207 protein-coding genes and 3 tRNA genes (1 of these 210 running past the window's edge) are annotated in these 230,686 nt (G+C 41.5%); 124 read left to right on the top strand and 86 right to left on the bottom strand.

Annotated features, from left to right (window positions below; translation table 11 throughout):
* Window positions 1–2,375, bottom strand: the 5' portion of a protein-coding gene (gene putA, locus E2H97_RS15815) for a bifunctional proline dehydrogenase/L-glutamate gamma-semialdehyde dehydrogenase PutA (RefSeq protein WP_133408030.1). It extends 805 nt beyond the left edge of the window; only the first 2,375 of its 3,180 coding nucleotides appear in the window; the start codon lies at window positions 2,373–2,375; the stop codon falls past the left edge of the window.
* 256 nt (window positions 2,376–2,631) lie between these two features.
* Here putA and E2H97_RS15810 point away from each other — a divergent pair, with 256 nt between their 5' ends.
* A complete protein-coding gene (locus tag E2H97_RS15810) occupies window positions 2,632–3,066 on the top strand; it encodes a hypothetical protein (RefSeq protein WP_133408029.1) in 435 nt (144 codons plus the stop codon).
* On the opposite strand, the gene E2H97_RS15805 is transcribed toward E2H97_RS15810, so the two are convergent.
* The 3 genes from E2H97_RS15805 to E2H97_RS15795 all read right to left on the bottom strand — a co-directional run bounded on the left by E2H97_RS15805 (window position 3,019) and on the right by E2H97_RS15795 (window position 5,769).
* Entirely contained in the window at window positions 3,019–3,627 is a 609-nt protein-coding gene (locus tag E2H97_RS15805) for a TIGR04211 family SH3 domain-containing protein (protein ID WP_170308327.1), read from the bottom strand. The genes E2H97_RS15810 and E2H97_RS15805 overlap by 48 nt on opposite strands.
* A gap of 168 nt (window positions 3,628–3,795) precedes the next feature.
* Complete coding sequence (locus E2H97_RS15800) at window positions 3,796–5,064, bottom strand: inorganic phosphate transporter (protein ID WP_133408027.1); 1,269 nt, start codon at window positions 5,062–5,064, stop codon at window positions 3,796–3,798.
* A 24-nt stretch (window positions 5,065–5,088) separates the two neighbouring features.
* The gene (locus E2H97_RS15795) at window positions 5,089–5,769 is read right to left on the bottom strand and encodes a TIGR00153 family protein (protein ID WP_133408026.1); all 681 of its coding nucleotides are present in this window, start codon (window positions 5,767–5,769) and stop codon (window positions 5,089–5,091) included.
* Window positions 5,770–6,062: 293 nt separating this feature from the next.
* Here E2H97_RS15795 and E2H97_RS15790 point away from each other — a divergent pair, with 293 nt between their 5' ends.
* Complete coding sequence (locus tag E2H97_RS15790; protein WP_133408025.1) at window positions 6,063–6,680, top strand: CYTH domain-containing protein; 618 nt, start codon at window positions 6,063–6,065, stop codon at window positions 6,678–6,680.
* A gap of 93 nt (window positions 6,681–6,773) precedes the next feature.
* Here E2H97_RS15790 and E2H97_RS15785 read toward each other — a convergent pair whose 3' ends face one another.
* The 8 genes from E2H97_RS15785 to E2H97_RS15750 all read right to left on the bottom strand — a co-directional run bounded on the left by E2H97_RS15785 (window position 6,774) and on the right by E2H97_RS15750 (window position 13,903).
* Window positions 6,774–7,586 carry an ion transporter gene (locus E2H97_RS15785; protein WP_133408024.1) on the bottom strand — a complete coding sequence of 271 codons (813 nt, stop codon included), beginning with the start codon at window positions 7,584–7,586 and terminating at the stop codon, window positions 6,774–6,776.
* A 23-nt stretch (window positions 7,587–7,609) separates the two neighbouring features.
* Window positions 7,610–7,957, bottom strand: a complete 348-nt coding sequence (locus E2H97_RS15780; protein WP_133408023.1) for a hypothetical protein — start codon at window positions 7,955–7,957, stop codon at window positions 7,610–7,612.
* A gap of 95 nt (window positions 7,958–8,052) precedes the next feature.
* A complete protein-coding gene (locus E2H97_RS15775; protein WP_133408022.1) occupies window positions 8,053–8,685 on the bottom strand; it encodes a hypothetical protein in 633 nt (210 codons plus the stop codon).
* A 129-nt stretch (window positions 8,686–8,814) separates the two neighbouring features.
* On the bottom strand, window positions 8,815–9,504 hold the full coding sequence (locus tag E2H97_RS15770) for a PspA/IM30 family protein (RefSeq protein WP_133408021.1): 690 nt from the start codon (window positions 9,502–9,504) through the stop codon (window positions 8,815–8,817).
* 11 nt (window positions 9,505–9,515) lie between these two features.
* Window positions 9,516–9,929, bottom strand: coding sequence for a YjfI family protein (locus tag E2H97_RS15765; protein ID WP_133408020.1), 414 nt, complete (start codon window positions 9,927–9,929; stop codon window positions 9,516–9,518).
* Window positions 9,930–10,006: 77 nt separating this feature from the next.
* Window positions 10,007–11,737: a polyamine aminopropyltransferase gene (locus E2H97_RS15760; RefSeq protein WP_133408019.1), complete on the bottom strand. Its 1,731-nt coding sequence runs from the start codon at window positions 11,735–11,737 to the stop codon at window positions 10,007–10,009.
* Window positions 11,738–11,963: 226 nt separating this feature from the next.
* On the bottom strand, window positions 11,964–12,863 hold the full coding sequence (locus E2H97_RS15755; protein WP_133408018.1) for a DUF350 domain-containing protein: 900 nt from the start codon (window positions 12,861–12,863) through the stop codon (window positions 11,964–11,966).
* Between the two features lie 89 nt (window positions 12,864–12,952).
* Entirely contained in the window at window positions 12,953–13,903 is a 951-nt protein-coding gene (locus E2H97_RS15750) for a hypothetical protein (protein WP_133408017.1), read from the bottom strand.
* A 340-nt stretch (window positions 13,904–14,243) separates the two neighbouring features.
* Between E2H97_RS15750 and glnE the strand changes: the two genes are divergently transcribed.
* Window positions 14,244–17,105, top strand: coding sequence for a bifunctional [glutamate--ammonia ligase]-adenylyl-L-tyrosine phosphorylase/[glutamate--ammonia-ligase] adenylyltransferase (gene glnE, locus E2H97_RS15745; protein ID WP_246029017.1), 2,862 nt, complete (start codon window positions 14,244–14,246; stop codon window positions 17,103–17,105).
* 47 nt (window positions 17,106–17,152) lie between these two features.
* Here the strand turns inward: glnE and rraA are convergent, their stop codons facing one another.
* Entirely contained in the window at window positions 17,153–17,638 is a 486-nt protein-coding gene (gene rraA / locus E2H97_RS15740) for a ribonuclease E activity regulator RraA (protein WP_133408016.1), read from the bottom strand.
* 430 nt (window positions 17,639–18,068) lie between these two features.
* Here rraA and E2H97_RS15735 point away from each other — a divergent pair, with 430 nt between their 5' ends.
* The 3 genes from E2H97_RS15735 to E2H97_RS15725 all read left to right on the top strand — a co-directional run bounded on the left by E2H97_RS15735 (window position 18,069) and on the right by E2H97_RS15725 (window position 20,080).
* The gene (locus E2H97_RS15735; protein ID WP_133408015.1) at window positions 18,069–18,320 is read left to right on the top strand and encodes a YgjV family protein; all 252 of its coding nucleotides are present in this window, start codon (window positions 18,069–18,071) and stop codon (window positions 18,318–18,320) included.
* A 188-nt stretch (window positions 18,321–18,508) separates the two neighbouring features.
* Window positions 18,509–19,024, top strand: a complete 516-nt coding sequence (locus E2H97_RS15730; RefSeq protein WP_133408014.1) for a phosphatase PAP2 family protein — start codon at window positions 18,509–18,511, stop codon at window positions 19,022–19,024.
* A 15-nt stretch (window positions 19,025–19,039) separates the two neighbouring features.
* Window positions 19,040–20,080 carry an MJ1255/VC2487 family glycosyltransferase gene (locus E2H97_RS15725; protein ID WP_133408013.1) on the top strand — a complete coding sequence of 347 codons (1,041 nt, stop codon included), beginning with the start codon at window positions 19,040–19,042 and terminating at the stop codon, window positions 20,078–20,080.
* Here the strand turns inward: E2H97_RS15725 and aroQ are convergent.
* From aroQ to E2H97_RS15710, 3 genes are read right to left on the bottom strand one after another with little or no spacing between them, the layout of a single operon-like run.
* Window positions 20,077–20,511 carry a type II 3-dehydroquinate dehydratase gene (gene aroQ / locus E2H97_RS15720; protein ID WP_133408012.1) on the bottom strand — a complete coding sequence of 145 codons (435 nt, stop codon included), beginning with the start codon at window positions 20,509–20,511 and terminating at the stop codon, window positions 20,077–20,079. The two genes, E2H97_RS15725 and aroQ, sit on opposite strands and share 4 nt — an antisense overlap.
* A gap of 53 nt (window positions 20,512–20,564) precedes the next feature.
* Window positions 20,565–20,981 carry an alternative ribosome rescue aminoacyl-tRNA hydrolase ArfB gene (arfB, locus tag E2H97_RS15715; RefSeq protein WP_133408011.1) on the bottom strand — a complete coding sequence of 139 codons (417 nt, stop codon included), beginning with the start codon at window positions 20,979–20,981 and terminating at the stop codon, window positions 20,565–20,567.
* Window positions 20,982–20,997: 16 nt separating this feature from the next.
* Window positions 20,998–22,488 (bottom strand): Na+/H+ antiporter NhaC family protein, encoded by a 1,491-nt coding sequence (locus E2H97_RS15710; protein ID WP_133408010.1) that lies wholly within the window; start codon window positions 22,486–22,488, stop codon window positions 20,998–21,000.
* Between the two features lie 428 nt (window positions 22,489–22,916).
* Between E2H97_RS15710 and E2H97_RS15705 the strand changes: the two genes are divergently transcribed.
* Window positions 22,917–23,123, top strand: coding sequence for a cell division protein ZapB (locus tag E2H97_RS15705; RefSeq protein ID WP_133408009.1), 207 nt, complete (start codon window positions 22,917–22,919; stop codon window positions 23,121–23,123).
* A 58-nt stretch (window positions 23,124–23,181) separates the two neighbouring features.
* Here the strand turns inward: E2H97_RS15705 and E2H97_RS15700 are convergent, their stop codons facing one another.
* From E2H97_RS15700 to E2H97_RS15675, 6 genes are all read right to left on the bottom strand, one after another.
* Window positions 23,182–23,394, bottom strand: coding sequence for a DUF1107 family protein (locus E2H97_RS15700; protein ID WP_133408008.1), 213 nt, complete (start codon window positions 23,392–23,394; stop codon window positions 23,182–23,184).
* A 122-nt stretch (window positions 23,395–23,516) separates the two neighbouring features.
* Complete coding sequence (locus tag E2H97_RS15695) at window positions 23,517–24,110, bottom strand: thiol:disulfide interchange protein DsbA/DsbL (RefSeq protein WP_133408007.1); 594 nt, start codon at window positions 24,108–24,110, stop codon at window positions 23,517–23,519.
* 77 nt (window positions 24,111–24,187) lie between these two features.
* Window positions 24,188–24,799 (bottom strand): thiol:disulfide interchange protein DsbA/DsbL, encoded by a 612-nt coding sequence (locus E2H97_RS15690; protein ID WP_133408006.1) that lies wholly within the window; start codon window positions 24,797–24,799, stop codon window positions 24,188–24,190.
* Between the two features lie 91 nt (window positions 24,800–24,890).
* Window positions 24,891–25,931, bottom strand: a complete 1,041-nt coding sequence (locus E2H97_RS15685; protein WP_133408005.1) for a serine/threonine protein kinase — start codon at window positions 25,929–25,931, stop codon at window positions 24,891–24,893.
* A complete protein-coding gene (locus E2H97_RS15680; RefSeq protein WP_246029016.1) occupies window positions 25,921–26,265 on the bottom strand; it encodes a DUF3630 family protein in 345 nt (114 codons plus the stop codon). Before E2H97_RS15680 ends, E2H97_RS15685 begins: the two co-directional genes overlap by 11 nt.
* A gap of 78 nt (window positions 26,266–26,343) precedes the next feature.
* On the bottom strand, window positions 26,344–26,955 hold the full coding sequence (locus E2H97_RS15675) for a hypothetical protein (RefSeq protein WP_170308326.1): 612 nt from the start codon (window positions 26,953–26,955) through the stop codon (window positions 26,344–26,346).
* 98 nt (window positions 26,956–27,053) lie between these two features.
* Between E2H97_RS15675 and E2H97_RS15670 the strand changes: the two genes are divergently transcribed.
* Complete coding sequence (locus E2H97_RS15670) at window positions 27,054–27,920, top strand: hypothetical protein (RefSeq protein WP_133408003.1); 867 nt, start codon at window positions 27,054–27,056, stop codon at window positions 27,918–27,920.
* A 16-nt stretch (window positions 27,921–27,936) separates the two neighbouring features.
* Here E2H97_RS15670 and E2H97_RS15665 read toward each other — a convergent pair whose 3' ends face one another.
* On the bottom strand, window positions 27,937–28,287 hold the full coding sequence (locus E2H97_RS15665; RefSeq protein WP_133408002.1) for a hypothetical protein: 351 nt from the start codon (window positions 28,285–28,287) through the stop codon (window positions 27,937–27,939).
* Between the two features lie 250 nt (window positions 28,288–28,537).
* Here E2H97_RS15665 and E2H97_RS15660 point away from each other — a divergent pair, with 250 nt between their 5' ends.
* Together E2H97_RS15660 and E2H97_RS15655 are read left to right on the top strand one after the other, a co-directional pair.
* A complete protein-coding gene (locus E2H97_RS15660) occupies window positions 28,538–29,629 on the top strand; it encodes a branched-chain amino acid aminotransferase (protein WP_133408001.1) in 1,092 nt (363 codons plus the stop codon).
* 65 nt (window positions 29,630–29,694) lie between these two features.
* Window positions 29,695–30,111 (top strand): GNAT family N-acetyltransferase, encoded by a 417-nt coding sequence (locus E2H97_RS15655; RefSeq protein ID WP_133408000.1) that lies wholly within the window; start codon window positions 29,695–29,697, stop codon window positions 30,109–30,111.
* On the opposite strand, the gene E2H97_RS15650 is transcribed toward E2H97_RS15655, so the two are convergent.
* A complete protein-coding gene (locus E2H97_RS15650) occupies window positions 30,112–32,130 on the bottom strand; it encodes a winged helix-turn-helix domain-containing protein (protein WP_170308325.1) in 2,019 nt (672 codons plus the stop codon).
* Window positions 32,131–32,454: 324 nt separating this feature from the next.
* Window positions 32,455–36,162, bottom strand: coding sequence for a S8 family serine peptidase (locus tag E2H97_RS15645; protein WP_133407998.1), 3,708 nt, complete (start codon window positions 36,160–36,162; stop codon window positions 32,455–32,457).
* Window positions 36,163–36,636: 474 nt separating this feature from the next.
* Here E2H97_RS15645 and E2H97_RS15640 point away from each other — a divergent pair, with 474 nt between their 5' ends.
* The 5 genes from E2H97_RS15640 (at window position 36,637) to E2H97_RS15620 (ending at window position 45,644) form a co-directional block, all read left to right on the top strand.
* Window positions 36,637–40,476 carry a S8 family serine peptidase gene (locus E2H97_RS15640; protein ID WP_170308324.1) on the top strand — a complete coding sequence of 1,280 codons (3,840 nt, stop codon included), beginning with the start codon at window positions 36,637–36,639 and terminating at the stop codon, window positions 40,474–40,476.
* Between the two features lie 145 nt (window positions 40,477–40,621).
* Window positions 40,622–41,536, top strand: a complete 915-nt coding sequence (locus tag E2H97_RS15635) for a TolB family protein (RefSeq protein ID WP_133407996.1) — start codon at window positions 40,622–40,624, stop codon at window positions 41,534–41,536.
* Between the two features lie 255 nt (window positions 41,537–41,791).
* Window positions 41,792–43,261, top strand: a complete 1,470-nt coding sequence (locus E2H97_RS15630; protein ID WP_133407995.1) for a solute:sodium symporter family transporter — start codon at window positions 41,792–41,794, stop codon at window positions 43,259–43,261.
* 134 nt (window positions 43,262–43,395) lie between these two features.
* Complete coding sequence (gene galK / locus E2H97_RS15625) at window positions 43,396–44,553, top strand: galactokinase (protein WP_133407994.1); 1,158 nt, start codon at window positions 43,396–43,398, stop codon at window positions 44,551–44,553.
* Window positions 44,554–44,603: 50 nt separating this feature from the next.
* Entirely contained in the window at window positions 44,604–45,644 is a 1,041-nt protein-coding gene (locus tag E2H97_RS15620; protein WP_246029015.1) for an aldose epimerase family protein, read from the top strand.
* Between the two features lie 4 nt (window positions 45,645–45,648).
* Here the strand turns inward: E2H97_RS15620 and E2H97_RS15615 are convergent, their stop codons facing one another.
* Together E2H97_RS15615 and E2H97_RS15610 are read right to left on the bottom strand one after the other, a co-directional pair.
* Window positions 45,649–46,059 carry a hypothetical protein gene (locus E2H97_RS15615; protein WP_133407993.1) on the bottom strand — a complete coding sequence of 137 codons (411 nt, stop codon included), beginning with the start codon at window positions 46,057–46,059 and terminating at the stop codon, window positions 45,649–45,651.
* Window positions 46,060–46,378: 319 nt separating this feature from the next.
* Entirely contained in the window at window positions 46,379–47,377 is a 999-nt protein-coding gene (locus E2H97_RS15610) for an NAD(P)H-quinone oxidoreductase (RefSeq protein ID WP_133407992.1), read from the bottom strand.
* A 180-nt stretch (window positions 47,378–47,557) separates the two neighbouring features.
* Between E2H97_RS15610 and E2H97_RS15605 the strand changes: the two genes are divergently transcribed.
* The 4 genes from E2H97_RS15605 (at window position 47,558) to E2H97_RS15590 (ending at window position 51,882) form a co-directional block, all read left to right on the top strand.
* Window positions 47,558–48,541 carry a cytochrome-c peroxidase gene (locus E2H97_RS15605; protein WP_133407991.1) on the top strand — a complete coding sequence of 328 codons (984 nt, stop codon included), beginning with the start codon at window positions 47,558–47,560 and terminating at the stop codon, window positions 48,539–48,541.
* A gap of 14 nt (window positions 48,542–48,555) precedes the next feature.
* The gene (locus E2H97_RS15600) at window positions 48,556–50,160 is read left to right on the top strand and encodes a methyl-accepting chemotaxis protein (protein ID WP_133407990.1); all 1,605 of its coding nucleotides are present in this window, start codon (window positions 48,556–48,558) and stop codon (window positions 50,158–50,160) included.
* A 108-nt stretch (window positions 50,161–50,268) separates the two neighbouring features.
* Window positions 50,269–51,129: a MaoC/PaaZ C-terminal domain-containing protein gene (locus E2H97_RS15595; RefSeq protein WP_133407989.1), complete on the top strand. Its 861-nt coding sequence runs from the start codon at window positions 50,269–50,271 to the stop codon at window positions 51,127–51,129.
* Window positions 51,130–51,237: 108 nt separating this feature from the next.
* Window positions 51,238–51,882: a two component system response regulator gene (locus E2H97_RS15590; RefSeq protein ID WP_133407988.1), complete on the top strand. Its 645-nt coding sequence runs from the start codon at window positions 51,238–51,240 to the stop codon at window positions 51,880–51,882.
* A gap of 5 nt (window positions 51,883–51,887) precedes the next feature.
* Here E2H97_RS15590 and E2H97_RS15585 read toward each other — a convergent pair whose 3' ends face one another.
* Both E2H97_RS15585 and E2H97_RS15580 read right to left on the bottom strand, forming a co-directional pair.
* Window positions 51,888–54,209 (bottom strand): ATP-binding protein, encoded by a 2,322-nt coding sequence (locus tag E2H97_RS15585; RefSeq protein ID WP_133407987.1) that lies wholly within the window; start codon window positions 54,207–54,209, stop codon window positions 51,888–51,890.
* Window positions 54,210–54,235: 26 nt separating this feature from the next.
* Window positions 54,236–54,592 (bottom strand): hypothetical protein, encoded by a 357-nt coding sequence (locus tag E2H97_RS15580; RefSeq protein WP_133407986.1) that lies wholly within the window; start codon window positions 54,590–54,592, stop codon window positions 54,236–54,238.
* Between the two features lie 286 nt (window positions 54,593–54,878).
* Between E2H97_RS15580 and E2H97_RS15575 the strand changes: the two genes are divergently transcribed.
* The 20 genes from E2H97_RS15575 to E2H97_RS15480 all read left to right on the top strand — a co-directional run bounded on the left by E2H97_RS15575 (window position 54,879) and on the right by E2H97_RS15480 (window position 69,744).
* A complete protein-coding gene (locus E2H97_RS15575; RefSeq protein ID WP_133407985.1) occupies window positions 54,879–55,277 on the top strand; it encodes a hypothetical protein in 399 nt (132 codons plus the stop codon).
* Entirely contained in the window at window positions 55,274–56,746 is a 1,473-nt protein-coding gene (locus tag E2H97_RS15570) for an EscC/YscC/HrcC family type III secretion system outer membrane ring protein (protein WP_133407984.1), read from the top strand. Before E2H97_RS15575 ends, E2H97_RS15570 begins: the two co-directional genes overlap by 4 nt.
* Window positions 56,747–56,753: 7 nt before the next feature.
* Window positions 56,754–57,962: a type III secretion system inner membrane ring subunit SctD gene (gene sctD, locus E2H97_RS15565; RefSeq protein ID WP_133407983.1), complete on the top strand. Its 1,209-nt coding sequence runs from the start codon at window positions 56,754–56,756 to the stop codon at window positions 57,960–57,962.
* 10 nt (window positions 57,963–57,972) lie between these two features.
* Window positions 57,973–58,188, top strand: a complete 216-nt coding sequence (locus E2H97_RS15560) for a hypothetical protein (protein WP_133407982.1) — start codon at window positions 57,973–57,975, stop codon at window positions 58,186–58,188.
* Between the two features lie 10 nt (window positions 58,189–58,198).
* Window positions 58,199–58,603 (top strand): hypothetical protein, encoded by a 405-nt coding sequence (locus tag E2H97_RS15555; protein WP_133407981.1) that lies wholly within the window; start codon window positions 58,199–58,201, stop codon window positions 58,601–58,603.
* Between the two features lie 34 nt (window positions 58,604–58,637).
* Complete coding sequence (gene sseB / locus E2H97_RS15550; RefSeq protein ID WP_133407980.1) at window positions 58,638–59,213, top strand: type III secretion system translocon protein SseB; 576 nt, start codon at window positions 58,638–58,640, stop codon at window positions 59,211–59,213.
* A 111-nt stretch (window positions 59,214–59,324) separates the two neighbouring features.
* Window positions 59,325–60,023 (top strand): helix-turn-helix domain-containing protein, encoded by a 699-nt coding sequence (locus tag E2H97_RS15545; protein WP_133407979.1) that lies wholly within the window; start codon window positions 59,325–59,327, stop codon window positions 60,021–60,023.
* 13 nt (window positions 60,024–60,036) lie between these two features.
* A complete protein-coding gene (gene sctF, locus E2H97_RS15540; protein ID WP_121838954.1) occupies window positions 60,037–60,252 on the top strand; it encodes a type III secretion system needle filament subunit SctF in 216 nt (71 codons plus the stop codon).
* 32 nt (window positions 60,253–60,284) lie between these two features.
* The gene (locus E2H97_RS15535; protein WP_133407978.1) at window positions 60,285–60,590 is read left to right on the top strand and encodes an EscG/YscG/SsaH family type III secretion system needle protein co-chaperone; all 306 of its coding nucleotides are present in this window, start codon (window positions 60,285–60,287) and stop codon (window positions 60,588–60,590) included.
* Between the two features lie 12 nt (window positions 60,591–60,602).
* Window positions 60,603–60,962 (top strand): type III secretion system inner rod subunit SctI, encoded by a 360-nt coding sequence (gene sctI, locus E2H97_RS15530; RefSeq protein ID WP_133407977.1) that lies wholly within the window; start codon window positions 60,603–60,605, stop codon window positions 60,960–60,962.
* The gene (gene sctJ, locus E2H97_RS15525; protein WP_133407976.1) at window positions 60,959–61,684 is read left to right on the top strand and encodes a type III secretion system inner membrane ring lipoprotein SctJ; all 726 of its coding nucleotides are present in this window, start codon (window positions 60,959–60,961) and stop codon (window positions 61,682–61,684) included. The genes sctI and sctJ overlap by 4 nt, the downstream gene beginning before the upstream one ends.
* A gap of 29 nt (window positions 61,685–61,713) precedes the next feature.
* Window positions 61,714–62,373 carry a type III secretion system domain-containing protein gene (locus E2H97_RS15520; protein ID WP_133407975.1) on the top strand — a complete coding sequence of 220 codons (660 nt, stop codon included), beginning with the start codon at window positions 61,714–61,716 and terminating at the stop codon, window positions 62,371–62,373.
* A complete protein-coding gene (locus E2H97_RS15515) occupies window positions 62,370–63,083 on the top strand; it encodes a type III secretion protein (RefSeq protein WP_133407974.1) in 714 nt (237 codons plus the stop codon). Before E2H97_RS15520 ends, E2H97_RS15515 begins: the two co-directional genes overlap by 4 nt.
* A gap of 23 nt (window positions 63,084–63,106) precedes the next feature.
* Window positions 63,107–64,132, top strand: coding sequence for a TyeA family type III secretion system gatekeeper subunit (locus E2H97_RS15510; protein WP_133407973.1), 1,026 nt, complete (start codon window positions 63,107–63,109; stop codon window positions 64,130–64,132).
* A gap of 86 nt (window positions 64,133–64,218) precedes the next feature.
* Window positions 64,219–64,581, top strand: coding sequence for a type III secretion apparatus (locus tag E2H97_RS15505; RefSeq protein WP_133407972.1), 363 nt, complete (start codon window positions 64,219–64,221; stop codon window positions 64,579–64,581).
* The gene (locus E2H97_RS15500) at window positions 64,578–66,635 is read left to right on the top strand and encodes an EscV/YscV/HrcV family type III secretion system export apparatus protein (protein WP_133407971.1); all 2,058 of its coding nucleotides are present in this window, start codon (window positions 64,578–64,580) and stop codon (window positions 66,633–66,635) included. Before E2H97_RS15505 ends, E2H97_RS15500 begins: the two co-directional genes overlap by 4 nt.
* 13 nt (window positions 66,636–66,648) lie before the next feature.
* Entirely contained in the window at window positions 66,649–67,986 is a 1,338-nt protein-coding gene (locus E2H97_RS15495; RefSeq protein WP_133408674.1) for an EscN/YscN/HrcN family type III secretion system ATPase, read from the top strand.
* 9 nt (window positions 67,987–67,995) lie between these two features.
* Window positions 67,996–68,397, top strand: a complete 402-nt coding sequence (locus E2H97_RS15490; RefSeq protein ID WP_133407970.1) for a hypothetical protein — start codon at window positions 67,996–67,998, stop codon at window positions 68,395–68,397.
* Complete coding sequence (locus E2H97_RS15485) at window positions 68,390–68,848, top strand: hypothetical protein (protein WP_133407969.1); 459 nt, start codon at window positions 68,390–68,392, stop codon at window positions 68,846–68,848. Before E2H97_RS15490 ends, E2H97_RS15485 begins: the two co-directional genes overlap by 8 nt.
* Before the next feature lie 32 nt (window positions 68,849–68,880).
* Window positions 68,881–69,744, top strand: coding sequence for a hypothetical protein (locus E2H97_RS15480; RefSeq protein ID WP_133407968.1), 864 nt, complete (start codon window positions 68,881–68,883; stop codon window positions 69,742–69,744).
* A gap of 12 nt (window positions 69,745–69,756) precedes the next feature.
* On the opposite strand, the gene E2H97_RS15475 is transcribed toward E2H97_RS15480, so the two are convergent.
* On the bottom strand, window positions 69,757–70,902 hold the full coding sequence (locus E2H97_RS15475; protein WP_133407967.1) for a hypothetical protein: 1,146 nt from the start codon (window positions 70,900–70,902) through the stop codon (window positions 69,757–69,759).
* 9 nt (window positions 70,903–70,911) lie between these two features.
* A complete protein-coding gene (locus E2H97_RS15470; protein ID WP_133407966.1) occupies window positions 70,912–71,823 on the bottom strand; it encodes a LysR substrate-binding domain-containing protein in 912 nt (303 codons plus the stop codon).
* Between the two features lie 162 nt (window positions 71,824–71,985).
* Between E2H97_RS15470 and E2H97_RS15465 the strand changes: the two genes are divergently transcribed.
* Complete coding sequence (locus E2H97_RS15465; protein WP_133407965.1) at window positions 71,986–76,536, top strand: ATP-binding protein; 4,551 nt, start codon at window positions 71,986–71,988, stop codon at window positions 76,534–76,536.
* Window positions 76,537–76,585: 49 nt separating this feature from the next.
* Here the strand turns inward: E2H97_RS15465 and E2H97_RS15460 are convergent, their stop codons facing one another.
* The 4 genes from E2H97_RS15460 to E2H97_RS15445 form a co-directional block, all read right to left on the bottom strand.
* The gene (locus tag E2H97_RS15460; RefSeq protein WP_133407964.1) at window positions 76,586–77,398 is read right to left on the bottom strand and encodes a hypothetical protein; all 813 of its coding nucleotides are present in this window, start codon (window positions 77,396–77,398) and stop codon (window positions 76,586–76,588) included.
* A 239-nt stretch (window positions 77,399–77,637) separates the two neighbouring features.
* A complete protein-coding gene (locus E2H97_RS15455) occupies window positions 77,638–78,447 on the bottom strand; it encodes a hypothetical protein (RefSeq protein WP_133407963.1) in 810 nt (269 codons plus the stop codon).
* A gap of 211 nt (window positions 78,448–78,658) precedes the next feature.
* Window positions 78,659–79,192 carry a DUF2878 domain-containing protein gene (locus tag E2H97_RS15450; protein WP_133407962.1) on the bottom strand — a complete coding sequence of 178 codons (534 nt, stop codon included), beginning with the start codon at window positions 79,190–79,192 and terminating at the stop codon, window positions 78,659–78,661.
* A gap of 91 nt (window positions 79,193–79,283) precedes the next feature.
* Window positions 79,284–81,080 carry a hypothetical protein gene (locus tag E2H97_RS15445; RefSeq protein ID WP_133407961.1) on the bottom strand — a complete coding sequence of 599 codons (1,797 nt, stop codon included), beginning with the start codon at window positions 81,078–81,080 and terminating at the stop codon, window positions 79,284–79,286.
* Between the two features lie 813 nt (window positions 81,081–81,893).
* On the opposite strand from E2H97_RS15445, the gene fusA reads away from it, so the two are divergent.
* Window positions 81,894–83,978, top strand: a complete 2,085-nt coding sequence (gene fusA / locus E2H97_RS15440; RefSeq protein WP_133407960.1) for an elongation factor G — start codon at window positions 81,894–81,896, stop codon at window positions 83,976–83,978.
* Window positions 83,979–84,146: 168 nt separating this feature from the next.
* Window positions 84,147–85,574, top strand: coding sequence for a hypothetical protein (locus E2H97_RS15435; protein ID WP_133407959.1), 1,428 nt, complete (start codon window positions 84,147–84,149; stop codon window positions 85,572–85,574).
* Between the two features lie 2 nt (window positions 85,575–85,576).
* On the opposite strand, the gene recJ is transcribed toward E2H97_RS15435, so the two are convergent.
* The 4 genes from recJ to brnQ form a co-directional block, all read right to left on the bottom strand.
* On the bottom strand, window positions 85,577–87,301 hold the full coding sequence (gene recJ / locus E2H97_RS15430; protein ID WP_133407958.1) for a single-stranded-DNA-specific exonuclease RecJ: 1,725 nt from the start codon (window positions 87,299–87,301) through the stop codon (window positions 85,577–85,579).
* Window positions 87,302–87,408: 107 nt separating this feature from the next.
* Window positions 87,409–88,134, bottom strand: a complete 726-nt coding sequence (dsbC, locus tag E2H97_RS15425; RefSeq protein ID WP_133407957.1) for a bifunctional protein-disulfide isomerase/oxidoreductase DsbC — start codon at window positions 88,132–88,134, stop codon at window positions 87,409–87,411.
* Between the two features lie 112 nt (window positions 88,135–88,246).
* A complete protein-coding gene (gene xerD, locus E2H97_RS15420; protein WP_133407956.1) occupies window positions 88,247–89,155 on the bottom strand; it encodes a site-specific tyrosine recombinase XerD in 909 nt (302 codons plus the stop codon).
* A 60-nt stretch (window positions 89,156–89,215) separates the two neighbouring features.
* Window positions 89,216–90,532: a branched-chain amino acid transport system II carrier protein gene (gene brnQ / locus E2H97_RS15415; protein ID WP_133408673.1), complete on the bottom strand. Its 1,317-nt coding sequence runs from the start codon at window positions 90,530–90,532 to the stop codon at window positions 89,216–89,218.
* Window positions 90,533–90,739: 207 nt separating this feature from the next.
* Between brnQ and E2H97_RS15410 the strand changes: the two genes are divergently transcribed.
* The 4 genes from E2H97_RS15410 to E2H97_RS15395 all read left to right on the top strand — a co-directional run bounded on the left by E2H97_RS15410 (window position 90,740) and on the right by E2H97_RS15395 (window position 96,034).
* On the top strand, window positions 90,740–91,441 hold the full coding sequence (locus tag E2H97_RS15410) for a tRNA1(Val) (adenine(37)-N6)-methyltransferase (protein ID WP_133407955.1): 702 nt from the start codon (window positions 90,740–90,742) through the stop codon (window positions 91,439–91,441).
* Window positions 91,442–91,501: 60 nt separating this feature from the next.
* Window positions 91,502–91,753, top strand: a complete 252-nt coding sequence (locus E2H97_RS15405; RefSeq protein WP_133407954.1) for a hypothetical protein — start codon at window positions 91,502–91,504, stop codon at window positions 91,751–91,753.
* 124 nt (window positions 91,754–91,877) lie between these two features.
* A complete protein-coding gene (locus tag E2H97_RS15400; protein ID WP_133407953.1) occupies window positions 91,878–94,973 on the top strand; it encodes an efflux RND transporter permease subunit in 3,096 nt (1,031 codons plus the stop codon).
* Window positions 94,970–96,034, top strand: coding sequence for an efflux RND transporter periplasmic adaptor subunit (locus tag E2H97_RS15395; protein ID WP_133407952.1), 1,065 nt, complete (start codon window positions 94,970–94,972; stop codon window positions 96,032–96,034). The genes E2H97_RS15400 and E2H97_RS15395 overlap by 4 nt, the downstream gene beginning before the upstream one ends.
* A 53-nt stretch (window positions 96,035–96,087) precedes the next feature.
* Here E2H97_RS15395 and E2H97_RS15390 read toward each other — a convergent pair whose 3' ends face one another.
* Entirely contained in the window at window positions 96,088–96,525 is a 438-nt protein-coding gene (locus E2H97_RS15390; protein ID WP_133407951.1) for a nuclear transport factor 2 family protein, read from the bottom strand.
* 58 nt (window positions 96,526–96,583) lie between these two features.
* Window positions 96,584–98,002 carry a hypothetical protein gene (locus tag E2H97_RS15385; protein WP_133407950.1) on the bottom strand — a complete coding sequence of 473 codons (1,419 nt, stop codon included), beginning with the start codon at window positions 98,000–98,002 and terminating at the stop codon, window positions 96,584–96,586.
* A 296-nt stretch (window positions 98,003–98,298) separates the two neighbouring features.
* On the opposite strand from E2H97_RS15385, the gene srmB reads away from it, so the two are divergent.
* From srmB to E2H97_RS15340, 9 genes are all read left to right on the top strand, one after another.
* A complete protein-coding gene (gene srmB, locus E2H97_RS15380; RefSeq protein ID WP_121838924.1) occupies window positions 98,299–99,522 on the top strand; it encodes an ATP-dependent RNA helicase SrmB in 1,224 nt (407 codons plus the stop codon).
* Window positions 99,523–99,631: 109 nt separating this feature from the next.
* A complete protein-coding gene (locus E2H97_RS15375) occupies window positions 99,632–100,039 on the top strand; it encodes a hypothetical protein (RefSeq protein WP_133407949.1) in 408 nt (135 codons plus the stop codon).
* Between the two features lie 262 nt (window positions 100,040–100,301).
* On the top strand, window positions 100,302–101,462 hold the full coding sequence (locus E2H97_RS15370) for an efflux RND transporter periplasmic adaptor subunit (RefSeq protein WP_133407948.1): 1,161 nt from the start codon (window positions 100,302–100,304) through the stop codon (window positions 101,460–101,462).
* Between the two features lie 2 nt (window positions 101,463–101,464).
* Entirely contained in the window at window positions 101,465–104,596 is a 3,132-nt protein-coding gene (locus tag E2H97_RS15365) for an efflux RND transporter permease subunit (RefSeq protein ID WP_133407947.1), read from the top strand.
* A 260-nt stretch (window positions 104,597–104,856) separates the two neighbouring features.
* The gene (locus tag E2H97_RS15360; protein WP_133407946.1) at window positions 104,857–105,957 is read left to right on the top strand and encodes a hypothetical protein; all 1,101 of its coding nucleotides are present in this window, start codon (window positions 104,857–104,859) and stop codon (window positions 105,955–105,957) included.
* 310 nt (window positions 105,958–106,267) lie between these two features.
* Window positions 106,268–108,520, top strand: a complete 2,253-nt coding sequence (locus E2H97_RS15355) for a PAS domain-containing protein (RefSeq protein WP_133407945.1) — start codon at window positions 106,268–106,270, stop codon at window positions 108,518–108,520.
* 90 nt (window positions 108,521–108,610) lie between these two features.
* Window positions 108,611–109,630 carry a methyltransferase gene (locus E2H97_RS15350; RefSeq protein ID WP_133407944.1) on the top strand — a complete coding sequence of 340 codons (1,020 nt, stop codon included), beginning with the start codon at window positions 108,611–108,613 and terminating at the stop codon, window positions 109,628–109,630.
* Complete coding sequence (locus tag E2H97_RS15345; RefSeq protein ID WP_133407943.1) at window positions 109,630–110,745, top strand: site-2 protease family protein; 1,116 nt, start codon at window positions 109,630–109,632, stop codon at window positions 110,743–110,745. Before E2H97_RS15350 ends, E2H97_RS15345 begins: the two co-directional genes overlap by 1 nt.
* 15 nt (window positions 110,746–110,760) lie before the next feature.
* On the top strand, window positions 110,761–111,090 hold the full coding sequence (locus tag E2H97_RS15340) for a 5-carboxymethyl-2-hydroxymuconate Delta-isomerase (RefSeq protein WP_133407942.1): 330 nt from the start codon (window positions 110,761–110,763) through the stop codon (window positions 111,088–111,090).
* Between the two features lie 46 nt (window positions 111,091–111,136).
* On the opposite strand, the gene E2H97_RS15335 is transcribed toward E2H97_RS15340, so the two are convergent.
* On the bottom strand, window positions 111,137–111,970 hold the full coding sequence (locus E2H97_RS15335) for a hypothetical protein (RefSeq protein ID WP_133407941.1): 834 nt from the start codon (window positions 111,968–111,970) through the stop codon (window positions 111,137–111,139).
* 154 nt (window positions 111,971–112,124) lie between these two features.
* The gene (gene sigZ, locus E2H97_RS15330; protein ID WP_170308323.1) at window positions 112,125–112,685 is read right to left on the bottom strand and encodes an RNA polymerase sigma factor SigZ; all 561 of its coding nucleotides are present in this window, start codon (window positions 112,683–112,685) and stop codon (window positions 112,125–112,127) included.
* A gap of 346 nt (window positions 112,686–113,031) precedes the next feature.
* On the opposite strand from sigZ, the gene E2H97_RS15325 reads away from it, so the two are divergent.
* The 9 genes from E2H97_RS15325 (at window position 113,032) to E2H97_RS15285 (ending at window position 121,618) form a co-directional block, all read left to right on the top strand.
* Window positions 113,032–113,745 carry a hypothetical protein gene (locus E2H97_RS15325; RefSeq protein ID WP_133407939.1) on the top strand — a complete coding sequence of 238 codons (714 nt, stop codon included), beginning with the start codon at window positions 113,032–113,034 and terminating at the stop codon, window positions 113,743–113,745.
* Complete coding sequence (locus tag E2H97_RS15320; protein WP_133407938.1) at window positions 113,745–114,644, top strand: LPP20 family lipoprotein; 900 nt, start codon at window positions 113,745–113,747, stop codon at window positions 114,642–114,644. Before E2H97_RS15325 ends, E2H97_RS15320 begins: the two co-directional genes overlap by 1 nt.
* 8 nt (window positions 114,645–114,652) lie before the next feature.
* Window positions 114,653–115,780, top strand: coding sequence for a hypothetical protein (locus tag E2H97_RS15315; protein ID WP_133407937.1), 1,128 nt, complete (start codon window positions 114,653–114,655; stop codon window positions 115,778–115,780).
* Window positions 115,777–117,147: a hypothetical protein gene (locus tag E2H97_RS15310; RefSeq protein ID WP_133407936.1), complete on the top strand. Its 1,371-nt coding sequence runs from the start codon at window positions 115,777–115,779 to the stop codon at window positions 117,145–117,147. Before E2H97_RS15315 ends, E2H97_RS15310 begins: the two co-directional genes overlap by 4 nt.
* 6 nt (window positions 117,148–117,153) lie before the next feature.
* On the top strand, window positions 117,154–118,464 hold the full coding sequence (locus E2H97_RS15305; RefSeq protein ID WP_246029014.1) for a hypothetical protein: 1,311 nt from the start codon (window positions 117,154–117,156) through the stop codon (window positions 118,462–118,464).
* On the top strand, window positions 118,464–119,261 hold the full coding sequence (locus tag E2H97_RS15300) for a hypothetical protein (RefSeq protein WP_133407935.1): 798 nt from the start codon (window positions 118,464–118,466) through the stop codon (window positions 119,259–119,261). The genes E2H97_RS15305 and E2H97_RS15300 overlap by 1 nt, the downstream gene beginning before the upstream one ends.
* Window positions 119,262–119,263: 2 nt before the next feature.
* On the top strand, window positions 119,264–120,460 hold the full coding sequence (locus tag E2H97_RS15295; protein WP_133407934.1) for a transglycosylase SLT domain-containing protein: 1,197 nt from the start codon (window positions 119,264–119,266) through the stop codon (window positions 120,458–120,460).
* 2 nt (window positions 120,461–120,462) lie between these two features.
* Window positions 120,463–121,035, top strand: coding sequence for a hypothetical protein (locus E2H97_RS15290; protein WP_246029013.1), 573 nt, complete (start codon window positions 120,463–120,465; stop codon window positions 121,033–121,035).
* A gap of 334 nt (window positions 121,036–121,369) precedes the next feature.
* The gene (locus E2H97_RS15285; protein ID WP_133407933.1) at window positions 121,370–121,618 is read left to right on the top strand and encodes a DUF4282 domain-containing protein; all 249 of its coding nucleotides are present in this window, start codon (window positions 121,370–121,372) and stop codon (window positions 121,616–121,618) included.
* Between the two features lie 32 nt (window positions 121,619–121,650).
* Here the strand turns inward: E2H97_RS15285 and E2H97_RS15280 are convergent.
* Window positions 121,651–122,891, bottom strand: a protein-coding gene (locus E2H97_RS15280; RefSeq protein ID WP_133406468.1) for an IS3 family transposase whose coding sequence is annotated in 2 segments (ribosomal slippage) — window positions 121,651–122,531 and window positions 122,531–122,891 — 1,242 coding nt in all. Because the reading frame shifts where the segments join, the coding sequence is not laid out codon by codon here.
* A gap of 12 nt (window positions 122,892–122,903) precedes the next feature.
* Between E2H97_RS15280 and E2H97_RS15275 the strand changes: the two genes are divergently transcribed.
* Window positions 122,904–123,920: a PEP-utilizing enzyme gene (locus E2H97_RS15275; RefSeq protein ID WP_133407932.1), complete on the top strand. Its 1,017-nt coding sequence runs from the start codon at window positions 122,904–122,906 to the stop codon at window positions 123,918–123,920.
* Window positions 123,921–124,096: 176 nt separating this feature from the next.
* The gene (locus E2H97_RS15270; RefSeq protein WP_133407931.1) at window positions 124,097–126,016 is read left to right on the top strand and encodes a coiled-coil domain-containing protein; all 1,920 of its coding nucleotides are present in this window, start codon (window positions 124,097–124,099) and stop codon (window positions 126,014–126,016) included.
* Window positions 126,017–126,099: 83 nt separating this feature from the next.
* On the opposite strand, the gene E2H97_RS15265 is transcribed toward E2H97_RS15270, so the two are convergent.
* Window positions 126,100–126,184, bottom strand: a tRNA-Leu gene (locus E2H97_RS15265).
* 355 nt (window positions 126,185–126,539) lie between these two features.
* Here E2H97_RS15265 and E2H97_RS15260 point away from each other — a divergent pair.
* Window positions 126,540–128,597, top strand: a complete 2,058-nt coding sequence (locus E2H97_RS15260) for a TonB-dependent receptor (protein WP_133407930.1) — start codon at window positions 126,540–126,542, stop codon at window positions 128,595–128,597.
* A gap of 64 nt (window positions 128,598–128,661) precedes the next feature.
* On the opposite strand, the gene E2H97_RS15255 is transcribed toward E2H97_RS15260, so the two are convergent.
* The 3 genes from E2H97_RS15255 to E2H97_RS15245 all read right to left on the bottom strand — a co-directional run bounded on the left by E2H97_RS15255 (window position 128,662) and on the right by E2H97_RS15245 (window position 133,915).
* On the bottom strand, window positions 128,662–132,027 hold the full coding sequence (locus E2H97_RS15255) for an ankyrin repeat domain-containing protein (protein WP_133407929.1): 3,366 nt from the start codon (window positions 132,025–132,027) through the stop codon (window positions 128,662–128,664).
* 120 nt (window positions 132,028–132,147) lie between these two features.
* The gene (locus E2H97_RS15250; RefSeq protein WP_133407928.1) at window positions 132,148–132,672 is read right to left on the bottom strand and encodes a response regulator transcription factor; all 525 of its coding nucleotides are present in this window, start codon (window positions 132,670–132,672) and stop codon (window positions 132,148–132,150) included.
* Window positions 132,665–133,915, bottom strand: a complete 1,251-nt coding sequence (locus E2H97_RS15245; RefSeq protein WP_133407927.1) for a sensor histidine kinase — start codon at window positions 133,913–133,915, stop codon at window positions 132,665–132,667. Before E2H97_RS15245 ends, E2H97_RS15250 begins: the two co-directional genes overlap by 8 nt.
* A 220-nt stretch (window positions 133,916–134,135) precedes the next feature.
* Here E2H97_RS15245 and metJ point away from each other — a divergent pair, with 220 nt between their 5' ends.
* Genes metJ through E2H97_RS15230 form a run of 3 tightly spaced genes read left to right on the top strand, consistent with a single transcriptional unit; the run spans window position 134,136 to window position 135,426 of the window.
* Window positions 134,136–134,450, top strand: coding sequence for a met regulon transcriptional regulator MetJ (gene metJ, locus E2H97_RS15240; protein WP_133407926.1), 315 nt, complete (start codon window positions 134,136–134,138; stop codon window positions 134,448–134,450).
* The gene (locus tag E2H97_RS15235; RefSeq protein ID WP_246029012.1) at window positions 134,443–134,937 is read left to right on the top strand and encodes a SprT family zinc-dependent metalloprotease; all 495 of its coding nucleotides are present in this window, start codon (window positions 134,443–134,445) and stop codon (window positions 134,935–134,937) included. The genes metJ and E2H97_RS15235 overlap by 8 nt, the downstream gene beginning before the upstream one ends.
* A 15-nt stretch (window positions 134,938–134,952) precedes the next feature.
* Entirely contained in the window at window positions 134,953–135,426 is a 474-nt protein-coding gene (locus E2H97_RS15230; RefSeq protein ID WP_133407924.1) for a DTW domain-containing protein, read from the top strand.
* Between the two features lie 3 nt (window positions 135,427–135,429).
* Here the strand turns inward: E2H97_RS15230 and E2H97_RS15225 are convergent, their stop codons facing one another.
* Window positions 135,430–135,930, bottom strand: a complete 501-nt coding sequence (locus tag E2H97_RS15225; protein WP_133407923.1) for a DUF4124 domain-containing protein — start codon at window positions 135,928–135,930, stop codon at window positions 135,430–135,432.
* A gap of 164 nt (window positions 135,931–136,094) precedes the next feature.
* Between E2H97_RS15225 and E2H97_RS15220 the strand changes: the two genes are divergently transcribed.
* A complete protein-coding gene (locus E2H97_RS15220) occupies window positions 136,095–136,529 on the top strand; it encodes a hypothetical protein (protein ID WP_133407922.1) in 435 nt (144 codons plus the stop codon).
* Between the two features lie 85 nt (window positions 136,530–136,614).
* On the opposite strand, the gene panC is transcribed toward E2H97_RS15220, so the two are convergent.
* The 6 genes from panC to serA all read right to left on the bottom strand — a co-directional run bounded on the left by panC (window position 136,615) and on the right by serA (window position 142,984).
* Window positions 136,615–137,475, bottom strand: a complete 861-nt coding sequence (gene panC / locus E2H97_RS15215) for a pantoate--beta-alanine ligase (protein WP_133407921.1) — start codon at window positions 137,473–137,475, stop codon at window positions 136,615–136,617.
* Between the two features lie 14 nt (window positions 137,476–137,489).
* The gene (gene panB / locus E2H97_RS15210) at window positions 137,490–138,284 is read right to left on the bottom strand and encodes a 3-methyl-2-oxobutanoate hydroxymethyltransferase (RefSeq protein WP_133407920.1); all 795 of its coding nucleotides are present in this window, start codon (window positions 138,282–138,284) and stop codon (window positions 137,490–137,492) included.
* Between the two features lie 119 nt (window positions 138,285–138,403).
* Window positions 138,404–138,892, bottom strand: coding sequence for a 2-amino-4-hydroxy-6-hydroxymethyldihydropteridine diphosphokinase (gene folK, locus E2H97_RS15205; RefSeq protein WP_133407919.1), 489 nt, complete (start codon window positions 138,890–138,892; stop codon window positions 138,404–138,406).
* Window positions 138,885–140,192 (bottom strand): polynucleotide adenylyltransferase PcnB, encoded by a 1,308-nt coding sequence (gene pcnB, locus E2H97_RS15200; protein WP_218938259.1) that lies wholly within the window; start codon window positions 140,190–140,192, stop codon window positions 138,885–138,887. Before pcnB ends, folK begins: the two co-directional genes overlap by 8 nt.
* A 291-nt stretch (window positions 140,193–140,483) precedes the next feature.
* Window positions 140,484–141,212 (bottom strand): hypothetical protein, encoded by a 729-nt coding sequence (locus E2H97_RS15195; RefSeq protein WP_133407917.1) that lies wholly within the window; start codon window positions 141,210–141,212, stop codon window positions 140,484–140,486.
* A 539-nt stretch (window positions 141,213–141,751) separates the two neighbouring features.
* Window positions 141,752–142,984, bottom strand: coding sequence for a phosphoglycerate dehydrogenase (gene serA, locus E2H97_RS15190; RefSeq protein WP_133407916.1), 1,233 nt, complete (start codon window positions 142,982–142,984; stop codon window positions 141,752–141,754).
* A 217-nt stretch (window positions 142,985–143,201) separates the two neighbouring features.
* Between serA and E2H97_RS15185 the strand changes: the two genes are divergently transcribed.
* The gene (locus E2H97_RS15185; RefSeq protein WP_133407915.1) at window positions 143,202–144,761 is read left to right on the top strand and encodes a hypothetical protein; all 1,560 of its coding nucleotides are present in this window, start codon (window positions 143,202–143,204) and stop codon (window positions 144,759–144,761) included.
* Between the two features lie 57 nt (window positions 144,762–144,818).
* On the opposite strand, the gene E2H97_RS15180 is transcribed toward E2H97_RS15185, so the two are convergent.
* The 12 genes from E2H97_RS15180 to E2H97_RS15125 form a co-directional block, all read right to left on the bottom strand.
* Window positions 144,819–145,766, bottom strand: coding sequence for a ribose-phosphate pyrophosphokinase (locus E2H97_RS15180; protein ID WP_133407914.1), 948 nt, complete (start codon window positions 145,764–145,766; stop codon window positions 144,819–144,821).
* 81 nt (window positions 145,767–145,847) lie between these two features.
* Window positions 145,848–146,693 carry a 4-(cytidine 5'-diphospho)-2-C-methyl-D-erythritol kinase gene (ispE, locus tag E2H97_RS15175; protein WP_133407913.1) on the bottom strand — a complete coding sequence of 282 codons (846 nt, stop codon included), beginning with the start codon at window positions 146,691–146,693 and terminating at the stop codon, window positions 145,848–145,850.
* The gene (gene lolB, locus E2H97_RS15170; protein ID WP_133407912.1) at window positions 146,693–147,328 is read right to left on the bottom strand and encodes a lipoprotein insertase outer membrane protein LolB; all 636 of its coding nucleotides are present in this window, start codon (window positions 147,326–147,328) and stop codon (window positions 146,693–146,695) included. The genes ispE and lolB overlap by 1 nt, the downstream gene beginning before the upstream one ends.
* A gap of 67 nt (window positions 147,329–147,395) precedes the next feature.
* Entirely contained in the window at window positions 147,396–148,244 is an 849-nt protein-coding gene (kdsA, locus tag E2H97_RS15165; RefSeq protein ID WP_133407911.1) for a 3-deoxy-8-phosphooctulonate synthase, read from the bottom strand.
* A gap of 36 nt (window positions 148,245–148,280) precedes the next feature.
* Window positions 148,281–149,069 (bottom strand): transglutaminase family protein, encoded by a 789-nt coding sequence (locus E2H97_RS15160; RefSeq protein WP_133407910.1) that lies wholly within the window; start codon window positions 149,067–149,069, stop codon window positions 148,281–148,283.
* Window positions 149,066–149,464 (bottom strand): SirB2 family protein, encoded by a 399-nt coding sequence (locus tag E2H97_RS15155; protein WP_133407909.1) that lies wholly within the window; start codon window positions 149,462–149,464, stop codon window positions 149,066–149,068. Before E2H97_RS15155 ends, E2H97_RS15160 begins: the two co-directional genes overlap by 4 nt.
* A 166-nt stretch (window positions 149,465–149,630) precedes the next feature.
* Window positions 149,631–150,611 (bottom strand): HAD family hydrolase, encoded by a 981-nt coding sequence (locus E2H97_RS15150; RefSeq protein WP_133407908.1) that lies wholly within the window; start codon window positions 150,609–150,611, stop codon window positions 149,631–149,633.
* 69 nt (window positions 150,612–150,680) lie between these two features.
* Window positions 150,681–151,535, bottom strand: a complete 855-nt coding sequence (gene prmC, locus E2H97_RS15145; RefSeq protein WP_133407907.1) for a peptide chain release factor N(5)-glutamine methyltransferase — start codon at window positions 151,533–151,535, stop codon at window positions 150,681–150,683.
* On the bottom strand, window positions 151,535–152,617 hold the full coding sequence (prfA, locus tag E2H97_RS15140) for a peptide chain release factor 1 (RefSeq protein ID WP_133407906.1): 1,083 nt from the start codon (window positions 152,615–152,617) through the stop codon (window positions 151,535–151,537). The genes prmC and prfA overlap by 1 nt, the downstream gene beginning before the upstream one ends.
* 14 nt (window positions 152,618–152,631) lie before the next feature.
* The gene (gene hemA / locus E2H97_RS15135) at window positions 152,632–153,882 is read right to left on the bottom strand and encodes a glutamyl-tRNA reductase (RefSeq protein ID WP_133407905.1); all 1,251 of its coding nucleotides are present in this window, start codon (window positions 153,880–153,882) and stop codon (window positions 152,632–152,634) included.
* 102 nt (window positions 153,883–153,984) lie between these two features.
* A complete protein-coding gene (locus E2H97_RS15130; protein WP_133407904.1) occupies window positions 153,985–154,896 on the bottom strand; it encodes a ketopantoate reductase family protein in 912 nt (303 codons plus the stop codon).
* Window positions 154,893–155,261 carry a VanZ family protein gene (locus E2H97_RS15125; RefSeq protein ID WP_133407903.1) on the bottom strand — a complete coding sequence of 123 codons (369 nt, stop codon included), beginning with the start codon at window positions 155,259–155,261 and terminating at the stop codon, window positions 154,893–154,895. The genes E2H97_RS15130 and E2H97_RS15125 overlap by 4 nt, the downstream gene beginning before the upstream one ends.
* A 167-nt stretch (window positions 155,262–155,428) precedes the next feature.
* Between E2H97_RS15125 and E2H97_RS15120 the strand changes: the two genes are divergently transcribed.
* On the top strand, window positions 155,429–155,914 hold the full coding sequence (locus E2H97_RS15120) for a YajQ family cyclic di-GMP-binding protein (RefSeq protein ID WP_133407902.1): 486 nt from the start codon (window positions 155,429–155,431) through the stop codon (window positions 155,912–155,914).
* Between the two features lie 48 nt (window positions 155,915–155,962).
* On the opposite strand, the gene E2H97_RS15115 is transcribed toward E2H97_RS15120, so the two are convergent.
* On the bottom strand, window positions 155,963–156,205 hold the full coding sequence (locus E2H97_RS15115; protein ID WP_133407901.1) for a nitrite reductase: 243 nt from the start codon (window positions 156,203–156,205) through the stop codon (window positions 155,963–155,965).
* A 150-nt stretch (window positions 156,206–156,355) separates the two neighbouring features.
* Complete coding sequence (locus E2H97_RS15110; protein ID WP_133408670.1) at window positions 156,356–157,846, bottom strand: FMN-binding glutamate synthase family protein; 1,491 nt, start codon at window positions 157,844–157,846, stop codon at window positions 156,356–156,358.
* Between the two features lie 148 nt (window positions 157,847–157,994).
* Here E2H97_RS15110 and E2H97_RS15105 point away from each other — a divergent pair, with 148 nt between their 5' ends.
* The 7 genes from E2H97_RS15105 to E2H97_RS15075 all read left to right on the top strand — a co-directional run bounded on the left by E2H97_RS15105 (window position 157,995) and on the right by E2H97_RS15075 (window position 163,125).
* Window positions 157,995–158,744 (top strand): ferredoxin--NADP reductase, encoded by a 750-nt coding sequence (locus tag E2H97_RS15105; RefSeq protein WP_133407900.1) that lies wholly within the window; start codon window positions 157,995–157,997, stop codon window positions 158,742–158,744.
* 14 nt (window positions 158,745–158,758) lie between these two features.
* Window positions 158,759–159,361: a glutathione S-transferase family protein gene (locus tag E2H97_RS15100; RefSeq protein WP_246029011.1), complete on the top strand. Its 603-nt coding sequence runs from the start codon at window positions 158,759–158,761 to the stop codon at window positions 159,359–159,361.
* Between the two features lie 268 nt (window positions 159,362–159,629).
* Window positions 159,630–159,848, top strand: a complete 219-nt coding sequence (locus E2H97_RS15095; RefSeq protein WP_133408668.1) for a YgjV family protein — start codon at window positions 159,630–159,632, stop codon at window positions 159,846–159,848.
* 86 nt (window positions 159,849–159,934) lie between these two features.
* Window positions 159,935–160,867 carry a bifunctional Delta(1)-pyrroline-2-carboxylate/Delta(1)-piperideine-2-carboxylate reductase gene (gene lhpI, locus E2H97_RS15090; RefSeq protein WP_133407899.1) on the top strand — a complete coding sequence of 311 codons (933 nt, stop codon included), beginning with the start codon at window positions 159,935–159,937 and terminating at the stop codon, window positions 160,865–160,867.
* A gap of 84 nt (window positions 160,868–160,951) precedes the next feature.
* Entirely contained in the window at window positions 160,952–161,485 is a 534-nt protein-coding gene (locus E2H97_RS15085; RefSeq protein ID WP_133407898.1) for an RNA polymerase sigma factor, read from the top strand.
* The gene (locus tag E2H97_RS15080; RefSeq protein WP_133407897.1) at window positions 161,482–161,997 is read left to right on the top strand and encodes a hypothetical protein; all 516 of its coding nucleotides are present in this window, start codon (window positions 161,482–161,484) and stop codon (window positions 161,995–161,997) included. Before E2H97_RS15085 ends, E2H97_RS15080 begins: the two co-directional genes overlap by 4 nt.
* 183 nt (window positions 161,998–162,180) lie before the next feature.
* Entirely contained in the window at window positions 162,181–163,125 is a 945-nt protein-coding gene (locus tag E2H97_RS15075; protein ID WP_133407896.1) for a DUF4097 family beta strand repeat-containing protein, read from the top strand.
* 45 nt (window positions 163,126–163,170) lie between these two features.
* Here E2H97_RS15075 and rsuA read toward each other — a convergent pair whose 3' ends face one another.
* Window positions 163,171–163,863: a 16S rRNA pseudouridine(516) synthase RsuA gene (rsuA, locus tag E2H97_RS15070; RefSeq protein ID WP_133407895.1), complete on the bottom strand. Its 693-nt coding sequence runs from the start codon at window positions 163,861–163,863 to the stop codon at window positions 163,171–163,173.
* A gap of 58 nt (window positions 163,864–163,921) precedes the next feature.
* Between rsuA and E2H97_RS15065 the strand changes: the two genes are divergently transcribed.
* Window positions 163,922–164,548, top strand: coding sequence for a glutathione S-transferase family protein (locus E2H97_RS15065; RefSeq protein WP_133407894.1), 627 nt, complete (start codon window positions 163,922–163,924; stop codon window positions 164,546–164,548).
* 148 nt (window positions 164,549–164,696) lie between these two features.
* Here the strand turns inward: E2H97_RS15065 and E2H97_RS15060 are convergent, their stop codons facing one another.
* Together E2H97_RS15060 and E2H97_RS15055 are read right to left on the bottom strand one after the other, a co-directional pair.
* Window positions 164,697–165,197, bottom strand: a complete 501-nt coding sequence (locus tag E2H97_RS15060) for a DUF4447 family protein (RefSeq protein WP_133407893.1) — start codon at window positions 165,195–165,197, stop codon at window positions 164,697–164,699.
* Window positions 165,198–165,280: 83 nt separating this feature from the next.
* Window positions 165,281–165,733: a hypothetical protein gene (locus E2H97_RS15055; protein ID WP_133407892.1), complete on the bottom strand. Its 453-nt coding sequence runs from the start codon at window positions 165,731–165,733 to the stop codon at window positions 165,281–165,283.
* 299 nt (window positions 165,734–166,032) lie between these two features.
* On the opposite strand from E2H97_RS15055, the gene E2H97_RS15050 reads away from it, so the two are divergent.
* From E2H97_RS15050 to E2H97_RS15025, 6 genes are all read left to right on the top strand, one after another.
* Window positions 166,033–167,610: an alkaline phosphatase gene (locus E2H97_RS15050; protein ID WP_133407891.1), complete on the top strand. Its 1,578-nt coding sequence runs from the start codon at window positions 166,033–166,035 to the stop codon at window positions 167,608–167,610.
* 14 nt (window positions 167,611–167,624) lie between these two features.
* Window positions 167,625–169,463 carry an alkaline phosphatase family protein gene (locus E2H97_RS15045; RefSeq protein WP_133407890.1) on the top strand — a complete coding sequence of 613 codons (1,839 nt, stop codon included), beginning with the start codon at window positions 167,625–167,627 and terminating at the stop codon, window positions 169,461–169,463.
* 70 nt (window positions 169,464–169,533) lie between these two features.
* A complete protein-coding gene (locus tag E2H97_RS15040; RefSeq protein WP_133407889.1) occupies window positions 169,534–170,199 on the top strand; it encodes a hypothetical protein in 666 nt (221 codons plus the stop codon).
* 141 nt (window positions 170,200–170,340) lie between these two features.
* Complete coding sequence (locus E2H97_RS15035; RefSeq protein ID WP_133407888.1) at window positions 170,341–173,058, top strand: hypothetical protein; 2,718 nt, start codon at window positions 170,341–170,343, stop codon at window positions 173,056–173,058.
* A 100-nt stretch (window positions 173,059–173,158) separates the two neighbouring features.
* Window positions 173,159–174,289: an ISAs1 family transposase gene (locus E2H97_RS15030; protein ID WP_133408585.1), complete on the top strand. Its 1,131-nt coding sequence runs from the start codon at window positions 173,159–173,161 to the stop codon at window positions 174,287–174,289.
* A gap of 129 nt (window positions 174,290–174,418) precedes the next feature.
* On the top strand, window positions 174,419–175,186 hold the full coding sequence (locus E2H97_RS15025) for a hypothetical protein (RefSeq protein ID WP_133407887.1): 768 nt from the start codon (window positions 174,419–174,421) through the stop codon (window positions 175,184–175,186).
* Window positions 175,187–175,223: 37 nt separating this feature from the next.
* On the opposite strand, the gene E2H97_RS15020 is transcribed toward E2H97_RS15025, so the two are convergent.
* Together E2H97_RS15020 and E2H97_RS15015 are read right to left on the bottom strand one after the other, a co-directional pair.
* Window positions 175,224–175,622, bottom strand: coding sequence for an SMI1/KNR4 family protein (locus E2H97_RS15020; RefSeq protein WP_133407886.1), 399 nt, complete (start codon window positions 175,620–175,622; stop codon window positions 175,224–175,226).
* 108 nt (window positions 175,623–175,730) lie between these two features.
* A complete protein-coding gene (locus tag E2H97_RS15015; RefSeq protein WP_133407885.1) occupies window positions 175,731–177,815 on the bottom strand; it encodes a M13 family metallopeptidase in 2,085 nt (694 codons plus the stop codon).
* A 415-nt stretch (window positions 177,816–178,230) separates the two neighbouring features.
* On the opposite strand from E2H97_RS15015, the gene E2H97_RS15010 reads away from it, so the two are divergent.
* Both E2H97_RS15010 and E2H97_RS15005 read left to right on the top strand, forming a co-directional pair.
* Window positions 178,231–179,175, top strand: coding sequence for a Dyp-type peroxidase (locus E2H97_RS15010; RefSeq protein WP_133407884.1), 945 nt, complete (start codon window positions 178,231–178,233; stop codon window positions 179,173–179,175).
* 252 nt (window positions 179,176–179,427) lie between these two features.
* Window positions 179,428–181,272: an aspartate:alanine exchanger family transporter gene (locus E2H97_RS15005; protein ID WP_246029010.1), complete on the top strand. Its 1,845-nt coding sequence runs from the start codon at window positions 179,428–179,430 to the stop codon at window positions 181,270–181,272.
* A gap of 59 nt (window positions 181,273–181,331) precedes the next feature.
* On the opposite strand, the gene argR is transcribed toward E2H97_RS15005, so the two are convergent.
* Window positions 181,332–181,799, bottom strand: coding sequence for a transcriptional regulator ArgR (argR, locus tag E2H97_RS15000; protein ID WP_425466811.1), 468 nt, complete (start codon window positions 181,797–181,799; stop codon window positions 181,332–181,334).
* A 320-nt stretch (window positions 181,800–182,119) separates the two neighbouring features.
* On the opposite strand from argR, the gene mdh reads away from it, so the two are divergent.
* From mdh to secF, 9 genes are all read left to right on the top strand, one after another.
* Window positions 182,120–183,055 (top strand): malate dehydrogenase, encoded by a 936-nt coding sequence (gene mdh / locus E2H97_RS14995; protein ID WP_133407882.1) that lies wholly within the window; start codon window positions 182,120–182,122, stop codon window positions 183,053–183,055.
* Window positions 183,056–183,353: 298 nt separating this feature from the next.
* Window positions 183,354–184,496 carry a glutamine-hydrolyzing carbamoyl-phosphate synthase small subunit gene (carA, locus tag E2H97_RS14990; protein WP_133407881.1) on the top strand — a complete coding sequence of 381 codons (1,143 nt, stop codon included), beginning with the start codon at window positions 183,354–183,356 and terminating at the stop codon, window positions 184,494–184,496.
* Between the two features lie 18 nt (window positions 184,497–184,514).
* On the top strand, window positions 184,515–187,730 hold the full coding sequence (carB, locus tag E2H97_RS14985) for a carbamoyl-phosphate synthase large subunit (protein ID WP_133407880.1): 3,216 nt from the start codon (window positions 184,515–184,517) through the stop codon (window positions 187,728–187,730).
* A 347-nt stretch (window positions 187,731–188,077) separates the two neighbouring features.
* The gene (locus E2H97_RS14980) at window positions 188,078–189,214 is read left to right on the top strand and encodes an efflux RND transporter periplasmic adaptor subunit (RefSeq protein ID WP_133407879.1); all 1,137 of its coding nucleotides are present in this window, start codon (window positions 188,078–188,080) and stop codon (window positions 189,212–189,214) included.
* Window positions 189,214–192,300, top strand: coding sequence for an efflux RND transporter permease subunit (locus E2H97_RS14975; protein ID WP_133407878.1), 3,087 nt, complete (start codon window positions 189,214–189,216; stop codon window positions 192,298–192,300). The genes E2H97_RS14980 and E2H97_RS14975 overlap by 1 nt, the downstream gene beginning before the upstream one ends.
* Before the next feature lie 250 nt (window positions 192,301–192,550).
* On the top strand, window positions 192,551–193,027 hold the full coding sequence (greA, locus tag E2H97_RS14970; protein ID WP_133407877.1) for a transcription elongation factor GreA: 477 nt from the start codon (window positions 192,551–192,553) through the stop codon (window positions 193,025–193,027).
* A gap of 285 nt (window positions 193,028–193,312) precedes the next feature.
* Complete coding sequence (locus tag E2H97_RS14965; RefSeq protein ID WP_170308322.1) at window positions 193,313–193,765, top strand: hypothetical protein; 453 nt, start codon at window positions 193,313–193,315, stop codon at window positions 193,763–193,765.
* Window positions 193,766–193,861: 96 nt separating this feature from the next.
* Window positions 193,862–195,673, top strand: a complete 1,812-nt coding sequence (gene secD / locus E2H97_RS14960) for a protein translocase subunit SecD (protein WP_133407875.1) — start codon at window positions 193,862–193,864, stop codon at window positions 195,671–195,673.
* A 2-nt stretch (window positions 195,674–195,675) separates the two neighbouring features.
* On the top strand, window positions 195,676–196,581 hold the full coding sequence (gene secF / locus E2H97_RS14955) for a protein translocase subunit SecF (RefSeq protein ID WP_425466795.1): 906 nt from the start codon (window positions 195,676–195,678) through the stop codon (window positions 196,579–196,581).
* Window positions 196,582–196,653: 72 nt separating this feature from the next.
* Here secF and yhbY read toward each other — a convergent pair whose 3' ends face one another.
* Window positions 196,654–196,953, bottom strand: a complete 300-nt coding sequence (gene yhbY / locus E2H97_RS14950) for a ribosome assembly RNA-binding protein YhbY (RefSeq protein ID WP_133407874.1) — start codon at window positions 196,951–196,953, stop codon at window positions 196,654–196,656.
* A 112-nt stretch (window positions 196,954–197,065) separates the two neighbouring features.
* Here yhbY and rlmE point away from each other — a divergent pair, with 112 nt between their 5' ends.
* The 4 genes from rlmE to E2H97_RS14930 all read left to right on the top strand — a co-directional run bounded on the left by rlmE (window position 197,066) and on the right by E2H97_RS14930 (window position 201,230).
* Window positions 197,066–197,695 carry a 23S rRNA (uridine(2552)-2'-O)-methyltransferase RlmE gene (gene rlmE, locus E2H97_RS14945; RefSeq protein ID WP_133407873.1) on the top strand — a complete coding sequence of 210 codons (630 nt, stop codon included), beginning with the start codon at window positions 197,066–197,068 and terminating at the stop codon, window positions 197,693–197,695.
* A 70-nt stretch (window positions 197,696–197,765) separates the two neighbouring features.
* The gene (ftsH, locus tag E2H97_RS14940; RefSeq protein WP_133407872.1) at window positions 197,766–199,736 is read left to right on the top strand and encodes an ATP-dependent zinc metalloprotease FtsH; all 1,971 of its coding nucleotides are present in this window, start codon (window positions 197,766–197,768) and stop codon (window positions 199,734–199,736) included.
* 59 nt (window positions 199,737–199,795) lie between these two features.
* On the top strand, window positions 199,796–200,620 hold the full coding sequence (gene folP / locus E2H97_RS14935; protein WP_133407871.1) for a dihydropteroate synthase: 825 nt from the start codon (window positions 199,796–199,798) through the stop codon (window positions 200,618–200,620).
* Between the two features lie 157 nt (window positions 200,621–200,777).
* Window positions 200,778–201,230, top strand: a complete 453-nt coding sequence (locus E2H97_RS14930; protein ID WP_148669341.1) for a hypothetical protein — start codon at window positions 200,778–200,780, stop codon at window positions 201,228–201,230.
* Window positions 201,231–201,311: 81 nt separating this feature from the next.
* On the opposite strand, the gene E2H97_RS14925 is transcribed toward E2H97_RS14930, so the two are convergent.
* Complete coding sequence (locus E2H97_RS14925) at window positions 201,312–201,830, bottom strand: peroxiredoxin family protein (protein ID WP_133408665.1); 519 nt, start codon at window positions 201,828–201,830, stop codon at window positions 201,312–201,314.
* A 215-nt stretch (window positions 201,831–202,045) separates the two neighbouring features.
* Between E2H97_RS14925 and tpiA the strand changes: the two genes are divergently transcribed.
* From tpiA to E2H97_RS14840, 17 genes are all read left to right on the top strand, one after another.
* The gene (gene tpiA, locus E2H97_RS14920; protein ID WP_133407869.1) at window positions 202,046–202,828 is read left to right on the top strand and encodes a triose-phosphate isomerase; all 783 of its coding nucleotides are present in this window, start codon (window positions 202,046–202,048) and stop codon (window positions 202,826–202,828) included.
* A complete protein-coding gene (secG, locus tag E2H97_RS14915; protein WP_133407868.1) occupies window positions 202,828–203,163 on the top strand; it encodes a preprotein translocase subunit SecG in 336 nt (111 codons plus the stop codon). The genes tpiA and secG overlap by 1 nt, the downstream gene beginning before the upstream one ends.
* A 10-nt stretch (window positions 203,164–203,173) precedes the next feature.
* A tRNA-Leu gene (locus E2H97_RS14910) sits at window positions 203,174–203,259 on the top strand.
* Between the two features lie 126 nt (window positions 203,260–203,385).
* Window positions 203,386–203,462, top strand: a tRNA-Met gene (locus E2H97_RS14905).
* Window positions 203,463–203,630: 168 nt separating this feature from the next.
* Entirely contained in the window at window positions 203,631–204,086 is a 456-nt protein-coding gene (gene rimP / locus E2H97_RS14900; RefSeq protein WP_133408664.1) for a ribosome maturation factor RimP, read from the top strand.
* A gap of 27 nt (window positions 204,087–204,113) precedes the next feature.
* Window positions 204,114–205,619, top strand: coding sequence for a transcription termination factor NusA (gene nusA / locus E2H97_RS14895; protein WP_133407867.1), 1,506 nt, complete (start codon window positions 204,114–204,116; stop codon window positions 205,617–205,619).
* 26 nt (window positions 205,620–205,645) lie between these two features.
* A complete protein-coding gene (gene infB / locus E2H97_RS14890; RefSeq protein ID WP_133407866.1) occupies window positions 205,646–208,321 on the top strand; it encodes a translation initiation factor IF-2 in 2,676 nt (891 codons plus the stop codon).
* Between the two features lie 230 nt (window positions 208,322–208,551).
* Window positions 208,552–208,950, top strand: a complete 399-nt coding sequence (rbfA, locus tag E2H97_RS14885) for a 30S ribosome-binding factor RbfA (protein WP_133407865.1) — start codon at window positions 208,552–208,554, stop codon at window positions 208,948–208,950.
* Window positions 208,950–209,894, top strand: coding sequence for a tRNA pseudouridine(55) synthase TruB (gene truB / locus E2H97_RS14880; RefSeq protein ID WP_133407864.1), 945 nt, complete (start codon window positions 208,950–208,952; stop codon window positions 209,892–209,894). The genes rbfA and truB overlap by 1 nt, the downstream gene beginning before the upstream one ends.
* Window positions 209,895–210,158: 264 nt before the next feature.
* Complete coding sequence (gene rpsO, locus E2H97_RS14875) at window positions 210,159–210,428, top strand: 30S ribosomal protein S15 (protein WP_133407863.1); 270 nt, start codon at window positions 210,159–210,161, stop codon at window positions 210,426–210,428.
* A 623-nt stretch (window positions 210,429–211,051) separates the two neighbouring features.
* The gene (locus E2H97_RS14870) at window positions 211,052–211,861 is read left to right on the top strand and encodes an RES domain-containing protein (RefSeq protein ID WP_133407862.1); all 810 of its coding nucleotides are present in this window, start codon (window positions 211,052–211,054) and stop codon (window positions 211,859–211,861) included.
* A 571-nt stretch (window positions 211,862–212,432) separates the two neighbouring features.
* Window positions 212,433–213,572, top strand: a complete 1,140-nt coding sequence (locus E2H97_RS14865; RefSeq protein ID WP_133407861.1) for an HDOD domain-containing protein — start codon at window positions 212,433–212,435, stop codon at window positions 213,570–213,572.
* A gap of 122 nt (window positions 213,573–213,694) precedes the next feature.
* Window positions 213,695–214,618, top strand: a complete 924-nt coding sequence (locus E2H97_RS14860) for an alpha/beta hydrolase (protein ID WP_133407860.1) — start codon at window positions 213,695–213,697, stop codon at window positions 214,616–214,618.
* A 281-nt stretch (window positions 214,619–214,899) separates the two neighbouring features.
* The gene (locus tag E2H97_RS14855; RefSeq protein ID WP_133407859.1) at window positions 214,900–216,117 is read left to right on the top strand and encodes an aspartate aminotransferase family protein; all 1,218 of its coding nucleotides are present in this window, start codon (window positions 214,900–214,902) and stop codon (window positions 216,115–216,117) included.
* A 58-nt stretch (window positions 216,118–216,175) separates the two neighbouring features.
* The gene (gene astA, locus E2H97_RS14850; protein ID WP_133407858.1) at window positions 216,176–217,198 is read left to right on the top strand and encodes an arginine N-succinyltransferase; all 1,023 of its coding nucleotides are present in this window, start codon (window positions 216,176–216,178) and stop codon (window positions 217,196–217,198) included.
* 10 nt (window positions 217,199–217,208) lie between these two features.
* Window positions 217,209–218,669 carry a succinylglutamate-semialdehyde dehydrogenase gene (gene astD, locus E2H97_RS14845; protein ID WP_133407857.1) on the top strand — a complete coding sequence of 487 codons (1,461 nt, stop codon included), beginning with the start codon at window positions 217,209–217,211 and terminating at the stop codon, window positions 218,667–218,669.
* Window positions 218,670–218,718: 49 nt separating this feature from the next.
* Entirely contained in the window at window positions 218,719–219,519 is an 801-nt protein-coding gene (locus E2H97_RS14840; protein ID WP_133407856.1) for a DUF1338 domain-containing protein, read from the top strand.
* Between the two features lie 147 nt (window positions 219,520–219,666).
* On the opposite strand, the gene E2H97_RS14835 is transcribed toward E2H97_RS14840, so the two are convergent.
* Entirely contained in the window at window positions 219,667–219,891 is a 225-nt protein-coding gene (locus E2H97_RS14835; RefSeq protein ID WP_133407855.1) for an ankyrin repeat domain-containing protein, read from the bottom strand.
* Between the two features lie 137 nt (window positions 219,892–220,028).
* On the opposite strand from E2H97_RS14835, the gene E2H97_RS14830 reads away from it, so the two are divergent.
* Window positions 220,029–220,928, top strand: a complete 900-nt coding sequence (locus E2H97_RS14830; protein ID WP_133407854.1) for a DMT family transporter — start codon at window positions 220,029–220,031, stop codon at window positions 220,926–220,928.
* A gap of 28 nt (window positions 220,929–220,956) precedes the next feature.
* Here the strand turns inward: E2H97_RS14830 and crp are convergent, their stop codons facing one another.
* Window positions 220,957–221,592, bottom strand: coding sequence for a cAMP-activated global transcriptional regulator CRP (gene crp / locus E2H97_RS14825; RefSeq protein WP_133407853.1), 636 nt, complete (start codon window positions 221,590–221,592; stop codon window positions 220,957–220,959).
* 406 nt (window positions 221,593–221,998) lie between these two features.
* Between crp and E2H97_RS14820 the strand changes: the two genes are divergently transcribed.
* Both E2H97_RS14820 and E2H97_RS14815 read left to right on the top strand, forming a co-directional pair.
* Window positions 221,999–222,748 carry a tetratricopeptide repeat protein gene (locus E2H97_RS14820; protein ID WP_133407852.1) on the top strand — a complete coding sequence of 250 codons (750 nt, stop codon included), beginning with the start codon at window positions 221,999–222,001 and terminating at the stop codon, window positions 222,746–222,748.
* A gap of 24 nt (window positions 222,749–222,772) precedes the next feature.
* Window positions 222,773–223,159 carry a hypothetical protein gene (locus E2H97_RS14815; protein ID WP_133407851.1) on the top strand — a complete coding sequence of 129 codons (387 nt, stop codon included), beginning with the start codon at window positions 222,773–222,775 and terminating at the stop codon, window positions 223,157–223,159.
* A gap of 15 nt (window positions 223,160–223,174) precedes the next feature.
* Here E2H97_RS14815 and E2H97_RS14810 read toward each other — a convergent pair whose 3' ends face one another.
* The 5 genes from E2H97_RS14810 to E2H97_RS14790 all read right to left on the bottom strand — a co-directional run bounded on the left by E2H97_RS14810 (window position 223,175) and on the right by E2H97_RS14790 (window position 227,925).
* Window positions 223,175–224,062 (bottom strand): phosphoribulokinase, encoded by an 888-nt coding sequence (locus E2H97_RS14810; protein WP_133407850.1) that lies wholly within the window; start codon window positions 224,060–224,062, stop codon window positions 223,175–223,177.
* Between the two features lie 4 nt (window positions 224,063–224,066).
* Window positions 224,067–224,309 carry a YheU family protein gene (locus tag E2H97_RS14805; protein ID WP_133407849.1) on the bottom strand — a complete coding sequence of 81 codons (243 nt, stop codon included), beginning with the start codon at window positions 224,307–224,309 and terminating at the stop codon, window positions 224,067–224,069.
* Window positions 224,310–224,584: 275 nt separating this feature from the next.
* A complete protein-coding gene (locus E2H97_RS14800; RefSeq protein WP_133408663.1) occupies window positions 224,585–225,568 on the bottom strand; it encodes a hydrolase in 984 nt (327 codons plus the stop codon).
* Between the two features lie 27 nt (window positions 225,569–225,595).
* Window positions 225,596–226,021, bottom strand: coding sequence for a TIGR02444 family protein (locus E2H97_RS14795; RefSeq protein ID WP_133407848.1), 426 nt, complete (start codon window positions 226,019–226,021; stop codon window positions 225,596–225,598).
* Between the two features lie 2 nt (window positions 226,022–226,023).
* On the bottom strand, window positions 226,024–227,925 hold the full coding sequence (locus tag E2H97_RS14790) for an ABC transporter ATP-binding protein (RefSeq protein ID WP_133407847.1): 1,902 nt from the start codon (window positions 227,923–227,925) through the stop codon (window positions 226,024–226,026).
* 123 nt (window positions 227,926–228,048) lie between these two features.
* Between E2H97_RS14790 and E2H97_RS14785 the strand changes: the two genes are divergently transcribed.
* Complete coding sequence (locus E2H97_RS14785) at window positions 228,049–228,246, top strand: YheV family putative zinc ribbon protein (protein WP_133407846.1); 198 nt, start codon at window positions 228,049–228,051, stop codon at window positions 228,244–228,246.
* A gap of 120 nt (window positions 228,247–228,366) precedes the next feature.
* Window positions 228,367–229,590: a succinyl-diaminopimelate desuccinylase gene (gene dapE, locus E2H97_RS14780; RefSeq protein ID WP_133407845.1), complete on the top strand. Its 1,224-nt coding sequence runs from the start codon at window positions 228,367–228,369 to the stop codon at window positions 229,588–229,590.
* 25 nt (window positions 229,591–229,615) lie between these two features.
* Here the strand turns inward: dapE and E2H97_RS14775 are convergent, their stop codons facing one another.
* Window positions 229,616–230,059: a hypothetical protein gene (locus tag E2H97_RS14775; protein ID WP_170308321.1), complete on the bottom strand. Its 444-nt coding sequence runs from the start codon at window positions 230,057–230,059 to the stop codon at window positions 229,616–229,618.
* Between the two features lie 180 nt (window positions 230,060–230,239).
* Window positions 230,240–230,464, bottom strand: a complete 225-nt coding sequence (locus E2H97_RS14770; protein WP_133407843.1) for a hypothetical protein — start codon at window positions 230,462–230,464, stop codon at window positions 230,240–230,242.
* Window positions 230,465–230,686: the final 222 nt, after the last annotated feature.

The raw sequence follows: 230,686 nt of genomic DNA, 5'->3' as shown, positions 1-230,686 counted from the left end.
TTTGCGGTTACCGTTGAACCAGTAAAGCACACGCCACCGATACGCTCGTCTGCAGTCAAAGTTGCACCAACAGTGGCGCCCGTACCCGGCAGGAATTGTAGAACGTTCGTTGGAATGCCTGCTTCATGTGCCAATTGCACAGCACGATAACCGACAATACAGGTTTGTTCTGCTGGTTTTGCAATAACGGTATTACCCGCCGCAAGTGCGGCAGTAACTTGACCTAAGAAAATCGCCAGCGGGAAGTTCCATGGGCTGATACAAACGAATACACCACGACCTTGAAGGAATAGCTCGTTTAGCTCGCCTGTTGGTCCAGGCATAAGCTCGGGTTGAGCCATCATCTTTTTAGCTTGTACCGCGTAGTAACGACAGAAATCGACCGCTTCACGAACTTCGTCAATACCGTCTTGTAAGCTCTTACCCGCTTCACGAGTACAAAGGGCAATCAGCTCTTCACGGTTTTCTTCGAGTAAGTCAGCTAGCTTTTGTAGTGCAGTTGCCCTTACTTCAACAGGAGTTCGGCACCAATCATTAAACGCAGACGTCGCAGAAGATAGTGCTTGCTCGATTACAGGTGTAGTGGCATGTGACACTTTACCGACCACTTGGCGAGTATCGAATGGGCTTAGCACTTCAATACCGTTATCGGTGATGGTTTCACCATCAACTAAAGGACCCGCTGTCCATTGAGTCTCTTTGTATGTTTCTAGGGCTTTGAAAAATGGCTCAGATTCAGAGGTAATATTCATATTGATTCCCATTGAGTTTTTGCGCTCTTCACCAAAAATATCAATTGGCAGAACAATCTTGTTATTCGCTAGGGTCTTAAATTTTCTTAAGGTCACTAATGGATGTACCACTAATGATTCAATTGGCGTTTTAGGATCAACCAGTTTATGCACGAAAGAGGTGTTGGCGCCATTTTCAAGGAGACGACGAACAAGGTATGGAAGTAGATCTTTGTGAGCGCCAATCGGTGCATAAATACGAACTGTTTTAACACCTGCTTCGGCTAACAAAGTATCGTATAGCTCTTCACCCATGCCGTGTAAGCGCTGGAATTCGTACTGACGATCACCCGCCATATCCGTTACGCTGGCAACGGTTTGCGCATTGTGGGTTGCGAATTGTGGGTAAATCGCTCCACGAGTGGCTTCAGATAATAAGTAGCGAGCACAGGCAAGATAAGCAACATCGGTTCCCGCTTTACGAGTGTATAGTGGGTAGCCGTGTTCGCCGTTTTCTTGTGCCCACTTAAGTTCACTGTCCCAGTAGGCACCTTTAACTAGACGAAGCGGAATTTCATCACCTTGATCTTTGGCGAGGCGAGTTAACCACATGAGTACTGGTAGCGCACGCTTCGAGTATGCTTGAACCACTATACCCAGTAAGCCCCAACCTTGAGCCGCTTCAGATTGGTACAGTTTTTGGAATAGTTTTAAAGAAAGTTCTAGACGGTCTGCTTCTTCAGCATCAATCGAAATACCTACGTTAACACTACGAGCTAGGGTAATAAGTTCAATTACACGATCGTAAAGCTCAGTTAGAGTGCGCTCAGTATTCGCGACTTCATAACGTGGGTGCAGTGCGGTAAGTTTGATGGAAACCGTTGGACGCGGCGCTTCTGATTCGTTATAGCTTTGTGCGCCTAAGGCTCGAATGGCATCAGCGTAATCTTTAAAATATTTTTTGGCGTCTTTTTGCGTTAACGCCGCTTCCCCAAGCATGTCATAACTGTGGGTATAACCCAACTTACGTTTATCGACACTGTTCTTAAGACCTTCTTCGATACTGCGACCAAGAACAAACTGCTTACCCATGATCTTCATCGCGGCAAGCATGGCTTGGCGGATCACTGGTTCGCCCATTTTATTTACTAGCTTGCCGAGTAAACTGCTTGGCTTACCGTCAATGCTTTTATCGAGTTTTACGATTTTTCCAGTAAGCATTAAGCCCCAAGTTGAAGCGTTAACCAACATTGAGTCACTTTGACTCATGTGCTTATCCCACTTAGCACCAGATAGCTTATCTTCAATCAATGCATCAGCCGTTGCAGCATCAGGAATACGAAGCAGAGCTTCGGCTAGGCACATTAAAATAATGCCTTCTTGGGTATCCAAGCTGTATTGCTGCAAAAACGCATCAATGCCAACCATTAGCCCTTTTTTTTCGTATTGGCGAACTTTGTTCACCATATCATGGGCACGCTGTGTGATGCGTTGGATCTCTTCGTTAGAAGAGGGTACAAGCTCAATCAGCTCAGACAAGTACTGCTCTTCATCGACTGCATAGTTGTTAGTAATGATTTGGAACAGTTCAGGTAGGGTGGCGTTGTCGTAGCGACCAGCCAATACTTCACTCGCTTTGAACATAATCGTATTTCCATTCCGACCCACTTAGCGGGGTATTATTTTGTATACAATTTCGAAATTGCGGCGATTATACCCATAAATGTGATTAAGAACACTAGTTAGGATCAAGCAAAGTTGAGGTAAATGGCCTTTAGTTGTTCAAAATTCTTTCCTTTAGTTTTGGTTGTATTTATTAGGTAAAGTTAATGTTTCATTAATAGGGTTTTTATTTACATTTTGGTAGGATTTAAATCCGTTTAACCGAATCTGGCTGCCTATGGATTATCATTTTAATGCTTACCAACCTTCATATACTCTTGAAGAAGCCATGGCTGGAGGTGGTGTGGACTCTTTGACAGTGGTAAATGAATATTTGAAGGTTTGGGAAGTCCCTAATGGTGTTTGTGGTAAGAGAAGTTTACCAACAGATGGAACTATTGAAGTTGAGGTGATTGCAAAGCGAACCAAACGTACATATGCCATTACTTTTTTGGAGAAAAAACCGATTTTTTTTGATCGAGTTGAAGATACTGCAAGAGGAAGAGTACTTAAAACGCTCAGTAGAAAGCATACACGCCATGCATTGGAAACATATGTAAAATCGCGCCTTAAAAACCCAAGTGTTCAAAGCGCGATGCACTGGTATAATCCAAGTCTGAAGAATTTACCAACGAGTTTTGCGTTGGCGACTCGGTCTAGGAAGATAAGCTAGTACTAAGCCAATTAACAGGCCTATACCGGCAATCATTCCACCCTCACGCCAAAATTGATATTTAGCATCATCTTTAAGCTCTGTAACTTGCGCTTGTAACTGTGCAAGCTCTTGCTTTGTCTTCTCTTGGATATGAGCGAGTTCTTTCTCTGCATTATGCTTTGCTTTTTCGGCAAGTGATAATTTGTCTGTCGCTTGCTGTAACTGCTCGGTGAGTTGTGCTTCTTTGCTGCCATTTTCGCTCAAACTTTGCTGTATATCAGCAAGTTGCTGTTCAAGTTGAGGTTGCGTCACACGAAACGTGGGTTTATTGGTGAGCATTTTAGCTTGAACCCAGCCCTCACGACCTTTGTCGTCAACGATTTTCGCATAGCCATTTTCGATTTTTTCTAGTGACGTAATAGCTTTGCCTGCCGCGACACTGCCTAGAATTTTAAATTGAGAGCCTGGACCTGCGTGCAGGTAAATATAGATGTTTTCTGAAATGTAACGGGTGTTTTCTTGAGCCGAAGATAGCCCCGAAAGCAACACACAAAAAACAAAAGCAAATAGTCGTAGCACCAGAGTTTTCCTATAAATTGTAATAATGTTAAACCAATCTGCATTCAGCTCTGTGTAGATTACAAATGAATGAGGATTAGTATTTATGCTATGGATTTATAAGCCTGAAAGCAAGAGGGGAGCAAATTTGCTCCCCTCTTTAAATCTACTTTTTTGTAAAAGCGAGTGTTAGCTCATAATGCCTTTAATGATGTAGAAGAACAGGATAGACAGTGCCGCACCTGCTGGTAGAGTTACTACCCAAGACACTACGATATTACGAACTACACCTAAGTTGATTGCTGCGATACCGCGAGCCATACCCACACCTAATACCGCACCAACAAGGGTTTGTGTGGTAGAGATAGGAAGACCAGTACCTGATGCAATAACAACCGTTGTCGCCGCTGCAAGTTCAGCTGCAAAACCACGGCTTGGCGTTAAGTGAGTAATGTTTTTACCAATGGTTTGCATTACACGTTTACCAAAGATAGCCAGACCCATTACGATACCAACTGCACCTAATGGAAGGATCCACCAAACTAATTCGGCTTTCTTAGTAATTTCACCACCGTGTTGAACTACTGATACAACAGCAGCTAGTGGGCCAATTGCGTTAGCTACGTCGTTTGAGCCATGAGCAAACGCCATACAACAAGCTGTGACTACCATTAGTACCGCAAATACGCGCTCTACGTTGCCAAAATGCGTGGTTTTGTCGGCACTTTCACTCATTTTTAAGCGGCCAATGATGACCTTACCAATCACACCCACAATAGCAGCAATCGCTAAAGACAGAATGTAAGCTTCGTGAGTATCAAACTTAACTCCAACGTGCTTTAGACCTTTAGTGATGGTGACTAGTGACATGATAAAACCAGCTAGAGCCATGTAGAAAGGCACATAACGCTTGGCGTTTGCTAGTGGGTTATCAGTATCAAAAATCAGCTTCTGAACACTTTGGAACAGTAAGAAAGCGATGAAACCTGAGATGGCTGGGGTGACGATCCACGAACCAACGATACCAGCAACTTTGCCCCATGCAACGGCATCAGTACCCACACCAACAGCAGCGAAACCAATAATCGCACCGATGATAGAGTGAGTGGTAGATACTGGCCAGCCAAGCGCCGACGCAACAACTAACCAAATACCAGCAGCTAATAGAGAGCCAATCATACCGTAAACAAGCAGTTCAGGAACATCGACGAAGTAAGAGCTATCAATGATACCTTTACGAATTGTGCTGGTTACTTCACCACCGGCTAAGTATGCGCCAGCAAACTCAAAAATCATCGCGATGACGATAGCTTGTTTAATAGTAATGGCATTTGAGCCTACAGAGGTACCCATTGCGTTAGCAACGTCGTTGGCACCAATACCCCATGCCATTAAGAATCCGAATGCGGCCGCAAAGGCAATCAGCCATGGACCGTTGGTGACTAATACATCAACCATTGTTACAACCTTGAATTTTGTGAATTAAACGCGAGCTAACATCAGCTCTAAACGGGAGCCAGCGCGCTCTGCTAAGTCAGCAAGGTCGCCTACCCATTCGATGATTTTGTATAAGAACATGACATCAACAGGATTCAACTCTGATTCCAGTGCAAATAACTGGCGGCGAAGTTGGATCTGTATATCGTCAGTATCGGCTTCGATGTTGTCGAGTTTGTGGATCATTTTTTCCACAAGATCGAGTTCACGTCCACGAAACCCAGTTTCAAGAAGATCATCTAGCTCGTTAACGGCTTCCTTGGCCATATACACTGCATCTAAGCAGCGATTTAGGTAAGCAAAGAAGAGTTCTTGTAATTCAGAGGGGATAACCATATTACGGCCAATCACTCGACCAGAAATATCTTTGGCTTTGTTGGCTATTTTATCTTGTTGAGTCACAAGCTCTAGTAGATCAGTGCGCTCAACTGGCATAAATAGCCCACCTGGAAGCTGAAGACGGATCTCTCGCTTCTGGATGTCAGCTTGCTGCTCAGCTTTACGGATTTGTTTACGAAGCGCTACGGCTTCATCCCAGTCTTGCTTTACAGTAGCTTCAAAAAAGGGAACAAGGATAGACGCACATTCATGTACTTTGTCTATATGTTCTTGTAATGGTTTTATTGGCGATTTTGCAAAGACGCCTAAAATAGAGTTTACTGGCATTGCCGTGTACCTATTTCTGTTATTCCTTATGGAAAAATCGGGCGAATGTTAACTTATGCACCCGCTTTTTGAAACAGCTTATCACTATGAAAATCGATCTACAGGTCATATTTTGCACCTGTTTTGTTGTAAAAACCACCAATCGATTGAAATTTATAAGTGCTTCTATATTCATTGACTCTCATAATATGAAGTCGGGGCTGATTGTGAATCGTTTGTATGACAGTAATGTTACATTTAGTACGTTAATTGTTCACATTATTAAAGTTTAATATGAAATTGGTGAATTTTTTATGAATAAAGAAGTCGAGTTGAAGTTACTTATAGCGCAAGAGCAGCATAAGGCATTTATTGAATACATGGAGTCAGTCGATAAAGCCGTATTCATAAAACGAGAACAATTAAAAAATGATTACTTTGATACGAAAGAGCTACAACTGAGTCGTTTTAAGATGGGGTTGAGGATCAGGGCAGCGGATACTTACAAAGAACAAACGATCAAAACGGCTGGTGAAGTGTGTGATGGGGTTCACGTTCGTCATGAATACAATTACCCAGTTGAAGCAAACATCCCAAATCTTGATTTGTTTCCCAAAAAAATCTGGCCTAACGGCTTTGATGTTAAACAAATCCAACAAGATTTAACTTGCTTATTCAGTACTCACTTTACAAGAAATACTTGGAAAGTTGAATTAGAAGGTACTCAATTTGAAGTGGTTTTAGATGATGGTGAGGTGATTTCAGGTTTTACAGGAAAAGAACGAAAATTACCAATAAGTGAAGTTGAATTGGAGTTAATTTCTGGTAACCCTGATGCTTTAGTTGAGTTTGCTAAGCCTTTGATAGAGCAATTTGGCTTACAAAAAAGCGAAGTGAGTAAAGCGCAGCGAGGGTATAGTTTGCTGCGCTAACAATTATTTCACAAATTTAGAACTTGTAACTGGCGTAAAGACTGAAGCCTGTGTAGGGATAAAAGCCCTGGAAATCAAATCTAAACAAGGTGGCTAGCTACTTTTTGATTTTTTTAACTCTGCCAACTCAGCAAGAATTTGCTGTTGATTGATTTCCATCTGTCTTTGATTATTTTCCATTCGCACAAGGGCTTGATGTAATTCTTGTCGAATTTGTTCACGGTGTTCTCTTTGACTTTGTTTGATTTCATTTTCATCGGGTGCGACAAATAGAGAGGCCATATAGCCTGATATCACACCAAAGAAGCTTACGCCTGTGATGATCACGATTCCGCCAATAATATGCCCGGCAGTAGTAACAGGGTAATGGTCGCCATAACCAACGGTGGATATCGTGACTAATGCCCACCAAATTGCTTCTTCAGCGGTATGAATGTTTGCACCTTTAATGCCGCTTTCTACCATCAAAATCATTACTGACGACAAGGATAATATGGTAAATACAGCAACCAATAAGCTTGCTAGAGTGGCTTCTTTTTTTTGCTTTATTAATCGATTAAGTAAGGAGCGACTACTGCGGATCAAGCGCACGACTCTTAATATTTGAAATAGTCGTGCGGTTCGTAAAGGCTCTATGACTGGAATACTGGCAACAAAATCAATCCAATGGTGTTTCAAATAGTGAAGTTTATGTTTGGAACGAAATAAGCCGTAAAAAAAGTGACCTAAAAAAACGATACAAATGGCAGTATCAATAAAAAAAAGTAGCTTATGTGTTTGAGCTGACAAATTACCAAAAGCAAGAAATAGCATGATGGTAACGGCGATTAATGACAGAACCATCATCGCTAATTCAAACGGCTCTGGTCCATCGGTGCTGTCGAATAGCTGTCTACGCTGTGTCATATTATCGTCCTTGCCACATCGTTTTAACAGTCGCAGCTGCTTAATTCGTCTGTTACAAAATTAACCAGATCATCTAACACACGTTTTTTTATTTCCAGTTGATCTTCGGCTTCGAGCTCATACTTTTCGGCTAATAAGGCATAGTCATCTAGGCTCAAGGAAACCGTAAGGCGAGGGCGCTTGGGTCGTTTAGAAACGGAAAGCCCCAAAATGGTACGAATTTGATCCGAAGGGCTAACGCCAGAATCTAATGCAGCTTTGCGAATTGAGTATTGAAATTTTTCATCCAGATCAAAAGCAACTTGGGTTGCTTTCGCGGCTTTTTGGCTTTGTTGCCATTTTTCGGGGAGTTTGCTTTTACTGTTACTCAAGCCTATGTTGTCCTCTGTATGACATTTTTTGTCAATGAGCTAAATATGTCAAAAATCCCCACGATTAGCCAGTATTTTTTGAAATGATACTGGCTTTATGCCGCAGGCCAGTATTGGCGAATATCAGATATTGGGCGATACAAAATTAAACTGACATCGGTTTCTCCACCATCGTAAACTTCGATGTCAATTGCGTGAGCTTCTTCGTCATCAATTAAGAAGTAGTTTTCAAATTCATCGCCACGATCGCTAGGTGTCTGTTGATTACGGTAATCTTTATCGTGGAAAAAGCCCTGTTGAGCATACTTAATACGTCGGTAGGTTTGACCCAACCATTGGCTTAAATCATCACACTGATGTTCTGAGTTTACTTCAATAACCGCTTGTGACGATTCTTCGAATATTTCGCTGAATGTATCTAAATCAAACAGTTGCTCTACTTCGCTTCGAGTAATTTTGAGAGAGAACGCTAAATAGGCTTCTTCGTCCTTGTCTATAGTGAGGTAGAGGTTATGATTTCCTGTTCCTTTTAGGTGCCATTCGGTTTGCTTGGATCGCTCATACTCATATGTATTAATGGATTCGACTTTCAGCTGTTGACCGCGTAAGTGAGGAGGAAGTGCAAAGCTATCGTCAAGTGTGATCATATCACCCATCAGTAATTGCTCAGGGTGGTTTAGTTGACGTTCAGGGGTTTCTTTTTTAAAAAGTGAACTAAAAAATCCCATGTGTTTACCTCACTTGGTATTGAATACGGTTTAAACAAGAAAGCGACTCAAGTAGCCGCTGGTTGGGAGCAGACTACTGAATCGCTGTGCCTCTAATCTATTCACATAGATGGGCAAGGGTGGGTTAACTTAACCTTTTCGAGCTTTCAAACGCTCTAATACCGCATTGGCATCCGAGGTTTTTTCACCAATCCCTGCTTCAGCAAGTTTGGCTTGTAGCGAATTATCGCTATTCTCATCTTCAAGCGTTTCAGCAGCTTTTAGGCGATCATCAAATTGCTGTTGCTTAGCTTTAATGCGCTCTAACGACTCTTTAGCATTCATCAACTTGGAGTTGCTGGTGGCAAATGAATCTGAAATAGTCGCTGTGGCTTTTTGTACACTTTCAGTGGTTTTAACCATGCTAAGCTGACGCTGATAATCCGATAGCTGACGTTCTGTCTTTTTCACTAACTCTTTTAAGCGAGCGACATGAGCGCTGAAACTGTCGAGTGCTGATTGTTGCTCAGTCAGCTCTTGATCGAGCGTCGCAATTTTTTCGGCAACTTCAAGAGCTAGAGCTTCATTGCCTTTCTCAAGTGCTTGAGTCGCATAACCTTCGTGCTCATCAATGCTGCGCTTTAGGCGATCGACTTCGCGATTGGCTTGCATTTCTTTTGACATCACATCCGTCAATTCACGCTTAGCATTGGTTAAATGCTTTTTGGCGTCACGAATTTCTTGTTCAAAAATACGAGTTGAGTTTGCGTCAACAATGCTTTCGCCGATTTCAGTGGCGCCACCACGAAACGCGGTTAGAATTTTGCTTAAAATGCCCATATCCTTTCTCCTTATTTCAAGTAGGCGACCATTTCGTCGATAACTTCGATACAGTTTTCCGACAACACGGCAATTTCTTGCTCAATTTCATTCATGCTAGAGTTTAACGACAGTGCGCCGTAGACCACATATTTGTTATCAATCTTAGCGAAGGCTGATAGTGGCATTGGGATATTCAGCTCTAACATGGCTTCAAACATTTCAGTTCGTTTGTTTGGATTTACCTCGTCTTCATCCCACAAATAACTGATGCACAGAATTTGATTATCGGTTACCGAGATAAACACTGGAATCTCTTCACGATCAATGACATTAACTTGTAGCACTTCCACTTCGCCATCAATGGGGTAACAGTCAAAGTTAAAGCCTGTTTCTCCCTTATCGCCCAATTCATTGAGATAGTTCGCAATTGCGTGAATGTTCATAATTATCCTTATTGACATAATATGTCTTGATTTCAACAATAGCATTGAGACATAATATGTCAAGCAGTTTTTTTGAGTTAATTACTAGCAATAGAAGGATCGACTCCTTGTTCGTCCTTCCATGCTGCTAAGTGATATCGGTAGAGCTGAAGTGAACCTAGCACGTTAGCCTTTACATTTTTTTGATCATCATAAAAATTCCCTGGGAACTCAAACGCTGCCCGAGTTAAAGCAGGCGTGAGCCAATGTTCATTAATAGGGAAATGTTGAACACTTTGTAATCGAGATAACGCATCTTTACCCATAACGGTGCCGATAGTCCATCCCCACTCGCCAAAACTCGGTACATTATGGTGGTATTGTTCTACTTTGAATCCTGCCATTTGTAACGTTTTGCCTACAGAGATAAAGGCATTCTTGGCATGATATGGAGACGTAGATTGAATTGTAATAGCGCCATCACCACTTAAGAGCTGTTTTAACTTTAAGTAGAAAATATCAGAATACAACTTGTTGAGATCGGGATGACTCGGATCGGGTAAGTCGACAATAATGACGTCGAATTTTTGTTTACCTTTGATCAAGTCATCGACGCCATTAAAAGCATCGTTAAATTTAATCTTCACTCTAGAATCGTTTAACGAATCACCATTCAGTGCCAAGAGTTTTCGATTTAAAAATTCAGGCATCTTAGGATCTTTTCCAGAAAATGTGTCGATTAGCCCTTCATCTAAATCCATTAAAACAACCTGTTTGGGATGCCACTTAAAAACTTGTTTTAATGCTAAACCATCACCACCACCGATGATCAGTACCTTATCGTGACGGGCACTGGCGGCCATTGTTGGGTGTACTAAAAAAGCATGGTAGATATGTTCATCTTCGCTGGAGAATTGTAAACGACCATTGATATACAAAGAGTCTACAGCAGGTAAACCACTGCCACGCAATCGCTGTGTAAAGGTGAGTTGCTGAAAACGGGTAGACTTGGCGTACACCACTTTATCTTTGTAAAGTAGGTTATTAAAGCCTTGCTGCCAATCAGGGCCAAAATACGCCAACATCAGCAGCAGAATTGAAGCTAAAAAATGCCCTGATAATAGCCAAGAAAAATGTCTGATCCTTGTACGAAATCGAAATAGAAACACAAAGCCAGCTAACAAGTTAACACTGGCGGTAAGAGTTGCCGCGAGTTCGATATCCATCGCCAGCATCACACTGACCCAAATTGCCGCGCCAATACCTGCACCAATGTAATCAGCACCATAAATGGTTCCAGCATTGTGAAGCAGGTGTTCGTCAGACAGGGCTTGGCGAACACGGGCGATTAGCGGTATCTCCATACCTATCATCAGGCCAAGCAAAGTCCCCCAAAAATAAGGTAAGTATTTACTGGCGGTTTGCAGTTGTTGCATGACTCCACCATCAGGCAAAGTGTCAGGGGGGAGTGCAAACGTTTGTGACAGGTATTCGGGAAATTCCGCCGTAAATCCAATGATGGCGGCGGTGATCATAATGGCGCTGGCACCACAAATGGCGACGATTAATTCCAGTACTGCAAAACCGGTAAAGGCACAGCGGATTTTACGAGCGGCAAATGCTCCTAGTCCCATGGACACAATCATAATGCCAATCATGGTATAGATGGCAGCCTCAAGCGCACCTAATACTCGGCCTGCATAATGTGAAAGTAGGTACTCATAGATCAATCCGCAGCCAGCTAATAGCGCCATTGTGATGAGTAATAAGGCATCGTCCCATTTGTTTAAAGAACGTGAAGATGTCGGTGGTTGGGTTGCGATGCTCATCGTAAATCTCTTTGAAAATGTAAATATCTCAGAAGGTAATATTTACCCTTTATGAATTGTTTTTGAGTTGATAAGGAACAATAGTGTAAACGTCAACAGAAGCGCACATCCATGTGCTGACGACCGTGACATCCTGTCACGGACGGTTGTCTTATTACACTATTGCCCCTAAATGTCTATATCCTTGTATTGGCATAATTCACACATAAGAAATAGATCGCGTTCGTTAAGCCATCAGTGCCGTTAGGATCAGAGCTATCGAAAAACTAATGGCGACTTCAATGGCGGCTAAGCCGACATTATGCTGCACTTCAACTTCAGTTTTGCGATCAATTTTTGCCAATACTGCCGCTTTAACGATTAACTGAAGAACCGACAATACTACTAGCATGATGATGGAAAACACTAACCAAGCTAGCATGTTACTGACATAAGCGTCAGGTACATATTGAATAAAGTGGCTGGCGGCATTGAAGCTTAATCCCATTGCAATCAGATATCCCGCATGGCGAAGTGCTAAAGCCGTGTTACCTTGCAGAAGTGCATTCTGAAAGGTCTGTCCTTGATTACGCTTTTGATAGCCTTGTTCTCTAATACGAGTGAGTAAAACAAGCATTAATTGAGAGACTAAAAAGCTACTGAAAATGGCAATAAAGGTATTAAGAGAGATATCTTCAACCCATATCAAAGTGGCACGAATGATAATGGCTGTAGCTATCACAGAACCTGCATCCACAATGGCAACGGATAAATTACCCGAGAGAATTTGCTCTGTTTTTTTGAATTGATTCAGGGCAATTTTATCGTGAATGAAACGACCCAGTTTGATCAAAATTATGCCTGCAATACCATAACTGGTTAAGCCAATGGCCTCATTAGCATAGCTGTTAGCTGCTTCACCCGTAACCGCACCAGTTAACACAATACCAAGTGCAGCAATGGCACCTGCAGTACTGATCCCAAAGGCAAAATTGTCTTTTTCTGCCAGTTCATTTTGGGTATCGACCTTTGCACTCCAACCCAAAATGAAGCGCATCAAGGTAAGAAGCAAAGTGGCAATGGCGATATCGATCATTAAGATGATCAATAATTCTTGGCTTAAGCCGAAGTCCGCTAATAGTGACATGATAGTTCCTTAATTCCAGTGCAAGCTAATCATAAAAGGCTTGCTCAACTGGGTTTAGTAATTCTTCCAGTTAGCATCGACATTCGGGGTTATTTCCCGCGACGGATGCCCCTTGATGTTCTTGTCGATGAGTTTCTAAAGTTACTGCTTTTAGAATAATTAGAGCGAAATTTACTCTTGGCCGTTTTTGTCGATGCGCTCACTTGGCTTGCTCGACTCAAACTTGTAGAGCCAGTTCGTGTTTTGGCGTAGGGACTATTAAAGGTTTTACCCTGACGTCGAAACTTTTGCTCTGTTTTATTAAATACTGTTTGCTGTTTTTTAAATTGTTTTGGTGACGTATAACGATAGCGTCCGACATCGCCATAATAGCTGTAACCACGATGACGAGACCAAGAATCGTAACGAGGTGGCGAGGCTAGGTTAGTGAATAGGGCGTACATGCCGTACCATTCCCAAAACGAGATGCCATTATTGCCTGTTTGCCAGTGACCATAACTCGGATTACCCACCAACTGACTACCGGCACCAAAGTCTTCGGCGTTATTTGCCATTAAATCGGCTTGACGGCTAATCGAATTAACTCGGGCAAGCGTACCCTTAGACATATCGGCAATCACGTTGACTGGATCTGACAGCATGTCGTTATATAAAGTTGGATCGGCGGCTTGGTACAAGTTTTCAACTTCGGCTAATTGCGCATCAAGATTAATGAAGTTCGAAGCAACTTTAGAATCAGCTAATCGACGTTGCAGCCCTTGAAAGATTGGACCTTGATCTGTGGCATCCTTGGCTAGCAAATCCATCAACTGTGAGTATTGCGGATGTTTCTGAGCAAAGATACTGGCATATTGTTTGAGTAATTGAGCATTTCTCAACTGTCCATTACTCAAATCCTGCGCCAAACTGGTTAAGCGTTTTTCGGTTAATTGTTGATACTGTTGAATTTGCTCGGGTCGTTCGTCACCACAACCGCTTAATAGCAGCAAACTCAGTCCAACGCTCATCAGTAATATGGCTTGGCGTAGCATTCCTGCCATATGCACTCCCATAAAAAATTAAAGTCGATGACAAATAAGTACCTGACTATAAGTTTCTTAAGATTTTCTTGTGCTCAGTTTCAGCACTCTACGTCGTTGCAATTTCGGTTACATAGCTACGGCTATGCGCCCTTCATTGCACTAAACCTGAACACAAATGTAATAACGACAGTTTTATATGTCGGTAATAATTTTCAAAGAACTTATCGACAGGTACTTTAGTATAACTTTAAGATAAAACGATCTCGCTTCCATCTACTTGGTATACTTGCCAATAATTATCTCAACGATATAGCATTTTGACATAATATGTCTAACATACTGCCCATTGCAAACGATTATGACTATGGATAAGCCGACTCACAAGCCCTTTAGCCAAGATGTTCAACAAATCGCATTGAAAAACATGCAAAAGTTGCGTGATAGTTTCCCTGACTTACATCAGCAGCTTAATGATGAACAGCAGCAACAATTGATGCAAATTATTGGATTGAGTGACTTTGTCAGTCGACAATTTCTCCGTCATCCTCAGTGGATCACTAATGTTTTTGAAGAGCTGACGGTAGACACTCTCAGTGAATTCTATCGTTCTCGATTATTGCGACAATTAGAAACGGTTAGCAATGACAATGAGGCGAAACACATTATTCGACTGTTCAGGCAAAGGCAGATGGTGACAATCGCTTGGCGAGATTTTTTAGGCTTTGCCACAACAGAGCAATCTCTTTTTGATTTATCCAAGTTAGCTGAAGCCACTATCATCGCCACCAGAGATTGGCTATATCAAAATTTATGTGACCTTTATGGTGTGCCATGCAACGCACAAGGTGAGCCACAGCCATTAATGATCATGGGAATGGGAAAACTGGGTGGGGGAGAACTTAACTTTTCTTCCGATATTGATCTGATTTTTGCTTACCCAGAAGCGGGTGAAACGGTAGGCGGTCGTAAGCCAAGAGATAACCAAGAGTTTTTTACTCGTATGGGGCAAAAGCTGATTGCTTTATTAGATCAAGTGACCATTGATGGCTTTGCTTATCGGGTTGATATGCGCTTGCGTCCTTATGGCGAAAGTGGCCCCTTAGTTTGTAGTTACAGTGCCCTTGAACACTATTATCAGGATCAAGGTCGGGAGTGGGAACGCTACGCCATGATCAAAGCCCGAGTGTTAGGACCTTTTTGTTCGCAAAAACAAGAGCTAAAAGAATTACTCAGACCATTCAAATATCGCAGATATATTGATTATACCGCCATTGAGTCATTACGGAAAATGAAGCGAATGATTGCTCAGGAGGTAAGGCGTCGGCAGCTGGATAACAATATTAAGCTAGGTGCTGGTGGGATCCGCGAAGCCGAATTTGTTGTACAAAATTTTCAGTTAATTCACGGTGGACGCCAAGCCGACCTACGTAAGCAAAATATCTTATTGGCCTTAGACAATATCTTTCACCACGGTTATATCGGCTTTAATGACAAAGTGGAGTTGAAAAAGGGTTATTTATATCTCAGGAGAGTTGAGAACTTACTTCAAGCCATTGATGATCAGCAGACTCAGACCTTGCCTGATAATGAATTGGATTGGCAGCGATTAACATGGGCGATGAATGAGCCAAGCCCGCAAGCATTACAACAAAAAATCCACGAACACATGGAGAACATAAATCAGCAATTTCAGGTATGTGTCGGCGAAGATCAACAAGAAGATGACAGTTGCGACTGGGCTGAGCAAATTTGGCACGAGCAAGACTTAGAGGTTGCTCAACACCTTGCCCAAGCGCAAGGCGTAGATGCTAATGAATTGCTGGAAAAGCTGTTTTCATGGCGAGCTGATATCTTAAAGAAACCAATAGGTCCAAAAGGCAGAGATGCACTTGATAAACTGATGGGGTATCTCATCTCTGAATTATGCCAACATCCCAAGTCAGCCAATGCCTTTGCTGCGATCGCATTAGTATTGAATCGAGTGTTAGGGCGTACCACTTATTTAGAGTTATTGTGTGAAAACCCCGGTGCAAGAAAACAATTAATTCTACTTTGTCAGGCTAGTCCTTGGATTGGTGAGCAATTAGCCAAGTTTCCAATGTTACTGGATGAGTTGATTGATCCCGCTCAGTTGTATCAAATTACCAAGCTTGAAGATTATCAACATGAACTAAGGCAATATTGCTTACGTATTCCAGAAGATGATTTAGAACTACAAATGGAGACGTTAAGGCAGTTTAAGTTATCGCATCAGCTACGAATTGCCGCTGCAGATATTACGGGGTTGTTAGATGTAGATGCTGTTAGTGAACACTTGACTCGCCTAGCTGAAACGTTAATAAAGCAAGTTGTGCAATACGCTTGGCATCAAACAGAAAAACGTCACGGTTGCCCAGAGCACCTTAGTGCTAATCAAACAGGTTTTGCCGTGGTGGGATACGGTAAGTTAGGTGGCAGGGAGCTTGGTTATGGCTCTGACTTGGATTTGGTTTTTTTACATAATTGCCAAGACAAAGCCAGTTTGACTAATGGGGAAAAACAGATAGAAAGCACGCGCTTTTATGCCAAGCTCGCTCAAAAAATCATTCACTTGTTTGCAACTCGTACCAGCTCCGGTGAACTGTATGAAGTGGATATGAGATTGAGACCATCAGGAGCTTCAGGGTTATTGGTGAGTGAAATTGAACGCTTTGGTGAATATCAACATCAAGCCAAAACTTGGGAGCAACAAGCGCTGGTTAGAGCAAGAATGATTGATGGTAATGATGAACTTTATGAGCAGTTTGAGCGACATCGACAATCGGTACTCACTCAGCCTAGAGATCAAGGGTTATTAAAAACCGAAATTGATGCCATGCGTGAAAAAATGATGGCGCATTTGTTATCGGTTACGGATGAACAATTTGACTTAAAACACTCTCGTGGTGGCATTGTCGATATTGAGTTTATGACCCAATACTGGGTATTGGCTTATTCTGATCAATATCCTAGGTTAGCGAAATATTCAGATAATCTACGAGTATTAAAGACGCTAATAAAACTTGATCTATTGTCAAAAGAAGACGTAACGCGGTTATTAGAAGCTTATCAATATTATAGAAAGATCAGTCATCATTGCGCTTTAGTAGGGCTTAGTACCAAAGTGATGTTATCTAAAGAAATAGAACAATATGTCAAGCATGTTACATCGTGCTACGAGCGGATTTTGAAGCAGGTCTAACAAAATAAAGGGGCAATACCATTACCCCTTCATTATTCGATGGCTGGTTATTCAATATCTAATGGCTCTGGGGATAAAATAATACCAGTGTTATCGGCATAAATGTGATCGCCCGGTAAAAAGGTGACTCCGCCAAAGTTTACAGGTAGATCGCTTTCACCGTGTCCCATATCGTCTGCACCAATGGGAATAGGAGCAAGTGCTTGTATCCCAATATCTAATTCTTCTAGGTTATCGACATCACGCACAGCACCAAAAACGATGATCCCTTCCCATTTATTTTCAACGGCTAATTCCGCCATTTTAGCGTCAATAAGGGCTCGGCGTAGAGAGCCACCACCGTCGATTAACAGAACTTGTCCAGTTCCGTCTTCTGCAAGCGTGGTGTTGATCAACCCATTGTCTTCAAAACATTTAATGGTAACGATAGAGCCACCAAATGAACTACAGCCTCCAAAGTTACTGAACATGGGTTCCACAACGTCAACGACGTCCAAATACATATCACAAAGTTCTGAAGTGTTGTATTCCATATTAATGCTCCTGAAGAGTCACGATGTTTTAAATTTACTGTAATGAGTTATAGCATTTGCTGCACAGATAGAAAACTCAAAAATCAGAGTCAGGATAGAAAGTCATTCTAAGCTTCTGTGTTTCAAGTATATCTTTATTCTGATAGTAAAGTTTGTAAGCTTGATAGCTCTTTGATTTACCGCAAATTATTGGTCTAAAGCTGTTGCGAGATCACATTATTTACTTTTTTTAGATTAAATAATCATCAAAAACTGTCGTTGAGATAACAATGTGTTCACAAAGTATGAGCTATGTCATCTATTTAACCTTTTCTGTTTCGAAGATGTTCCTTCCTTTGATAGTATATATAAAACAAACTATTTCATATTATAAACAATACGTCGATGTGCTCACTGAAACGGCGCGCTTGACGTAACATAGAGGTTACTGATGGAAGGATTAAACTGGGTTGAGATTTTAGGTTACATGGCATCTGTCATGGTAGCGATTTCTTTAATGATGAAGGACATTGTTAAACTAAGATGCCTTAACTTTGTTGGCTGCGCATTATTTTCTACTTATGGTGCCTTGATTGAAGCGTGGCCAGTGGCTGGTATGAATGCGTTTATTGCTTGTATTAACGTGTACTACCTCACCAAAATGTATATGGAAAGCAAAGCGGCTGAAACTGCTAAAGCTTAATCATATGCATTTTATGGGCTTTTGATTCATTTGAGAGCCCTTTGTTTTTTCTTTCTTGTTTTTCTTTCCCCATAGATGAACTTTTGTTCATCATTTGTCATAAAACATTCGTCTAAAAGTAACCTAACAGTCATACACCTTGTCTACTTTTACAGCATTGGTACTTGTTTAGAGTTTTGTTTCTGTCAATGCTAAAAATGATCAGTCGATTTGATGTCCGAGGTTTCTACTCCGTAGCTGATACTGTCAAGCGATATCAGCTTCAAACTGTCGCCAAACGGATTTCGGCATCGGGTGATGGTCATTATTATGTGTTACTGGCGGTAATGTTACTGTTGTTTCATTCAAAGGGGCAGCAGTTATTTAATCTTCTGCTCACCAGCTTTGCTATTGAGTTACCTCTCTATGTACTATTAAAAAACAGCATTCGCCGAACTCGACCTTGTTATTGTTTTCAAGGAATAGAGCTAGGCTTTGAGCCATCAGATAAATTCAGCTTACCTTCGGGGCATACTGCAGCTGCTACCGTTATGGCAACGGCAACGTGTTTTGTTTTACCTATATTGGGTGCTGTTTTGCTTGTATGGGCATTGTTAATTGGTTTGTCGAGAGTGGCATTAATGGTTCATTATCCGACCGATATCATTGCAGGTGCATTGCTTGGTTCTGGTTCAGTAATGCTAGCGTTAAATTATATTAGTTAACCAGCAAGGGTTTTCATGCGTATTTTGTATGGAGTACAAGGCACAGGTAATGGGCATCTGAGCCGTGCTAGAGTAATGGCATCTGCGTTGCAAGAGCATGGTTTACACGTTGATTATCTGTTTTCAGGGCGTCCTCGTGAGCAGTTTTTTAACATGGACGAATTTGGCGATTTTCGGTGCTTGAAAGGCATGACATTTTCAAGTGCTGCAGGGAAATTACAAATTGGCAAAACCATAAAACAAAATATGTCTCGTTCAATACTGCAAGACATCGAAAGTATCGATTTGACCAATTATGATGTGGTGTTAAATGATTATGAGCCTGTTACTGCTTGGGCGGCTAAAAACCAAGGCGTGCCAGCCATAGGGATTAGTCATCAAGCCGCGTTATTACACGCTGTGCCTAAATCAGGTACTCAATGGTTTAGCGATTTAATGCTGAAATATTTTGCTCCCGTTGATGTCGCTTTAGGCTGTCACTGGCATCACTTCGGTTTCCCGATCTTACCGCCCTTTGTGGATGTGACAGAGGTGGACGGTGAGTTTCCCCATCAAATCTTAGTTTACCTGCCGTTTGAGTCACCAGGCGATATTATAGAATTGCTTAAACCATATAACGGTTATCAGTTTTTGGTATATCACAAAGACAGCATTGAACAAGAGTTGCCGAGTCATATTACATGGCATGGTTTTGATCGGCTCGGATTTAAGCGTCACTTAGCCAGTTGTGGCGGCGTGATCTGTAATGCAGGCTTTGAATTGGTGAGTGAGGCACTCACCTTAGGCAAAAAAATCTTAGTTAAACCCTTGCTAGGTCAGTTTGAACAGCACTGTAACGTAGCCGCATTAGAGTTATTGGCCGCAGCCGATGCAATGATGACGTTGGATCCACAGATTCTTAGTCGCTGGCTGAAAAAAGCCAATCCTCAACCGATTGAATACCCTCAAGTCGCCGATGCGTTAGTTGATTGGTTACAACAGGGAGATTGGGATAACCAAGAAGTACTGTCTAAACAATTGTGGCAACAGGTTACTTTACCTGACAGTTGGCGTTAGGCTGTTGCTAATCGTGCGGCCGCAGCATGCAGTGCCATTGTGTAACCTTGACTACCAAAACCGCAAATGACTCCGATGGCTTTATCTGAAAAATACGAGTGCTGCCTAAAGGGTTCACGGCTGTGAATGTTAGACAAATGAATTTCGATAAAGGGAATATTTACGCCAAGCAGTGCATCTCTGAGGGCGACAGAAGTATGAGTGAAAGCGGCAGGGTTGATGATGATCAGTTCAGCTTTCGTTTGATGAATCGCATCTATCAACTCATGTTCAGCGTTAGATTGAATATGATCAAGCGTAATGGATAACTGTGCGGCTTGCTTTTGCAGAGACTGTACAGTTTGCTCAAGGGTTTCTGAGCCATACACCTCAGGTTCGCGTCGACCTAACAAATTTAAGTTGGGGCCATTTACCAATAGCACTTTAGTCATTGTTTAACACTCTCATCCATTTATCATTACAGGTTAATCGGTAACTCCACAAATCACAAAGGAATTTTCTTACTGCGCAAACTTTTGGTTTGACCGCGCTGCTTCTTTTTATCCATTCGTTTGGTTTGACTCGATCTTGTTGGCTTTGTGGCAATACGTTTTTTCTGGACTAAGGTGACGGATTTTATTAGCTCAATAAACATGGCTAATGCTTGCTGACGATTATCATCTTGGCTTCGAGTCGATTGTGCCTTAATGATAATCTTACCGCTTTTGGTTATACGATGGTCAGCTTTAGACAGTAACCTTTGTCGGTAATAGTCAGGTAGGCTAGAAGCCTTGATATCAAAGATCAAAACCGCCGCTGTCGAAACCTTGTTAACGTGTTGACCGCCCGCACCGCTGGCACGAACAAACTGCCATTCTATTTCAGATTCAGGAATGTGGACTCGGGTTGAGATTTGTATCATAGGTGGTTTTCTTTAATTAGTGAGCAGCGATTTTGTGTGCGTTACGCTGTTTAAATTTTTGCATAGTGAAGAGCAAAGCCATACAGATGCAAACAACGGCAGAAAGCGAAATAGTATACCCTAATGACCAATTAAGTAGTTGAAATCCTATCAATGTAGAAAAGGCACCAGCAAAAGCAAATGGCAGTTGAGTCACCACATGCTGACGAGGTGTGCAGCCGCTGCTGGTAGCACTGAGTACACTGGTGTCTGATATCGGGGAACAATGATCGCCAAAGACTGAGCCGGCCATGACGGCACTGAGGGCGGGTAACAAGAGTTGAGGATCAATGATGTGAGCGATTTCCCCACCAATGGGCAACATAATGGCGAAGGTGCCCCAACTTGATCCTGTAGCAAAGGCCATGGTGGCACACAAAACAAATAATCCACTTAATAAAAACTGATTGGATAAATGTTGCTGAGCCCAATCAGCTAGGATGGCTGCAATAGAGAGCTCTTTGACAATAGTCCCAATTAGCCAAGTGAACAGCAAAATACTGCAAGCAAATGTCATGGTGTTTAACCCTATCCAAGTATCCTTGAGTAAGGCGTCGAAGCTGCGACCACTGGTTTTGAGAAGTAACAAGGTGATCAGTACAGCAAATAAACTCGCGTTTCTCATACTGCTGCCAATATCAGCATGGGCTAGCCACAGATCTATTTCCATGCTGTTTGTTGCTATTGCCCCTGAAAGTAGCATGAGAGCAAGTGAACCGATAAGTAAGATCAAAATAGGTAGAAGTAATAGCCATGGAGAACCTTGTTTGTCTGAGTTAAGCTGAACCACTACTCCCTCGTTGGGCGTTGCACCAAAACCAACCCCAAACCACGCTACTAATACAGAAATAAACAAGGTGCTGATAGCGTAAAAATTCATTTGCGCGATGTCGACAAAGTTACTGAAGGCTGAACCGGATAAAAATGTCATGCTTGCCAAGATGGCAATTACATAAGGTCCCCAACTGGAAAATGGTATTAGAGAGGTAACTGGAGAAGCATTCGAGTCAACAAAATAAGCCAGTTGCTCTGGTTTAACGCCGTATTTTTTTGATAGCGGCTGGCAAATGTTTCCGACCGCTAGGCAGCTAAACAAACCATCAATAAATACAAACCAGCCTAAAAATACCATGCCTAATCTGGCTTGCCTTGGTGTTCGAATTCGATTGTGAAGCCAGTGACTAAACTCATCGACGGCGTGACTTCTTGAAAGCAGCTTGGTCATGATCCCAAGTAATATCATGGTTGCTAGTACGTTGAGATGCCAAGCTTGCCATTGACCTTGTTGGTAAAATTGCTCAATGAATAAATGGCTTAAATGTTCTATGGAAGCCCCTAAAGAAAACTGATTGAGGATCAAGCTTCCACTGACAATACCGACTCCCAGTGCAAGTAGGGTATTTCTTACTGTTAATGCCAAAATGAGGGTTAAAAATAATGGTAAAAGCGCAAGAAACGGAGTGGTCATATTGAGGTCAGAAACTTGATTGAAAGGTTAGGAGTTATCTTATACCAACTACAGTAATTAATCTCTTACTCAGCAAGAGCTAAAGATTTTCAGTACAAAGCGCAAGCTCGAAGTACTATCGGGATAATTCAAGAGCTTGTAATGCAGTAATGGAAACCTTTAGCCTTGCCCTTTGGGAGCTTGTATGCGGTCAAATTCCTGCTCAAAATTGCTTTGACGTAGAGTAACTATGTCTGCATCAATTTCGATTGCCCTTTGACCGCATACACAGCTCTGAGTTGAGCATTTAATTACTGTAATTGGTATTAGGTTACTGACAATTATCTAACATTGCTAAGAAAAGTTTCTAATTGTTATGGAAAACGCTTCTCAATTAACCATTACCACTGATAAAATTGCATCATCATTTAGTTATTGAAGAGAGTTCCATGAGCTTAGAATTATTGTCACAACTGGAAGCGAAAATTAAAGCCACTGTAGAAACTATTGAGCTGCAAAAAATGGAGCTTGATGAAGAAAAGCAAAAAAATGCTGAACTGACGGCTAAGGTCGAGCAGTTACAAACTGAACTGAATTCGTGGAATGATAAAGTGAGCGGTTTAGTTGGCTTATTAAACGAAGATATTGACGCTTAATATATCCAATCGATGCCTTGGTGGAAATTAAGGCATCGATATAATTCAATTAAAATACTTAGCAAGCCTGAACAGACTGCTTGTCAGCCAATATAAGTTCATTCATCTCGGTGATGGCTTGTTTGACTTTTGGGCGGCACCATCTTGGAATAACCAGTTTTCCACCATCAAAGTAAATCACTCCTAAATCTTTTACCCAGATGACGCCTTTAACAAAAATACGAACGTGTTTAGCGATTAGCTTAGGCGCATAAATAGGAAATCTTCTCATTTCTGAAACCTCACGACATTCATGTCTTTAGAATACTTGTTGTGTCACGTTGAAAACGGGTCACGCATATATAGACCTGTAGCGGCGGAAAAAGTTTCGCTTTTTATTGTGAATATTTGATGTCAAATTGTGGTCAAATATTTTACTAACGCCAATAATTCTTGCTCAGATTTTATGGATTGCAAATTAACTTTGTATTGCCCATTCACAATCAGTGTTGGTATGGCTTGAATATCAAATTGCTTTAGTTCTTTTCCGTGTTTTCTTACTTGAGCTGAAACCATAAAGGAGTTGGTTTGGGCGTAGTCTTGCGCATTAAGCCCAGAGTCCAACACTAAACTTTTTACTTCTGCCTTTGTGGTTGGTCGGCGCTTTTGTTTGTGAATGGCATCAAAAATGGCGGCTTCAATTCGAGGTGCATTTCCGAGTTGCTCAGATAGGACGAAAGTTTTACTCAGCTGTTCGGTGACTGGATCGGCATAGGTATGAACTTGTCTAAAATCCACTGAAGAAGGCAATGTTTTTTTTATTTGTGGAACCACGGTTTTAGACCAGCGATAACAGTGACCACAATAAAATGAAAAATACTCTGTCACTGTGGGTTTTGACGTTGGTGCAGGGTTATCTACTTTGGTGTAGTGGGTGCCTTGTGTAAAGTCGGCAGCTAGGCTTGAAAATGAGAGTATCATCGTCAGTATTACAATCAGCTTTTTCATTCGAATTATGTCCTTATATTCTGCTTTTTAACTCATTAAAAAGGGAGCCGAAGCTCCCCAGATAATTCTTTTAAAAATTACTTATTTTTCGCTAACCAAAAAGCGATGGCTAAGTATTCATCCCAAGATTTAATCGCGCCTTTTTCAACTTTGTAGACACCATTAACAACCAAATCTGGTACGCCATTGATTTGAGCATCTTGTGCTGCACGACGCATTTGAGAGACTTTAGCGTTAACCATGAAAGAGTTGATTGCAGAGTCGAAATCCTTACCCGAAACCCCATTAGCAATGAAAATCTTACGTACATCATCACGACTGGTTAAACGTTGACGTTGAACATGGATTGCTCTGAACAGGGTTTTTTCCATTTTCTTTAGTACGCCTAATTGGTCGGCTACGGCAAAAGCACGGCTAAGTTCTTCACCCATTTTGCCACCAATAAAGTCAACGTGGCTTTGTTTAAAGGTCACGCCAGCAGGCAGTCCTTTTTCAAGCTTAGGAAGTACATTCAGTGAAAATTGATAACAGTGAGGGCAGAAAAATGAGAAGTACTCAGTGATTTCTGGTTTATCTGTTTCTTGTTGACCTTTAATGACGCTGTAGTGAACGCCTTCTTTATATTGTGCCGCTTGCGATAATAGCGGGAACATCAGTAATGCAGCCGCTACTAATAGAAACTTTTTCATTTTTTTACCTATAAACAAACATCTATATAAGAGGTACAAACATAATATGGATGTACCCTGTATTCAATCATTATGCGTAATTTGTTACAAATTAATAGGGTGTTAGAGTCAGTGGAGCTTCATTTAATGCGGCCAGTTGCTCTTTAAAGGCTAAGATTTGTCCTTCCCAATACTTATGAGTGTTAAACCAAGGAAAGTGCATCGGGAAAGCTGGGTCGTCCCAACGGCGGCTTATCCAGGCGTTATAGTTCAACATTCTAAGGGCTCGAAGTGGTTCAATAAGTTTGAGCTCTTTCATGTCAAAATCACTGAACTCTCCGTAGGCTTCCAGTAAGATATCAAGCTGCATGGTTTTTTGTTGGCGATCGCCAGTGAGCATCATCCACAGATCTTGTACCGCTGGGCCACTGCGGGCATCATCTAAATCAACAAAGCCTGGGCCGTCAGGCGTCCACAGAATATTGCTTGGATGTAAATCACCATGCAAACGAATGTGTTTCGTCGGCACACTTTGCCAAATCTCATTGGTCGTATCGAGAACTTGATGAGCAATGGTAAAAAACGCTTCTTGAAGCGAGTCAGGAATATGACCGGATTGAGCCAGCCATTGTATTGGTTCAACTCCAAGCAGTTCTGGGCTGCAACCTGGGCGATGTTGGAACTGACTACGGCGACTGCATTGATGTAAACGGCCGATAAAATGCCCGACCATTTCGAGCTGCTCTAAGTTGTCGACTTCAAAGCCTCTTCCGCCAATGGATTTAAATAAGGCAAAGTCAAAACCTTGATAGTGGTGTAAGGTATTGCCATTGATGGTTAAAGGGAAGGCTAATGGTACTTCCGCATCATCAAGTTCGTAAGAGAATTCGTGCTCTTCGAGGATCTGGGCTTTACTCCAACGTTCTGGGCGGTAGAACTTGACCACATACTTTTCACCTTGATCGCAGCGAAACTGATAGACGCGGTTTTCATAACTGTTCAGAGCAAGTAAGCCACTTTCTGGATAGATACCGATGCTTTCAATGGCATCTAAAATATGATCTGGAGTGAGAGATTGATAATGAAATTCGGCTCCCACGGGATAGCGTTCACCATCGTCATGATTGGGCTGTGGTACTGTATCATTCACCATTGTTAGCCTCCAGAGCTGGTGCAGCGGGTAGAACCAAATGATCCAATAATTGCTTTAAATAAATCAAAGTATCCAAGTCTTTATCAAGTTCAATACTAAGCCAGCAACTGTCAGAATAAAACTCGTAATTAAGATTGAGTAAGCAACCTTCAAAATCGAGTTGCCATTGATGGCGATCAGCTCCCCAGTGCTTTTGTATCACTCGGCTGTCGATGGCGTTGCAAAATTCAGTTGCGAACGAGTCAAAGTGTTCGAAGTCGATCTCTGAGCGAAAGTGTAAACACAAGTTGGGTTTATCGAGTGTAAGTTGATAAATTTTAAGAGGATGGGGCACAACATATCCCAAAATGATTGGTTATTGCCCCTAGTTTATACTCATACTAGTGATACTTGAAGATGCAACTTTCAAAGCTTATTCAGCGTTGCTTTTTTCTTGTGCTCGTTTAATACGAGTGATGCGCCCTTCAAAGCCCGTAATCGTTCCATCGGTTAGCTTGTATGTTAGTGCTTGCTCGCAAAGTGAGATGGCTTGCTCATAATGACCTGATTCTTGAGATAAGCTTGCCAGCTGCATAAAGCTTACCCCTGCGTGTTTTGCTTGTTTGTCTGAAAACGAATCGACTTGTGATTGGATGAGAGCTAAAAAAGAATGATGAACGGATTGCCCATAAATACAATATTGCCGAGACTTCCGCTGTTTATAACATTCGGTGATCGCTTGATTTAAGTATAAAAGCTGCTGCTCAGGATCTTGAGCGCTTTGCCATTCACTCACGGCTGATTTTAATGTCTCATTGGCCCAATCAAGTTCAATATGTATTTTCGGCGGAGTTTCTGTTTCAGGAGGTGCAGTTTCTTCAGTGCTGGGAGCGACCTTAATTTCTACGTCAAGCTCAGAGTTTGTTTCTACGTCTGAAGTCGGTTGGGCTGAAGGTGTACTCTTGTTTCGTGAATATAAATAAATTCCTAAAGCCACAAGAAATATGACTACACTTAGTTTTGCCAGCATTATTGTTGTCTCCATGAGGGAAGCTACTCCTTTTGGATGTAATAGTAATACTGAAAACCTTTAAAAGTACAGAATTTAAACACATGAGCCACGGGATCACCTAGGAGCCAACAGTGACCTTAACACTCCCATTCATTGAACAAGCTTATTGGTGGCTATCGCTGCTCGCGGGATTGCATTGTTTACTGCTGAGCTTGATGTTTTTGGGAAGCGGTTGGCGAAAGCCAACAAGTCAGTTAATGATGTTAAGTGCGATATTCGTCATATTATGCTTATTTTTTGCTGATGGGGTGTTAGGAGAAGTACTCACTGAGCCTTGGCGAACGTTTGTGGGAGTTGTCACTGCGAGTGTGAGTTTATTTATCCTTCCACTTTGTTATCAATATTATATTGTTAGTTTATATCCAGAACAAAGTGCGAGAGAGCGCAAGAACCCTCACTTAATTTCAGCTTGTATCATCGTTATTTTCGTATTAATGGCCTATGTTGTTGATCCCAGTATTGTCACTCATTCATTCCAGAATCCTAAGACTATTGTGTGGTTTACGGGGATAGAAAGGGTGTCTGAAACTCTGCCCATCTTACTTTTTATTCAAGTTGGGGTGTATTTGGTACTTATGTATCGGTTACTGGGCGGTTATAAATATCAGTTACAAAAAACTCAGACTTCTCTTAGCGCGAATCAAACTTGTCATTGGTTATATGTCGTTACGGGTTTTATTTTCGTGAATTGGTTATTGGCCATTCCGGGATTAGTATTCGTTCAATTGTTAAACTGGAAGCTAGAGAACACTGTAGAAGTCATTATGCATTTTACTTGGCTACTTTCTTTGTATTTACTCACTTTATATCGATTACAGCAATTGATACACATACATACAGAGCGGAGCCCATCTCCCTATCCACAAACGCAACAATCCCCCATATTAAATGAGGAGGAGCATGATTATATTACTTCGGTAATAAGGGATAAGGATTAGAGAAGCTATAAGCCCTCTAATTCGACTGGCTGCATTTCACATCAATATCAAAACAAGCACCACCCTTAGCACTGCATTTTTGCAACGCTTTTCCTCTTGCTTCAGCTTCAGTACTGCCTGTTCCGTAAAAGTTGCCTGCTTTGACATCATCTAAATAGCAACCCCACTGAGTGCGGTTGGCATTGCGATTAATATTGAGAGTTTGCGTAGAATCAGTCGGTTGGTTTAGGCCTTGTTTTAGTTTTCGTAGCTGATGCTTTAAGCTTTTGACTTTTTGTTTGAGCTGCTCGATTTGCTGATCTTTAGTTTGAGCCTGAGTAAGTGTAGGTACGCATAGTGCTAGAAGTAAAACCAGTGTGTATTTCATAGTGGCTCCTTTTTTGGCTGATAATAACGAATGGCAACTGTATCCATACTGAAGTGTAGTTCACATTGAAACGGTGAGAGCTGATAAGTGTGGCGACTAAAGGACAAACGCTCACTGTCCACTGTAAAGATATTGAATAAAAATCCCGACTTGTTTTAGTGACGAAATTGAGGGTTTTCTTGACTTTGTTCACACAGATTTCTAGTCTGCTTTCAATCCCTATAGTTTTTGAGTAGATACCCTAAGTAAAATGAAAATAGATTATCAATTAAAACCAGAATCTGAGCGACGTTCCACACCTTTTACTCCTGAAGAAAACGTAGGTTTTGGTGTGCTTAGAACCGATCATATGTTCTTGATGGATTATGAAAATGGTGAGTGGAGTAATGCACGCATTGTTCCTTACGGAGCGATGGAAATGATGCCGGGTGCCATGTGCATTCATTACGGTCAATCTATTTTTGAAGGTGCAAAAGCATTTCAGCATCAAGATGGTGAAATTTACACTTACCGTATCGATAAAAATGCCAAGCGATTGAACCGTTCAGGTGACATTGTTTGTATTCCTAATTTGGATGAAAGTATTCAAGAACAAGCGGTACATGCGCTTATTGATGTAGAGCGTTTATGGTTCCCGCAACAAGACGGTGCCTGCTTTTATATCCGTCCGTTTATTTTCGCCACAGAAGATCGTTTATCTTTAGGGATCAGTAGCAAATATACCTTCTGTGTCATGTTAAGCCCAAGTGGTGCTTATTACGCAAACGGCTTTAATAATGCGCTACGCTTGTTGATCAGCAAAACCTATCACCGCGCGGTATCTGGTGGTACTGGTGCCTCTAAAGCAGCGGGTAACTATGCTGCCTCATTGCGTGCGACTCAATCCGCAGCTGAGCATGGAGCAGCGCAAGTATTGTATCTAGATTCAACCAACACCAAGCTTGAAGAAGTGGGGGCAATGAATCATTTTCACGTTCGTAAAGACGGCACTATTGTTATTCCTGAGTTTACCGACACCATCTTAAAATCGATCACCTCTGAATCAATCTTGGCGCTTGGTGATGTACTTGAATGTGAAGTGAGACAAGAAACCATTTTGCTTGAAGATTTCATCGCTGACATTGAGTCCGGTGACATCATTGAAGCGGGAGGCTTTGGTACTGCTGCCGTGGTTTCTCCTGTGGGTTCTTATGTATTTGAAGATGGACGTGAAGTGATTGTTGGAGACGGTAACGTAGGCCCACACATAAAACGCATTTATCAGGTCTATACCGATATTCAAAACGGATTACGCGAAGCACCAGAAGGGTGGTTGCGTAAAGTTGAAAGACACCATAAATAACAACATCAATCGATGACTTGAAAAGTGGGCTGATGCCCACTTTTTTTAATGACAAGGAAAACGACATGAAGATCGATGTCATTCATGAACATGACACTAATACCTACGATGCTCTCGTTTCAGGTGTGCGTGAGTACAACAAGCAAAAGCTTGCGGGTGAAGTTTCTAAGCCGCTCTCTGTAGTATTACGAGACGATAATCAAGCTGTCATAGGTGGTGTTGCAGGACGAACCATATACCAGACCTTTTTCATCGAAGTACTGTGGGTCGATGAAATCGCAAGAGGACAAGGTATTGGACGTCGATTAATGGAACTGGCCGAAACTGAAGCCATAAACCGAGGTTGTGTTATGGCTCAAGTGGATACCTTAGCGGTTCAAGCTCCAGATTTTTATCAAGGGTTGGGATTTGAAGTAACAGGGATAGCCTCTGGTATCACTGATAAGCATGATAGATATTTTTTTAAGAAGATTTATGGTTGATTACGGTTTCAAATGTGCTGTTAGATCGACTTCATAAATATCGGCATCATTAATTCCAAGCATACTGACTATCACCTGTCCTTGTTTTCCTTTTGCGAGTGCACGCCCTGTTCGGATGCTTTTGGCGGGTAAGCTAAACAGTGTTTTAAGCCGCCCGTTTCTATCTCGCTGTTTTACTATATCTTGCTCTCTAGTTCGGGTAACAAAGTACACCGTGTTTTGTTCCACAAAAAAGTTGCCCCAATCACTTTTATCTAAATCAGAAATCAATTTTGTTTCTTTGTGGGAGATTAAATCAAGGTAAAAAAGACCAGATTGGTTCTCTTTGGTGAAATAGAGTCCATTATCGGACTTTACTGTGTATCGAGCATTTGCTTGATGTAAAGACGTGACTGATTTATCCTCTAAATTGTATTGCTGAATTTCCCATTTATCGCCAACTTGGCGCGAATAAGTGATGCTGCTTCCGTCTGAGGTAAAGGAAGGATATTTGATATGTTTACCAACAAATTCAGGTAATAGTTCAAGGGTGTTTTTGTTTCTATCGCCAAAGTACAGTTGGTAATTGATTTGACCCTTTGGTTTGATCAGTACCGCGAACAGCCCTTGAGCTGAAACCGAGGGCAAGCTTACAACACCTATTTCATCGGTTATCTTAGTGTTTAACCCGTCTTTTTTACTCCACAGCTCCCAGTTTCCGTTGCGGTTTGAAACATAAAGTATCTCGTTGGTTGCGGCAATGTATTGACCAAATAAATCTCTTGCTGATGAGATGACTTGAGACTGAATTTCACCACTGACCATATCTCTTCTGGTGATGTACTCTTGTCCAATATGATTAGAGTAATAGAGCTTTGAACCCTGAGCGTTGACCGTTAAGCTACTGATAGTGGTGTCTTTGTGAAATTCAGAGACTTCAAAGTCGTCAAGGTTGAGGGTTTCAATCACAAAGTTTCCCTCTTTAAGCGCGGTAATAAATAATTGATTCGATTGAAACTGCCAAGCTAATCCAATAATCATATCCCTAACATAGGGTAGGGCTTGTTCTGTCGAGTTTGCCAAGTCATGTAAAACTAACTCTGCACTCATTTCATGTTCTCTTACGTACAGCAGTTGTTCTGAGTTAGATGACCACTGAATGAGTACGTCGTGTATTTCGCTGTTTGGTGATGATATTTGCTTAACCAGTTTTGAACTAAAGTCATAAATAAAAATGGCCTTTTGAGCATCCACCGATTTCACATAGGCAAGTTTATTGCCATCGGGGGACCAAGATAAATTTCGTCGATAGCCAAATTTTGAACAACCCGTATCAATCTGTGTATCTTGGTTAGAAATTAAATCTCTTATTCGTACAGAGCAGACATCATTATCTTGTATTTGCAGGTAGGCTAATGATTGACTATCTGGTGACCAAGTCGGACTTAGTTCTGAAAAAGATGACATTGACACTTGCCTAAGTGGTGCATGAGCGTCAATGAGATCTTTTATGTAAATTTGTGATTGTTTGCGGTCTCTTTGCCACAAAAATGCCATTCGTTTGCCATCCGGCGAGATTGCGGCTTGTTCTTCTACACCTTCAAAATGGGTAATTTTTTTGGCTTTGATATTGGTATTCGTTGCGTCTTTTTGATTGAAGTGCCAAAACGAAAACAGTCCAATTAAAATGATAATGGCTGAAATTAAAGTGGCTTTAAGCGTAGCTGAATATGAGGAGTGGGCTGTTAATGGATTAAAATTACCTTTTACCTCAGCAACAGGCAGGATTAACTGATAACCTACTTTAGGTACGGTTTTGAAGTAATCATCTGGATCTAAACCGAGTTCTGTCCACGTTTTCCTTAATTGCCAAATCGCATTGCCGACACCACGCTTCCCAACTTCAGTATTGTTATCCCACACACATTCAATGGCTTGCTCTTTTGAGACCGTATGTTGGGCGTGAGTGACTAGCAGCTTTAAAAATTCGAAAACTTTAGCAGGCAGAGATTGGCTTTGTTCAAGATAAGTGACCGACATATCATTGCAGTCTATAACACAGTCACCAATCTGAAATTTTTGGAATGGTAGGGCGATCATTATTCGAGTTATTGCCTCTTACATATCAAATGTGGAAGGTTCATCATCATAGACCGCGAGTAGGTGATTCACCAATAGCCATAAAAAAAACAGAGTATTTTTATAAGGTTAAAGTGAATAAGTAGTGTGTTTTCTTCTTTTGCTATAACTTCTATAGCAGTAACAGCTAAAACAAGTCAATTCACAGCAGATTAAACTGGATATGATATACAAAAAGAGCACCGAAGCGATGCTCTTTTCAACAGTTAAGCCTTAATTGGCCAGTTACTTAAGCATAGAACGGCGGCGAGTTGCTCCGAATACCCCCAATAAGGCAAGTAAACTGAAGCCAAGGCTACCGCTACTTTTCTTTTTGGGTGGTTGTGGTGCTTTCTGTGCATTGACCGTAATCGTTAACTTAGCTTGGACTTTGTGTTCACCATCCTCAGCTGTGATTGTAACATTATGATTTCCAGCACTTGATGTTTTGCCTGTGATCATACCTGTATCGGCATCGATGCTGATCCCATCTGGTAACCCTTCAGCTTTAAACATCAAGGTATCACCTTCGGCATCAGTGATATGCTTAGCCGCATTTATTTCGATATTTTCATTTGCATCAAGGGTTACTGCTTCAAACGGTTTTTCGATAATGGGTGCAATATCGTTAACGGGGTTGATATCAATGTACACTTTAGACGTCGATGAATAGGTATTTCCTTTTTTGGCCAGTACTTCGAGCTCAAAGTGTTTATTGCCTTGGTCATAATCAATGGCATCTGGGTTATTAACCGTAATAACACCTTTAGCACTCACTTTAAATGGTTCACCTGCAATTCCATTCACTTGGGTGAGTTGATACGGGTATGAAGGTGCATCAAATCTGGCATGAGAGAAAAACCCTTCAGAGTCTAACTCGACATTGCCTACGACATCGCCTATTTTAGCATCTTCATTGATTCTGTGTTGTTGACCATCTTTAGGGCTCGGAATAGGGGAGTAACCTGCCGTATCCATTGGAGATTGCATCGCCCAGTTGTCATTTAGACTCATGATGAGCATACCTGGGTTTTGACAGCCAACAATAGGTCCTAATCCACCTGCCAATGCACAATCGCTGATAGCGGTTAAAGAAGCCGTTTCGTTTGCTCCAAGCGTAATCATATTACTGTATGTAGCCGCCTCTCCCTCTTGTACTGCTTTGCTAAATAATGGCAAGCCACCTAAGTTCTTCTCAGGTGCTGGACCAGGCAGTCCAGGTCCTGGTAAACCAGGGCCGGGAAGTCCAGGACCGGGTAAGCCTGGGCCAGGTAAGCCGATGCCGCCACCCGGGCCGCCTTGCGCCTCAGTCTTACCGTATTTCAGCGGGTTGAATTGGATCATTGGTTTACCAAGATCATTTTGCGCGTCACGATCGGTGGCAAAAATCCAACCGTGGTTTTTGTCAAATGATTCAACACTGTTTACTTTGTCGCCATGATAAAGTTCTTCTAAACAGTACTGTGCGACAATGTTTTGGCCATGAGCACTGATGTATGTTGGTAGCTTTGACTTTTTGTATCTAGCGCGTGGTTTAGAGCGGTCAAATTCCATGGATAAATCAATATACCAAGCCACAGGCTGAAGATTCTCATCGGGTTCGACAAAACCATTCATTACGGTGTCGTCATCAGATGGGTTTGGAGGGAAGACGACTTTTTCATTGTATTTATTGGCTACAACGTACTCTTCTTGGAAAATGGTCCATGACGTTAGCCAAGGACCAATTTTGTCAAAGTGATTGGCAATGCCAGCGTCGTTTGGGGCAAAAAAGCGAGTCGCTATCGCCAATTTTTTACCTGAAGTACATTGAGCTTCTTCATAAACTCCTGCTCCGATATCTGAGAAAAAGTTCCCGCGTGAGCGTTGCTTGCCTTTAGGTTTTGAGTCCGCATGAAACATTAAAGGGAATACGGCAAAAGTTGTATCGGTTGCGCTGTCATTGGAGAAACTCTGTTTGTAAGCTCCTGCAAATGGGCCAAATGGGTGCTCGATGCCTTTTACTTCATGTATTGATTCCAGTGTAGTGAAATCACGGCTAATTTTTGTGGCAGAGCGAGGCTTGGCCATCCAGTTCATTGATAAGGTCGGTTTTCCATCTGCTTTGAGCTGAATGTGGCCAGTTAATTCAATTTTGGCCCAATTATCAGCAGTAAAGCCCGCAGTGTTATTCAAAGGCCAGTTTTGCAATTTAGTAAAGTCGATATTGAGAACGGCAGGGAAAACGACAGTTTGTCCCGCGGGTACACTTACACTTGTTGGTAACTCCCAAGTAAGAGCGCTTTTACCATCTTTTCCGTCATTATCAACGCTAACGTTATAAGTAACCGTCTTGTCTGACAGGTTTTTAATTTGAACTTGCTTAACGAAGCGCTGAGTTGAAAGACCTTCTTGGAAACCGAAATTCAGACTAGGTTGATAAGTCCCTTTTTCCCAAACAACAGAAGGAGAAGTTAAAGCATCAGCTAGGTTTTCTGTGCCACTACCAACTAAGGTTAATTCGGCTTGCTTGCCATTCAGATCTTGAATTTGCTTGTTGGCGGTATTCATAAGCAGCGCTTTAACTTCTGTCATTGACAGATCTGGACGCTTAGATTTTACGATGGCTGCGGCTGCCGCGATACGAGCAGCGCCCATGACCGTGTCGGAACTTTTTTCCACTTTGTCTTGAGTGCCAACAACAGCAACGTCAATTTGCTCTGCATAGGAAACCATGTCGGGCTTGGTGTAGTGGTTTGAACCTCGCACAGGCCCATATGGTGTTTTTTTGGTGACTTTAAGTGTGCCTTTTGCATCTTTTGTCATTCCACCAACTGTCAAAGCACTTGGAGCAGCGGCACGCCATGCTAAGTTGTAATGACTATCAAACTTGTCGCCAAAACTCCCCGCGTTTACAACCACCAATGAGCCTAAAGCGGAAGCCATTTCAATCGCGTAGGTTTCGACAATTGGTGCAGAAATGCCTTCGTCGTTACTACTGTAAAACCCTGAATTACCATAGGCATCAATCACAATAATATCGGCACGACCTTCAAAACTACCATCGCCTTTAGGATCAACGGCACGTTCGATCGCTTGAACAAATTTATCTGTATTTTCAGCGGATAAGCGGCAGGTGTCAGGGTTTGGCATAGCCACATTGGAAGTTTTATAAGCGGTCAGTTTTGCTCCAGGTGCTAATGCGTGAACAGCACTGGCTAGACGAGTACCAAACCCCGTGTTGTGTGTGGCTTTATCATAGTCACGTACGCAGCGGATGTTTTGATCAATAGGGTTTAAATCTAAACCATGGTTTTCACTGCTTAAATCTAGGCCGCCAACGACTACGTCAGTTGGGAAACCGTCAAAAGGTGCTGTCGCATTGGCCATGGCATCAGCATAGGCTTCTGGTGTACCAACTCCACCTAAGGATTTATGGGTGTAGTCAACACCTGTACCGATAATCGCGACCTTTACCCCGCTTCCTGCATTGGCTTCAGCTGATAACGGGGGGATCGAAATTGCGTCATTTTGTGCAGTCGAGCTGATTGATGCCATGGCATTAACTGGCATAGAGATTGGCTTTGTTTCTACAGAAATGTGCTTAACACCTGCAACTTGTTTGATTTTCTCAGCTAAAGAAACATCAGCTTTAATGGTGATAAAGTTACCAAATAACCGAGTTGATGATATTACCTCTATATTTCCATCTATGGCTTTAATGTCAGCTATAACACGTTGTTGAGTGCTTTTTATTTTGAGTAGTTCGTTATCTAAACGCTGTTTATTCTTGATTGTTGCTTTAGACAGAGAACCGAGGTCTGACAGATAGACATAAATTACCTGAGTTTGTTCCGCAGTTTGCCCCGCGGCATAAGGAGTTTGGATATCAGTGACTTGAGCATTTATTGCTGAGGCTGGAATGACAGCAGCCATGGCAATACAAGCAGCAAGTTTATTTATTTTAAATGACATATTATTCCCTTCGCTTGCTTTATTAGAATTGATTTGTCGACTGTTTATTGATGGCAAACGTTTTTGGTAACTCAATCACTGCCAATAACAAATGGAGAAATGAGAAACATATATTTGTTGCCTCTAGTCTATTTGTTAAATAAAAGATAAATTCAAGCAAGCTTAGGTTCCTCTGTTTTGTTTCAAATTTATTTCATTTATTTTTCATTTCCTTTAATTTCAATTGGTTATTTTTGTGTTTCGGTTTGTTTTGCATGACGAAAGCCATTAATTATCATGTTGCTACCAAGTTAAATTCTGCTTTCTGGTTAACCATTTAGAACAAAAAAATATATGTGTGTAAGTACATGATTTATATGGCAGTGAAAGAAAATAGAAAAAAAAATGATGCTATTTGATTTGCGTGATTATTACTGAAAGGTTAATTAGGTAAGGAAAATGTACAATAACAAGAAACATAAGAAGGAATACAGAGTGAAACTATTCCCTAATAAAAGTGTATTAACACTAGCCATTTCATCCGTATTAGTGCCGAATATCCATGCAAGTCAACTCGATTCTAGAGGGCATGATGTTGATGGTGGTCAAAGAGTAACCGTTGTCAAACAATCTAAACGTGATGTAGAAGACTTATATGTTGTTTTATTAAAAGAAGCCCCACTATCTAGTTATCGCGGGGATAACCGTAAGTTTGCCGCAACTAGCCTCAAAATGAATCCAGCAAATAGAAATGATGAAACTGGATTACTTGATATGAATAGCTCGGCGAGTAGAGCCTATATCTCTCATTTGCAATCAACACAGCAGCAAGTTTTAAGCAATGCAAATGTAATGCTCAATCGCGAAGTAAAAGCAGAGACCAGTTACCAAGTTGTGTTGAATGGTTTTACGACAAGACTTAACAATAAGAAAGAAGTCACCAAACTACAACAGCATGATCAAGTCAGTGCTGTTATCAAGGTAACGCCAAGCTATTTGACCACGGATTCAGGCCCAAGTTACATTAAAGCGCCTTCTGCTTGGAATGGCAGTGCCATTGGTACTAAAAGTCAAGGCGAAGGTGTGATTGTTGGTATCATGGATACAGGGATCAACCCCTCTCACCCTTCTTTTGCCGACATTTCTGGAGATGGTTATGATCATACTAACCCTAGAGGTGAAGGAAATTATTTAGGTGACTGCCGTAAATCCGATTTAGCTAAATACTGTAATGACAAACTCATCGGGATTTGGGGCGATGAAGGCATTATCAATAAAGATACGCCAGCGGGCCAAGATAAAATAGCCGTTGACTATGATGGTCATGGTTCTCATACTGCATCAACCACAGCGGGTAATGTTGTCAAAAATGTACCTGTTTATAATGTTGTGGGCGATAAAGCCGATTATCAATTTGAGCAGATCAGTGGTGTTGCGCCCAGAGCTAACATTGTGTCATATCAAGTGTGTGAGGCCTCTGGTTCTTGTTGGCCTGATATCACCGCTAAGGCGGTAGAGCACGCGATTGCCAATGGCATTAAAGTTATTAACTATTCCGTTGGTGGTACAGCACGAAACCCGTGGGAAAGCATAGATGCAAAAGCTTTCTTATCAGCACGTGAAGCGGGGATCCATGTTGCCACTTCTGCGGGTAACAGTGGACCTGGACCAGAAACTGTGGGAAGTCCCGGTAATGCGCCTTGGGTGACGACAGTAGCAGCATATACTCATGATCGTAGCTTTACCGATAAGAAAGTGAGTTTTTCTGGTGGCGATACCAATTTGGCTGATATCAATGGTAAAGGTGCGACCAAGGCTTACACTGGAAAAGTCGTTGATGCGAAGAATTTCGGTGATGGTCAATGTCTCAACCCTTTTGCTGAGAATACCTTTGATGGTCAGATTGTGATTTGTGAGCGTGGTGAAATCGCTCGTGTTGCTAAAGGTAAGAATGTCTTGGCTGGTGGTGCTGGTGGCATGATATTCATGAACGCCGCTGGAGGCTCTGATACTGTAGATGCCGACCTCCATGTATTACCAGCTATTCATGTAACCGCTGAAGATGGTAAAAAAATCAAAGATTGGTTGGCTACAGGCGCTGATCACCAAGCGACGATTGGTAGTTCAGATCTAATTAAAGATCCTAAGTTGGCTGATAAGGCTGCACCATTTACTTCACGTGGTCCTGATTCTGTATTTAACCGCTGGATGACCCCTCACGTTGCCGCTCCAGGTGTGGATATTTATGCTGCAAACTCCGAGAATCAGCCTCACAAAGCGCCTAAGGATCGTAGAGAGTCGCCGTACATTTTTTTGAGTGGGACTTCAATGTCGAGTCCACATGTGGCAGGGGCATTGACGTTAATTCATTCAATGAAACCTGGTTGGACGCCAGCGGAAGCACAATCGGCACTCATGCTTACTGCTGTATTTGATACCAAAAAAGAAGATGGCGTGACACCATCAGGTTTCTTTGATGGTGGTTCAGGCAGTATTAGAATCGATAAAGCCTTAAAGTCCGGTTTAGTCATGGATGTTACGCATGATGAATATGTTGCTGCAAATCCAGATAAAGACGGTAAACCAGAAACCTTAAATATGCCGGCAATGTTGGAAACCGGATGTTTGATTCGTTGTACGTGGACCAGAACCTTCAAAGCCACTGAAACGGCATCATGGACAACAAGTCATCACAAAATTACTGATGGTGTCTCTGTTTCGGCTTCTCCTGCGAGCTTTTCATTAGCCAAAGGCGAAACCATTGAGCTGACGATTACTGCTGAAATTGGTGAGGGTTTTGATTCTGATTATGGATTTGGGCGACTTGTTCTTACACCTGATAATATTGAGCTCTCCACTGCAGCATTACCTGTTATTGGTACATTTGTAGCAGGCTCTTTCCCTGAAAAACCAAGACTTGAGACGTCGTCGACTAAAGGAAGTGGAACAATTGATGGTATTAAAACCATCCCAACTCAAGATCTACAAATTGCAACTTTTGAATTGGCTGAAGTTGAAAATATTGCTGTCGAACTTCCTCGTGATGATAGCGATAAGAGTAAATGGCCAATCAATGTTTATAACGATCCTAAGTTCTATTATTCAAAACGAATCGATATCCATAACAAGGTTAAGCACTTAGTTGCACGCATTAAGTCAACGACATCGCCTGATCTTGATATGTATATCGGCAAAGACAGTAACTTGAATGGTAAGCCCGATAACGCCAATGAACTTCATGCGAACAATCGTTTGTGCATGAGTGCAACGGAAACGCAATTTGAAAGCTGCGTGATCAATAACCCTAAACCCGGTTCATATTTCTTTGCGGTTCATAACTTTGGTGATCCAGACGCGCCATCTGATAAATCTGATGAGGTGGTAATTGAAGTGGTGTTAATTGGGGCTGATGACAATAGTATTAAAGTTACAGCGCCTGATGCGATTAAGAGTGAAGATCCATTTGCAATAAATGTTGCATGGGATAAGCCTCTAAAACGTGACACGCTTTATATGACGGCATTGGAGATGGGCAGTGGTATTAATACGCCAACTAATATTGGGATCATGCCGATTGAAATTTACCGTAATGCTAACTTAGTTGGTGGCTCGTTAAATACTAATGTGGCTAAAACAGGGGATACTTTAACAGCAACTATTGATGTTGCTGGAAATAATACCGATAAAGAAAGAACGCTGAACATTAAGTTAGCCCTACCACAAGGTATCACCGTCAGCTCTGACAGTCACAATGGCCAATTTGAGTCACAACAGCTGATTTGGGAACTCACCCAAGCGGCAAATAGTACTGATGAAACCATTACCGTGGAGTTAGGTACTGCTGCACTGGTTAAGTCAAAAAAGCTCTCGTTTGAGCTAAGTCATACTCTTGCTGAAGAAACTATCTCCGAAATGATTGGAAAGGTTGATTTATCAGGAGTTACGCTCGCCAAAATCAATGGTGAGGACGCGGTTACAGTTAACGCTAATGAAAAGACAAATATCACATTGGCGGCAACAGGTAGCTCAGTGCCAGAGGCCGATGACACCATATCGTATGAATGGAAACAAAGTTCTGGGCCTGATGTTAAGATTTCAGATAGCTCTACTAAAGAAATTACAGTTTCCTTGCCTGATGTAGCTTCTGATGCTCAAGTCGTTTTAGAGTTAACGGTGTCGAATGGAACATTAATGGATACGGCTACAGCGACCATTAATGTCAAAGCAGAAAAAGCACCAGCGCCTAAGCCTGATAATAAAAGTTCAGGTGGTTCAATGGACTTATTAACCCTGATGTTAGGTTTGTTGGCCATGAGAAGAAGAATCATCAAATAATCTTATCAAACAGTTGAAGGCGCCACCTCAAAAGAGTTGGCGCTTTTTTTAGAATTTTATAGCTTTGTGCACTTTTCGATGTTGTATACAGCTTGTGAGAACTTAGTTATTGTGTTGCTGATTTGTTTATATAAAGAGCAACAATATGAAAATAAAACCGAGTTTCGTCCTAGCCAGTTTGATGGTTACGCAAAGTACGTTAGCTGCTGGCACCGATATTTCAATTTATCCATTAAGCTTTGATAACAAGACCCAGCAATGGTCGATTGGTAAAGGCAAAGTCATCACAGATCGAGATGGTTATGACAATCAAGCGAGTTTTGCGCTAGACGGCCAATCCATTTTCTTTTCTTCCAATCGGAGTGGTGCCCATACTGATATTTATCAATATCAATTCTTTAATGGTGACATTTACCAAGTTACAAATACACCTGATGAAAGCGAATTTTCCCCGAATGAGACACCAGAAGGCTTGAAGTATGTCGTAGAGCAAGGCGTACCACATCAAAGTGTATGGCTTCAAAAAGAGGGGAAACCAAGAGTTCGAGCGATTAATAGTTTGATCCCCTCGGGGTATTACGCTGCTCATTCAGAACTTGGGACACTGCTTTGGGCTCGTTACGCTCATGCACTGTATTTTGAGCCAAAGGGGGAGCAAGCTGATGAGCGACATTTTGTCACTGATCATGTGGGACGCAGTATCCATCTAGTACCTAATCAAACTCGTTTTAGCTATGTAAAAAAGAAAATGAACGGTGATCAAGTCGTTACAATATTTGATCCTAAGCTTCGAAGTCATCAAGAGGTAGTCAGTTTAGGTTCAGGAAATGAAGACTATGCTTGGAGCGGTCATGCGCTAACTCAATCCACTTGGTTATTTAATTTGGATGGGAATGAGTTAAGAGCTTGGCACCTAGAGCAAAAGCCTTCTTCGACGGTATCGATGAGCTGGCAGTCTATCAAGAATATTACGCCACCATCACCAAGGCATCACAGTCCGTATCGCATTGCAGTGAGTCCCAATAATCGGTACATCACCATTGTTTGGAGTCGAAAATAGCGTGCAACCGTGCGCTGTTTCCTGAAGATTTTTGCGCGAAAAAAGAGGAAAACGTGGGGAAGCAAGGCGGGTTACAGACAATATATGAGTAGCTGTCATCTGTCATCATGGGGCGTACCCTGATAATACCTATCATATCCTCGTAAACACACTGATATTTCGTTTTAGTTTGCCGTTTTGATGTTTATAGCCTGATTTAAGGTTATTTCACTCACTGGATAAAACGGCCTAAAACTCTAACAGTAGGAGTTAACGATGGATGCATTCATCCAAGTAAGCGTATTTTTAGGTTTAACTTTGTTAGTCGCACTCATAACTTATATTCGTTGCAAAAAAGTAAAGCGTGATCCCAATGATACTAAAGATTATTTTCTCGCTGGCGGTGGGTTGAATTGGGTTGTTGTGGCTGGTTCATTGATGATGACGAACATCAGTGCTGAGCAAATCGTTGGTATGAATGGAGCGCAGACTTTATTGGTTGCGTGGTGGGAAATTGCTGCAGCCATAGGACTAATGATTTTAGCCAAATGGTTGATCCCGATTTATTACAAATACAATTGCACCACAACCACGGAGTTACTTGAGCGTAAATATAATGATAAAGGCATTCGCGCTATGGTCTCTGTGCTGTTTATGCTTGGGTATGCTTTTATTCTGCTTCCTGTCGTTCTCTATACCGGATCGTTATTTATGAAGTCCATGTTTGGGCTTCACATACCGATTATGGTGATTGCGATTTTGTTTGCAGCTGCAGGAGCAATATACGCCATTTTTGGTGGTCTTCGCGCGATTGCGATTTCCGATACGCTTAATGGTGTTGGTTTAATCGTCATGAGTTTGATTGTTTCATTTCTTGCCATGAATGCCATTCATTGGAACTTTTCAGGCATTCCTGAAAGCAGTTTGACGTTAATTGGCGACAATACATCAGATATCCCATGGCCAACCTTATTTACTGGGATGATTTTTATTCAGATTTTCTACTGGGGCACTAATATGGTGATCACCCAAAGAGCGTTAGCGGCCAAGTCGGTGAGAGAGGCAAAAAAAGGGCTTTATGGTGCAGTGTTTACCAAGTTTCTAACTCCTCTTGTCGTCGTGTTACCCGGCATTGTTGCATTAAAACTTTATGGTGATATTGGCGATGTCGCTTACGGTAAGTTAGTCGGCGACATTCTGCCTCATTGGCTTTCGGGTGCATTTGCAGCCGTGATTGCTGGGGCTGTGTTAAGCTCGTTTAACTCCTGCTTGAACTCAGCTGCGGCATTGTATACCTGCGACATTCACCAAAATTATTTTAATGCCGATGCTGATCCAAGAAAAATTGGGACTCGCGTAGCGTTACTCTTTACTATTTTATCTTTATGTCTTGTTCCTATTTTTGCAAAAGCGGCCAGTATTGTTGCATTTTTACAACAATTGAATGGGCTCTATTCGATGCCTGTTTTAGCGGCCTTTATTTGCGCCTTATTGTTTAAAAATGTGCATGCTACCGCCATAAAAATCGGCTTGATTTTTGGGGTTGCTTTATATTCTATCTTTACCTTTGTATGGCAACCTTGGGGGCTGCATTATATTCACTTAATGGCCATTACTTTAGCGGTGACAGTGATCTTTACTTTGTTCTTGAGTCGTTTTTGGTTAGAAAATCAAAATCGTGAATTAGACGGCGATAGCCCTGAACCTTTAACTGGCGTTCCAAAACAGGTTGTACTCAGCGAATAATGGCTAGTGACAGTATCCTTTGAAGCATGATATAACTCAGCTCAGTATTTTTGTTGAGAACTTAGCACTGAATTTAAATTCATTTAGCTCAAGCTCAGCTTTGTTTAGTTATATTTTGGGAAACCTGTAGTTTTATGCCCTCGCCTGTGCAACGTGCAACTAAATTATTTGTAAGAACATTTGGAACCAGCCCTGATGCATGCTTTCAAGCACCAGGGCGTATTAATTTAATGGGTGAGCACACAGATTATAATGAAGGTTTTGTTCTACCAGCTGCGGTGAATTTTAGAGTATTGGCAGCGGTAAAACGTCGTGAAGATGATTTGTTTCGCGTGGTCACGGATATTGATGCTGATAACTTTGTAGAGTGGACTTTCGGTAAAGAAGCATTAGAAGATACTGATTTCCATTGGAGTCATTATTTAAAAAGTTTTACCGCTGCCTTGGCCATGTCTGGGTTGAAATCCTGTGGTGTTGATGTGGCTATCATTAGCGATATACCGATGGAAAGTGGGTTTTCATCGTCCGCAGCGTTGCAAATTGCTTTTGGCACTGCGGTGAATAATAGTAGTCAGTTATTCTTATCACCATTAGCGATTGCTCAACTTGCTCAGCGAGGTGAGCACCATTTTATGGCTCGTACCTGTGGCATGAAAGATCAGATGATCAGTGCTCTGGCTGAAGCGGATCAAGCCTTGTTGATTGATTGCCTAGACTTGGATTACGAATCTGTCACCATTCCAGACAATTTAAGTATTATCATTGTTCATTCAGGCAAATACGCTAAAGACATTCAGACAAAGTATCAACTTCGAAAAGACGAATGTCAGCAAGTGGCTGAATATTTTGGCTTAGAAAGTTTACGTCACGTTTCTGAATCGCAATTAAAACAGCATAGAAGCCAACTCGATGAACATTTATACCAAAGAGCGCGCCATGTGATCACCGAAAATGCTCGTACTCAAAGTGCTGCAAGAGCATTAGAACAAGGTAATATCAAAAAAATCAGTAAATTGATGGAACAATCTCACCAATCTATGCGTGATGACTTTGAAATGAGTATTCCTGAAATTGACTTGTTGGTGGATATCATCAAGCAACAAGTGGGTGATCGAGGTGGTGTTCGATTAACCGGAAGTGGTTTTGGAGGCAGTGTCATTGCCCTTGTCGAGCATGAGTTAACCGACGATGTTGTGACTGCTGTTGAGACACAATACCTTGCACATACGGGAATCGAAGCACAGGTGTATTTATGCAGTGCCGCCGCTGCTGCTGCAAGAGTTGATGAGTAACTCAAGGTTCAAAGCGTATCAAGGCAGAGTGGTTATTTAAGGAAATTTAAGTGATAAAAATAATAAAACAAACGCCATGGAAAGATCCTCGTGGAGGAGAGATAGAGAGAGTCATTGTTGATAATGGAATTATCGCTATGGAAGTGCTTTCTCTAGGCGGCATCATTCGTCATTTATGGGTACCAGATCGTAACGGTGAACGACAAAATATTGTATTAGGTTGTGATAGTGCTCAAGCTTATTTAGATCAAGACGCTCACTTGGGAGCGGTAGCTGGTCGATTTGCAAACCGAATCAAAGGAGGAGAGTTAAGCTATCAAGGCCAAGAGTTTCAGCTGGACGTCAATAATCAAGACAATTGCTTGCATGGCGGGAGCAAAGGATTCAATCAAAAGCAGTGGCAGTTGGCTGAGTTGGCTGAATTGGAAGATGGAGTGAGATTGACGTTAACGAGTCCTGATGGCGATATGGGGTTTCCGGGTAACTGTGAAGTACAACTTGATTATCGTCTTGATGGCAATAGCTTACTCGTTGAAATTACAGCATCTACCGATAAACCTTGCCCAGTGAATTTAACTCAACACAGTTATTTCAACCTTGATGGCTCAGAAACCATTACTCAGCATTTATTACAGACGGATTGTACTCAGTATTTGCGTACTGATGAACAAGGTATTCCTGTTGCTATTGAGCCTGTAACGGCTACGTTAAACTTCAATCAGAAGAGTGAGCTAGCTGAACGCTTAATTGATAAAAGTGTCGAAGCGACACGTGGTTTAGATCATTGTTACTTAATGGAAAATGAATCTGATAATTTGGTTCGATTTGGGCGGATAGCTAGCCCTAAAAGTGGGGTGATGATGACCTTATTTACTAATCAACCTGGTGTTCAAGTTTATACGGCTAATTTTCTAGCTGGTACCAAGGGAGAGAATGGACAAGTATTTAACCAGTATCACGGAATTTGCCTAGAACCCCAGTTATGCCCAGATGCGCCTAATCAACCTGATTTACTTGGTAAATCATGGCTAGAGGTGGGGGAGCAATACCATCACCTTAGCCGATATCAGTTTGAAACTATTGAAGAGTAGAGGGCTATTCCTCGTACTCTTCATCTGTCCATTCATTTTGAAGATCATCGACGTCAGCGGTGATCTCTGGTTCTTCGTCTAAGTCGATAGATTCATCCGATTTAGCTGAAGTGGATGTGGCTTCAGGGTTTAGATCAAGATTACCCTTTTGCTTACTCATGAATTCCGTTTTGGCTTGTTTCCATGCTTCAGCGTAGTTCGCTTGTGCTTTCGCAAGGCTATCCTTATCCAAATCATGCAAGTTATGCTCAACAATATCTTTAACATACTCGATAATGGATTCACGGGTTGAGTTATACAAATAGATACGGCCAGGACTGGCCTCTGGTAATGCCTGATCATGGATGACAATCGTATTTCCACGGGCTGTTCTTAGCTCGCCATACCAAAGCTGCTTTTTGTCCATGCTGTTCATATATGCTAATACCCTTCATTCAACACATACACTCAGGGGGGGCGATAAAGTTAGGTTCAACCCACCCGACGACAATGTTTTGCATTCGAAGAATGAAGTAACGAATGCAAAACGCTAAATTAGGGCAAGCCCTAATCACACTTGCAACAAAGAACCAATATCATGGAAAACCCCATGCCATCGGCTTTATACGAATTTAGTCAAAAAATGTTAGGGTTCAAGTTTTTTGTCACAGTTTAATGTTAATTTTTGCACCAGTGCGCAATTTTTGAAAATACGAACTCATTATTAGGCGAGATTATTACAACCGTCTTACAGGCTAATTGACGGTGAGAACAATTTTCCCCGAGTGTGTTTTAGAAGCCATAAGTTGGTGGGCTTGCTCTGCTTCTGACAGTTCAAATGTTTGATAAATATGAGGATGACAGAGCCCTTGCTTTAAAAGAGGAAGCACATGTTGTTTTAACTCTGTTGCAATATTGGCTTTTGTTTCATCGGATTGAGGCCGTAGAGTTGAACCCGTCCAAATGATACGTTTGCTCATTAAACGAAAGACATCAACTTGAGCCTTAATGCCGCGTTGCAGGGCTACAGTAACCATTCGACCATCATGTTGAAGCAGTTTGAGGTTTAAATTAACAAAGTCTCCGGCTGCCATATCAAATACGACTGATACACCTTGATGATTTGTGGCTTCCATAATGGCTTGATGAAGGGACGGTGATGAATATTCAAATGCATGATCAGCCCCTAATGCTAAACAATGCGTGCATTTGTCTTGGCTACCTGCCGTTGCAATAACCTTTGCCCCAAAAGCTTTAGCTAACTGGATTGCACAATTCCCCAAACCGCCTGAAGCACCGTGGATGAGTACAGTATCTGACGGCTTAAGCTTAGCCCGTTGAAACAGGTTACCCCACACGGTAAATAGGGTTTCAGGCAAAGCGGCACCTTGGATCATAGATATCGAATTAGGTAATGCTAAACAGTGGTCTTGATGGGCAATCGCATATTCAGCATAACCACCGCCTGCCACTAAAGCACATATCTCATCGCCAATTTGCCATTGGGTGACCTCATTGCCAACGGCGCATATTTTTCCTGCGACCTCTAATCCTAAGATGGGTGATGCATCGTCTGGTGGCGGATAAATTCCTTGTCTTTGTGCTAAATCTGGCCCATTAACGCCCGCGGCTGCAACTTTGATTAACACTTGATTAGGTGCTATGTGAGGTAGCGGGGATTGAGTGAGCGATAGAGGTGTGTCTTTACAATTAGTCACACCAATATGCTTGTAAGTAATAGGGATTGAAGTCATGTGTCACCAATAACGATTTAGGTACAAAGTAAAAATGTAATTTTTGTTAAAAAGATGTTCAGGTTTTAACCGCTTAGCTGGGATGTCATAAATAACCCTAAAGCTTTTATTGATATTTTCGATAAAATGATAGGGCTAAAACCTCCATCAAAATAAGAAGCTCATACTGAGAGACATTATATGAAGAGTAAGATTTTCCTTCTACTGGGTGCGTTATTGATTTCAGTAAAAGTGGTTGCACAACCGACTGATGCATTTAAACGACCAGATCATATCCCTTTTCCTGCATCGAATCCTTACAGTGCACCTAAAGCAGCATTAGGAAAAATGCTGTTTTTTGATCCAAGGTTAAGCCGCAATAGAAACCTAACTTGCGCAAGTTGTCATAACCCAAGTTTTGGTTGGGAAGATGCAACCGCTAGAGCCGTTGGTAGCCAAAATACTCAACTTGGCCGTCACTCTCCAACGATTATTAATGCCGCTTGGGGAGCATCGTTTTTTTGGGATGGTCGAGCACAGGATTTAGAAGCTCAAGCTCAAGGCCCCATCGAAGCTGCGGTTGAGATGAATATTACTTTGCCTGAAGTGGTCGCAAGACTAAAAAAAGTGAAAGGATACCAAGAATTATTTCGTGAAGTATTTGGGCAATCCGGTATTTCTGAGCAGAACATTTTAAAAGCCATTGCTACCTTTGAGCGAACCATTGTTTCGGGGGAGGCTCCTTTCGATCGATGGGTCGAGGGAGATGAAAGTGCTATTAGCTCAAATGCAAAACGTGGTTTTGAATTGTTTACGGGCAAAGCCCGCTGTGTTTCTTGCCATACAGGATGGAATTTTACCGATAACCAATTTCACGATATTGGAACCAGTTTTTCCGATGAAGGGCGGTTTGTTATTACCAACAATCCAGTGAATAAGTATGCCTTTAAAACACCAAGCCTGAGAAACATCAGTCAGCGTGCGCCATATATGCATGATGGTTCAATGAATGACTTAAATACGGTCATTCGCCATTACGTAAAAAAGACTCCGTCTCGTCCTAGCTTGTCACCGTTAATGAAATCGGCTGAATTGTCAGATTTAGAAATTGAACAATTAGTGGCGTTTTTAAAAACACTTACTGGTGAAGATAAAGTCATTACTTTGCCGTTGCTCCCATATTAATTAGATAACTGAATATGAAAATTAAACAAAAAATATTGCTGAGTTTTGGTGGGTTAATACTCTTATTCAGCTTGCTCAGTCTATTTTTGCTCAAGCAATTAAACGAGCAGGGGCAACAAACAGTTTTTGCTTTCAATCAGCCGTTAAAAGCGGTAGATAGTAGCCGAGCAGCATGGGAAACCTTTTTAGAAATGGAAGCTTATGCTGCTCAAGTGTTAGCCATGACTCAACCTAAAGCTGAGCATGAAGTGAAAACGCACTTTGAATCACTCAAGCAACGTTTTGAACAGCAAGTGACTCAAGCTTCGAACAACAGCTTAACGACTGATATCCATCATCAGTCTCAGGCAATAAAACAATCCGCTGATATTTGGTTTACTGGTATGGAAACGCATTTACAGGCCAGTAATCAAACACAACTGATTGATATTCGTGTATTAGATCGTCAAATGCATCTGGTTGAAAATCAGTTAACGACCTTAATCGAAGATACGTTGAAAGAGTCATCAAAGATGGCGGCTGAGGTTGAGCAACGTATTGATTTCCAGCTTGTAAAAATGAGCACTCTGATGATTATTATCGCTGTGATAGCGATAGCTTGGGCTTTATGGGTTACTCATAATATTTTAACGCCCATCAGAGCATTATCTTCTGCGGTTGTGGAGTTAACTCGTGGAGATGGTGATTTGACTCGAAGACTCGACGCGTCAAGAAAAGACGAAATTGGGCAGTTATCGGCTGAATTTAATGGTTTTATCGAAAAAATACAAAATGCGGTTAAAAACATTGCAGAGTCAGTGTCTGTAATGGAGCGCCAGCTTTGTGAATTTAAAGTCATTAGTGAGCAAACTGAACAAGGAACGTCAAAACAGAAGCTTGAAATTAATCAGATCAGTAAATCGATAGATACGGTTGCTTGTTCTATGATCACCATTGGTGAAAACGTGTCTGTCGCTACCGATCAGGCTGGAAATATTCTTGCTGGTACCAGAAATAGCACTGAACTATTGAAACAAGCCACGACCGCGCTTAAAGAGTTAAACCAAAATGTCGATGAAACCGCAGAAGTGATCCACTCTCTCAGTGACTCAGGCAAAGCCATCGGAAGCGTGCTTGAGGTGATTGAAAATATTGCTGAGCAAACTAACTTACTGGCCTTAAATGCCGCGATTGAAGCCGCTAGAGCAGGAGAAGCGGGCCGAGGTTTTTCTGTGGTTGCCGATGAAGTGCGCTCTTTAGCCATGAAAACCCAAGAGTCGATTACCGATATTCATCAAACCATTGTAAAAATCCAGCAACGAGCGGAACAAGCAAGAAGCATGATGGAAGTAGGACAAGCTGGCACTCGTCAATGTTTGACGAACAATGAGGTGCTGTCTCACTCGCTACAAGATGTATTAGGAAGTGTTGAAAGTATTCAGCAAACGAGTGACAGCATTTGTCAGCAAAGTAAACATCAAATTGAAGTGTCTGATAGTGTTTCTACCAATTTATGTAACATCGTTGTGATTGCCGAACAAACGGCGCAGGGCAGTGAAACACTTAAAACATCGGGTGAAAAAGCGGTGCAAACCATGAAAGACGTGGAGCGAGCGATTCAGCAGTTCAAGCTTTCTTAACTTATATTTGCTTAACCAAGCCTGTGTAAAAATAGGAATTATGCACATGGATGTCATTTACAGGTATAATCGCCGCTTGGTTCGCAGACTAAAGGATAAGAATTTCAAATGCAGTACAAGGTTGAGTTAACTGGCAAGCCATCGCTTTTATCTCTATATCGCAAAATCTTTTTCGTTAAAAAACCTGGGTGGGACGGTAAAGCTTTACCTTCAATCCTCGTTACTCAAAAGAACGTTAAAGTTTCTCACCGTCGTGCAGAACGCTACTCTGAAGTCTGTGGCTTTGAGTTTGATGGTCGAATTTTACCGCCAACATATTTGCATATTGTTATGTTTCGTCTGCATGCAACCTTGTTTACCCATAAAGCAATCACGTTTCCTTTGTTAGGGATGATTCACCTTCAAAATCAGATCACCCACTATCGTCATGTAACCATTGATGAGTCTATAGACTGTAGCTGCGAGCTCGTTGAAAGTGAAGTTACGGATAAAGGCATCGAATTTGTCTTCTATTCAAAAGCCGTTGTATCAGGTGAATTAGTCTGGGAATCTCGCTCAACTTACCTATACCGCAATGAAGAAAAGCGCCGCTCACGTCCTCCAAGAGCCAATAATATTGCTTGGGAAAATGCCATATCTACTGAAATCGATGAAGATCTTGGACGTCGATATGCAAAAGCATCAGGCGATTATAACTTGATCCATTTATATCCGTTTTTATCGAAACGTTTTGGTTTTGATAAAGTGCTTGTACATGGTATGTGGTCGAAGGCTTATTGCTTATCTCAATTGATGCCAAAACTTGAAAGCTCAGCTTTTAGTATTGATGTTGCTTTTAAATTACCCGTATTTATGCCGGGAACGATTACCTTTAACTATGAAACCCAAGAAAATGGCTTGAGTTTTGAAATGAGAGATAAAAAAGGTAAACGGCCACATCTTACAGGTGAGTTGATCTATTTAAATTAACTTTTTGTGGATAAAGTTTAACCACTGAGTTTGATAGAGTTTGCTACCCTAGTTATAGACCTGCACTTCGTCTAACGAACTCTATGCGGGGATCTAGGAGAAGCAAACATGTCTTTTGAGTCCAACAAACCTTTAAGAATTTTAGTCGTAGATGATCATTCCCTCATTTACGACGGGCTCAGTAGTTGTTTGGCTCCTTACCCTGATATGCAGTTAGTTGGCTTTGTCGAAGATGGACTTTCCGTATATCAAGAATGTCTGTCTTTACAGCCCGATCTTGTCTTTATGGATTTCAGATTGCCAAAAATGAATGGCATTGAAGTTGTCAGACAGCTCAAAAACCGTTGGCCAGAAATTCTGATTATTATGCTCACGGCTGTTGCTGAAGAAAAAACAGCACGAGAAGCATTAGATATTGGGGCCAACGGATATTTGTTAAAAAATAGTCCTAAATCCACACTATTTGCTGCCATTAAAACCGTGATCAGAGGAAAAACCTTTATTGATCCCAGCCTAGATGAGCAGCAAATTCATGCCTTTGATACAGAAACCCACGACCTTCCAACATTGACTCATAGAGAAAAACAGGTGTTAGGCTTAATTTGCGAAGGTTTGAGAAATCGGGATATGGCTGAGGCTCTAGTGATCAGCTTGAAAACAGTTGAAAGCCATCGGACTAATTTAATGCGCAAACTCAACGCCCATAATGTCGCAGAATTGATCTCATGGGCGGATAGATTAGGTTTGAGGTAAGTTGCTCATTCAACAGCTTTGATCAGTTGATTGAGCTGCTTGAGTTGAGGAAGGCTTAAACTGTTTTGTTGTTCAAGAATGAGTTCTAACTCAGATACTTCACGTTCAATCTCTTTTAATGCCGCCAATCCAGAAGTGCCCTTGAGCGTGTGAAGCCAATGGCTAACCAGTTGCCAATTTTTACTTTCAATGGAAGTCTTCAGTGATAACAACATCTCAGTAAGCTGACTGTATAGCTTTTGATTTAAATCGCTTTGCAATACGTCAATCAACGGTGTGTCTGCTTCTGAATTTATCGTGGGTTGAACGTCTCTTTCGAGCTGAAATTCGGCCGCTAATTCAAGTGCTTTATTTAAGCTTCGCAATGAGATGGGTTTGACTAAATAATGATTAATGCCAGTGGCAGTGAGTTGCTCATCAGAAAAGGATTCGGCATTAGCGGTCAGTGCGAAAATTGGACAGGCATTATCGAGAATTTGTTCATCGCTACGCCACATTGCTGTCGCTTGATAGCCATCAATATCAGGCATACGAATGTCCATCAAAATTAAATCAAAAATGTGCTTACGTCCCATCGCTATAGCCATATTAGCGCCTGAAGCCGTATAGCTTGATTGACCCAGCTCAAGCAGCATTTGAGACATAATCTCACGATTAATATCGACATCGTCAACCACTAACACTTTTAATTTCCACGGCAATAGTGGCGGCAGAGTACTTTGAGCAAAGTGTGGCACATCGTGCTGAATTTCACGGCAATACTGTAAGAGTTTATCTGGTAAATATTGCAGCTCAGGAGCCGATAATTGATTTTCCTCTGGAGGTGTAGGGTTTGCTCCCCACGCTTTGAGTTGAGGATGTAAATGATTGGGGGCAGGAATAAAACTGTTTTGTAATAGAATACTCGATTCAGGGGCCTCCACTGGGATCTTTAGAGAAAACGAAGCGCCATGCTCAATGCGACTTTTAGCAATAATATCGCCTCCCATTAATCGAGCCAGTTTTCTCGCAATGGGTAGTCCTAACCCTGAGCCAATCTTATGGTGATGGCCTTGGACATAAGGTTCAAAAATGGTGCTGAGTTCACTGTCTTTAATACCATTGCCGGAATCTTTTACACGGTATTTTATTTGCTGTTTGAAATAAGTGATGCTTAAGGAAATGTAGCCGCTATCGGTAAACTTAATGGCATTACCTAATAGATTGATTAAGATTTGTCGAACTCTTTCTGGATCGAATTTGGCAAACTCAGGCACTGTTTTATTTACCGTCACAACGAGAACAATACCTTTACTTTGGGCTTGTGAAGCAATGCTGGACATTGCTTCGTCAACGATTTTAAGCGTTGAATATCGATAAGGTTTAAGCTCAATTTCTTGGGCTTCAATCCGAGAAAAGTCGAGTAAATTATTGACTAAGGACAATAAGGAATAGCCGCAATCAATAGCGGTTCGAATTAATTTGGTTTGTCGAGGTGAAGTGTGACTGCTGAGTAATAGTTCTTGCACACCTAAAATTCCATTTAGAGGAGTGCGGATTTCATGGCTGATACTGGTTAAGTGTTCCGTTTTACGTTGATTGGCAAGCTCAGCTTTTTTCGATGCCGCCAATAAATCATGAGTACGTTCCTCTACCAAAAATTCGAGTTCCTGCTGGTGGCGTTGAACGTTATCTAAAAGCTCATTGTACGCTTCGGCTATTTCTGAAAACTCTTCACCATAGTGAGTGGGTAAATGTCGCTTTAGAGCAGGGGTCTTCCTATCACGAATAATGTCTACATATCTGGCTAAAGGGCGTTTCAGAAGAACATAAAATAGCAGTATTAAAAGCAAGGTCATTATGAAAAGTAAACCTAAGGCTTTTGGAAGCTTATTCAAAAAAAACATTTTTGCTGCTGTATTCCCTTCTTGTTTAGGAAAATAACTGATTAGGCCCCAATCACTTTGGTTAAGTTTTGAAATTAAATAAAGGGTATTTGTACGATGATTTTTTATTATCTGGTTTGAAGTTTCTGAAAGTTGAAGCTGTTTGAGTAGCCATTGTTTTAAAGGTGTAGGGACAGAAGGAATAAGTTTCTGATTAGGAGACAATAAAAGAACATGCTGCCTCTCAAGTTGATGCTTCAGTTTAGCCATAATAGGAGCGATATCGACTGTTACTCCGTAAGTGGATTTTGATTTTGGATTGAAGATACTAGCCAAAAGCAAAGTCGACTTTGAGTTATTAACACCTTGCCATTTTACAGAATTACTCGGTGTAGATGAGTTTTGCCTAAACTGCTTTATTAAAGATTGTTGCTGTAATTCTGATAATGGAATACGACTCAAGATCTCAATGGTTCTCGGGGTTTTGATTAGTAAGGTGTTGTAGTACTTCGAGACGTTTTTTTGAAAGAAACGCTTGTGATTCGCAAAGGAAGAAGGGGGGGGGCACCAATTATGTAGTGATACACATTGGCCGTTATTTTTCCTTTATAGCTGATATGTGGAATAGTATCAGCGTATTCTTGAAGATCCCTTTTTACTCTTTGTAAAAATCCATTGACCACTTCGGTATTGAGTTTTTGGATCAGTGTATGTTGTTTTAAGGTATTTTTTTCCTGTTGCTGTATCGATTGGTGATAATTTTGGTACTCAACTAAAGACCACCAGAAGCAGCACAAAGTAATTGTGCTAATTGTTAGTGTTGATACCAAAGACAGCTTTTTCATTAATAATTTGATTCATTTGCCGTGTCAAAATAACCATTAGAGCTTAGAACAAATTTGTCGCTCATGTCTTCAAACTGGGATAACCCGTGCGCAAATAATGCAATTGTCCTTCAAGTTTTTAATTTTCACATATACTAAATGAAAGCTGGCTGAATTAATGAGTGTTATTAGCTCAAAGTATTTGGTTATTTGAGGGATTTTCAATTTAGAAAAGTCGGGTTAATACCTGATGGTTCAATGAAATGCTTCTCGATACATTTAATAATGTAATGGGTGTGGTGATGACATGCTACAGCAGTTAATTAAATTGGGGTTATTAAAGTCTCAAGTACCCAGCCCAAAATCAGATCAATGGCAATTATCCGATCGAAAAGCTACGGTGCTCGAACATCAATCCTTGTTGTCGATAGCTCTGGAGCTTAAACCAAGTTATGAAACTCATGAGGAAAGTTTGTGGGTTCATAAAGCCACGTTAGTACTTGCCGCTTTTGATGGTGGTCAAGACAGTAGCTTGCAGTTAGATAATGAAGTGTGGAAGCTTTGGTGCCACTACGATGAGTCATTGGATGACAAAGCGTTAAAAAAAGCCGTGGCAGTGCAGCTTGCAATTGCACAATACCTTGAAAAAGGGTTTAAAAAAACAGTTGAAAAAAAACCGAAATTTGAAATGAGAATGCGAACATGAGAACACTGATAGGATTGTTTTTCTTATGTTTTATGACAGGAGCGATTGCTGCACCGTTGAAGGATATTCAATGGCAAGGGGATCCATTTGTCATGATCAGTCGAGGTACACCTTTAGCCTCAGTGCTTCAGGAGTTTGGTAGTAATTACGGTATTCCTGTAGTGATCAGTGCCAAGATAACCGATCAATTCAATGGTCGAATTCAAAATAAGACTCCTTTGCAAGTGATCACTCAGCTGAGTCGACAATATGGCCTTGTCTGGTACTACAACACGGATGTTCTCTATGTTTACAAAACCAGTGAATTAGAGAATGAAGTGTTACCCTTAAATAATATCTCTACAGCTGATGTGACTCGATATTTAACTAACGCCGGTGTGCTTGATAAAAAAGCGTGTAACATTCGGCCTGCTGCCGATATTGCCAGCGTCCAACTAGTCGGTGTGCCTGTTTGCATCAGTACTGTCAGCAAACTTACTGAAAAACTTGATGCCAGCGCACAGCAAGCAGCAGTCAACCATGAAGAAGTTAAAGTTTATAAACTCAACTATGCTTCTGCCAGTGATTCCAAATACAGTTATCGTACTCAAGATGTCGTTGTTCCTGGCTTAGTTACAGTGCTGCAAGAGATGAGTAAGAATTTAAAAGGCTCTGCAAACACATCTACTGGGCCTACCTTTGCGGCGGACCCTAGGCAAAATGCAATAATAGTTAAAGGCAGTACTCAGGAACAAAAAACCTATTCTTCTATCATCAAGCAGTTAGATGTCAAACCCATCATGATAGAAATTTCCGTATCTATCTTTGACGTTGATGCTTCTAATTTTAATCAACTAGGAGTGGAGTGGTCAGCTTCTGCAAAATTAGGTGGAGGAAGTATCAGCTTTAATTCGGATGGTGGTCCCAGTAGTGCTGGCTCGGCAGGTGGTAGCTTTTCTTCAGTAATAGGAAATACTGGGAGTTTCATGGTAAAGCTAAATGCGTTACAGAGAAACTCAAAAGCTAAAGTGCTATCACGTCCTTCAGTTGTGACTTTAAATAATGTCCAAGCAGTATTAGATAAAAACGTTACCTTTTACACCAAGGTATCCGGCGAAAAAGTGGCGGATTTAAAGTCAGTTACGACAGGTTCATTACTCAGAGTTACACCAAGAATGATCATTGATCATGGTCACAAAGCGGTAAATCTCGTGCTCAATATTCAAGATGGACAACAAGGTGCTGTGGTTGCAGGTAGTGATGGCTTACCTCAGGTGCAAAACTCTGAAATCTCGACTCAAGCAACGTTAAAGTCAGGAGAAAGCTTACTGATTGGGGGATTTGTTCAAGATAAAGACGAAGAGACAAAAAACAAACTACCCTTATTAGGTGACTTACCACTTGTGGGTGGATTGTTTCGGTCAACAGGACATCAACGTCAAAGTGTTATGCGATTATTTTTGATCAAAGCTGAACCTGTAATTCAATGAGTAGAGTATGCCGTCAAAATTCAAAATATTATGGTTAAACGGTCCACTTTCAGGACGACAACTAGTTATTCCTGAAGGTACATTTACTGTTGGGGAAGACGGTGATGTGCTGGCGGTATTGGATAAAGTTAAACTCATTGAATTTAATGTTGGTGAGGAAAAGGTTGAACTTATCACACAAGCGCCAGTTTGGATTGATGGAATAAAGCCAGATGAAGCCATTACTGAAATCCCTTTAGGCTCAGTCATCGAGATTGAAGGCATTGCTTTTATTCTAGGGCTCGGTACTGAAGATATTCAAAAGCAGGACATTCCTAAACGTAAACTTACCAAAAAGCGTGCTTCAAATTTATTATTGATAGGGTTATCAACGTTTTCGGCGATATTAATTTTGGTGTTATTAATCGATCCAGTTGAAGCACCTCAGCATGAAGTTACTCCTCAGGAGTGGGTCTCACAGCGTCTAACATTAAATGAGCTTGATGGCATCAAAGCTATTTGGTCAGACAATGGTGTTGTTACCTTCAATGGTTTTTGTGATGACTCAAGGAAGTTAGCCCAATTTATTGAAGAAGTGAAAAACCATGGCATTTTATTTGTGGAACATGCTGAATGTACTGATCAACTGGTGACGGATGTTAGACAAGTTCTCGGGCAAAGTGGCTTCAAAAATGTCACGGTGACACAAGATCCGACTCCAGGCAGCGTTACCATAACCGGTGCTATTCAAGCCGGAGAAGAATGGGATAAAGCCGTTAAAATGCTTAAGAGCATTTCAGGGTTAATGAGTTGGCATGTAGTGAATCAATCTGGTGTCCAATTGCAAACCTTAATAGATGAGCTTCGCAAACAAAATCTGCTGGCTAATTTGATGTTAACTCAACTGGATGAAGCGATTGTAATCACTGGCGAAGTGGACCGTAAAGTAGAAGAACAGGTGATGAAAGCGGCTCGTTCATTAAAGCCTATCCAACAAAGCGGCACAAAATTAGTATTTCAAAATATCCCTGTTCGCAATGAAGTGAATCGAATTTTAACGTCCGCCATTGTGAGTTTTGGCGGCAGTCGGGATGACCCCTTTATTGAACTTGAAAACGGAGTCAGGCTATCTCAAGGCAGTGAAATCGCCAGTGGATATGTCATCAAGTTTATCGATATTAACGGAATTGATTTAAGTAAGAGTGGGCAAGTGATTCACATACCACTACTGCTATAAGGAGGAATACATGCCGAGAATTACTAAATTAGAAGATAATATTCGAGCTCGAAAATATCCTAAAGAACACTATCAAACTCAACTTGAGGATATGAAGCAGGCTTTATTGAATTCTAAAGAGAAAAATAAGGCGGCACTACTTGAAGCCGTAGATGCAGCAGAAAATGTAGTAAATGTCTTACATAAACGCTTTAAAAAGCGTGTTTCTAAAAAGAAATCAGGTTAAGAGGCATCCTATGAACGATATGTTGCAAGATTTAAAAGCGGTGATGAATGATATTCAACATCGAAAAGAAGCCATTAATCATCAAATTCAAGAGTTCCAATCACTTCAGGCTGAGATTCGTTCTTTGATGCAAAGGGCAAAAACGGATCCAGAGGCCAGAGAAAAATTGATCCGTTTGCAAAAAGCGTTTCCACAAGGGTTTGATCAACAGCAGCAAAAGGTCATGGATAAAGTGAATGAGCTGGGGCAAAACTTTAAAAAGCTCGAGCAACAATTTACAGATATTGGTGATGAAGAAGCGTCTGTACCAATCATTACCAATAATACTGAGGCGACTGAACCGTCAGAATCTGAAGTTGATGAAAAGAGTGATAAGCCCAAGACAAAAAAGAAAAAAGTCAGAAGTTATCTATAATATTAGCAGTAGCGTAAATGCCTAAGGATGGGGTATGGGGACGAATAATATTAGTGGCCTTGGAGGCGCATTAAAAACAAGCTTTGAACAATCAGAGTCGGATCACTTTGATGGTGGAGCCACCCTTAGCGGGGATTCTGTCTTTTCGAATGGTATTAATACCCTTTACAACAACATGAACATGTTTTCTGAACAGGCTAATGACAAATACAAAATGCTCACGGCTAAAGCCAATTTCTCTCGTGATGCACATACGATGTCTAACGAAGTTGATGAACAAATTTCGGATCTCAGTCATCAAGGTAGCGATGCTACCGTTGCTTTACAACCTGATATTTTAGATTTTGCTCGCCAAGCTAACCTTACCGTAGATGGAATGGGCATTGACGATTATATTAAAAAACACGGTGGCAAGCTTAACAATACCCAGTTAACAGCCGTTAAAAACGCCCTTGATACCGCTTCAAATAAAGCTTCAGATTTTGTCTCTCAGCAACAGTTACAACTGCAAAAAATTCTGCAAACTTATAACGTGCTCGTTAGCTTAATCAATAGCATGCAAACTTTACTTTCAGAGATGAATAAAAGTATCGCCCAGAATATTCGCTAATAATATCAACACCAATAACTAAAATCAGGGGTTTACCTGATTATCGCGCTCGTTCAGCTTAATTACACTCAAAGATAAGATAGTTTCAATTGATGAGGAAAGGCTTGTTGCATGAGCGCGATCCAAATACTGCTTTTTAAGCAACCAGGAAAGTTACATCGTGGGGAGGAAGTTCTTGAGATTGAAGCCAATCAACTCATTGTGACTTCTGAAGATGTAAGAGCATCAGCAATCAGTCGTGATTGCTGGTTGAGTGTATTTTGCTATCCGGGAGAATTACACGCTCTCTATAACGAAGTATCAGAGCTGATTGATACAAACAATGAGTTGAAGCACTTCAAGGTAGATGAAATAAAAGTAATTCCTGTATACCAGAATCTAGTTAAAGTGTTTGAGCAGCTCATTTCTAACCGTGAAATGCTAATGAAGTTTGTATTCATTTATTGCCTTAGCATGGACAAAGCTTATTTCTCTATCTTATTCAGATACTTTTTAGCTTATAACGATGAAGTATTGCGTTATATAGAAACTAATTTTATGAGGCCTTGGCCTGTTAATCGCTTTGCTGAAGATTTAAACGTAGATGTGAGGAAACTCAATTTTATCTTTTATAAGAACTATGGCGTCTCGGCCAAAAAGTGGTTGCAAGATAGGAGGCTTAGTTTTGCTAGGCAGCAGTTGTTAGGAACCGACAAAAAAATCGCTGATATTGCTTTAGACAGTGGCTTTAGTAATCACGCACATTTTACCGATGCATTTAAAAAGCGATATTCCTGTTGTCCAACTACACTTAGAAGTAGCGTGAATTAAAGGAGTACTAAATATGGACTTAAGTACGGTAGTCAGTCAGTTGTCTGAAATGTCTGCACAGTCAGCAAAAGACATTCAAGGCAATATGCAATCTGGGGACATTAATGACCCAGATAAAATGCTAAAGGCTCAATTCGCGATCCAACAATATTCCAATTTTGTCGGCTATGAGAGTGCCATCATCAAATCAATTAAAGACATGATCCAAGGCATTATCGCCAAAATTTGATCATTAACAATAGTTAGGAATAACAGTTGATTATGGAAAGTGAACACAAAAAATTGCTGGTAGAAGCCGCACTTGCTGCTGCAAATCATGGCTTAGAAAAAGAGTCTTATGCCATTGTTAAAGTGTTTCCTGATCTGATCGAAGATGAGGAAGATAGGCGCATTTGTACTAGCATTATTTATTTTGCACTAAATGATGTTTCAGGGGCGCTAGAGCAATTACAAGCTTGTAATAGTGATTCTGGCAAAGCTTTATACGTTATTTTCTCAGGTTCAAGGATGAACAACTCAGGTAAAGATGTTGCGTTAAATCAGCAGATTACCACTTTATCTGAGTGATAGGAGGTAAACATGCCTAACTTAGAAACAATAAGACAACTTGCTGAAATCAATAAAAATAAACAGCTTACAAAGGATGAACCAAAAGCTAATCACCAGCTTGCGGCTAAATTTCAAGAATTACTAAATATGGGCTCAGGTGATTTAAAGCAAGCCGCTCAATTAGAAGCGAATGGAAATGACAACGAGCTGATCAATAAATTGGGTAATCCAGATCCACTTCAAGCTAATAAGTTAGGGCACAGCATGTCGCCACTTGCCGCTTTAGAAGGGCAGCGTCACATTACAAAAGCCGTTATTGAGGTTGATTTATTTGCCAAAATAGCGGGTTCATTATCTCAATCCATCAACAAGTTGGCGAGCATGCAATGAGAATTCGATTTTTATTACTTTTACCGCTTATTCTTGTACTCGCTGGATGTAAAGTTGAGCTTTATCGTAATTTATCTCAGGAAGAGGCGAACCAAATGGTGGCCTTGTTGAGGTTGAATGATATTGGTGCTACGACAAAGATTGACGATAAATCGGGTATGGCTACCTTGATGATTGATGAACACAAATTCATCAATGCTGTGGCGTTATTAAGGCAAAATGGTTTACCAAGGCCCAAATATGCCAACATTGAGGATTTATTTCCATCGGGTCAATTGGTTACTTCGCCAGCTCAAGAAGAAGCAAAAATTGCTTTCTTAAAAGAGCAGCAACTGGAACGAACTTTATCCAATATTGAAGGGGTGATCAGTGCCAGAGTTTCAATCGCTGAGCCGACTCAAGAAGACCAATTTCAAACCCAGCAGCAAAAATCAGCTTCGGTTTACATCAAGTATTCTCCACAGGCTAATTTATCGACTCAAGAAAATGAGATTAAAAGTTTGGTTCAAAATGCTGTACCTGGTTTAAGTTACGAACGCATAACTGTGTTCTTGCAAGCGGCCAATTACGGCTATCAGTCTGCTCCACCTCTTAAAGACGAGGATATGTGGTCAGAAGTTGTCTCTGTTATAGAAGAAAATAAAATGCCAGCCGTTATTGGTTTGTCATTGATTTTCTTGCTGAGTCTAGTTGGGGTTATGTGGATACGAAGAAGGTCTTAGCGGCCTGACTGAGAACTTAAGGGTGCGTGATGAGTGAGGATTTTTTTTCATCAACGAGTGACACTGGTTTAGCTTTACGCCAGTGCTTTGAATTAATTTGGCGCCCAATGGCGAACATGCACCCTAGTTGGTGGCAAAAGCTTGGCGTACAAGCGTGGCAAGGAAAATATCAGCCTCACTCAACACTAGGGCATCGTATTGAAACAATGATAGTGAGTCGTGCAGGGTTGATTGATGAGCCCATGCCTACCAAACTCAATGAACAAGATAATTTACTCATACAAAGAAAAGACAAGCTTACTGAATTACTACTGGTGTTAGGTCTTTATAGTTTAAACAGTCCTGATTATTTATCTCTTAAATCCTATCGCGAAGTTTTGCAAACAGTATTAGCGCCAGAGCAAATACAACAAGCATGGGCTCTTTGGCCTCAGCGTCCGACCTCTAAGTTAAAACCCGTGATAAACGATATCGCGGAGAAAGATATCGTAAAAACAGCATTACAAGTTGCCGTCATTCAATTTTCAAAAGAACTTACAGACAGCATTGTATGGAGAGCCCTATTAATGACTTTTCCTGCAACGGATACTGAGCAGTTGTCAAAACCATTAACTGCGCAACTAAAAGCATTAGATAAACAGTCTATAAGCATGTCACGCTGGTTAACTCGATTGGAGCGTCTACTATGAGTGCCTTTATGATCAATGTTGAACCATGTGAAGTATTACGAAGTGAAAGTCGACTCGTCACAGCAGAGTCATTGCAACAGTCTGTTGAATTGCAAGATATGGAAAGGCAAGTGAAAGAGCGTATACAAGACGCGCTTCAACAGGCCCATCAACAACGAGAGCAAGCTAGAGCTGAATCAGAACAGCTGCTAAAACAAGCTGAATTACAAGCACAAGAAAACTTAGAACAGTGGCAGCAACAAGCTCAAGAAAGCGTTATTGCTGAAGTGGTGCAGTGGGTAAAAGATGAAGCTGAGTTTACTGAACAACTATTACACGACTTACAGCCTAAAATTGCTGAGCAGATCCAAAGGGTTATCACTCAATGGGCCGGTGAGCAGGAAAATACAACATTGATAGCGCAAAGGCTGACTCAAGAAGTTGTGGAAAAAGTAGGAGAAGGTGTGTTGACCTTATCAGTGTCCGCGGAAGATGAGCCTAAGTTATCCGAGCTATTAAGTGATACATTCACAATTAAAGTCGATCCTCATTTAGGGGCAGGTTGTGCAGAGCTACACTCAAAAGCCCTAACTGCTCGAATTGATTTAGAGCAGCACTTATCGACCTTATTAGAGGTGTTTATTAGTAAGTCGGCCACTGAACACCATGACGAGCCTAAGGAGGAGCAAGAAGCTCAACCTCAAGAGAGTGAGATTCAAGCTGAATCTTAAATGAAATTTAGGACAACGCCTCTATGAGAATTGATGGTGCTAATACCGTAAACCTAAACACTCAAACTGAAAACCAATCAGTTAACGGTCAAGTGCATCCTGCCCATAATACAGCGGCCTTAGCGGCTGCTGAATTTGCTGAAGTTCAAGCTGAATCCATGCAGGAAGCCATGGATGATATTGGCTTAGGTGCAAGTAATTTTCTAAAAAAACTCTCCAGTAAAAATCAAAAAGACGAAACTCGCTTAAATACTCTCGAAGAGTTAGTCGCTAACTTAGAAGGCGAACAAGCAGAGGGTATGGCGACCTTAGCCAGTGAATTAGCTGCATTAAATGATGGTGATGCCATCTTGGCAAAAGTAGGCCAAATGAAAATGGATGCAGGCAATGTCATGTTATTGCTAGCAACCGTTATCTCATCAGGAGAAATGAGTAATCAAGTAAAAGAAAAGCTAAGGAAAAAGCTTCAAGAATTACTGTCCGAAGAAGGTGCCGAACTGGCCTTGATTGCTGCAATGGAAGGCTTGCCACTGGATCAAGCTGGACTCGAAAGTTTAAAAAGTCTTTACCAGCGTGCAGAGCATGGAGAGGCTGGGTTAGCAAAGTGGTTTAGCCATTTAAAAGATATGCCTGATAGACGTAAAAGGATACGAGTATTACTCAGAGCCTTGTCTAATTCTTTGAATGAGGACAACACTGGCACAGACATGGTGAAAATCGTCACTGTGATCGACGATTTAAGGCGGTTACTGATTTTTATGAGTATTGAAGAGCACTGTAATGTGTTGGCTCGCGCTTTTGAAGTAAAGTCCGCTGATGTGCTGTCAATCAGTTTGGAGTTGATTGAACAATCTTGGGTTTATGCCGAATGGCTGGAAGGCAAAATCAAGCCATTGATATTAGATGAAGAAAGACAGATCAGCTTCCTTAGGCGTTGGCGAGACTTATTACTGCAAATTCCAAATACTTGTTTTCGTGATCCTGAGCAGCAATCACATGTAGCAGATGCCATGATGGATTTGCTGGATAAATGGTGCGATGAAGAATAATGGACGAAATATTTATCATTTTCTCTGAGAAGTCCTAAGCTTATGAAAGTGTTTAATTTCCATACATATAGGCATTGATATTTATCATGGATCTGCGCTCATCCAGAAAGTTGGAAGAATTGTTTCAGTTACTTGAAAAGTGGCCAGTGACCATTGATGAGCAAATGGAATACCACTGGGAGCCTTATGGCGTGATGTTGGAAATGAAAGACGAACGCTTATTGATGACATCATGGCTATTAAACGGTCAAATTATGGACTTAAAACCCTGTTTGGCTCGTTGGCATCCTCAAATATTCATGGGTGTACCGCAGCGGTTGTTTTCAATAAAACAAAAACTGATGATCAGTTGCTTGTGTCCTACAAGCAGCGAAGGGAGAGATTGGTTTCAAATGTTGAAGTTGCAGCAACAATTTTTAGACAGGGTTGGTTACGGAGCTGATTCATGAACATGATCACTAACTGGCTTCATAAAATATCAGGACGCCATGACATTATTTTAGCTGTCATGCTCATGGTGGCGGTATTTATGATGATCATTCCACTGCCTACGCCTTTGGTTGATCTGTTGATTGCCATAAACCTAGCTTTATCTGTCATGCTATTGATGATTGCAATTTACATTCGTGATCCACTTGAATTTTCAGTATTCCCATCAGTGCTATTGGTCACCACCTTATATCGCTTAGCGTTAACTATCAGTACCAGTCGCTTGATCTTACTTCAACACGATGCAGGTGAAATCGTATTTACCTTTGGTAATTTTGTTGTGGGTGGTAATTTGGCCGTAGGTATTATTATCTTTGCCATTATAACCATTGTTCAGTTTATCGTGATCACCAAAGGTTCTGAGCGTGTGGCAGAAGTTTCAGCTCGTTTCTCATTGGATGGCATGCCTGGTAAGCAAATGAGTATTGATGGTGATATGCGTGCAGGAATGATCGACGCAAAAGAAGCCAAAAAGCTCAGAGCAAAAGTACAAAAAGAAAGTCAGCTTTATGGTGCAATGGATGGTGCTATGAAGTTTGTAAAAGGTGATGCGATTGCCAGTATTATCGTTATCTTCACAAACATCATTGGTGGTATTTCCGTTGGTGTACTTCAAAAGGGAATGACGGCATCAGAAGCCGTAAATACATATTCAATACTATCTGTAGGCGATGGGCTTATAGCACAAATTCCCTCTCTACTTATCTCGATTACAGCCGGTTTGATTGTAACTCGAGTGCCAGGTGAATCTAGACAAAATTTAGGTAAAGAAGTCGTTAATCAAATCACTAAGCAGCCATCATCATTACAAATGGCAGGCATAGTCATGATCACTTTTGCAGTGATCCCAGGTTTTCCTTGGTGGGTATTTGGTTCGCTTGGTTTTCTGACCTTTTTTACCACCTGGTGGTTAGGCCGTAAGCAACAAAAACAAAGTGAAGCCGGAGATGAAACGGTGCCGTTTGCAGAAGGGGACGAAGAAGCCTCTGATGATACAAAAATGCAACCTGGTGCTGTACCACTGATGCTTTATCTGGGCTCTGATACTCCACATCAGGGGATGAAAGAAAACTTACATCGTTTACGGTGGGCATTATTTGAAAAATTAGGTGTTCCTTTACCTGAAATTCAGCTGCAAGTGGTCAAAAAAGACATTGAAGGTCAATGTGATATTCATTTATATCAAGAGCCTGTACTTCAAGTTCAGCTTAAGCCTGAAGAAGTCTTACTCGATGTACCATTTACCGACATCGAAGCCAGACAAGAAACCATGGCATTTAATGGACAAAATTTATTTTGGATAAAAGAGCCGCAAATTGCTGAAGCTAAGCAACAAAATTTGACGATTGTTGAAGGTGAAGCGATTCCAACGTGTCTGATCAACAAAGTGGTTGACCGTTATATTGGTGAATTTATTGGTGTACAAGAAACGCGTTTCCTAATGGATGCCATGGAAAATAAATATGGCGAGCTTATTCGAGAGTTACAGCGCTTACTCTCGGTAGGTAAAGTTGCGGAAATTCTTCAACGTTTAGTCGAAGAAGGCATTTCTATTCGCGACCTACGGACCATCTTTGAGACCTTAGTTGAATGGGTTCCTAAAGAAAAAGATGTCATCATGCTTACCGAGTATGTACGAATTGCCTTAAGAAGGCATATAAGACGCAAATTTGCTACTCCTCAAGGCTGGATATCTGCGCTTATGGTTGGTGAAGGCATTGAAAATCTAATTCGAGAATCTATTCGCCAATCCACAGCGGGATCATACTCGGTACTTAATAGTGCTCAAACTCAACTTATCCTTAATGCCATAAAAGATTTATTACCTGATAATCAGCAATGTGCGTTATTGACCTCACTGGATGTTCGTCGTTACCTAAGAAAAATTGTCGAGAGAGATATGTTTAATACCCCTGTATTGTCATACCAAGAGTTAGGTGATGATGTGGAGATTAAGGTATTGGATCACGTTGATCTTGTGGGTGAAGCCCTTGATGAAGCCATGAATGCTTAATGAGAGGTAAGTGATGCAATTACCCAAGAAATCCACTCTAGTCAAAGCCATCGATGATGCGCTGTTTTTTAAGCCATACCAAATTGAAAGCATGGCACCAGCAGTACGTTTTTTTGGGCGAGTACAAGAAGTTGGAGCCACACTCGTACGCTCAACATTGGCAGGAGCACATCAAGGAGACTTGTGTGAGATTGCAGGGCATCTACACGCAGAAGTTATTGCAGTCAAAGAAGACGAAGCCATTTTATCACCATTTGATGCCACCACAGGTTTGCAAACTGATGAACCTGTCGAACTGTTAGGCCATGGTCATCAAATTGCGTTAGGAAATAGTTTACTTGGGCGAGTTGTAGATGGACTTGGTCGCCCTATTGACGAACATGGTGAGATTTCAGCTTCCGAAATTCGAGATAATCAAGGTGCAGCCCCCGATCCTCTTAGTCGCAGCTTGATCAAAGACGTTTTACCTATGGGAGTGAGAGCAATAGACAGCGCATTAGCTTGTGGTGTTGGGCAGCGTATTGGCATTTTTGCCGCCGCAGGGGGCGGTAAATCAACATTACTAGGGATGATAGCCTCAAGCTGCGAAGCCGAAGTCATTGTATTAGCCTTAGTCGGGGAGCGGGGACGTGAAGTACGAGAGTTTATGGAATATAACCTCTCAGCAGAAGCTCGAAAGCGAACGGTAATGGTGGTGTCTACTTCTGATAGGCCGCCACTTGAACGCATGAAAGCGACAATAACGGCTACAACTATTGCCGAATACTTCCGCGATCAAGGTAAAGATGTCCTACTGATGGTGGACTCGCTCACTCGTTTTGCTAGAAGTGCCCGAGAAATTGGTCTTGCCGCAGGTGAGCCCGCAGTTGCCAATGGTTTTCCGCCTAGTGTATTCGTAAAACTTTCATCGCTGGTTGAGCGTGCAGGTCCTGCCAAAGTAGGAAGTATTACTGGCATTTATACTGTGCTAGTAGAAGGGGATGATATGAATGAACCCATCGCAGATGAAGTTCGGTCTTTGCTCGATGGTCATATTGTCTTATCAAGAAAGCTTGCTGGTTCAGGCCACTATCCTGCTATTGATATTAACGCAAGTGTAAGCCGTGTAATGGATCAAATTGTCAGTCCTGAACAGCGCCAAGCCGCGGCCAAAATGCGAGATATGTTGGCTAAATATGAAGAAGTACAGTTACTTATTCGAGTTGGGGAATATGAATCAGGGCAAGATCCTGAAACCGATGAAGCCATTGCATTGCACTCAGGAATCATGAATTTCTTAAAGCAGGATATGAATGAGTACAGTTCTTACGATGAGACTCAAGCTCAGCTAGTCCAAGTGGTATCGCGATAAGGCCATACCATGAAAGATTCGGAACTGAATGGTAAAGATAAAAACACCATAAAACAGATTTTAAAAATACGGGCGCAAAAAGAAAGTAAATTACGACGTAAAATCAGTGATGTTAAGAAGCAAAAACAAGAACTAAAAGAACAACGTCAACAAACAATACGTGAGCGCCATAATCTCATTGAACAAATAAGAAATGGCAGCGTACCTAGTGAATCATTAGGGCATAGTGAACTGTCAGAATTCAAATTGCAGCAGGCAAAGCAATATCAACAAGAGCGAGAGTTGGCAGAAAAGGTGGTCAGTATTCAGCAAGAAATTCATGAAACTGACAACACCATCGAGCAACTTAACCGAGAAGTACTACAGTTAGTAAAGGATCAAGAAAAATTGCAGGCGGTGTGTGATGAGTAACTCCATTAACGTCAATCGTTCTGAGAATGTCCACTCAAGCGAGCATGAAACAAAAGAGAAAAAGGCCGATCCACAGTCGCGTGAAGTACGACACTTTAAGGAATTGTTCAATCCCTTCCGTCATAAACAAGATGAATTTGAGATGGAAAATAAAAATAAGGGGATTACTAAAAGCACAAAGTCGATTTTGAGTCATGATGGCGGCGTGTGTAAATTAGGCGGTGCAGAGGTTTCAAGGCAAGGTGACATGCTGTGCTATCGCTTGTTAAATGGCCCAATGACTGGACTTATTATTCAGGCAAATTATGACAAACGTGGAATACGCTTAAGTTTATTCCCCAAAAATGAGCGTCACGCTAAAGCCATTAAAAATGCTATGCCTAAAATAGTTGAAAATTTGCAAGGTCGGAAGCATCAAGTGCATATACATGTGCATGCGCCCAGAGAATAGAAAAGCTAAATATCATAAACATAGGAACACTGATGGAAAGCAGCGTACTGTTAGAAGTAAGCCGAGCGATAGGTAAAGGCCTTGAAGCGCAAAATTGCCGCTTAGAAATTAAATCTATTGGTGGTGACGGCATGTTTTGGCAGCACCAAAATCTTGCAGAAGGTATTGGTATATGGATCCCTCTCTCTGACTGGAAAAAATCGGTATCTGAATATACTGGGATATCGGTTCTTGACAAATTGCCCGAAGATTTTGTTCCCTGTATGAGTGCTGCTATTTTTGAGGTAGTAGGGCAATGGTTAGTGGAGTCAGTATCGGAAACGCCAAGCAGTTATACTTTGGAGCAGGATGTATATCCAATATTGACCCTTAATGGTATTCGCTGTGTTTTAGTTCGATGGCCAGTTAATGAATGGCAACCTATGGTGTCCCACTGGGCACCATGTATTACGGATTCACCCAGTGTTTCATTGAGTTTGATAGCGGGATATATTCCTCAAACTCAACCTCAACCAGATCTCCCCGAGGTTGGTAATGGTCTTTGGTTGGATTCTGAAACCGACATTGAACAAAGCCAAGCCATTCTTTGGTGGCAACGCCCTCTAGCTAAAGTGCGAATGCAAGATGATCCTGACTCTGAAGAAAAAGTAATGGTGATCGAAGAAGTCCTTACCGAAATTGATTTCCATTACCCTCCCTTATTAGCTGAACTTGCTAGTGTATCATTGAGCCTTGCTGATGTTGGTACTATGGCACAGGGAGATGGCATTCCTGTCAAATTTGTAAATCATGGGCAACTGAGTTTATGCCGTCAAACCGATGCGTCTCACAAAGAAAGCTTTGGAAATATTACTCTACTTAGAAGTCCTGATGGCTTGATTGCAAAGTTAATCTGAGCTTAGGTTTATTTAAAGTGTTGCGGCTGCCGCTTTTATCATTTCACGTATTTGATCCACAATTTGTTTCTCGGTATCGGCTTCATAACCTTTGATACGAGGTGTGTGGATATGGCCTACAGGAATAATATGATCAAATTGCTGCATCAATCGAATCGAACGGTAAGAAATTTCATTCGATAAATAACCACCACCAGAACCTTCAACCGAAGTCTGTTGTTGAAGAGCATGTAAGGATTTTGCTTCATGTTTTCCGCGTTCTAATGTTGTCACCTTATGGTTATCAATCACTTTCCATTTCCCTGAAACGGACTGCATGGCTTTTACTGGTAAAGTAAATTCGACAAATTGAGCACCATTTAGAGTTTGATTTTGTAAACGAGGAGCAAGCGGTTTTTCTTTGGTTGCTCCAGTATAAACATTTAAATTCCCCGGTGCTTTTGCACTGCGATTTAAACCCGGAAATCGCTCTAAATCAAAATGTTCACGCCCCATACTAACGGTAAAAATCATATCGGCTGTTTTATCTCTGAACGCTGGCGTAAAGATAGATTCAATTAACCCTTTATTGAAATCGGCAAAGCGCACTGGGATCATCATGGTTTCTATTTGAGCTTTTTTGCCATTCACTTCAAATTGAAAGCCATCTAAAGCGAGAGCGGTTAATCCAGATGGATTACTCTGAGCGATGTTCTTATCAAGAAAGAAAGGATCAAACCCCGTCAATAAGATTTTTATATCAACACTTTCACCGAAATGGACATCACTTATTCCTCTTGTGGCTGATTCAACGCCATTAAGCAGGACTTTTAGTTGCCAGTCAGGCCATTTAGCTTGCTGTTGATATTGTTTAAGCTGTTTACGCATTATAAGCCGTGACCAATACAAGCTACGGTCATCTTGGTGACCTGAGCGAATATCAGATACAGCCTGTTGCCAGAGTTGCTTAGCTTGCTGCGTGATCTTGTGAGTTAAGATGAGTTGGTTTTTTTCAGATAATACATCTTGAAAAGCATCAAGGTTAGTTTGATAGCGATTTACTACTTCAGCTATCTGCTGATTGGCTTTGGTCAGCCTAGTTTCTTCAACATCAAGTGAAGCAGCATTAATAGAAAAACTGGCTAACGCAGCTAAACTCAATTGCAAATAACGCAGCATGACTGTTCCTTAGTTCATTAAAATTTGTAATGACTCTTGGCTAGAAAAACGTTTAGCGAAGAAGTCTAAAAAAGTACTGATATTGGTTGCCAGTTGCCTACGACTAGAATAGACGCCATAAATTTTAGTGGCTTCAATCGGCCATTCTTGCAAAATGGGAATGAGAGTGCCATTGGCGAGTTCTTTTTTACAGCTGGTATTTGAAATCATCGCAATGCCAAAATCATCCATAGCCAGTTTTTTTACCATAGTCGTGCTGTTCACGCTTACTTTCTTTTGAAAACTAACCATGGTTTTTCGGGAGCCTTTGCCCAATGGCCAGATCGGTACAGAGCGAGAACTGCCCAGCATAATGCCTTTATGATTAGAGAGTTCCGCAGGCGTTGCTGGCGTACCATTGGTTTTTAAATATCCAGGGCCAGCAACTAAAATCGGTTGTCTTTCGAACAAAAGTCGAGCAACGAGGTCTGAAGATTGTAGCGGTCCATATTTAATTGCGATGTCGTAACCTTCTCCGACCAGTCCAACATCGTTGTCTGTAAACTGGATATCTAGGGTGACATTAGGATAAAGTCGCATAAATCCGCTTGCCAAGTTGGCAATCAGTTCCTGACTGAAGGAAACTGGGATGGCAATTCGCAATGAGCCAGAGACATCATTATGGGTGTTTTCGATGGTAGCTTTGGCTGCTTCGATTTCGTGACTGATACTGTCACAATGCTGATAAAACAGCGCCCCAACTTGAGTCAGGCTCAAATTGCGCGTATCTCTTTGTAATAATCGCACTCCAAGTTGCTCTTCGAGTTGAGCAACTTTACGACTAATGGTTGATTTTGGTAGCCCTGTATCTCGGGCGGCTTGTGAGAAACCCTTAGCACGAACTACGGCGGCAAAGAGCATCATCCCATTCAAATCAGGCATGTTTTTACCACTGTCTCAAATTTGGAACAAAGCGTCTAAGTCAGTTTAATGGCAATTTGAGATAGATAAAAGTTATATTTAACCTAATAAAAAAATCAGGTTCTGATGACGGGTGTCACAAATTCAGAAACCTAGAGGCTAGGATAAGCAGAGGATCTTAGGATGACCAGCAACAAACAGCCGGTAACGACGCAAAATCAAGGTGCTGACGTACTTTTTTTAAAGGCTGAGCATTTAGCCAACGACTTTTCACTGTTTCCAAAGCACAGCAAGCAGAGCTTGTCTGATGAAGTGAAAGGGCTGCTTGATGAAGACAGCATTCAGGCGAATTTAAAAAGCCTATCTTTACTGGATGTCGATGGATACGTCAGTAAAGTTATTCAACCGACCCAAGATAAAAACCGCCCAGGCGCTAAGCGCATGATCGCGGATCTCAAAGGTAAAATTGTTACCGAAAAATCAGTAGGGCCTTTTTACAGTGCAGAAGTAGAATTGCATTTTGGTACTCGCACTCGCCGTATTGGTTTTATCGCTCAAGAGCGCACCACGTCAAATGGCGCTTGGATGCCAGAGCACCACTTAGAAGCGTGTAAAGCAATCCGCCACTTCGCAGAGCTGTCGATGCCAATCGTCTATCTGATTGACACTCCTGGAGCGGATGCAGGTGAAGCGGCAAACAGCCAAAATCAAGCACACTCAATCTCTAAAGCGATTGCAGAAAGTGCCAACGTTGACGTACCAACGGTAGGTATTGTTATCGGTGCTGGATACTCTGGTGGTGCGATCCCATTAGCGGCTGCCAACATCCTTCTATCTCTGCGTGATGGTATTTTTAATACCATTCAGCCACAAGGTTTGCAAAGCATTGCTCGTAAATACAACTTGTCTTGGCAAGAATGTGCCAAGTCTGTGGGTGTATCTCCAGAAGAGCTATACAGTCACGGTTGTATTGATGGCATCGTTGATTTCACACCATTCGATAAAGATGAGCGTCAGCACAACTTACGCCGCGCTATTATCAGCTCGATTGAAGCGGTAGAAAAAGCGGCGATTGAATTCGTTCGCGATTCTGATGATTTACGTGAACACTATGACCGTTCATTAAACCGTTTCTTGAATCCATCGGATAGCCTACAGTCGTTAGAGCACAACGCTGAGCTTGAAGTCGCAAGTAACCCAACCATGCACCTTAACTTATTTGGTAGTGCATATCGTTACTTACGTTACCTAACGCTTCGTAGCCGTATTCATTCTATCCCTGGTGGTGAGTATGGTCGCTTGTCAAAAGTGAGCGTACCTGAAGGTGACTTACTGGCGCGTATCCAACAAGAGCAAGATAAAGTTTTCCAAACTTGGTTATCTAGCCCAGATAAAATCGTTTATGACGACGAGTTAAACAAACTTTGGGGAACGTTCACGTCTAAGCGTGAAGAGATCTCTGAAGAGCGTAACATGATCACCCGTTTGATTCTGGGTGAGCCAAAAGAGAACTACAAAAAAGCGCGTAAGGCGTTATTGTTCAACATTGGTTGGTCGCTATACCACCGTTGGAAAGGTAATGCAGCAAACAACTTTAAAGGGTTGATTGCGCACCTAGAAAACTTACCCGCAGACGTAACGCAAAAAGATTGGCCAGAGCTGAATCAGTTAACGGTTCTTGATGTAGTGGTTAATGATGAGCTGCGTGAAGACTTTATCTGGCAATGCTACAACATTCTTATTTTCAACTCTTTGTATGACAATGTTGTAGTTAACCTAGCCTCTATCGCTAAAGAAGCGATGATGGCGAAGAGCTTGTCTCGTGCGTCAGTGGATAACCTACTGCATACGTCTATCGATAAAGCGATTTCGACTCAAGATATTGCCAACGATAAGAGCAAATTCTACAAGTGGCTGAAGTACTTTATGTCTCAGTCTAACCGCGCTGAACTATTGACTCGCGTAGAGTCTTGGAAGAGTGTTGGTTTCCCACAATTGAACGACAGTTTGTTCGTAATTCTAACTTACTTCTTCGAGCGTCTATTGCCTGAATACTTTGACAGTGAAAACGATCAAAGTGCTTATACAGGTGCGATTAACCCAGTGCGTATCGGTCGTCGTAAAGACTTCTGGAACCGCCTAACCATGGGTTATCAAGACTTGCTTATCCAGAAAGTACTTCGTGATGAAAAACGTTCTGGCAAGATGAGCTGGGAAAACATTATTGGTAAGTTCTTCACTCAGTTTGATGAGCTTGATGCCGATAAGATGACCGCAAACCAACTGAACTTCCCAGGTTTCCGTTTATCGATTGAAGATGCATTAGACAAAGGCATTCGCCCTTGTGGTTTGATCACAGGTTTGGCTGACTTTGACAATAATGGTCAAAAGCAACGTGTTGGTGTCGCGGTTTCGAACACAGCATTCCAAGCAGGTGCATTTGATATGGCGAGTGCTGAGAAATTCAGCTCACTATTGATTGAGTGTGCTAAGCGTAAACTTCCTGTTGTGTGCTTTATCAGCTCAGGTGGTATGCAGACAAAAGAAGGTGCTGCGGCACTATTCTCAATGGCTGTAGTAAACGACCGTATTACTCGATTTATCCGTGATAACGAACTTCCTGTGATGATGTTCGGTTACGGTGACTGTACGGGTGGTGCACAGGCAAGTTTCGTAACTCACCCATTAGTGCAAACTTATTACCTATCTGGTACTAACATGCCGTTTGCGGGTCAAATGGTGGTTCCTGCTTACTTACCATCAACCTCAACACTATCGAACTACTTATCTAAAGTACCGGGTGCGATGAACGGTCTAGTAAGTAACCCATTCAGCGATACATTAGATGCGCAGCTAACAAGCATTGACCCATTGATGCCACTGCCTAGCCAAGAGATCAATGACGTTATCTCAAGTGCGTTCTCTACGCTTGTTCCAGAAGTACAAGCAGAAGAAGAAACCATTGAGCAAGACGATCCTCGTGCACTGATGAAGCCAATGGATAAAGTCCTTATCCATGCTCGTGGTTGTACGGCGGTTAAACTTATCCGTAAAGCACACGACAACGATATCAATGTGGTATTGGTGGCGTCAGATCCAGATATGACCGCTGTTCCAGCAGAAATGCTAAAAGAGAACGACAAGCTAGTTTGTATCGGCGGTAATACTTCTGATGAATCATACCTAAACGCGTATTCAGTACTGAAAGTAGCTGAATATGAAAAAGTAGACGCACTACACCCTGGTATTGGTTTCTTATCTGAAAGCCCACAGTTTGCGGCACTTTGTGTAAACAATGGCGTTAACTTTGTTGGTCCAAGCGTATTGTCGATGACGACCATGGGTAACAAGTCGAATGCGATTAAGACTTCACAAGCGCAAAACGTTCCAGTAGTACCTGGATCTCACGGTATTTTGAACAACGCTGAGCAAGCGGTGAACGTGGCTAACGAAATCGGTTACCCAGTGCTGCTTAAAGCCGTACAAGGTGGTGGCGGTAAAGGTATTCAGGTCGTTGAAAAACCAGAAGACATGATCTTCTTGTTCCAAAAGACCTCTACCGAAGCAGCCGCAGCCTTTGGTAACGGTGACTTATACCTAGAGAAATACGTAACCTCACTACGTCACATCGAAGTTCAGCTGTTACGTGATAAGTTCGGTAACACTAAAGTACTGGGTATTCGTGATTGTTCTGTACAGCGTAACAACCAAAAAGTGATTGAAGAGTCTGAGTCAACCATGCTTCCTGCTGAATTGAAGCAGAAAGTGATGGATTATACTCGTGCTCTTGGTGATGCGACGGACTACATGGGCGCAGGTACGGTTGAGTTTATCTATAACCTAGACGCCAACGAAGTGTACTTCATGGAAATGAACACTCGTCTACAGGTAGAGCACCCAGTTACCGAAGCAACCTCTTGCATCGATATCGTAAGCGCGCAGTTTGATGTTGCGGCGGGTAACTCAATTGCAGAACTTGAGCCAAAAGAAGTTGGCTATGCAATGGAACTTCGTATCACGGCTGAAAAAGCGGCGTTAGACAGCGAAGGCGTTCTTCAGTTACTACCAAACCCTGGTATGATCACTGAGTGTAACTTCCCAGAGCGTGACGATATTGAAATCATCTCGATTGCAGCAACCGATAAAGAAGTATCACCATACTACGATAGCTTGATTGCACAGGTGATCATGCGTGGTGAAAGCCGTGAGCAAGTGATTGATCAGTTTATTGAGTACTTAGATCAAGTGGTGATCAAAGGCATCGCAACCAACATTCCATTGTTGAAGCGTATTCTGAAAGACAACACTTTCCGTCAAGGTGTTTACGATACTAATTATCTACCTCGCCTAATGGCTGAGCTTGACATTCCTGCTCTAATCGAAGAAATGGAAGCCGCAGCTGAAACGGCTGGAGTATCAACTGAATCACTACGTGTTGGTGACAGTAATGAGCTGAAAGTACTGTCACAAGGTGCCGGTATCTTCTATACCTCTCCAGCGCCGGGTGAGCCAAACTTTGTCGAAGAAGGTGACATTGTTACTGCCGATCAAACTCTGGCATTAACAGAAGCAATGAAGATGTTCTCGCAAGTGAACTTGGCAAGCTTCAATCGTAAAGATGCTGTGTTGTACCCAGAAGATAAGAAATACCGTATCGAGCGTATTTTGAATACTAACGGTCAGCAAATCTCACAAGGTGACTTGATGTTTGTAGTATCGCCGGTAGAAGAGTAATTCATTACTTATTTACAAGAGAAATCCCCAGCTTAGCCTGGGGATTTTTTTATGAGACAATTTTGGTTAAAACGTCATGAGTCAGTACTTCAGTTTTAAGACAGTTTAATAGTTGAAGAATAAAAGCTTCATCGTATTTGTTTGTTGTGTAAACAGTTTTGTCAGGTACTGGGAATCCAACTCTTGCCGATAAAATATAAGCTAAATGATGCTGATGATGCTTTAGTTTTTCAGCATGATACTCTTTTTCCCGATTTTTCGCTTCATCATCACTGAAAGGCAAGTCAGCTAGCTCGGGAAGCTGCTCAGCTTGTTCAGCTATGAGTCTTGTTAAAGCTGGTGAGGTACTAATCAAGTCAAAAACTTGATCTGATAAAGAACTATAAAAGTAGGCTTCTGTAACCAGTGTTGTTAGTTGTTGGTTCATCCTTTTTAGATCGTTGACTATATGCGGATTTTCAATATTGAAATCTGCAAATTGAAGTTCAATGATTTCGGCTTTGTTGATGTTGCCGTATTGTACATATCTATCATTTTTAGAGAGTTCATCTAAGCTCTTCAATTGCAAGCAAAACTCGCCAAAAAGTTGGGTGAAGTGAGCTTCAGGAACCCCCGTTGGCGCATTTTCTACACACTCTAACATGTATATTAATGACTGTAATTTATCTGTAGTTGAGGGCTGACCCCATAAAAGGCACTGCAAGGTACCTAACTGCGAGTGCAATTCTGATTTGATTGTGGCGAACTCTGGACGTTGGGTAAATTCTCTAATATTCATTTGGGTGGGGTCAAAATGAGTCACTAGAGTTGCACTTTGCAAAGTGTGTGATTGGTTTCCCGTAGCTAGAACTTCTGCTGCCATAGTATTGATTTGCGTGATTTTAGGTGACCATATTATGTTCAGTTAAGGTTCTAATCGAAATGAAATGTAAAAACTAATTAATCTTCATGCGTACAGTAACTTTTAATATTAAAAGGGTTATCTATCGTGATAAAAAGTCTCTCTGCTAGATCCTTGTGGGTAGAGAAAATGAGAAGTGATTGTCGGTTTCAATACAATTAAGCAAATCCCCAAGCAAATGTTGGGGATTTTTTATGGATTTAAACAATCACACCATTAGGAAATACGTTGGTTTTTACACAATTGAGAAGTTGTAGTATTAGAGGATTAAAGTAGACAGGTAGAGTATCTGGTGTCTCAGATTGTGTGAATCCGATTCTATCAGATAATACATAAGCTAAATGATCTTGATGTTGTTTGATCTTTTGATCTTTATGTTCTTGTAATTGCTGACTGTAGTCATCTATTGGGTTAGGTGAAAACTCACTAAAATCAGGCAATTGATCTAAATTGTCTATAATAGCTGCTTGTAAGTCTTCAGACTGGGTCAGCATTCTGAATGCTTTTTCTGATAGTTCCTCAAATTGGTGAGCCTCTAAATTTAAGGTGTTGAGTTGTTGGTTTATTCTTTTTAAGTCATTAGCTAGATGTGGATTATCAATATTAAAATCATCAATTTGTTGCTCTAGTAACTTAAACTTGCTAATTCCATCATGTTCAACAAATGTTCCGTCATTAAAAAGCTGATCAAACTTTGTCATTTCTACACAAAACTCACCAAATAGTGCTGCAAATGTATGGTCTTGAATTTCAGAAGGTGCGTCTTTAACAAGTTGAATTAAACGCTCTAATTTCTCTAATTTTGTTTGATCTAAGCCTCCTTCGGATAATGTGGAACTTAGTGAATTTAAATGAGCAAGTAGCTCACTTCTGATTGTTTTAAATCCAGTGCGTTGAGAAAACTCCTTCACAGTCATTGTATTTGGGTCAAAATAATCTGCGGAAGTCTGGGCTTGCCAATTAATTTGAGGGGGTTGCGGAGCTGCAGTTAAGGAAGCTTCGGTAGCCATAATCGTGACTCATGTGGGTTAAGGAAGCCTCATTATGCGTTGCAGAATTTGCATTCGGAATGAAAGATAAAAACAAATTAATCATCTTGTGTACAGTAACGTACAGATTTTAAAGGTGATTGTATGACTTTATCAGGGTTTCATGTATTTCGAGTAACAAAAAAATCCCCCTTTGACATTTATATAAAAGGGGGAATTGACCGGAGAGTCACTAACTTTTAACCAGACTTGGTTTTTGAGTGGAAATTCTATCTTCGTCATTCCATTTTTGAACGGCGGTAAATAGCGGAATTAATACTGAACTGATCATACCAAGTAGCATAAACATTTCGGCATTTGAAAATGAAAAACTCATGGCGCCAAGTTGTTGGGCGATTAAATAAGCCGTTGCTGGAGCGGTGATTGCGAACAGGAGTTGTAGCCATACAGATTGAGACAACCATTGAAGAAATGGTTTTACACTGATGGCGAAACTGAGCCAAATAGCCCACATCCAGAATGGGATCACAGAACTGTTATGTTCAAAAGCACTGTAATGTCGATATTGGATCACGTCTAAATGCATAAGAATGTTATCGGCCAAGCCACCAACGACAACGATAAATAAGATCAAATTAAGATCTAATATGGATTTGTTTTTAAAAAAGTAGAGTACTGAAAATAGTACGACGAAGGGAACGGCTGCGTTGCCAAACACAACACAAGCTAGCCACAAAATACTGAATATTAATAGGTTGTACAACATAACCACACCTCATCCTTAATTGTGGAGTTATGTATCTTACGCTTTGTGTTGAGCAAAGGATCACTTTGTCCTTTGCTCGGTTTGGCGTTGCCTATTTGGCAAAGCTGTATTGCAAGCTGATGCTGCGTCCGTAATTATCAAACATGGAATGATTGATAAAATCGATTTTATCCAGTGACTTTGACGATACTTTAGTTTCGCCTTTTTTCACGGCAAAGCGTTGGCTACCTGGTGAGTTAATATCAGAAACCCAAATGTCAGTATCAATCCATAGTGGTGATGATGGTTTCCACTCATAGCTGAAGCTGCCAGCGTCACGGTCTAGCTTTTCCATTTTAGGCAATGCTAATACATCTCCTTCGGCATGGGTTTTACCAATAGATAAGGTTTCAACATAAACCGCTTCATTGTTTTTCATGTATTTGATGGTGTAGTTCGCATTATCTTTAATGCCTCCACTAACTGGGTAACCATCGATGACTAAACTTCTTAGCGCGCCCCAAGGTTGTTTCACTTGGCTTGCTGCTAAATGACATCCAGTGATCTCGCCGTCTTTTACTTCTTTATAAATCTTATCAATAACCAGTTTGTCATTAATGCCTTCACCAGTGATTTCGATAGTATCGAAAGTGGAAATATAGTCTTTGATATCCACCAATTTTAAACCGGGCACAAACCAACTCACATTGTCATATTTGGAAGGGATAGCCTTACATTTATTCAAGTTTGGGAAACCATTAACGCCAATCGCTAATGTTGGTGTTTTATCTGTTTCATTAGCCTTAATTGACAACTTAGTCGTCAGAGCAATATTAACTGGTAAGTCTAGTTTTTGCCCCAAGAACTTAATTTTACCTTCAGCATTTTTACTAAACCAAGCTCTAGCACGCCCACCACTAGCAAATTTTGATTTCTGGAAATGCTCAGTGAATGCTACTAAATATTGATCACCAGTCACTTCAAGAAGAGATAAATCTCGGTAGTGTTCAATAGCATCGGTTTCTTCACCAACGATTTCTTCTTTTTGTTGCCAAATTCCTTCAGGTGTCGTCTCACCGTACCACTTAGCATCAGGGTGTAGGTAAGTCTTATATTTTGCTGAGTCTTGCTCAATCAGCATACTTTCGAGAATTTTATCCGCTTTAGCGATGAAGGATGCCGTTTGCGCCACTTCATTTTGCTTTGAGTCGTCCACTAAGGTTTTGTTACCCCAGTTTTCGTTATAGTTGAGAGTGATGCTTAATTGAGTATCCGGCTTATAAGTGACGATAGCTTTATCGGCTAAAAAGGTGATATCCAATAAATCCAGCACTGAATCAAATTCTGTGTAGTTAGCATCAAATTTTGAAGATAAGAAATTAAAGTCGGCATCGACTTTTGCTGCTTTTAAAAGCGTGCTTAATACCGATTTTAACTCTTGCTGCGCTTCATTAACTTTTTCAGCAGTAAAATCAGCTTTGTAATCCTCAAAGTTTGTATAAACGTCAGCTGCCGATTTGGCTGTAATGCGAGATATCACTAACTGTGTTAGTGGTGTAACATTCGCGATGCCATTTTGTTTTTGGTTTTCAAGTAAAAGTGAATAAAGTACATGACTTTTGCCTGCTGCGGCACCAACCACTTTGAGCAGTGCAGGTGCTTTAATTTGCTTCAACGCTTTTTGCTCAAATTTACCTTCTTTAGTTGTTACAAGCTGATATTTTTTTCCGCTGGCATCAATAATTTCTAGCTGTCCTAAAATTGGGGCACCAATAGCCGATGTACCCGTTAGTGCTTCAGCGGCTGGCGGTGGAGTAGGCTTTGACGGTGTTGAAGGCTTGTTGTCACTACCGCAAGCACACAAAAATGAAATGGTGGCGGCAATCATTGTATATTTTAAGATTTGCATAAAAACTCTAACTGGGCGGAAAAGCCGCTCATTATAGGGATCAAGTTTTTCTTGTAATCTGTCGTTTGTATGATTTGTGATCGCGTTAAAAATATTATTAATCGTATATATTTGAGTGTGAGTAAACTTCTAATTTTGAGCTTATTTTCGACTAAAAAGTGAGAAAGTCTCGCTTTTGTCTATAAGACGATAATGACCTCCATGAGCTTTTAAGATGCAATAATTGCTATAAAGAAGAAGTAAGTGCGTGATTACAATTGCGAATGGGTGTGGAAATGTACCTTCTTAATAAAATCAATGGATTTAGCTCAATTTAGACTATGTAATAAAAAAAAGTTTCAGAAAAGTAATTCTGTAAGGTTATGTTTATAAAGGCTTATTTTTGTTGGTGTTATGTGCCTAGCGTTAGAATCGCTAAAATTTGCACTAGCTAATTGCGCCTGTGCCCGTTCCACTTTACAATATGCGCCCTAGGGATCGTGTCGAAATAATTTACCCATTTGCTGCCGTGCATTTTCTGGTGTTGCAAGGCGGAGAGTGCGACGTGTAGTTATTCTACATGAGCGCTCGACAACGCAGCATCAGCTGAAAATGAGCGCAGCCCAAAGGGTTACGCTTAAAATTGACACACTCGGCGTTACTCATCAATCGCTTAGTTTACTAAGCTTCATGATTCGTGCCTTGATTTTGTCAATTTTCAGCAGTAACAAATTGGCAAATTATTTCGAAACGATCCCTTTATTCTGATGTGTGGTGTGTCGGTTATTCGCATACTCCGTCTACTTCTTAACCTAACTAGATTAAAGTTGAATCATGGCTGACTTATCAAAATACAGAAATATTGGTATTTTTGCTCACGTTGATGCGGGTAAAACTACTACCACTGAGCGTATTCTTAAGCTTACCGGTAAAATCCATAAAATCGGTGAGGTTCACGATGGTGAATCTACTACTGACTTCATGGAGCAAGAAGCTGAGCGTGGTATTACCATTCAGTCAGCGGCTGTTACTTGTGAGTGGAACAAGCACCGTCTAAACGTAATTGACACTCCTGGACACGTTGACTTCACTGTTGAAGTATATCGTTCTCTTAAAGTTCTCGATGGTGGTGTTGGTGTATTCTGTGGTTCTGGTGGTGTTGAGCCACAATCAGAAACTAACTGGCGCTATGCGAACGAATCTGAAGTTGCTCGTATCATCTTCGTAAACAAGTTAGACCGTATGGGTGCTGACTTCTTACGTGTTGTTAAGCAAACTAAAGACGTTCTAGCGGCTAACCCATTGGTAATGGTATTGCCAATCGGTATCGAAGACGAATTCAAAGGCGTTGTAGATCTACTTTCTCGTAAAGCTTACGTTTGGGATGAAACTGGACAAGCTGAGAACTACAGCGTTGAAGACATTCCAGCTGACATGGTTGACATGGTTGAAGAATACCGTGAGCAACTGATCGAAACTGCTGTTGAGCAAGATGACGATCTAATGGAAGCTTACATGGAAGGTGAAGAGCCTTCTATCGAAGACATCAAGCGTTGTATCCGTACTGGTACTCGTACTATGGCGTTCTTCCCAACTTACTGTGGTTCTGCGTTCAAGAACAAAGGTATGCAGCTTCTACTTGACGCTGTTGTTGATTACCTACCAGCTCCACAAGAAGTTGATCCACAGCCTCTAACTGACGAAGAAGGTAACGAGACTGGCGAGCACGCTATCGTTGACGCTGATGAGCCTCTAAAAGCACTTGCGTTCAAGATTATGGATGACCGTTTTGGTGCGCTTACTTTCGTACGTATCTACTCTGGTCGTATCAAGAAGGGTGACACCATTCTTAACTCTGCAACAGGTAAAACTGAGCGTGTTGGCCGTATGGTTGAGATGCAAGCAGACGAGCGTAACGAACTAGATTCAGCTCAAGCGGGTGACATTATCGCTATCGTGGGTATGAAGAACGTGCAAACTGGTCACACTCTATGTGATCCTAAGCACCCATGTACTCTTGAAGCTATGGTATTCCCAGAGCCAGTAATCTCTATCGCTGTATCTCCAAAAGATAAAGGTGGTAGTGAGAAAATGGGTATCGCAATCGGTAAAATGGTTGCAGAAGATCCATCTTTCCGCGTTGAAACTGACGAAGATTCAGGTGAAACCATCCTTAAAGGTATGGGTGAACTTCACTTAGATATTAAAGTTGATATCTTGAAGCGTACTTACGGTGTTGACCTAATCGTTGGTGAGCCACAAGTAGCTTACCGTGAGACTATCACTCAAATCGTTGAAGATTCTTACACTCATAAGAAGCAGTCTGGTGGTTCTGGTCAGTTTGGTAAGATCGACTATGTTATCCGTCCAGGTGAGCCAAACTCAGGCTTCACGTTCAGCTCTTCAGTAGTTGGTGGTAACGTACCTAAAGAATTCTGGCCTGCAGTTGAGAAAGGCTTCGAGTCTATGATGGCTACTGGTACCGTTGCTGGTTTCCCTGTACTAGACGTTGAAATGGAACTAACTGATGGTGCATACCACGCAGTTGACTCTTCAGCTATCGCGTTCGAAATCGCTGCTAAAGGTGCATTCCGTCAATCTATGCCAAAAGCTGGCGCACAGCTTCTTGAGCCTGTGATGCACGTTGACGTATTCAGCCCAGAAGACAACGTAGGTGACGTAATCGGTGACCTTAACCGTCGTCGTGGTATGATCAAAGACCAAATGGCAGGCGTAACTGGTGTTCGTATTAAGGCTGACGTACCGCTTTCAGAAATGTTCGGTTACATCGGTTCTCTACGTACAATGACTTCTGGTCGTGGTCAGTTCTCTATGGAGTTCTCACACTACGCTCCATGTCCTGCAAGCGTTGCTGAAAAAGTAATTGCTGACGTTAAAGAAAGAGAAGCAAACAAGTAATTGTAGCTTTTACTCTGTAACGATAAAAACCGCTGATTCTTAATAGATTCAGCGGTTTTTTTATGAATCAAATTTAATCAAAGTCTAATCTAATTCAATTGCTTAGCTACAATACCCCAACTATTATTATCTTAAGGAAGACGGGGGATAATAGTTAGTGGAGTACATATGGTAGACGTAATTAGACCAAGTGACCTTACCCCTGTTAACGATAATTATGATACATCTTCAGATGAGCTTGATTTAAGCAGCTCATCTTGTAGCCGCTCTGCGCGCTTAGCTCGTGCATCATCGTTTGATTACTCTCAAGTAGATTTACCTGATCCAAGTGAACTTTCCAATCAAACTACCACTCCAGCCCCTGTATCAAGGCCAGACTTTAATGATTTACCCTCAACGCTTATTCCTGGTTTTCCAAGTGGTCATGATTCGTCAGAAGATGAACTCGAAGACGGCTTAAGTCTACCTGTGCCACATGATCTTTATAATCGTCTGCACGATCGTAGCTTATCAGACTCCTCTGAGAGTAATGCACCCTCACCTCGTTCTAGCCGCTCTGCCAGTATTGCCAGCACAGCGAGTGATGCATCAGAAGCCAGTGATGCGGCTGCTCCAGATTATGATGATCCAATTGAAGGTGAAGATACCTACTCGACAATAGGCGAAGATGAAATAAGAAGGCTTGACCCAGAGCCTCCCGTCGACCCTGAGGAAGCACGCAGAATTGAAGGGCTGGAAATGCAGGGGAAGTTCATTAAAGCGCAGCGTGATAGGCAAATAGCTGAGTTTCGTCAAGGAATTGCTAAAAAAGAAGTGGGGCATCGCGTTGGCTCATTAGCGTTGAGCGCAGGTCTAACAGCGGTAGCTATACCTGTAACCATATTCAGTGCGGGAATGGCGTCACCCTTATTAGTCATAGCTGTTGGTAATTTGGGGTTAGCGATTATTGACACTTCGTGTGCAAGTTACGATGCTGTAAGTCGTTCTAGAGGAAATGATGGCTTAGTACTGCACGGTGATTCACTTGGCGCTATCATCAATAAAATTCTAACCAAATTAAACATTAAAGATGAACATACCAGATTAAAATATGCCGACAGAATTTCAGCAGCTATCAGAATAGCCTTAGGTGGATTTACTATGTTAGCGGATGGTGAAAAGCCTGACATGGTTAAATTGATGAAGGATGAGAGATTAACGCCATTACAAAAAGATATTGTTGAGCGTTTATTAAGAAATAGAAATTTCGAGCTGGATGAGCAAGAGGAAATAGAAGCTGAACCAGATGGCCCTACTCATGATGAACTGTTGCGACAAAACTTGAGACTCCAGCAGGCACAAATGGATGCTGAGAATGGAAATGATGCAGAGCCTGATGATGTTGACCTAGAACCAAGACTACCTGGAGAGTCTCTTGATGATTGGCATAATCGTTTACTACAAGTGCCTGTCGATGGTGAGGGTAACCTTGAAAGTGACAGTGAAAATGAAGGCGACGATTGGGATGATATTAGTGCACCTCCAAGGGTTGAAGAGGTACAATCCAGTGATGAAGATGATGAAATGCACCAAAGATTAAGAAACCTTAGAAGTTAAGATCACGCCGCCTTTATTTGTTTTACCATCAATTGCAATGACTGATTACCACGGAATTCATTCACATCTAGGGTATACACCAACTCAACGGTTTTAGCCTGCATATCTGGCCAACGTTTCAGATCCACATTAAACGCAATCGCATCAAACATCATGGTGCCACATAAAGATTCCAATACTAACTTTAAGTGTTTTTCCCCAACTAGACGCTGTTGGATAATATGGAATTGCCCATCAAAGCACGGCTCTTCAAATTCTTGCCCCCACGGTCCCGCATAGCGGATCAGATTAGCGGTTTCCATTTCCATTAATTGCAGAGGTAACTCACCATCAGTGAAAATTTCACCAGTAAGTTGTGCTTGAGTAAGACGTTCACTGGTTAATTGTTCAAACAGCTCAGCAAAGCGAGGAAAAGCGTCGGCTTTAAGGGATAAACCGGCAGCCATGGCATGGCCACCAAATTTGATAATGAGATCGGGGGCAAGATTATTAATATCGGCTAACAGATCTCTCATGTGTAAGCCTTTAATAGAGCGTGCAGAGCCTTTAATTTCACCATTTTCAGCTTTAGCAAAGGCTATGACAGGTCGGTGATAACGATCTTTGATCCGTGAGGCCAGAATGCCAATCACCCCTTGATGCCAGTCCTCTTGATAGATGGCAAGTCCACAAGGTAAATCATCATCGTGAAGGCTTAATGAAGCTAACTTTTGCATTGCTTCATGCTGCATACCAGCTTCTAGTTCACGTCGTTCTTGGTTGAGGGAGTCTAGCTCATACGCCATTTGTCTGGCTTTACTCATGTCATCGCACATCAACAACTCTACACCCAAAGACATCTCGTCTAAGCGACCTGCAGCATTGAGTCTTGGTCCTACCGCAAATCCAAAATCACTAGCGACTACTTTACTGGGGTTGCGTTTGGCAATATCCAGTAACGCTGTGATACCGGGGCGGCACTGACCGCTACGTACTCGCCTTAATCCTGCTTCAACTAAAATGCGATTGTTAGCGTCTAAAGGTACGACATCCGCTACTGTACCTAACGCTACGATATCCAATAAGAAGGTGAGATTCGGTGGCGTGATATTTTGCTTTTCAAACCATTGGCGGCGAACTAACTCAGCTTTAATCGCGGTCATCAAATAAAATGCCACACCCACACCCGCAATTGCTTTACTGGCGAACGGACAGTCTGGCTGGTTAGGGTTCACAATGGCAGCAGCTTGAGGTAACTCTTCACCAGCTAGGTGATGATCTGTCACCACCACTGGAATGGCTAGTTCATTCGCATGGGCAATGCCTGATATAGATGAAATACCATTATCGACAGTAAGCAATAACTCAGAGCCTTGTTGATGAGCCAAATCCACGATTTCAGGGCTTAGGCCGTAGCCATAATCAAAGCGATTAGGGATAAGAAAATTGACTTTATAAGCACCCATTGAGCGTAACGCCAACATACATACCGAAGTGGATGTTGCACCGTCGGCATCAAAATCTCCAATGATAGTGATGAGCTTATTGGCTTCAATGGCATCACTGATGATAGCGGCAGCTTTAGGCAAATCTTTTAACGTATCTGGTCGCAGTAGTCCTGCTAAGCCCGTTTGGCATTGTTCCGCCATCACACCACGACGAGCATACAACTGCTTTAACAATGGTGGTAGAGAATTGGGTAGATGTGAATCATCGACATTTGAGCGGCGAACAATGGGTTTTAGCACAGGAGTGATTCTCTTATTATGAATTATGAAACGACACTGAGTGTATCAAAAAAGCCACTGTTTGAGTCAGTGGCTTTAGGGGTTTTAATTAAACTCTATAGAGTGAATTAGTGATGCTCAATGGTTTGTAGCATGCGCTCAGGTGGTTGATAACCTGGGATAAGCGTACCGTCATCTAGAACAACTGCAGGCGTACCATTTACACCAAAGCTTTGCCCAAGTTCATATTGAGCAGCAATGTTGGCGTGACAAGTTTTGTTCGCAACATCTTTACCGGCTTTAGCATCGTCCATCGCTTTTAATGGATCTTTTGCACACCAAATGGATTTCATTTCTTTGGCTACTGATGAATTTTCGCCTGCACGTGGGAAGGCTAAGTAGCGAACAGTGATCCCTAAATCATTGTACTCTTGCATTTGGCTGTGCATGCGACGGCAATAACCACAAGTGATGTCGGTGAATACAGTAATCACATGTTTTTCATTCTTGGCTTTATAAACCAACATGTCTTTTTCAAACTTTTTAAGCTGCTGTACTCGAGGTTTAGCTAACGCTGCTTCAGTCAAATTTTTCATTCGATTATCTAAATCGTACATATTACCGTGAATGACTTTAGAACCATCATTGCTGATATAAAGCACTCCACGATTAGTCATGGCGATATATAAACCATGAACAGGAGAGTCTTGCATTGATAACACTTTTAAATCGAGTGTTCCCTCAACTTTTGCTTTAATGGCATTGTCGTCGGGTAATTGTGGCGATTGAGCTACGGCAAATGCCGAGGTCACCATTAATGCGGTAAATAGTGACATGATACGGGCAAACTTCATTAGGGTTCCTATTGGATTAAGTCTTTCATTTTTTTAGACCGGATTTATGGTCTAAAAGTTACCGTTAAATGGTGGTTAAATCAAATTTATGACTATGCGGTTTTGTATTGGTTCAACCTCTCGGGTGATGCTGTGCATGTAATTCTTGCAATCGCGCCTTAGCTACATGAGTATAAATTTGAGTGGTGGATAAATCACTGTGCCCTAATAAAAGTTGTACGACACGTAAATCAGCACCATGATTCAATAAATGAGTCGCAAAGGCATGACGGAGTGTATGGGGGGATAGCTCAGATTGGATGTTAGCTTTTAAGGCATAGTGTTTAATCCGATGCCAAAAGGCCTGGCGGGTCATTTGTCGGCCTCGTCTTGAGGGAAAAAGCACGTCAGAGCTGGCGGTGTCGACAAGCTCATGACGAACAAGATTAAGATATTGTTCCAGTTGTTCACCAGCGACCTCACCTAGTGGAACTAAACGCTCTTTACCGCCTTTACCGACAATACGGATAACACCTTGGCGTAAACTGACTTGTTCAATCGTTAGTGAAACCAGTTCTGTAACACGTAGCCCTGTGGCATAAAGCAGTTCTAGCATGGCTTTATCTCGAGCTTCAATCACATCATCATCACTTGGGGTTGAAAGCAGTTGCTCGACCTCTTCTTCCGTTAAGCTTTTTGGAATACGTGCGTCCAGTTTGGTTTTGCCGAGTAACGCTGTTGGATCTTTTTGGATCAACTTTTTTTGTAACAGAAACAAATAAAAGCGTCGCATTGAGCTGCGCATTCTCGCTTGGCTATTTTTAGAGGTACCGATTTCGGTGCGGTGGGCTATAAAATCTTGCAGATCAGTAAGCTCTACAGCCTGTAATGATGTTTTTTGTTGTTGCAGAAATTTATCAAGGTGACGTAAGTCGGTTCGATAAGCCGAAAGAGTGTTGTCGCTAAGACCATGAATAGACCATGTCTCATCTAAAAACTGCTCTATGATAGGGTCGGATTGGTAGGAATGTCGGCTTACCATAAGTACATAAATTAACGATGATTACGTCAATTGTACGAACAGGTAAGCCGAGAAACAAGGTTATGCCTTAGCTTCTAGTGATTTATGGCGAGGAATGGCAACGCATGCAATGATGGTAAAGAAGGTTGGAATCACCCATGCCATACCGTCATCAAACAGTGGTAAGAATTTAAGTGCACTCATATCGACGCCTGCCGCTTTTAGTCCATCAATAATTCCAAATACCAATGCCACGCTTAACACTAAGCGATGAGAAAACTCAGGACGAGCAAGCTTAGTGGTCACAAAAGTGATTGCTACCAGTGCAATGGCAACAGGGTAAATGGTGACGAGTACTGGAATGCTGATGGAAATTAACTGGCTTAAACCCACATTAGCCACTAATGCACATATCGCACTGAAGAAAACAACCAATGGGCGATAGCTAAAGGCTGGGATCAACTCTTCAAAAAATTCAGAACAGGCTACAATCAAGCCGACTGCTGTGGTCAAACAGGCCAGAGATACTACCGTTGATAATAGAATCGTACCTAAACTACCAAATTGGAAATCAACAAAGTTTGTTAAGATTTGACCGCCATTGGTGGTGCCTTTGGCTAAATCACCAGCGCTGGTGCCTAAGAAAAATAGTGATACATAAACGAAAGCTAAACCAGATGCCGCAATGATAGCCGCTCTAACCAAATAACGAGTCTGGGCTTTAGGGTCACTGACCCCTTTCTTTTTCAGAACATCGATGATCAGCATACCAAACATTAATGAGGCTAAAGTATCCATGGTGTTGTAGCCTTCAATAATACCTTTAGCCAGTGGTTGAGAGGCATAATCACCTTGTGGTGCAGCTGGCGCAGAGCCTGTGAACATAATGACTGAAATGGCCAGCACGACTAACAATGTCAAAAGTAAAGGAGTAAGCACTTTACCGACATTATCGAGTAATTTTCCAGGGAAAAGTGCCAATACCATGGCAATGACAAAGAAACTTAGCGTTGACCACATTTGAGTAACGTTTAATTCTAATCCTGCAATATGATAAACGGCAGAAGTGTGCTCTAAAAATGGGCGTACCCCAATCTCGTAAGCGACAAGCCCTGTGCGAGGTGCCGCAAATGCTGGGCCGATAATGATGTAAATGGCAACGGCTAATGCGGTCGCAGCAAAAGCGGGTAACATGCCCATGACATTACCTTTGGCGCGAGCAACGGCAATTAAGCCTGACAGCGGTAAACCGACGGCGGTGATCAGAAAGCCAATCATGGCCCAGCTCATGTTTTCGCCAGCTAACATGCCCGCGAATGGAGGGAAAATTAGGTTACCCGCTCCTAAAAAAAAGGCGAATGTCATAAAGCCAAGCCCAAATGTGTCAGCGACACTCATTTGATTATTTTGCACAGCAGACCTCTGTTAATTTTAAACTTTGTTGATTTAATAATTATTTTTATTGATAACTTATTCGAAATTAAGTCCGTTGGCTACTGTTTAAAGAAAAGTAGGGAGAAGAATGTTAGCTCTAGCACTTATTTTTAGGCACAATGCCCCTTCAGAACATACTGTTGTCGTACTTTTAGCCATATTTTCTTTTTTATGCCATTTACATTAAAACAATTTCATATTGATGATTCAGGCTGTGGAATGCCTGTGAGTACCGATGCCATAGTCCTGGGGGCATGGGCAAACCTTTCACATTCAAACACAGTACTTGATATAGGAACGGGGAGTGGCGTGTTAGCGCTCATGGCAGCCCAACGCTCAAACGCTTCAATTGTGGCGGTGGAATATGATCAAGCCAGCTGTGAGGTGGCAAAGAGAAATGTTGCGGCAGGCCCATGGCCTGAACGGATCACAGTCAAGCACATATGTATTCGAGATTATGTGGCATGTTCAGATAAAAAATTTGAGCATATTATTTGTAATCCCCCTTATTTTCTAACTGGTCCTCAAACTACTGATGAATCAAGAGCTAATGCTCGTCATACCAATACCCTCACTTTTCAGCATTTGATCGAAAGCATGCAAAGCTTGTTAAGCCAAAATGGTTGTGCAAGTTTGATATTACCTTGTGAAGTTGAGGTCAATTTTTTACAGGCATTATCGGTAAGTCAATTACAAGTCAGTAAACGTGTGCAAGTTATTCCTGTAAGAGGAAAGACAGCAAGGCGGTTATTACTTGAGCTTAACTTTGCTGGCGGTGAGGTATTAGAAGAAAGTTTGATTTTAAGAGAGCGTGATAATACTTATACTGAAGAAATGGTTACACTCACCAAGGCTTTCTATTTAAACCTATAAATTGCATTTCCTCCAAAACATCAGTAGCTTGGTTTTGAACACGCCCTAACAAGGAAAGTTATGATGAAAACCAAACTCTTGCTCAGTTTTGTGATTATGCTTGGCGTACTGGCCTACGATATTTATATTGCTGGTGATGCCATCCTTGATTTTCGCAAACTCTTTATCGTCTTTTCCATTGCTTATATTTTGCTCGTTATTTCTGGTTCTTTTAATTGGTCGTCTAGCTCAAAAAAATCAAACTCCAATGGTGTAGATGGTGGTGGTTCCAGTTGGGGAGATGGAGGTGACAGCGGTGGCAGTGGAGATTGATTTTAATCCGTACATTTCAAAATTGTTACAAATTGTAATGAAGATGTATGTTTTACTGTTCATTTTTAGGCTGTAGCTGGTAGGATGCTGGGTTAATTGTTGTAACCCTTCGCAAGGAATCGCGATGAGTCTTACCAAAGTCAGTACCGAGAATATTGCTGGAACTATTGTTGCTGTACTGCTCATAGCTGTATTTGGTTTAATTGCCATATCCAAACTCCCTATTCGGTTGTTGCCTGATATCCAGCAGCCACAAATTTCAGTCATGAATAACTGGCGCTCAGCAGCTCCTCAAGAGATGGAGTCGAACATTATTGAGCCGCAAGAAAATGTCCTCAAACGAGTGACAGGCGTCATTGAAGTTAATTCACATATCTCCCAAGGCTTCGGCATGGTGACACTCACTTTTGAAGTGGGCACCAATATGCAAGAGGCGATGATCAATGTCATTAATGCGTTAAATCAAACCCCTCCCAGACCATTAGATGCAATGGAGCCGTTCATCAACGTTGGTGGCGGCGGGGGCGGCGCTCCGGGGATGGCGTCTTTGCTGATCCGTACTGCTCCTGATAACCCCAATCAAGATTTCACTTATTATCAGAAACTGATTGATGATGTCGTAGAGCCAAGACTAAGGCAAATTAATGGGATCGCTAATGTTCATTTAGCGGGGCGATTACCCAAAGAGTTACACATTAATTTTGATCCGTATCGCGCTGCGGCATTAGGGATCACCGTCGAACAATTTCGTAGTGTTTTACTGCGCGCCTCTGATGTATCTGGTGGGACAGCAAATGTTGGACGCCGACAATATACGGTTAGATTTATTGGTCAATATCACCCTGAAAGTTTAGGAAAGCTGATTTTAAGTTATAACAATGGCCGCCCTATTTATCTAAATGAAGTGGCTGATGTCGAAATAACCAGCTCAGAACAACAAGGGTTTACTAAGCGTAATGGATACCCAGCGTATTACATTACCCTTGAAGGCACATTTGATGCGAATACTGTAACAGTGCTTAAAGGGGTGAACAAAGCGATTGATGAATTGAATAACGGGGCGTTAAAAGAAGCGGGCTTGGTAATGGATTTATCTTTTGATGCCTCAGTCCACATTAAACGTGCGATTGCTCTGGTTCAAGGGAATATCGTCATTGGCGTGGTGTTAGCACTGGTTATCCTATTCGCGTTTTTAAGAAGTTTTCCAGCCACCTTGATGATTGCCTCAACCATCCCCGTAGCCTTATTAATCGCCTTTATTTCATTGGAAGCCTTAGGCCGAACCTTAAATGTGATTTCGTTAGCAGGTTTGGCATTTGCGGTCGGGTTGGTGCTTGATGCCGCCATTATTGTGCAAGAAAACATTGTGCGCTTACTCCAACAAGGTCGTTCGCTCAAACAAGCGGTATTGGAAGGAACAGGACAAGTCAAAGGTGCACTGCTCGCATCGACAGCAACGACTGTGGCTATATTTTTGCCGATTTTATTTATGACGGGTGTAGAAGGGCAGCTGTTTTCTGACTTAGCCTTAACGCTTTCCGTTGCGGTAGTAGCTTCATTCATTAGCGCTATCACCCTATTACCAGTATTCAGTTTACTTTGGCTCAAGTACGCTCCCATTAGCCAAGCTCAAAAACAGGTTCAGGTTTGGGATAAATTAACCGCTTTTATTCAGCGTCTTACTCGAAATAAAACTTTGGCAGCTTCATGGTGTGTTGGTTTGATTTTGGGAACGAGTGCCCTTACGGCGGTATTAATGCCTCGTCCTGATTTTTTGCCGCAAGCCAAGTCAGACGGGATATTTACTTTCTTCTCTTTACCGCCGGGTGCAAATATCAAAGTGTTAGAGAAAGAACTGGGCTCAATTATTACTGAGCGGTTGAAACCTTATTATGATAAACGGCAACAGCCCTATATTAAGGGTTATAACCTGTCGGTTTATAATTCGTTTAACGTCTTATTTATCTACACAGAGGACCCAAGCCGTATCGATGAAATGATGCAGCTGCTGCAAACAGAATTGTTAAAAGGCTTACCTGACACGCAAGCTTTTACTAACCGAGGAACATTGCTGCAATTTGGTATTAATGGTGGTCGAGCCATTAATATTGATTTGCAAGGGGCAGACAATGAAGCCCTAATGGAAACGGCACGTAAAGGGATGGCACATATTACAGAGGCATTACCCGGCGCCGTTGTTCGCCCAATTCCTGGATTATCATTGGCACAGCCCGAACTGCAATTAGTGCCTGACGAACGTCGCTTGGCACAAGCAGGCATTGATAAAACTCAATTAGCTAATGCTGTTCGAGCATACACCTCAGGGTTATTTGTTGGAGAATATTTTGACGGTAATGAGCGCATGGATGTATTGCTTAAAGCTCCTAGGTGGCAAGTGCCTGAACAGCTTGCCGCTACGCCCATTTATACTAATGAAGCAGGCATTCAAACATTAGGCGAGTTAACAAACATTCACAGAGCAGTAGGACCAACGCAGCTGCAAAGGGTGAATGGTCGACGTAGCGTCAGTCTATTGATTTTTCCGCCTGCTGACATGTCGTTAGATCAAGCTCTAGAGCAAATTACCGTAAAAGCATTGCCGAAAATCAAGGCTGATTTACCTGAGAACACTTCGGTTCAATTTAGAGGCAGCTCAGATAAACTGAAACAAGCCATAGAACAAATGAGCCTTAACTTTGCCCTTGCTGTGCTGATCCTATTCTTACTGATGGCGGCCATGTTTAAGTCGGTGAAAGACAGTTTATTGGTTTTACTGTCGATGCCATTGGCTGTTTGTGGCGGTGTGGTCAGTTTACGTTTATTAAATCTATTCAGTTTTCAGAGCCTAGATCTATTAACCATGATAGGTTTTATTATTCTTCTGGGTTTAGTGGTGAATAATGCCATTTTATTAGTGGATCAAACACGCCAAGGCACTCGTCATGGACTCGATATTGATAGCGCAATTGCACAGGCGGTTCGCACCAGAGCCAGACCTGTGTATATGAGCACCTTAACCTCAATTTTTGGCATGTTACCTCTAATGCTTGTTCCCGGAGTTGGAAGTGAAATTTATCGAGGATTAGCGGCTGTGATTGTTGGGGGAATGATCTTTAGCGCTCTATTTACCTTGATCTTAATGCCGAGTTTATTGCGATTAACGCATGGATTGGAATTTTACCGTGTTTCTTCAGTTGGTTTAACAAGGAATGAAGTATGAACGTTTTTACCTCTTTAGCTTTTACGGCTGCACTTTCTTTAACTGCGTTAACAGCATTTGCTGACGAACAGCCGAGATTAGTTAGTGTTGTTGAAGTTCAAAACCGACCTTTGTCACCCAAAATCAATGTGATTGGTTCTGTACACTCTCGTCAAAGTGCAGAGCTTACTGCGGGTGTTGATGGACGCTTAGAATGGGTGCAGGAAGCGGGAAGCCACATTAAAGAAGGAGAGGTAGTCGCTCGAATTGAAAAGACCCGTTTATTGCTTGCAAAAGAAAAACAACAAGCCCAAGTGCAGCACAGTAAAGTGTCCTTCCAAAGATTAAGCCGAGAGTTTAACAGGTTAAAGGCGTTGAGAGAAAGCCAGCATGTGTCTGAAGCTCAAATTGATGAGGCACAGTCGCAGCGGGATCTTGCTAAAGCAAATCTCACTTTAGCTAAAGTGCGCTTAAAAGAAATTGTTGATGAGCTCAATCGTACCGACGTAAAAGCACCTTTTTCAGGGATTATTACCCAGCGCTTCCACCAAAAAGGGGAAGATATTGGACGCTCAAAAGCCATTTTGGCGATGACAGATCCCGAACATTTAGAGATCCGCTTACATGCCCCGCTCAAGCACAGTAAACGCGTCAAAGTGGGGGATAGTTTAAAGGTTTATCACAGTGATGGTGAGTTTACGGCTTCGATCAGAAGTTTAATTCCTGTCTCTGATGTTCGGTCACAAACCTTTGAAATACGTTTAAATATGCCGCTAGGTATTGCCGATAATTTAAGTGTGGGTGAACTGATTTCATTAGCTTTACCGATTGCACCGCAAACACTGACCACATTGGTACCAAGAGATGCGGTTATTTTGCGCTCAAAAGGCGCCTTTGTATTTAAAATCAATGAGCAAGATAAAGCCGTAAAAGTGAAAGTTGAGCTAGGTGATGGCGACGGAGATTGGATAGCGGTGAAAGGCGATATCCATAAAAAAGACCGAGTGGTTATTAGAGGAGCTGAAACCTTGCAAGATGGGCAATTGGTTAACTTTAAAATCGATAAAAAACAATCAAGTTGATAGTGGCAGCATAGAGTTCTTCGATGTCGCTCAATATATTGGGCGACATAGTTTTATACTCGTTCTATTTCAATCGGTTGGTCTGCTGCCAATGTTTGATTATCGGCGGCAACTGACCAATGAGCATGTCTGATCTGCCATTTTTCACCGACTTTTTCGGCATAAAGTGTCGTTCTGAGCATCAACTCATGAGTCATATTTTCCCCTATCAGTTGATATTCGGCTTTCCAATTGCCAAAAACCACACCTGAGTTTTCAGTATGAAAAACCTCTAAGTCACCACATGACAGAGAAAGCGATTGAGTAGCGTCATAGTCCAGTTGAACCATCGTTGCTAGTTCTGAAACCGAATGTACTTCTTCATCTGAACTGGTCCCCCAGCACTGTATTGAACCTTGTTGAGCAAACAGGGAAGCTATACCAGTAGCATCTTTAGCGGAATGACGTTTCATGTACTCTTGAGCAAGTTCGATTAAATGGGCTTTTGACATAATAAACTCTTATCAAACTAACAATAAAAACAGTATATCCTATCAGTCTAGATGGTCTCTAGTTTTGGAAATACGGCGAGACTGGACGAGAAGGGTGAGGGGAATGATAGGGAGAAGCTTGAGGAGTTTGGTTTGCCGATGAATGTACTGAGCTATACGGGCTACTTCTGTGTGGATGTTGACTGACGTTTTGAGTTACAAATCGTTGTGCTGCTGGGGTTAATGTTCGGCTAAGGTGAGCTTGCAAGCTTTTTTGAGCTTGTTTTTTTAATGCTTGCTCTTTAACTGCATTGGCTTTTTTTTCAATGCTTCCAGGAACCAGTTCTGACTGCATACAAGACTTCCTCCAGCATGCCAGTGTTAAGGCTAAATTTTCAATATTGTCACTTTCAAACTTTCCTTCTGGGTGGTGCATGAGATAGCCAACCAGATCAATTTGACTCTTAAGATTGAACCATTGACCCTGAAGCCAAGTTTTTTTTCTTACTGCTTGGTCAGGATTAAAGTGAGGATATAGCACGACAGGTGTTGGTTCATTATAAAAAGTTCGAAGTTTCGCATCAATAGAAGTTATATCGTGTTCAATTCTACTTTGCTCATGCTCAAAGACGGCATACACAAATGATAAGAATTCGAGACTATTTTGTAGTAGTGTGAGTTGATCCATTGAGGGCTGAACGATGAAATCGAATTGATGCTTGGTGGCTTGAAAAATGTCGTGTTCAAATATTTTTTGCCAAAACATGGGGGCTGACATCACCTCGAAAAGCGCTTGTTCATATGTGACAGACTCATCATTTTGGTATTTAGAAAACAGTCTTTGTTGTACCGGTTCGTTGGAGATTTTCAAAGAGTTAAGATCTACTTGAGGGAATCGAGAGAGATCGAGCTCTGATGGTTGAATTGGATCTGAACCTACATCTTCTGTAGTACTGTAAACTGGATGAGGAGGGGGAGTAGGATCGCCCACTAATTCATTAATATGACTAGCGACAGTACCAAGTGAAAGAGTAGAAAGTTGCCGAGAAAATGTCGACATTGGTTCACCTGTAGTATCTGCAGCATTAGCTTGTCCTTGAGCCATTACTTGTATTTGAACGTCAGGTTGTAGCTTTTTGGGGAAATGAAGTACTGGTTCTCTACTATGTTTTCGAGCCAGAACAAGGAAAATTTCAGTTCCTGCATCTTTCATTGATTTATACTTCATCCTATCATGCGCAACATAAAACCTTAGTTCTGAATGTTCATAAAGCATTTTATTTAAGTGTATTGCTTGTCTATTTAACTCTGCGGGTGTCTCAGCCTTGTTTAAGGCGAGAAAACCTTCGGCAAACTTATCTCGTAATTGGGGGTCATAACAGTTATTCAATAATTTGAATGCCTCAATCATTTTTTCATCATTGTTTTGAGGTAGTACTGTAGAGGCACTTACATCGAATTCAGGGCAAAGAAGTGTCCCCCCATTTACTGCTGCCATTTTGTTCATCAAACGTTATGGATTGTCTCACTATCATACAGTTACTTTTGTAAGCCAGTGATTAATTATTATTTAGAGAAGTAGGGCGAGGTTTTGGAGTTGTAGATTTGATATAGATGACCCACAAGTGATGATCTAAGTGTTTACTTAAGGGCAATTTATGTATCTTGAAATCCCGTAAGGTGTTCAACTTCAATGGGTAAAATAAAAAGCCAAAGTATAAAAGAGGTTTATCATTTCCTTTCAATCGAGCTAGGTATATAATCCCCCGCCTTGTCACTGTCAGGTTTGCCGCTATGTTATTTGAAGAATTCGATTTAGATCCCAGTTTACTTAACTCATTAAAAAATATGGGACATAAAGCGGCGACCAGCGTCCAACAACAAACCATTCCAATGGCGATGGAGCAACGTGATATTCTGGCAATGGCTCCGACAGGTACAGGTAAAACGGCGGCGTTTTTATTACCTGCTCTGCAGCACCTTATTGATTTTCCTCGTCGTCACTCAGGGCAAGCTCGTGTGCTTATCCTAACTCCAACTCGAGAGCTTGCCAGTCAAGTTCATCGTTATGCATCACATCTAGCTAATGAATTGGATTTAGACATTGGTATTATTACTGGTGGTGTGCCGTATGCTCCACAAGAAGCGGCGTTGAAAGAAAATTTAGATATATTAGTTGCAACCCCAGGTCGTTTACTTGAATACCTAGATAAAGGGCAATTTTCTGCCGAAATGGTAGAAGTGCTGATCATTGATGAAGCTGACCGTATGTTAGATATGGGCTTTGCGACTGTTGTGAAAAGTATTGCTACAGAAGCGCAAGGGCGTAAACAGAATATGTTGTTCTCTGCCACGCTAGAAACGGGTGGTGTACGCCGTTTTGCAGATGAATTACTTATCGACCCTATTCAAGTGAATATTGACGATGCCCCACGTTCAGAAAAAGCCAAGATCCATCAATGGGTGCATTTGGCTGACGACAAAAACCATAAATTCCAATTGTTGTGCGCACTGTTAAATAGCGAAGATGTTAAGCGCACCATCGTCTTTGTTAAAACCCGTGAAGTGGTGGCAAGCCTTGAAGGCTTACTGCAACAGGCTGGTATTCGCAGTGCGTTTTTACGTGGTGATATGGAGCAAAAACAGCGTTTCCAAGCGCTGGGTAAATTTACCAAAGGTGAAGTAAACGTACTCCTTTGTACCGATGTTGCGGCTCGTGGGATTGATGTTGAAGGTATCACCCATGTGATCAACTTTGATATGCCACGTTCGGCAGATATTTATGTGCATCGAATTGGTCGCACAGGTCGGGCAGGTGCTAAAGGCACAGCAATTTCATTAGTCGAAGCACATGATGTGCGTATTCTTGGCAAAATTGAGCGTTACACAGAGCAAAAACTGAAGCGTCGAGTTATCGAAGGCTTACGTCCTAAAAATAAAGAAGCTAAAGCGCCAGCGAAAAAGAAAGATAAAGTGAAGATGAAGGCGAAAGCAAAGGCGAAAAAAAAGAAAAAATAAAGATCTAGAGAAGATTGAGTTTTCGGAGCTTTTTTATAAATGAAAATTCATTTGTAATATACAAGATTTGTGGTGTGATGTACTCCTGCCTAATCAGTAGGAGAGCATTATGTCTGGTTCGGAGACTGCTATATCGCTAGGTGCTGAACAGCAAAGGCTAATTCAAGTTTTAGACTTGAGTTTATCACCTGTCTCGCCTAACACTGAAACTACACCACTTACTCATTATCAATGTGACCTAGACCAACCATCACTGCATGAGTGCCATTTTTTTATCCCCAGTAGCGACTCATCAAGCCAAGAAGAACCTAAATTTAATCCATCAGCTGTGTGTTCTGCTCACGTTCCTGAATATCAACGGATGCTCAAAGAATATAACAGCTTAGTGAAACAAAATAACGAACTCAGAGAATCAGTGAAACTTCTAGAATCTATGGTTCTAGAACGCGAAAAGCAGTTTGAGAATCGTCTTAAAGCAAATTTGAAGAGCAGCGAAGCTGTGAAATCAAAGTTATAACCAATGCCAATGCTGATTATTCCATATTAGTGGTACATCATCTTTCCGATAAATAATCGATAGAGAATAGTTAACTTTCTACAGAACTATGTTTGTACGAGAGTGAGTGCTTACCTTTTGGTTTTGTTAGTCGTAACTTATTGAATTTAATTAAATAACGCCAATTTTTTGACTAACATTTTTTTTACATTAATCGTTTATTATTAACAGATTCTTTGGTAACGTGTGCCGGATTTTGCCCTGAGAAGGAAAACATGGCGCTATGAAAGAGAATGCAGTGTGGGTGAGACGTGTCTCTCCACTAATAATAATTACAATTTTTATCGGGCTTTATTTTTTATTAACTCAAAACAAAGCGGTATCAGAACAAGCGCCTCCACCTCCAGTATTACCTATTGTTGAGGTGATGTCGGTCGAACCTTATACGCAGTCGATTGTGTTGGATTCGTTTGGGGTTGTTAAACCGAAAAACCAAACCCGTTTGGCAGCCGAAGTCAGTGGTCGTTTAGTCGAACTAACTGATGTATTTGCCAGCGGTGGTATGGTGAAAAAAGGTGATGTACTGGCGCGTATTGATGATGTCGATTACCAAGCTGATTTATTACAAGCCGAAGCAAACTTAGCCAAAGCCAACGCCGAGCTGGATGCAGAGAAGGCCCGAGGGGAAGTCGCAAAAGTAGAGTTTAAAGGCCATAGCCAAGCACCAAGCTTAGGGCTTCGTATCCCTCAGCTGCAACAAGAGTTGGCCAAAGTAAAATCTGCAAAGGCGGTGTTATCTCGTGCTAAACGTAATCTTGAACGTACTATTATTCGCGCGCCTTACGATGCCATTGTTAAAAGCCGAGCGGTGAACTTAGGTCAATACGTCACTAAAGGTGCAGAAGTCGGTGAAGTGTTAGATATCAGTATTGCAGAAGTTCGTCTGCCCGTTGCCAGTGATGATCTTATCCACCTTAACTCCATTACAAAACCCAATGCGAATGTCACTCTTAAATTGGATTTAGCTGGAAAGCCATATCACTGGCCTGCGAAGCTTGTGCGTAGTGAAGGTGTGGTTGATAGCCAAAGCCGTATGGTGTATCTAGTGGCTGAAGTACAAAAGCCTTACCAAAGTTTAGCGCAAGGAATGCCTTTGCAATTTGGTAGCTTCGTCAATGCAGACATTCAAGGCAAGGAGCAATCAAATCTTATCCGTTTACCAAGACACCTTGTGCGCGATGAGTTTGTGGCGTTGATTGATACTGATAACAAGGTTGATATTCGTGATTTAGATGTGGTGTATAAAGATGAATCTTGGGTTTATATCAATGGCGGTATTAGTCAAACCGAACGAGTTTCTTTGACCCGTTTCGATCGCTTGGCTGATGGCCAAGGTGTCGAAGTCGCCGTGCCACAATCCTCTGAATTAGCATTAGGTAAGTAGTTATGGATAAACCAAAAGGATTGATTGCTTGGTTTGTCCATAATCCTGTGGCAGCCAATTTGTTGATGTGGGTGTTATTGATTGGCGGCATCTTTAGTGCCTTTTCCATCAAAAAAGAAATGTTTCCAACTGAGGAAAATAATACTGTTACTGTATCCGTTGCCTATCCAGGTGCAGCACCTCAAGAGATTGAGGATGGCATTGTCATAAAAATTGAGGAAGCCGTTAAAAATATTCGAGGAGTAAAAAAGCTTACGTCCAATTCAGGTAATGGAGTTGGTACGGTTAACATTGAAATTACTTCTGGCTATAAACCTCAAGATGTATTGGATAAAGTGAAGTTACAGGTCGATAGCATATCGACCTTTCCAGCGAACATTGAAAAGCCCATCATTACTCATCCAACAGTGCCAAATAGTGTGATTTGGGTAGCGGTATCAGGTGAAGTTTCTAAGTTTGAACTGAAAAAAATCGCCAAAGAGGTACGTGAAGATATTGCTAACCTTTCGGGAATAACTCAGGTAAAACTACGTGATCAACCTAATAATGAAATTGCCATTGAAGTTTCTGAGAATAAGTTGCGTGAATATGGCCTAAGTTTTAACGATGTTGCACAAGCGGTACAAAACTCGTCTTTTGATTTACCCGGTGGTGCGATTCGTGCCAGTGATGGTGATATCTTACTTCGAACCCAAAGCCAAGCTTATAGTGCTGAAGAATACGGCAATATTCTAGTGGCTACGACTCAAGATGGCAGTCGAATTCTCCTATCACAGTTAGCCGATATTAAAGACGGCTTACAAGAGGGACTATTCTACACTCGCTTTAATGCCAAACCTGCGGCCATTATTGAAATTTCCAGCATTGATGATGAAGATGCGATAACCATTGGTGAACACGTTCGAAATTATGTCGCTGCAAAACAGTCGCAATTACCACAAGCTATCACGGTTAACTACTGGGGCGACTTAACCCATTACCTTGATGGCCGTTTAAACATGATGCTGTCGAATATGTGGTTAGGGGCGTTCTTGGTATTCCTTCTGCTTGCTTTCTTTCTCGATTTAAAGCTGGCATTTTGGGTGATGCTAGGGATCCCGATTTCATTCTTAGGCGCAATATTTATCATGCCTTTTGAACCGTTTTCACTTTCTATCAACATGATCACCTTGTTCAGCTTTTTGCTGGTGCTGGGGATTGTGGTGGACGATGCCATCGTCATTGGTGAAAGTGTTTATACCGAGGTCGAAGAAAAAGGGTCAAATCTTGATAATGTGATTGCAGGCGCCAAGCGTGTAGCGATGCCAGCGACCTTTGGCGTCTTGACCACCATTGTTGCCTTTATTCCTTCTTTATATGCGGCGCAAGGATTCGTCGGCGAGATTTTTAAATCCATCGCATGGGTTGTGATCTTGTGTCTGGTGTTTTCTCTCATTGAATCCAAATGGATTTTACCAGCTCACTTACGTCACTTAAGAGTGAAGCCTAAAGCTAAGCCAAAGTCTGCTGTGTTAGGACTAAAAGCTAAGTTCAATCAAGGTATGCAACGCTTTATTCAAGGTTATTACCAACCGTTTATTAAAGCTTGCGTTTCGGCTCGATATACAGTGGTTGCGATATTTGTTGGTTTGTTGATCTTATCAAAAGGTATGGTCGATGGGGGCTCGGTAAGACAAGTGTTCTTCCCGAATGTGCCGTCGGATTTCATTCAAGTGCATCTTGAAATGGATAAAGGTGTTTCTGAGCAAAAAACGCTGGAAACCACGTTAGAAATTGAGCAAGCCTTGTATCGTGTTGATGCCAAAATGCAGCAGCAACTTGGCTATTCGATTTTAGAAAACAGCCAACTCGACGTACTCAATCGAACCAAAGGGTTCATTTTTGCTGAGCTGACTAAGGGGGAAGATAGGGAAATTGATGGTGCGGCAATTGCTCGTGCATGGCGTGAAGAAATCCCGACCTTTACCGATGTTAAAAAGCTGACCGTCGATGGCAGCACTCAAGCCGGAGCAACCTCTGACGTGGCCTTTAGGTTAATGGCGACCAATCTTGATGAACTAACCGCAGCAGCGAAAGATCTAAAACAAAAACTGGCTAGTTTCGAAGGTGTTTATGGGATCAGCGATAACTTTTCTTCAGGCAGTAAAGAAATTCGTTTGCAGATCCGCCCTGAAGCTCAAGCGTTAGGCTTAACTCTGGCCGATTTATCGCGTCAAGTTCGTTATGGCTTTTACGGTTTTGAAGCACAGCGAATTTTGCGTAATCGTGAAGAAGTGAAAGTCATGGTGCGTTACCCTGCACAGCAACGTCGTACTTTAGGTCATCTTGAAAAAATGATGATCCGAACTAAAGATGGCAGCATGGTGCCTTTTGGCTCGGTGGCTAAAATTGAGTTTGGCGAATCTTTGGCTTCTATCAACCGAACTGATGGGCACAGAGCAATTACGGTTACGGCTAATGTGGATAAAACCATCGCCGAGCCGAGTAAAATTGTTGCGGAAGTAAACGGGCAATTTATTCCTAGTTTGACTCAGAAGTATCGTCAGTTAACGACTTCACTCGATGGCCGAAGCCAAGAAGCGGCTGATGCCGATGCTGCCTTTAAGAAAGGGTTAGTCTTTGTCGCATTAGCGATTTTTGGACTAATGGCTATTCCACTTAAATCTTATACTCAGCCATTGTTGATCATGGCTGTTATCCCATTTTCAGTGATCGGTGCAGTGTTTGGTCATTGGCTATTGGGCGTGCCGCTGAGTGTATTAAGTCAATATGGCATTTTGGCGTTATTCGGGGTCGTGGTAAACGATGCCTTAGTGATGATGGACTACATAAACAAGTCTCGACAGCAAGGAACGAGTGTTGTTGAAACGGCTGTTAATGCTGGTTGCCGTCGCTTTAGAGCGATTGTATTGACCTCATTGACTACAGTTGTTGGCTTGATCCCAATTATGTTTGAAACCAGTCTACAGGCCAAAATCGTCATTCCAATGGCGATCTCGTTAGCTTTTGGTATTGCCTTTGCTACGGTTGTAACTTTAGTGTTGATGCCAGCCTTATACGTGATCCATGAAGACATTCGTGGTTATTGCCAACGACTCTATCAATGGTGGTGGCAGCCAAAAACATTGGTGTGAGCCTTTAATTACCGCTCGCTTAAACGAATAGCGTCATACCTGCGAAGGCAGGTATCCAGTGCCTTTTCTTAGACAAAGCCTAAGTCGCTGGGCTCCTGCCTTCGCAGGAGCGACGAATATTTATCGTAAAAAGCTTAAAAGATTAGAATTGGGTTTGCCCCTCAGCTTTATAAACGCTTTATGAATATTAATTTGTAAAGCAGTAAGAAAATGGCGTAAGTTCTAAAATATATAGACTTACGTCTTTTTTTAGGTTTAACGTGGCAGTTGTACACATAAAAGCGGTTGGATCTTATCCCCCATTAGATAGAAATGGTGAAGTATTGCCTGATGAATTGAGTTTAGAGAGTATTTGCTCACCATCAGACAGTCTCGAAGATACGACTGAAGCATTAAGTACTGCAATATGGAATACGGAACAAATTCGACTAGAGCGATATGTTTTTCAATGTGGTGATCATAGCTATAAATTAAGGCTAAATTTGTCAGAAACTCACGGTATTGAGATGTTTATGGCAAGTAAGCCTGAGAGGAGACATTCCTTCGGAGATGATAGTGGGCTTGGCTTAAGCCTTAGTTTGAGCCGTAGCTTGACACTAAGTCGTTCTCTTACTCAAAGCCTTAGTTTTAGTCGTAGCTTAACACTAGGCCGATCTCTTACTCAAAACCTTCATCGGAGTCGGAAGCGGGATGTCAATTTGACTCAGCATTTCTCTGAAGCATTAACTCGGCTTGGTGTTACTGAGATTAAAATATTTAGTACTGCTGAAACTCCTCACTCTTCTGCAAAATCTTATGCAGACCGTAAACTGAATGAACGTCCAGCTTTTGAACACGATAGAATACAAACTAATGTTGAAGTGCTTCTAGCATCAAGGCAGTTTGGTAAGCGAGTTCAGGAGATTAACCTCAAATTGCAAAAAATGGGTAAAGTGTGTGACGATATCCAGTTACTTTTCACTACGGTAAGATCGCTCAAATGCCCTGTGACGGGGTTGCGCTTACATCCAGAAAATACAGTAATGATCCGTCAATTTGCACAATCTGATGCAATTCGTAAGAACCTTAGCACCAAAATTTATGGCCCACATTATAAACTGTTGATGCTCAGTAAAGATGGCTTGCGAAGATTGCTTCTTGAATACTTGAACATACGGGTTGTTGAAGGTAAAAAGCCAGTAATCTCCTTTAATGGGATAAATATACTCTCATTAACGGCTGATAATATTGAACCTGTAACTCGTATGAATTTTTACAATTCTCTAACAGAAGAAGTGAGCGTGTTTTCTACTTACAGTCTGAGAATGCGGTTTACATTTCCTGTGGCGACAGGAGTGTTTTTTCGAGAAACCAAACTTTAAATAACCTGAACTCTGCATAAGCAAACCTCTACAGCACAGCTACTTATGCGTATTTCTGTGTTAGAACAGCTCGAAATAGACCTGCTATTACGAACTGTTCTGCCTTGAACTACACAAAATTAGCCGCACTGTAGATTGAATTTATCGCTTATCTATAAAAACAAAACGTTACTGATTTTTTTATACAGAGCTCAGGTTAAATAGTAATACCTGATACGATATAAAAACGAATATCTCAGAACTCGATCAGTTCACAATCACTCTACTGATGGTATAACATTAGACTTTGTATTCATGCCATTATGATTTCATGTTTAAACTCAATCCGTTTTCCCCATTTTCTGCACCTTTATTTTCTGCTCAGGGCATACATTGGTCCTATAAACGAAAATTAGCATTAGCCAGCCAATTGGTAATGTTATTGATTGCAATGATAATCGTAACCAATATTGCAATCAGCTTGGGCCAAAAGCAATTAACGAGGGAGTGGGCAACACAAAGGTACAGTGAACTACAAACTTTTAGTACCTTACTTGCCGATCAAGTCGCGTTTCAAAACTTTCGAATTAGAACCTTTGCTTCCAGCGAGACCTTTATTCATTTTTTGCAAAGTCCAAGTAATACTAGGCATGAGCAGTTGAATAAACATTGGATGGATTTGACTGAAGATATTCCCGAGCTTTTATCGATCGCGTTTTATGATGCGGCTGGGTATCGAAGACTGGTTACACAAAATCAAAAAATAATGCCTATTTTGTCGCAGTCTTTGCTGACAAAATTGTATTTGCTGCGAGAAGGGGAGGTGTATTCCTCTCAGATCCATCAGATAGCCATTAATGGTGTGTTGGAGCCTTATCAGTTTCAAATCATTAAAGTCGTGAGCCCACAAAAAAAATTAGTGGGTTTCTTTGTCACCTTTAACTCGATAAATCGTACCTTACAATCTATTAAACCCAATTTTGGTGGCAGCTCGTCACCTCTGGTTTTATTAGATTCAAAGGGAAGAATGTTTGATGGTAATAAATTTTCCAGTGCCAAACGAGAGACTAACGATGAGAGAAGTATGCATCTGAGTACACAGTACCCAGAGCTTTGGAACGCCATTAATATCAAAAAATTTGGTGAATTTTATGGTAAGGCTTCAACCTATGTGTACTTAAAAGTTGACTTCGGAGAAAGCAGTTCCAGCACTAACCCGTATTTTTTCTTATCAAAAATTCATGATGCTGACATTAAAAAAGAGTTTGCACATTGGCAGTTCATTTTAGTGGGTTTTGCTGTGTTGCTGACCTTGCTTATTAGTAGCGTTATTGTGTTATTACACCGTTTTACAATAGAAAGACGCGCCAGATTTTTTAATATGGAGCTGGTTAATCAGTTGTTTAAAGACGATAGAGGGTTACTGATTGCCACTGAAGATGGTCGAGTGATTGCGTCTAATTCAACCGCGGCCTCTTTATTATCCACTGTCAAAGAAGAGTTAACCGATCGCAATGTTATGCGAATTTTTCAGTGGGAACACCAACAATATCTTCAGGTCATCAAATCTTATCAAGAGAACGGGCAGCATCAGCAGGAGTTAGATCTTCGTCATGCTGATTTAGGGGTACTAACAGTGACCTTTTCTTCATTGCCTTTGATACAGAGCGCTAATGCAGTGAAAGATGAATACCTCCTGATCAGTATTTGTGACATTACCGAATCTAGGAAATTACAAGAACAAGCGGCTCTGTACTATCAAATAAGTGAAACTGCAATTCCTGTAGTGCTCGTTGATATTCAAGGTCGGATCCAAAAATCGAATAGTCAGTTTGATCAAGCATTTAAGCTCAAGTCTAGCTCAGACAGCTTAACCTATTTATTGGGGGGTGAAATTGAAAAGCAGTGGGGTCATATTCAGCAACAACTGGCGTTAAAAGGGCTGTGGCGAGGCAATACTCAATATTTTTATAATGGCCAACAAGTATGTTTTGATGTGGTTATCGACCATGCTGATGCCGACTCGCACGAGCTCGACTTGTTTGTTTGTAGCTTCATTCCGTCGATAAGTTCGTTCGTAGTTGAAAAAGAAAAAAAGATCCCCCATCGCAGCCGAATTTTGACCGGTTATGAAGAAGTCGAAAGCTATTTCTCTAGTCTCGATGAAAACAAACGCTTATATGCCAGTATGATGTTGTTAGATATCACCCCTGTTGGCGTATTTAGTCATATGAGTGACATAGAAAAGCTTGAAAAGCGTCAACACGATATTGAGGTTAGGCTATTACTTGAGCTACCAAAAGCGTATCAATTGGCTTTATATCAATTGGGTAAGCTAATGGTTATGCTGCCCAATACCAGCTCAGACGAAGCGCATCAATTTGCCGTTGAAATTTATAATCGTCTTGATGAAATTGGTCTATCAGAAGGGATCAGTATTGGTATTGTTTCATACCATCAAGGTCAGTCCCTAAAGACCTTTATGGATAATGCTGAAATCGCCTTGCAACGCGCAAAACAAAATGCCGAACAGAATATCTGTCAAGCTTTTACCCGCTTTGATGTACCGGGTGAAGAGTCTTGATACAATGCTTGTATATAGAAAAGAAGTGAATTACATATTGCCTGTAACTCACTTCTTTTTTCTTTGAAAAATTATTAAATGGAATAAACAGTGTTAACCAACCCATCGCAATTAGTGCTTCGAAATCAAGATTATTTTTCACAGCAACGGGTATTGTTACTCAATATTGAAGCCGATCATTTAGCAAAAGAGTTATTGGATTCTGCTGATTCGGTAACGGCTTTGGCTTTGGACTACAACCACTACCAGCAACTTAAGCCACATCAAAATGATAAGTTGTCGGTAAAATTTGGTCATCAGTTACCAGAGGTTCAGACCTTTGATAGCGTTATCATTTACTTTCCTAAAGCCAAGCCATTAGCGGGTTATTTATATCAACTGGCTGCTCAATATCTGGCAGTCGGTGGCAGTTTATTCCTTGTCGGTGAAAACAAAGGTGGTATTAAATCCGCACCAAAAACTTTGCCAAATTTCTTTTCTAAAGCCAACAAGCTTGATAATGCTCGTCATTGTTTACTCTATACGAGCGAATTGCTGGAAAGTACTTCTGAGTTTTCCGTACAGGAATGGTGTAATCAGTATGTGCTACCAACACCACAGGGCGAAGTGACCATCTGTAATATGGTCGGGGTGTTTAGCCAAAAACAACTGGATGCAGGCACGGCATTACTATTAGAAAACATGACTGAATTTCACGGTCGAGTTTTAGATTTTGGTTGTGGCGCAGGCGTGATCACCGCAGCTTTACTTAAAGCTCAGCCCGAATTGCAATTGGAATGTGTGGACATTAATGCCATGGCTTTGTTGTCATGTGAATTGACGTTAAAAGCCAATAATCTGAGTGCAAAAGTTTATCCATCAGACGGTTTAGCACAAGTGGAAGGGGAATTAGATGGCATCGTCTCTAATCCTCCTTTTCATGATGGCTTAGTGTCGACGACGGACATTGCAGAGCGATTTGTGAAAGACAGTGCCAATGCATTAACTGCAGGAGGTGTATTCTTAATCGTGGCTAATCGCCATCTTCCATACTCAGATGCGTTGCAGCAACACTTTGGTAAAGTGAATACCGCGGCTGAAAATAACAAATACAAGGTCTATCAAAACTAATGGAAATATTAAACATTGACTGTTTGGGGAAAAAGCTACGCTTAGAGGCTTCGTTGGCGGGCTGGCAACAGCTGTATTGGGACAATACCCCTGTTGCTGGATGCCCAGCAAGTGAAAATTACGAGGGGCAATTTAGCCATGAGTTTGAGCTAAGTACCCAACCGCAAGTGGAACAAGATGCCGAACCTGAGCCCCAAACCATCAAAGTTAAGTTGGACATTGACCTAAAGTGGCAACCCTTTGAATTAGATTATCAACTGCAAGTGGATGGGCAAACGCTAACCGATGGGCAGCGTAATACTAAGGATATAGAACAACAAACGCCTGTAGAAACTTCGAAACAAGAAGCCAGAAAACCGGGAGTGTTAGGCTTAGTTTCTTTAGGTTTTAAATTACTTAAAAGTGCTAAGGTCATTAAAGTGGTATTGGCGGGAGCCAGCTTAGCGGCCTATTCGTGGTTATTTTCATTCCAATTTGCTCTTGCGTTAATAGCGGTGCTGGTGGTGCATGAATACGGCCATGTAAAAGCCATGAAGTACTTTGGTATGAAAACCAAAGGCTTTTATCTGATCCCATTTATGGGGGGATTGGCACTTACTGATCAGAAGATAAATACTCGTTGGCAAGATGTAGTGATCTCCATAATGGGGCCGACCTTTGGGATGATTATGGCTTGGGTGTGCCTTATTGCATTTTGGATCACGGATAACATGCTGTTTGCTGGTTTGGCGTCTCTCAGTGCTTTGATCAATTTATTCCAAATGTTACCCATTCTGCCACTTGATGGCGGACACTTAATTAAAAGCGTCAGCTTTTCAATGAACAGCGCAGTGGGCTTGATCATTTGTATTGCAGGTGCGGTATTTGGTGTTGCCATTAGCTACTATTTTGGCATGACCTTGTTTGGTTTCTTACTTGCGATAGGCTCGATTGAGATAATTTTAGAATGGCGAAGTCGACATCACACTCACCTCTTACCCTTAGATAGATACGGACAGATTTTCTCTTTTGTCTGGTACGCCTTAACGGTAGCTGGATTAATGGCGGTGATCTGGCTTACGGCGAAAAGTGGTGATCCATTATTGTCGTTACCGATGAAGATCTTACAATCATGATAATAGGGAAGTCTTGTGCCTCATTGTATTATTGAACACTCTAATGAGTTTAACGCTGATGTATTAATGGAAGCGGTATTTAAAGGCGCATTAAGTTCACGCCTGTTTGAAAGTAAAGCGATTAAAGTGCGAGCTTTACCTTATCAATTTTATCAAGTGGGCTTTAAGCGTTCTGCGTTTATCCACGTGACCTTAAAAATTCTTTCAGGAAGAACCCAAGAACAAAAGCTGGATCTTTCAGAAAAAGTCCTAAACCAATTGTCGGCGCTGAGTTACGATGATGTTTCCATTACCGTAGAAGTGGTCGATATCGACCGTGAGAGTTATAAGAGGGCTTTAACGTGAAACTTAACTTTGCATTTGATGTAGGTTATTAAGCCGTTTTTGGGTGTTAAAGTAAGGTTCTTTTCATTTGCTGTTGAGCGGAGGGGGTGCTTTCTCGAAGTTTAATCTTTTCTAATTGTTGTTTTTGCTGTTCAGTCAACATTGTTTTAACACCGCTTGGGTGTGGTGAAGCGACTTTACTTGGAGCTGATTTTTGATTGGGCTGAAGTGTAATAGGAGAGGGGAAAACAAGATTGGGTGTTTCTTCTGGCGTTGAAGCTTGTCGTGATAACTGCTGGGTATATTGACTAATGGTTTCAATTTCTTGCGTGCTTGCCTGTTCAGGTAGTTTGTGTCCTTGCAGGAGGTCAGCTGATGAGCTTAACGGAACGGTCGAGGTAGGTTTGTCGTCGTTAAGCAAAGGATAAGGTGATGTTGTTCTTTCTGCTTTATTAATGGGGAATTTTGGTCGCCTTGCACCCGAGTCAGATGGCTTAGGGAACTTTGAGTTTTTCAAACCCCATCTTGCTTCTTCAAGAAAGTTAACGGCAGGCGTAGTGTTTGTGTCAGTTCGAATACGCCCCTTTTTTTTAGCTCCCTCTATTATATCGGAATAACAAAACTGCTTTAATTTTCTTGAGTACTGCTGTTCCACTTCTCCAGATACTGTGTCAGGGTTTTCCTTGGTTTGCTTGGGAGCGTGTGACGTTTCGTCAATAACAAAAAAGCTCGAAACAACAGAAATTGCTGCTCCACCTTGATCAAATGTGACTTTGAAATTAAATCCAGCAATTCTAAACAAGCCAGAGTAAATAGTATCACTTTCTGTACTTTGTATTGCCTTTGTTAAAAAACCTATTAAAACTGGTGACTTAGATGGGTCGAAAGTTGCTTCAAACATAACATAAACTCATCTTTGTATTTTTCAGTGAATGCATCAATATCAGGATTTAATATCAAACATCAAAATAGATGAAAGACTAGTCAGGATAGGTTCAATTTATTGAGTTCAAGGTATACCAAGAGAAAATACTGAAATGGATAAAAGATAGAGTTTAACAATCTGAGCAATTAGATTGACGATGGGTAAAGTCGATTAGCTCACCTTTATCATTCGCTTCAAACTGACAGCATTGTGAGAACAGCCTTTTTAACGCTATTCGGCTTTGCTTGAGTTGTGATTTTAGGGTTGAGTATGGCAATTGATGTTGCTCGGCAAATGTTTTTTGCGACAGGCCATTTAGATCAATCTCAATCAACATCTTTTGTTGAGCTTCAGGAAGCGCCTGAACAAAAGGTTGAATACAATGCTCTAACTCAGTATAGATATTGCTCTCGTTTGTATTCCACTCTTTTTTTACGTCCACTTCAGTCAAGTCTGTATTGTTAATGTTGTTGCGTGCTTTACTGCGGTAGAAATCCATTACACTGTTTTTAGCGATTTGAAATAGCCAACTTTTTAATTTAGTGGAATCTTGCAATTGGTTAATGGATTTAAGGCTTTTAATTATTACATCTTGCAGAATATCCTCAGCCTCTTCTGGTGAAGAAACTTTAGATAACAAAAACTGGTATAAGCTCGAGTGATATTGCTGCCAAATTTGTTCAATGTTCATTTTTGACCTTTGTACTGCTTTACATTTATAAGACGCTTTTATTTTTAAAAAGACGAGTAGATCTGGCATCACATTATGTCATATTAGTTTAATGACCATTCTTTAAGCTGTAATTTATTACAGTACTCAATGAAACTTCGTAGAGTCTTTTACTCATTCTAAAGTGGCATTAAGATACTGTTTCGTATAAAAAATGCTCAGTTGAGTTCTTGCTCTATTGAAACCACTTGTTAATAAATAAAAATAATATAAATTGAAGAAGTTCAAGGATGAGTGAGCAACAAAGTGAGTCAATGTGATGAATTCCATTGCTTATTTGTCCTGCTATTTACAAGGAATTAAATCGATGAAAAAAGCGCTACTTGCCTCAATTCTCTCTTCCACTCTTATTATGGGTTGTGCATCTACTTCAGATGAAACCGCTGGTTCCCACGATAGAAGTAAAGCTATTTCAGCTCTAACCGTCAAAATGGATGAGCTTGGATACGAAAAAGTAAAAATCCAGCCAGGTGTGGATGAGTTTTTGAATTTGTCTGCGGCTATTTTGAAACGTCAGCGTAATGTGATGAAAGAGTATTATCATCAGTCAGAAACATATCGTGATGTGCAGTCTTTCCTTTTTGTTAATAAAGATAAAAACAAAGAAGAGCTTGCTCAAGCCATTGCGGAATTTGATGCAGGTGCAAAAACTGACGATGAGAAAATCGGTCATAAAATCGCGCTATATCAACAAGCGAGCGAAAAAGTTTTCGACTCAAATGTTGAGCTTGGTTTGGAAATCACCAAAGAAGTTGCACAGTCTGCCATTATCTTATCTCAGCATGGAACTGAAGTGGCTAAGGCAACGGCCCTTAGAGCTGCAGGTTCTTTATTTTCATCATTCACCTCAGATGACAAAAAGAAAGACGACTCAAAAGACTTAGGTAGTGCGCTGTTAAAAGCAAAAGATCAGTTATCTCTCGCGATGGATGCGAACAAAATCATCTCAACAGAGCAAGATATTGTAAAAGCCATCGAGGCTTTGCAAGCTGAGCATGAGTCAAGAGGCAAAAAACTGTAATGAGTAAATACCTATTTGGTATTGCTCTTTTCCTTTGCTCACATTCTTCTTGGGCTTGGCCTGAATGGGTGACAACTAATTCAGCCAAGCCTGAGTATATAACAGGTGTGGGTGTTGGAGCTTCTCGTGCTGAGGCTGAAAATGCAGCCTTGGCAGAGATCACTGCGCAATTACTCGTACAAGTTAATACTAACACTTCTCAATGGTTAGAAAAAAATAACCAGCAAACGACCAACCAGTTTACTCAGCGTACTCAAACTAAAACTTTACCTTTTAAGTTAGTCGGAATTGAGTCGTTAAATTCATCGACAAAACGAAACCAGTTTGCGGTACAAATCGGTATCAAGAAGCGTAGATTAATTCAAGTTATCGACTCTGAGCTTGTAAACCTCAAACATTTATCTGTCCCAGAATCTCATATTGAACAGCAGTTTGTTTGGGTTGTTGAAAATCAGGGTAAATTAGCAAGGCATGCTGATCTTGTTGATATATACCAAATGCTTTCAGGTTCACAATCGACATATCGAATCTTGCTAGCAAAAGTGACTCAACAGTTTAATCGAGTATGGCGCAATTTAAGTTGTCGCGTCGTGACTGATTCAGAAACGGCCCAGTTTCAAACTCATATTGAGCGTCAGTTACCTTGTGGTGGTAACCACGAAATTTGGATAAGGCCAAACATACAATGGAAGCATGCAACCGCTCATGGATACAAGCATGCCAAAGCCTCATTCATCATTCAATTTATGCAAGCGTCCGATCCATTTTTACCCATTAAAACTTATCAATTTGAAGTGATGGCTAAAGCAAAATCGATACAAAAAGCCAAAGGCATTGCTATCAAACAGCTAAGTTCACAACTGCAACAACCTATTAGTCTTTGGGAATCAGCGCAATAGGAAGCGAAATGAAATTCATCAAAACTCTAACATTATCTGCCATTACTCTAGCCTTATTAGCTGGCTGTAAAAGTACCCCTTCATCACAAACTCAAAAAACAAAAGTCTCTAACCGTGCTTCAAGCGCATTAGTCGCCAAAAGTGCTTATGACTTTGAGGACAGTGATATCACAGTACCTGCGTATTTCGATACTCAAGGTTTAGATCGTTGCACTTTTAATCCAAATAATGAAAGAGATGGATGCCCGCTGAAAAAACCAATTGTTCGTATGTACTTTGATGTCGCAAAAGTCGCGGGTCAAGGTGAAGGTGTTGATGCATTAAGAGCCTTTGAAGATCATAGCCTGTTGATGATGCTTGAGAATCAATTCGCTGGGATCAATCGTTTTCGAATCATTACCCGAGATGACAATACCGTTTCTAAAGAGCAAAAAATCTTTCTTGAGCAACAAGGTGCAAAAGCATTAGCGAAAAAAGTTTCTCAGCAACGTGTGTTACAACCTGATTTTGTGGTCAAGCTTGACTCACTCAGAACCGTTAAAAGCGAAGGCAGCATCACCAGCTGGATGGATTACACCCTAGAGTTAACCAGCTCTGTGCTTAATCCATACACTCGCGAAAAACTGTCACACCCGAATTTAGGCAAAATTCGTGTTAAGTCTGAAGATGTACGTGATCGTGCAGAGATGAAATACGTTAAAGCCAGTAATCGCTACTTAAGTGGTTTCCGTTATTTCGATGGCGCCCATGTGAATGCAGTGATTAATGACATGGCCTCTCGTGGCATTGATATCTTGTTGACGCGGATGCTATCTGAAATGCCTTCTACCGCTCAGGTTTTGGGCATTAAGGGCAACCAAATCAGTCTGGATAGAGGCCAAAATGCCGGAGTACTTCCCAATGAAACCATGATCATTTTCAGTTATGAAGCAGGCTTTGTTGATCCTATTGGGGTGGCTCATGTCATGCCATCCAAAAATAGCGCCACAGGTAAAATCATCCGTTGGAAAGATAATAAACTGGCCGATCAAATCAAAGCTCAATCTGAAAATGGTATCTACCGTCCTGCAAGTGGTTCGAAGATTTTTGCTGTTTCTGTAGGAACGCCAAAAGACTTTTTGGAGAACCGTACATGATAAAACCACTAGGGAAAGGACTTCTGCTATGTGGATTAAGCTTACCTTTACAAGCAGAAGTCATTGTTCTACAGGATGGAACCTTGCAAACTCATGCCTGCGCCTATGGGCGTGGGGCTATTGCGATCAGTGGTGCTAAAGCTCAAGGGGCTTCTGAAATTGCTGCTTTTTTGCGTGCTCATAAGCAACTGAGTTTGAGTGGGAGCAAGCAAGATATTCAAATCAATGATGAAACGGCAAAAACGTATTCATCACAAAGAGAATTATTACTTGAGGGATTACAACAACAGGCTTTAACGTTAGATACCTCGTCACCAGTACTGCAAGGTAATGATACTTGTGTAACGGTGAGTTTAGCCCTGAAGCAATCTGTTGAAGAAAGCGATCTCAATTGGGACGATGGGGCCAAAGACGTTAGTGTAACGGTTATAGGTGAAGGCTGGAAAACGACAGATAATAATGCACGCCAAAATGCGGAACAAGATGCATTACAACGTGCTTTATCTCAAGTGGTTGGCGTGTGGCTCAGTCAGCAACATAGTCAGTCTTCGTTAACTCAAACATCGATTGATAATGATACCGAACAAATGCAGATGCGGGATGTGATTGGTCAGCAGTTATCCATGCATACTGAGGGATTGATCAAAGAGTGGCGTACTTTGGCCTCTAAGCCAATTGAGCAGCAAGGCATACAAGTGACGCTTCAAGTCTTAGTGGAAAAGCAGCCGCTCATCCAACAAACCTCACAACTCCTTAAGCAAATCGGTTCACCCACGGTAAGTTTAATCGCTTCAGAACCCCTTAAGTCACTTATTTCGATTTGGTTAAGTGAACAAGGTATTGAGATCAGCGATAACTCTGCATTAAAAGTGTCTGCTGACTCTCAGTTAAGAGGATCGGGACAAAACCGACGTCTGCATTTATCCGTTAAAGTGCATGATGTAAATAATAATGTTTACTCTCAATGGAAAAACGATCCTTCATTACTGGCATTGCCATATGATGAACATGTGCTTGCGGATCTCACTGAAGTTCACTTAGCAAACGATGAGCAACATCTCGCGTTACTTGAAAGTTTGCAAAAGGGCTTTACTCAAGTAGTGGCTCGCGGTGGTATTCAGCGCAAGTTACTCATTCCTAATTCCTTAATACAAAATAAGGCTGAACTTATTCAAGTACTCAATTCACTTGCTGGTGTTAGCCATGTTTCTCTTGAGCAGAAACATGATCACTCAGTTGCCTTGGTGAGATACAAAGGCGGTAATGGTGAACTTGCCAATATCCTGAATATGGCATTATCGGCTATTGCAGTAAAAAACGTTCCTAACGTAAAAATTAAAAACAGCTATACACTCAGTTACCTGTAAGGACACATGATGAAAAAAACACTAATTGCACTGACTCTTTCTATGTCATTTACTGCACTGGCTAATGACAATTTTAACCTTGATGATTTACTGCCTGCAAAACCTAACCAAGAAGTTGTAGGCGCTCAAGATGTAAAGGTGAGTGGTGATGCTGTCGTAGCCAAAACTGACACTAAAGTTGCTGCTCAAGCCGCCGTTGCCGTAGCTCATCAGCAATTACTTGAAGATGACGAAGATGGCATCAAAATGGTGCAAGTTGGAAGTGGTACTGGGATTTTATCCATCGGTAGTGCCAGTTATACCAGTTATAACAATATCAATGCGACTCTGCTTTCTAAGCGCGCAGCTTATAACAAAGCGTATTTGATCGCCAAAAAGCAATTGATTGAAAACATGAAAGGTGTAGAGCACCAATGTAGCAACTTAGTTGCAGAGAGTATGGATGCTATTGATACTGGTGTTGACAGTGTTGCTAACTCGACCAGTGCAATGAAAGAAGCTTGTCAGGAAGCTGTATCAGGTTCTCTAGCAGGATTTGTCACCTTTGATGTTAATGATGATGCACAAAGTAAGTTGGTTCGTGTCAGCCTTATCTCAACGCCAAAAACTCGTGCTCAAATTAGCCAAAATAATGGTGCAGTAGTGGTCAATACCGATCCGAATAGCATCTTTAAACAAGTGGTTGCAGATATTAAAAGCGGCGTATTGCCACCAGTAGGCGCTAAAATTCTTTCTCATGCAGAAACGGGTGAAAAGATTGTATTAGGTTTTGGTTCGGCCATTATTCGTCAAAATCGAAATGCCAGCATGGCTCGTAAATTGAAGAAAAGTGCTAAGCGCCAATCGCAAACACGCTCTCGCTCTGCGTTGTTAGCCACCATGAAAGGCGAAAAAGTGTATTGGCAAGGACGTTTTGATGAAAGCCAAATGGAAAGCGCTCAGCAGTTTGAATATGACGATCCTAATTTAAACGATCCTCAGCAAGTTAAGGTACTGGACGCTGACCGCAACCAGTTTGTTAACCAAATGAAAGAAAGCGAAGAGTATGCCACTATTGCCAAAGGGAAGTTACCGGCAGGCGTAAGCTCTAAAAGCTTTACTAGCGCTGATGGACATTGGCAGTACACCATTTCAGTTTACGCGCCTAGCTTAGAAGCCGCAGCGAAAAAAGCCAATGCTGAAATGGTCAGTAAAATCCAAGGGCAAGGTGTCGTAAGCCGTTCAGGGCGCAAAATTATTGCCGAAGGCGGTGTAAACGATAAAGCGAAAAACCCGAAAGCCGCTTCTGGCCAAGTGTCTAAAAAGGGAGATCTTTAATGATCAACAGCCTTTTGCTGCTGACATTAAGTGTAACTGGAGCTGATTTTGAAGTTGAAAGTCTCATAACACGACAGAGTGGCTTTTTTAAAGTACAAGCTGTCGAGAATGGGGCTCGAGTTATGCTCCTCAATCCCAACGCCAAGCCTGCTATTGAGCAGGCTTGTCGGCGGGCATTGACTTTACCGACTGTACAGCAACTTAAGCGCAAGCTTAAATCCGAATTAGAGCTAAGCCTTCATAATAATAATGGTGACACAAAACATCGGTTACTGACTTTTGATATTCCGGATTCTGTTCACTATATAAATGCATCAATCGATGACTACCAACAACAGAAGCAATCTTCTTGGTGGTATTGTCAAGGTACAGTAAAAGTAAGTTCAGAATCGGAAACGTTAGCAGGTTTAGCCATACGCTACGCTTGGGATATCGTTAATACTGAAAGAGATATAAATACGAAGAAACTTAAGCTTAAGTCAGTATTACCTTATGCGATTAATCACCCAAGTACACATCATGACGCCATTTCGTTAATTGTTCATAATGCGGCCAAAGATAAGCAATTGGCTTATATCCAGAAATATCACTTACAGCCTGAAAAGTTAAAGCTTGCTAAATCAAAACAAGTTGTGAGTAACGCTTTGCTCAATCATAACCAGCTAAAACAAGCTTACGAGTATGTTGCAGAATGTGATTCTTTAAATTGTCGAAAGCTTAAATTAAGCATTGAACAAAAGTTAGAGCAGCAAGAGCAGCAAACCGCTGATGATTTAGACAGTTATTTTAGGGAATAATCATGTTACCGACTAATAAATGGATTTTGTTGACCAGCTTGATATACACCTCTGCCGTTTATGCTGATAACGATCCTGAGTTTGAGGCGTTTCTTAAAAATCATGAGTCTGAGTTTTCACAATATCAACAGCAGATAAAGCAAGAATTTCAGCAGTTTGAAAAAGAATGGAAAAACGCGGAAGCGGAATATAAAAAACGCATTTCTAAAAAGTGGGAAACCGCAGAGCTGCCAAGTAAAAAAGTATGGGTCAGTTACAGTGAAGATTTAAATCAGCGTACAAAAGTCGATTATGAAAAAGGCGTAGTTCAAATTGAACTCAAAAAAGAGGTGATCAAGCATAATGTTCTGATTCAAGCTAAGACTCAGTTAACCCAATTGAGCCGTACCACTCCAACTCAAGCGATAAAATCAGATCCAATCGTGCGTCAAGTGGTTAAGGCGATTAAGGTCAATCAGCAAATTCAAACGAAGAGAGAGCAGAAGCTAACTAAGCCAGTAATTATTGAGCAGAAACCATTAGCACTAAAGGGGCTGAAAGAACAACCAATCATTAAGCCCGCTGTACTTACACAAGTATTAACGGAAGCGCCCGTAGTAAAAGAAGATAAAGACTTTGTCACTGTTACCTACGCGTTACCTAAACAATCTTTTTATCAAAAAGCACAACCGTATTTAAACCAAGTAAAATCAGAGTCTGAGCGCTGGAAACTCCCACCATCATTGCTTTTAGCAATCATTCATACTGAATCCAGTTTTAATCCAATGGCTCGCTCATCCATTCCTGCATTTGGTTTGATGCAAATTGTTCCTTCAACAGCAGGTAAGGATGTGAGCCAATTTATCCTTGGTGAGCCGAAACTCTATACACCTGAATACTTATATCAGGCCAGTAATAACATTGAAGCGGGTAGTGCTTATTTGCATTTATTACAAAATCGTTATTTCAAGCACGTGAGAAATCAAAAGGCAAAAACCTACCTTAGTATTGCGGCTTATAACACCGGTATCGGCAATGTGGCAAAAACACTAACAGGCACCAAATCGTTACGACAAGCAGCAATTAAAGCGAATTTAATGTCTCCTGATGAGATCTACAGCAAGCTTTTACGCGATTTACCCGCACAAGAAACTCGAAATTATTTAAAGAAAGTTCAGGCTCGTTCGAAAAGCTACGAACAACATCTAAAAGGAATTTAATCATGAAAAAATCAATAATGACTCTAAGCTTACTGCTTTGTTTAAGTGCGTGTAAGTCAACGTCGACGACAGAATCGAAGCCGCTTCATAACGACGATAGTGTACCGAGTTGGGTACTTCAGCCAACATTAGAGCATGCATTTGCTTCCAGTTCATGTGTACCTTGGTCAGGCAGTTTATCGATAGATAAAGCACAAGCAGTCGCAGCAGCGAGAGCCGATTTAACTCAGCAGATCAAACTAAAGTCTGCGGTGCTCGATAAGTTGTATCAACGCAAAATTGAACATGAGCAAGCAACTAACGTGGGTGGTACGTTTGAACAAGTGAGTAAACAGGTAGCGGAACAAAACTTAGTGGGCACAAAGCCTGAAAAAGTGGCGTTCGCCAAGTTAGATAACGTAAAGCAATTGTGTGTATTAGTATCTATGCCTGCCCCTAAAAAAGCGTTTGATGAATTAGTGTCATTATCAGGTAAGAAATTAGATCCAACGTCAAAACAAGCGCTTTATGAAGAGTTTAAAGCTCAAAAGGCGATGAAAGCATTGGAAAGCGAATTGAAATCAATGAAGCACTAGGGCTTGTTGAACTTTTGTGCTTATTTTTGTAGCAAAAACTGGTTATCTTATGCAAGACGGAGTCTGTGCAGTGTAGTTATTACCGACATATACAACTGTCGTTATTTCGTTTCCACATAAATAAACTATAACGCAGCAGAAGTGACCAATTTACGCTGTCTTAGATGCTTTTGAGCACTTCCTGTTCTGTGTTGTGACCAGTTCACTTAGATTACTAAGCTTCACTGCTGACGCCTTGAACAGAAAAACGCTCAAATAGCACAAAATTCAAGCCTGGAAGATCAATCGGCCCTAAGCCCTTTTTTAATTTAATCAACGATAACAAGGAACTGTAATGAGAGAGATATTCTTTTTTGATACAATGTTAACCCCTAAGATCATCACGTTTGTGTATTGGTTGATGTTATTTGGAACTTTGATATCAAGTTTAGGCATTATGTTTACTAAATACGGTGGTGGTTTCTGGTATGGTTTAGGTGTTTTGATTGCAGGGGTTATTGGCACCAGAATTTGGTGTGAATTATTGATTGTTTTGTTCAAAATCCATGAAAATTTAAACAAAATAGCTAATAAATCTGAATAAGATATGTCTCGTCCTAAAATACGTTGACGGTTTTAATGTAAATCCAAGAGCATTTGCTCTTGGATTTTTTTATGCACTTGGTTCGGTGTTTTCATCTCTAAACTTAAATGCGGTCTCATATCGTTGTATATCGCTATTGATTCATCGATGAGCAACTTTAATTCATCAATATTTTTACATTGATATACAAGGAACTCCTGCTTCAGTATACCATTCACCCTCTCTGCGAGTGCATTTTGATAGCAGTCATAACCATCAGTCATTGAGGGTATTATATTATTTTGCTTAAGTTTATTCTGATAAATAGCAGAGCAATATTGTAACCCTCTGTCTGAGTGATGAATTGCGTTACGTCTATAACACCTATGGCTAACAGCCATATCTAGCGCTTTAACCACGTCTGTCGCTTTCATTCCATCACTTAATTCATAGCCCATTATTTTTCGACTATAAGCGTCAGTGACAAGCGAGAGATAATGCACACCATCATCACTTTCCACATAAGTGATATCACTTACCAAGACTTCTTCAGCTCTTTGTGGCGTGTAATCCTTTAACAAATTCGGATGCTTTTTCATCCAATGCTTACTGTTAGTCGTTTTCCTATAACTACGCTTGGGTTGAATTAGCAGGTGTTCTTCCCTCAGATAGTCGAATAGGCCATCTCGCCCGAGCTTTATGCCTTCCTCCATAAGTTGAGGCTTCAGAAGATAGTACAGTTTCCTACCGCCTAATCGTGGCATAAATCGCCGTAACGCTAGCACCATATTTTTTACTGGAGCTAACATGATAGCCCGTTTTTTATCTCTATATTCCCTTTGATAAATTGATTGCCTCGTCATGCCAAGAAGCTTACAAGCCTTGCTTAAACTTACTTGCTTTTGTACCTGAAGGTTTCTTGCTCCTTGGCTATAAGCTTTTTTCGCAACCCTATACCATGTTCAGCATCAATAATATCGACGACTTCATTAAGTAATAGGTTACGTAACTTTTCATCCTTCAACTCTCGCTCTAAGCGCTTAATCTTTTGAGCTGGTGTTTCTTTGGCTTTAGGTGATTTAGACATGGTTATTTTCGGTGGTTGACACCAATCTAGCTTACCGTGTTTTCTCAACCATGTAAGTACTGTTGAGCGACCTTGGATACCATAGATTTTTTGAGCTTGCTTATAGGTCATATCACCTTTTTCAACAGCTGCAACAACCTGCAATTTAAAGCCTAATGAATAATCACGTTGTGTACGTTTTATATAGGTAGGATCTGGGTTTGTCATAATAAGTCCTAAATGTGTAAACACATTTCAGGACGGGACAATAATTTAAGCTCAAAGGCACAGCTACATTTCTGTGCCTTATTTATAGCAACCCAAACCGTTGATGACTTTAAACAGAAACTCAGCAAGCATGAGTACTCTGCCGATTTCACAAAATTATACGATGAATACATCACTCGCTTTGGCTGTCGAGGCGTCAAAGAAATTGATATTGCCACACCGAGAATGTCTGAGAACCTTCCTCATATTTTCAATACATTAAAACAAATCGACCTAGAAGATAATGCGACGTTAAACGTGAAAAAACGCAGTGAAGCCGCTTATGAACAACTGCTTCAGATCGCACGAGAAATGGGTAAAGAAAAGCGCTTTGTAATGCTAGCCAAGGTTTATCGTGACATGAATGGTTACCGCGACCACCCGAAATATATGTACGTTGTTGCCGTGGGACTGTTGAGACGAAAAGTCTTACAGTTAGGAAACCAATGGGCAAGAGAAGGGCGTATTGATAGTGCGGAGCAGATTTTTAACTTATCGGTTGAACAAGTTTCCCAAGCTGAGAATGACAGTAATTTACAACTTATGCCGTTGGTTGAAGCTAATATCGCGCCGTATGCCAAGGTTGCGCATGTCAAGGACTGGCCGAGAATAATCGATAGCAGAGGAAAAATTTATCGTGCACTTCCTGAAACCAAAGAGGGCGAAATTGTGGGAGAGGCAATCTCTCTTGGGATAATTAAAGGGCGTGCAAAAGTGTTACTCGACCCTTATGAAAAGCCGTTGAACAAAGGTGAAATTCTGGTTTGTAAAGCCAGTGAACCAAGCTGGGCTCCGGTGTTTATCAATGCATCTGGTGTAGTTATGGAAGTGGGAGGACCACTTCAACACGGAGCCATCATTGCCCGAGAGTACGGCTTGCCTTGTGTGAGCAGTGTTTACGATGCGACTAAAATCATCAAAGACGGTGATTGGATTGAGGTGGATGGTTCCGATGGCATTGTAAGAGTGGTAAATGAACCGAATTTGTAATTTGAACAAGTCTAAAAGTTATATAGATGTGAGGTATATCCATAAATCCATTTAGGAGAAAAAACTTAAATATCAGCCTGAACAGTGATTGAATTCCTTACCAATTAAGTTGGAAGTAACGATTAACTTTTTATATTTTAAATCAGTATAAAAGTAACTTCAGAGCAAGGTATATTATGGCCTTTCAACCTTCATTGTCTGACCAAGCAGCTAAAGGGCAGCTTTATTCAAGCTGTTTTATCAAGGAAATTAATTCGGTAAGTTCTTCCCCTGAAGGCTCAGTTCATTGTAGTTACTCGGCCAAGTTATCTTTTTTTGATGGCTATATCTATAATATTCAAATCGTTAATGGCCAATTAGAATCAATAAAGTTAAACGCTGAAGCGTCGGAGGCATTAAATAATCCCAAACCGCATTTAACTATGAACGAAGATACGCTCAGTAGAGCTAGAACGCTTAACTGGACAGGCTTGTATCATGAATTTTGTCAAAACGGAGGTAAGGCAAAAACTAAAGAGGGACAGTTAATTAGTCGAGGTACCCATCAGACATTTACCTTTGGTGAAGCGACTAATAAGGGTGTTCCATATCAATACTCTCTTGGGGGAGAGTTTGATACAAGGAGCCCAACGGTTGCTGATACTGTTACTCAATCGTCCTTTCCCTCTAGACAACCATCATCACCAAAAAAACGGGCCTCACTCCAGCAAGAGCCTCAATATGATAGTGTCCCAGATGATCTTAAGGAAGCAATAACATCGTCTGCAAATCATCCAAGAAGAAGTACAACTGAAAAACCCAAACCAGCTAAAAAGCCATCAACGATCCCAGCTTCAAAGCTAAGGCCCTCACAATCAGCCCCTAAAAAAGCACAAGCAGGTAATGGAACTAAAACGGTTATTGAGTCAACAGAGTCACCTAGAAGAAAGCCTACGAGAAAAGCACCGCCTGTACCAAAAGCTCTTGATATGACCCCAATGTCACAATCGGAAGCTACTATAGCTGGGAATGTTCTCAGTAAAGTTAAACTGCTGGAGCAAGTACAACACCAACCTCAACCACCTAGTATTCATATATCTGGACGTCAATATAGAGATAGTACGTCCGATTCTGCTTATGGAAGTTCTTCTTTACCTTCGACACCTGTTGATCTTGCTCATCCTCATGTGGACACTTCCACTGGAGAATTGATGTATAACACTCTACCGTCGGGAGTTAAGCCCGCTACAGACGGTCTAAAATTAGCTCCCGTAGTTAATCCAAGTGATTTGCTTTCTGTGGATAGTGGTCTTCGAGAGCATTCCCTTAGGGCTTGGCAGGAACACTTAGAACAACGGGAGCAGGCAGTGAAAGTCATTGAAGAAGAGAGCAAGAAAGCGATTGCATGGGTTCGTTCTTTTGATGAAAGAGAGTCAAAATTAAAGCTTCAACAAGAAGCTCTACTTAAGGAAAAAGCACAGATCCAAATATTAGATGAGTTTAGGGCAAAAGATCAACGCTCACTATTTGAAGCTCAAGCTTTATTCCATAAAGAAAAAAAAGCGTTTGAAGAAGCGAAAGCCAACAGTTCAGGCACAGAAATAGACCAATTAAAAAAAGAAGTGGAGAGATACAAAGTAATCATTGAAGAAAAAGATGTACAGATTCTTAAATTAACTGAGCAAGTAAATAGGGATGCAGCAAGCGCCAATGTGAAATCAGCAAAACAGCAAGTAGATGAAGAGCGTATGGCGGCTATATCTGTGCGAGAGCAAGAAATCCAAGAAAGGGAAACGAAACTTCAGCATGAATTAAGTGATATGACGAATAAACATCAAAAAATGAAGTTAATTCAAGAAAAATCAAAACAATTAGAAGCGAGTTTACAAGCAAGGGAACGTGACTTAGAGCGTAAGTTAGCAGAGCTTAGTCAGCAACAGGCCGATTTAGAGCATGCTCGAAATGGATTTGAGGTGATGAAAAAGAAAATAGTAGCTCAATATCAAGCAGCCCTAACACAGTGTCAAAATAAAGATCAGTTCCTTGAACAAAAGCAACAAGAACTTATTCAAAGGGAAATGGCAATACGTGCTAGAGAAGCACAAATCGTGCTGTAGTCATCCCTAATTTTTAGGTTTAGATCCTGAAAATTAGGCACAAAAAAACCGACTTGCGTCGGCTTGTATCATCTTTAAGATGATGGTACCAGAGGTGGGACTTGAACCCACACTCCCGAAGGAAACGGATTTTGAATCCGTCATGTCTACCAATTCCATCACTCTGGCATTTATCGTCAGGCTATTGCCTTAACAGTGGACTCGAATTATACCCACGGATTTTGTGTTGGCAAGGGCTTTCCATCGTTTATTCGCTTTTTCACATTCAAGCGGATGAAATTCCGTCATTTTGATTTGATTTCACTTCCATTGAGACTTCCTACTCACCTAATTTCTAACGCCATTTTTCCTAAAAAATGCTTGTCAAATTGACTTTCGTCAAGGCAACAAAATGTGAATTCAATTTAATGATTTATATCGTTTTTTTTGCTGCGACATAGTGTCGCAGTTTGTTGTTAATTGATTGAGGTTGAGTGTTAACAAGCGCAAAATTTCCCTACAAAATGATAAGGAGCGTTTAACAATGCGATTAAATTCTTTAAGTGCCTTACTGGTTTCCATGTATGCGATTTCTAACTATGCTTGGGCCGAGGCCGATCCTGTTTATGAAGTGATTGAAGTTCGCGGTCATGTATACAAGCAAGATAAGGTTACCGAGCAAGCGGTTACTTCTCCTAATTATGCTATTCCCACCAGTGATTTGGCTGATCTCTTGACTTCTTTACCGGGTGCAAATGTGAACGCCAATGGACCCATTAGCAAAATTGCTCAATATCGTGGTTTGTATGGTGACCGTATTGCAACTCAAGTCGATGGCCTAACCTTGGCGGGCGCGGGCCCAAATAGCATGGATGCACCAATGAGTTACGCCAGTGTATTAATGACGGAATCCATTGAGATGATCCGAGGTATTGCCCCTGTCAGCAGTGGCGTGGATACCTTAGGTGGCAGCTTGAAGGTGAATACGGTTAACCCTGATGTGGGTGATCAGTGGGCGCATGTGCTGGGTCAGTTTACAGATAATGGCGAGCAATCACAGCTGGGGGCGATCACTAATTTGTCTTGGGGTGAGCAAGCAGTGCTATTGCATTATGAGCAAGCTAAAGGTAATGATGCTGTAGAAGATGGCGCGGGTCGTAAAATTGTTCCAGGTGAATACGATAAACAGCAATTTGGTGCAAAATATCTGATTGAGCTTACACCAGAGCATAAAATTATGCTTAGCTATGGCGCGGTCAATACGGGGAACTCAGCCAGTCCTGCACTGCCAATGGATATTGATTTTATCGATACCGATCGTTACAAGGTTTCAGGCAACTCTGAATTTGGTTGGGGAGAAATGAACTGGCATATCGGCTGGCAAAACGCCCGTCACGGTATGTCCAACAGCTTATTGCGTCCAGTCAAATCTCCAATGATGGCTCGCTATAACCGTGCTGACAGTACAGGTGTTGATGCCAGTGTGGCATTTGAACTTGAACAGTGGGAATTTGGCTTGGATTTTCAGCAGAGCGTTCATGATTCTTTGATCACCAACCCTAACAATCCAATGATGAAAGTGGATAACTTTAAAGAGGTCGAATCACAAACTCTCAGTGCTTTTGCTCAGTGGTCTGAAACCTATGGTGACCATAGCTGGCAGTTAGGTACTCGAGTTAAGCAGTACCACAATGATGCAGGGAAAGTCAGTCACTCTATGGCGATGATGAACCCGAATATTAAAGCCTTAATGGACAAGTTTAACCAAGCGGACAGAAGTCAGAGCCAAACAGGTGTTGATCTCGTTGCTCAGTGGTTATATGCGCAAAACGATGAAATTAACTGGCGTGCTAGCCTTGCCCGTAAACAATCCAGCCCAAGTTATCAGCAGCGATATTTGTGGATACCGATGCAAGCGACAGGTGGTCTCGCTGATGGGCACACCTACATTGGCAATGTTGATTTAAAGCTGGAAACCGCTTATCAACTTGAGTTTGGTGTTGATCTCAGTTCAGGGCCACTCAACCTTGCGCCAAGAGTGTTCTGGCAAAAGATTGATAATTATGTGCAAGGTGTCACTGCGACTGATCCTAAAGTCAAAATGGTGGCAAAAATGATGGGAGACAGCCAACCGTTAATGTTTGCGAACACAGACGCTAAACTCTATGGCTTTGATGTCGAGGCTCAATATCGATTTAATGATAACTGGCAGCTGGCGATGATCAGCAGTTACACTCGTGGTAAGCGTACCGATATTAAAGATAATTTGTATCGTTTGGCGCCACTTTCTGGCTCGGTATCGTTAAATTATCAACACCAAAATTGGCGTTCACAACTGATTTGGCGAGGAGCGGCTAAGCAAGATAAGGTATCGAATATCCAAAACGAAAAAGCCACAGCAGGTTATGGGATCATGAATGTACTTGCCGCTTATGAAACTGATCAGTGGTTAATCAAGGCGGGCGTAACCAACGTATTTGATAAGGAATACCAAAATCACCTTGCTGGCTATAACCGAGTGATGGGCAGTGACATTGCTGTTGGTGAACGTTTACCGGGTTATGGACGCCAAGTTTGGGCTTCTCTGCTTTATAGCTTTTAGATATTCCTGAGATAAACCCTATGTGCTCCTTAGTTCTTTTGACCAAGGAGCACAATGGCGAACATTAAGTCATAGATGCGCCTAGCCAGTTTCCATTCATTCTCATATTGAATTTTGCATAACTTATTCGGCTTTCAGCATCTGATAGTTCGCTTCTTAATTGGCTAACTCTTTCACTTAATCGACGGTTGTCACTTTCTAACCCTGCAACATATCTACGATGACTCTCTTCTTCTTCTCGTTTTCTTCTGATTTCATCTTGAATGGCTCGATAGGTCTTGGCCCCTTTATCAACAAGCACTTGTCGAGTTTCATTATTCGCAAGATCGAGCGCTGTTTTTTGCTCAAATGTGCCTTTTGTATTGTCATTTAAGCTTTGCCCGAGGCAAACAACATCAATTACTTCGGACATGGTATGAGCATCACCATGTTTAGCCGTATATTGGATTAGGTTTAGACCATTTTTACATTGCGATAATTTAAACAGACCTGAATTGAGACAAGTATCAAATGCTTGGTGATGATGGGTTTGAATGGCAACTTCTAACACATGCAGTCCGTTGATTTCTTGTGTTCTTTGGGCTCTGAGCTCAGGCAGATCCCAAATGATTTCAAACACAGCTTCACATTGAGTATTTCTCGCGGCTAAGTGGATGAGGTTCTCACCTTTTGCGGTTTGAGTAGCAGTATCACACTTAGCTTGTATAAGCTGAGTCACACCCTTGACATCACCATGCCTGACCGCCGTTGCTAGGGGAGTGAATCCTAAAGAACTTTTTTGAGTGCAAAGCTCTGGGTGAAGCTCAATTAACACTGATAGCGAAGCTGGCTTTTTCCATCGGCAAGCAAGATGCATTGGGCCTTGTCGTTCTTGGTCATCTTTTCCTACGAGTTGGATCTCCAAGTTTGGTTTATTTTTCAATAAAAGGTGCAGACATTCAGGGTTATCTACCAAAATAGCTCTATGTAATGGACGGAATCCAGCCGCTGATTTTTGCTCTAATGTCGTTGCATCCGCAACAGCTAGGATTTGGGTTACTACCTGAGCGCTTTGGCTGAATAATGCTTTATGAAGTGCATTTTGCCCTTGAGAATTGGTCACATTTATAGAGTAATGATTTAAAGAAAGTAAGTGGCGAACAATATCTTCGGAGCCTTTAGCTGCGGCTATTATCAGCAGATTGTTTTTGTCTTTATCTTGAACATCTAAATTGGTATTTACTGCAATAAGTCGTTTGGTCAAGGTCAGTTGTGATTCAGATACTGCTTTAAGCAACACATTGGCTTTGATGGTGTTATTACATTGCTCAAAAAATGAATCTGGCATTAGGTTTAATGTTTTAACATCATTTAAACTCGGATCGTTTTCAGCTAACGCGCTTAATGTTTGTGATCTGAGTAAACGTTGCTTATCCAACTCAGGTTCGCCGAGTTCTAGATGGAACAGCTTAACTTCATCAAGGGTTAAGTTGGACAGCCAATCGGTTCCATTACTGGCGGCTAAGTTACCCTGTTCAATTAAAAATTGGGCTTTATTACAGAGCTTAAAGGTTAGGTTTTGATATTGTTCCTCACTCAATAAATGACAGTACATACCAGCAAAATGCGTGACTGTTTGCAACTGCTGAAGTTGGCGTACATGTTCGACTTCCCGTTCTAGAACAAGAGAGAAATTGCTTTGTAATGATGCTCTCATGCATGGCGTTTTACACCAGTTTTGCCAAGGTTGCATATCTTGTAATGCAATTGCCCCACTGCCTATTAGCGTCTTTTGTCTGGCTAAGACAATTTGAGCACAAGCCTCTTGCAATTGTGATGTTGACATAAGCGAGAGCACATGAGTGGTGACTATTTCTGCTAGCTCATTGGCATGAGTTAGGGCATTAACATGCTCGGTTAAGCAGGCTTTGTATTTTGAATGTAAGTGTGTAATTAGGGCCGCTGAGTGGGCGTATGTTTTTGTTATTTCAAGTAGCTGAGCTTGAAAGCGCTCCGCTTTGGTATAGAGCGCAGAAAATTGCTTATTTAAGCTTTGTAGTCGAGCTTGACGGATGCTTTGGCTACATTGAACGTTAAAGATACACTTACACGCACTGTGACAAAAGGTGCCCAAGCTCTGAGCCTGAGTCATGACTTGGAAGTAGTGTTCTTGGATAAGCTGGTCACAAATTGTAGCTAAATCCATTGAGTTGAGCCGACTAAAATCTCGCTGCCACATGTAAGGAGTAAGCACTTTTAGCGCTCTATCTTTATTTAAAAAACAAAGTCGATCACAAATTTTCTGTGTCAGAGCTGAAGTCATAGGTTGTGGAAGCTTAGCAAGGTATGGGTGATGTTCGAATAACTTGACCAGTTCTTCTAAACTCTCGGCACTATCGATGATTTGAGCTGCAAGAATAAAACTTGTGTGAGGATCGGATGAAAAATCGGCTTTAACGATATCATCGGCCTTAACAGTCCTTATGCCTTCGGTTGCCGATTCATAAACATAGCTGCCCATCATTTTTAATATCGTGCCAGACGTTTTTTGCTCGGAAGCCATTTGAGGAAAGTTAATCAGAACCTCGGGTTGGTCTGAAGTGACTTTGTGAAAGAGAGATTGGATGAAATACAATTGCTGAGCTTGAAATTGCTTCTCTAATGGTACTTCTGTCGGCAACTTGCTACATTCATCGTACTCAGGTGGCTTGCACATAAGGTCGAGAAATCCACTGGGTAAAGTGGCATGTGAGTGAGATGCAGTACGACATAATTGGTGTGAAACAAAGTAGGGTTGTAACCAAGCGCTGGCCCATGCTTTACACTGCAGTAGGACTTCTTTCTGTTGAGATATTCTTTGTGTAAAGGGTAAGCTTTTGGGCTTGACTGCAATAAAACCACATTGATAACAAATGGTGTTGATCAAGTAATCTATTTGCCCTTTTGAAAGCGGCTGTTTAAATGTTTTCTCGGCATTTGCAATGAGCCATCCATTTACGGCGTTAGCTACTAGTTTTTGACCTGTGGCTTGTAGCAGTTGCTCACCTTTTGATGAGCATATGACTAAAGCCATTAGAGCAGTCTTAGCGCAGGGTTTTTCTTCCCAAATATTACAACCAGGTGCAAACCATACTTTTATGGCTGATTGTTTGTCTTGTTCCGCAATGCTTGGGTCATTGAGCATTTGCAAGAAAAGAAAAGTATCTGTGAGAAAGTCTTCTGCTAAAAACACTTTTTCGTCGAGTTGATGGACTTGATTGCTTAATTTTTTAAGGGCATTCCAGTGTGAACCATCCATTCTAGGGCCGAGAGAACGTATAGATGAATCTAATAATGTTTTAAACCCTTCTAAAAATGAGTAGCTTTGTCCTTTAATCTCGATTGTCGTGCTGATTGGGTCGCAAAAAACATAGGTTGATGTATCGACCGTTACTGATGTTGCTGCAGCCATTGTACTTCCTCACAAGATCATAAGTGCAATGGTTAGTTCAGAAAGCTGTAAATACGTTTAGTTCTGTATATTAAAAATAATTAACCTTTAATACAGAGCTGGAAGTTTACTTTTTGTATCCTAACTGGGCTTTTTAGCGAGTTTCCTTTGTAATGTACGGCGATGCATTCCTAACTGTCTTGCCGTTGCCGATACATTGCCATCATTTGCGTTTAAAACTTGATGAATATGCTCCCATTCTAGACGTTTAGGGTTCATAGTGACATCTTCATTAACGAGTTCATCAACATCGACTTTTTGTTCGTTTAACGCCATTAGCAAGGTTTGTGTATCGGCAGGCTTAGCAAGATAATTATCAGCGCCTAAACGAATCGCTTCAACGGCAGTAGCAATACTGGCGAAGCCGGTGAGTAGCACAATTTTCGCTTTAGGCAGCATAGCTCTGAGAGGTTGTATTAGGTTTAATCCGTTTTCCTCTTCGAGTTTCATATCCAGTAAGATATGGCTAGGGCAATGCTGTCTTGCTAGTAACAAGGCTTGAGTTCTATCGTGGCAGGCTTGTACTTCAAATCCATGACTACTTAAACGTCTTTGTAAAATTAAGGCTAAGCTGGTGTCGTCTTCAATAATAAGCAGTTTATTCATGGTTTGAATCTTTAGTGTTCGAGATTGTAGGTAAAGTTATCGTGGCAATGCAGCCTTGTGTTGGGTGTTGACTTAAGCTCAAAGACCCTAAGTTCCGTTCTAAACTCGCATGCGTCAACATCAATGCAACGCCAAGTCCTTTTTCACTTTGGACAAATTGTTTGCCTAAGTACGGGCGTAAACTTTCATCAATGCCACTGCCAAAGTCGCGAATGAGTATTTGGCATTCATCTTTTTGATTGTGCTGCGTTGATATTTCAAGCTTTGCTTGTAACATTGCCGCTTTTGACGCTTTGCCTGCGTTATCTATCAGGGTTAACAGTGCGGGTAATATACCATGGTCAATATTCAGTACCGATGAGTTGTTTTCATTGATTTGCCAATCAATTAGGCACTGAGGTAACAGTAACTGTGCTTTCTTTTTCGCATCATAAAGTAAATTATTGACCGCTACCTGACGTTTTTTGCCATCGCGAATGGCATCCGTAGCCAGTCGTAATTCTTGAAGGCTCGATTCACAACGAGACAAGTTATTTCCTAATTCTTCTAGTGCTTGCTCTGAGGGGGACTGTTTTAATTCGTCTAGCCATAATCGCATCGTGCATAAGGGAGTGGCTAATTGATGCGCCATTTGCGCTGATGATGCTCCTAAGGCAACGAGCTGCTCTTGTTTAAGTTGTGCCTCCCGCATGGCGCTGACTTGAGAGTCCCGTTGCTTCAGTTTTCTGGAAAATAATACCAACCCTGTATTGAGTACCACAACTGATAAAATAAAGTTCAGCCACATACCAATGTAATGGGAGCTCATACCCATTTGCGCCATATGTTTCATGTGGGGATCGAAATACAACATCACACTATAAGCAATGCAATTCATACCGCTAAACAGCCAAGATTTTCCTGGCGACATGGTGATACTGGAGATGGCAATGGGCACTAGCAAAAATGAAATGAAGGCGTTAGATGCCCCGCCAGTGAGATACAGCCACGCCAACCAAAAACTATTATCTATCAGTAACAGGTATAAGTGTTGTGAGCCAAACTCCTTAAGCTGGTTGATTTTACGATGACTGATGAGTAAATAGCCGAGTTCAATAATAAACAAATACATCAAAATCGAAGATTGATGCGTTAGCCCAAACCAGTCGCTTAATGCATAACTGAGGATAAGGCGAAACCCCCATCCAAGATAACGAGAGAAGGTTAATATTAGCTCAAGCTTATTAATGTTTAAGGCATTCATGTTTTTTGCAAGCTTTTGGTTTTAATAGTAAATATTTTTTTGAAAACGTTGAGGCTTAAATGATAACAGTAACTCAATAACAAAAGATGTCTTAAGACAATTTTTGGTAAAAAATTGAAAAGAATTGTGATTTTTTCAGTGTGAATATCGCGTTATAATTGACTACAAATGGTAAGGGTATAAAATCCTTCTCTAATAATTAAGCTAAAAAGGTGAAGCAATGACCAAGTGGAACGGAGACTATATCAGTCCATACGCAGAACACGGAAAGAAGAGTGAACAGGTCAAAAAGGTTACCGTATCAATTCCACTAAAAGTGTTAAAAGTGTTAACCGATGAGCGTACCCGTCGTCAGGTTGGCAATTTGCGTCATGCCACTAACAGTGAATTACTGTGTGAAGCTTTCTTACATGCCTATACAGGGCAACCACTGCCATCCGATGAAGATTTATCAAAAAGCCAACCAGATAGCATTCCAGCTGAAGCCAAAAAATTGATGGATGAAATGGGGATCGAGTGGGAAGAGCTTGAGTAATTCCTCTTTAGAAGCCTTATTTGAACAAACGCTGCATCAGGTTGAGTTGTGCTATCAACAAGCAGAACAGGTGTTGCAGCGTTCATTTCCTCGCCCTGAGATCAGTTTTAAGCTCAGTGGTCGAAGTGCTGGAATGGCACATCTTCACCTCAATAAACTCCGCTTTAATCAACAAATGCTTCAAGAAAACGGCTGTGATTTTATTAATGAAGTCGTGCCCCATGAGATCTGTCATTTGTTATGTCATCAACTGTATGGACGAGTGAAGCCTCATGGTAAGGAATGGCAAAGCTTGATGTGGAATCTGTACCAACAACAACCGAAAACCACTCACAGTTTTGATGTTGTTTATCGTCCGCAACAAACGGTGGATTATCAATGTGGTTGTGGCGTTGTGCAGCTCACGATTCGACGCCATAACAAAGTGGTGCGCAATCTGGCTTCTTATCGGTGTAAAAACTGTTTGCAGACGTTAACAAGCTTATAGGTTTGGCATTTTTGTATGAATATCATTTTGTTGACCCATCAAAGAGAAGTGTCTAAAAAGACCAATACAGGCGCTTTGGTGGTTGAGGAATTAGGAACAAAAGCAAGTGTTGTTGTGTGGGAAAGAACAAACCCAGACCACAAAGTACTGCAACACATTGAAAAAGGCACAGCGGCTTTGCTTTACCCTACTGAGGATAGTCAAGTTGTATCTAAAGAAAGCGATTTTGAAACTTACATCGTCCTTGATGGTACCTGGCAAGAAGCTCAGAAGATGTACAATAAAAGCCCTTACCTTAAAGCCCTTCCGAAAGTGAAGATTGAAACTTCAGCTCAGTCTATTTACCAGTTAAGACGAAATCAGCGCCAGAATGGTTTATGTACGGCTGAAAGTGTTATTGAGCTGTTGAAAGCAAAAGGATCTTCAACAGCAGCGGATCAATTACAGTCAAAATTGATTGAATTTGTCGCTAATGTTGAAAAAAATTAGGCTTTAGCTTTTTGAGTTTTCATCAATCTGTAGATAATGCTTAGACAGTGCTTTAATTTTGGCTTGGTTGATGGCATTTAAAGAATCAAAGTGCTGGTGGATTTGCTGTATTTTATCAAGGTATTTGGGGTTGTCGGCGGGGATATCTTGCCAATAACGGTTACGTTCAATTTCTTGTAGTTCACCGCTTTTTACCACTTTATTGAAGCTGATTTCTCGTTTTAAGCGAATGATCTCGCTTCGAATGAGCTTTAACAGTTTCTCTCGGCTCACGGTGCCTTTTCTTAATAAAACTTTTAGAGGATCTTCTTTACTGGATTCTTTATCAAGGTCGATTTCATTGATGATGCCAGATTGATATTCAATTTGTTGGCGTTTATAACCATTTGGGCAAGTGGTTTGAGTGTAAACGACTTTTTCCCCAAGAGTACATTTTAGAAAGCTATTGGCTAGAGCTGCATGGGAGAAAAATAGCATCAGTAAAGTAACCGCAAACCTAGCCATTGTTGTTGATTCCTTTCAGGTGTGTCCATTAAGTTAGAGCTTCATCCTGCTCTAACATCCATCATATTGTTCAAGCATAATACAAAAATTTGACGGTTTACAGAAAATGTTAATTTTTTGACTATACTCAGATTTTGTCATCCGAAAATGAAGTACAAGGAAGTATGATGAGCGTCGGATCCATTAAACCATCAAGCATTCAGCAACTGTTATCTCGTCAACAACAAGGTCAAAACCGTGGTAGTAAACTCACCACTAACCAACTCGCCGTTCAAGGGCATATTTTCCGCATAGATCAATTTTTAAAGGACACTGAAAGTCGTCTACTTTCATTATTTCAACATGTTGATTTAATGAAGAGCGAGCCTGAAGTGACTGATGGAAGTTTTATCAAGGCTATTCCCAATACCATGACGGCAATGACAGATTTAGATAACCTTAAGCATCAATTGGATTATCATTGCAAGCAAAATTCGAAAGTGATCAAGACGGTTTCTAAACTGGAATTACGTGAGTTAGATGGCGTAGTGAGTGCGAGAATGGACTTGGTGAATGAAGCCATTCAAATTGATTGGAAGCAATTTGAAGATAAGCTTTAATCACTTAGGATTAAATGCCCCACCTCTTGTGGCGAGGTGATTGATTATGAAATGGCACGATTGTGATAGTCGTGCCATTTACAGCTTAATCTACTTTTCTTGTAAAACACTCATTATCTATGAGTCTAGCTTTACCTAGCCAAGCGGCGACCAATACCACCAATGACTCATCTTCTGGGGTAATTTCATCAAGAGTATCAGCATGGCGGACAATCAAATAATCCGGTTTTAGCCCCGATTCCACCAATGATGCTTTAGCATGATCAATGGCGGTTTCAATTGCTAATCCGTTTTGAACTTCTTCAATCAACCAGTCCAAGGTTTGTCTAATAGCGGCTGCTGTTTCTCTTTGCTCCTCGGTAAGGTAATTATTACGAGAGCTCATGGCAAGACCATTAGTTTCACGGTACGTGTCGACACCAATGATTTTGATGGGCAGATCTAAGTCTTTCACCATATTTTTGATGATAGCTAACTGCTGATAGTCTTTTTGACCGAATACGGCTACATCAGGCTGAACCATATTGAACAGCTTGAGGACGACTGTGGCAACACCAATAAAAAAGTGAGGGCGACTTTCACTTTCACCGCAGTGACCAATCACATCTTCAGGAACGATTACTTTAGTGCTGTTTTCAGGTCCTTTCGGATAGATCAAATCCGTGGTTGGAGTGAACACCAATGCAGTTCCCACTCCCTCTAAAGCCTTTAAGTCTGCTTCAAGTGTTTTCGGGTAGCTGTCTAAATCTTCATGAGCGGCAAACTGAAGCGGATTTACGTAAATCGAAGCCACGACATGATCGGCATGTTTAAGGGCTGTCTCGACGAGAGACAAATGACCTTGATGTAAGTTGCCCATGGTCGGAACAAAGGCAACAGTCTCTCCCTTGGATTTCCACGTCTGAATTTGCTCACGAAGTTCGGTGAGTTTTGCTGTAACTTGCATTGCTAACTCACCACTTAATTGAACGTATGTTCTTCAGCTGGGAAAATACCATCTGCAACTTCTTGAATATAAGCTTTAACAGCAAGGCGAATATCACCAGTCTGCGCTAGGTAGTTTTTAGAAAACTTCGGAATATAACCGCTGGAGATCCCAAGAATGTCGTGCATGACTAAGATCTGACCGTCTGTATCTTTACCTGCACCAATGCCAATAACCGGGATGGTTAACGTCTCTGAGATAGTTTGTGCCAATTGAGCAGGAATGCATTCCACAACTAATAACTGCGCACCCGCTTTTTCAATCGCTTTTGCTTCTTCCAAGATGCGCTTGGCGTTTTCATCGCCACGACCTTGAATTTTAAAGCCACCAAATACATTAACAGACTGCGGCGTTAAGCCTAAATGGGCACATACCGGAATGCCACGTTCAGTAAGCATGGTTATGGTGTCGAGCAGCCAATGACCGCCTTCCAGTTTTACCATGCTTGCGCCTGCTCGCATCAACTTGGCGGCATTTTCCATGGTTTGCTCTGGAGTGGCGTAACTCATAAAAGACATGTCAGCGACAAGAAGGGCACGTTTTACTACGCTGGCAACACAGCGTGTATGATAGGCAACTTCATCAATGGTGACGGCACAAGTATCTTTTCCACCTTGGATCACCATTCCTAGAGAATCACCGACTAATAATACATCAATGCCTTCCTCGTCAAATGCACCAGCAAAGCTGGAATCATAAGCGGTCAGCGCTGTAAATTTGGTTCTGTCTTGCTTAAAGTTAAGCAAGCTTGAAGTGGTCACTTTAGCCATAGATTATACTTAAGATAAAAAGTTAATTAAGCCTAGATAAAACAGTTAGGCGGTCACTAAGAAGCGTAGATTGCCTCTAAAAAGGTAAACTTGAATCCTGAAGCCTTTGTAGGTTCTTGTCAATGATCGGTATCTAGCTCTTGCAACTCAGCTTGTAAACTTGGCGTAATTAAACTTCTAAGTGGAGTACCACAAGGCAAAACCAACTCAGGAGCAAGATCGAATAGCGGAACTAACACAAATGAACGTTGCTTCATACCGTAATGGGGGAGAGTCAGCCGCTTTGACGTAAGAGTGACATTATCATAAAGCAACATATCGAGATCTAAGGTTCTAGGTCCCCAATGCTCAAGCCTGACTCGACCTTGCTGTTGCTCAATTGCTTGTAAAGCATCCAATAACTCAATGGGGGAGAGCTGAGTTTCTAGGCTGGCAACAGCGTTAATATAATCCGGTTGCACAACCTCTCCCATAGGCACGGAGCCATAATAGGGAGAGATTTGAAAGCTACTTGATTCAGCGAGTTCTTTTAGTGCGATACAAGCATCATCCAGTTGAGCTGAAGGGTTTTCTAAATTTGCCCCTAATGCGACATAGACTTTAGCCATTTTGTTGCTCAGGTTTAGGCTTACGTGGTGCTCTACGGCGTCGCTTGGAGCCATTACGGTTACGATTATTCGATTTGTTCGCTTGGCGAGCGATTAATGTACGCTCTTCTTCAGAAGCATCGACAAAGGAGCGCCACCATTTGGCGATCTGATTCACTTTGCCCGTCTCAACTTCACCACGCATTAGTAGTAAGTCGTAAGCGGCACGGAACTTCGGGTGCTCAATGAGCTTGAAGGCACGAGTGCCTTGGTTTTTCTCTAACCTCAGTTGCAGTTGCCAGATTTCTTTCGAAACAGTACTAAATCGGCGTGGAATACCAATGCTACGGCATTGCTGCTCCATAACATCACCCATAGCAGCAACAAAGGCATCATAGTGTGACAAGCCGCCTTCGGTCATGATATCTAAGGCTTTTTGTTGAAGTGGGTACCACAAAATTGCAGCATAAAAATAGGCTGGAGTGACGGTTTTCCCTTGTTCGATGCGACGATCTGTATTTCTGAAAATCAGCTCGACCATTTTTCTTAGGGTTGGGTCGGACTCATCTTCCAATGCGCTAACGACTTGTGGGAACAAGGGTTGAAATAAGCCAAAATCATACAATAAGTGATAGTTGGCTACAGCTTTTCCGTTGAAAAATAGCTTAGAGACTTCCTCAAACATACGAGCGGCTGGAATGTCGCCCAGCAGTGCTGCTAAGTCTTTTATTGGCGCCGCAGTTTCTGGTGCGATTTCCATATCTAACTTGGTCGCAAAGCGCACTGCTCGGATCATACGAACAGGGTCTTCACGATAGCGAGTTTCAGGATCGCCAATCATTCTGATTGCGCCTTGCTCAATGTCTTGAATACCACCACCGTAACTGTGGATGGAAAAGTCACTGATATCGTAATACAACGCGTTTACTGTGAAATCACGACGCTCGGCATCTTCATCAATGGTGCCGTAAACGTTATCTCTTAGTAGTCGACCTTCAGCATTGGACTTTGAAATTTTGTCGTTCGTTTGCTTGTGATGCCCACGTAGTGTCGCAACCTCAATGACATCTCGACCAAACACAATATGCGCCAGACGAAAACGACGGCCTACAAGACGGCAATTACGAAATAATTTGCGGATTTCTTCAGGTTTAGCGTTGGTTACGACATCGAAATCTTTAGGCTCTAAACCTAAAAGAATATCGCGTACACCTCCACCAACTAAATAGGCATCAAATCCCGATTTATGCAGACGATATAGTACCTTCAGCGCGTTCTCGCTGATTTGTCTACGGGAAATATTATGAGCTTTTCTTGGGATGACTTGTAAGTCTAAACCATTGTCATTGTTTACCACTTGATCTTGAGAGCTTGTGGGTTGTTCAAATAGTTGCTTACAAAACTGACTGATCCTGCGAAAAATGGGACACCTCGTTGCATGTGAAAGTACCTAAAATTTGGCGGCTATGATATCTCATATGCCGCCAAGTCCCAAGTGCTATGCTTAAATCTAATATGTAGTTTTGTTAAAAATCTGAAAGTTGCTCAAGTGTATGAGCGGCATTGTTAACGGTATAAAGTTTCATTGTATCTCACCTTCAGAAAATGAGGCCTAGAAAGAGTTTTTGCCACTTTGATAGGCAATGTAAGCTAAGGTACAAGGGAAAAATACCGTTCCAAGAATGGCAATTCCAAAATAATACGTGCCTTTTTTGAAAACTCTACCTACAGCGTTCCAATTGATGCACCGTACTGAATTTTCGTTCTGATGACTTCTCTTATGACCTGAATTGATAGGGCCAAATCTAGAGGTTTGTGAGTAGAGTACTGAATCAGGTTCTTCTTCGCTATCACTTGATTGAGAGGACGTATCAATTCTTGGAGAATCATGGTTAGTGCGGGTTGTTAAGGGAGTCCTAGAGTTTACTCGAGACCGATATATTTGAATTCTTGGTCTTTTTGAGGGTTCAGTTGTTTTAATCGATTTGATTAGAGCCACTTTTAGTTTTTTATCATTGTTGATGGCATCAGTGGCTGTTTGGTCGATAGATATGAGTAGTACTTTATATCGTTCAGAGAAACTTTCTAGTGTGGGAGTATATTCGCAACCTTGTTTTATAAAAAACTTACATATTATACGAGTCGAGAAAGTTCCTCGCCTAGCAGTCCCTAATTTAACGGTATATTGATGGTAGGTTTGATCAGGGTGTTTGATGGTAACATCGCGACGACCATGTTCAAGGAATTTCAGTTCATCGACTTTTATCTTTGTGGCTTCATAACCACCACTGCTAGTTTGTCGATATGAAGGATTAATCACATTTTGTAGGGCTGTTGCCATAATGACCCTCATAAGTGATAAGCATATTGTGCTAAAAACAAGTACAGCTTATTGAAATTTATGCCGCAGCTAACAAGCTTTTTTAAGACAAATCCACAAGTGCTTAGGGCGTGTTGATCTTTCGTGATTATTTTTGCAGCGATAAATTGGTTATCTTATGCAAGGCAGAGTTTGAGCTGTGTGGTTATTCCACATAAACAAACGATAACGCAGCAGAAGTGACCAATTTACGCTGTCTTCGATGCTTTTGAGCACTTCCTGTTCTGTGTTGTGACCAGCTTACTTAGGTGACTAAGCTTCACTGCTCACGCCTTGAACAAAAAAGTGCTCAAACAGCACAAGATTTAATCCTGAAAGATCAACACGCCCTAGCATCTTTTATTCGAAAATTTATCGCAAAGACATGATTGTTGTAATTTAGAACCAAATAATCTCAATGGGATTATACAAGAGTAGGAATAAGTATTATCACCGAGGTAATAGAGTTGTTGAGACTCACATTATTTCAGTGAATCTCAACAGCCCCTAATCATGTTTTATTAAAATAGCACTCTGGTACGGATAGTCTCTTTAATTGTGTTTAATTCAGCGAGTGCAGACTGTGCTTGGTCACTATCAACTTCCATCACTACATAACCAATATCGCCTTTGGTTTGTAAGTGCTGGGCTGAAATATTGATGCCTTTTTCAGAAAACGCTTGGTTAATTTGAATAAGAACGCCAGGTTTGTTTTGGTGAATATGCAGTAAGCGAGAGCGGCCTTCATATGAAGAAAGTGATACTTCAGGGAAGTTAACCGCACTTATTGTGGAGCCATTATCTGAATATTTAGCTAATTTACCAGCGACCTCAATACCAATATTTGCCTGTGCTTCGGCGGTGCTGCCACCAACATGAGGAGTTAAGATTACATTGTCTAAACCACGAAGTGGGCTATTGAATTCATCTTGATTTGACTTTGGTTCTACGGGAAACACATCGATTGCCGCACCGGCAATGTGACCTGAACTCACCGCTGAGGCTAAGGCATCAATATCGACGACTGTTCCACGAGAAGCGTTGATCAGGTGGCTGCCTGCTTTCATTTTCTCAAGTTGAGCGGAGCTAATCATGTTTTTAGTGGATTTAGTTTGAGGTACATGTAAGCTGACGACATCAGATTGAGCTAATAATTTATTGAGTGTTGCAATTTGTTTAGCATTCCCTAAAGGCAGCTTTTTCTCAATGTCGTAAAAAATTACTTGCATACCAAGGGTTTCAGCCAAAATCCCCAATTGAGTGCCAATGTGTCCGTAGCCTACGATCCCCAAAGTTTTACCTCTCACTTCGTGGCTACCTGCTGCTGATTTTAGCCACTGCCCTGCATGTGCTTTGGTATTTTTTTCAGGAATACCACGCATCAGCATGATGATTTCACCGAGCACTAATTCAGCAACGCTACGCGTATTAGAGAATGGGGCGTTGAATACTGGTATGCCAGCTCTAGCTGCGGCTTCTAAGTCAACTTGATTGGTTCCAATACAAAAACAACCAATAGCGGCCAATTTATTGGCTTTAGCTATAACTTCTTCAGTTAACTGAGTACGAGAACGAATACCAATAAAGTGAACATCTTTTATTGCTTGTTCAAGATCATCGCCCACTAAGGATGACTTGAAAGATTGAATATTGGTATAGCCTTCTTGTCGTAGAACCTCTTCAGCAGAAGGATGAAGCCCTTCAAGAAGCAAGATGTTGATTTTGTTTTTTTCAAGCGAATGCTTGGCAGACATGGAAACCTCTATAATTATGCAGCAGTAATCAATAATTTTACTGTTATATCAATTTTTTAAGCGTTGACAAACTCTCATTCCAAGAAAAGTGATTTTAGATATAAAGTTTTATAATGGTGTGCAAATGTCCACTAAATTAATGTTGGTTTAGATTTGTGTCATATCAATCGACTTTAGCTATAACATAGTTACCAAGTTAATTTTTAATGAATCCTAAATGTTTAAATCACCTCAGTTTCAAACAAAGCCTGATTTGTCAGGCGTGTTTGCTATGTATGATCTACCTAACGAAAGGCCAAATGCTGAGCGGAGGGCAGAGGTTACAGTTAAAGGACTAGTGTTTGATGAGTGTTTTCGAGTCACTATTTTAGATCAGGGTAGACTGTCTATTAAAAGTCAAAGTGTGAAGTGTTTTGTTGAATTTGATGTTGAGGGACAACAAGTAGATGCGAATTCGAAAGCGGATGCTAGTAGTGAGAGTTTTAAACTTTATAGTGTGATCATTACTGATCCAAGATTTCCTGATCAGAAGCGCGCTATTGAATTGTTAAATATGCCCATTTCCAAAGCGATGCAGTTTATCATTCAACTGCCTGAAGATTTATTAATTCAAACTTTTATTGAGATGTTTAAGCTAGCCGGACTCATTGATCCTAAAAGTGGAAAGTTACTGGCAGAAAAGGAATTGCCAGTTGACATGGAGAAAGATGAAATCATAAAAGCACTTGATAAAATTGAAGAGGAGTGCCTTTGTTATCGAACGGTAAAAGAAAAACTTAATAGGGAAGCTGATGCCAAAGCGGCATATGAAACCTCATTGCTAGAAGAAGAAAAACTAGAAAACGACAAAGCTCATGTAGAACTTTCAGCTGAATTGAGAGAGAGTTTGACTCATCGTCAACAACAAATCGAAGAGGAACATCAAAAAGCGAAAAGTAATGTGGCCTATTTATGGGAATTGTCAGTGATGGAACATACTAAAGAAAGGCTGGATAAATATCGAGTTACTCAAAATCTAACCGAAGAGGATGCTACACAAATTCTACATCAAGTTCAGCAAGAAATCGCAAGTCAATGGAAAGGCCTTAGCGAGCAATCAACCAAGTTACCAATAAAACCAAAAGGAATCGAATTCAGAGGTCGATTGTTTGTTGAGTTATTGTGGCGTCAGGACATTGAAAAGTATCAAACGATGTTAAATTTGATGTTGCGCTACTCTGAATATCGCTCTTACATTCCCTTGTTTTGTGATGCGATATACATGAACGAGTCTTTAGCTGAATGTTTAGTCAGTTCCAATATTGGAATTGAAGCCATTGCCGGATTATTAACTCGACTATCTAACTCGGAGCAACTGAGGCTTATTAAAAACTTTGCTCTTACCGATAAAGGTATTTTACTCATTGCTGATTTGGTTAATTATTTTGCAAGTTTGTCTGCAACTAGCACAATGACTGATGACTCTATAGCACTCATTTCAGTTATTGGAGGCTGGATACATATAGCACAACAAAGTCAGTATGCTGAACTTAGGGATGATGTTTCACTCGAGGCTTCTGATAAGCAATCTGATCCAACAATACATTTAACTACGGTTCAATTGAAAGAACGCTTTAAAATAAAGGAAAAATTGCCCAGTCAAGAAGACACAGTAAGCACAATAGAGGAAGACTTTGAGTGGGTGATAAGTACAGCCGATCAAAAAGTGTTAAATCAGATTAGCGAGGAAGGTAAAGTATTTTTAAAGCCATATCTCAAGCGGGAAAACCCTCATTAATAAAAAAGGCGAAGCTATAAACTTCACCTTTACTATCAACAAAGTCTAACTTCGGAACTAATGCTTAAACATCGCAGAGATAGACTCTTCATTGCTTACACGACGAATTGCTTCGGCTAATACACCCGACATGGTTCTTTGGCTCACATTGCTCACTTTTTCCATTTCTGGGCTTAGCGGCACTGTGTCTGTCACAATCACTTCATCAATCATCGAATTAGCGATGTTTTTCGCTGCATCACCAGAAAATACTGGGTGAGTGGCATAAGCGAATACGCGGTTAGCACCGCTTTGCTTCAATGCTTCAGCAGCTTTACATAAAGTACCACCAGTATCGATCATGTCATCAACAATGATACAGTCACGACCTTCAACATCACCAATAATGTGCATCACTTGAGACACGTTCGCTTTAGGACGACGCTTGTCGATGATGGCTAAGTCTGAATCGTTAAGCAGTTTAGCTACAGCACGTGCACGCACTACACCGCCGATATCTGGTGAAACCACAACAGGGTTATCCAGTTCTTTCGCAAGCATGTCTTCAAGTAACACTGGGCTACCGAATACGTTATCAACTGGTACGTCAAAGAATCCTTGGATTTGCTCAGCGTGTAAATCACAAGTCAATACGCGGTCAACACCAACGCTTGATAAGAAATCCGCAACTACTTTAGCTGTGATAGGTACACGAGCACTACGAACACGACGGTCTTGGCGAGCATAACCAAAGTAAGGAATAACGGCAGTAATACGACCAGCAGAAGCACGACGAAGTGCGTCTACCATTACGATTAATTCCATTAAGTTATCATTGGTTGGAGCGCAAGTAGATTGGATGATGAATACATCGGCACCACGTACGTTTTCGTTGATTTGGACACTGATTTCGCCGTCACTAAAACGACCTACTTCAGCATCTCCAAGTTTACAGAATAGACGGTCGGCAATCTTCTCAGCAAGACTGGGAGTGGCGTTCCCAGCAAAAAGCTTGATGTCGGGCACTGTATGAACCTCAGGCGTTGGCTTTTGAGTTTGATCTAAGTGTAGTAAGAATGTGTCGCTACACTTAGCATGAAATTGTCTTTATTCCGCAATTAGCTCAATCAATGGCGATTGGTTCAGTCCTTGAGCGACAAAACCAGATAAATCAGCGGGTAACTGAGATAACACCTTGAGAGCTTGTTGCTTATCTTCGAACTCCCCAAACACGCATGCGCCTGTTCCGGTCATTCTGGACGGCGCATATTCTACCAGCCAGTCTAATGCCTTGGCAACTTGAGGATGCAGCTTGGCAACCAAGGTTTGGCAGTCATTTTGCCACGTATTTTGCATTAATGTTGCTAGCGAAAGCTTAGGCGTATTTCGAGGTAAATCTGGATCTGAAAAGACTTTAGCGGTCGAAACATGCACATTTGGGGTGAGCACTAAGTAGTAATTTTCGGGTAATGTTACGGGCGTCAGTTTCTCACCGACTCCTTCAGCAAATGCCGCAAAACCCCTAGCAAATACAGGGACATCAGCACCGAGTTGTACACCGAGCTCTGCTAACTCGTCGATGGATAATCCGGTTTTCCACAAGGCATTTAATGCAACTAATGTCGTGGCTGCATTGGAAGAACCACCGCCAATTCCACCACCCATAGGCAAGTTTTTTTCTAGAGAAATTTCAGCGCCACCAGAATACGACGTGTGTTTTTTTAACAATTTTGCAGCTTTTAGAATTAAGTTATCGCTGGGAGCGACAACCTCATTTAATTCAGAATGTAAAACCAAGGGTGGTTCATTGGTCAATTTAAACTCTAAATAGTCGCAAGTATCAATAAACTGAAACAAGGTCTGTAACTCGTGATAGCCATCTTCACGGCGACCATTAATATGAAGAAATAAATTAAGTTTGGCTGGTGCTGGCCAGCGAGTTGGGAACTGCATTATTTAGAACCTTGTAAGGCGAGCGCTTGCCATTGGTTTAACTGAATTTTTAGCGATAAGTTAGGGCGTGATAACGTCAGTTGCCTTGGTAACTCCACACCATTTAACCTTTGCCAACGAACGTAAGTTAATTGCCATTTTACGCCATCAATAATGCTAGTAAACTGTTTAGGTCTTCCTTGTGAATCACGCATAACCTTCTCTGACGGTTGAATTTGTCCAGTGATCCATTTTGGCAATAAAGAAACCGGCACACTCCAGCCTGTCATTCTCAATAATAGCGCTTCTGGATTAGTGCTTTGATAATCTTTGCCATCCATGGTTAATTTGGCTCCAAAAGGCGTGCTTTCAAGATTAAGTACAGATGTACCCAGCATAGTCGTCAGTGCCAGTTGATCACCTGTAGCGGTATGACGCCAATAAAGATTGGTGGAGTTTTTATCTTCAGGTGTTTTTATCAAAATTTTGCCACGTAATTCCCAAGCTTTGGCCTCGGAGATTTGATTCACCTGAACGGGAACTAAGTCGGTTTTAGGCAAGTTTTGACATGCGGTAAGAAATAATAAAGCGCAACAACAGCAGAAGATATTAAATGCTTTCAAGGTGATACCGTTAAACAAGGATTTGTTGAACATAATAGCAAATGCTATGGGCATTAAAAAAGGGCAACTGTGTGCCCTTTGATATTGTTTGTACGAAAGATTACTTACTGGTATCTAACGCAGGGAATGATTTTACTAAATCATCCAGAGCTTTCATTTGTGATAGATAGCCTTCAAGTTGGTGAAGTGGCAGGGCACATGGGCCATCACATTTGGCGTTATCAGGATCTGGGTGAGCTTCAATAAACAAACCGCCTAACCCTAATGCCATACCGCTTCGAGCTAACTCGGTAGCTTGAGCGCGACGACCGCCAGCTGAATCAGCACGCCCACCTGGACGCTGTAGGGCGTGAGTGGCATCAAAGATCACTGGGTAACCCGATTGCTTCATCTCATCCATACCCAGCATATCAACCACAAGGTTGTTGTAGCCAAAGCTACTGCCACGTTCACATAGCATGATGTGGTCGTTACCCGCTTCGTTGAATTTTTTGATGATATGACGCATTTCGTGAGGCGCTAAAAACTGAGGTTTTTTCACATTGATGATGGCGCCGGTTTTTGCCATAGCCACAACCAAATCAGTTTGACGAGCCAAGAATGCAGGTAACTGGATGACATCAACAACATCCGCTACCGGCTGACATTGGTGTGGCTCATGAACGTCAGTGATCAAAGGAACATTAAAGGTCGACTTAATTTCTTCAAAAATCTTAAGGCCTTCTTCCATTCCTGGGCCACGGAATGAGTGAACCGAACTACGGTTCGCTTTATCAAAAGAGGCTTTAAATACGTAAGGAATGCCTAGCTTAGAGGTGACTTCCACATAATGCTCGGCAATTTTCATCGCTAAGTCACGAGATTCCAACACATTCATGCCACCAAAAAGCACAAAAGGTTTGTCGTTGGCGACAGAGATATCGCCGATTTGAATGGTTTTTTGATCCATGATCAAAGCCTCTTTTATTTCGTCCGTAAAGGAAAACTAATGATAGGTTTCGGTGTGTTGATTTAGCTCTTTTATCTGGATTTTAACCAGTTCGATCATAGGATCGTGTGGACTGTTTTCAACAAAGTGCTGCAAATCTTCAGCGGCCATTTTAATGCAGCCTAATTGCTCGGCTACGAAAGCACGCTCACGGTTTAATTGAACATCATCGGGATGCCATTTTAACAAGAGGTTGCAGCATTCTAGGGCTTGTTCAAATTTTTGCGAAACGATACAGCCTGACTTTAGCTCGTGGAGCAGTCGTGACATGAGCTCTTTCGACGTAACGGCTTTAAAGTATTTGGCACTTAACTTGGCGTGGTTGCCAATTTCGCCTCTGACTAGCGAGTGCATATATTTTCGGTCGACCGCTTTGCCTGTCAGTGGGTTAATAAAGTGAACTTTATTATTTAATTTCACCCGTAAAATGGCATTGCAGGGTAGAAATAGTAATGATGTCTCTATATCTAACTGCTTACACAACAACATTAACAGGCAACCGAGTGTCGTGGAATTACCTTGTTTAGATGTGAGAGTTAAAGCGAGATCGGCCGCATCGGCACCAAAGTAATTTTGTCGTTGGCAAAACCCTAGGTCGCCATAGAACCATGATAATAGAGAGTCAAAACGGTGTTGTTGATCCATTAAGTAATGGCTCATTACACCACCTGATAACTCTAACCACGCCCAATGGCTGCTTTGGTATGAACTAAAGCCTATGTGCTCACTAAGACGAAGTAGTGAGCCTGGTAAGGTGATGTCATCAGTTACACAAAAATTGCTCATGAAAATAACGCTACAGAGTGTTTCACCATGGCGATGCGAGCAGCATACACCAACCAGCTAATGGCACCAATATAAGCGAAAATTTTAAACAATTTACCGCGCGGTGCTTTCATGGCAATGAAACCAAGAATGATGTAAGCCACCACTGCTGCAAGCTTTTCTGTTAACCATTGTGCCTCAAATGGATACTGTTTGATGATAAAGCACAGTGTTAGACCTGAAAGCAGCAAAAAAGTGTCAATGACATGTGGTGCAACTTTTAAAAATTTCTTTTCTAAGATAGGGGATTCACGCAAGTGCATGACAAAGCGAAAGGTAAAAAAGCTTACACTCAATGCAATCAAAGTTAAATGAAGGTGCTTAACGGCTGGGTAGAGGCTGGTTAAAAATTCCATCGCTTGTTCAAAAGTAAAAGGATAAAGTACGTTATTTTACCGCAAGCAAACTAAGAATGGTATGCGTAAGATTTTTTCTAGATTAATTTTGATTTGTTTACACGATAAAATTCGAACTGTAGAAAGTCTCTCCCTTTTAATTATAAAGCTATGTCACATTAGCAGTTCAAACCTCTGTAACGGTAGGCTGTCTCTGTTGATAGCTAAGCCACTGTTGGTGGAGACTTTTTGCCCTAGGGAAATCAGGATCATCAAGAAATTTATACAAGCAACTCGAACCACTGCGTTTCGCCCAATAGGTTAAATCTCCTAGAATGCCGGTCATGAACTGAACCGTTGTAGAACAATCAGGGAAAGTTTGTTTCATGCTTTTGAGGTTTTCAGTGGTGTCATCCACAAAAAGAATGTGTGACGGCGATGAATCTTGTTTAGAGACAAATTGCTTTAATGCCGCTCCTTTCGATTGATCTTCATCTACATATTCGATGTCATCAAACCATGCTTCATGAAAGTGTTCTGACTCTAGTTTCTTTAATATATCGGGTAGGTGTTCTTTCGAGCAATGAGTTAGAAGAATTAATTTATGACGCAAATCGGCCTGCTTTAAAAACGCGACGAATTCTTTGAATTTGTTTTCTATGAGCTGCCACGCTGGGTGTTCAGGGTCTTGTTTTTGATAAATTTGGCTTGCGATAACATCTGCAAAATCAACGACAATATATAAGTTAGGTTCATTGATGTGTTTACGCAGTGGTCGTTGAAGTTCATCAAACGTCGAAATTTGTAAATTAACCTCAGAAGGTTTATTTGTTGCTGAAGGTTTCAATTTTTCAACACATGCACCTTTACATAGGTCCATGACTTGTTTGGCATGTACTTTTTTTATTCCTGTTGACATTGAAGAAAGTTTAAATACGAAGTCATTGCGTTCTGGAAAATAGTTTACCAATCTTAAATTAGCGGGTAATTGCTTAGCAATGTAATGGCTTTCATTTTTATCATAACTAAAGTTAACGGGGATGCTTGCCTTTGGGGAGCACTGCCGAATATCACTTGGTACGTGAGCGGCTTCAAAATACAGTTTTTGACCTTGAAGAAGTGATACGTGAACGAGAAAGTGATCGGTAGAAGAGCAAGCTGAAGCCATGGCTGTTTATATTTAATGAAATTAAGTCATTAAGTATAAAATTGAATGCCTTTAAGCTTGCTGTATAGCCTACCTAATTGAGTCAGAAACTCTTGCCAATGTACAACGCTCATTATTGCCAAAATCTTTTATCGTTTTTACCTGTAAATAGCCTAATTGTTCCAGCTGTTGGCGCAACAGAAGGCCTTGTTGATAGCCATGCTCCATTAATAAATAGCCATTTGGCTTCAGGTAATTTTTGGCAATATCAGCAATATGAAATAAATCCGCAAACCCTTCGTCGGGAGCGGTTAATGCACTGAGAGGCTCAAAACGCACATCGCCTTGAGCTAAGTGTTCATCTTGCTCATCAATATACGGTGGGTTTGATACGATAAGATCAAATGCTTGAGCTTTAACTGCTGAGAACCAATCACTTTGTTTGATGGTGACATTATTTAGCTCAAGACGTTGTTGATTGGTTTGAGCAAGCTTTACCGCATCACTCACTTTATCAATAGCGGTGATTTGCCAATCTGGTTTTTCTGAAGCTAAAGCCAACGCTATTGCGCCCGTTCCTGTACCTAAATCTAATACCTTAGCGTTGCCAGGTAAGGCTAAGTTAAGCGCGGTTTCAACCAAAACTTCCGTATCTGGTCTTGGGATCAAAGTAGTGGCATTCACCAATAAGGGTAATGACCAAAATTCGCGTTCACCCACAAGATGCGCAACAGGATGACCTTGTGCACGTTTGCTGATCATCTCTTCAAAGCTATTTTGCTCGTGTTCAGAAAGGGCTTTATCTGGCCAAGTGTAGAGGTAAGTACGATTTTTATTGAGAATATGCTGCAAGCACACTTCGGCATCTAGGCTGGCGGTATCAGAAGTACGGGCAAGTTGTTCACTTGCCCGTGATAATGCTTGTGCAATGGTTAGAGGTAGCATTACTCGCCAAGTGCCGCCAGTTGGTCAGCTTGGTACTCTTGCATGATAGGATCAAGAATCGCATTTAAGTCACCTTCCATCACTTCGCCCAAACGATATAGTGTAAGGTTGATGCGGTGATCACTGACACGACCTTGTGGGAAGTTATAGGTACGAATACGCTCAGAACGGTCACCACTGGCGACTAGGCTACGACGTGTTGATTCTTCTTCGCTACGGCGCTTTTCATCTTCCATCGATTGCAGTCGAGCCGACAACACACTCATAGCTTGAGCACGGTTTTTATGCTGCGAACGTTGATCCTGACATTCAACCACTAATCCGGTTGGGATATGAGTAATACGAATGGCCGAATCGGTCTTGTTCACGTGCTGACCACCCGCGCCTGATGCACGGAAAGTATCGACTTTTAAGTCGGCTGGATTGATTTCAATCGCTTCAGCTTCAGGCACTTCGTGCATAACCACAACGGTTACTGCAGAAGTATGAACACGGCCTTGAGATTCGGTTTCTGGTACACGTTGAACTCGGTGACCGCCAGACTCGAACTTCATTTTGCCGTAAACGCTTTCGCCGCTCATTTTCAAAATAATTTCTTTAAAGCCGCCGTGCTCACCTTCGTTTTGGCTCATGATTTCCACTTGCCATTTGTTCGCCTCAGCATAACGGCTGTACATGCGGAACAAGTCGCCTGCAAAAATAGCCGCTTCGTCACCACCTGCACCGGCACGAATTTCAACAAAGGCGTTGGTATCGTCGTTCGGATCTTTTGGCAGTAATAGAATTTGTAAATCGTGCTCTAAGGTTTCAATCGCCTCTTTGGCAACGGAAAGTTCTTCTTGTGCCATTTCTTTGAGATCAGGATCGTCTTCTTCCATCATCTCTTGAGCGGTTTCAAGATCGCCTTGGGCTTGCTGGTAAGCTTTAAAGGTTTTGACCACTTCTTCTAGTTGCGCAAATTCTTTTGAAAGGGCACGAAACTTGTCTTGATCGGAAATGGTGTCAGGATCGCCTAACAGCGCGGTAACTTCATCATTACGTTCTAGCAAGCCTTCAAGCTTGCGGATCACGGAATCCTTCATGGGAATGGTAGACCTTAGTGTTTGTCGAGCCCAAGTATGGACTTTAACGTTTCTAATGTATTTACATCACCTTGACGACTGGCTTTCGTTAAGGCTTGAGTTGGGGCATGAATTAGCCTGTTGGTTAACTTATTGGCTAATTCTAGAATAACTTGTTGTTGATCGCCGCCTTGCTCCATTTTATTAAGCGCTTTAGCTACTAGCTCGTCTTTGACGGCAAGGCTTTGTTCACGATATTGGCGAATGCTATCTACATTGCGTAAAGAACGCAACAAGGCACTGAATTGAGCTGACTCGTCTTTAGCAATTAACTCTGCTTGCTCAGCGGCTTGTTTGCGTGACGCCATGTTTTGTTCAATGATGCTGTGGAGATCATCAACGGTATACAAGAAGGCATCGTCGAGTTCGCCGACTTCGGCTTCAATGTCACGCGGTACGGCAATATCGACTAACAACATAGGTTGATGGCGACGTTGCTTAAGTGCCGTTTCTACAAGCCCTTTACCTAAAATCGGTAATGGACTGGCAGTTGAAGAAATGACAATATCGGCGTGAGGCAAGTGTTCAGGTATGTGTTCGAGCGTTACCGCTTTTGCATCAAACTCTTCACACATGGCTTCAGCACGAGTAAGAGTACGGTTAGCTACTGTAATGGAACTCACACCATTATCTTTTAGGTGTCTGGCAACTAACTCAATCGTCTCACCTGCGCCAATCAATAACACTTTGGTGTTCGATAAAGAGGCGAAGATGTGCTTTGCCATACTGACGGCCGCAAAGGCAACAGAAACCGCTGCACTGCCAATATCTGTTTCGGTTCGAATGCGTTTAGCCACTGAAAACGTGGTTTGAAATAAGCGATCAAGTGTCGCGCCTACGGTTCCGGCTTCTTTGGCTTTGGTGAATGATTGTTTCACCTGACCAAGAATCTGCGGTTCGCCCAAAACTAATGAGTCTAAACCTGCTGAGACTCGCATCAAATGATTTATGGCATCTTGATTTTCTAGCGCGTAGCTATGTTCTGTCAGCTGCTCTTTAGGAATGTCATGAAACTTATGTAACCAAGCAATGGCTGACTCTGCGCTGATATGATTGCAATAGAGCTCTGTGCGATTACAGGTTGATAGGATCACCGCTTCACCCGCAGGAGCGCATTGAGCTAACTCTTGCATGGCGGTATGGATCACATCGGGGGAAAAGGCGACTTTCTCGCGCAAATCCACGGAGGCGGTTTTATGGTTGATCCCAATGGCTACAAGACTCATCTACACTCGTACTAAATAATTGTTATGCTGCTCTATATCGTGAGGCGCTATTCTACTGAAAAATAGCACTTAAAAACAGAATTCCTGACGTTTTATACGGCTTTATTGATTTAGTTCTAAAATCGCTTGGCGTAATTCTTGATTTTTAGGGCAGGCAATTTCATGTTTTTTGGCTTGTTTTTCAATAAAGCCATTAATAAATTCAATTTCGGTTTGTCTGCCAGCTTCTACATCTTGCAGCATTGAAGAGCGGTTGTTCGCCGTTAGCTTTATTACGTCATACACTCGTTGGGTTACTTCAGTTAAATCCAATAACACGCCTTCTGCTTTTGCCACCTGAATCAGCTCGACAATAACCTCTTTTACTACTAAGTCGAATTTAGGTAAACCAATATCACCATTGCGACATTGATGTAGGCTTGTTAGTGGATTTATGACAGCATTAACCGCCAATTTGTGCCATAACGCCGTTAGAATATCTTCTTTCCATTCGCAATTTGGAATGTTTTTAAGGATATGTTTTTGAGCTGAAATTGTCAGTGGTGTCCCATCGATATGACCAATTTGTGTAAGACCATTACCTGAGTGAGTCACATGCCATTGGCTTTTACGGAAAGCCCCCTGTGAGGTGGTGGCTAACGATAATCCTTGTGTCACTTTTAAGCGAGGAACAATGGATAAATAAGGCCCCATCCCGTTATGCATTAAAATTAAATGAGCATGGGGATTTAAATTGGGAAGCAGAGGCTCAAGGGCTTCAATAACTTGATAGGCTTTGACACAAACTAGTATGACATCAAGATCAGCAATTGAGGTATGGCAAGAAGGAATGACAGGGAAATGGCGTTGGCTGATTATTCCATCAAGCTCAGTTAACGATGCGTCGATTGAGCTTAATCTTGTTACTCGATGACTGAGAAGCTGAACATCACAGTCATTAGACAATTGAAACGCTAAAAGCTGACCAATATTACCTGCGCCAACAATGCCAATCTTGAGTCTTTTATCGGTCACTTTTTACCTTGCTGAACGAACTGATGTTTAATTTTATGATAAGCGACGAGAGCCAGATAAAATGCCGCAACGCCCGCCAAATCTGCCACAAAGTCAGCAAAGGATGCACTGCGATAGGGAATGAACCCTTGGATCACTTCAATCAACACGGCATAGGCGGCTAATGCTGAAGTTAGCCAATACCATTTTGGCTTAAATGAGCCATAAGCTAGCCATGCTAAAGCAAAGAAACTGCCAAAGTGCCCAACTTTATCTATGTGTTCAAAGCTGCTCTGGCTGTAACTTGGGCGTGAAAACACTAAATAACTGATCACAATAAAAACAATCGCCAATAAGCATTTAAAAATCAGTGAATACTTCAACAAAGGTCTCTCAAACAGGAATGTTTTGTCTCATTATATTTTGCAGGGCTTAAAAGGCAATGAATTGATTTTTATTGTGAATAAATCCTTGCAAAATAGCTGAAAAACTCGATTCTCAACTAGCAAGCTTTTATACTTTTGGAAAAGTATATTTTGAGTGAGAAATCATTATGCCATCTATGGATATTGTGTCGGAAGTCGATAAAGTAGAACTTCGAAATGCGGTCGATAACGCCAAACGTGAATTATCGAATCGCTTTGATTTTCGTGGGAAAGAAGCCTGCATTGAATTGAACGATTTTGTTGTTACTTTAACCGCAGAAGACGATTTTCAATGTAAGCAACTGGTCGATATTTTCCGTATGCAAATGAGTAAGCGCAATCTAGACCCAGCCGCTATGGATGTTGATGAAACTGCGGTGCATTCGGGAAAAACATTTTCACTTAGAGCTCGTTTTAAGGAAGGTATTGAAACCGACACAGCTAAAAAACTCGTGAAACTGATCAAAGCGTCGAAGTTAAAAGTGCAAGCGCAAATTCAAGGTGACAGCCTTCGTGTTACAGGTAAAAAGCGTGATGATCTTCAAGCGGTCATGCGTTTAGCAAAAGAGTCGGATTTAGGTCAACCGTTTCAGTTTAATAACTTCAGAGACTGATATATAAAGGGCTGCCAGTTGGCAGCCCTGTTATTATTCAAGTCTACTTTAACCCTTCAACTTATTAATCTCTTCATTCACTTCATAGCCTTTATCAGTGATGATTTTCTCTAACACCACTAAGCGGTGTTTGATGCTTTCCACTTCATCAATCAGCTTCATTTTATCGCTGCTATCGATTTTGGCTTCAAGCTGTTTCATGCGTAAACGGTACTTGAAAAAGTCTGCCCCAAAGATGGCGAAAAAGATGATAGCGATGATGATAATGTTACTGAATTCACTAATATCCATAATATTCCCTTATAAATGAGTTATGTAGACATCGCTTAACATAGCAATATTGATGCCCAAATAAAAACGCCTAATTTTCAATAGATTATGAAAACTAGGCGTTATAAGGGTAGGTATGTTGGCTAACTTAATTTGAGAATTCACTCATTATTAGCGATTTAAACCAGCATAATATTTGTCTAATTGGACAGATAAACCGTTTTCCATTACGACTCTGACATGTTTTCTGTTCAACTCTCTAGGACTAGAGACACCGCAAGAGTGAGCGATAAGCTCAACGTCGTAGTGTAAATTGCCATTGTAATTCGCCACTCGTTCAGCTTTGTCTTTGGGGTTTAGACCCGCTTGAAGTTTAGGGTTGTGAGTAGTGATTCCAGTAGGGCAAGTATCTTTATTACAATGCAAAGCTTGAATACAGCCTAGGGCAAACATATTACCTCTAGCTGAAGCGATAAAGTCGGCACCGATGGCCAATGCCCAAGCCACCTTTGATGGAACGATTAACTTGCCTGATGCAATAACGCGAATACGAGGACGCAGATTATATTCATCTAAGGTATCCACTAATATCGGTAAGCCTTCTTTGAGTGGTAGACCCACATAATCAATCAAAGGCTGCGGAGCGGCACCTGTTCCACCATCGGCACTATCAACAGTGAAAAAGTCTGGAGCGCTATCAATACCACGACGCATAATTTCTTCACAAAAATTAGTGAGCCATTGAACGTCGCCTATTACAGCTTTAATGCCTGTTGGCTTGCCTGTGACTTCTCGAACATGATTGATCATATCTAAAATATCGCCCACGTTTTTAAATTCTATGTGTCCGTTAGGGCTTATAGAATCTTCGCCGACTTTAATTCCACGAATACGGGCAATCTCTTCGGTCACTTTTCTACCGGGTAAAATACCACCTTTACCGGGTTTAGCCCCTTGACTGAGTTTGATTTCGAACATTTTGACTTCATGGTGAGCAGCGACGCCAGCTAATTTTTCGTCATCGAGATGACCTTCAAGATTTCTTACGCCATATTTGGCCGTGCCAATTTGAAACACAACGTCACAGCCGCCGTCTAGGTGGTAGTCTGATAAACCACCTTCACCTGTATTCATCCAGCATCCAGCTTTGGCTGCACCATTTGAAAGCGCTAGTACAGCAGGTCTAGATAATGCGCCGAAACTCATGCCTGAGATATGACAAATTTTATCGGTGGTATATGGGTACCTACAACCTTCGCCTATGGTTAGTGGTTGACTGGGAGCTAGGTCTGATTCTAATGTTGGGAAAGCCGTGTTCATAAACATAATGCTGCCTTCGGTTTCTAATAATCTTGTTGAACCAAAGGCTAATGAGCGATCTACTTTTTTGGCGGCACGATAAACCCAGCTACGCTCAGCACGATTGAACGGCATTTCTTCGCGATCTTGAGAGAAAAAATATTGTCTGAAAAATTCGCCTTGGCGTTCGAAAATGTAACGGAATCGTCCGATGACAGGGTAGTTATGGCGAATGGCATGTGTGGTTTGCGTTTTATCGACAATGTACATGTAAATAATCGCAAGAACACCAAGTCCCACTGCAACTAAAAACAAGCTTCCCATGAAATTTAGGCCGCGGGCTATCCAATCAACATGCTCCATCATATTCGCCTCCAGAAATGGATGTTGGAATGAGTTCAGACTAATTCTAGTTAAAGAATATTCATTAACTATAATCCTTGAGAAATAAATTGTGTATTTTTAGTACAGGTTACTTTATGTTGGCTCAAAGGTTACTAAGGAAAAGTTTATGTGGATAACAGGTAAAGTTGTTGAACGAATAGACTGGAATGACAAGCTTTTTACATTAAAAATCGATGCTGATCTTGCGCCTTTCACGGCTGGCCAGTTTATTAAGCTGAGTGAAACCCGAGAGGGAAAACGAGTGGCAAGAGCATACTCTTTAGTCAATCCACCCAATAGTCGCTATCTAGAAGTTTTGGCGGTTGAAGTTGAAGATGGTCAGCTTTCTCCGGTTTTACAAAACCTTAATGTAGATGACACCATTGAAGTGTCGGCGACAGCAGCAGGCTTTATGGTGCTGGATGAAATCCCCACTGGTGAGCTTCAAGGTAAACATTTGTGGTTTTTAGCAACGGGTACTGCCGTAGGGCCATTTATTTCTATGATGGAAACCGATGAGCCTTGGCAGCGTTTTGAAAAAGTGGTTTTAGTTTACGGAGTCAGAACAGTAGAAGATTTGGCTTACTTAGTTGAGCTTAGATCGTTGGAAGAGAAATACCCCGAGCAGTTTACATTGGTGCTATCTGTTACTCGTGAATCGTTTCCGCAAGCGATATCTACTCGCATTCCACAAGCCATTGCCTCAGGTGAGTTAGAACAAATAACAGGGATTGAGTTTTCATCTCAAGACTCCCAAGTCATGATTTGTGGTAACCCGGGGATGGTACAAGATGCTCAGCAATTCTTATTTGATAAGGGGTTGAAAAAGAACTTGCGCAGAGCACCGGGGAACATTACGGTAGAAAAATATTGGTAGAGAGAATTGGTATTATGATAAAACTTTTATACTCTAATGCTTCACCTTATGCGCGCTTACCTCGAGTTTTACTGCATTATTTTGATGTTACTGATATTGAGTCGACGATTTCTAATCCATTTGAAAACCAAGATATTTTGATTTGTGCTAATCCATTGGCAAAAGTACCATGTTTAGTTTTTGACGATGAAAGGGGCATTTACGACAGTGAAGTCATTTGCCGTTACTTAGACAAAACCTATGGCGGTGAACAATTATTTTCTCAAGCGGAAGGCTGGTCGCAGCAAACTCAAATTTCAATGCTTAAAGGCTTGATTGACAGTACGGTTGGATTAAGACAAGAACAAATGCGTGAAGACGAAGGAGTTAGATCGCCATTTTGGACAGACCGATTTGAAAAAGCCATTTTACGCACCACCAGTTATATTGAAAAAGAAGCCTTTTCTATCACTGAAAGTAATAGTTTAACCATTCAGCAAATATTGTTGGTTACCGCGTTAGACTACATTGAATTTCGCTTTCCAGAGTTAGATTGGGTAAGTCACTGTCCTAAATTAGATAAATGGTTTAAATCAATCAGAAATCTTGCATGTTTTGAACAAACTCGTCCTTGTTAGCCCTCAGCTTTGGTGTTAATTGCGATAAGAATGAGCAAGGAGCAATAGTTTGAACGCCAACAGAAGCGCACGTCTGATAGGCAGGAAGCCTGAATGCCGTGAAGCACATGGATGTGCGAGAACGGTCATGTGCGGACGACCGTGACATCCTGTCACGGACGGTTTTCTTATCAAACTATTACTCCTATTGAGATGAATTTCGATAATTCACACATTTTGTAAGCATTTTCTAATGTAGTAGGAGGTTGATGTGGAGTTACTTACTGGAATGTCGCTTGTTGAGTTTATTGGCTATTCCGCCTCAGTAATAGTTGCCGTGTCACTGATGATGAAAAACATCGTTTGGCTTAGAGTTCTTAATTTTATCGGCTGCTTTCTTTTTGTTATTTACGGTACTGAAATTCAAGCTTGGCCTGTGGCTGGTATGAATGCCTTTGTGTGCTGTATCAACGTATATCATTTAGTAAAGTTGTATCGAGAAACTTAAATGCTCACCAGTACATTTCGCTTTTTGTATACAATATGTACCTATCTGGTTAATCTAGAATCACGACTAACCAGATAAGATTTAGTATGAAGCTCATTGATTCCTTTCAAGTAAAACAAGCGCTAACTTTTCCAGATTTGGTTAGTGCCCTAAAGCAAACGTTTTCTTTGCCCTTTGGTATGCCACAGCGTCAGGTGTATGAGTTATCTAGTGATAATCATGATGCCTTTGCTGTGCTGCCTGCATGGAACGAAGAAGTTATGGGCGTGAAGTCATTCACTTATTTGCCAGATAACCCAGAACATCTTAAATCCATTTATGCGCAAATCTTGCTGTTTTCTCGTAAAACCGGAGAGCCGTTAGCCGTGGTAGATGGCACAGAAGCGACTTATTGGCGAACGGCGGCCGTATCGGCATTAGCGGCCAGTTATCTTGCCCCAATTCATGCAGAACGATTGTTACTGTGTGGTACCGGAAATTTAGCGTCGTATATGGCGTTAGCTCATGCCAGTGTTCGCCCAATTAAAGAAGTGAAAGTGTGGGGACGTAATGCCAGTAAGATCCAAACCGTGGTTGAAAAAATCAAAGCAGAAAGACCTGATTTACACGTTTCTTCCTTAACAGAGTTAACCCAACAAACGGTCAATTGGGCTGATATTATTAGCTGCGCCACTCGTTCACCTAAACCATTATTTGAAGGAAGCTGGGTCAGTGAAGGTACTCATGTTGATTTAGTCGGTAATCATTTAAAAAATGCCAGAGAATGTGACACTGAGTTGGTGTTACGATCTGACGTTTATGTCGATGCCAAAATCAATACCTTTTCTGAAGCGGGAGAATTGCTGATCCCTGTGGCAGAGGAAAAATTTGAACTTGCCAAAGTGAAAGGGGAGTTAAGTCAATTATGCAAAGGAGAGATTGACGGTAGAACTGTAGATTCAAGCATTACATTATTTAAGTCAGTAGGCACTGCTATAGCGGATTTAAGCTGTGCTCACCTTGTATATCAACAAACTTAAAAATATTTTCAAACCATTTAAACCTTTTATGGTTTAGTACCTGTCTAATTAGCAAACAACATCAAAAGCATTCAAGGAAAGCCAGTGCTCGCACTGCCAGAAGAACTCAAAATATTGGATAAAGAAAGTCAGTGGATTGCTCTAGCGCAACGGGGTGATCAACAGGCATTTCATCAATTGTATTTGATCCATCATCAAAGAATTATGGCGTTGGCAATGCGTCTGGCTGGTGATCCTCGCCAAGCGGAAGAAATCACTCAAGATTGTTTCGTTCGTCTGTGGCACAAGTTGCCCAGTTTTAAAGGTGATAGTCAATTCTCAACTTGGCTACATCGATTATGTGTCAATCACGCATTGAATATGCTTAAAGCCCAAAAGAGCTTATGGGCTCGATTTTTCAATATCGATTCTGCACCTGAAGAAAGCTATTTCGATGAGTATCAAGCGTTGGATAAGTTGATTTTAACCTTACCCGAGCGAGCAAGATGGGTGTTTGTTCTACATGCTGTTGAAGGATATCAACACAACGAAATCGCTGAAATGTTAGATATTTCAGAAGGGACAAGTAAAGCCCAATATCACAGAGCCAGAGTGTTGCTAAAGGAAAAACTCGCATGAGTAAAATGACAGATAAGCAATTAGATGAACTTATTGATGCTCTGCCAAATGAAATGGCGGCAAGCCCAAGTGTATGGCAAAGAGTTCAACAAGAAATTGACGCTAAACCTATTCGAAAAGCGCCGCAGTTACTGCCTTGGGCATTGATTGCCAGTGTAGTGCTGACCGCGATACTGAGCTGGAAACTGTTTGATCATGAAAGCTTGATGTTAAAGCCTGAAAGTAAGAGCTCAGCCATTTTGGCATTGATTGACAATATCGAGCGCAGTCATCAGCAGCAAGTCAGTCAGTTACAACAAAGTATGCAGCTGGTGGCATGGCGAGAGAATCCAGAATTTTCACCATTTAAAAAAGGCTTGGGTGAATTAAGGCAAGCCATGATTGAGGTGATCAAGCAATTAAAACAGCAACCACAAGATAAACAATTATGGGATTTATGGTTGTGGATGCAGCAACAGGAATTGAATTTACTCGGACAAGAGCAGCAAGTACAGCAGATTGAATCAATATAAGCACTTAAGTCGATATTTGATTTGAGTGTTATGGAATTAAGAAGCACTAGTGCGAACGCCAACAGAAGCATACATCCATGTACTGACGACCGCTATACCCTGTAACGGACGGTTGTCTTATCGAACAATTGCTTCAAATGACATTACCAATAGTGTCAACATTTTGAATGAAAGGAAGATACGATGAAATTAGTAAAAATAGGGCTTTTAGCAATAACGGTAAGCTTGGCTTCCTTATCAGCAATGGCTGGAAAAGCGGTCAATAAAACCTTGGACGTTTCAACCAATCCTCATATTGATATCAATGTGAAACGCGGAAATGTGGAAATCAAGACTTGGAATAAAAACCAAGTGATGGTGAAAGGAACCCTTGATGAAAAAAGTGAGGGCTTCATATTCAAACGCGATGGTAAGCATATTCAGATAGAAGATAAGATCCCTAAGCGTTTAAATGGATCTGATAGAAAGGGTAGTCAATTAGTGATAACCGTACCTGCAAGCTTGAACTTAGATGCAGAAGGCGTCAGCGCGGATTATCAAGTGTCTAATGCTAAAGGTGAAATCAGCGTTGGCAGTGTTAGCGGAGATGTCAAAGCGAGCAAGCTTAGCGGTGATATTGAAATCAATACGGTTTCAGGTGAAATTAAGTTAAAAGCGTTAACAGGCAGCGCTAAAATCAACTCGATTTCAGGTGAAATCACAGACTCGGATAGCCAAGCCAAAGTGATTTACAGCTTGGTCAGCGGTAACTTAAAAGCGGAAAATAACGGTGAAAGCATCGAAGTGCAAACGGTTTCAGGGGACATTGATGTCGATTTCCCTAAGGTCACCAAGTTAGATGTAAAAACCGTTAGCGGTGATGTGAATGTTCGTTTGTCGGGTAACGTAGATAAAGTTCGCGGCAAAAGCGTGAGTGGTGATATCGACTTACATTTTTACAGCATGCCTAACAGCAGTTTTTCTATTAACGGTGGTCCGGGCGGCGATATCAATAATCACCTAACAGATGATAAGCCAAAACGTAGCCGTTATACCAACTCTGAATCGATTGATTTTTCGACTGGAAAGGGAGCTGGCTCAGTACGTATGAGTACCATTAGTGGTGAATTAACCGTTAGCAAGAAATAATAAAGAAATGAGGTCGCTCTATCATGAGCGACCGTTAAATTTTTCTTAACCGACAGAAGCCACTTCTTCATCTGACAAATAACGCCATTCGCCAACTTCGAGTTCTTCGTCTAATTCGATATGACCAATCGCTTCACGATGTAAGCCAATGACTTTATTACCAACAGCGGCAAACATACGTTTCACTTGGTGGTATTTACCCTCAGTGATAGTAAGCAGGCAAGTCGTTTCATCTAATATCTCTAACTGCGCGGGTTTGGTTAAGCCATCTTCGTTTCTTAGTTCAACGCCTTTTGCGAAGGTGTCGATAAGCTCTTCTGTAAGTGGATCAGCCACTTCAACCCAATAGCGCTTGCCGCAGTCTTTTTTAGGCGAAGTAATTTTATGAGACCACTGCCCATCATCGGTGATCAAGATTAAGCCTGTGGTATCTGCATCTAATCGTCCGGCAATATGGAGCTTGTCGATTTTAGGTACGTCGAGGTAATTCAGCACCGATGGATATACTTCATCCACATTAGAACACAGCGTATCCATGGGCTTGTTCATCATGATATAGCGACCAGTGACAACCGTGAGCGGGTTATCATCCACGCACACTTCCATATCTTCTTTGACTTTAAAACTGGGATCTTTTACGACCTCGCCATCAACAGTAATGTCACCTGTTTTAAGGGCTTTTTTGGCTTGGCTACGAGTAAGATCGGTGGCTTCACAGATAAATTTGTCTAAACGCACAGTAATTCGATAAGGTAAGGTAAAACTAAGCGCAGTTTAACACGGAACGGAGCGAAGAATGATCACATTATACGGGACACCAAAAAGTCGAGCGTTACGGGTTTCTTGGATACTGGAAGAATTAAACCTTGATTGGGAATTCTCTTACTTAGATTTTTCCAAAGGTGATAATCGTTCACCAGAGTTTCTTGCTATGAACCCAAGTGGCAAAATGCCTGTGATCAAAGATGGTGATTTTGTGCTGACCGAGTCGGCTGCGATAGCCCTTTATCTTGCGGAAAAGTATGGCAATGGGAAGCTACTGCCGAAAGCAGGAACGAAAGAGTCTGCCAAACATCACGAATGGGTGAGCTTTATCATTACTGAGCTTGAGCAGCCTTTGTGGAGTATGGGGAAACACCGATTCGCATTACCTGCTGAAATACGAATTACTGAGATGAAAAATACGGCGATATGGGAGTTTAACAAGGCTGCAGAACTGGCTGAGAACAAGTTAACAGACAGTCACTATTTGTTAGGAGATGAATTGACTGTAGCCGATATTTTACTGGCTCATACCTTATTGTGGGCACAAGTATTTGAGCAAACAATACCGCCTAAATTGACCGCTTTTTATGAAAGAATGCAACAATTACCGAGTTTGAATTCTGCGATAGAGAAAGCCAAAGCCAGTATTCCGGCTTAATATTTTTCTTGATAAAGATAGGGATAATACCAACAAATGAGAACAATGGTGGGATAAGCCAACCGTCCGTGACAGGATGTCACGGTCGTCAGCACATGGACGTGCGCTTCTGTTGGCGTTCACACTGTTGTTCTCGTGCTCGATAGCTCTACAACTGAGTTGCCGCCCATTTAGCGCGGCTTTCACGACTTTCAGATAAACCATTATCAGCGCGAAACGCTTTATATGCTTCAGCATCTAAGGATACTAATGCTACATCCACTTCCAGTACGAGCTTACATTCTTTTTTAATACGCCAAGCAGCTGTGTTGTATAGCTCTGTTAGTGGTAATGAGCTTAAAAACTCTGGGTTATATTGGGTGTATACCGCTTGAGTAGGGTAAACCACAAACGCTAAACGACGTTTAGGTTCTTTTTTAAATAACTCTTCAATGCCATCACAAGTGTTCAGCACTTGCATTTCAATGACATCATCGATGTCGAGTAAGGTTTTTTCAGCTCTAGGATCGATAGCTGCTTCACCGTTTTCCCAAGCTTGTACTTGCTCAAGAGGCTGCTTGGTTAAATCAGCCACTTGTTGTTGAGATAAACCTAAAGATTGACGAAGTGTTTGTACTTCAATTGCATTTAAAGATGCGAAATTTGCCATTGGTATAACCCCTTATGAAAACGGGGCATTATATACATGTGCTAAAGGAATATGCACGAGTATATGTTCAATGTTTGTAATGGTTACGCCCTTGAATAATTATTAGCATTACCTCTATCACAAGGAACTTGCCATGTTAATGCAGTCAGACCTAAGCCTATAATAAAAGCGATTAAAAATGCAGCTACGCCAATTGCTTCACCTGCGAGATCCGAAAGACCAAGTTGATTGTCAAAATCTTGAATTAAAATTAAGGCCAGCATACCCAAAGTGATACAAATAGCGAAAGGAGAAACTTTACAGCCGTATTCAGCCACTTTCCTACATTTACTCTTTTCAGGAGTAGAGTCGTTTGTCGCTGGAGAATTAAAATAACTGCTGTGAACTACCTGTACGCTACCCTTTTTAGCATCAAATTCTTTACCAGGTACCGCTTGATAACCTTGAATATTTGGTGATTTTTCTTGGAGTAAAGGTTGGGTAGATGCAGAGTCGTAATCAACTCTATTACTATCCATACATTCTTGTGTTGCCATAAGATTTATTTAAACCGAGTGATGTTGATGGAACAGTACCCCAATATTTGAATTTTTTACCAGTTAACAATTGTTCATTAACTGTGGTTTAAGTGTTTACTATCATTCGCATTATTCATTTTCTTTGTGCCGTACTTAATGTGCTTATAGTTTGAAGGCAATTGCTTTTGTCATTTTTGTGTAAGAGCTCATACATATTTCTGTTATTAAAATCTCATATTTCATTCTCATAACTGCAACATAGCCTGCTTAACTTATTGCCCGTTAGCTCTAAAACTCACCAGTAATAGGATGAAATTATGAATGCGAAATGGGTAATGGTTCCCGCTGCATTGGCTTTTGCTGCATCAGCTCACGCTGCTGTATTGCCAAAGCACCAAATGGAAAGCGATTGGTACAAGGATGGACAAAACCAATTGGTTAAAAAGCTGAACTTAAAAACAGGATTAAAAGCCAAAAATGTGATCTTGTTTGTGGGCGATGGTATGGGCGTGTCAACGCTCACGGCGGCTCGTATCTATGAAGGGCAAATGAACAACAAGCCGGGTGAAGAAGGTTACCTAAGCTTTGAAAAATTCCCATACACTGCATTGGTCAAAACTTATAACGTAGATGCTCAGACTCCTGATTCAGCGGGCACGATGACAGCGATGATTTCAGGCCTAAAAACCGATGCTGGTGTGATTGGTGTTGATGAAGACGTGGTTCGTGGTCAATGTGAAACCATCAAAGGCAACCAAGTGGCGACTGCGGTTGAGTTAGCGGAAATCAAAGGGTTATCTACAGGCATTATTTCTACTGCTCGTATTACTCACGCAACACCTGCGGCCACTTACGCAAAATCGGTTGACCGTAACTGGGAAGACATCTCAGATATCAAAGATGAAAAGGCAAAAGGTAAATGTGAAGACATCGCTTCTCAGTTAGTTAACTTTGAAAAGAACCTTGAAAAGCGTTATCTCGGCGTTGATGTTGATGGTATCGACTTTGTGATGGGCGGTGGTCGTCGTCATTTTTTACCAAAAGATAAAGCGGCAAATTCGGCCGATGCTCGTAGTGAAGTAGAGGGTGATCGTACCGATAACCGTAACTTAGTGACTGAATGGAAAGAAAAATACCCACAAGGCACTTATGTGATGGATCAAAAAGGCTTTGATGCGATTGATGTGGCTAAGGCGAGTAAGGTCTTTGGTTTATTCAATGAAAGCCACATGCAATACGAGGCTGATCGTAAGAATGATAAAGCGGGTGAGCCTTCATTATCTGAAATGACGGAAACGGCAGTTAATTTCCTTAAAAAGGATAAAGACGGTTTCCTGTTAGTGGTTGAGTCAGGTCGTATTGATCATGGTCACCATGCGGGTAACGCCTATAACGCTTTAAACGATACGGTTGAATTTGCTAAGGCCGTTCAAAAAGCCGTTGAAAATACTAACCCTGAAGAAACGCTTATTTTAGTGACGGCGGATCACAGCCATGTGTTCACTATTGCGGGCTATCCAAAGCGTGGTAACCCAATTCTAGGAAAAGTGGTTTCAGTAGGCAAAACTGAACCTTCAAAAGCGGCTGACGGCAAGCCTTATACAACGCTTGGTTACGCGAATGGTCGTGGCTACATGAACCTAGGTGACGAAACGAATGCCGATGCGGGGTATGGTCAAGACATTCATAAAGATGGTCGTGTTGATTTGTCTGCAATTGATACCACAACACCAGGTTTCCACCAAGAAGCAACCGTACCTAAAAGCAGTGAAACCCATGCTGGCGAAGACATTACTTTACACGCGACTGGCCCAGGAGCGCAGTTAGTCCAAGGTGTCGTAGAGCAAAGCGACGTTTATCACATCATCAATCAAGCGCTTGGCTTAGACAAATAATCGAGGACACCAAGATGAAATTATTAACAAAAATCTCCATCCTTGCAGCCTCAGTAGCTCTTGTAGCCTGTAATGGTGATGATGGTAAAGACGGCCAAAGCGGTGCTGATGGCAAGAATGGTAGTAATGGTTTAAGTTCATTTGTATTGCAGACAGTTGTACAACCTGGGCATGCGGTTTGTGCCAATGGTGGTCTCCAAATTGATTCAGGTTTGGATAAAAATGCCAATGGTAAGTTAGACGCTAGTGAAATCAGCTCAACGACCCATCAATGTAATCCAGCTAAAAGCTCATTAAGCCCGAAAGATTTGTTAACCAATGAAAACAACGCTTGGTATGTTCAAAGCGCCAAGAGTGTTGAAGATGCTAAGCAAATGGCACTGAATGCTAATAATGAGCGCGGTGCAGCAAAAAATGTCATTTTATTTGTGGGTGATGGCATGGGCGTGTCTACCGTTACTGCAGCTCGTATTCGTGACGGTCAAAACAAAGGCATGAAAGGCGAAGAAAACAATCTTAGCTTTGATAAGTTCCCGTTTGCTGGTTTAGCTAAAACCTATAATGTTGACGCACAAACACCTGATTCAGCTGGGACCATGACAGCTATGATTTCTGGTGTAAAAACAGACGTAGGTGTTCTTGGTGTAGATGAAGACATCGAGCGCGGAAAATGTTCAACCGTTAAAGGAAACGAATTAGTTTCTGCCATTGAATTAGCTGAAATTGCTGGTCTTTCCACTGGTGTGATTTCTACGGCACGTATCACTCACGCAACACCTGCGGCAACTTATGCTAAATCGGCTGATCGTAATTGGGAAGACATTTCTGATATCAAAGACGCTGACGCCAAAACTAATTGTGAAGATATTGCATCACAGTTAGTGAACTTCGAGAAAAACCTTGAAGCTCGTTATGACGGTTTAGATGTTGATGGTTTAGAAGTCGTTATGGGCGGTGGTCGTCGTCATTTTTTACCAAAAGATGCTGCAGCAAATTCAGCCGATGCACGCAGTGCTATTGAAGGTGATCGTACTGATGGTCGTAACCTAATCAATGAGTGGAAAGCGAAATATCCAAACGGCGATTATGTGTTTGAAGATGATGACTTCCGAGCCATCAATCCTGAAACCGCTGAGCGCATTTTTGGATTGTTTAATGAAAGCCACATGCAGTATGAGGCAGATCGCCATAACGATAAAGCGGGTGAGCCGTCATTAACTGAAATGACAGAAAAAGCGATCAAGCTATTAGATAACAATGACAAAGGCTTTATGCTGGTGGTCGAATCGGGTCGCATTGACCACGGCCATCACGCGGGTAACGCATACAATGCGTTAGAAGATACCATTGAGTTTTCAGAAGCGATTGAAAAAGCGGTTCGCATGACCAATCCAGAAGAAACCTTAATCATTGTTACTGCGGATCACAGCCATGTATTTACCATTGCGGGTTACCCTAAACGTGGTAATCCAATCTTAGGTAAAGTGGTCGGTATTGGAAAAACGGAACCATCAAAAGCGGCTGATGAGAAACCATATACGACCTTAGGTTATACCAATGGTCGAGGCTTTATGAACTTAGGTGCTGAAACTGATGCAGATGAAGGGTATGACCAAGATATTCATATCGGTCGCGCAGACTTGACTGATGTTGATACTACAACACCTGGTTTCCACCAAGAAGCCGCAGTTCCAAGAGGCAGTGAAACTCACGCGGGAGAGGATGTGGGTATTTATGCCAAAGGTCCATCTGCGCAATTAGTATCAGGTACCAATGAGCAAAGCATCATCTTCCATGTAATGGAGCATGCTATCGATCTTATTAATAAGGCTGAAACCAAACTGAAACCTTAAGTTGATAAGTTGTATTGCAGATAGTATGTTAACGCCCGCTATATGTGGGCGTTTTTATGGATGAAAAACAATGAAAAAGATACAAGCAGTATTGTTGCTAGCAGGCATGGCTTTCAGTTCCGCTCAAGCCGTAGAGATATGCAGCAACCATGAAGTTGTTGGAGCCAAGTATCAAGTCTCCGAGGTAAAACACGGTAAACAAACCTCAAAACAAGTGAACGTATGGCGTAATAAAAACGCCGTGTTATATGAATATCCGCAAACTCGAATTGCTGAATATTGGTATAAAACGCCTAATGCTTCTAAAGAGTTTCTTCAATTAACCCGTTATTTTGATGAGTTCAAACGTGGCATTGAATATCAAAGTAAAGAAATCCGCAGCGCTAATAAACAGCAACATTGGAATCGCTTGTACCATGTGTTTACGCCAAAGCGATTAGCGAAATATCAAAAATCTTCTACAGGCGGTAACAGCTGCACACGAGTGAGTCATTACCACATTCCAAATACGGTGAAAAAAGTCGAATGGTTAGAGCACTATCAATTACCCAAATCTTTTACTTTAGGGCAGAAAGGCAATACCTATCAATGGACGTTAATTGAGTTGGTGTCAGAGCAGAAACAAGTGCTAAGCCGTTTTAAGCAACGAGGCGAGTTTAAAACCACTGATTATGCTGATATTGGTGATAATGAATCTGATGAGTTTTTATCTAAGATGATCAATCAAGGGTTTTAATTTACAAGGCGTGAGCTTTTAAAAGCCTTATTTGGCTTGGTCTTTGTACCGATAACCATGAGCTGAAATTAATATTCAGAAAACCTTTATTTCACCTGCGAAAACTAAACTATCAGTAAGGCTTTTATTGATAGTCGGTGTATGACAGCTCTTTGTAGTTCTACAAATTGTCCAACTCAGATTGGTGAAGCTCAACAACACCAATATAAAACAAACTTAGCAGATTACCCTGAAAATAGGTGTGATCTCGCTATGCCTTTGTCGTTAGATAATTGGAAACAACTGGAGATTATCGAACAAGAGAGGCTGTTATTAGCCTTTGAAGAGCAATTAAGCTCAGATCAGAAATCTATTCCTTATGATCTCTTGGCATTGCCAAGTGAAGCATTACAAGCGTTAATTCAACGTGAGCCGACTCACCTATTAAAGATTGTTTCGCTTATGGGCTTGCCTCTTTCGTGTACTCATCAGCCATTGTTAAAGTCATTATGTGCAGTGTTCGAGCAAACCTTTTCTGAGTCAGATACTTATCAAGCCGATTACTTTTTAGTGATACAAGCATTCAGTGAAGTGGTTGAGATACGGCTTTCGGATTACTTTTTACTCAGCATGGCATCCTTGAAGCGGTGGCATAGCCATATTCCAGACGTTGTCGACAAAGTATTTTTGCAGGACTTAAGTGTACGTATTGATGCGTCAGCTGAATATGTACAATTAAGAAGCAACATGCTGCAAACTTTGCTGTTTAACTCTCAATTATCACTGCAAAAACAAAGAGGATTATGGATAGAGCTAGCACTGAGCCCTATCCCTTTAATTTCCGAGCAAGAAACCCAAGCCTTTTATCAAGAAAATTGGATGAAGCTTTCTGGTTTGGAGAGAGATTTTGATAAACAGTGTGTGGCTGATTACTGTTCGGCTTATGAACTGCTTGATTCTGCTTTTTCAGATAGTCATGAAGTTGCGCAAGTTTACTACTTTCAATTACTCGAGTTCATGCTCGATAAAATGGAACAACATTTTGAATTTATAGAATACGATGACTGTTCTGATGAAGCACAGAATATCGAGAGAAATTTAGAGTTAAGGCAATGTATGGAGCTGAGTTTCCATATCATAGAAAAATTGTTCCCTAAACCGTTAAATCTAATCCCCAAGCATCAAGCATTATTGTACCAACTCGTGAGAACGGGTTTGTGCCGAAATTGGCAAATTGCAATGCCATTTTATTGCCTTAGTGATGAAGCAAAAGTCGGGGGGAATTTGGTTGATGCTGTGGGTGACCAGCATGTCAGTCAACATTTTTTAGACTATCAGCGTACCCGTTTACCAGAGCCTCTTAAAACAGCGCATAATGTGAAATCTGTCCACACTTACCAAAGTGCTCGTCGCCAATTAATGGTTTGTTGTTTACGAATGAGTACCTCTGAACTCGAAGCTCTCTGTAAACATGAGATTTTTTCATATAAAGAGTTATGTTTGATTGCCGTGCGCTTACCAGAGGCCAGAAAACAAGTTTTTACTATCGCTAAAAGAGATGAATTAGCACATAAAACGCTTGCTCAAATATGTGCAAAACACAAAACACTTGCTGAGCATTACTTCAAAACTTTCCCTGAAAAAAGCCACGCTTGGCGAGCTAAAGTGGCTATGAAGCATCCTAATTTAATGAAAAAAATGTGGAAAGAGTTTGAGAAAGCTAAGCGGCATTTTTCTGAGCTGACAATGGAGGAGCAAACTCAGTGGAAAAAAGCATTAGTGTTTCTTTGTGATTCTGCTGAGCGGGCACAAAAAGTTTTACCGTTTGCTTTGGCGCATGAAGATACTGAGCGCTTGTTATGTCAGATATTGATCCAACAGCCCGACCTTGTAACAGAAGCTGTTGTAAAAAGAATATTTTCAGCGAAAGGGGAAGAAGAAAAGGACTACTTAGTTTGTCAATATGGTCGCCAATTACAAGATTTGGGTGTCAGTGAGGAGCAAATTAAAGCAAGTTGTTCATGGTGTGCGTTATCTTCTCACCCAGAGTTACCTCACGAATTGGATGAGGCTCAATTACTCAAAGCGGCTAAGTATAATCGTAGTCTGGCTAAGACAATGATTTGTGCCGCCACACCTGAAAAACGGTTAGAATTAAGACGTCAATTAAAGCAGTGGCCAGAGTTATTTGCTGAACATACCGTTGAAGGTTCAGAACAACAAATTGAGCTCAATAGTCTTGAAGCTGGCTATGAGCTATTGAATCATCCAGAGCGGTGGGAATTTGTGAATAAGCAAAGCTTATATGCTTTGGCTACCAGTAGAGTTGTATTTGCCCACTCTTTATTGTTCAACCCCCAGTTTGTATCCTTGGCACGACAATTAACCGAAGAGCAAGTATGCCGGATTTTAGTTATCCATGACATGTGGGATAAACATGAAGTGGCTATAAGGGGAGTGTTTCAGAGAAATATTGATCCTAACGTTGCCAAAAATTCTTGGTTATTTTCAACAGAGCTAATGATCAAAGGGATTGAACTGGGTTATATCACTAGTAGTGATATAACTGATAAGATGACTCAAATTAGGTATACTGAAAAAGAGCTTGAACTCCTTCTAAACTGTGACACCTTTACTCGTTCACTTTCTTATTCGGACTTATCTCGATTAGCGTCATGCTATAAATCATTTGCGATCCATCTATTAAATTCTCCCCGACACCGTTGCGAGCTAACCCTTGGGCAATTATTTGAGTTGAGTAAAAAATACGATGTTGTAGCTCAAGGGATCATTCAATCAGTAGACGAAGGTCAATTGGTTGGACTTAGCGCTGAACAGTGGTTAGCAATTGCCAGCGCTCACCCTAGGGAAAGATCATGAAACACCCCGTCACAGCTAGTTTTCCGCAGATTTAGAAATTTAGCTTTTCTTTTATATCTCACTGTGATCTTATACTTCTTTTTAGAGTATGAGATTTCTTATGAACGGCCATGATTTGATTCAACAACTTTCTACAATCAGAGACCCACGACAGGACTGGAAGATTGATCACAAGCTAACAGATATTTTGCTACTCACCATTTGTGGTGTTATTGCTGGTGCTGAAGGTTGGGAAGAAGTTGAAGACTTCGGTCATGAACGACTTGACTGGCTTCAGAATTATGGAGATTTTGATAATGGAATTCCCGCTCACGATACCATTGCCAGAGTGATTAGCAGCATTAGTGCAAAGCAGTTCCAACAATGTTTTATTGATTGGATGCAAGCTTGTCATGAAGTGACTAAAGGCGATGTTGTCGCCATTGACGGTAAGACCGTTCGTCGTTCATATAACAAAGCAAAGCGGCTTGGCCCTATTCATATGGTGAGTGCTTTTTCTACAGCGAATAATGTCGTGCTTGGACAAATAAAAACGGCTGAAAAGTCTAACGAAATTACAGCAATCCCAGAGTTACTAAAACTATTAGACATTAGAGGTTGCATTGTAACCATTGATGCAATGGGCTGTCAGAAGCAAATAGCTCAAACAATCTTAGATAAAAATGCCGACTACTTGCTTGCAGTAAAAGGTAATCATAAGCGCTTAGAAGAAACCTTTATCAAACATTTCTCTATGGATAAACTTCAGAAATGGAATGGTGAATATTTTACAACAAACGAAAAGGCACACGGGCGTGAAGAAACTCGAATGCACATAACCTGTGAAACTTTTGGAGAGTTTGTTGATTTAGGCTTTGAATGGCCAGGGCTACAAACATTGGGAATCAGTATTTCCTTTAGAAATAACGAAGGTGAAGTTCCCACAGACGCTACAATTCGATACTTCATTAGCTCAGCTAAATTAACGCCGAAGAAGTTTGCTGAAGCTGTAAGGTCGCATTGGCATATAGAAAATAAGCTTCACTGGAAATTGGATGTTGCGATGCGAGAGGATGATTGTCGTATACGACGAGGTGAAGCACCAGAAGTGTTTTCAAACATACGTCATGTAGCGCTGAATTTACTCAATAAAGAAACAACCTTTAAAGCCGGTTTAAAGAGAAAGCAAAAGAAAGCAGCAATGAGTACAAGTTACCTAGCTCAAGTCCTTGCAGGGCAAGAGCTTTCGTAATCTTTCCGTGGCGCTCACCCAGCATTATTCCAATCAATTTTTGCATTACTCGTTCGAAAACTGCTTCCTCAGCCGAGCTTAACTCAATTAAAACAAGCCGCAGCACAAAATCCAAGCTTAGCCATGGAGATGCAGCGATTCATCGCGTTACCTGAACTTTCATCCTCAGAAGAAAAACAAGTGATGGAACCATCGTTCCCTACTTTAAGGCCCAAGCGATTAACTAAAATAGATTTTATGCCATTTAAGCAGAGCCAAATGACGCGAGATGATGCAGGGCTACAGCAAAAAGGAGTGTGTGCTGGCTTGAATATTGAGTTTGCGCGCTATGCCTCTAGCCATGATGAACCAATGGATATGGTATTCAAGTTGCAGAAGTATGATATGACACATTCATCGTTGCCTGATAGAGTAAATTTCTATCAAGTTAATCAATTTGATTTTTACACTGAGCCCCGCCGTTATCATAGTGATGAAGAACCAGGGGCATATTCGAAACTGGTGAATTATGTTAATGGTGTGGTGACTTCAAGAGGAGACTCGGCACACTCAGCTCCTGTTTTTGACAAGCAAAAAGTACTGAATAAGCTACGTAGACATAATTTGTTAAGTGTTATAGATGATTGTCATGCAAGTACTTTGGTTTATGTGCCTAGAAAGCGTGAGCGCAAGGTGACTAAAGATGAATTACCGGGGGATTTATATTTCTTTGACAGTAATTACGGGTGTTGGCATTGGCAAGATTTTAATTGGGAAACGCATAAAGTGGAACTTGAGAGTAAAATATATTTAGCTTTGCAAAACCGTAATGCAGAAAAGAATTGGTGTATCTATTTTTCACCGATTGATATTGCACGAGCTGATTTGACTAAAAGAAATTTTCAAAAAGCAAGCTGATAAATGAACATGCCTCCTTAACGAAGGCATTACTGTTCTACTCTTCCAACCAAACCTCTTCAATCCAGTCCCAAAGGGTTTCCCATTGAGCGGTCATTCTGCCATCTCTCCAAAAATGGACTTGTCCCATTTGGTCGATACAGTAAAAATCATCCCCTTGCTGGCAAATGGCGATCATTTCTCTGGGCAAACCGATAGACCATGCGTAGCTGGTGACTTCAGGTAAATATGTGTGTGTTGATGGGTCGGCAGCGGTGACGGGTTCAATATGACCAAATAAAACGTCGCTGCCTTCTAGTAAATAGCTTTTTAAATCTTGAGGAAGTGGGATTAAAATTTGCTCTTCAATTTCAACCAACTGTTCAAAGGTTGGTAACTCAAGTGGAAAGGTGGTTTGCTGGTTGCGTTGCTGCAATTTTTCTAAAATATCATTCATAGGTTGCGAATATCGGTGTTATTGATTTTTGCATATTGGCAGCAAAGCTATCATTCCGATAACGGTTTAGCAAAAAAAAGCCGTAACAAGTACGGCTTTGATACAGGATTACCAAATTTTGACGCGTTTACTTGGTGGAAGATACATTTTATCTCCCGGTTTTACATCAAAGGCTTTGTAGAAAGCAGGTGAATTAGATAGTGCGCCTAATGAACGAAACTCTGGTGGAGAATGGGGATCGGTAGCGACACGATTTCGTGCGGCTTTTTCTTTAAATTTGGCTCGCCAAATTTGTGTGAAACCAATAAAGAAGCGTTCATCGCCCGTTAAGCCATCAATGATGGGTGCAGGTTTACCGTTCAAAGACTTTTTGTAGGCTTTGTAAGCGATGGTAATACCAGAGAGATCACCAATGTTTTCGCCTAAGGTCAGTTTTCCATTCACGTGCAAGTCTTTAAATACGTAATAACCGTTAAATTGATCCACCAATTGCTTGGTGCGTTTGTGGAACTCGGTTAGATCTTGAGGTGTCCACCAATTTTTTAAGTTACCGTCGCCATCGTATTTCGCCCCTTGATCATCAAAACCATGTCCCATTTCATGACCAATAACCGCACCAATGCCACCATAATTCACCGCGTCATCCGCCGCCATATTGAAGAATGGTGGCTGCAAAATTGCCGCAGGAAAGACGATTTCGTTCATGGTTGGGTTGTAGTAAGCATTAACGGTTTGTGGCGTCATAAACCATTCACTGCGATCAACGGGCTTACCTAATTTATCGAGATCTTTTTGATGATTGAACATGGCGGCTCTGCGAGCATTGCCAACGAGATCATTCTCTTTAATGACGAGCTTACTGTAATTCTTCCACTTATCGGGATAACCAATTTTAGGCGTGAACTTAGCCAGCTTGTCACGTGCTGCGGCTTTTGTTGTGGCGCTCATCCAAGTGAGATCATCAATACTGCTGCCATAAGCATCGCGCAGATTTTCAACCAATTGCTCCATTCTGGCTTTAGCTTCTGGTTTAAAGTGCTGTTTGACATAAACCTTGCCTACAACTTCGCCGAGTAAACCGTTGACCACTGAAACACCTCGCTTCCAACGAGGCTCTTGGGCTTCTTGACCGTTTAAGGTTTTAGAGAAAAAGTTGAAGTTCTCTTTTACAAAGGGATCGGACAATAAGCTGGCCGAACCTGAGAGTGTTTGCCAAGTTAGATAGACTTTCCAATCGTTAAGGTTTCGAGATTGAATAAGCTTGCCAAGACCAGCGATAAAGCTGGGTTGATTGATAATGATGTCTTTTTGCTTATCTGCTCCCATTGTTTTGAGGTAAAGGCTCCATGGGATTTGTGGCGCAAGTTTAGTTAAATTTCGAGTTTGATATAGGTTATACGTTTTGGTGCTGTCACGAGTTTTGACTTTATCCCAATGCAGTTTGGCTATTGCGGTTTCTAGTGATAACACGGTTTTAGCACTTTGGCTTGGGTTGGGTAGTTTGGCGAGTTCAAACATTTTCTGAACGTGTTTGAGGTAAGCTCGACGAAGGTCGGTAAAGCGTTTGGTTTTATCGAGATAATAGTCCCTGTTTGGCAGGCTTAAACCTGATTGCCAAATATGAGTGGCGTAACGACTGGAGTTTTTGGCATCGACATCGATGTAAAATGCCATCGGACTTGCGCCACCTTGGATTTGGCTTCGAGCAAAATACGCCACTAATTGATTTCTATTGTGAATCGCTTTAATCGCACTAAACTGCGATACAATTGGCGATAATCCGAGTGAGTTTAAGCGCTGAGTATCCATGTAAGAGCGATATAAATCCGCTACCTTTTGCTCGTCAGAGCCGCTTTTTAAGTTTGATTGCTGGGCAACATTTTCAATAATCGCCTTAACGTCATCTCTCGCGTGTTCCCTTAAATCGTAAAACGCACCGATGCTGGTTCTATCACTTGGGATCTTAGCGTCTTTGAGCCAAGTGCCGTTGACATAAAGATAAAAGTTATCTTGAGGACGAACGCTTCGGTCAAAGTTTTTAAAATCGATACCAGAAGTCAAAACTGGTTTGTTCTGGTTCAAAGTATTAGATGACGGTGATGGCGATTGAGAGCTCGTCGCCTTATCATTTGTACAGGCTGTTAAACTTAATATTATTGAAAGTGTGATGCTGCTTAGAAGGAGTTTTTTCATTGAATTTTCCTAAGAACTGGTTAGGGGCAGTTTATCTTTCGAGATGATTTTTGCAGCGATAAATTGGTTATTTTATGCAAGGCGGAGCTTGTGAAGTGTGGTTGCACCACATAAACTAGCGATAACGCAGCAGAAATGACCAATTTACGCTGTCTTCGATGCTTATGAGCGCTACCTGTTCTGTGTTGTGAGCAATTTACTTAGAATGCTAAGCTTCATTGCCCACGCCTTGAACAGAAAAGCGCTCATATAGCACAAAATTTCATCCTGAAAGATAAACAGCCCCTAGTATTTGCACTGTAAAACTAGCGAATTTTTGGTCAACATACAATGATCCTAAACTTCTATTTTTTGTAGATAAATCGTGAACTAATTTAAAGATTTGTTTACCATGATTGCATTAGGGGAGTAACGAATGGAAATGGGAAAAATGCCAAGGGAGCAATTGGGAATTTGTGCAGAGGGAAATCTGCACAGCATTTATTTGATGTATAACGCAGAAGATAATGTAGAAGCTCAACTTAGACCTTGTCTTGCTTCGGTGGCTCAGTATCTCTATGAGCTAACCGATCAATATGCAGACAGTGCATTCAATGGCTTTTTAGCGATTGGCGCCAATTATTGGGACAGTCTTTATCCTGATGAACGACCTGCTCTATTACGCCCATTTCCAGCTGTTCAGCATCAAGATTTTTACGCTCCTGCCATCGAGTTTGATTTATTTTTTCATATCCGTTGTGACCGCTATGATGTGTTGCATTTGGTGGCTAATGAAATCAATCAAATGCTAGAAGGTTTAGTCGAGCTGGTGGATGAAGAGCGTGGCTTCCGTTACATGGACAGTCGTGATCTCACTGGTTTTGTTGATGGTACCGAAAACCCTAAAGGCCGCCAGCGACAACAAGTGGCTTTGGTTGGCGAAGAAGAACCACGCTTTCAATCAGGCAGTTATGTTCACGTACAAAAATACGCTCATAAACTCAAACAATGGCATGGTCTTGCGCAAAAAGAACAAGAAGACATTATTGGGCGAACCAAGCAAGATGATGTTGAATACGCTTCTGAAGATAAATTGCCGAGCAGTCATATTAAAAGAGTGAATCTAAAAGATGAACAGGGCAAGAGCAAAGAAATTCTAAGACAAAGCATGCCTTATGGTTCATTACGTCAGCAAGGATTGATGTTTATTTCTGTTTGTCATACTCCGACACACTTTGAAGCTATGCTCCACAGTATGGTTAAAGGTGATGAACACGGGCATAGCGATCACTTGTTGCGCTTTACTCAAGCTTTGACGGGATCTTCATTTTTTGCACCATCACTAGATTTTTTATTAGATGCTGCAGTAGAAACTTATTAGACTTTTATATTCGATAAATACAGAAGGTTAAGTGTTTCGAGAACGATTTGAAATGCTTAATCTTTGTGGTTTGAACCGTCATCAATATCACCAAATATTCTAAATTATCAGCTAAACATCTTTCTGTTATTTCTCATAAGTGTTTCTAATAAATATAAGTATGAGATTTAAAACTTAAGCAAACTCCTCTACATAACTCTTGATTCACATCTAAGCTTTACAAATCGTTTATCTATACTTCGTCATTTATCAATGGGAGAAGCTGAAATGTTGAACACGCCTAAAAAAGCTTGCCTCTGTAATGCGTCTATTTTGACTCTCGTTTTTAGTGGATTATTTCTTATCTGCTCAAATGCTTATGCGGCTGATACGTCAACAGGAAGCTATACCTTTGCTTGGTTAAGTCATAATCCATTTGCTTATTTATTTTTGGCATTAGCGATGGGTTATCCTCTCGGTCGATTGAGCCTATGTGGGATCAGTCTTGGTGCTACGGCGGGTACTTTAATCGTTGGTATTGCCATTTCGTTTACCGCTAAGACCTTGTACGGGATGACGTTTCATATTCCCGGTTTAGTAGAAGATATCGCATTGATGATGTTTATGTATGCGTTAGGGATGAAAGTCGGTCCTCAATTTTTTTCCGGATTTAAACGGGGAGGCTGGGACTTTTTTGTTATTGGGCTAATCACGGTATTCAGTAATTTTTTAATTGTTTTCTTAGGTGCAAAACTGGTCGGTTTGGCTCCAGGCTATGCGGCTGGGATTATCTCAGGTAGCTATACCGTAACAGCCGTAATGGGCGTGGCACAAAGTGCAATTTCCAGTGGCGCTTATAAAATGCCTGATGGGTTAACTGCCGATGTGGTTGGAGCTAATATGGCTGCTGGGTACGCCATTAGCTATGTTCTCTCCTCTGTATTCATCATTTTACTGATCAAATATTTACCGACCATGTTTGGTCATGATCCAGTTAAGTCGGCTAAAGATGCTGAGGCATCATTTGGCAGTGATAAAGAAGCGCTTCCAGGCACATCGGGTTCATCCAAATTAGGACTTTCTGATCTGCAAATTCGTTCTTATCGAGTGGATCATTCAGAGCTGACTAATCAGCCATTATCAGTGATACACCAAAACAACCCGAATGCTAGCGTAGTTAAAATTTTAAGAGGTGAGCAACTTATTGAGGCTAATGATGATTCGGTGCTTAAGATAGGCGATATCATTGGCATTATGGGGGAATATAGTGACTTGCTGAAAGAGAGCGAAGTCACTGGTAATGAAGTGGATGAACCCCGAGTACGCAGTGTTGCCATTGAGGTTGCTGATATTCATATTGGTGCTAAATCCGTTCACGGAAAAACCTTACTGGAATTAGAGGAAGAAATAGGGTTTGGAGTGAGTGTAAAAGCCTTGTTCCGCTCAGGCGTTCCAGAACATCATTTACCTGATACGGTTGTCGAAACGGGAGATGTTATCCGATTAATCGGCCCAGAGGCTTGTATCAATCGAGTAGCAAAAACCTTAGAAGGAAAGCCTGTCGTGGAGAGTTCATATACTGAGGTTTCGTTTATGTCGATAGCGTTGACGATTGGCTATCTCATAGGTCACTTCAGCTTAACCATAAAAAATATTCCGTTTGCGCTTGGCACGTCTGCTGGCTGTATGTTGATGGGCATTTTTGTTTCTTGGCTACGAACACGTAACCCTAATTTTGGTGGTCCAACAAGCGAAGGTGCTCGTTCATTTATGAATGATATTGGTCTTTCATTTTTTGTTGCTGTGTTGGCTTCTTCAGTAGGGCCTAAAATTCTTAACTCTTTTCAGGGAAGTGTCATTATCTGGATTGCTCTGCTTGGATTAGCTGGAGCTTTGATCCCGCCGTTTATTTCTTGGCTTTACGGTTACTATATTCGTAAGATGAATCCTGTGATTCTGGCTGGAACCTGTGCAGGATCACGTAACAGCACACCGGGACTGAATGGAATTCAAGATATATCGAAAAGTGCCATTGCGGCTATTGGTTACCCTGTTCCTTATGCGTTAACGTCAGCCTTAGTTTTAATTCTTGGCTATATTGCGATGGTATTTTCGTAATTTCACATAAGGGAAAATGACATATGCAGAGCGGTGTAACTCTGCATATACACTTGGGGTTACTCAGAGTAATTAAATAAAGATTTAACAGTCTCTAGTGTAGAGCTCATATCAGCAAGGTGAGCTGGGCAGATAAAAATCGTATCATCACCAGCGATGGTGCCTAAAATACCTTCTGGCTTACCGATTGAATCTAAAAGACGTGCGATAAGTTGAGCTGCACCAGGACTGGTTCTAACCACAATCATTGACTCATTGTGGTCTACATCTAATACTAAGTTTTTTAGTGGGCTACCCGCTGTCGGAACGCCGAGTTCTGCAGGAAGGCAGTATACCATTTCTTGTTTAGCGTTACGGGTTCTAACCGCGCCAAACTTACTCAGCATTCTAGATACCTTAGATTGGTTAATGTTGTTAAAGCCTTCAGCTTGAAGTGCATTGACAATTTCACCTTGAGATCCAAAGCGTTCTTCTTTTAATAAGCTCTTGAATGCTTTTACTAATTCGTTTTGATTTTTAATAGTCATAATGATGTCTTTTTTATCAGAGAATGAACCGTAAACATCCCGTTCTTGATACATTCGAAGTAAACGAATTTTTGCATACTGCCAATTATAGTGTCAAACAAACTGCATAAAGGTGCATAAAAATGCACTTGGAAGTAGAGGAAACACAAGTTTACAACTTAGCTGAAACCCCTTTAAAAGTAGTATTTTGAGTTGCCATTCCTTCTACATAAATCTTATGACTTGTTTCACAGCTTTATTGAAATTTAAATCACATTCCAGTAAGGTTGCCGCACTAATTTGACCAAGATCACAAATCCTGCGAATCATCGGAGACAATTATGAAAGTTGCTGTACTAGGCGCGGCTGGCGGTATCGGCCAAGCTCTTGCCCTACTATTAAAAACTCAATTACCTTCTGGCTCAAAGCTATCTTTATATGATATCGCGCCAGTAACCCCAGGTGTTGCGGTTGATTTAAGCCACATTCCAACGGACGTTGAAGTAAAGGGTTTCGCGGGTGAAGACCCAACTCCAGCACTTGAAGGTGCTGATGTAGTATTGATTTCTGCTGGTGTTGCACGTAAGCCAGGCATGGATCGCTCTGATCTATTCAACATCAACGCAGGTATTGTTCGCAGCCTAATCGAGAAAGTGGCTGCAACTTGCCCTAAAGCACTTGTTGGTGTGATCACTAACCCTGTAAATACTACCGTTGCGATTGCTGCTGAAGTACTTAAACAGGCAGGTGTATATGATAAAAACCGTCTATTCGGTGTAACCACTCTTGACGTTATCCGCTCTGAAACTTTTGTTGCAGAAGCTAAAGGTCTTAAGCCAGAAGATGTGAAGATCAATGTTATTGGTGGTCACAGTGGTGTAACCATTCTTCCTCTACTTTCTCAAGTTGAAGGTGTAACTTTCTCTGATGAAGAAGTGGCTGCTTTGACTAAGCGTATTCAAAATGCAGGTACTGAAGTAGTAGAAGCGAAAGCCGGTGGCGGTAGTGCGACTCTATCTATGGGTCAAGCGGCATGTCGTTTCGGTTTATCTCTTGTACGCGGTCTTCAAGGCGAAGAAAACGTAATCGAGTGCGCGTATGTTGAAGGCGGTAGTGAGCACGCTGAGTTCTTCGCACAACCTGTTCGTCTGGGTAAAAACGGCGTAGAAGAAGTATTATCATACGGCGAAGTCAGTGCTTTTGAAGCTGAAGCTCGTGACTCTATGCTTGATACCTTAAAAGGTGATATCAAAATCGGCGTTGAATTTGTAAAATAATTTAACGATTTGATACAAGAAAAGCGAAGCTACGTGCTTCGCTTTTTTTGTGCCGAAAAAAAAAGATAATTCACTAAAACAAACCAATCCCTACCATGTTATTGAATTTGATTGCAATTTTGTGTTTTAGGATATGTGATCTTGGTCAATAAAGGCTTTTTGCAAATGTAGATTTGGTCACATTTCTCATGTAGAATCTGCGCAATTTGCCAAAATTTCAGTATTTATGATTTTTTGGTAAGGAGTTTATTAATAAAAAACATTGAATTTCAGTAACTTGGCTCTTTCGGAGGTCGTGTTGACACAGTCTGCCTTACTCGTACTCGAAGATGGAACCGTTTTTACCGGCACATCAATTGGTGCTTCAGGTGTTTCGGTCGGAGAAGTCGTTTTTAACACTTCGATGACAGGATACCAAGAAATATTAACGGACCCTTCTTATTCTCGTCAAATCGTCACTCTTACATACCCCCACATTGGAAATACCGGCACTAACTCAGAAGATACAGAATCAGATAACATTCATGCCACTGGCTTAATCATTCGTGATCTTCCTCTTCTCGCCAGTAACTTCCGCAATCAACAATCTCTCAGTGATTACCTTAAAAGCAATAACGTCGTAGGCATAGCCGATATAGATACGCGTAAGCTAACCCGTATTTTACGTGAAAAAGGCTCTCAAGCAGGTTGTATTTTAGTTGGTGATGACAGCGATAAAGCGCTTGCAGAAGCAAAAGCGTTCCCTGGCTTAAAAGGCATGGACTTAGCCAAAGAAGTTACTACGGACTCAACGTATCAATGGCGCAGTGGAAGCTGGCGCTTGGTGGGAGGCTTACCCAGTGATACACCTGAGTCGGAACTTAAGTATAAAGTTGTAGCATATGACTATGGTGTAAAGCGCAACATTTTAAGAATGTTAGTTGACCGTGGTTGTGATGTCACAGTGGTTCCAGCTAAAACACCTGCAAGCGAAGTGTTAGCCATGAATCCCGATGGTGTGTTTTTATCGAATGGTCCTGGTGACCCTGAGCCATGCGATTACGCCATTGAAGCGATTCAAGAAATCTTAAAAACTGAAATCCCAGTATTTGGAATTTGTTTAGGCCACCAATTATTGGCGTTAGCTTCAGGTGCCAAAACATTGAAGATGAAGTTTGGTCATCATGGTGCTAACCATCCTGTGGGTGATACCGATAAAGGCACGGTAATGATCACCAGCCAAAACCACGGTTTTGCTGCGGATGAAGCCAGTTTGCCAAGTAACATCAAAGTGACACATAAGTCGCTATTTGATGGCTCGCTACAAGGGATCCACTTAACGGATAAGCCTGCATTTAGCTTCCAAGGTCACCCTGAAGCAAGTCCGGGACCGCATGATTGCGCACCTTTGTTCGATCACTTTATCGAACTGATTGAAAACCACCTTCAACAAAAGCTGTAACTCTGGGGTAGCCGAGAAATGCCAAAACGTACAGACATAAAAAGTATCTTAATTTTAGGTGCGGGACCGATTGTCATCGGTCAAGCGTGTGAATTTGATTATTCAGGCGCACAAGCTTGTAAAGCATTACGAGAAGAAGGCTACCGAGTCATTCTGGTGAACTCTAACCCAGCCACCATCATGACCGATCCTGAAATGGCCGATGCTACCTACATCGAGCCAATCCACTGGGAAGTGGTTCGCAATATTATTGCCAAAGAAAGACCTGATGCGGTTCTACCAACCATGGGTGGTCAAACGGCTTTGAACTGTGCGCTTGAACTTGAAGCAAAAGGCGTACTTGAAGAGTTCAATGTTGAAATGATCGGTGCAACCGCCGATGCGATCGATAAGGCAGAAGATCGCAGCCGTTTCGACAAAGCCATGAAGAGTATTGGTTTAGAGTGCCCACGTGCTGATATCGCTCATACCATGGACGAAGCCTATCAAGTGCTTGAGCAAGTGGGTTTCCCATGTATCATCCGCCCTTCATTTACTATGGGGGGCACTGGTGGCGGTATTGCTTATAACCGTGAAGAATTTGAAGAAATTTGTTCAAAAGGTTTCGAGCTGTCACCAACCAATGAGCTATTGATCGATGAATCACTCATCGGTTGGAAAGAGTACGAAATGGAAGTGGTTCGTGACCGCAATGACAACTGTATCATTGTGTGTGCGATTGAAAACTTCGACCCGATGGGCGTTCATACGGGTGACTCAATCACTGTTGCGCCAGCTCAAACCCTGACCGATAAAGAATACCAATTGATGCGTAATGCATCGCTTGCAGTACTTCGTGAAATTGGTGTTGAAACCGGTGGTTCGAACGTACAGTTTGGTATCAACCCGAAAGACGGTCGTATGGTGATCATTGAGATGAACCCTCGTGTATCTCGTTCATCGGCTCTAGCTTCTAAAGCGACTGGTTTCCCGATTGCAAAAATCGCCGCCAAGTTAGCGGTTGGTTTCACTCTAGATGAATTATCGAATGACATTACTGGTGGTCGCACGCCAGCGTCATTTGAACCATCAATCGACTATGTTGTTACCAAAATTCCTCGTTTTAACTTCGAAAAATTTGCAGGCGCCAATGATCGTCTAACGACTCAGATGAAGTCTGTTGGTGAGGTGATGGCGATTGGTCGTACTCTACAAGAGTCGATGCAAAAAGCATTACGCGGGCTTGAAGTGGGTAAAAATGGCTTTGACCCAATCATCGACTTAGATGATAAAAATGCGATTTCTAAAATTCGTCACGAATTACAAGAGCCTGGAGCTGAACGTATTTGGTATGTAGCTGATGCCTTCCGTATTGGCCTATCCGTCGATGCTATCTACAAACTAACGGGTATTGATCATTGGTTCTTGGTGCAAATTGAAGAGCTGATCAAACTTGAATCTGAACTTCAAGACATGTCAGTGACTGAGCTTGATGAAACCTTCTTACGTAAATTGAAGCGTAAAGGTTTTGCGGATGCTCGAATTGCTGAGTTATTAAGAGTTTCTGATAACGATATCCGTGTACTTCGTAACCGTTTAGGTGTACTGCCTGTATACAAGCGTGTTGATACTTGTGCAGCTGAGTTTGCGACCGATACCGCTTACATGTATTCAACCTATGAAGAAGAGTGTGAAGCGAACCCATCCGATCGTGAAAAAATCATGGTGCTGGGTGGTGGTCCAAACCGTATTGGTCAAGGTATTGAGTTCGATTACTGCTGTGTACATGCGGCATTGGCGATGCGCGAAGATGGTTACGAAACCATTATGGTGAACTGTAACCCTGAAACCGTATCAACGGATTATGACACTTCCGATCGCTTGTACTTTGAGCCAGTAACGCTTGAAGACGTATTGGAAATCGTGCGTGTTGAAAATCCAAAAGGCGTGATTGTTCAATACGGTGGTCAAACGCCACTTAAGCTAGCGAAAGCGTTAGAAGAAGCAGGCGTTCCCATCATTGGTACCAGCCCAGATGCAATTGACCGCGCCGAAGACCGTGAGCGCTTCCAAGAAACCATTAAAGAACTGGGTCTAAAGCAGCCTGAAAATGACACGGTAACCACAGTTGAAGCAGCCGTTCATGCCGCTGAGCGTATCGGTTATCCGTTAGTGGTTCGTCCATCATACGTATTGGGTGGTCGGGCAATGGAGATCGTTTACGACCAAGACGATTTACTGCGTTACTTTAATGAAGCGGTTCGTGTATCGAATGACTCGCCAGTGCTTCTAGACTACTTCTTAGATAACGCGATTGAAGTTGATATTGATGCGGTTTCTGACGGTAAAGATGTGGTTGTTGGCGCCATTATGGAGCACATCGAGCAAGCAGGGGTTCACTCTGGTGACTCAGGTTGTTCATTACCGCCGTACAGCTTAAGCCAAGAAATCCAAGCACAAATGCGTGAGTATGTTCGTAAGCTTGCATTGGAGCTGGGTGTAGTGGGTCTAATGAATGTTCAGTTCGCGGTTAAAGATAACGAAATCTACATGATTGAAGTTAACCCGCGTGCGGCTCGTACAGTTCCGTTTGTGTCTAAAGCGACTGGTGTTCCATTAGCGAAAATCGCAGCACGTGTAATGGCGGGGCAATCTTTGGCAGAGCAAGGGTTTACGAAAGAAGTGATCCCAAGCATGTACTCAGTGAAAGAAGTGGTTCTGCCATTCAACAAGTTCCCGGGTGTTGACCCATTGCTTGGTCCTGAAATGCGCTCAACCGGTGAAGTAATGGGCACAGGTGAAACCTTTGCTGAGGCTTATGCAAAAGCCTGTTTAGGTGCGACATCTGACGTACCTAAGTCGGGTCGTGCACTGCTTTCTGTTCGTAACAGCGATAAAGAGCGTGTGGTAGAGCTGGCGGCACAGCTTATTAAGTTAGGCTACGAGCTAGATGCGACTCATGGTACGGCTGTGGTTCTGGGTGAAGCCGGTATTAATCCACGTTTAGTGAACAAAGTACATGAAGGTCGTCCGCATATTCTTGACCGTATTAAGAATGGTGAATACAGCTACATGGTAAACACGACTGAAGGTCGTCAAGCGATTGAAGACTCTCGTCAGTTACGCCGTGCAGCATTACGTCATAAGGTGAACTACACTACAACCCTGAATGCCGCATTTGCAGCGTGTATTTCACACAATGTAGATGAGCGTAAGACAGTACGTTCAGTACAAGAAATTCATGAGAATATCTAAATATCTTCTTGTTTGAAAATTGATTTTAAACAAGCATTAAATGTTAAAAAGGCTGCAATATTGCAGCCTTTTTTGTTTATATTTTCAGCAAAAACTCCAATTAGGGATCATACTAGCTACATATATCAGCTTAAAGCTGAATTTAACTTAAGTTTGAACCAATTAGCACTTGAATTAGTCTAAATAACAGGCTAATTCTACATTGGCTCAGCTTAATGTTTGGTTTCTGTAGTTTTGAGTGGGAAAGTGAGTCAGTAATAGACTCGCTTTTTTAATGAATGTTATGAGCTTTTCATCGAGTTAATCATTCACAAACTCCCATTCTCACCTTTAGAGGAGTTGAACGTATGGGGAGTCTGTTTCCCAATATTCCTAAAAAATGGTTAGTGATGCTCTTATTACTGGCTTTCACAGTATTTTTGGTATCTCCAATTTATAGTCTTGCTAAAAGTAAAAAAGATAAAACGCCTCAAGCCGTAGCGGTTACTGTTGAGCCTGTAAAGCAAGGTTACTTCTATGATTTGGTGCAAGAAGTCGGAAAGCTTCGAGCAGTGGCTTCTTCTGATTTGAGTTTCACTGCCGCCAATAAAATTATCAAAATTTATTTCAATAGTGGTGACAAAGTCAGAAAAGGTGATTTGATTGCCCAACTGGACAATACAGAAGCAAAAGCAGACTTAGATAAGTCTAAAAGCAGTCTAGCTTTGGCTCAAACCAACCTCGACAGAATTAATGACTTATTGCAGCGTGAACCTTATGCACTTTCTAAACAAAATGTTGATGAAGTCAAAGAAAAATTAGATTTAGCCAAAGCGGACTATCAGCAAAAGTTAGCGGCGATGAAAGACTATCAAATTATCGCCCCTTTTGATGGACAACTCACCAGCTTTACGCAATCTGTGGGGAGTCACATTGCGGCAGATACTGCTTTAGTGACTCTTTATCAACTCAATCCAGTAGAAGTCGACTATGCCATCAGTCAGAATGATTTTGGCAAAGCCAATAAAGGTCAACGAGTCAGTGTGACAGTAGACGCATACAAAGATCGTACTTTCTATGGGCAAGTCAGTTATGTGGCGCCAGCTATTGACCCCAATTCTGGTCGAGTCACTATTCGAGCTCAGTTAGACAACCCTGATTACGCACTTGCTCCTGGAATGTTTGCCAAAATTAAACATTACTTTGGACATCGAGAAACTCAGTTGCTGGTGCCACAAAACTCGGTGCAAGCCAATAATGATGAACGTTATGTGTGGGTGGTGAATAAAAATCGAGTTCAAAAGCGTGATGTGCAATTAGGGAAAAATACCAATAATGGCTATGTGGCGGTGACTCAAGGCTTAAAAGAAAACGAGCTAGTAGTGAAAACCGGAATGCAAAACCTGACGCCAACTTCAACCATTCGTATTTTAGCGCCGAAAGACGATAAAGCTGATAACTCAACATCCGATGCATCTAAATCAGATAATGGAGTATCGCACTGATGCAATTACCTGAAGTTTGTATTCGTCACCCCATTTTTGCCTCAATTCTTAGCATCATGGCGGTACTTTTGGGGATCATTGCTTTTCAAAAATTAGAAATCCAATATTTTCCAGAACATACCAAGCATACCGCTTCAGTAAGTGCATCTGTCCCAGGGGCGAGTGCTGATTTCATGTCGAGTAATGTTGCCGATAAACTCATTGCAGCTGTTGGGGGCCTAGATAAAGTTGAAACCATGACCACCAACTGTAACATCGGCAGTTGCTCTCTTAACATCAAATTCAGCGATGATACGACTGACATCGAATACACCAATTTGATGAATAAGCTACGCTCCAGCATTGAAGCCATTGATGACTTTCCTTCTGCAATGGAGAACAAGCCGACTGTTACCGATGATATTTCTGCGGGGGGCTCAAGCAGTAGTAATATCATTACCTTTGTTAATACTGGGGGGATGACACAACAGCAAATGTACGATTATATCGTGCAGCAATTGATACCTCAGTTTAAACATATTCAAGGTGTCGGTGCAGTTTGGGGGCCTTATGGTGGATCACACCGTGCTGTGCGGGTGTGGCTCAACCCAGAACAAATGAAAGAACTGAAAGTTAGCACCGCAGATATTGTAACGGTTCTTGAAGACTACAATACGAGTTTTACTGCTGGGGCGATTGTCGGTAAAGCCAGAAATTTCTCATTAAACCCTGTTACTCAGGTTCAGTCAGTTGATGATGTTAAGCAGTTGGTGGTTAGGCAAGATGACAATCATCGGATCATACGTATTTCTGATGTCGCTGATGTTGAAATGGGAGAAAGCAGCCTTAATCCATCCGTGCTGTCCATTGACAGCAAGCCTGGGTTAGCGATTCAAGTTAGGCCACTGAGAAATGCAAACCCTGTTCAAGTGTCGGCTTTGATTGTCAAAGAAATCGAGCGGATGCAAAAACGCTTACCGCAAAGCATCAAAATGCAGTTGGTGTATAACCAAGCCGATTTTATCAATGCCTCAATTCACGAAGGCTTTTCGGCATTGATTGAAGCTATCGTATTGGTGTCTATTGTTGTGTTGCTGTTTTTAGGTAGTTTGCGGGCAGCCTCGGTGCCGATTATTACTATTCCCGTTTGTGTTATCGGCGTATTTGCGGTGATGTCTTATCTTGGATTTAGCATTAATGTGCTCACCATTTTAGCAATCATTCTCGCTATCGGGTTGGTAGTGGATGATGCCATTGTGGTGGTGGAAAATTGTTATCGCCATATTGAGCAAGGGGACACGCCTTTTGATGCGGCGCTTAAAGGTTGCAAAGAAATCATTTTCCCCGTGATTTCTATGACGTTAACCTTAGCCGCGGTGTACTTACCGATTGGGTTAATGTCGGGGTTGACGGTAGACTTGTTTAAACAGTTCTCCTTTACTTTAGCCTCAGCCGTGATCATTTCAGGTATGGTTGCACTTACGCTTTCACCCATGATGAGCGCTTATTTAGTTAAACCTGCTTCTGATTACGCAGGCTGGTTTAAAAGGGTTAACGGTTTTTTACAAGAGTTAACTTTTGCCTATGCGAAAGTATTAGAGCGTTGGTTAACTCGTAAAGGGAGACTACTAACTATTGGGACTGTGTTGGTTATTTTAGCTGGGTTAGCCTACTGGCAGCTTCCAAAAATACTGCTGCCTAAAGAAGATACAGGCTTTATTCAGTTGATTTCAAAAGCACCTGTAGGCGTTGGACGCAGTTATCATTTAGAGCATATTGATCAAATCAATGACTTACCTAAAGGTGAAACTGCCGTACGAACTAACTTGTCATTTATCCAAAGCCAATTAACCAATTTTATATTACTTAAACCTTGGGGAGAGCGAAAACAAGACATCAATGATGTGATAAATGACTTGATGGAAAAAGCCAAGAAGTCGGTTTCGGCTTATGGAGTGTCATTCAGTATCTACAATGCGGATAATTTAAATATCAGCCAAAATGTGGTGCTTGAAATCACAGCCTTGCGTCGAGGCAAAGAAGCATTAAGCCAATCTGCAAAAAAAGTCACCGAGCTTTTGAAAAATTACTCAGGATTGGCGAACGTAAATAACTCCTTGGTGAGAGATCAATTAAGGTACGATTTAAGTATTGACCCGAACGCGATTACACTTTCCGGAGTTAGTTATGCTGATGTCACCAATGCGCTTTCCGTATTTTTAGGTTCGGTTAAAGCGGCTGACTTACATGCTAAGGACGATCAAACTTACTCGATTTTGGTACAAGTGAATCAAAAAGATTTGGGTGATTTTAATGTACTTAACAAACTTTATGTGACTTCGGCATCTGGTCAATCATTACCTTTATCTCAGTTTGTCACCATTAAAGAAGCAACGGCTGAATCCAGCATAAAGACATTTGGCGGTATGGATAGTGCTGAAATTACTGCCGATATTGCGCCTGGTTATTCAACCAGTCAGATCAAAGACTATATTGATGAAAATGTTCCTAAACAACTCACATCATCACAAGATTTTGTGTATAACGGCGTCATTAAAGAGTTAATGGACTCGCAGCGAGGAACGGCTTCGTTATTCTTCTTAGCGTTAATATTTATCTATCTAATCCTCGCTGCGCAGTTCGAAAGCTTTGTTGACCCATTGATTATTTTACTTACTGTTCCATTATGCTTAGTAGGAGCTTTGTTGACGCTCTATGTGTTTGGTCAAAGCTTAAATATTTACTCGCAAATTGGATTACTGACTTTAGTCGGCTTGGTAACCAAACACGGGATCTTGTTGGTTGAATTTGCCAATAAGCAACAAGATAAGGGGGTTAAACCCTTTGAAGCGGCGATACTAAGTGCCAAGTCTCGACTTCGCCCGATTTTAATGACATCACTTACGATGATTTTGAGTGCGATTCCATTAGCCTTAGCAACAGGACCAGGATCATTAGGGTTAGCCAATATTGGCTTGGTCTTGGTTGGTGGCTTAATTGCTGGAACCTTCTTCTCATTATTTGTGGTACCTGTGGCTTATGTCGCCATGGCACAACTGAGAGCTGAAGATGCGTTAGCCAGCTTACGAAATCATACTCGAAAATAAGATTAGTCTGGTAAGAAGGCTCCTGCTTGGGGTAAGCTTAGGCTATAATATTAATCATGGTGTGGAGTAAAGTTACTCTGCAATAGTACGAAAGAGCTGGATTGTTACATTTCGCTTAATAATGGGGCAGCTTAGTTGATAAGCATCAGGTAAATACCTATTGTCTCCCGCTTTTTCTAGGATATTAACATTCCCCTGTGCAGACTAAGTTCAGCACGGGCTTCTTTTGCTTTAAGGAGAGAGAATCATTATGAATAAGGTTCCAATGACGGTTGTCGGTGCAGATCAACTTCGCAAGGAATTAGACCATTTGAAGTTTGAACGTCGCCCACAAATTACAGAAGCCATTGCTGAAGCAAGAGAGTTGGGTGATTTAAAAGAAAATGCTGAATATCACGCTGCACGTGAAGAGCAGGGTATTTGTGAAGCGCGTATTCGCGATATTGAAGGTAAGCTATCAAACGCTCAAATCATCGATGTCACCAAGATGGAAAACACCGGAAAAATTATCTTCGGTACAACAGTAACCATCTTAAATATTGATACTGATGAAGAAATGACATATCGCATTGTTGGTGACGATGAAGCGAACATTAAAGAAAACCTGATCTCTGTAAACTCACCGATTGCAAGAGGTTTGATTGGCAAATCAGAAGGCGATGAAGTCGGCATTAACACGCCTGGTGGCTTGACTGACTTCGAAGTTGTAGAAGTACAATACATCTAGGCGAACAGAAGCTTGATGTAAAGTACCCAACCATAAATTTATTCGTTTTTTTGACGCCCATCTCAAGCACTCTTCGACGTTGCTTTTGTTTGTAAGATAATTAATATTACAAACAAAAGCGCCTTGAATGGCACTTGATCTAAACTCCAAAATTATCGAAAAACTTATGGTCTGGTACTTACTAATTTGCAAATCGTAAGCAAAAGCGGTTAATGTAAGATCTTCATTAAGAAGGTATATTTGAATTTGACTCAATCCATTAAATCATACGTTTTGATTTGTCTGATGACACTTGTTGCTGTCATTGGAGGTGTGACATTGAGTCAAATTTCTGATCATGATGTTGGAAATGACACCCCTGCAACCCCTTTAGTTTCACAGCAAATTTCTCAAGTTCAGAATGTTGATTTTAAAGCTCAACATAAGCTTCCAGTTTCGTTGGTCAAAATCCATCAACTTGAGTTAGAACAGTTCCTTCACGATACTAATAACACTCAATTTATCCCTACAAACTCGCTTCGATACCTGAGCTTAGTCCAGTTTAGTCATGATGATATTCATCCTGAATATCAGTTGTTATCCGAAGTGGATTTACCCCCTGCGCCACTTTTAAATAAAGGTTATCAAGCTCTATTTAATCAGCAACTGGATTGGTTGCTCACCTATCAAACTCAACCAACTCGTCTAAATGGTTGGAAAGAGTCCAATCTTATTTATCGTTTTATTCAGCAAGCCTGACTCTATCTCTTTCTATTTTCATTATTTAACTATTATTAATTGAGCGATCTCTCAATTAACGAGTGATCGCCACTATAAATTTGAAAGAGATATAACATGAAAAATGCTCGAACAGGTAAGACGCTGAATTACACCGCGCGCTGGAAGTATATTGTTTTTATTGTATCCGTATTAGTGATGTTACTGAGTTCAATCCCATCGTGGTATGGCGAAGATGGTGCGGTGCAGTTGGGTAAAAAAGCCGTAGATGAAATGTCATTACAGCAAACTCAGCAGATTTTAAAACAGGCAGGGATCACTCCCAAGCGTATCGATGATAATGCCAAAGGTCGTGTTGTGGTTCTTAAAAATCAACAACAGCAGACCGATGTAAAAGATTTATTGGCTAAGCATTTAAAGAATCCTGAAGCGGTAACCTTAGCGTTATCTCCAGCTGCTCCTAAATGGTTATTAGAAGCAGGGTTTTCGCCAATAAAACTAGGACTCGATTTACGAGGCGGGGTACAGTTTTTACTCGATGTTGACGTTGATGTTGTTTATCACGCTCATGGGGTACAGATGATTGATGAGTTACGCCAAGCTTTACGTGAGAAAAATATCCGTGGTGTGAGTTTCCATCAACAGCAAGGTGAGCAAGTCAAAGCATTAAGTACGTCCGATGATGCGTTAAGTGCGATTCGTAAGTTCGTCGCGACGACGGAGCCCACTTGGCAAGTCGCGAGTACTGATGGTGGTGTTCGATTGTTCTTAAAAGACAAAGAAAAGATCAATCTTCGCAATATGACAGTACAACAAAACTTGCAAATCATGCGAAGTCGTATTGAGCAGCTTGGGATCACAGAAGCTTTAGTACAACGCCAAGGCGATCACCGTATTCGTATTGAACTACCTGGGGTACAAGATCCGGCTTCTGCTAAAAAGGTCATTGGTGCAACAGCAAGTTTGGCTTTTTATGGTGTCAAAGAGCAAGGTGATGTGAATGCACAGATGATCCCTGATCAAAACGCTCGTCCTGTTTATGTGGCACGCCGTCCTGTTTTAGGTGGTGATCATATTGTCGATGCACGTGCTGCGGTGAGTAAAATGGGATTAGCCAAAGTTAATATTACCCTTGATAGCGCTGGCGGCACCTTAATGTCGCACTTTTCACGCGATAACATAGGAAAACCAATGGCAACCTCGTTTAGCGAATACAGCCGTGGTGAAAACGGTAAAGCCAAGAAAAATACTCACATCATCAGTATTGCCACCATTCAAAGCCAGTTGGGGTCTCGTTTCGAAATCACGGGTGTGGGTACCATGCAAGAGGCGCAACAGTTAGCCTTGCTATTAAGAGCAGGGTCGATGACAGCGCCTGTAACCATTGTTGAAGAAAGAACCATTGGTCCAAGCCTAGGTGCAGAAAATATCGATAACGGTATCAAAGCGTTGGCACTTGGCTTGAGCGTTACTCTCATATTTATGGCGCTTTGGTATCGACGCCTAGGTTGGGTGGCAAATATCGCGCTTATCTGCAACATGATAATTCTATTTGGCTTAATATCTCTACTTCCTGGTGCCGTATTAACACTACCAGGTATTGCGGGGTTAGTGCTCACTGTTGGTATGGCCGTTGATACTAACGTACTTATTTTTGAGCGAATACGGGATAAGATGAAAGAAGGTCGAAGCTTTGCGGGGGCTATTGATACGGGTTTCGACAGTGCTTTCTCAACCATCTTTGATGCTAACTTCACAACCTTGATCACAGCTGTGGTGCTTTATGCTATTGGTAATGGACCCATTCAAGGGTTTGCATTGACCTTAGGATTAGGTTTGATCACCAGTATGTATACCGGCATTTTTGCCTCAAGAGCCATCATCAATTTGGTGTATGGGCGTGATACCAGTCGCGAAGTGAGGGTTTAAGCATGAGAGAGTTTATTAAAGAAAACGCGACTAAACTCCGCTATATGACGAGTGTGATTTCTGTAGTCGCAATGATAGCCTCAATTACCGTTATTACAATGAATGGGCTTAATTGGGGATTGGATTTCACTGGTGGTGTTGTTTCAGAAGTTCAATTGGACAAGAATGTCACGCCAGCGCAGATGCATCCTGTACTCGATAAAGCCTATCATCAAAAGGTCGAGGTGATTTCTGCCAGTGAGCCGGGACGATGGGTGCTTCGTTACAGTGATACGCCAGTCAATGCTAAAGATCACCCTGATTTAAAACAAGTACTACAGCCTATTAGTCAGAAAGTTGATGTACTCAATACCAGTATCGTGGGACCGCAAGTGGGTGCTGAGCTTGCTAACCAAGGTGGCTTAGCGTTGTTGATATCCGTCTTGTGTATTCTTGGCTATCTCAGTTTTCGCTTCGAGTGGCGCTTAGCCTCAGGAGCCTTATTTGCACTTGCTCATGATGTGGTGTTCGTATTGGCATTTTTTGCTTTTAGTCAGATGGAGTTCAACTTAACAGTATTGGCGGCTATCTTGGCGATTTTGGGTTATTCACTGAATGACTCAATTATCATTGCCGATAGGATCAGGGAGCTTTTAATAGCTAAACCCAAGGGCAATATTACAGAGCTTAATAATCAAGCAGTAGGTGCTACATTCTCAAGAACCATGGTGACATCGGGTACTACCTTGATGACGATTGTTGCACTGTGGATCATGGGTGGAGATGCACTGAGAGGTTTCTCCATCGCCATGTTTATTGGGGTATTAACTGGCACTTGGTCATCGATTTCGGTGGGAACTTCATTGCCGGAGTATCTAGGGTTGAAACCTGAACACTACAAGCCAAAAGTGATTTCCGATCATCCATAGTTGATGATTTGCAGACAAAGAAAAAGCCGCTAAATATTCAGCGGCTTTTTTATTAAATTTCAAAAATAAGCATTAACGCGCTTTCGGAATTGCGATTTTCATTTCTTCCGATTGACGGAAAAGCACTACGATGTGACCAATTTGCTGAAGTTTTACAGCATTCGTTTCACGAACAATGGCATCAATCACAGCCGCTTTCATTTCACGGTCTGTTGATGGCACTTTAACCTTGATCAATTCATGGTGCTCAAGTGCATTGTCGATCTCGGCTAAAACACCTTCCGTTAAACCGTTAGCTCCTAGAAGTACCACAGGTTTTAAATCGTGAGCTAAACCTTTAAGGTGCTGTTTTTGCTTGGTAGTTAAGTTCATATAACCTACTTTTCATTTGGTTGGACAACCAAAGTTACAAAATATCTATTGAAAACCCGTTATTCTACCCTTATATAGCTAACATATAATATCTATTTGTTGTGGTTTATTGATGACAGCGAAAAAAAGAAGCGCCAGTTCTACCAGATGGATGCAAGAACACTTTGATGATCATTATGTCAAAGAGGCACAAAAAAGAGGATTGCGCTCTCGGGCTGCGTTCAAATTGGAAGAACTGCAGAACAAAGATAATTTAATTAAAAAAGGCATGACGGTTGTCGACTTAGGTGCCGCGCCTGGCGGTTGGTCGCAAGTTGCCGTGAAATTAACAGGTGAATCAGGAAAAGTGATTGCTTGTGACATTTTACCAATGGATCCAATTGTTGGTGTCGACTTTCTACAAGGCGATTTTCGTGAAGATGCGGTGTTAGAAGCGCTTCTAAATCGAGTTGGTAGTGATAAAGTCGATGTTGTCTTATCTGACATGGCACCAAACATGAGTGGTGCAGGCGTGGTAGATCAACCTCGTGCAATGTACTTGGTTGAGCTAGCATTAGATATGTGTCATCAAGTTTTAGCTCCAAATGGAAGCTTTGCTGTTAAAGTATTCCAAGGGGAGGGCTTTGATGAATACATGAAAGCCGTAAGGCAAGCATTTAAAGTGGTGAAAACCCGCAAACCAGATTCATCGCGAGCACGTTCTCGTGAAGTCTATATAGTGGCGACTGGGTACAAGTTGTAGTACCCTAATCGTCAGTTTTTAAAATAATACCAACTCGAACTGGTATCAAAGGGCTTTGAGGTCGAATAACTTGAGTGATATGGCTAAAAATTTAATTCTCTGGGTCGTTATTGCCGTGGTGCTGATGACCATATTTCAGGGATATTCTCCGTCTTCTTCATCGAGTCAGAAGATGGATTACACAACGTTTGTGCGAAATGTGGAAAATCGCAACATACCGGAAGTTGAAATTAAAAGTGATCAGAGAACCATTACTGGTCAGACTCGCTCAGGTGAAAAGTTCACCACCATTATGCCTATGTACGATAAAGATCTTATCAATGATCTCATCGCAAAAGGCGTTAAAATCAAAGGTGAACAGGCTGAGCAAACCAGCTTCCTCACTCAAATCTTCATCTCTTGGTTCCCAATGATCCTACTGATTGGTGTTTGGATTTTCTTTATGCGCCAAATGCAAGGTGGCGGCGGTAAAGGCGCCATGTCATTTGGTAAGAGCAAAGCCAAGCTCATGAGTGAAGACCAAATCAACACCACTTTTGCTGATGTTGCGGGCTGTGATGAAGCAAAAGAAGAAGTAACTGAGTTGGTGGATTACCTTAAAGATCCAACCAAATTCCAAAAACTGGGTGGTCGTATTCCTACAGGTGTATTAATGGTGGGACCTCCTGGTACTGGTAAAACGCTTTTGGCAAAAGCCATTGCGGGTGAGTCAAAAGTACCATTCTTTACCATTTCAGGTTCTGATTTTGTTGAAATGTTCGTGGGTGTCGGTGCATCTCGTGTTCGTGACATGTTCGAGCAAGCGAAAAAATCAGCCCCTTGTATTATCTTTATCGACGAAATCGATGCTGTAGGTCGTCAACGTGGTGCAGGTCTTGGTGGTGGTCACGATGAGCGTGAGCAAACCTTGAACCAAATGTTGGTTGAAATGGATGGCTTTGAAGGTAACGAAGGTATTATTGTTATCGCTGCAACCAACCGTCCTGACGTATTAGACCAAGCATTATTGCGTCCTGGTCGTTTTGACCGTCAAGTGGTTGTAGGCCTACCTGACGTTAAAGGTCGTGAACAAATTCTTAAAGTTCACATGCGTAAAGTACCGCTTGCTGACAACATCAAAGCCAGCATTATTGCGCGTGGTACACCTGGTTTCTCTGGTGCCGATCTTGCCAACCTTGTCAACGAAGCCGCACTATTTGCCGCTCGTTCGAACAAACGCACCGTTGGTATGGATGAGTTTGAGAAGGCTAAAGACAAGATCATGATGGGCGCAGAACGCCGCTCTATGGTGATGTCTGAAGAAGAAAAAGAAATGACAGCATACCACGAAGCAGGTCACGCGATTGTTGGTTGTTTAGTGCCAGATCATGATCCTGTTCATAAGGTAACTATCATTCCTCGTGGTCGTGCACTGGGTGTGACCTTCTTCTTGCCTGAAGCGGATGCGATTAGCCAAAGCCGTCAAAAGCTTGAGAGCCAAATCTCAGTGGCTTACGGTGGTCGTTTAGCGGAAGAAATGATTTACGGTGCAGAAAAAGTATCGACGGGTGCGTCACAAGACATCAAATACGCGACTCAAATTGCGCGTAACATGGTGACGCAATGGGGCTTCTCTGAAAAGCTTGGTCCGCTATTGTACGCGGAAGAAGAAGGTGAAGTATTCCTAGGTCGCAGCATGGCGAAGTCAAGCCATATGTCTGATGAAACTCAAGCCATCATTGATTCTGAAGTAAAAGTGATTATTGATGGTAACTACGATCGTGCAGAAGAATTGCTGAAGGAAAATGAAGATATTCTTCATGCAATGAAAGATGCATTGATGAAGTACGAAACCATTGGTGCAGAGCAAATTGATGATTTGATGAATCGTCGTGAAGTTCGCCCTCCAGAAGATTGGCAAGAAGACAGTGCTGATACTGATAAAGGCGACGATTCAGGCTCAAAAGTAGAAGCAGAAACTAAAGAAGAAAAAGTGGATGTGGATGCTGAGAGTAAGGAAGACCCTAAAGTAGATGACGCTGAAGGGAATCCTGCTAAGTAAGCTAAATAAAATAGAAAAAGCCCCTAATTAGGGGCTTTTTGCTGTCTGTGGAAGCAATTATGACTTATGTATTAAAAAGCAAAAATAAAACACTCGAGTTATCCAAGCCAATCATTATGGGTATTCTCAATGCCACGCCCGATTCTTTTTCTGATGGAGGTCAATTCAATACCTATGAAACGGCATGTCAGCATGCTGATGAAATGATTGAGCAAGGTGCCAAGATTATTGATATCGGTGGTGAGTCGACTCGTCCGGGGGCGCCTGATGTTTCATTAGAAAAGGAACTAGCTCGCGTGATCCCAGTAATAAAACATGTGAGTCATAAGGATGTGTGGATATCAATCGATACCAGTAAACCTGAAGTAATGAAGCAAGCTGTTGAGGCTGGTGCACATCTGATTAATGACGTTCGTGCGTTGCAAGAACCAGGCGCATTGGAAATGGCGGCTAGCCTTGATGTCCCAGTATGCTTGATGCACATGCAAGGTACCCCAAGAACCATGCAAACAGCGCCAAAGTATCAAGATGTGATTGAAGATATTGCTGCGTTTTTTGAGGAAAGGATAAAAGCTTGTATTGATGCAGGCATCAAGCGCGAGCACATCATACTCGACCCAGGATTTGGATTCGGTAAAACACTGGAACACAACCTAGCGATCCTCAAGTATCAAAAAGAATTCCACCGTTTTGACTCACCTGTTTTGATTGGTTTATCACGAAAAAGTATGTTTAAGCATTTACTTGATAGGGATGTCGATGAGCGACTAGCAGGCAGTTTAGCGGGAGCTTTGATTTCAGCGCAACAAGGCGCTCATATTATTCGAGTGCATGATGTAGCTGAAACGGCTGATGTATTGGCTGTAGTTGAAGCTTGCCAATAGTAATTCTCTCCATCAATTATTCTTCCGCACAGCTAGTCTCTAGTCGAGACTAGCTGTGCGGTCATACTATATTTCCTTTTAGTATTATCTTGCAAAAACTCGCTTGATTAAACTTTCCACTTAGCCCTTAAATTGCAAATGTATGTTTGAGGTGATTATGTGCAGTTTTAAAGTTAAAACATTGATTTTGGGATCATGTTTGCTGGTTGTAACTCAAGCGTTGGCCACTGAAAAAAAATCAATCTCTGAGTTTCTACCTACAAATATGAATGGCTGGTTAGTTGATTTACACGATTGTAAAACAAACACAAAGTATCAAGAGGTGGATGATCCAAGTACCGTAGATCAACTTGGTTTTTACCGAAGTGAGGGGTTTGCGATTCTCTCTGATAATCAAGAGGAAGAGACGGAATACTTATCGACAAATCGTACCCAATATTGGTATGAAGACAATATGGAGTTACATCGCTCTATTGATGCGCTAATGCTGAGGTTTGACCGTACTTCGAGAGTATATACGACTAAGCAAGTATTCAGAGATGGCGCTTGGCAAAAGCAGTATCAAGCTATTTTTGAATGTAAAAAAGGGGCTGTGTCAGATATAAACTAAAGGGACGTGAGTTTACTTAAGACAAGGTTCCCTAAACCTCAGAAAGAAGCAAGGGAACCTTTTCTGAAATTGGTTGTGTGACTATTTAGCTTTTTCAATACCCAGTTTTTTCAAGGTATTCGCAATATCTTGTGCCGCAGTTGCAGGCTTTACCTTTTCATTGATGTATAAAATTTTTCCATCTTTGCCAATCACAAATGTCACACGGCTAGCTACGCCCATCCAATTGAGTACATCATAAGCCTTAGCTGCTTTTTTAGTTGGATCGCTAAGCATAGGAAAATCGGCTTTTTGTTCTTCGGCAAATTTTTTGTTATCCAATAATTCATCAACGCTGGCCATCATATAGCTGACGTTGTACTCACGGATCAAATGTCCATCTTCTGTTAATGATTTACACTCGATGGTACAACCATAAGTGTTGGCTTTTGGGTACCAAGCTAAAGCAACAGCTTGTTTGCCTTTGTAATCACTTAATTGATAAAACTTTCCATTGGTGGCTTGAAGAATAAAATTGGGTGCCATATCACCAACTTTTAAGTCAGTGGCTTGGCTAGAAAAACTCATTAATGCAAGAGATAAAGCTGGCAAAAATGCCATGATGGTTGAACGAAGTTTAAGCATGATAGTTCCTATTCAGATCCAATCACTAAGGTAACTTATTACGGGTTAAAGACAAATAAAGTTTAATGGCTTAATTTAAATAAAGTTTAAAAACTATGCAATCCCACTGCTCTAGATAAAAAATCCATAAGCGGGTATTGTAAGTTATTCATGTGTTCGTTATTATTCAGCCCGCTTTAAAGGAGACGATAATGGCACTGAGACGTCCTATGATCGCCGGAAACTGGAAGATGAATGGTAGCGCTGAGCTAGCAAAGGAACTCTTCAAAAAGTTTACCGCGAAGCTAGAAAATGATTCAGCAGAAGTGGTTTTATGTCCACCAAGCATTTACATTGAAAGCGTAAGGCAGCAACTTGAAGCTAACAAAGCGCAGTTAAATGGTGCTTTGGTTAGAATGGGAGCTCAAAACGTCAGTCAGCATGACTTTGGTGCGTACACGGGTGAAGTGTCGGCTAAAATGTTGAATGATGCCGGCTGTCAGTATGTAATTGTTGGTCACTCTGAACGTCGTCGTATGTATGGTGAAACCAGTGCGATTGTTGCAGATAAGTTTGCAGCCGCTCAAAAAGCTGGATTGACTCCAATCTTGTGTGTTGGCGAATCAGGCCCTGCACGTGAAGCAAGACGTACCTTTGAAGTGATTGCAGAAGAGCTAGACGTAGTGATCGAGAAAAACGGCACATTAGCTTTCGATAATGCAATCATTGCCTACGAGCCATTATGGGCAGTAGGAACTGGCAAAAGTGCAACGCCAGAGCAGGCGCAAGAAGTTCACGCGTTCATTCGCAGTCGCCTGTCAGAAGTTTCACCGTTTATTGGTGAAAAGATAAGAATTTTATACGGTGGTAGTGTTACCCCAAGTAACGCCGCAGATTTATTTTCCCAGCCTGATGTCGACGGTGGGTTGATTGGCGGGGCAAGTTTGAACTCTACCGAATTTTTGAGCCTTTGTAGCATAGCGATGAGTTCATAATGTACGAAGTATTATTAGTTGTTTATTTATTAGTAGCCATTGCCTTAATTGGATTGATTTTAATCCAACAAGGTAAAGGTGCCGATATGGGTGCATCTTTTGGCGCTGGCGCATCAGGAACCTTATTTGGTTCAAGTGGCGCGGGTAATGCCTTAACTCGCGCAACCGCGATTTTAGCGATTGGTTTCTTTGCTTTAAGTTTGACGATTGGTCGTATGAGTGCCAACCACACTAAGCAAGACGAATCTTGGAATAATCTTTCTGCTCCAGCAGCGACTCAAGTTCCAGCTGAGCCAGTGAAGAAAGACGATAAGTCGGACAAGATCCCAGACTAATAACAAATTTGCCGAAGTGGTGGAATTGGTAGACACGCCATCTTGAGGGGGTGGTGTCCTATGGACGTGCGGGTTCAAGTCCCGCCTTCGGCACCAATTTTCATTTGAAGTTAAAATAAACATAATTTAATTTTGAATGATAAATAACTGAATTGAATTACGAACAAATTCAACTTAGTTATTGCAAGTAAAGTTGAGAATCACTATACTTGCCGCAGTTGACGCGGGGTGGAGCAGCTTGGTAGCTCGTCGGGCTCATAACCCGAAGGTCGTCGGTTCAAATCCGGCCCCCGCAACCAGCTCCCTATTTTGGATGACGTAAGCATTCATAATAGTGTCACAGGTTCATTGTATTAGACCTCGTATCTTACGGGGTTTTTTGTTATATGGACTCTGCAAAATACTTTACTCAGAGTAAAGGTGCAATGGGGCTGTTCAGCCCTTTTTTTGTTTTTCTGGGGGTCGTTTTGGCGAGATTAGAATCCAAACTGGCAGACATGCTCACTGCTCCGGTTGAAGCGTTGGGATATCGCTTGTGGGGCATCGATTATGTTCAGGCAGGTAAACATTCCACCGTTCGTGTTTATATCGACAGTGACAACGGTGTATCAATTGATGACTGCGTGGAAGCCAGCCGTCAGATCAGTGCTGTAATGGATGTAGAAGATCCCATTAGCAACGAATATACCTTAGAGGTATCTTCACCTGGGGTAGACAGACCACTGTTTAGTGCAGAGCAATACGCTGCATACCTTGGTGAAGAAGTAAAATTATTACTGAACATGCCAGTTAATGGCAGTCGTAAATTGAAAGGCGCCGTAACAAAAGTAGAAGGACAAATGCTTTCGCTTGATGTTGATGGCAATGACACGCTAATTGCTTTGGATAATATCCGTAAAGGCAATTTAATAGCGAAGTTTTGATGGTTTCAAGGTGAACGAGGCAAGACGATGAATAAAGAGATTCTACTTGTTGCGGAGGCGGTTTCGAATGAGAAAGCGGTTCCTCGTGAGAAGATTTTTGAAGCGCTAGAGTTTGCACTAGCAACAGCAACCAAGAAAAAATACGAAGGTGATATCGACGTTCGTGTTGCGATTGATCGCAAAACAGGTGAATACGATACTTTCCGTCGTTGGATGGTCGTTCAACCTGAAGAAGGTGAATTACTGGAAAACCCATTCCGTGAAATTACCTTGGAAGCGGCACAATTTGATGATGCTGAACTTCAAGTAGGTGACTACGTTGAAGAGCAAATTGACTCGATTAAATTCGACCGCATTACCACCCAAACCGCAAAACAGGTCATTGTACAAAAAGTACGTGAAGCTGAGCGTGCACAAGTGGTTGAGCAGTTCGCCGATAAAGAAGGCGAGTTAATCACTGGCTTGGTTAAAAAGAGCAACCGTGACACAGTAGTGATTGATTTAGGCAACAACGCTGACGGCGTATTGTTTAAAGATGACATCATTGGTCGTGAAACGTTCCGCCCAGGTGATCGCGTTCGTTCGTTGCTTTACTCGGTTCGCCCAGAAGCTCGTGGCGCGCAGTTATTCTTGACTCGTACTAAGCCTGACATGCTGATTGAGCTATTCCGTGTCGAAGTACCAGAAATTCAAGACGAAATGATTGAGATTGTGAGCGCGGCTCGTGATCCAGGTTCTCGCGCTAAAATCGCAGTTAAGTCGAACGACAAGCGTATCGACCCAATCGGTGCTTGCGTAGGTATGCGTGGTGCACGTGTGTCGGCCGTAACTGATGAACTAAACGGTGAGCGTATCGACGTAGTGTTATGGGATGATAACCCAGCACAATACGTAATCAATGCCATGGCGCCAGCGGATGTTGCTTCAATCGTTGTTGATGAAGACAACCACTCAATGGACATTGCCGTTGAAGAAAGCAGCTTAGCTCAAGCGATTGGCCGTAATGGACAAAACGTACGTTTAGCGACTCAACTTACTGGTTGGGAATTAAACGTAATGACAGTAGCTGACATGACAGAGAAGCATCAAGCAGAAAGCGCTAAAATCGTTGATCTGTTTGTAAGCTCTTTGGATATTGACGAAGACTTTGCTCAGTTACTAGCAGAAGAAGGCTTTACTTCATTGGAAGAAGTCGCCTACGTTCCAGTTTCAGAATTACTTGAAATTGATGGATTAGACGAAGATATCGTCGAGGCACTGCGTGAGCGCGCTAAATCAGCGATTGCCACTCTAGCACTAGCCTCAGAAGAAGCCTTAGATGGTGCCGAGCCAAGTGAAGACTTGTTAGCACTAGAAGGATTAGAAAGACACCTAGCCTTTGTTCTAGCAAGTAAAGGCGTAGTGACGTTAGAAGATTTAGCCGAACAAGGCGTAGATGATTTGATCGAAATTGAAGAATTAACAGAAGAACGAGCTGGTGAGCTGATCATGGCTGCCCGTAACATCTGTTGGTTTGGCGATGAAGAAGCATAAGTCGATCAACAGGGGGAGTATAACTGATGGCAGAAACTACAGTAGAAAAACTAGCCGCAGAAGTGCGTAGTGATAAAAATGTTGATCGTCTGATCGAACAATTCGCACAGGCTGGTATGAAAAAATCGAAAAAAGACAAAGTAACTGAAGACGAAAAAGCTCAGTTACTGGAGCATTTGAAAAAGCAACATGGTGGTGATGAAAAACCACAGACTATGACGCTACAACGTAAGCAAAAATCAACGCTAAGCGTATCTGGCAGCACGGGTAAGTCAAAAGACGTCCAAGTTGAAGTTCGCAAAAAGCGTACTTTCGTTAAACGTGATCCTGCTGAATTAGCAAAACAAGCGGAAGAAGAAGCCAAAGCAAAAGCGGAAGCAGAAGCACAAGCTAAGGCAGAAGCTGAAGCCAAGGCGAAAGCTGACGCAGAAGCCAAAGCGAAAGCAGATGAAGCCGCTAAGGCAAAAGCTGAAGCTGATGCCAAAGCGAAAGCTGAGAAAGAAGCAAAAGCTAAAGCGGCAGCAGAAGCAAAAGCCGCTGAGGAACCTAAGATCGATCCTAAAGAAGCTGAAGAAGCTAGAAAAGAAGAAGAGCGTCTACAAGCCGCACAAGAAGAAGCGGCTCGTAAAAAGCAACTTGAAGAAGAAGCTCAAGCTGCTGAAAAAGCGCGTAAGCTTGCTGAAGAAAATGCTAAGCGTTGGGAAGAAGAAGAGCGCAAGCGTAAAGAAGCTGAAAGCAAATCAGATCACCATATTACGACTTCTCAAGTAGCCCGTGCTGCTGAAGATAAGTCTGATATGGAAGAAGAACGTCGTGGTCGTCGTCGCAACAAGAAAGCGAAAGGCGGTAACAAGCGTGATAACCGTAACGACAGACGTAATAATAAGCGCGGAGCAGCGGCAGCACCAGAATCTATGGCACATGGCTTCAACAAGCCTGCAGCAGCGGTAACGCGTGACGTTAAGATTGGTGAAACCATTTCTGTAGCAGAGCTTGCACAGAAGATGGCGATTAAAGCGACTGAAATCATCAAACAAATGATGAAGATGGGCTCAATGGTTACCATCAACCAAGTACTTGACCAAGAAACTGCACAGCTAGTAGCAGAGGAAATGGGTCACAAAGTAATTCTTACTCGTGAAAACGAGCTAGAACATCAAGTACTTGCTGATCGTGGTGAAGAGCAAGCAGTTGAGCCTCGTGCGCCAGTTGTTACCATCATGGGTCACGTTGACCACGGTAAAACGTCTCTACTTGACTACATTCGTCGTGCGAAAGTAGCGTCAGGTGAAGCGGGCGGTATTACTCAGCACATCGGTGCATACCACGTTGAAACTGACAACGGTATGATCACTTTCCTAGATACTCCAGGTCACGCCGCGTTTACCTCTATGCGTGCTCGTGGTGCGAAAGCAACCGATATCGTAGTACTTGTTGTTGCGGCTGATGACGGTGTAATGCCACAAACCATCGAAGCAATTCAACACGCGAAAGCAGCCGATGTACCGCTGATCATAGCTGTGAACAAGATTGATAAGCCTGAAGCTGATCCAGATCGCGTTAAGAACGAGCTATCTCAACACGGCGTAGTGCCAGAAGATTGGGGTGGTGAGCACATGTTCGTACATGTATCGGCTAAAGCTGGTACAGGTATTGATGAGCTACTTGAAGGCATCCTACTTCAATCAGAGGTTCTTGAGCTAACAGCAGTACGTGAAGGTATGGCTGCAGGTGTGGTTATTGAATCTAAGCTTGATAAAGGTCGTGGTCCAGTAGCAACTGTTCTAGTACAAGAAGGTACCTTGAAGCAAGGTGATATCGTTCTATGTGGTCTTGAGTACGGTAAGATCCGTGCGATGAAAGATGAGAACGGTAAAGCAATCACTGAAGCGGGTCCATCTATCCCAGTAGAGATTTTAGGTCTTTCTGGCGTACCTCAAGCAGGTGACGAAGCGACAGTTGTTAAAGATGAGCGTAAAGCACGTGAAGTAGCACTTTACCGTCAAGGTAAGTTCCGTGACGTTAAGCTAGCTCGTCAGCAAAAAGCCAAGCTTGAAAACATGTTTGCTAACATGGCTGAAGGTGAAGTTTCTGAACTTAACATCATCCTAAAAGCAGACGTACAAGGCTCTCTAGAAGCGATTGCAGACTCGCTAACTAAGCTATCTACTGATGAAGTGAAAGTGAACATCATCGGTCGTGGTGTAGGTGCTCTTACTGAGACTGATGCAACTCTAGCCGCAGCGTCTAACGCGATTATGGTTGGCTTTAACGTTCGTGCTGATGCACAGGCGCGTAAGACTATCGAAGCCGAAAGCGTTGACCTACGTTACTACAGTGTTATTTATAACTTGATTGATGAAGTGAAAGCAGCGATGAGCGGTATGCTTGCGCCTGAGTTCAAACAAGAAATCATCGGTCTTGCTGAAGTACGTGATGTGTTTAAGTCACCTAAACTTGGTGCAATTGCAGGTTGTATGGTTACTGAAGGCATCGTGAAGCGTAGCGCTCCAATCCGTGTACTTCGTGAAAACGTAGTAATTTACGAAGGTGAACTTGAGTCACTACGTCGCTTTAAAGACGACGTACAAGAAGTTCGTAACGGCATGGAATGTGGTATCGGCGTTAAGAACTACAACGACGTTAAAGTGGGCGACCAAATCGAAGTATTCGAAACCGTCGAAGTGAAAAGAACACTTTAATATCAAATAAGAAAGGGCGGCATTAGCCGCCCTTTTAGTTTATAACTCAGATGTGTGAACTATTGCTCTGAAGAACAAGAGCAATAGTGCGAACGCCAACAGAAGCGTACATCCATGTACTCACGACCGTTACATCCTGTAACGGACGGTTGTCTTATCGCACTATTACTCCCATTGTAGTCCTTGATAATTTTAGCGATTCACACATTAAGTTTTAGTTGGAAATAATCATGGCTAAAGAATTCAGTCGTACTCGCCGTATCGGACAACAGCTCCAACAAGAATTGGCGATGGTACTGCAACGTGAGATCAAAGATCCACGTGTCGGTTTTGTCACCGTAAATGACGTAGAAGTATCGAGAGATTTAAGCTTCGCACGTGTGTTTGTGACTTTCTTTGATGAAGACCAAGAGCAAATTAAGCAAAAGCTGGAAGCGCTACAAGGTGCTGCGCCTTACGTTCGTACCTTAATTGCAGGTCGTATGAAGCTGCGTGTCATGCCTGAGCTTAAATTCGAATACGATAGCTCATTGGTTGAAGGTATGCGTATGTCGAACTTAGTCACCGAAGTCGTGACGAAAGATAAGAAAAGAGCGGCAGAAGCGGATAGACCTGAGGACGAGCAGTAATGGCTCGTCGTTCAAAAGGTCGTGCAGTTAATGGCATTGTATTACTTGATAAAGCCACGGGTATGAGCTCGAATCATGCCCTACAACGGGTAAAACGCTTGTTCAATGCCCAAAAAGCAGGGCACACTGGTGCGCTTGATCCATTAGCGACTGGCATGTTGCCTGTTTGCCTAGGTGAAGCGACTAAGTTCTCTCAGCACTTATTAGATTCCGATAAGCGTTATTTGGTCACCGCTAAACTAGGTGTTCGAACTGATACCAGTGATTCAGACGGTGAAGTTGTACAGACTCGTCCTGTCGATTTTACTGAGCAGCAATTGATGGATGCGCTAGATACCTTCCGTGGTGATATCGAGCAAGTACCTTCGATGTTCTCTGCGCTTAAGTATCAAGGTCAGCCGTTATACAAATATGCGCGTGAAGGTAAAACCGTCCCGCGTGAAGCGCGGAAAATTACTGTGTACGATCTTAAGTTTATCTCCCTTGAAGGCGATGAACTGACCTTGGACATTCATTGCTCTAAAGGCACTTACATTCGTACCATCACCGATGATTTAGGTGAGCTTTTAGGTTGTGGCGCCCATGTGATCATGCTGCGTCGAACTCATGTAGCGGATTACCCTTATGAGCGTATTGTTACGATAGAAGAAATCCAAGCCATTGCAGATAAAGCGGAAGAAGAGGGCACAGATAAATTCGAAGCTCTAGATAAGCTGCTGTTACCAATGGACACTGCCGTTGCACGCTATCCAGAGGTCAACGTGCCACTGGCGATGCTTGAATATGTGATGCGTGGTCAAGCGGTACAAGTCGCTGGCTTAAAGCCCGATCAACTGTTCCGAATTAATATTGGTGAAGACGAAAACAAGTTCTTTGTCGGTATTGGTGAAATGGGCAAAGATGGCAAGTTGCAACCAAAACGTTTGGTAGTTTTACAACCTTAATATGACGCCCTTAGTATTTGTTTGGTGGTGAGTAATCGGATAACACTGATGGAGCAATAGTACAGTAAGACAACCGTCCGTTACAGGATGTAACGGTCGTGAGTACATGGACGTACGTTTCTGTTGTCGTGTGTACTATTGCTCCTTGAATTCCATCGAATTTAAACATTGCGGAACAAACAAAATACCTGTAAAATCCGCAACCCTTGGACTGGATTAGTGATCGGTTCAAGTTTATTAATTTATTATTTTTGGAGAAGTTTCATGTCACTAAGTGCAGAAGCAAAAGCAAAAATCGTAGCTGAATTCGGCCGCGGTGAAAACGACACTGGTTCTACTGAAGTTCAAGTAGCACTACTTACTGCTCAAATCAACCACCTACAAGGTCACTTCAAGCAGCACATCCACGATCACCACTCTCGTCGTGGTCTACTACGTATGGTTGCTACTCGTCGCAAGCTAACTGCTTACCTGAAGAAGACTGACGCTGAGCGTTACAACGCACTAATCAAGAAACTAGGTCTACGTCGTTAATTTCGACTTAAAGATTATAATCTTGATAAGAAAGAGGCTTTTAAAGCCTCTTTTTTATGCCTGTAATTTAGTGATTTTCTAGGAAAATTTGGTTAAGTCTTGATATTGCATATCAAATTGCTGAAATGCACTTTCTGATACTGCGTATCAGGCAGCTAAAGTCGTGGGTTTACCACCCACACCCGTGTCATAGGGGATTCTCCAGCAAATCCCCTCTAACAACTCCCCGTGCCGCCCTGACGAAGCTAAACGTTTCGGTGATTATTGAATAAATGACTAACAGCTCTGATGGTACATCCTGTACCCCAGAGCTTGGCTCGACATCCATGTCTCGCCCACGTCATTTTATATCCAATAATCTCCTCAACAGCTTCGAAAGGGAGCCATCGTAGCCTGCAAGAGTATTTGAAATAGCTATAACTTATTTATATCTCAAAGTTTCTTAGAATATTAACTTCAACCAGTGATTTTAGGTCGTGTTTCGCTAATATCACTTTCTTGAATTCAATATTTACGGTAGCATAATTTTTTATTAAAAACATAATGTTGCTATCACCACTAACCTTGAGTAATGACTGGGTATATGAGAGTTCGCAGTATTAAAATGTTTGCATTCAAATCATATGAATCAACAAGTATTAAGCCTAAATTACATTGATCAAATTTCTTCCAATATTTTGGAAAGTTCAGATCCAACGTATGTCGAAAATAGCCTTCGTCATGTGTTGGATTTCTATGATCTTGTTAATTATGAATTATCTTATGACCGTACTTATTGGCGGGCAAGAAAATGCGACCATGAAAGTGGTTTCAAGAATATTTCTGAATTAGGCTGTCCACCTAAACACCTAGTAAGTGCAGGAAGGTTAAATGAGCCAAACTCACCGATGCTTTATGTTTCACCAAACCAATTCTCTGTTCTGGAAGAAATTGGTGCTGAAGTAAATGACTACATACACATGATCGCATATCGACAAAATCAAGAACAAAAACTTCGATGTGGTATTGTTGGTGAAATAACACAAGTACAACGTTGGGGAACGGGGTTAATATCAGATGCTACAAGTGAGCAAATTAATCGAGTTTTAAATGAAATGACGCATGAAGTTGCTAAAAGTTTTGTGTTTGCAGATGCTTTTTTATCCAGCATTCTTAAAGACCCAAATGCAAAAAACAGTAATTATTTACATTCAAGAGTCCTTTCAAAAATTCTTTTGGAAAAAAATGAATTTATTGATGCTATTGTATACCCAAGCGTTGCTTTGGAAAGTGCAAGAAATTTCGCAATAAAACCTGATGTAGCAAACAAGAAATTAAGCATTGCATCGAACTTTGTTTTAAGAATAAATAAAAAGTACAAATATGGTATGTATGATTTTGAAGTGATAAAGATGGCTTCGGGTCAATATGGGAATGGCGCAATCGCATGGTAGAATGTTAACAAGGTATTCAATCGGAAAATGTAGTTGCCCCACTTTAGTGGATACGTACTTTATTATTAGGAATTAGGTTGTTTTCTGACAAGAAATTGTCCATTAATAAGTTGGAATTGTCTGTTTTTCTAATAACCCTTAAATCGAAGAGATAATCTTAGTCCCCTTGAAGCTGTTGAGGTGAGAATTGAATATAGAAATGGCGTGAGCCCGATATGGATATCGGGCTAGGCTCTGAGGTACATGGATGTACCATCAGAGGCGTTAGGCATTTATTCAATTCTAACCGAAACGCTTAGCTTCGTGGGGCGGCATGAGGGATTCCAAAGGGAGATTTGCTGTAGAATTTCCCATTGGGCGGTGTGGTATGCAATACCACGACTTTAGCTGACGGATACGAAGTATCGGAAGTGCTTTAATAAGCAGTATCAAAGTTTTTCAAGTTTCACCAGAAACCCATTTACCCCTCATACAAAACAACCTTTTTAAATTAAAACGCAATTTAAGTTTATTTACTCAAAATAATTAATGTAAAATTTGGCGCCTATATTTCAATTAAGGACACTAGCTGTTGATTTCTGTTGCAGGGGGCTTAAAGCCTGGGGAAATTGTTGATATTGAGCATCGATTTTTTCATCAGTTAATTGTAGGTAAGCCACAAAAAGTCGAGCTTGATGATAATGAGCAGGATGAACAGCTTATAGATGCTCATAAATTAGAAATTGAGCAACAAGCAGTTAGAAGTAGGCTGTCTAAACAGCAGCAACAGCAACAAGTCTTTCTGGCTATTTCAAATCAGTTGGTGTCAACAGTAACTGATGCAATGTCTCATCGGTTTTCTGATACCAAGAGCTTATTAAAAGACTCAAAGATCACTGAATCCCAATGGAAATTATTGAGCGAACTTCAAAACAAAAAGCTCAATTTAAACCAATTACGAACCTCAATTGAAAATATCGTTTGGCTTAAAAATGATTTAGTGAACTTAGTGAATAGCCCATCGTTTCGACACTTTAGAGGCCAAGGTTCTGATGTTCACGTGCGAGATCTTAAGTTAGTACTCAACTACATAGGTTTAGAGCAAGTTAGACTGCTGATACCATATTATTGCATGCGCTATTGGCTACCTAGACAACATAGCTCAACCAGTTTTATTACTCGAAAGATTTGGCGTTTTGCAAACGTAGCCTCAATTGCAGCAAAAGCGTTAGCAAAACATCATAAACAAGATGCATGTTTAATCTTTAGCATTTCTCTTGGGCACTTTATGGGCGCGGCGACAGTTGTTGGTCAATGTGCACAAGTGTATGAAACGATACGTGGTGATTGGTTAAGGCAGGCTCAGCAAGACAGAGATAAAGTGGTATATGATGCGATATTAGCAACGTCATTGCCTAAAGAAAGTGTGTGTTCAAATGTTCTTAAATACGGTTCACAATTAAACTGGCAAATATTAAAAGAGCTGAATATGGATAACAGTTCTTTATTTCAGTATCTCAGCGAGATGGATCAGGAACTCAGTTACAGTGAGATGAGATTACCTGCTGCGATAGCCACTAAGTCAATTGCGTTTGCAAAACTACTGTTGTTACAAGAACAGCTAATGCTCAAGCCTAAAGATAAACGTTTGATGTTTGATTATTACGAGATCTCTACGGAGGAGTTGTCGATACTTCGTAGCCAAAATTATCATAAGCAAGAATTGTTTTAGCGGCTGCTGCTAATTGATTAAATTTTCTTAAGTTTTCCTTTCATCGTTATTATTTGCCTCTTTTTTCTAATACAATCATTTCAACATATTGAGGTTTCTAACCATCAACAAAAGGGGCAAGTATGTCCAGTTGGCAAGCATCGGTGTTAAATATGATCTTATCGTATGTAGCGAAGCCTTCTTTCAGTCGTGGAAGAAGTAAGCTGCCCATCGCTGAGATCCGAAATCGAATGCTGCGACTCGACCAACGCTGGCAACCCGTGCAAGAAGACATAAGCTGTGACCGTATTGAGTTAAGCGACAGTAATTTGCTTAAGTATCATATGCAGCATGATGATCATCCTAGCCGAAGCCACGCCAAGTTATTTTATATCCGTGGTGGTGGATTTTGTTTTAAGACGCCAAATTCTCATGCTAAGTTTATTGGCGATATTATGCGGCATTGTCATCTCGATGCTTATATTCCTGACTATCGCCTCGCGCCTGAACACCCTTTTCCTGCCGCCATTAATGATGTGCTTGAGGCGTATCAAAAAGTCATTGCGCTTCATCCCAATAGTCCGATCATCTTAATGGGAGATTCTGCCGGAGGAAATTTAGCGGCGGCTTTATTACAAGACATCAAGCGGCTGCAACTGCCAATGCCAAAAGGCTGTGTGTTGTATTCGCCTGCATTGGACGTAGCATTATTAGGAGATGCCGAAAAAACCTTATTGGTAGATGATCCCTTGTTTACTTTCGAGTCGCTATTGAGACTTCGAGGTGCATACTTAAATGGCCAAAATCCTATGACACCTAGGATATCGCCTTTACTAGGAGATTGGGCTGATATGCCAGCGATGCTTATTTTCGCTGGTACACGAGAGTTGATGTTACAAGACTCTGAAACTTTAGCGGCGAAAATTGAGCAAGCTGGAGGTAAAGTTGAAGCTTGGTTTGGTAAGGATATGCCTCACGTCTACCCATTGTTTGAAATGCTGCCCGAAGCTAAGCAAGCCAGAAAGCAAATTTATTACTTTGTTCAGTCCTCACTTATGGAGTTTTAATCATAAATAATGATTGTTTATGATTAAAAACGCTCTGCAATATATGATAATATTTTGCGTGAATACTTATTCTTAAATATTCATTTTGTAGTTGGTTTTGGCGGTTTTTTTTGTGTTTTTTATGCAAATATTGAATTTGTAGTGAATAAACTTATCGTGAAAACTGGTATTTAGATCACAAAATATCGCATAATAAGGGGTATAAAAAGTCCGATAAACCAATATCGACTCAATCCTAGTGGCCTAACAATGCCACTTTATTCCAATAAAGGATGGACTGTATGAGCAGTAACTTTAACCTTACTCGTGAGCAATTTGATAATGTAATGGTGCCTAACTATGCACCTTCAAAAGTAATTCCTGTTCGTGGCGAAGGTAGCCGAGTATGGGATCAAGAAGGTAAAGAATTTATCGATTTTGCTGGCGGTATTGCGGTGAACTGTTTAGGTCACGCTCACCCAGCTCTAGTTAATGCCTTAAAAACTCAAGGCGAAAAGCTTTGGCATCTAGCAAACGTGATGACCAACGAGCCTGCACTTGAGTTAGCGACTCGTTTAACTGATTCGACTTTTGCAGAGAAAGTTTACTTTGCAAACTCAGGTGCCGAAGCCAACGAAGCTGCACTAAAATTAGCTCGTCGTTACGCGTTAGAAAAGCACGGTGAAGACAAAGATCAAATCATCGCGTTTGAGCGCGCTTTCCACGGTCGTACCTTCTTTACCGTAAGTGTTGGTGGTCAAGCAGCATACTCTGATGGCTTTGGCCCTAAGCCTCAAGCAATCACTCACCTTCCATTTAATGACATCGAAGCACTAGAGAAAGAAATTTCTGATAAAACCTGTGCGATCATGCTTGAGCCACTTCAAGGTGAAGGCGGTATCATCGATGCTGATCCAGAGTTCCTAGCGGCTGTTCGTCGTCTAGCTGATAAGCACAATGCATTAGTGATCTTTGATGAAGTTCAGACTGGTGTGGGTCGTACTGGTGAGCTATTTGCTTACATGAGCACTGAGATTGTGCCAGATATTCTAACTTCAGCGAAAGCACTCGGTGGTGGTTTCCCTATCGCAGCAATGCTAACCACTACTGAAATCGCTAAGCACCTTAAAATTGGTACTCACGGTTCAACCTACGGTGGTAACCCATTAGCGTGTGCTATCGGTAATGCTGTTCTAGAAACCGTAAACAACAAAGCAACCCTAGATGGCGTTAAGCAACGTGAGCAAATGTTCCGTGATGGCTTAGAACAAATCAACGCTAAATACGATGTATTTAGTGAAGTACGTGGTAAAGGTTTGTTGATTGGCGGCGTGCTTAACAGCAAATACGAAGGTCGTGCTAAAGAATTCTTAGTAGCGGCTATGGAAGAAGGCGTAATGAGCTTAGTGGCTGGTGCTAATGTAGTACGTTTCACGCCTTCTCTTGTGATACCAGAGGCTGACATTGTTGAAGGTCTAGCACGTTACGAGCGTGCAATAGCGAAAGTTGTTGCTGGCTAAGCAACCCTATTCAGGCACCACTCGGTGCCTGTTTCGTTATGTTAAGGAATTTGAAACCATGTTAGTCATTCGTCCTATCCGCAGCACCGATCTTGATGCGCTAATGCAAATTGCGATTGAGTCTGGTCACGGATTCACTTCTCTTCCCGTAAACGAAGAACTACTCAGGCAGAAAATTGCCCGTGCGGAAACGTCATTCAAAAAGAATGTCGATAAGCCACATGATGAAGTGTATTTTTTGGTACTAGAGGACACCGAAACGGGTGAAATCGTCGGTACAACAGGTATTGAAGCGGCTGTAGGCCTTGTTGATGCCTTTTATCATTACCGTTTGGGTACAGAGGTTTATCACTCTGAGCAGATCGGTGTTCGCAATGAGGTTGAAACCTTAACCCTGTGCCACGATTACACAGGCGCTGCTGAGTTATGTAGCCTTTTCTTACGCGAAAATTATCGTAAAGATAATAATGGTCGCTTATTGTCTCGTTGCCGCTTTTTATTCTTAGCAGATAACAAAGAGCGTTTTGGTAGCCCTGTTATTGCTGAAATGCGCGGTGTATCTGATGATAAAGGCGAGTCACCATTTTATGCCTGGTTGCAAAAGTTCTTCCTAGGTATCGACTTTATAAAAGCGGATTATCTTTCTGGTTTGGGGCAAAAAGGTTTTATGGCGGAAATGATGCCAAGAAGCCCGATTTATACTTGCCTATTGTCTGAAGAAGCCCGTTCAGTGATAAAAGAAGTTCATAGCAGCACGCTTCCTGCACTTAAATTGCTTGAAGGTGAAGGTTTCTCTTGTCGTGGCTATGTCGATATTTTTGATGGTGGTCCAACGGTTGAGTGTAATTTAGAAAACATTCGTGGTGTTCGTGATAGCCAACTGTTTACCGTAAAGATTGCCCAAACATTACCTGAAAATGGCAGCAAGCACATTATTGCTAACACTAAGCTTGAAGACTTTAGAGCGATTCAAGCCAGTCTAGCAAACGTAGATGCTAGCGATGAAGTCACGCTCACGCCTGAATTAGCTGAAGCCTTGATGGTAGGAGAAGGTGATAGCGTTCGCCTTCTTTCAATGTAGAGATTATAAAATGACACAGTTTATTAATGGCCAGTGGGTTACTGGCGCAGGTCATGACATGACCTCAACCAACCCAGCCAACCAAGAAAGCATTTGGAATGGCGTTAGTGCGACACCTGAGCAAGTAGACACAGCTGTAATGACAGCGCGTAAGGCTCAGTTTGATTGGTTCATGTTAGGTTTCGATAAGCGTATTGAAATTATCGAAGCGTACAAAGCTCAGCTTGAAGCCAACAAAGAGTTAATGGCTGAAACCATTGCTCAAGAAACGGGTAAGCCTCAGTGGGAAACTGCGACTGAAGCGGGTGCTATGATTGGTAAAATCGGACTATCGGTATCGGCTTATCACAAGCGTACTGGTACTTCTGAAAATGAGATGCCAGCAGGTCGTGCAGTACTTCGTCACAAGCCTCACGGTGTTGTTGCGGTTTTTGGCCCGTATAACTTCCCAGGTCACTTGCCAAATGGTCACATTGTTCCTGCACTGATTGCCGGTAACACTGTAGTATTTAAGCCATCTGAGTTAACTCCTAAAGTAGCTGAGTTAATGCTTCAGCTTTGGGAAAAAGCAGGTTTACCTGCTGGCGTGATTAACCTCGTTCAAGGTGAAGTCGAAACCGGTAAAGCGCTAGCTTCTCATCCACAACTTGATGGTTTGTTCTTTACGGGTTCTTCACGCACGGGTCATATTTTACATGAACAGTTTGCGGGTGATCCTGGCAAGATCTTAGCGTTAGAAATGGGCGGAAATAACCCATTAATCGTTAAAGACGTTGAAGATACTAAAGCGGCGGTTCACGAAATCTTACAATCGGCTTATATCTCAGCAGGTCAACGTTGTACTTGTGCACGTCGTCTATACGTTCAACAAGGCGAAGCCGGTGACAAGCTCATCGAAGACTTAGTTGCTGCGGTTAAGCAAATCCATGTAGCCCCTTGGAATGCTCAGCCACAACCATTCATGGCATCAATGATTTCAGAAGTTGCGGCTAAAGGCATGGTTAAGGCTCAGGCTGACTTAGTTGCCTTAGGCGGTAAGTCATTAGTTGAGCTAACGCACATGGAAGCGGGGACTGGACTAGTTTCTCCGGGACTTATTGATGTAACGGCGATTGCTGAGCTACCAGATGAAGAATACTTTGGTCCGCTATTACAGGTAGTGCGTTACCAAGATTTCGATCAAGCAATTGAGCTTGCGAACAATACCCGTTACGGATTATCAGCAGGCTTGTTAGCTGACAGCCGCGATGATTATGACTACTTCCTAGCTCGCATTCGTGCAGGTATTGTAAACTGGAATAAGCAAATCACTGGTGCTTCAGGTGCGGCGCCATTTGGTGGTGTTGGTGCTTCAGGTAACCACAGAGCCAGCGCATTTTATGCCGCTGATTACTGCGCTTACCCAGTGGCTTCAGTAGAAGCCGACGCGGTTAGCTTACCGGCAGCGTTAAGTCCGGGTCTAAAACTCTAAGTTGGAACAGGCAAGCCGTTAGCTTGCCTTTTTTATAAGGAATATACTGATGCATACTGATGTAAATGCACTATTCGATGCCCTATGGCAAGACTATATAGAAATGACGCCTTCTGCTGCGCAGGTACAGCAACTACTGGGCAAAGGCGAAGCCATTGTTAATGATCATGTCGCTTTCCGTACCTTTAACATTGCCAAAGTAAACTTAGACGTATTAGCTAAGCACTTACTTGAGTTAGGTTACGTGCCTTGCGGTGATTACAACTTTGAACAAAAGAAATTAAAAGCGAAGCACTTTGAACACCCAGATTCCACTCAACCAAAAGTATTCATTTCTGAGCTTTTGGTTGAAGAGTTTAGCCAAGAAGTTCAAGACATCATTCACGGTTTGGTTGAGCAAGTGGATGAAGTAGCAACAACGGCTGAAAACTTCTTATACTCTGGTACTCACTGGAAAGTTGACTCTGCAACTTACGCTCGTTTACTGGAAGAAAGTGAATATGCGGCATGGGTTTCGGCATTTGGCTATCGTGCTAATCACTTTACGGTTTCGATTAATCACTTACCAGATTACGAAACCATCGTTGAAGTGAATCAAGCGCTGAAAGACAATGGCTTCAAATTGAACAGTGTTGGTGGTGAAGTGAAAGGATCTCCAGAAGTATTATTGGAGCAATCTTCAACTATGGCCGATAAAATTCAGCTTGAGTTTGCAGATAAGACCGTTGAAATCCCAAGCTGTTTCTACGAGTTTGCGATTCGTTATCCTAAAGCTGATGGTGAGCTATATACTGGCTTTGTTGCGGCTTCAGCAGATAAGATTTTCGAAAGTACCAATGTGAAAGGTTAGTTGTCCAATAACATACAACTGGTATTTTTGTTTAAAGGCACTTATCGGTGCCTTTATCTTTTTAATATCTTCCAAGCTGAAGTATTTCTTTGGCAAAAATCTATTGCTTTTTTTCCCTGACGATTTGTAATTTCCAAATTCGCTCCGTTATCTAAATAAGAATTGAACAAGAGTTGGGTTATTTTGTTCTGCGGCCACCATTAGCATGGTTTCATCATATTTTTTGTTTATGGCGTTAATGCGGTACCCTAGTTTAAGGTATTGCTGTACTGCATATTGGTCACCATATTCTGCTGCACGATGGGGACTGATCACACCGAACTTCATGGTATAAAAATGGATAAAGTTTCCAACATCTCTTAGAAAAGCCATATCATTTACTCCAGTCAGTTAATAAAAATATCATACCCATCTAAAACGATAAGTGATGAAAAATTCATCCAGTATTCAGCGTGAGTTAAACAACATTTAGTAAAATTATTTAACAACTCTCTAACTGAACAAATGCCATGTCTTCACAGCTAAAAAGTATGCTTGCCGCAATAGTGTGCGTTAGCCTTTGGGGCTTTGTTGCCGTGGTGTCGCGTGTTGGCCAATATCATTTAGATCGTTTCCAATTTCTCTTTTGGGTAAGTTTGATATCGACTATCGGCATGTTGGTATTTTGTTACTTCAAGGGAACCTTAAGCCTGTTAAAGTTTTACAGTAAAAAACAGTGGTATCAGGTAATAGGATTAGGCTTCCTTGGAGGGTATTTATACTACTTACTGATCTTCAATGGCTACGCCAAAGCAAACGGTATGCAAGTTATGATCATCCAATACACTTGGCCGATGATGATGTCTGTATTTTCGATTGTATTGTTTAAAGAGTCTGCTCATTGGAGAAAGGTATTAGCGACAATATTAGGCGCAATTGCGGTATTTGTGGTGATCACAAAAGGTTCATTGTCAGGCTTTTCTGTAGAGCAACCTTGGGTCCTTGTATCAGTGGTCCTTGGTGCGGCCAGTTTTGCTTTATTTAATACCTTTATGAAGCAGATGAGCGTAGAACCCAGTAGCATGTTTGTGGTGTTTTTTGGTGTCGCAACCGTGTGTTCATTTATTTCTATGCTAGTAAGTGGGGGAGTCGTTTTACCATCATCTGATGATTGGCCTGTGGTGATATTTACAGGGTTGGTATTGAATGGTTTTTCCGATCTTTTGTGGTTGTGGGCATTGAGGCGAAATGAAGCTTCATTTTTGGCTCCTTTTATCTTTTTTACTCCGGTGCTGTCGACCCTTTATCTGTATTTGATATTTCACGATCCATTTTTACCAATCTATGGCTTAGGTCTAATGCTTGTGGTGATTGCTGGTTTGCTTAATTCTCGTGGAATTTTGAAAAAGAGTATTAAAAAGGCCAGATAAACTGGCCTTTATTCAATACAAATGGTAACTAGCGAGTGCCGTAAACGACGATAGTTTTACCATGAGCTTGGATAAGACTTTGTTCTTCAAGCATCTTTAAAATACGGCCTACGGTTTCACGAGAGCAACCGACAATCTGTCCGATTTCTTGTCGAGTGATTTTGATTTGCATACCGTCAGGGTGAGTCATCGCATCAGGTTGCTTAGCAAGATGTAGCAGAGTTTGTGCAATACGGCCTGCAACATCCAAGAAGGCCAGATCGCCCACTTTCTGGCTGGTGCTTTGTAGGCGATAAGCCATTTGTTGAGCCAACTTCATTAAGATTTCTGGGTTGACTTGGATCAGCTGTTTGAACTTCTTATATGAAATCTCAGCAATCTCACATGCTTGTTTGGCGCGAACCCAAGCTGTACGCTCGGCTTGTTCTTCAAATAAACCCAATTCACCGATAAAGTCACCTTGGTTAAGGTAAGATAAAATCATTTCTTTACCTTCTTCATCTTTGATAAGCACAGCCACACTTCCTTTAACAATGTAGTAAAGGGTGTCAGACGTTTCACCTGCGTGGATCAGAGTACTTTTGGCTGGATACTTGTGAATATGACAATGAGACAAGAACCATTCTAAGGTTGGATCTGGTTTTGGTTTACCAATTAGAGCCATGCTAACTTCCTCTATCGGATGAAAATTAAAGTTTTGTAAATTAATTACATTCTAATGTAATCGATCAATTCGAACAAAACCTTGATAAAGATCATTATTGTTGAGCTGTTTTGTAGAAAGGTATTCTGTAAAGTAACTATTTAAACAAATGATCTGCTTTTAATCAGTTTGAATTATCTAAGTTAATGAATGGAATATGAAAGTTATATAGAAGTTAATTTCATCTATTTTGAAGTTTAATTATCATACAAATCAAACTGGCAGTAATTGTTAATATAACACTAATGTAGGCGTTTCAGAAGTCATTGCGGTTTTCTTAGGCATCCTATAGCCAAATGCATTTCAATCAGTTTATTATGCCTGCTGGCTTATTTTCTTTATTGCTTAAAATATAAGGATTTTATACGTGCGTTTTTTTGCTTTTTTATTATCAGCAGTATTTTCCACTTCTCTTTTTGCTTTTCCTATTCCTCAGCCTGAGCAAGAGCGAGTGCTGACTCGTGTTGCCATGATCCAGTTGAATGCCGCACAAGGGAATAAAGATGCCGAATATGCCTACGGTTTATTGTTGTTATCGGGTAAGTATCTACCTAAAGATGTTAACACCGGTTTTGAGTGGCTGAAGAAGGCGGCTGATCATGGTCATGAAAAAGCACAAAAAACCGTAGCTGATTTAGCTTTTGACGGTAAGTTTATTAAACGGGACTTGAGCTTAGCGCAAAAGTGGTACTCCAAAAATTCAAGTCCTTATACTCATTTCCGACTCGGTTTTATTTATGCGGTTGGTGGAGATGGTATCAAGCGTAACTGTACTAAAGCCGCTGATGAATTTTTATTAGCAGGAGATAAAAATGCAAAATCGAATGCCGTATGGGTTTGGTCAACGTGCCCTGACAAAAATGCGAGAAATGCTAAACAAGCGATTAAACTAGGGCTAGAGTTATACAAGCGTTACCCAAATGATTTTATCGTGCTAGATAACCTTGCGGCTGCATACGCCGAAGCTGGTGAGTTTGATAAAGCGGTGAATTACCAGCGCCAAGCCATTGCCAATTTACAAAAAACGAAAGAAAAAACAGATTTAGACGGTTTAATCAAGCGGCTTTCTTTATATCAAAACAAGCAACCTTATCGTGAGGTGCTTGAACTTCCATAACTTGAAAGCGAGTAGGAGGATAGTATGAAAAAATGGCTGGGATTACTGTTATTAAGTGCATCAATGAGCCTAACTTTTGTTGCTAATGCTGACGAAGCTCCGCACAATGGCAAAGTGAGAGAACTGTCTAATGGCACGATGCAAATATGGGATTCAGCAAGCCAGAAGTGGTTAGGTGTCGAATCATTTTGGCTAAAGTACGCGAAAGAGAATGGTGGTCTGACATGGGGAATGACAGACACTTATCCTGAATACAGTAAGGTTAAAGAGTTCGATAAGATCCTAATTAAAACGGCTAAAGGCAATTGCTTAATGGAGTTTTTTCATCGTCGCTGGCGACGAGCGCAAGATGTTCGCCGTTGGGATGAAAAGGTGAACCAGTTCGGTGGCTGCCCTTACGTCTTCGATTGAGAAATAAACAGATTTTTATTTCTTTTCATCCTTTATAAGCTGGTTTCTTCTATCAAGTAGCTTTTGAATTAGCGGTGTGAGAATGATTTCCATCGCTAATAACATTTTCCCGCCCGGCACCACAATCGTATCCGCTCTGGACATAAATGAGCCTTGCAGCATTTGTAAATAATAAGGGAAGTCAGTGTCTTCCATGCCATAAAAGTGAATGACTACAAAACTCTCATCAAGGCTTGGAATGTTCTTGGCGATAAATGGGTTTGACGTATCTACCGTTGGTACACGCTGGAAGTTGATATGAGTACGGGAAAATTGTGGGGTAATATGATTAACATAATCGTCCATGCTACGAACAATAGAATCCATCACTTTTTCACGGCTGTGACCTCTATCATTGGTGTCTCTAACGATTTTTTGGATCCACTCTAGATTGACAATCGGCACCATGCCTATCAATAAATCAACATGCTTTACCACGTTTACGTCTTTGGTAATGACTCCACCGTGTAGGCCTTCGTAATACAACATATCGGTGTTATCAGGTAAAGATCGCCAAGGAGTGAACGTACCGGGCATCTGGTTAAAGGGAACGGCTTCGTCAAAGGTGTGTAGATAGTCTCGGGTTTCTCCTTGTCCCGTCGAACTGTACTGGGCAAAACACTGTTCTAAACGAGCAAAATCATTGGCTTCAGGGCCAAAGTAGCTGATGTTTTTACTCTCATCCTGCAGTTTACGGATCATCATTTCCATTTCTGCTCGGGTATAACGATGAAAGCTGTCTCCCTCAATAAAAGCGGCATTGATGTTGAGCTGACGGAAGATTTGAGTAAAGGCCTCAGTGCTGGTGGTCGTTCCTGCTCCCGACGAACCCGTAACCGCAATGATAGGATGCTTTGCAGACATAGTATTACCCTATTGTTTGTATTTGATCCTTGTGACGAATCGCAAAAGTCTCGTCATCCTCACTATATTCAACGACCAGTAGCCCTTGCTTTAACTGCTGACGGCATTGACTGATAGCCTGACTAAGTTGCTGTTCCCCAGTGTTTTCAAATCCGCCATCTTCAACCTGAGTAAAGAGGTGCTCTTTTATCAAGTTATCAAGCGTTTCAGTGGGTAAGCTTAATAATGATTGGTAAGGTATCAGCATAGTTAATAAATTCCAATATATTGATTATTTATACCAATTACAGTAATTAATCTCTCACTCAGCAAGAGCTAAAGATTTTCAGTACAAAGCGCAAGCTCGAAGTACTATCGGGATAATTCAAGAGCTTGTAATGCAGTAATGAAAACCTTTAGCCTTGCCCTTTGGGAGCTTGTATGCGTTCAAATTCCTGCTCAAAATTGCTTTGACGTAGAGTAACTATGTCTGCATCAATTTCGATTGCACTTTGGCCGCATACACAGCTCTGAGTTGAGCATTTAATTACTGTAATTGGTATTAGACAATAAAAAGCCGATGATCCGAGGTTCTAAATAATAGCTGGGATTGAATATATTCCCACCATTAATAAATCCGACATGCCCCCCTCGTTGTGCTAATTCGTATTGAACTGAAGTGGAGATGTGTTCTTGAGAAGGGATCACTTCATCCGTCATAAAGGGATCATCTTTGGCATGGAGTACTAAAGTTGGAATGCTAATTGTAGCTAAGTAGGGTAAGCCGCTGGCTTTAAGGTAGTAATCTTCCACGCCTTTAAATCCATGTAAAGGGGCTGTGACCTTGTCATCAAATTCATAAAAGGTGTTGAGAGATGGGACTCGCTCTTTCGTGACAGGCATTTTATCTTTAAGTGCAGCGGTTCCCAGTTTATCAATAAGTTTACGCTGAAGCTGTTTTATTAAATGACCTTGGTAAATCTTAGAAAACCCTTTTTCCAATCGCTTTGCGCAGGCTCTGAGTTGTAATGGAGCTGAAATGACAACGGCACGCTCAATCATACTGTGTTGTTGCTGTTCTCCTAAATACTTAGCTAGTACATTCCCACCTAAGCTGTAACCAACAGCAAACAATGGTGAATTAGGGTATTTATGCTTTAAGTAAATAAGAGTTTGCGAGATATCTTGGGTGTCACCACTGTGATAGCTGCGGGGTAACCTATTTTGCTCTCCTGAACAACTGCGATGATGGTGAACGACAGCAGGTAGGCCTGATTGTTGGCAGCAATTGATAATTCGTCTAACGTAATGGGATTCACTGCTGCCCTCTAAACCATGCAAGATGACGACTATGGGTTGATTTGCTTTGGGTGTACCGAGCCAATCTAAATCAACAAAGTCACCATCTTTAAGTGTTAATCGCTCTCGATTGAGCGGCGGTATCTTAACCTTAGTCAAAACAGGTAAAATGGTTTGTAGATGAGGGCTCTTAGCCCACCAAGGTGGTTGAAATTTAGAGGCTGAGATAGGCAATGAGGGTGATCCTTTAATAGATTAATTCCAGCTGATATCTGAGGCCGATAGTGAGTAAATGCTCAAAAAATTAGACAAATTTGAGCCTGTGGCGTTAGTTTCTAAATTGCTAAACGCATGTGATAACAATTTTTGTGTTTTTCTTTCCATGGTCAGCTCTAAATCTAGCATCTTGTGATATTCAGCTTCGTTTACCATGGATTTCGCCAACTTTCTCAATTTTCGGTATGGGCTCACAATCTTATTTTCCCATGACGATATTGAATCTATCAAAATTTGAAATTGTTGAGGGCTTAAACAAAGCCCTGTATTCGTATCTAAGTACTGAGCTAACAGAAGAAGGTTAACGTTAAGTCCGACAGAGTCTTGCAATTTTAGACAAACAGATTGCTGCTGAAAGTAAAATTGATCGCACCATGACCACACTTCATCGTGTTTCCAAACCATGATTAATCCTCTTGATGCTTGGCTTCAATGTCTTCAATTTGCTCTTGAAGTTCAAGCCATTCCATTTCACTGTTTTCTAGCGTTTGAGTGAGCTCGGTTCGCTCATTGAGTATAGCGGTTAGTTTAGCTTTATTATCGTCTTCGTAAAGGCTCATATCCCCTAGATTTTCCTCGATTTCTGCTAAACGTGAGCTGGCTCTCTCTTGTTGTTTTTCTAACTTGGTTTGTTGTTTTCTTAGCGGTGATAACAGGTTGCGCAATTCTGCTTCTTTGCGTTTACGCTCTTTTTTATTAAGCGTGGCAGAGCTGTTTGAAGACGTTGAAGACTCAGCTTTTTGTGAATTTAATAGCCACTGATGATAATCGCCTAGGTCACCATTAAACGGTTGAACTTGTTGATTATCGACTAAGTAGTAATCATCACACGTAAGTCGAAGTAAGTGTCTGTCGTGCGATACAATGACCATTGCACCTTCAAAACCTTGTAAAGCGACAGTAAGCGCATGACGCATTTCTAAATCAAGGTGGTTGGTTGGCTCATCAAGAAGTAGCAAGTTAGGACGTTGCCATACCAACAACGCTAAAACTAAGCGCGCTTTCTCACCACCCGAAAATGGTCGAACAGGATCTAACGCCATATCACCATTAAAACCAAAACCGCCAAGGAAGTTTCTAAGATCGAGCTCTTTGGCATCTGGAGACAGGCGTTGTAAGTGCATCAAAGGACTGTCATCGAGAGATAAAAATTCGATTTGATGTTGGGCAAAGTAGCCAATTTTAAGACCATTGTTTGTCTGATACTTCCCAGATATTGGAGAGAGCTCACCAGACAATAATTTAATCAATGTGGATTTACCGGCACCGTTACGGCCCAATAAACCTATACGAGCTCCCGGCACTAAGTTCAGCTTCACTGATTTTAGAACTACGGTTTCATCGTAGCCGACCTGTACTTGCTCCATCATTACTAATGGATTAGGTAAGCTTTCAGGTTCACGAAATGCCATCGAGAATTGACTGTCTGCATGGGAAGGAAGCAATTCCGTCATACGTTCTAAGGCTTTTAGGCGGCTTTGAGCTTGTTTCGCTTTACTGGCTTTGTAACGAAAACGGTCAACAAATTTTTGCATGTGAGCTCGTTCTTTTTGCTGTTTCTCAAATGCAATTTGCTGTTGTGCCATACGTTCAGCACGAACACGTTCAAAGCTGGTGTAATTACCTGAATAAAAATTGAGCTTTTGATTTTCAACGTGTACCACTTCATCGACGATTTCGTCAATAAAGTCACGGTCATGGCTGATCAAAATCAGAGTGCCTTGATAGCTTTTGATCCAAGACTCTAGCCAAAAAGTGGTGTCTAAGTCTAAGTGGTTGGTTGGCTCATCAAGCAGCAATAAATCAGAGCGACATAACAAGGCTTGGGCAAGGTTGAGGCGCATTCGCCAGCCACCAGAAAACTGCTTGACGCTGTGACTGTGTTTATCTTGACTAAAGCCTAATCCTGCCAAAAGAGCGCCTGCACGAGCTTTAATGCTATAACCACCGATGGCTTCTAATTTGCCGTGAATATCTGCAATTTTATGACCATCATCTTGGAGCTGAGCTTGTTCTAGTTCAGCTTCTAATTGGCGATATTCTTGGTCACCATCCAGCACATATTCTAATGCGCTTTTTTCAAGGGCTGGTGTTTCTTGCGCAACCGATGCGATTTGCCAGCCAGCTGGCAAGGAAAAGTCACCTTTATCTAAGGAAAGCTTATCTTGAATTAAGGCTAATAATGAGGATTTTCCTGTGCCGTTAGCGCCAACTAATCCTACTTTATGACCGGGATAAATAGTTAAAGAAGCCTCATCAAGTAAGGTTTTGCTGCCACGGATCAGCTGTGCTTGAGAAATGGAAATCATCGGTTCAACAGAAAAATCATAAAGAAGGGGAGTTTAGCAGATCTATCTTACACCTAGCGACTCACATTTATGGATTAATTCGCGTAAACTATTCAAAAGTTGTAAACATTTACCATAGACACCATGACCAAAATAAAAAAACGTTTTGTTGCTGGGGCAAAATGCCCGAAATGTCATACTCAAGACAGTATCGTACTGTTTAAAGAAAACAATATAGAAACCGTTGAATGTGTTGAATGTGATTACCGCGAGCAACAAACTGAAACAAAAGTGAAAAAACAGGCTTCAGGACAAGTTATTGGTGTGTTTAAGCCTGATTGATTGGGTGTTAAGGGAGACTTAACTTAGCTTTAAACAAGCTGTCATTCATTTGTCATTAATAATTGGCTCAATAGCAACTATGCTTAATATGACGAAATGACATAGGTTTGGAGCTCCCCAATGCCGTTAGCCCCGCAACAGCAACAAAGTACGCCTCACCACATAGATCCAATTGACCTTCAACAACTTTCTGATCACAAAGCGGTGAAATATACCCAAGAGTTGATCCGAAAACGCTCTGTCACACCAGAAGATGCAGGTTGTCAGGCTTGGCTGCAGAATAAGCTTGAGGCGCTCGATTTTACGGTTGAACGTTATCAAAGTCATGGTGTTTCAAATTTAATAGCAGAGCGTAAAGGTCAAACTGACACTCGATTTGCGTTTGCTGGTCATACTGATGTCGTGCCAGCTTCAGAACCGCATTTGTGGAAGGTTCCACCTTTTGATGCTGAAATCGTTGCTGAAGAACTCATTGGCCGTGGTGCTGTGGACATGAAATCGGGTTTAGCGGTAATGATGGCGGCGATGGAAGATGTCATAGCAGAAGGTTACCAACCAAAAATGAGTTGGCAGTGGTTAATCACCAGTGATGAAGAAGGTGAAGCTGAGTTTGGGACTCGTACAATCGTAGAGAAACTACAGAGTAGGCAGTCAATGCCCGAGTATTGTTTAGTTGGTGAACCTACTAGTGACAGTAAAAGCGGTGATGTGATAAAAATTGGTCGTCGTGGTGCCATTTCAGGCAAGATGGTAGTAAGAGGAAAGCAAGGTCATGTGGCTTATGCTGGACATAGCCGCAATGCGATCCATTTAGCCTCCGTGATCATTAATGCATTGGAACAAATGAGGTGGGACAAGGGCAGTGATGATTTCCCAGGTACCAGTTTACAAGTGACCTATGTCAACTCGGGTGACTTTACTGACAATATCGTGCCAGGTCGTTGTGAGGTTTACTTTAACGTTCGTTATAGCCATAGATTCACGTTGACGGAAATTGAAAAGAAAGTCATGGATTGTTTGCATTCAGTCCCATTGACTCAAATAGCATTAGAGCAGTTAGACATTGAATGGGAACGCCATTGTCAGCCGTATTTTACTCAAGATAATAAAAGTTCTAGCTTAGTGGCAATGGCTGAACGTGCTGTCCATAACGTGACTTCATATTACCCAAGGCTGTCGACTTCAGGTGGTACTTCTGATGGTCGGTTTATCGCATCTGATGACTGTCAGGTCTTAGAGTTGGGGTTGCCTAATCGCTCGATTCATCAAGTGAACGAAAGAGCTAAGCTGGTAGATATTTATCAGCTGTACCATATTTACAAACAATTACTGAAACAGTTTTAATCTAAAATAATTCTTTAGACGCATTTTATGTTAGAGGCCAATTATATTGTGTTATTGCTCCTTCTTTGGCTTTTGTCATTGCCTTAAGGGCATCATTCAATTTCACTAATGCCAACTCATCGGGCGTTTTTCCGACTAAACTCAAGTTATATTCTAATTTTGCAACCGTTCTCTCTACTTCAGCTACTGCTTCTAATTGCTTCATTTCTGGTAAACTTGCTAAAGCCCTTAAAATAATGCTAACTGCTTCAGGCAAAATATCAGATGTTGAATCTACCCGTTGAGAGTCAATCTCTGCATCGCTACACCAAAGCCTGTTTGCAAGTTGCTTTAGCTGGGCTTGATAGTTTCCGACTTTAATGGGCTGCAACATTATTGGATTCTTTAGGCTTGTATTCTCTATGTGATCTAGAGCAATAATAGCTAAACAACCACCAAGTCTTATTATCTCCTCAGCAGCCAGCTTCATAAAGCGTCTAGTGGGATCGGGTTCATCCTGTAATGTCTGTTCAGCTTTTTGGGTATGTTTTTGCCATATTTTATATTGCTCATTTACTTCTTTTGTTACTTGCTCCTGAAATGTATCTGGCAAGGTTGAGGGCGTTATATTGGCATCAAAAAATGTTAAAACGTCGTCATGTACTTTCTTTTACAAATAATGCCTAGCTAGAACACAGTCTTTAACAAGTATTGAGGATTGATCAAATTTTTGATATTGCACATGGAAGGTTACTTCTACTGCTGGCGTTTTTGTTAGTTTATTAAATGCAACGCTTAGTTCGTTTAACATAATACAGCCCATCACATCGCTTTCATGTGAACTGCCCCAGTAGACGTTAACAGGAACCTCCCCTGACTCATGTGTGACTGACATAGTTTTAACCTGAACAACGTATATTTGAATGTATTATATCGTCAGGACGTGAAATGGAGTTTTTGAGTAAATTAAGTTTTGTTTAGGCGTAATAGGCCTAGGGTCTGTTGAACTTTTAGGATTAAATTTTGTGCTATTTGAGCATTTTTCTGTTCAAGGCGTGAGCTGTGAAGCTTAGTAATCTAAGTGAGCTGCTCACAACACAGAACAGGAATTGCTCAA

Origin of the sequence: Parashewanella tropica, assembly GCF_004358445.1 — a bacterium.
GTDB lineage: Bacteria > Pseudomonadota > Gammaproteobacteria > Enterobacterales > Shewanellaceae > Parashewanella > Parashewanella tropica.
Note: the sequence above shows the minus strand (reverse complement) of the source record. Positions and strands in the feature narration are given on the sequence as shown.

What these genes read in the sequence shown, in the direction of transcription:
- E2H97_RS15810 (WP_133408029.1), top strand. Translation starts at nt 2,632, where the DNA reads ATGGATTATCATTTTAATGCTTACCAACCTTCATATACTCTTGAAGAA.
- E2H97_RS15800 (WP_133408027.1), bottom strand. Translation starts at nt 5,064, where the DNA reads ATGGTTGATGTATTAGTCACCAACGGTCCATGGCTGATTGCCTTTGCG.
- E2H97_RS15795 (WP_133408026.1), bottom strand. Translation starts at nt 5,769, where the DNA reads ATGCCAGTAAACTCTATTTTAGGCGTCTTTGCAAAATCGCCAATAAAA.
- E2H97_RS15790 (WP_133408025.1), top strand. Translation starts at nt 6,063, where the DNA reads ATGAATAAAGAAGTCGAGTTGAAGTTACTTATAGCGCAAGAGCAGCAT.
- E2H97_RS15785 (WP_133408024.1), bottom strand. Translation starts at nt 7,586, where the DNA reads ATGACACAGCGTAGACAGCTATTCGACAGCACCGATGGACCAGAGCCG.
- E2H97_RS15775 (WP_133408022.1), bottom strand. Translation starts at nt 8,685, where the DNA reads ATGGGATTTTTTAGTTCACTTTTTAAAAAAGAAACCCCTGAACGTCAA.
- E2H97_RS15770 (WP_133408021.1), bottom strand. Translation starts at nt 9,504, where the DNA reads ATGGGCATTTTAAGCAAAATTCTAACCGCGTTTCGTGGTGGCGCCACT.
- E2H97_RS15765 (WP_133408020.1), bottom strand. Translation starts at nt 9,929, where the DNA reads ATGAACATTCACGCAATTGCGAACTATCTCAATGAATTGGGCGATAAG.
- E2H97_RS15760 (WP_133408019.1), bottom strand. Translation starts at nt 11,737, where the DNA reads ATGAGCATCGCAACCCAACCACCGACATCTTCACGTTCTTTAAACAAA.
- E2H97_RS15755 (WP_133408018.1), bottom strand. Translation starts at nt 12,863, where the DNA reads ATGTCACTATTAGCGGACTTCGGCTTAAGCCAAGAATTATTGATCATC.
- E2H97_RS15750 (WP_133408017.1), bottom strand. Translation starts at nt 13,903, where the DNA reads ATGGCAGGAATGCTACGCCAAGCCATATTACTGATGAGCGTTGGACTG.
- glnE (WP_246029017.1), top strand. Translation starts at nt 14,244, where the DNA reads ATGACTATGGATAAGCCGACTCACAAGCCCTTTAGCCAAGATGTTCAA.
- rraA (WP_133408016.1), bottom strand. Translation starts at nt 17,638, where the DNA reads ATGGAATACAACACTTCAGAACTTTGTGATATGTATTTGGACGTCGTT.
- E2H97_RS15735 (WP_133408015.1), top strand. Translation starts at nt 18,069, where the DNA reads ATGGAAGGATTAAACTGGGTTGAGATTTTAGGTTACATGGCATCTGTC.
- E2H97_RS15730 (WP_133408014.1), top strand. Translation starts at nt 18,509, where the DNA reads ATGCTAAAAATGATCAGTCGATTTGATGTCCGAGGTTTCTACTCCGTA.
- E2H97_RS15725 (WP_133408013.1), top strand. Translation starts at nt 19,040, where the DNA reads ATGCGTATTTTGTATGGAGTACAAGGCACAGGTAATGGGCATCTGAGC.
- aroQ (WP_133408012.1), bottom strand. Translation starts at nt 20,511, where the DNA reads ATGACTAAAGTGCTATTGGTAAATGGCCCCAACTTAAATTTGTTAGGT.
- arfB (WP_133408011.1), bottom strand. Translation starts at nt 20,981, where the DNA reads ATGATACAAATCTCAACCCGAGTCCACATTCCTGAATCTGAAATAGAA.
- E2H97_RS15710 (WP_133408010.1), bottom strand. Translation starts at nt 22,488, where the DNA reads ATGACCACTCCGTTTCTTGCGCTTTTACCATTATTTTTAACCCTCATT.
- E2H97_RS15705 (WP_133408009.1), top strand. Translation starts at nt 22,917, where the DNA reads ATGAGCTTAGAATTATTGTCACAACTGGAAGCGAAAATTAAAGCCACT.
- E2H97_RS15700 (WP_133408008.1), bottom strand. Translation starts at nt 23,394, where the DNA reads ATGAGAAGATTTCCTATTTATGCGCCTAAGCTAATCGCTAAACACGTT.
- E2H97_RS15695 (WP_133408007.1), bottom strand. Translation starts at nt 24,110, where the DNA reads ATGAAAAAGCTGATTGTAATACTGACGATGATACTCTCATTTTCAAGC.
- E2H97_RS15690 (WP_133408006.1), bottom strand. Translation starts at nt 24,799, where the DNA reads ATGAAAAAGTTTCTATTAGTAGCGGCTGCATTACTGATGTTCCCGCTA.
- E2H97_RS15685 (WP_133408005.1), bottom strand. Translation starts at nt 25,931, where the DNA reads ATGGTGAATGATACAGTACCACAGCCCAATCATGACGATGGTGAACGC.
- E2H97_RS15675 (WP_170308326.1), bottom strand. Translation starts at nt 26,955, where the DNA reads ATGGAGACAACAATAATGCTGGCAAAACTAAGTGTAGTCATATTTCTT.
- E2H97_RS15665 (WP_133408002.1), bottom strand. Translation starts at nt 28,287, where the DNA reads ATGAAATACACACTGGTTTTACTTCTAGCACTATGCGTACCTACACTT.
- E2H97_RS15660 (WP_133408001.1), top strand. Translation starts at nt 28,538, where the DNA reads ATGAAAATAGATTATCAATTAAAACCAGAATCTGAGCGACGTTCCACA.
- E2H97_RS15655 (WP_133408000.1), top strand. Translation starts at nt 29,695, where the DNA reads ATGAAGATCGATGTCATTCATGAACATGACACTAATACCTACGATGCT.
- E2H97_RS15650 (WP_170308325.1), bottom strand. Translation starts at nt 32,130, where the DNA reads ATGTCGGTCACTTATCTTGAACAAAGCCAATCTCTGCCTGCTAAAGTT.
- E2H97_RS15645 (WP_133407998.1), bottom strand. Translation starts at nt 36,162, where the DNA reads ATGTCATTTAAAATAAATAAACTTGCTGCTTGTATTGCCATGGCTGCT.
- E2H97_RS15635 (WP_133407996.1), top strand. Translation starts at nt 40,622, where the DNA reads ATGAAAATAAAACCGAGTTTCGTCCTAGCCAGTTTGATGGTTACGCAA.
- E2H97_RS15630 (WP_133407995.1), top strand. Translation starts at nt 41,792, where the DNA reads ATGGATGCATTCATCCAAGTAAGCGTATTTTTAGGTTTAACTTTGTTA.
- galK (WP_133407994.1), top strand. Translation starts at nt 43,396, where the DNA reads ATGCCCTCGCCTGTGCAACGTGCAACTAAATTATTTGTAAGAACATTT.
- E2H97_RS15615 (WP_133407993.1), bottom strand. Translation starts at nt 46,059, where the DNA reads ATGAACAGCATGGACAAAAAGCAGCTTTGGTATGGCGAGCTAAGAACA.
- E2H97_RS15610 (WP_133407992.1), bottom strand. Translation starts at nt 47,377, where the DNA reads ATGACTTCAATCCCTATTACTTACAAGCATATTGGTGTGACTAATTGT.
- E2H97_RS15605 (WP_133407991.1), top strand. Translation starts at nt 47,558, where the DNA reads ATGAAGAGTAAGATTTTCCTTCTACTGGGTGCGTTATTGATTTCAGTA.
- E2H97_RS15600 (WP_133407990.1), top strand. Translation starts at nt 48,556, where the DNA reads ATGAAAATTAAACAAAAAATATTGCTGAGTTTTGGTGGGTTAATACTC.
- E2H97_RS15595 (WP_133407989.1), top strand. Translation starts at nt 50,269, where the DNA reads ATGCAGTACAAGGTTGAGTTAACTGGCAAGCCATCGCTTTTATCTCTA.
- E2H97_RS15590 (WP_133407988.1), top strand. Translation starts at nt 51,238, where the DNA reads ATGTCTTTTGAGTCCAACAAACCTTTAAGAATTTTAGTCGTAGATGAT.
- E2H97_RS15580 (WP_133407986.1), bottom strand. Translation starts at nt 54,592, where the DNA reads ATGAAAAAGCTGTCTTTGGTATCAACACTAACAATTAGCACAATTACT.
- E2H97_RS15575 (WP_133407985.1), top strand. Translation starts at nt 54,879, where the DNA reads ATGCTACAGCAGTTAATTAAATTGGGGTTATTAAAGTCTCAAGTACCC.
- E2H97_RS15570 (WP_133407984.1), top strand. Translation starts at nt 55,274, where the DNA reads ATGAGAACACTGATAGGATTGTTTTTCTTATGTTTTATGACAGGAGCG.
- sctD (WP_133407983.1), top strand. Translation starts at nt 56,754, where the DNA reads ATGCCGTCAAAATTCAAAATATTATGGTTAAACGGTCCACTTTCAGGA.
- E2H97_RS15560 (WP_133407982.1), top strand. Translation starts at nt 57,973, where the DNA reads ATGCCGAGAATTACTAAATTAGAAGATAATATTCGAGCTCGAAAATAT.
- E2H97_RS15555 (WP_133407981.1), top strand. Translation starts at nt 58,199, where the DNA reads ATGAACGATATGTTGCAAGATTTAAAAGCGGTGATGAATGATATTCAA.
- sseB (WP_133407980.1), top strand. Translation starts at nt 58,638, where the DNA reads ATGGGGACGAATAATATTAGTGGCCTTGGAGGCGCATTAAAAACAAGC.
- E2H97_RS15545 (WP_133407979.1), top strand. Translation starts at nt 59,325, where the DNA reads ATGAGCGCGATCCAAATACTGCTTTTTAAGCAACCAGGAAAGTTACAT.
- sctF (WP_121838954.1), top strand. Translation starts at nt 60,037, where the DNA reads ATGGACTTAAGTACGGTAGTCAGTCAGTTGTCTGAAATGTCTGCACAG.
- E2H97_RS15535 (WP_133407978.1), top strand. Translation starts at nt 60,285, where the DNA reads ATGGAAAGTGAACACAAAAAATTGCTGGTAGAAGCCGCACTTGCTGCT.
- sctI (WP_133407977.1), top strand. Translation starts at nt 60,603, where the DNA reads ATGCCTAACTTAGAAACAATAAGACAACTTGCTGAAATCAATAAAAAT.
- sctJ (WP_133407976.1), top strand. Translation starts at nt 60,959, where the DNA reads ATGAGAATTCGATTTTTATTACTTTTACCGCTTATTCTTGTACTCGCT.
- E2H97_RS15520 (WP_133407975.1), top strand. Translation starts at nt 61,714, where the DNA reads ATGAGTGAGGATTTTTTTTCATCAACGAGTGACACTGGTTTAGCTTTA.
- E2H97_RS15515 (WP_133407974.1), top strand. Translation starts at nt 62,370, where the DNA reads ATGAGTGCCTTTATGATCAATGTTGAACCATGTGAAGTATTACGAAGT.
- E2H97_RS15510 (WP_133407973.1), top strand. Translation starts at nt 63,107, where the DNA reads ATGAGAATTGATGGTGCTAATACCGTAAACCTAAACACTCAAACTGAA.
- E2H97_RS15505 (WP_133407972.1), top strand. Translation starts at nt 64,219, where the DNA reads ATGGATCTGCGCTCATCCAGAAAGTTGGAAGAATTGTTTCAGTTACTT.
- E2H97_RS15500 (WP_133407971.1), top strand. Translation starts at nt 64,578, where the DNA reads ATGAACATGATCACTAACTGGCTTCATAAAATATCAGGACGCCATGAC.
- E2H97_RS15495 (WP_133408674.1), top strand. Translation starts at nt 66,649, where the DNA reads ATGCAATTACCCAAGAAATCCACTCTAGTCAAAGCCATCGATGATGCG.
- E2H97_RS15490 (WP_133407970.1), top strand. Translation starts at nt 67,996, where the DNA reads ATGAAAGATTCGGAACTGAATGGTAAAGATAAAAACACCATAAAACAG.
- E2H97_RS15485 (WP_133407969.1), top strand. Translation starts at nt 68,390, where the DNA reads ATGAGTAACTCCATTAACGTCAATCGTTCTGAGAATGTCCACTCAAGC.
- E2H97_RS15480 (WP_133407968.1), top strand. Translation starts at nt 68,881, where the DNA reads ATGGAAAGCAGCGTACTGTTAGAAGTAAGCCGAGCGATAGGTAAAGGC.
- E2H97_RS15475 (WP_133407967.1), bottom strand. Translation starts at nt 70,902, where the DNA reads ATGCTGCGTTATTTGCAATTGAGTTTAGCTGCGTTAGCCAGTTTTTCT.
- E2H97_RS15470 (WP_133407966.1), bottom strand. Translation starts at nt 71,823, where the DNA reads ATGCCTGATTTGAATGGGATGATGCTCTTTGCCGCCGTAGTTCGTGCT.
- E2H97_RS15465 (WP_133407965.1), top strand. Translation starts at nt 71,986, where the DNA reads ATGACCAGCAACAAACAGCCGGTAACGACGCAAAATCAAGGTGCTGAC.
- E2H97_RS15460 (WP_133407964.1), bottom strand. Translation starts at nt 77,398, where the DNA reads ATGGCAGCAGAAGTTCTAGCTACGGGAAACCAATCACACACTTTGCAA.
- E2H97_RS15455 (WP_133407963.1), bottom strand. Translation starts at nt 78,447, where the DNA reads ATGGCTACCGAAGCTTCCTTAACTGCAGCTCCGCAACCCCCTCAAATT.
- E2H97_RS15450 (WP_133407962.1), bottom strand. Translation starts at nt 79,192, where the DNA reads ATGTTGTACAACCTATTAATATTCAGTATTTTGTGGCTAGCTTGTGTT.
- E2H97_RS15445 (WP_133407961.1), bottom strand. Translation starts at nt 81,080, where the DNA reads ATGCAAATCTTAAAATATACAATGATTGCCGCCACCATTTCATTTTTG.
- fusA (WP_133407960.1), top strand. Translation starts at nt 81,894, where the DNA reads ATGGCTGACTTATCAAAATACAGAAATATTGGTATTTTTGCTCACGTT.
- E2H97_RS15435 (WP_133407959.1), top strand. Translation starts at nt 84,147, where the DNA reads ATGGTAGACGTAATTAGACCAAGTGACCTTACCCCTGTTAACGATAAT.
- dsbC (WP_133407957.1), bottom strand. Translation starts at nt 88,134, where the DNA reads ATGAAGTTTGCCCGTATCATGTCACTATTTACCGCATTAATGGTGACC.
- xerD (WP_133407956.1), bottom strand. Translation starts at nt 89,155, where the DNA reads ATGGTAAGCCGACATTCCTACCAATCCGACCCTATCATAGAGCAGTTT.
- brnQ (WP_133408673.1), bottom strand. Translation starts at nt 90,532, where the DNA reads ATGAGTGTCGCTGACACATTTGGGCTTGGCTTTATGACATTCGCCTTT.
- E2H97_RS15410 (WP_133407955.1), top strand. Translation starts at nt 90,740, where the DNA reads ATGCCATTTACATTAAAACAATTTCATATTGATGATTCAGGCTGTGGA.
- E2H97_RS15405 (WP_133407954.1), top strand. Translation starts at nt 91,502, where the DNA reads ATGATGAAAACCAAACTCTTGCTCAGTTTTGTGATTATGCTTGGCGTA.
- E2H97_RS15400 (WP_133407953.1), top strand. Translation starts at nt 91,878, where the DNA reads ATGAGTCTTACCAAAGTCAGTACCGAGAATATTGCTGGAACTATTGTT.
- E2H97_RS15395 (WP_133407952.1), top strand. Translation starts at nt 94,970, where the DNA reads ATGAACGTTTTTACCTCTTTAGCTTTTACGGCTGCACTTTCTTTAACT.
- E2H97_RS15390 (WP_133407951.1), bottom strand. Translation starts at nt 96,525, where the DNA reads ATGTCAAAAGCCCATTTAATCGAACTTGCTCAAGAGTACATGAAACGT.
- E2H97_RS15385 (WP_133407950.1), bottom strand. Translation starts at nt 98,002, where the DNA reads ATGGCAGCAGTAAATGGGGGGACACTTCTTTGCCCTGAATTCGATGTA.
- srmB (WP_121838924.1), top strand. Translation starts at nt 98,299, where the DNA reads ATGTTATTTGAAGAATTCGATTTAGATCCCAGTTTACTTAACTCATTA.
- E2H97_RS15375 (WP_133407949.1), top strand. Translation starts at nt 99,632, where the DNA reads ATGTCTGGTTCGGAGACTGCTATATCGCTAGGTGCTGAACAGCAAAGG.
- E2H97_RS15370 (WP_133407948.1), top strand. Translation starts at nt 100,302, where the DNA reads ATGAAAGAGAATGCAGTGTGGGTGAGACGTGTCTCTCCACTAATAATA.
- E2H97_RS15365 (WP_133407947.1), top strand. Translation starts at nt 101,465, where the DNA reads ATGGATAAACCAAAAGGATTGATTGCTTGGTTTGTCCATAATCCTGTG.
- E2H97_RS15355 (WP_133407945.1), top strand. Translation starts at nt 106,268, where the DNA reads ATGTTTAAACTCAATCCGTTTTCCCCATTTTCTGCACCTTTATTTTCT.
- E2H97_RS15345 (WP_133407943.1), top strand. Translation starts at nt 109,630, where the DNA reads ATGGAAATATTAAACATTGACTGTTTGGGGAAAAAGCTACGCTTAGAG.
- E2H97_RS15335 (WP_133407941.1), bottom strand. Translation starts at nt 111,970, where the DNA reads ATGTTTGAAGCAACTTTCGACCCATCTAAGTCACCAGTTTTAATAGGT.
- sigZ (WP_170308323.1), bottom strand. Translation starts at nt 112,685, where the DNA reads ATGAACATTGAACAAATTTGGCAGCAATATCACTCGAGCTTATACCAG.
- E2H97_RS15325 (WP_133407939.1), top strand. Translation starts at nt 113,032, where the DNA reads ATGAAAAAAGCGCTACTTGCCTCAATTCTCTCTTCCACTCTTATTATG.
- E2H97_RS15320 (WP_133407938.1), top strand. Translation starts at nt 113,745, where the DNA reads ATGAGTAAATACCTATTTGGTATTGCTCTTTTCCTTTGCTCACATTCT.
- E2H97_RS15315 (WP_133407937.1), top strand. Translation starts at nt 114,653, where the DNA reads ATGAAATTCATCAAAACTCTAACATTATCTGCCATTACTCTAGCCTTA.
- E2H97_RS15310 (WP_133407936.1), top strand. Translation starts at nt 115,777, where the DNA reads ATGATAAAACCACTAGGGAAAGGACTTCTGCTATGTGGATTAAGCTTA.
- E2H97_RS15305 (WP_246029014.1), top strand. Translation starts at nt 117,154, where the DNA reads ATGATGAAAAAAACACTAATTGCACTGACTCTTTCTATGTCATTTACT.
- E2H97_RS15300 (WP_133407935.1), top strand. Translation starts at nt 118,464, where the DNA reads ATGATCAACAGCCTTTTGCTGCTGACATTAAGTGTAACTGGAGCTGAT.
- E2H97_RS15295 (WP_133407934.1), top strand. Translation starts at nt 119,264, where the DNA reads ATGTTACCGACTAATAAATGGATTTTGTTGACCAGCTTGATATACACC.
- E2H97_RS15290 (WP_246029013.1), top strand. Translation starts at nt 120,463, where the DNA reads ATGAAAAAATCAATAATGACTCTAAGCTTACTGCTTTGTTTAAGTGCG.
- E2H97_RS15285 (WP_133407933.1), top strand. Translation starts at nt 121,370, where the DNA reads ATGAGAGAGATATTCTTTTTTGATACAATGTTAACCCCTAAGATCATC.
- E2H97_RS15275 (WP_133407932.1), top strand. Translation starts at nt 122,904, where the DNA reads ATGTGTAAACACATTTCAGGACGGGACAATAATTTAAGCTCAAAGGCA.
- E2H97_RS15270 (WP_133407931.1), top strand. Translation starts at nt 124,097, where the DNA reads ATGGCCTTTCAACCTTCATTGTCTGACCAAGCAGCTAAAGGGCAGCTT.
- E2H97_RS15260 (WP_133407930.1), top strand. Translation starts at nt 126,540, where the DNA reads ATGCGATTAAATTCTTTAAGTGCCTTACTGGTTTCCATGTATGCGATT.
- E2H97_RS15255 (WP_133407929.1), bottom strand. Translation starts at nt 132,027, where the DNA reads ATGGCTGCAGCAACATCAGTAACGGTCGATACATCAACCTATGTTTTT.
- E2H97_RS15250 (WP_133407928.1), bottom strand. Translation starts at nt 132,672, where the DNA reads ATGAATAAACTGCTTATTATTGAAGACGACACCAGCTTAGCCTTAATT.
- E2H97_RS15245 (WP_133407927.1), bottom strand. Translation starts at nt 133,915, where the DNA reads ATGAATGCCTTAAACATTAATAAGCTTGAGCTAATATTAACCTTCTCT.
- metJ (WP_133407926.1), top strand. Translation starts at nt 134,136, where the DNA reads ATGACCAAGTGGAACGGAGACTATATCAGTCCATACGCAGAACACGGA.
- E2H97_RS15230 (WP_133407924.1), top strand. Translation starts at nt 134,953, where the DNA reads ATGAATATCATTTTGTTGACCCATCAAAGAGAAGTGTCTAAAAAGACC.
- E2H97_RS15225 (WP_133407923.1), bottom strand. Translation starts at nt 135,930, where the DNA reads ATGGCTAGGTTTGCGGTTACTTTACTGATGCTATTTTTCTCCCATGCA.
- E2H97_RS15220 (WP_133407922.1), top strand. Translation starts at nt 136,095, where the DNA reads ATGATGAGCGTCGGATCCATTAAACCATCAAGCATTCAGCAACTGTTA.
- panC (WP_133407921.1), bottom strand. Translation starts at nt 137,475, where the DNA reads ATGCAAGTTACAGCAAAACTCACCGAACTTCGTGAGCAAATTCAGACG.
- panB (WP_133407920.1), bottom strand. Translation starts at nt 138,284, where the DNA reads ATGGCTAAAGTGACCACTTCAAGCTTGCTTAACTTTAAGCAAGACAGA.
- folK (WP_133407919.1), bottom strand. Translation starts at nt 138,892, where the DNA reads ATGGCTAAAGTCTATGTCGCATTAGGGGCAAATTTAGAAAACCCTTCA.
- E2H97_RS15195 (WP_133407917.1), bottom strand. Translation starts at nt 141,212, where the DNA reads ATGGCAACAGCCCTACAAAATGTGATTAATCCTTCATATCGACAAACT.
- serA (WP_133407916.1), bottom strand. Translation starts at nt 142,984, where the DNA reads ATGTCTGCCAAGCATTCGCTTGAAAAAAACAAAATCAACATCTTGCTT.
- E2H97_RS15185 (WP_133407915.1), top strand. Translation starts at nt 143,202, where the DNA reads ATGTTTAAATCACCTCAGTTTCAAACAAAGCCTGATTTGTCAGGCGTG.
- ispE (WP_133407913.1), bottom strand. Translation starts at nt 146,693, where the DNA reads ATGCAGTTCCCAACTCGCTGGCCAGCACCAGCCAAACTTAATTTATTT.
- lolB (WP_133407912.1), bottom strand. Translation starts at nt 147,328, where the DNA reads ATGTTCAACAAATCCTTGTTTAACGGTATCACCTTGAAAGCATTTAAT.
- kdsA (WP_133407911.1), bottom strand. Translation starts at nt 148,244, where the DNA reads ATGGATCAAAAAACCATTCAAATCGGCGATATCTCTGTCGCCAACGAC.
- E2H97_RS15160 (WP_133407910.1), bottom strand. Translation starts at nt 149,069, where the DNA reads ATGAGCAATTTTTGTGTAACTGATGACATCACCTTACCAGGCTCACTA.
- E2H97_RS15155 (WP_133407909.1), bottom strand. Translation starts at nt 149,464, where the DNA reads ATGGAATTTTTAACCAGCCTCTACCCAGCCGTTAAGCACCTTCATTTA.
- E2H97_RS15150 (WP_133407908.1), bottom strand. Translation starts at nt 150,611, where the DNA reads ATGGCTTCAGCTTGCTCTTCTACCGATCACTTTCTCGTTCACGTATCA.
- prmC (WP_133407907.1), bottom strand. Translation starts at nt 151,535, where the DNA reads ATGCTACCTCTAACCATTGCACAAGCATTATCACGGGCAAGTGAACAA.
- prfA (WP_133407906.1), bottom strand. Translation starts at nt 152,617, where the DNA reads ATGAAGGATTCCGTGATCCGCAAGCTTGAAGGCTTGCTAGAACGTAAT.
- hemA (WP_133407905.1), bottom strand. Translation starts at nt 153,882, where the DNA reads ATGAGTCTTGTAGCCATTGGGATCAACCATAAAACCGCCTCCGTGGAT.
- E2H97_RS15120 (WP_133407902.1), top strand. Translation starts at nt 155,429, where the DNA reads ATGCCATCTATGGATATTGTGTCGGAAGTCGATAAAGTAGAACTTCGA.
- E2H97_RS15115 (WP_133407901.1), bottom strand. Translation starts at nt 156,205, where the DNA reads ATGGATATTAGTGAATTCAGTAACATTATCATCATCGCTATCATCTTT.
- E2H97_RS15110 (WP_133408670.1), bottom strand. Translation starts at nt 157,846, where the DNA reads ATGGAGCATGTTGATTGGATAGCCCGCGGCCTAAATTTCATGGGAAGC.
- E2H97_RS15105 (WP_133407900.1), top strand. Translation starts at nt 157,995, where the DNA reads ATGTGGATAACAGGTAAAGTTGTTGAACGAATAGACTGGAATGACAAG.
- E2H97_RS15100 (WP_246029011.1), top strand. Translation starts at nt 158,759, where the DNA reads ATGATAAAACTTTTATACTCTAATGCTTCACCTTATGCGCGCTTACCT.
- E2H97_RS15095 (WP_133408668.1), top strand. Translation starts at nt 159,630, where the DNA reads ATGTCGCTTGTTGAGTTTATTGGCTATTCCGCCTCAGTAATAGTTGCC.
- lhpI (WP_133407899.1), top strand. Translation starts at nt 159,935, where the DNA reads ATGAAGCTCATTGATTCCTTTCAAGTAAAACAAGCGCTAACTTTTCCA.
- E2H97_RS15080 (WP_133407897.1), top strand. Translation starts at nt 161,482, where the DNA reads ATGAGTAAAATGACAGATAAGCAATTAGATGAACTTATTGATGCTCTG.
- E2H97_RS15075 (WP_133407896.1), top strand. Translation starts at nt 162,181, where the DNA reads ATGAAATTAGTAAAAATAGGGCTTTTAGCAATAACGGTAAGCTTGGCT.
- E2H97_RS15065 (WP_133407894.1), top strand. Translation starts at nt 163,922, where the DNA reads ATGATCACATTATACGGGACACCAAAAAGTCGAGCGTTACGGGTTTCT.
- E2H97_RS15060 (WP_133407893.1), bottom strand. Translation starts at nt 165,197, where the DNA reads ATGGCAAATTTCGCATCTTTAAATGCAATTGAAGTACAAACACTTCGT.
- E2H97_RS15055 (WP_133407892.1), bottom strand. Translation starts at nt 165,733, where the DNA reads ATGGCAACACAAGAATGTATGGATAGTAATAGAGTTGATTACGACTCT.
- E2H97_RS15050 (WP_133407891.1), top strand. Translation starts at nt 166,033, where the DNA reads ATGAATGCGAAATGGGTAATGGTTCCCGCTGCATTGGCTTTTGCTGCA.
- E2H97_RS15045 (WP_133407890.1), top strand. Translation starts at nt 167,625, where the DNA reads ATGAAATTATTAACAAAAATCTCCATCCTTGCAGCCTCAGTAGCTCTT.
- E2H97_RS15040 (WP_133407889.1), top strand. Translation starts at nt 169,534, where the DNA reads ATGAAAAAGATACAAGCAGTATTGTTGCTAGCAGGCATGGCTTTCAGT.
- E2H97_RS15035 (WP_133407888.1), top strand. Translation starts at nt 170,341, where the DNA reads ATGACAGCTCTTTGTAGTTCTACAAATTGTCCAACTCAGATTGGTGAA.
- E2H97_RS15030 (WP_133408585.1), top strand. Translation starts at nt 173,159, where the DNA reads ATGAACGGCCATGATTTGATTCAACAACTTTCTACAATCAGAGACCCA.
- E2H97_RS15025 (WP_133407887.1), top strand. Translation starts at nt 174,419, where the DNA reads ATGCAGCGATTCATCGCGTTACCTGAACTTTCATCCTCAGAAGAAAAA.
- E2H97_RS15020 (WP_133407886.1), bottom strand. Translation starts at nt 175,622, where the DNA reads ATGAATGATATTTTAGAAAAATTGCAGCAACGCAACCAGCAAACCACC.
- E2H97_RS15015 (WP_133407885.1), bottom strand. Translation starts at nt 177,815, where the DNA reads ATGAAAAAACTCCTTCTAAGCAGCATCACACTTTCAATAATATTAAGT.
- E2H97_RS15010 (WP_133407884.1), top strand. Translation starts at nt 178,231, where the DNA reads ATGGAAATGGGAAAAATGCCAAGGGAGCAATTGGGAATTTGTGCAGAG.
- E2H97_RS15005 (WP_246029010.1), top strand. Translation starts at nt 179,428, where the DNA reads ATGGGAGAAGCTGAAATGTTGAACACGCCTAAAAAAGCTTGCCTCTGT.
- argR (WP_425466811.1), bottom strand. Translation starts at nt 181,799, where the DNA reads ATGACTATTAAAAATCAAAACGAATTAGTAAAAGCATTCAAGAGCTTA.
- mdh (WP_133407882.1), top strand. Translation starts at nt 182,120, where the DNA reads ATGAAAGTTGCTGTACTAGGCGCGGCTGGCGGTATCGGCCAAGCTCTT.
- carB (WP_133407880.1), top strand. Translation starts at nt 184,515, where the DNA reads ATGCCAAAACGTACAGACATAAAAAGTATCTTAATTTTAGGTGCGGGA.
- E2H97_RS14980 (WP_133407879.1), top strand. Translation starts at nt 188,078, where the DNA reads ATGGGGAGTCTGTTTCCCAATATTCCTAAAAAATGGTTAGTGATGCTC.
- E2H97_RS14975 (WP_133407878.1), top strand. Translation starts at nt 189,214, where the DNA reads ATGCAATTACCTGAAGTTTGTATTCGTCACCCCATTTTTGCCTCAATT.
- greA (WP_133407877.1), top strand. Translation starts at nt 192,551, where the DNA reads ATGAATAAGGTTCCAATGACGGTTGTCGGTGCAGATCAACTTCGCAAG.
- E2H97_RS14965 (WP_170308322.1), top strand. Translation starts at nt 193,313, where the DNA reads ATGACACTTGTTGCTGTCATTGGAGGTGTGACATTGAGTCAAATTTCT.
- secD (WP_133407875.1), top strand. Translation starts at nt 193,862, where the DNA reads ATGAAAAATGCTCGAACAGGTAAGACGCTGAATTACACCGCGCGCTGG.
- secF (WP_425466795.1), top strand. Translation starts at nt 195,676, where the DNA reads ATGAGAGAGTTTATTAAAGAAAACGCGACTAAACTCCGCTATATGACG.
- yhbY (WP_133407874.1), bottom strand. Translation starts at nt 196,953, where the DNA reads ATGAACTTAACTACCAAGCAAAAACAGCACCTTAAAGGTTTAGCTCAC.
- rlmE (WP_133407873.1), top strand. Translation starts at nt 197,066, where the DNA reads ATGACAGCGAAAAAAAGAAGCGCCAGTTCTACCAGATGGATGCAAGAA.
- folP (WP_133407871.1), top strand. Translation starts at nt 199,796, where the DNA reads ATGACTTATGTATTAAAAAGCAAAAATAAAACACTCGAGTTATCCAAG.
- E2H97_RS14930 (WP_148669341.1), top strand. Translation starts at nt 200,778, where the DNA reads ATGTGCAGTTTTAAAGTTAAAACATTGATTTTGGGATCATGTTTGCTG.
- E2H97_RS14925 (WP_133408665.1), bottom strand. Translation starts at nt 201,830, where the DNA reads ATGGCATTTTTGCCAGCTTTATCTCTTGCATTAATGAGTTTTTCTAGC.
- tpiA (WP_133407869.1), top strand. Translation starts at nt 202,046, where the DNA reads ATGGCACTGAGACGTCCTATGATCGCCGGAAACTGGAAGATGAATGGT.
- secG (WP_133407868.1), top strand. Translation starts at nt 202,828, where the DNA reads ATGTACGAAGTATTATTAGTTGTTTATTTATTAGTAGCCATTGCCTTA.
- nusA (WP_133407867.1), top strand. Translation starts at nt 204,114, where the DNA reads ATGAATAAAGAGATTCTACTTGTTGCGGAGGCGGTTTCGAATGAGAAA.
- infB (WP_133407866.1), top strand. Translation starts at nt 205,646, where the DNA reads ATGGCAGAAACTACAGTAGAAAAACTAGCCGCAGAAGTGCGTAGTGAT.
- rbfA (WP_133407865.1), top strand. Translation starts at nt 208,552, where the DNA reads ATGGCTAAAGAATTCAGTCGTACTCGCCGTATCGGACAACAGCTCCAA.
- truB (WP_133407864.1), top strand. Translation starts at nt 208,950, where the DNA reads ATGGCTCGTCGTTCAAAAGGTCGTGCAGTTAATGGCATTGTATTACTT.
- rpsO (WP_133407863.1), top strand. Translation starts at nt 210,159, where the DNA reads ATGTCACTAAGTGCAGAAGCAAAAGCAAAAATCGTAGCTGAATTCGGC.
- E2H97_RS14870 (WP_133407862.1), top strand. Translation starts at nt 211,052, where the DNA reads ATGAATCAACAAGTATTAAGCCTAAATTACATTGATCAAATTTCTTCC.
- E2H97_RS14860 (WP_133407860.1), top strand. Translation starts at nt 213,695, where the DNA reads ATGTCCAGTTGGCAAGCATCGGTGTTAAATATGATCTTATCGTATGTA.
- E2H97_RS14855 (WP_133407859.1), top strand. Translation starts at nt 214,900, where the DNA reads ATGAGCAGTAACTTTAACCTTACTCGTGAGCAATTTGATAATGTAATG.
- astA (WP_133407858.1), top strand. Translation starts at nt 216,176, where the DNA reads ATGTTAGTCATTCGTCCTATCCGCAGCACCGATCTTGATGCGCTAATG.
- astD (WP_133407857.1), top strand. Translation starts at nt 217,209, where the DNA reads ATGACACAGTTTATTAATGGCCAGTGGGTTACTGGCGCAGGTCATGAC.
- E2H97_RS14840 (WP_133407856.1), top strand. Translation starts at nt 218,719, where the DNA reads ATGCATACTGATGTAAATGCACTATTCGATGCCCTATGGCAAGACTAT.
- E2H97_RS14835 (WP_133407855.1), bottom strand. Translation starts at nt 219,891, where the DNA reads ATGGCTTTTCTAAGAGATGTTGGAAACTTTATCCATTTTTATACCATG.
- E2H97_RS14830 (WP_133407854.1), top strand. Translation starts at nt 220,029, where the DNA reads ATGTCTTCACAGCTAAAAAGTATGCTTGCCGCAATAGTGTGCGTTAGC.
- crp (WP_133407853.1), bottom strand. Translation starts at nt 221,592, where the DNA reads ATGGCTCTAATTGGTAAACCAAAACCAGATCCAACCTTAGAATGGTTC.
- E2H97_RS14815 (WP_133407851.1), top strand. Translation starts at nt 222,773, where the DNA reads ATGAAAAAATGGCTGGGATTACTGTTATTAAGTGCATCAATGAGCCTA.
- E2H97_RS14810 (WP_133407850.1), bottom strand. Translation starts at nt 224,062, where the DNA reads ATGTCTGCAAAGCATCCTATCATTGCGGTTACGGGTTCGTCGGGAGCA.
- E2H97_RS14805 (WP_133407849.1), bottom strand. Translation starts at nt 224,309, where the DNA reads ATGCTGATACCTTACCAATCATTATTAAGCTTACCCACTGAAACGCTT.
- E2H97_RS14795 (WP_133407848.1), bottom strand. Translation starts at nt 226,021, where the DNA reads ATGGTTTGGAAACACGATGAAGTGTGGTCATGGTGCGATCAATTTTAC.
- E2H97_RS14790 (WP_133407847.1), bottom strand. Translation starts at nt 227,925, where the DNA reads ATGATTTCCATTTCTCAAGCACAGCTGATCCGTGGCAGCAAAACCTTA.
- E2H97_RS14785 (WP_133407846.1), top strand. Translation starts at nt 228,049, where the DNA reads ATGACCAAAATAAAAAAACGTTTTGTTGCTGGGGCAAAATGCCCGAAA.
- dapE (WP_133407845.1), top strand. Translation starts at nt 228,367, where the DNA reads ATGCCGTTAGCCCCGCAACAGCAACAAAGTACGCCTCACCACATAGAT.
- E2H97_RS14775 (WP_170308321.1), bottom strand. Translation starts at nt 230,059, where the DNA reads ATGAAGCTGGCTGCTGAGGAGATAATAAGACTTGGTGGTTGTTTAGCT.
- E2H97_RS14770 (WP_133407843.1), bottom strand. Translation starts at nt 230,464, where the DNA reads ATGTCAGTCACACATGAGTCAGGGGAGGTTCCTGTTAACGTCTACTGG.